General features: G+C 65.6%; 150 protein-coding genes, 1 tRNA gene, 1 rRNA gene, 4 pseudogenes and 1 riboswitch (1 of these 157 running past the window's edge). Of the genes and pseudogenes, 108 read left to right on the top strand and 48 right to left on the bottom strand.

Annotation, left to right across the window (positions count from 1 at the left end; translation table 11 throughout):
- The 9 genes from pilQ to ugpQ form a co-directional block, all read left to right on the top strand.
- On the top strand, window positions 1-615 hold the end of the coding sequence (pilQ, locus tag CFB46_RS05715) for a type IV pilus secretin PilQ (protein WP_089499477.1). Its footprint begins 1,017 nt before the window's first position; only the last 615 of its 1,632 coding nucleotides appear in the window; its start codon lies off the left edge, out of view; it ends in the stop codon at window positions 613-615.
- A gap of 40 nt (window positions 616-655) precedes the next feature.
- Window positions 656-1,210, top strand: a complete 555-nt coding sequence (locus tag CFB46_RS05720) for a shikimate kinase (RefSeq protein WP_027783320.1) — start codon at window positions 656-658, stop codon at window positions 1,208-1,210.
- Window positions 1,207-2,286: a 3-dehydroquinate synthase gene (aroB, locus tag CFB46_RS05725; RefSeq protein ID WP_089499478.1), complete on the top strand. Its 1,080-nt coding sequence runs from the start codon at window positions 1,207-1,209 to the stop codon at window positions 2,284-2,286. Before CFB46_RS05720 ends, aroB begins: the two co-directional genes overlap by 4 nt.
- Before the next feature lie 41 nt (window positions 2,287-2,327).
- Complete coding sequence (locus CFB46_RS05730; protein WP_089499479.1) at window positions 2,328-3,536, top strand: deoxyguanosinetriphosphate triphosphohydrolase; 1,209 nt, start codon at window positions 2,328-2,330, stop codon at window positions 3,534-3,536.
- 88 nt (window positions 3,537-3,624) lie between these two features.
- Complete coding sequence (gene ugpB, locus CFB46_RS05735; protein ID WP_027783323.1) at window positions 3,625-4,959, top strand: sn-glycerol-3-phosphate ABC transporter substrate-binding protein UgpB; 1,335 nt, start codon at window positions 3,625-3,627, stop codon at window positions 4,957-4,959.
- A gap of 96 nt (window positions 4,960-5,055) precedes the next feature.
- On the top strand, window positions 5,056-5,940 hold the full coding sequence (ugpA, locus tag CFB46_RS05740; protein WP_089499480.1) for a sn-glycerol-3-phosphate ABC transporter permease UgpA: 885 nt from the start codon (window positions 5,056-5,058) through the stop codon (window positions 5,938-5,940).
- A complete protein-coding gene (ugpE, locus tag CFB46_RS05745; protein WP_027783325.1) occupies window positions 5,937-6,782 on the top strand; it encodes a sn-glycerol-3-phosphate ABC transporter permease UgpE in 846 nt (281 codons plus the stop codon). Before ugpA ends, ugpE begins: the two co-directional genes overlap by 4 nt.
- Window positions 6,783-6,814: 32 nt before the next feature.
- Window positions 6,815-7,900 carry a sn-glycerol-3-phosphate import ATP-binding protein UgpC gene (locus CFB46_RS05750; protein ID WP_027783326.1) on the top strand — a complete coding sequence of 362 codons (1,086 nt, stop codon included), beginning with the start codon at window positions 6,815-6,817 and terminating at the stop codon, window positions 7,898-7,900.
- A gap of 27 nt (window positions 7,901-7,927) precedes the next feature.
- Window positions 7,928-8,698 (top strand): glycerophosphodiester phosphodiesterase, encoded by a 771-nt coding sequence (ugpQ, locus tag CFB46_RS05755; RefSeq protein WP_089499481.1) that lies wholly within the window; start codon window positions 7,928-7,930, stop codon window positions 8,696-8,698.
- Between the two features lie 176 nt (window positions 8,699-8,874).
- Here ugpQ and CFB46_RS05760 read toward each other — a convergent pair whose 3' ends face one another.
- Entirely contained in the window at window positions 8,875-9,606 is a 732-nt protein-coding gene (locus CFB46_RS05760; protein ID WP_027783328.1) for an OmpW/AlkL family protein, read from the bottom strand.
- A gap of 193 nt (window positions 9,607-9,799) precedes the next feature.
- Here CFB46_RS05760 and CFB46_RS05765 point away from each other — a divergent pair, with 193 nt between their 5' ends.
- From CFB46_RS05765 to CFB46_RS05780, 3 genes are all read left to right on the top strand, one after another.
- Window positions 9,800-10,513: a transposase gene (locus tag CFB46_RS05765; protein ID WP_027783329.1), complete on the top strand. Its 714-nt coding sequence runs from the start codon at window positions 9,800-9,802 to the stop codon at window positions 10,511-10,513.
- 289 nt (window positions 10,514-10,802) lie between these two features.
- Window positions 10,803-15,506 carry a glutamate synthase-related protein gene (locus CFB46_RS05775; protein ID WP_089499482.1) on the top strand — a complete coding sequence of 1,568 codons (4,704 nt, stop codon included), beginning with the start codon at window positions 10,803-10,805 and terminating at the stop codon, window positions 15,504-15,506.
- Window positions 15,507-15,591: 85 nt separating this feature from the next.
- The gene (locus CFB46_RS05780) at window positions 15,592-17,058 is read left to right on the top strand and encodes a glutamate synthase subunit beta (RefSeq protein ID WP_089499483.1); all 1,467 of its coding nucleotides are present in this window, start codon (window positions 15,592-15,594) and stop codon (window positions 17,056-17,058) included.
- 54 nt (window positions 17,059-17,112) lie between these two features.
- Here CFB46_RS05780 and CFB46_RS05785 read toward each other — a convergent pair whose 3' ends face one another.
- Complete coding sequence (locus CFB46_RS05785) at window positions 17,113-17,511, bottom strand: hypothetical protein (protein ID WP_089499484.1); 399 nt, start codon at window positions 17,509-17,511, stop codon at window positions 17,113-17,115.
- A 370-nt stretch (window positions 17,512-17,881) separates the two neighbouring features.
- Here CFB46_RS05785 and CFB46_RS05790 point away from each other — a divergent pair, with 370 nt between their 5' ends.
- Both CFB46_RS05790 and thpR read left to right on the top strand, forming a co-directional pair.
- The gene (locus tag CFB46_RS05790) at window positions 17,882-19,372 is read left to right on the top strand and encodes an alanine/glycine:cation symporter family protein (RefSeq protein WP_027783333.1); all 1,491 of its coding nucleotides are present in this window, start codon (window positions 17,882-17,884) and stop codon (window positions 19,370-19,372) included.
- Window positions 19,369-19,935, top strand: coding sequence for an RNA 2',3'-cyclic phosphodiesterase (gene thpR, locus CFB46_RS05795; protein ID WP_089499485.1), 567 nt, complete (start codon window positions 19,369-19,371; stop codon window positions 19,933-19,935). Before CFB46_RS05790 ends, thpR begins: the two co-directional genes overlap by 4 nt.
- A 111-nt stretch (window positions 19,936-20,046) precedes the next feature.
- Here the strand turns inward: thpR and CFB46_RS05800 are convergent, their stop codons facing one another.
- From CFB46_RS05800 to CFB46_RS05815, 4 genes are all read right to left on the bottom strand, one after another.
- Window positions 20,047-21,435, bottom strand: coding sequence for a D-amino acid dehydrogenase (locus CFB46_RS05800; protein ID WP_089499486.1), 1,389 nt, complete (start codon window positions 21,433-21,435; stop codon window positions 20,047-20,049).
- 25 nt (window positions 21,436-21,460) lie between these two features.
- Window positions 21,461-22,723: an MFS transporter gene (locus tag CFB46_RS05805; protein WP_089499487.1), complete on the bottom strand. Its 1,263-nt coding sequence runs from the start codon at window positions 22,721-22,723 to the stop codon at window positions 21,461-21,463.
- Window positions 22,724-22,947: 224 nt separating this feature from the next.
- Window positions 22,948-23,724, bottom strand: coding sequence for an SDR family NAD(P)-dependent oxidoreductase (locus tag CFB46_RS05810; protein WP_089499488.1), 777 nt, complete (start codon window positions 23,722-23,724; stop codon window positions 22,948-22,950).
- Entirely contained in the window at window positions 23,721-25,490 is a 1,770-nt protein-coding gene (locus CFB46_RS05815) for an ABC transporter ATP-binding protein/permease (protein WP_089499489.1), read from the bottom strand. The genes CFB46_RS05810 and CFB46_RS05815 overlap by 4 nt, the downstream gene beginning before the upstream one ends.
- Window positions 25,491-25,760: 270 nt before the next feature.
- Window positions 25,761-25,884: riboswitch (TPP riboswitch) on the top strand.
- A gap of 234 nt (window positions 25,885-26,118) precedes the next feature.
- Between CFB46_RS05815 and CFB46_RS05825 the strand changes: the two genes are divergently transcribed.
- From CFB46_RS05825 to tatC, 29 genes are all read left to right on the top strand, one after another.
- A complete protein-coding gene (locus tag CFB46_RS05825; RefSeq protein WP_089499490.1) occupies window positions 26,119-27,255 on the top strand; it encodes an FAD-dependent oxidoreductase in 1,137 nt (378 codons plus the stop codon).
- A gap of 32 nt (window positions 27,256-27,287) precedes the next feature.
- Window positions 27,288-27,485: a sulfur carrier protein ThiS gene (gene thiS, locus CFB46_RS05830; protein WP_027783340.1), complete on the top strand. Its 198-nt coding sequence runs from the start codon at window positions 27,288-27,290 to the stop codon at window positions 27,483-27,485.
- Between the two features lie 37 nt (window positions 27,486-27,522).
- The gene (locus CFB46_RS05835; protein WP_027783341.1) at window positions 27,523-28,338 is read left to right on the top strand and encodes a thiazole synthase; all 816 of its coding nucleotides are present in this window, start codon (window positions 27,523-27,525) and stop codon (window positions 28,336-28,338) included.
- Entirely contained in the window at window positions 28,335-29,459 is a 1,125-nt protein-coding gene (thiE, locus tag CFB46_RS05840) for a thiamine phosphate synthase (RefSeq protein ID WP_089499491.1), read from the top strand. The genes CFB46_RS05835 and thiE overlap by 4 nt, the downstream gene beginning before the upstream one ends.
- A gap of 84 nt (window positions 29,460-29,543) precedes the next feature.
- Window positions 29,544-30,365, top strand: coding sequence for an ABC transporter ATP-binding protein (locus CFB46_RS05845; protein ID WP_027783343.1), 822 nt, complete (start codon window positions 29,544-29,546; stop codon window positions 30,363-30,365).
- Entirely contained in the window at window positions 30,362-31,129 is a 768-nt protein-coding gene (gene mlaE, locus CFB46_RS05850; protein WP_006486220.1) for a lipid asymmetry maintenance ABC transporter permease subunit MlaE, read from the top strand. Before CFB46_RS05845 ends, mlaE begins: the two co-directional genes overlap by 4 nt.
- A 24-nt stretch (window positions 31,130-31,153) precedes the next feature.
- Complete coding sequence (gene mlaD, locus CFB46_RS05855; protein ID WP_089499492.1) at window positions 31,154-31,732, top strand: outer membrane lipid asymmetry maintenance protein MlaD; 579 nt, start codon at window positions 31,154-31,156, stop codon at window positions 31,730-31,732.
- A gap of 31 nt (window positions 31,733-31,763) precedes the next feature.
- Window positions 31,764-32,735: an MlaA family lipoprotein gene (locus CFB46_RS05860; RefSeq protein ID WP_089499561.1), complete on the top strand. Its 972-nt coding sequence runs from the start codon at window positions 31,764-31,766 to the stop codon at window positions 32,733-32,735.
- A gap of 111 nt (window positions 32,736-32,846) precedes the next feature.
- On the top strand, window positions 32,847-33,476 hold the full coding sequence (locus CFB46_RS05865; RefSeq protein ID WP_034209874.1) for an MlaC/ttg2D family ABC transporter substrate-binding protein: 630 nt from the start codon (window positions 32,847-32,849) through the stop codon (window positions 33,474-33,476).
- On the top strand, window positions 33,473-33,748 hold the full coding sequence (locus CFB46_RS05870) for an STAS domain-containing protein (RefSeq protein WP_027783347.1): 276 nt from the start codon (window positions 33,473-33,475) through the stop codon (window positions 33,746-33,748). The genes CFB46_RS05865 and CFB46_RS05870 overlap by 4 nt, the downstream gene beginning before the upstream one ends.
- Before the next feature lie 192 nt (window positions 33,749-33,940).
- Window positions 33,941-34,867: an ABC transporter ATP-binding protein gene (locus tag CFB46_RS05875; RefSeq protein WP_027783348.1), complete on the top strand. Its 927-nt coding sequence runs from the start codon at window positions 33,941-33,943 to the stop codon at window positions 34,865-34,867.
- Window positions 34,864-35,685, top strand: a complete 822-nt coding sequence (locus tag CFB46_RS05880; protein ID WP_227789576.1) for an ABC transporter permease — start codon at window positions 34,864-34,866, stop codon at window positions 35,683-35,685. The genes CFB46_RS05875 and CFB46_RS05880 overlap by 4 nt, the downstream gene beginning before the upstream one ends.
- Window positions 35,686-35,740: 55 nt before the next feature.
- Window positions 35,741-35,980, top strand: a complete 240-nt coding sequence (locus tag CFB46_RS05885) for a BolA family protein (RefSeq protein ID WP_006477131.1) — start codon at window positions 35,741-35,743, stop codon at window positions 35,978-35,980.
- Window positions 35,981-35,994: 14 nt separating this feature from the next.
- Window positions 35,995-37,344, top strand: coding sequence for a UDP-N-acetylglucosamine 1-carboxyvinyltransferase (murA, locus tag CFB46_RS05890; protein ID WP_089499493.1), 1,350 nt, complete (start codon window positions 35,995-35,997; stop codon window positions 37,342-37,344).
- Complete coding sequence (gene hisG, locus CFB46_RS05895; RefSeq protein WP_006477129.1) at window positions 37,341-37,994, top strand: ATP phosphoribosyltransferase; 654 nt, start codon at window positions 37,341-37,343, stop codon at window positions 37,992-37,994. The genes murA and hisG overlap by 4 nt, the downstream gene beginning before the upstream one ends.
- Window positions 37,995-38,018: 24 nt before the next feature.
- A complete protein-coding gene (gene hisD, locus CFB46_RS05900) occupies window positions 38,019-39,335 on the top strand; it encodes a histidinol dehydrogenase (protein WP_089499494.1) in 1,317 nt (438 codons plus the stop codon).
- Between the two features lie 140 nt (window positions 39,336-39,475).
- Window positions 39,476-40,549 carry a histidinol-phosphate transaminase gene (gene hisC, locus CFB46_RS05905; protein WP_089499495.1) on the top strand — a complete coding sequence of 358 codons (1,074 nt, stop codon included), beginning with the start codon at window positions 39,476-39,478 and terminating at the stop codon, window positions 40,547-40,549.
- A 65-nt stretch (window positions 40,550-40,614) separates the two neighbouring features.
- On the top strand, window positions 40,615-41,202 hold the full coding sequence (hisB, locus tag CFB46_RS05910; protein ID WP_011546606.1) for an imidazoleglycerol-phosphate dehydratase HisB: 588 nt from the start codon (window positions 40,615-40,617) through the stop codon (window positions 41,200-41,202).
- A gap of 62 nt (window positions 41,203-41,264) precedes the next feature.
- Window positions 41,265-41,885, top strand: a complete 621-nt coding sequence (locus CFB46_RS05915; RefSeq protein WP_006485349.1) for a YchE family NAAT transporter — start codon at window positions 41,265-41,267, stop codon at window positions 41,883-41,885.
- Window positions 41,882-42,523 carry an imidazole glycerol phosphate synthase subunit HisH gene (hisH, locus tag CFB46_RS05920; protein WP_027783354.1) on the top strand — a complete coding sequence of 214 codons (642 nt, stop codon included), beginning with the start codon at window positions 41,882-41,884 and terminating at the stop codon, window positions 42,521-42,523. The genes CFB46_RS05915 and hisH overlap by 4 nt, the downstream gene beginning before the upstream one ends.
- A 164-nt stretch (window positions 42,524-42,687) precedes the next feature.
- The gene (gene hisA / locus CFB46_RS05925) at window positions 42,688-43,443 is read left to right on the top strand and encodes a 1-(5-phosphoribosyl)-5-[(5-phosphoribosylamino)methylideneamino]imidazole-4-carboxamide isomerase (RefSeq protein WP_027783355.1); all 756 of its coding nucleotides are present in this window, start codon (window positions 42,688-42,690) and stop codon (window positions 43,441-43,443) included.
- 105 nt (window positions 43,444-43,548) lie between these two features.
- A complete protein-coding gene (hisF, locus tag CFB46_RS05930) occupies window positions 43,549-44,322 on the top strand; it encodes an imidazole glycerol phosphate synthase subunit HisF (protein WP_014898302.1) in 774 nt (257 codons plus the stop codon).
- A complete protein-coding gene (hisI, locus tag CFB46_RS05935; protein WP_027783357.1) occupies window positions 44,322-44,738 on the top strand; it encodes a phosphoribosyl-AMP cyclohydrolase in 417 nt (138 codons plus the stop codon). Before hisF ends, hisI begins: the two co-directional genes overlap by 1 nt.
- Window positions 44,735-45,100: a phosphoribosyl-ATP diphosphatase gene (locus CFB46_RS05940; protein WP_027783358.1), complete on the top strand. Its 366-nt coding sequence runs from the start codon at window positions 44,735-44,737 to the stop codon at window positions 45,098-45,100. Before hisI ends, CFB46_RS05940 begins: the two co-directional genes overlap by 4 nt.
- 70 nt (window positions 45,101-45,170) lie before the next feature.
- Window positions 45,171-45,563, top strand: coding sequence for a DUF4870 family protein (locus CFB46_RS05945; protein ID WP_089499496.1), 393 nt, complete (start codon window positions 45,171-45,173; stop codon window positions 45,561-45,563).
- A gap of 31 nt (window positions 45,564-45,594) precedes the next feature.
- A complete protein-coding gene (locus tag CFB46_RS05950) occupies window positions 45,595-45,960 on the top strand; it encodes a histidine triad nucleotide-binding protein (RefSeq protein WP_011546602.1) in 366 nt (121 codons plus the stop codon).
- A 94-nt stretch (window positions 45,961-46,054) separates the two neighbouring features.
- A complete protein-coding gene (tatA, locus tag CFB46_RS05955; protein ID WP_006751795.1) occupies window positions 46,055-46,285 on the top strand; it encodes a Sec-independent protein translocase subunit TatA in 231 nt (76 codons plus the stop codon).
- A 26-nt stretch (window positions 46,286-46,311) separates the two neighbouring features.
- Window positions 46,312-46,845 (top strand): Sec-independent protein translocase protein TatB, encoded by a 534-nt coding sequence (gene tatB / locus CFB46_RS05960; protein WP_089499497.1) that lies wholly within the window; start codon window positions 46,312-46,314, stop codon window positions 46,843-46,845.
- Window positions 46,846-46,886: 41 nt separating this feature from the next.
- A complete protein-coding gene (gene tatC, locus CFB46_RS05965) occupies window positions 46,887-47,675 on the top strand; it encodes a twin-arginine translocase subunit TatC (protein WP_027783362.1) in 789 nt (262 codons plus the stop codon).
- Window positions 47,676-47,879: 204 nt separating this feature from the next.
- Here tatC and CFB46_RS05970 read toward each other — a convergent pair whose 3' ends face one another.
- Complete coding sequence (locus CFB46_RS05970; RefSeq protein WP_006494427.1) at window positions 47,880-49,085, bottom strand: Do family serine endopeptidase; 1,206 nt, start codon at window positions 49,083-49,085, stop codon at window positions 47,880-47,882.
- Window positions 49,086-49,106: 21 nt separating this feature from the next.
- Here CFB46_RS05970 and CFB46_RS05975 point away from each other — a divergent pair, with 21 nt between their 5' ends.
- From CFB46_RS05975 to CFB46_RS06005, 7 genes are all read left to right on the top strand, one after another.
- A complete protein-coding gene (locus CFB46_RS05975; RefSeq protein WP_089499498.1) occupies window positions 49,107-49,853 on the top strand; it encodes a Nif3-like dinuclear metal center hexameric protein in 747 nt (248 codons plus the stop codon).
- 218 nt (window positions 49,854-50,071) lie between these two features.
- Window positions 50,072-50,692 carry a ubiquinol-cytochrome c reductase iron-sulfur subunit gene (gene petA / locus CFB46_RS05980; RefSeq protein WP_027783364.1) on the top strand — a complete coding sequence of 207 codons (621 nt, stop codon included), beginning with the start codon at window positions 50,072-50,074 and terminating at the stop codon, window positions 50,690-50,692.
- On the top strand, window positions 50,692-52,074 hold the full coding sequence (locus CFB46_RS05985) for a cytochrome b (protein WP_089499499.1): 1,383 nt from the start codon (window positions 50,692-50,694) through the stop codon (window positions 52,072-52,074). Before petA ends, CFB46_RS05985 begins: the two co-directional genes overlap by 1 nt.
- A gap of 21 nt (window positions 52,075-52,095) precedes the next feature.
- Window positions 52,096-52,854: a cytochrome c1 gene (locus CFB46_RS05990; RefSeq protein WP_089499500.1), complete on the top strand. Its 759-nt coding sequence runs from the start codon at window positions 52,096-52,098 to the stop codon at window positions 52,852-52,854.
- A gap of 94 nt (window positions 52,855-52,948) precedes the next feature.
- Window positions 52,949-53,560, top strand: a complete 612-nt coding sequence (locus CFB46_RS05995) for a glutathione S-transferase N-terminal domain-containing protein (protein ID WP_006400565.1) — start codon at window positions 52,949-52,951, stop codon at window positions 53,558-53,560.
- Window positions 53,561-53,630: 70 nt separating this feature from the next.
- Entirely contained in the window at window positions 53,631-54,152 is a 522-nt protein-coding gene (locus tag CFB46_RS06000) for a ClpXP protease specificity-enhancing factor (protein WP_027809263.1), read from the top strand.
- A 19-nt stretch (window positions 54,153-54,171) separates the two neighbouring features.
- A tRNA-Thr gene (locus tag CFB46_RS06005) sits at window positions 54,172-54,247 on the top strand.
- A gap of 150 nt (window positions 54,248-54,397) precedes the next feature.
- Here CFB46_RS06005 and CFB46_RS06010 read toward each other — a convergent pair.
- Window positions 54,398-54,624: pseudogene (locus CFB46_RS06010) on the bottom strand (phage tail protein); the annotation flags it as partial.
- A gap of 530 nt (window positions 54,625-55,154) precedes the next feature.
- On the opposite strand from CFB46_RS06010, the gene CFB46_RS06015 reads away from it, so the two are divergent.
- Together CFB46_RS06015 and CFB46_RS36840 are read left to right on the top strand one after the other, a co-directional pair.
- The gene (locus CFB46_RS06015) at window positions 55,155-55,637 is read left to right on the top strand and encodes an RICIN domain-containing protein (RefSeq protein WP_089499501.1); all 483 of its coding nucleotides are present in this window, start codon (window positions 55,155-55,157) and stop codon (window positions 55,635-55,637) included.
- Between the two features lie 86 nt (window positions 55,638-55,723).
- On the top strand, window positions 55,724-56,350 hold the full coding sequence (locus CFB46_RS36840) for a hypothetical protein (protein WP_373558181.1): 627 nt from the start codon (window positions 55,724-55,726) through the stop codon (window positions 56,348-56,350).
- 69 nt (window positions 56,351-56,419) lie between these two features.
- Here the strand turns inward: CFB46_RS36840 and CFB46_RS06030 are convergent, their stop codons facing one another.
- Window positions 56,420-57,154: a LytR/AlgR family response regulator transcription factor gene (locus CFB46_RS06030; protein ID WP_089499502.1), complete on the bottom strand. Its 735-nt coding sequence runs from the start codon at window positions 57,152-57,154 to the stop codon at window positions 56,420-56,422.
- A 1-nt stretch (window position 57,155) separates the two neighbouring features.
- Window positions 57,156-58,241 (bottom strand): sensor histidine kinase, encoded by a 1,086-nt coding sequence (locus CFB46_RS06035; protein ID WP_089499503.1) that lies wholly within the window; start codon window positions 58,239-58,241, stop codon window positions 57,156-57,158.
- Between the two features lie 329 nt (window positions 58,242-58,570).
- On the opposite strand from CFB46_RS06035, the gene CFB46_RS06040 reads away from it, so the two are divergent.
- Both CFB46_RS06040 and CFB46_RS06045 read left to right on the top strand, forming a co-directional pair.
- A complete protein-coding gene (locus CFB46_RS06040; RefSeq protein WP_089499504.1) occupies window positions 58,571-59,113 on the top strand; it encodes a hypothetical protein in 543 nt (180 codons plus the stop codon).
- 314 nt (window positions 59,114-59,427) lie between these two features.
- Window positions 59,428-59,631, top strand: a complete 204-nt coding sequence (locus tag CFB46_RS06045; RefSeq protein ID WP_027783368.1) for a hypothetical protein — start codon at window positions 59,428-59,430, stop codon at window positions 59,629-59,631.
- Window positions 59,632-59,690: 59 nt separating this feature from the next.
- Here the strand turns inward: CFB46_RS06045 and CFB46_RS06050 are convergent, their stop codons facing one another.
- Entirely contained in the window at window positions 59,691-60,491 is an 801-nt protein-coding gene (locus tag CFB46_RS06050; protein WP_089499505.1) for a transporter substrate-binding domain-containing protein, read from the bottom strand.
- 368 nt (window positions 60,492-60,859) lie between these two features.
- Here CFB46_RS06050 and tssI point away from each other — a divergent pair, with 368 nt between their 5' ends.
- From tssI to CFB46_RS06105, 11 genes and pseudogenes are all read left to right on the top strand, one after another.
- Window positions 60,860-64,039, top strand: a complete 3,180-nt coding sequence (gene tssI / locus CFB46_RS06055) for a type VI secretion system Vgr family protein (protein ID WP_089499506.1) — start codon at window positions 60,860-60,862, stop codon at window positions 64,037-64,039.
- Window positions 64,040-64,096: 57 nt separating this feature from the next.
- On the top strand, window positions 64,097-68,677 hold the full coding sequence (locus tag CFB46_RS06060; protein WP_089499507.1) for an RHS repeat-associated core domain-containing protein: 4,581 nt from the start codon (window positions 64,097-64,099) through the stop codon (window positions 68,675-68,677).
- A gap of 2 nt (window positions 68,678-68,679) precedes the next feature.
- Window positions 68,680-69,009 carry a hypothetical protein gene (locus CFB46_RS06065; RefSeq protein WP_089499508.1) on the top strand — a complete coding sequence of 110 codons (330 nt, stop codon included), beginning with the start codon at window positions 68,680-68,682 and terminating at the stop codon, window positions 69,007-69,009.
- A 755-nt stretch (window positions 69,010-69,764) separates the two neighbouring features.
- The gene (locus CFB46_RS06075; RefSeq protein ID WP_143751590.1) at window positions 69,765-70,106 is read left to right on the top strand and encodes a hypothetical protein; all 342 of its coding nucleotides are present in this window, start codon (window positions 69,765-69,767) and stop codon (window positions 70,104-70,106) included.
- 74 nt (window positions 70,107-70,180) lie between these two features.
- Window positions 70,181-71,092, top strand: a pseudogene (locus tag CFB46_RS06080) (RHS repeat-associated core domain-containing protein); the annotation flags it as partial.
- 391 nt (window positions 71,093-71,483) lie between these two features.
- Window positions 71,484-71,900, top strand: a complete 417-nt coding sequence (locus tag CFB46_RS35120; RefSeq protein ID WP_143751591.1) for a hypothetical protein — start codon at window positions 71,484-71,486, stop codon at window positions 71,898-71,900.
- Between the two features lie 49 nt (window positions 71,901-71,949).
- Window positions 71,950-72,288, top strand: coding sequence for a hypothetical protein (locus CFB46_RS06085; protein WP_143751592.1), 339 nt, complete (start codon window positions 71,950-71,952; stop codon window positions 72,286-72,288).
- Window positions 72,285-72,551 carry a hypothetical protein gene (locus CFB46_RS06090; RefSeq protein ID WP_089499512.1) on the top strand — a complete coding sequence of 89 codons (267 nt, stop codon included), beginning with the start codon at window positions 72,285-72,287 and terminating at the stop codon, window positions 72,549-72,551. Before CFB46_RS06085 ends, CFB46_RS06090 begins: the two co-directional genes overlap by 4 nt.
- A 262-nt stretch (window positions 72,552-72,813) precedes the next feature.
- The gene (locus tag CFB46_RS06095; RefSeq protein WP_089499513.1) at window positions 72,814-73,131 is read left to right on the top strand and encodes a DUF7716 domain-containing protein; all 318 of its coding nucleotides are present in this window, start codon (window positions 72,814-72,816) and stop codon (window positions 73,129-73,131) included.
- Window positions 73,132-73,145: 14 nt separating this feature from the next.
- Window positions 73,146-73,550 (top strand): Imm1 family immunity protein, encoded by a 405-nt coding sequence (locus CFB46_RS06100; protein ID WP_089499514.1) that lies wholly within the window; start codon window positions 73,146-73,148, stop codon window positions 73,548-73,550.
- A gap of 28 nt (window positions 73,551-73,578) precedes the next feature.
- Window positions 73,579-73,914, top strand: coding sequence for an immunity protein Imm33 domain-containing protein (locus CFB46_RS06105; protein ID WP_089499562.1), 336 nt, complete (start codon window positions 73,579-73,581; stop codon window positions 73,912-73,914).
- 117 nt (window positions 73,915-74,031) lie between these two features.
- Here the strand turns inward: CFB46_RS06105 and icmH are convergent, their stop codons facing one another.
- From icmH to tssJ, 3 genes are all read right to left on the bottom strand, one after another.
- Window positions 74,032-74,814, bottom strand: coding sequence for a type IVB secretion system protein IcmH/DotU (gene icmH, locus CFB46_RS06110; RefSeq protein WP_089499515.1), 783 nt, complete (start codon window positions 74,812-74,814; stop codon window positions 74,032-74,034).
- On the bottom strand, window positions 74,811-76,157 hold the full coding sequence (gene tssK, locus CFB46_RS06115) for a type VI secretion system baseplate subunit TssK (protein ID WP_027783374.1): 1,347 nt from the start codon (window positions 76,155-76,157) through the stop codon (window positions 74,811-74,813). Before tssK ends, icmH begins: the two co-directional genes overlap by 4 nt.
- 102 nt (window positions 76,158-76,259) lie before the next feature.
- Complete coding sequence (tssJ, locus tag CFB46_RS06120) at window positions 76,260-76,871, bottom strand: type VI secretion system lipoprotein TssJ (RefSeq protein WP_089499516.1); 612 nt, start codon at window positions 76,869-76,871, stop codon at window positions 76,260-76,262.
- 373 nt (window positions 76,872-77,244) lie between these two features.
- On the opposite strand from tssJ, the gene CFB46_RS06125 reads away from it, so the two are divergent.
- From CFB46_RS06125 to CFB46_RS06195, 15 genes are all read left to right on the top strand, one after another.
- Window positions 77,245-77,871, top strand: a complete 627-nt coding sequence (locus CFB46_RS06125; protein WP_027783376.1) for a tetratricopeptide repeat protein — start codon at window positions 77,245-77,247, stop codon at window positions 77,869-77,871.
- Window positions 77,872-77,917: 46 nt separating this feature from the next.
- A complete protein-coding gene (gene tssB, locus CFB46_RS06130; RefSeq protein WP_027783377.1) occupies window positions 77,918-78,433 on the top strand; it encodes a type VI secretion system contractile sheath small subunit in 516 nt (171 codons plus the stop codon).
- Window positions 78,434-78,448: 15 nt separating this feature from the next.
- Window positions 78,449-79,939: a type VI secretion system contractile sheath large subunit gene (tssC, locus tag CFB46_RS06135; protein ID WP_027783378.1), complete on the top strand. Its 1,491-nt coding sequence runs from the start codon at window positions 78,449-78,451 to the stop codon at window positions 79,937-79,939.
- Window positions 79,940-80,009: 70 nt separating this feature from the next.
- Window positions 80,010-80,513 (top strand): Hcp family type VI secretion system effector, encoded by a 504-nt coding sequence (locus CFB46_RS06140; RefSeq protein WP_006477093.1) that lies wholly within the window; start codon window positions 80,010-80,012, stop codon window positions 80,511-80,513.
- Window positions 80,514-80,576: 63 nt separating this feature from the next.
- Complete coding sequence (gene tssE / locus CFB46_RS06145; RefSeq protein WP_027783379.1) at window positions 80,577-81,062, top strand: type VI secretion system baseplate subunit TssE; 486 nt, start codon at window positions 80,577-80,579, stop codon at window positions 81,060-81,062.
- Between the two features lie 76 nt (window positions 81,063-81,138).
- Window positions 81,139-82,974 (top strand): type VI secretion system baseplate subunit TssF, encoded by a 1,836-nt coding sequence (tssF, locus tag CFB46_RS06150; RefSeq protein WP_089499517.1) that lies wholly within the window; start codon window positions 81,139-81,141, stop codon window positions 82,972-82,974.
- Window positions 82,938-84,038, top strand: coding sequence for a type VI secretion system baseplate subunit TssG (gene tssG, locus CFB46_RS06155; protein ID WP_027783381.1), 1,101 nt, complete (start codon window positions 82,938-82,940; stop codon window positions 84,036-84,038). Before tssF ends, tssG begins: the two co-directional genes overlap by 37 nt.
- 39 nt (window positions 84,039-84,077) lie before the next feature.
- Window positions 84,078-86,747, top strand: coding sequence for a type VI secretion system ATPase TssH (tssH, locus tag CFB46_RS06160; RefSeq protein WP_089499518.1), 2,670 nt, complete (start codon window positions 84,078-84,080; stop codon window positions 86,745-86,747).
- A 43-nt stretch (window positions 86,748-86,790) separates the two neighbouring features.
- On the top strand, window positions 86,791-87,912 hold the full coding sequence (gene tssA, locus CFB46_RS06165; RefSeq protein ID WP_027783383.1) for a type VI secretion system protein TssA: 1,122 nt from the start codon (window positions 86,791-86,793) through the stop codon (window positions 87,910-87,912).
- A 68-nt stretch (window positions 87,913-87,980) separates the two neighbouring features.
- A complete protein-coding gene (locus tag CFB46_RS06170) occupies window positions 87,981-90,539 on the top strand; it encodes a type VI secretion system Vgr family protein (RefSeq protein WP_089499519.1) in 2,559 nt (852 codons plus the stop codon).
- Complete coding sequence (locus CFB46_RS06175) at window positions 90,539-91,561, top strand: DUF4123 domain-containing protein (RefSeq protein ID WP_089499520.1); 1,023 nt, start codon at window positions 90,539-90,541, stop codon at window positions 91,559-91,561. Before CFB46_RS06170 ends, CFB46_RS06175 begins: the two co-directional genes overlap by 1 nt.
- A gap of 28 nt (window positions 91,562-91,589) precedes the next feature.
- Window positions 91,590-92,375 carry a hypothetical protein gene (locus CFB46_RS06180; protein ID WP_179235044.1) on the top strand — a complete coding sequence of 262 codons (786 nt, stop codon included), beginning with the start codon at window positions 91,590-91,592 and terminating at the stop codon, window positions 92,373-92,375.
- Window positions 92,376-92,584: 209 nt separating this feature from the next.
- On the top strand, window positions 92,585-93,439 hold the full coding sequence (locus CFB46_RS06185; protein WP_027783387.1) for a DUF3304 domain-containing protein: 855 nt from the start codon (window positions 92,585-92,587) through the stop codon (window positions 93,437-93,439).
- Window positions 93,440-93,557: 118 nt separating this feature from the next.
- Window positions 93,558-94,478, top strand: a complete 921-nt coding sequence (locus CFB46_RS06190) for a DUF3304 domain-containing protein (RefSeq protein ID WP_034185457.1) — start codon at window positions 93,558-93,560, stop codon at window positions 94,476-94,478.
- Window positions 94,465-96,726 (top strand): DUF2235 domain-containing protein, encoded by a 2,262-nt coding sequence (locus CFB46_RS06195; RefSeq protein ID WP_089499522.1) that lies wholly within the window; start codon window positions 94,465-94,467, stop codon window positions 96,724-96,726. Before CFB46_RS06190 ends, CFB46_RS06195 begins: the two co-directional genes overlap by 14 nt.
- Before the next feature lie 84 nt (window positions 96,727-96,810).
- On the opposite strand, the pseudogene CFB46_RS06200 reads toward CFB46_RS06195, so the two are convergent.
- Window positions 96,811-97,068, bottom strand: a pseudogene (locus tag CFB46_RS06200) (OmpA family protein); the annotation flags it as partial.
- A gap of 295 nt (window positions 97,069-97,363) precedes the next feature.
- Here CFB46_RS06200 and CFB46_RS06205 point away from each other — a divergent pair.
- The 3 genes from CFB46_RS06205 to CFB46_RS06215 all read left to right on the top strand — a co-directional run bounded on the left by CFB46_RS06205 (window position 97,364) and on the right by CFB46_RS06215 (window position 99,311).
- A complete protein-coding gene (locus tag CFB46_RS06205) occupies window positions 97,364-98,230 on the top strand; it encodes a DUF3304 domain-containing protein (protein WP_373558182.1) in 867 nt (288 codons plus the stop codon).
- A gap of 61 nt (window positions 98,231-98,291) precedes the next feature.
- Window positions 98,292-99,095 carry a hypothetical protein gene (locus tag CFB46_RS06210; RefSeq protein ID WP_179235045.1) on the top strand — a complete coding sequence of 268 codons (804 nt, stop codon included), beginning with the start codon at window positions 98,292-98,294 and terminating at the stop codon, window positions 99,093-99,095.
- Window positions 99,096-99,116: 21 nt separating this feature from the next.
- Complete coding sequence (locus tag CFB46_RS06215) at window positions 99,117-99,311, top strand: hypothetical protein (protein WP_089499525.1); 195 nt, start codon at window positions 99,117-99,119, stop codon at window positions 99,309-99,311.
- 92 nt (window positions 99,312-99,403) lie between these two features.
- Here CFB46_RS06215 and CFB46_RS06220 read toward each other — a convergent pair whose 3' ends face one another.
- From CFB46_RS06220 to CFB46_RS06235, 4 genes are all read right to left on the bottom strand, one after another.
- On the bottom strand, window positions 99,404-100,342 hold the full coding sequence (locus CFB46_RS06220; protein WP_089499526.1) for an OmpA family protein: 939 nt from the start codon (window positions 100,340-100,342) through the stop codon (window positions 99,404-99,406).
- A 4-nt stretch (window positions 100,343-100,346) separates the two neighbouring features.
- Complete coding sequence (gene tagF / locus CFB46_RS06225) at window positions 100,347-101,336, bottom strand: type VI secretion system-associated protein TagF (RefSeq protein ID WP_027783394.1); 990 nt, start codon at window positions 101,334-101,336, stop codon at window positions 100,347-100,349.
- Window positions 101,333-105,307, bottom strand: coding sequence for a type VI secretion system membrane subunit TssM (gene tssM, locus CFB46_RS06230; protein WP_089499527.1), 3,975 nt, complete (start codon window positions 105,305-105,307; stop codon window positions 101,333-101,335). Before tssM ends, tagF begins: the two co-directional genes overlap by 4 nt.
- Before the next feature lie 304 nt (window positions 105,308-105,611).
- Window positions 105,612-106,457: a M15 family metallopeptidase gene (locus CFB46_RS06235; protein ID WP_027783396.1), complete on the bottom strand. Its 846-nt coding sequence runs from the start codon at window positions 106,455-106,457 to the stop codon at window positions 105,612-105,614.
- 121 nt (window positions 106,458-106,578) lie between these two features.
- Between CFB46_RS06235 and CFB46_RS06240 the strand changes: the two genes are divergently transcribed.
- Both CFB46_RS06240 and CFB46_RS06245 read left to right on the top strand, forming a co-directional pair.
- Window positions 106,579-107,571: a phage tail protein gene (locus CFB46_RS06240; protein WP_089499528.1), complete on the top strand. Its 993-nt coding sequence runs from the start codon at window positions 106,579-106,581 to the stop codon at window positions 107,569-107,571.
- A 212-nt stretch (window positions 107,572-107,783) separates the two neighbouring features.
- Entirely contained in the window at window positions 107,784-108,812 is a 1,029-nt protein-coding gene (locus CFB46_RS06245) for a transporter (RefSeq protein WP_089499563.1), read from the top strand.
- A 164-nt stretch (window positions 108,813-108,976) separates the two neighbouring features.
- Here CFB46_RS06245 and CFB46_RS06250 read toward each other — a convergent pair whose 3' ends face one another.
- A complete protein-coding gene (locus CFB46_RS06250) occupies window positions 108,977-111,145 on the bottom strand; it encodes a M1 family metallopeptidase (protein WP_089499529.1) in 2,169 nt (722 codons plus the stop codon).
- A 643-nt stretch (window positions 111,146-111,788) separates the two neighbouring features.
- On the opposite strand from CFB46_RS06250, the gene CFB46_RS06260 reads away from it, so the two are divergent.
- The 4 genes from CFB46_RS06260 (at window position 111,789) to CFB46_RS06275 (ending at window position 115,020) form a co-directional block, all read left to right on the top strand.
- Window positions 111,789-112,283, top strand: coding sequence for an LEA type 2 family protein (locus CFB46_RS06260; protein ID WP_089499530.1), 495 nt, complete (start codon window positions 111,789-111,791; stop codon window positions 112,281-112,283).
- 155 nt (window positions 112,284-112,438) lie between these two features.
- Window positions 112,439-112,771, top strand: a complete 333-nt coding sequence (locus CFB46_RS06265) for a YegP family protein (protein WP_089499531.1) — start codon at window positions 112,439-112,441, stop codon at window positions 112,769-112,771.
- 135 nt (window positions 112,772-112,906) lie between these two features.
- Window positions 112,907-114,040 (top strand): methyltransferase, encoded by a 1,134-nt coding sequence (locus tag CFB46_RS06270; protein WP_089499532.1) that lies wholly within the window; start codon window positions 112,907-112,909, stop codon window positions 114,038-114,040.
- An 89-nt stretch (window positions 114,041-114,129) separates the two neighbouring features.
- Window positions 114,130-115,020 (top strand): class I SAM-dependent methyltransferase, encoded by an 891-nt coding sequence (locus CFB46_RS06275; protein WP_089499533.1) that lies wholly within the window; start codon window positions 114,130-114,132, stop codon window positions 115,018-115,020.
- Window positions 115,021-115,078: 58 nt separating this feature from the next.
- Here CFB46_RS06275 and CFB46_RS06280 read toward each other — a convergent pair whose 3' ends face one another.
- Window positions 115,079-115,651: a DUF1415 domain-containing protein gene (locus CFB46_RS06280; protein ID WP_089499534.1), complete on the bottom strand. Its 573-nt coding sequence runs from the start codon at window positions 115,649-115,651 to the stop codon at window positions 115,079-115,081.
- Window positions 115,652-115,754: 103 nt separating this feature from the next.
- The gene (locus CFB46_RS06285; RefSeq protein ID WP_027783405.1) at window positions 115,755-116,375 is read right to left on the bottom strand and encodes a TetR/AcrR family transcriptional regulator; all 621 of its coding nucleotides are present in this window, start codon (window positions 116,373-116,375) and stop codon (window positions 115,755-115,757) included.
- A gap of 214 nt (window positions 116,376-116,589) precedes the next feature.
- On the opposite strand from CFB46_RS06285, the gene CFB46_RS06290 reads away from it, so the two are divergent.
- From CFB46_RS06290 to CFB46_RS06300, 3 genes are all read left to right on the top strand, one after another.
- On the top strand, window positions 116,590-117,873 hold the full coding sequence (locus CFB46_RS06290) for an MFS transporter (RefSeq protein WP_089499535.1): 1,284 nt from the start codon (window positions 116,590-116,592) through the stop codon (window positions 117,871-117,873).
- A 156-nt stretch (window positions 117,874-118,029) separates the two neighbouring features.
- Entirely contained in the window at window positions 118,030-118,635 is a 606-nt protein-coding gene (locus CFB46_RS06295) for a nitroreductase family protein (protein WP_089499536.1), read from the top strand.
- A gap of 187 nt (window positions 118,636-118,822) precedes the next feature.
- Window positions 118,823-120,073, top strand: a complete 1,251-nt coding sequence (locus CFB46_RS06300) for an Hsp70 family protein (protein WP_089499537.1) — start codon at window positions 118,823-118,825, stop codon at window positions 120,071-120,073.
- Window positions 120,074-120,173: 100 nt separating this feature from the next.
- Here CFB46_RS06300 and CFB46_RS06305 read toward each other — a convergent pair whose 3' ends face one another.
- The gene (locus tag CFB46_RS06305) at window positions 120,174-120,377 is read right to left on the bottom strand and encodes a cold-shock protein (RefSeq protein WP_006477070.1); all 204 of its coding nucleotides are present in this window, start codon (window positions 120,375-120,377) and stop codon (window positions 120,174-120,176) included.
- Window positions 120,378-120,797: 420 nt separating this feature from the next.
- Here CFB46_RS06305 and CFB46_RS06315 point away from each other — a divergent pair, with 420 nt between their 5' ends.
- Window positions 120,798-122,396: an APC family permease gene (locus CFB46_RS06315; RefSeq protein ID WP_027783409.1), complete on the top strand. Its 1,599-nt coding sequence runs from the start codon at window positions 120,798-120,800 to the stop codon at window positions 122,394-122,396.
- 105 nt (window positions 122,397-122,501) lie between these two features.
- On the opposite strand, the gene CFB46_RS06320 is transcribed toward CFB46_RS06315, so the two are convergent.
- From CFB46_RS06320 to CFB46_RS06350, 7 genes are all read right to left on the bottom strand, one after another.
- Window positions 122,502-123,293, bottom strand: coding sequence for a DODA-type extradiol aromatic ring-opening family dioxygenase (locus tag CFB46_RS06320; protein ID WP_089499538.1), 792 nt, complete (start codon window positions 123,291-123,293; stop codon window positions 122,502-122,504).
- A 201-nt stretch (window positions 123,294-123,494) separates the two neighbouring features.
- Window positions 123,495-124,091, bottom strand: coding sequence for a UbiX family flavin prenyltransferase (locus CFB46_RS06325; protein ID WP_089499539.1), 597 nt, complete (start codon window positions 124,089-124,091; stop codon window positions 123,495-123,497).
- Window positions 124,092-124,103: 12 nt separating this feature from the next.
- A complete protein-coding gene (gene grxD / locus CFB46_RS06330; protein WP_027783412.1) occupies window positions 124,104-124,415 on the bottom strand; it encodes a Grx4 family monothiol glutaredoxin in 312 nt (103 codons plus the stop codon).
- A gap of 68 nt (window positions 124,416-124,483) precedes the next feature.
- Window positions 124,484-125,326, bottom strand: a complete 843-nt coding sequence (prmC, locus tag CFB46_RS06335) for a peptide chain release factor N(5)-glutamine methyltransferase (RefSeq protein ID WP_089499540.1) — start codon at window positions 125,324-125,326, stop codon at window positions 124,484-124,486.
- Window positions 125,327-125,333: 7 nt separating this feature from the next.
- On the bottom strand, window positions 125,334-126,416 hold the full coding sequence (gene prfA, locus CFB46_RS06340; protein WP_089499541.1) for a peptide chain release factor 1: 1,083 nt from the start codon (window positions 126,414-126,416) through the stop codon (window positions 125,334-125,336).
- A 93-nt stretch (window positions 126,417-126,509) separates the two neighbouring features.
- Window positions 126,510-127,808, bottom strand: coding sequence for a glutamyl-tRNA reductase (hemA, locus tag CFB46_RS06345; protein WP_027783415.1), 1,299 nt, complete (start codon window positions 127,806-127,808; stop codon window positions 126,510-126,512).
- A gap of 26 nt (window positions 127,809-127,834) precedes the next feature.
- The gene (locus CFB46_RS06350; protein WP_089499542.1) at window positions 127,835-128,599 is read right to left on the bottom strand and encodes a response regulator transcription factor; all 765 of its coding nucleotides are present in this window, start codon (window positions 128,597-128,599) and stop codon (window positions 127,835-127,837) included.
- 171 nt (window positions 128,600-128,770) lie between these two features.
- Here CFB46_RS06350 and CFB46_RS06355 point away from each other — a divergent pair, with 171 nt between their 5' ends.
- The 4 genes from CFB46_RS06355 (at window position 128,771) to CFB46_RS06370 (ending at window position 132,107) form a co-directional block, all read left to right on the top strand.
- Window positions 128,771-129,025 (top strand): hypothetical protein, encoded by a 255-nt coding sequence (locus CFB46_RS06355; protein ID WP_006477062.1) that lies wholly within the window; start codon window positions 128,771-128,773, stop codon window positions 129,023-129,025.
- An 18-nt stretch (window positions 129,026-129,043) separates the two neighbouring features.
- Window positions 129,044-130,858: an aminopeptidase P family protein gene (locus tag CFB46_RS06360; RefSeq protein WP_089499543.1), complete on the top strand. Its 1,815-nt coding sequence runs from the start codon at window positions 129,044-129,046 to the stop codon at window positions 130,856-130,858.
- Window positions 130,859-130,935: 77 nt separating this feature from the next.
- Window positions 130,936-131,487, top strand: a complete 552-nt coding sequence (locus CFB46_RS06365; protein WP_089499544.1) for a cysteine hydrolase family protein — start codon at window positions 130,936-130,938, stop codon at window positions 131,485-131,487.
- Window positions 131,484-132,107 carry an HAD family hydrolase gene (locus CFB46_RS06370; protein WP_027783419.1) on the top strand — a complete coding sequence of 208 codons (624 nt, stop codon included), beginning with the start codon at window positions 131,484-131,486 and terminating at the stop codon, window positions 132,105-132,107. The genes CFB46_RS06365 and CFB46_RS06370 overlap by 4 nt, the downstream gene beginning before the upstream one ends.
- Before the next feature lie 130 nt (window positions 132,108-132,237).
- Here CFB46_RS06370 and ettA read toward each other — a convergent pair whose 3' ends face one another.
- The 3 genes and pseudogenes from ettA to gcvA all read right to left on the bottom strand — a co-directional run bounded on the left by ettA (window position 132,238) and on the right by gcvA (window position 135,392).
- Complete coding sequence (ettA, locus tag CFB46_RS06375) at window positions 132,238-133,905, bottom strand: energy-dependent translational throttle protein EttA (protein ID WP_027783420.1); 1,668 nt, start codon at window positions 133,903-133,905, stop codon at window positions 132,238-132,240.
- A 171-nt stretch (window positions 133,906-134,076) separates the two neighbouring features.
- Window positions 134,077-134,385, bottom strand: a complete 309-nt coding sequence (locus CFB46_RS06380; protein ID WP_027783421.1) for a DUF3761 domain-containing protein — start codon at window positions 134,383-134,385, stop codon at window positions 134,077-134,079.
- Window positions 134,386-134,474: 89 nt separating this feature from the next.
- A pseudogene (gene gcvA, locus CFB46_RS06385) lies at window positions 134,475-135,392 on the bottom strand (transcriptional regulator GcvA).
- Between the two features lie 193 nt (window positions 135,393-135,585).
- Between gcvA and CFB46_RS06390 the strand changes: the two are divergent.
- The 3 genes from CFB46_RS06390 to gabP all read left to right on the top strand — a co-directional run bounded on the left by CFB46_RS06390 (window position 135,586) and on the right by gabP (window position 139,026).
- Complete coding sequence (locus CFB46_RS06390) at window positions 135,586-136,833, top strand: MFS transporter (RefSeq protein ID WP_089499545.1); 1,248 nt, start codon at window positions 135,586-135,588, stop codon at window positions 136,831-136,833.
- An 80-nt stretch (window positions 136,834-136,913) separates the two neighbouring features.
- Window positions 136,914-137,258 (top strand): MmcQ/YjbR family DNA-binding protein, encoded by a 345-nt coding sequence (locus CFB46_RS06395; protein ID WP_027783424.1) that lies wholly within the window; start codon window positions 136,914-136,916, stop codon window positions 137,256-137,258.
- A gap of 376 nt (window positions 137,259-137,634) precedes the next feature.
- Window positions 137,635-139,026, top strand: coding sequence for a GABA permease (gene gabP / locus CFB46_RS06400; protein WP_089499546.1), 1,392 nt, complete (start codon window positions 137,635-137,637; stop codon window positions 139,024-139,026).
- Window positions 139,027-139,173: 147 nt separating this feature from the next.
- Here gabP and ychF read toward each other — a convergent pair whose 3' ends face one another.
- Window positions 139,174-140,268 carry a redox-regulated ATPase YchF gene (gene ychF / locus CFB46_RS06405; protein WP_027783426.1) on the bottom strand — a complete coding sequence of 365 codons (1,095 nt, stop codon included), beginning with the start codon at window positions 140,266-140,268 and terminating at the stop codon, window positions 139,174-139,176.
- A gap of 247 nt (window positions 140,269-140,515) precedes the next feature.
- Between ychF and CFB46_RS06410 the strand changes: the two genes are divergently transcribed.
- From CFB46_RS06410 to CFB46_RS06425, 4 genes are all read left to right on the top strand, one after another.
- A complete protein-coding gene (locus CFB46_RS06410; RefSeq protein WP_089499547.1) occupies window positions 140,516-141,694 on the top strand; it encodes a UbiH/UbiF family hydroxylase in 1,179 nt (392 codons plus the stop codon).
- 90 nt (window positions 141,695-141,784) lie between these two features.
- On the top strand, window positions 141,785-142,513 hold the full coding sequence (locus tag CFB46_RS06415; protein ID WP_089499548.1) for a DsbC family protein: 729 nt from the start codon (window positions 141,785-141,787) through the stop codon (window positions 142,511-142,513).
- 101 nt (window positions 142,514-142,614) lie between these two features.
- Window positions 142,615-144,414 carry a M61 family metallopeptidase gene (locus CFB46_RS06420; protein ID WP_089499549.1) on the top strand — a complete coding sequence of 600 codons (1,800 nt, stop codon included), beginning with the start codon at window positions 142,615-142,617 and terminating at the stop codon, window positions 144,412-144,414.
- Window positions 144,415-144,561: 147 nt separating this feature from the next.
- Window positions 144,562-145,158: an FMN-dependent NADH-azoreductase gene (locus CFB46_RS06425; protein ID WP_027783430.1), complete on the top strand. Its 597-nt coding sequence runs from the start codon at window positions 144,562-144,564 to the stop codon at window positions 145,156-145,158.
- Between the two features lie 117 nt (window positions 145,159-145,275).
- Here the strand turns inward: CFB46_RS06425 and CFB46_RS06430 are convergent, their stop codons facing one another.
- From CFB46_RS06430 to rpe, 8 genes are all read right to left on the bottom strand, one after another.
- Window positions 145,276-146,193 carry a uracil-DNA glycosylase gene (locus CFB46_RS06430; RefSeq protein ID WP_089499550.1) on the bottom strand — a complete coding sequence of 306 codons (918 nt, stop codon included), beginning with the start codon at window positions 146,191-146,193 and terminating at the stop codon, window positions 145,276-145,278.
- Window positions 146,194-146,206: 13 nt separating this feature from the next.
- A complete protein-coding gene (locus CFB46_RS06435) occupies window positions 146,207-146,833 on the bottom strand; it encodes a CYTH domain-containing protein (RefSeq protein ID WP_027783432.1) in 627 nt (208 codons plus the stop codon).
- Entirely contained in the window at window positions 146,833-147,618 is a 786-nt protein-coding gene (gene trpC / locus CFB46_RS06440) for an indole-3-glycerol phosphate synthase TrpC (protein WP_089499551.1), read from the bottom strand. The genes CFB46_RS06435 and trpC overlap by 1 nt, the downstream gene beginning before the upstream one ends.
- A 29-nt stretch (window positions 147,619-147,647) precedes the next feature.
- Window positions 147,648-148,679 carry an anthranilate phosphoribosyltransferase gene (gene trpD, locus CFB46_RS06445; protein ID WP_027783434.1) on the bottom strand — a complete coding sequence of 344 codons (1,032 nt, stop codon included), beginning with the start codon at window positions 148,677-148,679 and terminating at the stop codon, window positions 147,648-147,650.
- Between the two features lie 13 nt (window positions 148,680-148,692).
- On the bottom strand, window positions 148,693-149,292 hold the full coding sequence (locus tag CFB46_RS06450; RefSeq protein ID WP_089499552.1) for an aminodeoxychorismate/anthranilate synthase component II: 600 nt from the start codon (window positions 149,290-149,292) through the stop codon (window positions 148,693-148,695).
- 13 nt (window positions 149,293-149,305) lie between these two features.
- Window positions 149,306-150,799, bottom strand: a complete 1,494-nt coding sequence (trpE, locus tag CFB46_RS06455; protein WP_089499553.1) for an anthranilate synthase component I — start codon at window positions 150,797-150,799, stop codon at window positions 149,306-149,308.
- Between the two features lie 357 nt (window positions 150,800-151,156).
- Window positions 151,157-151,921 carry a phosphoglycolate phosphatase gene (locus CFB46_RS06460; RefSeq protein WP_089499554.1) on the bottom strand — a complete coding sequence of 255 codons (765 nt, stop codon included), beginning with the start codon at window positions 151,919-151,921 and terminating at the stop codon, window positions 151,157-151,159.
- A gap of 4 nt (window positions 151,922-151,925) precedes the next feature.
- Entirely contained in the window at window positions 151,926-152,612 is a 687-nt protein-coding gene (rpe, locus tag CFB46_RS06465) for a ribulose-phosphate 3-epimerase (protein ID WP_011883156.1), read from the bottom strand.
- 177 nt (window positions 152,613-152,789) lie between these two features.
- Here rpe and apaG point away from each other — a divergent pair, with 177 nt between their 5' ends.
- On the top strand, window positions 152,790-153,164 hold the full coding sequence (gene apaG, locus CFB46_RS06470) for a Co2+/Mg2+ efflux protein ApaG (RefSeq protein ID WP_089499564.1): 375 nt from the start codon (window positions 152,790-152,792) through the stop codon (window positions 153,162-153,164).
- Window positions 153,165-153,178: 14 nt separating this feature from the next.
- Here the strand turns inward: apaG and CFB46_RS36325 are convergent, their stop codons facing one another.
- Entirely contained in the window at window positions 153,179-153,322 is a 144-nt protein-coding gene (locus CFB46_RS36325; protein WP_227789578.1) for a hypothetical protein, read from the bottom strand.
- A 28-nt stretch (window positions 153,323-153,350) separates the two neighbouring features.
- Between CFB46_RS36325 and mltA the strand changes: the two genes are divergently transcribed.
- On the top strand, window positions 153,351-154,475 hold the full coding sequence (mltA, locus tag CFB46_RS06475; RefSeq protein ID WP_027783439.1) for a murein transglycosylase A: 1,125 nt from the start codon (window positions 153,351-153,353) through the stop codon (window positions 154,473-154,475).
- 249 nt (window positions 154,476-154,724) lie between these two features.
- On the opposite strand, the gene paaK is transcribed toward mltA, so the two are convergent.
- The 5 genes from paaK to paaN form a co-directional block, all read right to left on the bottom strand.
- Window positions 154,725-156,023, bottom strand: a complete 1,299-nt coding sequence (gene paaK / locus CFB46_RS06480; protein WP_089499555.1) for a phenylacetate--CoA ligase PaaK — start codon at window positions 156,021-156,023, stop codon at window positions 154,725-154,727.
- 38 nt (window positions 156,024-156,061) lie between these two features.
- The gene (gene paaI / locus CFB46_RS06485; protein WP_012327840.1) at window positions 156,062-156,514 is read right to left on the bottom strand and encodes a hydroxyphenylacetyl-CoA thioesterase PaaI; all 453 of its coding nucleotides are present in this window, start codon (window positions 156,512-156,514) and stop codon (window positions 156,062-156,064) included.
- Window position 156,515: 1 nt separating this feature from the next.
- A complete protein-coding gene (gene paaG / locus CFB46_RS06490; RefSeq protein ID WP_089499556.1) occupies window positions 156,516-157,307 on the bottom strand; it encodes a 2-(1,2-epoxy-1,2-dihydrophenyl)acetyl-CoA isomerase PaaG in 792 nt (263 codons plus the stop codon).
- 45 nt (window positions 157,308-157,352) lie between these two features.
- A complete protein-coding gene (gene pcaF, locus CFB46_RS06495; RefSeq protein ID WP_089499557.1) occupies window positions 157,353-158,555 on the bottom strand; it encodes a 3-oxoadipyl-CoA thiolase in 1,203 nt (400 codons plus the stop codon).
- 87 nt (window positions 158,556-158,642) lie between these two features.
- Window positions 158,643-160,349 (bottom strand): phenylacetic acid degradation protein PaaN, encoded by a 1,707-nt coding sequence (paaN, locus tag CFB46_RS06500; protein ID WP_089499558.1) that lies wholly within the window; start codon window positions 160,347-160,349, stop codon window positions 158,643-158,645.
- 129 nt (window positions 160,350-160,478) lie between these two features.
- Between paaN and CFB46_RS06505 the strand changes: the two genes are divergently transcribed.
- Both CFB46_RS06505 and CFB46_RS06515 read left to right on the top strand, forming a co-directional pair.
- Complete coding sequence (locus tag CFB46_RS06505; protein ID WP_089499566.1) at window positions 160,479-161,255, top strand: enoyl-CoA hydratase; 777 nt, start codon at window positions 160,479-160,481, stop codon at window positions 161,253-161,255.
- Window positions 161,256-161,820: 565 nt separating this feature from the next.
- Window positions 161,821-162,055: ribosomal RNA gene (locus tag CFB46_RS06515) — 16S ribosomal RNA — on the top strand; the annotation flags it as partial.

Consider the following 162,055-nt stretch of genomic DNA (forward strand, 5'->3'; position numbering starts at 1 on the left):
ACGCTGTTCGCCGCGCCGCTCAGCCGCGTACTCGATATCGAGCTGAGTGCGCTCGAGGCGCAGGGGCGGGGCCAGATCGTTTCGCGTCCACGGGTGGTGACGGCCGACCGCGTCAAGGCCATCGTCGAACAGGGTTCCGAGCTGCCGTACCAGGCGAAGGTCGGCAATGGCATGAGCGGTGTGCAGTTCCGTCGCGCGACGCTCAAGCTGGAGGTCGAGCCGCAGATCACGCCGGACGGGCGCGTGGTGCTCGATCTGGACGTAACCAAGGACAGCGTCGGCGAGCCGACCGCGGCCGGCCCCGCCATCCATACGAAGCATGTGCAGACGCGCGTCGAGGTCGAGAATGGCGGGACGGTCGCGATCGGCGGCATCTATGAACAACTGAACCGGAACGATGTGACGGGCGTGCCGCTCTTGGGCAAAATACCGTTTCTGGGCGCGCTTTTCCGGCACCGCGCGCAGCGCGACCAGCGCAACGAACTGGTCGTCTTCATCACGCCGACCGTCGTCGATGCGCGTTGCAGTGCACCCGACACGAGCGACGTAGGCGCCGAGAAAACGGGGCCGGAAGCCGCCGGCGCAGGCTCGACAAGGCAGCCGCTTTGCCAGTAAGCTGCGCCACACACCAGCAAGATTGAAGCAGAGGAAGCCGTTGCAAGCGCGGGACCCACATGCAAACGTATTTTTCGTCGGCCTTATGGGAGCGGGTAAGACCACCGTGGGCCGTGCGGTCGCGCGTCGTCTCGACAGGACGTTCTTCGACTCCGACCACGAAATCGAGGCCCGTACGGGCGCGCGCATTCCGGTGATCTTCGAGCTGGAGGGCGAGGCCGGGTTTCGCGATCGCGAAACGCAGGTAATCGCCGATCTCGCGCAGCGCGAGAACATCGTGCTCGCGACGGGCGGCGGCGCGGTGCTGCGCCCGGAAAATCGCGACAGCCTGAAAACCAACGGCATCGTCGTCTACCTGCGCGCGAATCCGCACGATCTGTGGCTGCGCACGCGCAAGGACAAGAACCGCCCGCTGTTGCAGACGGAAGATCCGAAGGGGCGTCTCGAAGCGCTGTACGAAGTGCGCGACCCGTTGTACCGCGAATGCGCGGATTTCGTCATCGAGACCGGCCGTCCATCAGTCAACGGTCTCGTCAACATGGTGCTGATGCAACTCGAACTGGCCGGCGTCATCGCCAAGCCGCTACAAGCATGATTACCGTCAACGTCGATCTGGGCGACCGCGCCTATCCGATTCATATTGGCGCCGGCCTGATTGGCCGCACCGAGCTGTTCGCTCCCCACATCAAGGGTTCGTCCGTCACGATCGTCACCAACACGACGGTCGATCCGCTCTACGGCGACGCGCTGCGCGCGGCGCTCGCGCCGCTCGGCAAGCGCGTGTCGACGGTGGTGCTGCCGGACGGCGAGGCGTACAAGAACTGGGAAACGCTGAACCTGATCTTCGACGGTCTGCTCACGGATCACGCGGATCGCAAGACGACGCTCGTCGCGCTCGGCGGCGGCGTGGTCGGCGACATGACGGGCTTTGCCGCCGCGTGCTACATGCGCGGCGTGCCGTTCATCCAGGTACCGACCACATTGCTGTCGCAGGTCGATTCGTCGGTCGGCGGCAAGACGGGCATCAATCACCCGCTCGGCAAGAACATGATCGGCGCGTTCTACCAGCCGCAGGCCGTGATCGCGGACATCGGCGCGCTGACGACGCTGCCCGATCGCGAACTGGCGGCGGGCGTCGCCGAAGTCATCAAGACGGGCGCGATCGCCGATGCCGAATTCTTCGACTGGATCGAGGCGAACGTCGATGCGCTGAACCGTCGCGAGCCGGCTGCGCTCGCGCATGCGGTGAAGCGTTCGTGCGAGATCAAGGCGAGCGTCGTCGCGGCCGACGAGCGCGAAGGCGGCCTGCGCGCGATTCTGAATTTCGGCCACACGTTCGGCCATGCGATCGAGGCCGGGCTCGGCTACGGCGAATGGCTGCACGGCGAGGCGGTCGGCTGCGGGATGGTGATGGCCGGCGACCTGTCGGTGCGGCTCGGTCTCTTCGACGAAGCGTCGCGGCACCGCCTCGATGCGGTGATCGCGGCCGCGCATCTGCCGACCCGCGGGCCCGCGCTCGGCGACGCGCGCTACATGGATCTGATGCGCGTCGACAAGAAGGCCGAGGCCGGCGCGATCAAGTTCATCCTGCTGAAGCGATTCGGCGATACGCTGATCACGCAGGCGCCGGACGAAGCGGTATTCGCTACACTGGCGCAGACGACGCGCTAACGGCGACCCGGATGCCCCGGCGCCCCTGACATGGAGGAGACGTGAGCGAGACATCCAGCAGCACACTGCCCGAAGCCGGCCGCGCATCCACCGCGCCGGTGGCCGAGCCGCCGACGCTGGCGGCGCTGGAAGCCCATCTCGCTCCGTATGCCGCGCACGCGTCGCAGTCTCGCGGCCGCCGCCATCCGGAAACCCCGCCGGCGGCGCGCACCGAATTCCAGCGCGATCGCGACCGCATCGTCCATTCGACCGCGTTTCGCCGGCTCGAATACAAGACGCAGGTCTTCGTCAATCACGAAGGCGACCTGTTCCGCACACGCCTCACGCACAGCCTCGAAGTCGCGCAGATCGCGCGCTCGGTCGCGCGCAACCTGCGCCTGAACGAGGATCTCGTCGAAGCGATCTCGCTCGCGCACGATCTCGGCCATACGCCGTTCGGCCATGCCGGGCAGGACGCGCTGAATGCGTGCATGCGCGAGCACGGCGGCTTCGAGCACAACCTGCAGAGCCTCGCCGTGGTCGACGAGCTCGAGGAGCACTACGGCGCGTTCAACGGATTGAACCTGTGCTTCGAGACGCGCGAAGGCATTCTGAAGCACTGCTCGCGCGAGAATGCGCGCAAGCTCGGCGCGCTCGGCGAGCGCTTCCTGCAGGGCCGCCAGCCGTCGCTCGAAGCGCAGCTCGCGAACATCGCGGACGAGATCGCCTATAACAACCACGACGTCGACGACGGCCTGCGCTCCGGCCTGATCACGATCGAACAGCTCGCGGAAGTCGAGCTGTGGCAGCGTCACTACGAAGCGGCGCTCGCCGAATTCCCGCACCTCGAAGGCCGCCGCCTCGTGCACGAGACGGTGCGCCGGATCATCAACACGCTGATCGTCGATCTGATCGACGAGACGACGCGCAATCTCGTGCGCGCCGCGCCCGCCTCGCTCGACGACGTGCGCGACGCACCGCCGCTCGTGTCGCACAGCCCCGAGGTTGCCGCGCAGGCAGCGGCCCTCAAGCGCTTCCTCTTCAAGAACCTGTATCGCCACTACAAGGTGATGCGCATGGCGAGCAAGGCGCAACGCGTCGTCACGGGGTTGTTCGACGCGTTCATCGAGGATCCGCGCCTGTTGCCGCCGCCGTACCAGTCCGACGACACGGCGCAGCAACCGCGTCTCGTCGCGCACTACATCGCCGGCATGACCGACCGCTTCGCGCTGAAGGAATACCAGCGCCTGTTCGTCATCAACGACAACTGACTGTCACAAACGATCACTAGACTTCGCCGGTTCAATGGCGACGGGGATGTTGCACACGCTGTTGGTAACGTTTTCATAGGAGAGGTCGATGAAGAAGAAGCCTGCGGGGACACTGGTCCGGTCGATCGCGCTCGGTGGCGCGCTGATGTTCGGGGTGCAGCACGTCGCGCTCGCCGCGACGGAAATCCAGTTCTGGCATGCGATGGAGGCCGCGCTCGGCGAGCGGGTCAATGCGATCGCCGATCAGTTCAACGCGTCGCAAAGCGACTACAAGATCGTGCCGGTCTTCAAGGGCACCTACGACCAGGCGCTCGCGGCCGGCATCGCGGCCTATCGCAGCGGCAACGCGCCGGCGATCCTGCAGGTGTATGAAGTCGGCACGGCGACGATGATGCAGGCGAAGAAGGCGGTCGTGCCGGTCCACGACGTGTTCAAGCAGGCCGGCGTGACGCTCGACGAAAAGGCGTTCGTGCCGACCATCGCGAGCTACTACAGCGACGCGAAGACGGGCCACCTGGTCTCGATGCCGTTCAACAGCTCGACGCCGGTGCTGTACTACAACAAGGACGCGTTCAAGAAGGCGGGCCTCGATCCGAACCAGCCGCCGAAGACGTGGGCCGACGTGAAGGCGGATGCCGAGAAGCTGCGCAAGTCGGGGATGGCCTGCGGCTTCACGACCGGCTGGCAGGGCTGGATCCAGCTCGAAAACTACAGCGCGTGGCATGGGCTGCCGTTCGCGAGCCGCAACAACGGCTTCGACGGTACGGACGCCGTGCTGGAGTTCAACAAGCCGCAGCAGATCGCGCATGTCGCGTTCCTGCAGGAGATGGCGAAGGACGGCACGTTCACGTACGCGGGCCGCAAGGATGAAGCGTCGGCGAAGTTCTACAGCGGCGACTGCGGGATCCTGACGACGTCGTCGGGGGCGCTCGCGAACGTGCAGAAATTCGCGAAGTTCAGCTACGGCACGGGGATGATGCCGTACGACGCGAACGTGAAGGGCGCGCCGCAGAACGCGATCATCGGTGGCGCGAGCCTGTGGGTGCTGGCCGGCAAGGATCCGGCGACCTACAAGGGCGTCGCGAAATTCCTCGCGTACCTGGCAACGCCTGCCGTCGCCGCGAAGTGGCATCAGGACACCGGCTACCTGCCGGTCACGACCGCCGCGTACGACCTGACGCGCCAGCAGGGCTTCTACGCGAAGAACCCGAGTGCCGAAACCGCGATCAAGCAGATGCTGAACAAGCCGCCGCTGCCGTACACGAAGGGGCTGCGGCTGGGCAACATGCCGCAGATCCGCACGGTCGTCGACGAGGAGTTCGAACAGGTCTGGGCGCAGAAGAAGTCGCCGAAGGACGCGCTCGATTCGGCCGCCTCGCGCGGCGACGAACTGCTGCGCCGCTTCGAGAAGTCGGGCGGCTGAGCACGCATCGCGTTCGTGCCCCGGCGGCGCCGCGCGTCAGCGCGTGCCGTCCGGCGGCGCGGCTTCCCTTCCGTTTCGCCTGACCGGACACCCGCGATGCAATCCCGTTCCCGTTTCGGTACGAGCCCGGTGCCGTACCTGCTGATTGCGCCGCAGCTCGCGATTACCGCCGTGTTCTTCCTGTGGCCGGCCGGCGTCGCGCTGTGGCAGTCCACGCAGATGCAGGACGCATTCGGCACGTCGAGCGAATTCGTCGGCTTCGCGAACTTCATGCACCTGTTCGCCGATCCGCTGTATCTCGATTCGTTCCGCACGACGCTCGTGTTCAGCTCGCTCGTCACGGTGAGCGGGCTCGTCGTGTCGCTGCTGCTCGCCGCATGCGCCGACCGCGTGGTCCGCGGCGCGCGCGTGTACCGCACGCTGCTGATCTGGCCGTACGCGGTCGCGCCGACGATCGCGGCCGTGCTGTGGGCATTCCTGTTCAACCCGAGCATCGGCCTGATCACGTATGCGCTCGCGAAGGGCGGCATCGTGTGGAACCACGCGCTGAACGGCGGCCAGGCGATGTTTCTCGTCGTGCTGGCGTCGGTATGGAAGCAGGTGAGCTACAACTTCCTGTTCTTCTACGCGGGGCTGCAGGCGATCCCGCGCTCGCTGATCGAGGCGGCGGCGATCGACGGCGCGGGGCCGGTGCGGCGCTTCTTCAACATCGTGCTGCCGCTGCTGTCGCCGACGAGTTTCTTCCTGCTGGTCGTGAACCTCGTTTACGCGTTCTTCGACACCTTCCCGGTGATCGACGCGGCCACCGGCGGCGGCCCGGCGCAGAGCACCAAGACGCTGATCTACAAGATCTTCGCGGAAGGCTTCCAGGGGCTCGACATCGGCAGTTCGGGCGCGCAGTCGGTCGTGCTGATGATCATCGTCGTGGGGCTCACGGTGATCCAGTTCCGCTTCGTCGAACGCAGGGTGCAATACGCATGATCGAAAATCGCAAGGGCTTCGACCTGTTCTGCCACGCGGTGCTGATCGCCGGCGTCGTGCTGATCGTGTTTCCCGTCTACGTCGCGTTCTGCGCGGCGACGATGAATGCGCAGGAGGTGTTCACGGTGCCGCTGTCGCTCGTGCCGAGCACGCACCTGTTCGAGAACGTCGCGTACATCTGGGGGCACGGCAGCGGCGGCACGACGGCGCCGTTCGGCCGCCTGCTCGTGAACAGCTTCGCGATGGCGCTCGGGATCGCGGTCGGCAAGATCGCGGTGTCGATCCTGTCCGCGTACGCGATCGTCTATTTCCGCTTCCCCTTTCGCAACACGGCGTTCTGGCTGATCTTCGTCACGCTGATGCTGCCGGTGGAAGTGCGGATCTTCCCGACCGTGCAGGTCGTGTCGACGCTGCATCTGACGAACACCTATGCGGGGCTCACGATGCCGCTGATCGCATCGGCGACCGCGACGTTCCTGTTCCGTCAGTTCTTCATGACGCTGCCCGACGAGCTGATGGATGCGGCGCGTATCGACGGCGCGGGGCCGCTGCGCTTCTTCTGGGACGTCGTGCTGCCGCTGTCGAAGACGAGCATCGCCGCGCTGTTCGTGATCACGTTCATCTACGGCTGGAACCAGTATCTGTGGCCGATCCTGATCACGACGGAAGCGTCGCTGTCGACGGCGGTGGTCGGCATCAAGACAATGATCGCGAGCGGCGACGCCGCGACCGAATGGCAATACGTGATGGCGGCGACGCTGCTGGCGATGATCCCGCCGCTCGTCGTCGTGCTGGCGATGCAGCGCTGGTTCGTGCGCGGCCTCGTCGATTCCGAGAAATGAACGACCGACGGTAACCGGGAGAAGGACCAGGTATGGCTGCGCTGAGCTTGAAGGGCGTCAGGAAATCCTACGACGGCAAGCAGCACGTGCTGCATGGCATCGACGTGGAGATCGCCGACGGCGAATTCATCGTGCTGGTCGGCCCGTCGGGCTGCGGCAAGTCGACGTTGCTGCGGATGATCGCGGGGCTCGAGTCCGTGACGGACGGCGAGATCGCGATCGGCGACCGGGTCGTCAACACGCTGGAGCCGAAGGATCGCGACATCGCGATGGTGTTCCAGAACTATGCGCTGTACCCGCACATGACGGTCGCGCAGAACATGGGCTACGGGCTGAAGATTCGCGGCATCGAGCGCGCGACGATCGATTCGCGGGTGGCCGCGGCCGCGAAGATCCTCGAGCTCGAGCCGCTGCTCGCGCGGCGGCCGCGCGAATTGTCGGGCGGCCAGCGGCAGCGCGTCGCGATGGGGCGCGCGATCGTGCGCGAGCCGGCGGTGTTCCTGTTCGACGAGCCGTTGTCGAACCTCGACGCGAAGCTGCGCGTGCAGATGCGGCTCGAGATCCAGCGGCTGCACGCGCGGCTCGCGACGACGAGCGTGTACGTGACGCACGACCAGATCGAGGCGATGACGCTCGCGCAGCGCGTGATCGTGATGAACCGCGGTTACGCGGAGCAGATCGGCGCGCCGGTCGACGTGTACGAGAAGCCTGCGACGGTGTTCGTCGCGGGCTTCATCGGCTCGCCGGCGATGAACCTGATGCACGGCCGGCTGTCGGAAGACGGCGCGACCTTCACGGTCGCCGGCGGCGGCCCCGCGCTGCCGGTCGCCGGCGCGCCGGGCATCGGCCGCGAAATCGCCGCCGGGCGCGACTGGGTGCTTGGCGTACGCCCCGAACACATGACGCCGCAGCCGGGCGTCGCGCAGGCGATGCTGCCCGTCGATTCGTGCGAGCTGCTCGGCGCGGACAATCTCGCGCACGGCCGCTGGGGCAATCACGACGTTGCGGTGCGCCTGCCGCACGCGGACCGCCCCGCGCGCGGCACGGCGCTGGCGGCGGCGCTGCCCGCGCACCGGCTGCATTTCTTCGATCCCGAAACCGGCAAGCGTGCCGGCTGAAACCGTCCGACTGCCGGGAGACCGACGATGACGATCCGTACCGACTGGCCCTATCCGCGCGTCCTCGCCCATCGCGGCGGCGGCACGCTCGCGCCGGAGAACACGCTTGCCGCGCTCGACGAGGGCGCGCGGCGCGGTCACCGGATGGTCGAGTTCGACGCGAAGCTGTCGGCCGACGACGTGACGTTCCTGCTGCACGACGACACGGTTGACCGGACGTCGAACGGCCACGGAGCCGCGGCGGGCATGCGTTATGCGGCGCTGGCGGCGCTCGACGCGGGCGCGTGGCGCGATGCGCGCTTCGCGGGCGAACGGATGCCCACGCTCCAGGCTGCGGCGGCGCGCTGCATCGCGCACGGTCTGGCCGCGAACGTCGAGATCAAGCCGTGCCCGGGGCGCGAGCGCGAAACCGGGCAGCGCGTGGCGGCCGACGCAGCCGCGTACTGGCGCGATGCCGCCGTGGCGCCGCTGCTGTCGTCGTTCTCGTTCGACGCACTGCAGCAGGCGCGCGCGAGCGTGCCGGCGCTGCCGCGCGGGATGCTCTACGAAGTCGTGCCGGCCGACTGGCATGCGCAGGTTGTCGACGCGCTCGACTGCGTATCGTTGCATGCAGACCACAGCCGGCTCGACGAACCGCTCGTGCGCGCGATCAAGGCCGCCGGGCTGCGCATCCTGGTTTACACGGTGAACGACCTCGAACGGGCGCGCGAACTCGCGCGCTGGGGCGTCGATGCCGTCTGCACGGACCGCATCGACCTGATCGCGCCTAATGCGCTGGACGACATCGACGTCGTCTGACGGCCGCGGCTCCGGCGGCGTCCGGTAAAACTCTCGCCCGGAACGTGCCCGACGCGAAAAAACGACGCCCCGCCGGGATTCCCGCCGGGGCGTTTTGCATCGTGGAGACGTTACGCCAGGAAAAATCCGCTACAAATTGCAGCAGGATTAACCATTCCCCAAATATTCGACTACGCTTAGAAGCGGTAGCCGACGTTCAGGTACGTGACGATCGGGTTCAGCGAGATGTGGGCCTTCGACGTTTCCGTCAGTGTACCGACCGGCGTGCGGCGGGCCGTCGTGAAGGTCGCGGTCACGCTGACGGGGATGTACGACAGCGACAGACCCGCGAACCAGTGCTTCGTGAAGTTGTACGTGAAGCCGGCATTGAGCACCGGGGCCCACTGATTGCTGGTCGTGGCGCTGGTCGGGCCGCCGAGCACGCCGTTCTCGAACGCGCCGTTCGTGATCTTCGCGCCGGTGAACCAGATATACGTTGCGCCGACGCCGACATACGGACGGAACTTCGCGTTGGCGTCGTTGAAGTGGTAGCGAAGCAACACGGCGGGGCTCCACTGGTACGCACGGCCGAGTACGCCGAACTTTTCGAACTGACCCTTGCCGGTAATGTCGAACTTCGGCGGGATCCCCATCACGAGTTCGGTGGAGATATGGTCGGTGACGAAGTAACCCGCTGCGAGCCCCAGCGTATCGGCATCGTTGATGCCGGCGCCGGTGTTGGGAATTGATTGGTTGATGGGCGTGCCGCCTACGCGGTAGACGAACAGCGGATCGCTGCTGTCCTGCGGCGAAAGGTGCAGCCAGCCGGTGCTGACGTAGAAATCACCTGCGGATTGTGCATGTGCCGTACCGCCCGCGAACGTGAATGCGAGCGCTGCGGCCCCCGTAATGGCCAGTTTTCGTTTCATTGTGTCTCCTCCGATCAAAGGCGTGCTCATTATGACGACTGCGTTTAAAACCAAACAAGCTCGTAAGTTAGAGTTTTCTCCCTAGGATTCGCACGACCGTACGCTTACGCGCGCCGCAGGGACAGGCATTCTACGCAGGTGCGCAATTTCGGACCTCCGGGTATTTCCTAACGCGTTCAAACGGACATTCAGCATGGCACGGTTAGCACGACTCTACGTTCCCGACCAGCCGCAGCACGTGATACTGCGCGGCCTGGATCAGCAACCCGCGTTCGTCGACGACCAGGACTACGAACTCTTCATCGATTGCCTGAAGGCCGCCGCACGCGATCATCACCTGTCGGTGCATGCCTACGTGCTGCTGCCGCGCCAGGTGCAACTGCTCGTGACGCCGAGCGACGAGGCCAGCCTGCCGAAGGCGATGCAGGCCGTGGGCCGTCGCTACGTCGCGCATTTCAACCGGCGCTATTCGCGGCGCGGCACCCTGTGGGAAGGCCGCTATCGCGCGACGGTGATCGAAGGCGAGCGCTATTTCCTGCTCGCGAGCCGCGTGGTCGAGATGAGCCCGGTGCGCTCGCAGCTCGTCGCGACGCCCGAGGCCTATCGGTGGTCGAGCTACCGGCATCACGTCGGGCTCACCGTCGACAGCCTGATCACCGACCATCCGCTCTACTGGGCGCTCGGCAACACGCCGTTCGACCGCCAGCGCGCGTACAAGGAGCTGTGCGAGCAGCCGCTCGACGAGCGGCAGGCCGACCAGCTGCAGCAGGCGACGCTGAAGGGCTGGGTGCTCGGCGGCGAGAATTACCGCGAGTGGGCGGCGCGCACCGCGAACCGGCGCGTTTCGCCGTTGCCGCGCGGACGCCCCAGAAAGGTGCGCGAGAACACGCCGCCGATCCAGCAGTAAGGCCGGAAAGGCGGCCCAGAAGCGGCGCTGCGGGCGCCGCTTCTTTTTGCACCAAAACGATACGTCCCCAATAAATAGGCACCACATCAAGGCATTCGTTTAATTGGGGTTCGATCAAACGGTTTTTGTTGCTATTCCCTTGATTCGTCGCGTATATTCCGAATTCCGGTGGCCCGGGCGAAGCTTTGCCCAACCACTGTCGGCCGCGCCGTCTCCCGTCGGGAGCGGGATCGATGGCAACAAGAAAACGGTTCAACGGCCTCCAGGCCCCCTTTACGACGGTGTCCCCATGAACGACCACCAGCAGCCGCTCGCCGCGGTGCCCGCCGCACAAGGTCTGTACGACCCGCAAAACGAACACGACGCCTGCGGCGTCGGCTTCGTCGCTCACATCAAGGGCAAGAAGAGCCACGAGATCATTCAGCAGGGTCTGAAGATCCTCGAGAACCTCGATCACCGGGGCGCGGTCGGCGCCGATCCGCTGATGGGCGACGGCGCGGGCATCCTGATCCAGATTCCGGACGCGTTCTATCGCGAGGAAATGGCGAAGCAGGACGTGAACCTGCCGCCGGCCGGCGAATACGGGGTCGGGATGATCTTCCTGCCGAAGGAGAACGCGTCGCGTCTCGCGTGCGAGCAGGAGCTCGAGCGTACGGTGAAGGCCGAAGGCCAGGTCGTGCTGGGCTGGCGCGACGTGCCGGTCGACCACGCGATGCCGATCTCGCCGACGGTCAAGGCGAGCGAGCCGCTGATCCGCCAGATCTTCATCGGTCGCGGCAAGGACATCATGGTGACGGACGCGCTCGAGCGGAAGCTGTACGTGATCCGCAAGACGGCGAGCCACCGCATCCAGGCGCTGAAGCTCAAGCACGGCAAGGAATACTTCGTGCCGTCGATGTCGGCGCGCACGGTCGTCTACAAGGGGCTGCTGCTGGCGGGCCAGGTCGGCGTGTACTACCGCGACCTGCAGGACCCGCGCGTCGTGTCGGCGCTCGCGCTCGTGCACCAGCGCTTCTCGACCAACACGTTCCCGGCGTGGGAGCTGGCTCACCCGTACCGGATGATCGCGCACAACGGCGAGATCAACACCGTGAAGGGCAACGTGAACTGGCTGAACGCGCGTACCGGCGCGATCGCGTCGCACGTGCTCGCCGACGATCTTCCCAAGCTGTGGCCGCTGATCTACCCGGGCCAGTCGGATACCGCATCGTTCGACAACTGTCTCGAACTGCTGGTGATGGCCGGCTATCCGCTCGTGCACGCGGTGATGATGATGATCCCGGAAGCGTGGGAACAGCACACGCTGATGGACGAGAACCGCCGCGCGTTCTACGAATACCACGCCGCGATGATGGAGCCGTGGGACGGCCCGGCCGCGATCGCGTTTACCGACGGCCGTCAGATCGGCGCGACGCTCGATCGTAACGGCCTGCGCCCGGCGCGCTACATCGTGACCGACGACGACCTCGTCATCATGGCGTCGGAAGCCGGCACGCTGCCGATCCCCGAATCGAAGATCGTCAAGAAGTGGCGTCTGCAGCCGGGCAAGATGTTCCTGATCGACATGGAGCACGGCCGCATCATCGACGACAAGGAACTGAAGGACAACCTCGCGAACGCGAAGCCGTACAAGAGCTGGATCGACGCGGTGCGCATCAAGCTCGACGAGATCGAGCCGAAGGCCGAGGACGTCGCGGCCGGCCGCACGCAGGGCGCCGCGCTGCTCGACCGCCAGCAGGCGTTCGGCTATACGCAGGAAGACCTGAAGTTCCTGATGGCGCCGATGGCGCAGCAGGGCGAGGAAGCCGTCGGCTCGATGGGCAACGACTCGCCGCTCGCGGTGATGTCGAACAAGAACAAGACGCTCTATCACTACTTCAAGCAGCTGTTCGCGCAGGTCACGAACCCGCCGATCGACCCGATCCGCGAGAACATGGTGATGTCGCTCGTGTCGTTCGTCGGCCCGAAGCCGAACCTGCTCGACACGAACAACATCAACCCGCCGATGCGTCTCGAAGTGTCGCAGCCGGTGCTCGACTTCAAGGACATCGCGAAGATCCGCGCGATCGACCAGTACACGGGCGGCAAGTTCAGCGCGTACGAACTGAACATCTGCTATCCCGTGGCGTGGGGCAAGGAAGGCATCGAGGCACGCCTCGCGTCGCTGTGCGCGGAGGCCGTCGACGCGGTGAAGTCGGGCTATAACATGCTGATCGTGTCGGACCGCAAGACCGACGCCGAGCATGTCGCCATTCCCGCGCTGCTCGCCACGTCGGCGATTCACACGCACCTCGTCCAGCAAGGGCTGCGCACGAGCACGGGCCTCGTCGTCGAGACGGGCTCCGCACGTGAAACGCACCACTTCGCGCTGCTCGCGGGCTATGGCGCGGAAGCCGTGCACCCGTACCTCGCGATGGAAACGCTCGCGAAGATGGCGGAAGGCCTGCCGGGCGACCTGTCGCCGGAGAAGGCCGTCTACAACTTCACGAAGGCGGTCGGCAAGGGCCTGCAGAAGGTGATGTCGAAGATGGGCATCTCGACGTACATGTCGTACACCGGCGCGCAGATCTTCGAAGCGCTCGGCCTGTCGAGCGACCTCGTCGAGAAGTACTTCAAGGGCACGGCGTCGAAGGTCGGCGGCATCGGCCTGTTCGAAGTCGCGGAAGAGGCGATCCGCCTGCACCGCGACGCGTTCGGCGACAGCCCGGTCCTGCGCGACATGCTCGACGCAGGCGGCGAGTACGCGTACCGCGTGCGCGGCGAAGACCACATGTGGACGCCGGATTCGATCGCGAAGCTGCAGCACGCGACGCGCAGCAACTCGTACCAGACGTACAAGGAATACGCGCACCTGATCAACGACCAGACCAAGCGTCACATGACGTTCCGCGGCCTGTTCGAGTTCAAGGTCGAGCCGACCAAGGCGATCCCGATCGACGACGTCGAGTCGGCGAAGGAGATCGTCAAGCGCTTCGCGACGGGCGCGATGTCGCTCGGTTCGATCAGCACCGAAGCGCACGCGACGCTCGCGGTCGCGATGAACCGGATCGGCGGCAAGTCGAACACCGGCGAAGGCGGCGAGGACCAGAAGCGTTACCGCAACGAACTGCGCGGCATTCCGATCAAGTCGGGCGAGACGATGAAGTCGGTGATCGGCGACGAGATCGTCAGCGACATTCCGCTGAAGGACGGCGACTCGCTGCGCTCGAAGATCAAGCAGGTCGCATCGGGCCGCTTCGGCGTCACCGCCGAGTACCTCGCTTCGGCCGACCAGATCCAGATCAAGATGGCGCAGGGCGCGAAGCCGGGCGAAGGCGGCCAGCTGCCGGGTCACAAGGTGTCCGAGTACATCGGCAAGCTGCGTTACTCGGTGCCGGGCGTCGGCCTGATCTCGCCGCCGCCGCACCACGACATCTACTCGATCGAGGATCTGGCGCAGCTGATCCACGACCTGAAGAACGTGAACCCGAGCGCGAGCATCTCCGTGAAGCTCGTGTCGGAAGTGGGCGTGGGCACGGTCGCGGCCGGTGTCGCGAAGGCGAAGGCCGACCACGTCGTGATCGCCGGCCATGACGGCGGCACGGGCGCGTCGCCGCTGTCGTCGGTCAAGCACGCCGGCACGCCGTGGGAACTCGGCCTCGCCGAAACGCAGCAGACGCTGGTGCTGAACCGCCTGCGCGGCCGCATCCGCGTGCAGGCCGACGGCCAGATGAAGACGGGCCGCGACGTCGTGATCGGCGCGCTGCTCGGCGCGGACGAATTCGGCTTCGCCACGGCGCCGCTCGTCGTCGAGGGCTGCATCATGATGCGCAAGTGCCACCTGAACACGTGCCCGGTCGGCGTCGCGACGCAGGATCCGGTGCTGCGCGCGAAATTCAAGGGCCAGCCCGAGCACGTCGTGAACTACTTCTTCTTCGTCGCCGAGGAAGTGCGCGAGATCATGGCGCAGCTCGGCATCGCGAAGTTCGACGACCTGATCGGCCGCGCCGACCTGCTCGATACGCGCAAGGGCATCGAGCACTGGAAGGCGAAGGGCCTCGATTTCTCGCGGGTGTTCTACCAGCCGGAAGAGTGCGAGGACGTCGCGCCGCGTCACATCGACGTGCAGGATCACGGCCTCGAGCGCGCGCTCGACCACGTGCTGATCGAAAAGGCGAAGGCCGCGATCGAGAACGGCGAGCATGTGTCGTTCATCCAGCCGGTGCGCAACGTGAACCGGACGGTCGGCGCGATGTTGTCGGGCATCATCGCGAAGAAGCACGGCCACGACGGTCTGGCCGACGACGCGGTGCACATCCAGCTGAAGGGCACGGCCGGCCAGAGCTTCGGCGCGTTCCTCGCGAAGGGCGTGACGCTCGACCTCGTCGGCGACGGCAACGACTACGTCGGCAAGGGCCTGTCGGGCGGCCGGATCATCATCCGTCCGACCAACGACTTCCGCGGCAAGTCCGAGGAAAACATCATCTGCGGCAACACGGTGATGTACGGCGCGATCGAAGGCGAAGCCTTCTTCCGCGGTGTGGCGGGCGAGCGCTTCTGCGTGCGCAACTCGGGCGCGACGGCGGTCGTCGAAGGCACGGGCGACCACGGTTGCGAATACATGACGGGCGGCACGGTCGTCGTGCTCGGCGAGACCGGGCGCAACTTCGCGGCCGGCATGTCGGGCGGTCTCGCGTACATCTACGATCCGGAAGGCACGTTCGCGGCGAAGTGCAACAAGTCGATGGTCGCGCTCGATCCTGTGCTGCAGCAGGCCGAGCAGGAGCGCACGGTCGACCGCGCGCTCTGGCACGAAGGCACGACGGACGAAGCGCTGCTCAAGGGGCTCGTCGAGCGTCATTTCCAGTTCACGGGTTCGCCGCGCGCGAAGTCGTTGCTGGAAAACTGGGACGCGGCGCGCCGCCAGTTCGTGAAGGTGTTCCCGCACGAATACAAGCGCGCGCTGGGCGAGATCGGTGCGAAGAAGGCGGCGAAGGAAGTGCTGGCCGCCTGAGCGACGAACGACATAGCGAATGCCGCGCGCGCCTGACTGCCGCGCGCGGCTCCCCCACCCGATACACCGAACAGAAGAGCACCTTATGGGCAAGGCAACCGGTTTTCTGGAGTTCGAACGCCGCCACGAGGCGTACGAAGCACCGCTCACGCGCGTGAAGCACTACAAGGAATTCGTCGCGGCGCTGACCGACGCGGACGCGAAGGTCCAGGGCGCGCGCTGCATGGATTGCGGCATCCCGTTCTGCAACAACGGCTGCCCGGTCAACAACATCATTCCTGACTTCAACGATCTCGTTTACCGCCAGGACTGGCAGCAGGCGATCGAAGTCCTGCACTCGACCAACAACTTCCCCGAGTTCACGGGCCGTATCTGCCCGGCGCCGTGCGAGGCGGCCTGCACGCTCGGGATCAACGACGACCCGGTCGGCATCAAGTCGATCGAGCACGCGATCATCGACAAGGCCTGGGCGGAAGGCTGGGTGAAGCCGCTGCCGGCCGAACACAAGACCGGCAAGAAAGTCGCGGTCGTCGGTTCGGGCCCCGCGGGCCTCGCCGCTGCGCAGCAGCTCGCGCGCGCGGGCCACGACGTGACGGTGTTCGAGAAGAACGACCGCATCGGCGGCCTGCTGCGTTACGGGATCCCCGATTTCAAGCTCGAGAAGTGGCTGATCGATCGCCGCATGCGCCAGATGGAAGCGGAAGGCGTGACGTTCCGCACGAGCGTGTTCATCGGCAAGGATCCGCTGCCCGAGTCGATCGGCAGCCTCGCGAAGGAAACCATCTCGCCGGACACGCTGAAGGAAGAATTCGACGCGGTCGTGATCGCCGGCGGTTCGGAAGTGCCGCGCGATTTGCCGGTGCCGGGCCGCGAGCTCGCGGGCGTCCATTTCGCGATGGATTTCCTGCCGCAGCAGAACCGCGTGAACGCGGGCGACAAGCTCGTCGACCAACTGCTCGCGAAGGGCAAGCACGTGATCGTGATCGGCGGCGGCGATACGGGTTCGGACTGCGTCGGCACGTCGAACCGTCACGGCGCGAAGCAGGTCACGCAGTTCGAGCTGCTGCCGCAGCCGCCGGAAGAGGAAAACAAGCCGCTCGTGTGGCCGTACTGGCCGATCAAGCTGCGCACGTCTTCGTCGCACGAGGAAGGCTGCGAGCGCGACTGGGCGGTCGCGACGAAGCGCCTCGAAGGCAAGAACGGCAAGGTCGAGAAGCTGATCGCGGTGCGCGTCGAGTGGAAGGACGGCAAGATGCAGGAAGTGCCGGGTTCCGAGTTCGAAATGAAGGCCGATCTCGTGCTGCTCGCGATGGGCTTCACGCAACCGGCCGCGCCCGTGCTCGACGCGTTCGGCGTCGCGAAGGATGCGCGCGGCAACGCGCGTGCGGCGACCGAAGGCGATCGTTCGTACTACACGTCGGTCGACAAGGTGTTCGCGGCAGGCGACATGCGCCGCGGGCAGTCGCTCGTGGTGTGGGCGATCCGCGAAGGCCGCCAGTGCGCGCGGTCGGTCGATGCGTATCTGATGGGGCATTCGGAACTGCCGCGGTAAACCACGCGAGCGAGTTTCGACGAAAGCCGGGCGTCCGAAAGGGCGCCCGGTTTTTTATTTCTGAAGCTGCGGGCGATTGCGGGGTTGCCCGGTTGGGACGCCCAGCGGATCGATGGTTCGCCCGTAGCTTGCAAGCTGCTCGTTGCAATCGATCATCGCGGTGTATCGGGCTTCGTCAACGCGCAGCGGGAATTCCCACACACCCAGTTTCCATGCGTGATACTGCGGCGCGCCGTCGAACCGGATGCTGTCCGGCGGTATTCCATGCTCTTCGAGAAGGCGGACCTGGACTGTTTTTCGTAGCGTATCGAGAGCCATGTCGGGGCAACTGCCTTCCGTTCTTTCATATCGGGAGGTCGCGACGACGAAAAATAGTAGTGCGTAGGTGCAGATCGTTGCGATAACCAGCCAGAGAACCAGCCGGAACAATCCGCGTATGACTCTGGAAATCATGGGGCTCTCAATGCGGGATGGATAACGCGAAGGGGTAACCGCGGCAGTCGAATTCTTGGCGTCGCCCGATGGCCTGCTCGCGCGTATGTCCCCAATCGGTTGCCGGGCCTGCGTGTCCGAAAGACATTCCGACGTCCGGATTTTCACGCCAGGCGCGCCCCAGCCGATAGCCCAGAGCGGCAGGGGTCTTGCATCGACATCTCGCGTTTTTCGTGAAGCGTCGTCTAACCTGATGACATCCGGGCTCGATTGTTCGTCATCTCAATTCCTTTCGTTTTGTAATAATCCTTGAAAACTGTCATATCATGTCGCCCCTCGGGCCGCATTCGCGGTCGACGCATATGACCGACCCTATTTACAAGGACTGTGGATGCAAGCATTCGTGCAAGGGCTGATCGACGCCGTCAACGGCGTGTTGTGGAACTACGTGCTGATCGCGCTGCTGCTCGGCGTGGGCATGTGGTTCACGCTGCGGTTCCGGATGATCCAGTTGAAGGCGCTATTCCTCAGCATGAAGCTGGTCGGCAGCAAGGGTGAACCGGGCAGCATCTCGTCGTTCCAGGCGTTCGCCACCGGGCTCGCGAGCCGCGTGGGCACCGGCAACATCGCGGGTGTCGCGGTCGCGCTGACGGTCGGCGGGCCGGGCGCGATCTTCTGGATGTGGATGACGGCGCTCGTCGGGATGTCTTCGGCGTTCGTCGAGGCGACGCTCGCGCAGATTTTCAAGGTGTCGCACGCGGACGGCAGCTATCGCGGCGGCCCCGCGTACTACATCCAGACCGGCCTGCGCTCGCGCGGCTTCGGCGTGCTGTTCTCGCTGTCGCTGATTCTCGCATTCGGCTTCGTGTTCAATGCGGTGCAGGCCAATGCGATCGCCGACGCGTTCGATACGTCGTTCGGCTGGAGCCGCGCGAGCGTCGGTCTCGGGCTCGTGCTGCTGACCGCGCCGATCATCTTCGGCGGCATCCGCCGGATCGCGGCGGTCGCGCAGGTGATCGTGCCGGTGATGGCGATCGGCTATCTCGCGCTCGCGGTCTATGCGGTCGCGACGCACATCGCGCTGGTGCCGGGCGTGATCGCGCTGATCGTGAAAAGCGCGTTCGGTCTCGAACAGGCCGCGGGCGGGCTGACGGGCTATGCCGTCAGCCAGGCGGTCGCGATGGGCGTGAAGCGCGGGCTGTTTTCGAACGAAGCCGGCATGGGCAGCGCGCCGAATGCGGCGGCGACCGCCAGCACGCGCCATCCGGTCGTGCAGGGGCTGATCCAGATGCTCGGCGTGTTCGTCGACACGATCGTGATCTGCAGCGCGACGGCGTTCGTGATCCTGCTGTCCGGCCAGTACGAGCTAGGTGCCGGCATGGAAGGCGCGGCGCTCACGCAGCGTTCGATCGCGAGCCACGTGGGCGACTGGGGCGGCATCTACATGGCGTTCGCGATCTTCTTCTTTGCGTACTCGTCGGTGATCGGCAACTACGCGTACGCGGAAGGCAACGTCGAATTCATCACGAAGCGGCGCGGCGTGCTGCCGCTGTTCCGCATCGCGGTGCTCGGCATGGTGATGTTCGGCAGCGTCGGGCAGTTGCCGCTCGTGTGGGCGATGGCCGATACGAGCATGGGGCTGATGGCGATCATCAACCTGATCGCGATTCTGGCGCTCGGCAAGTATGCGCATGCCGCGTGGGCCGACTATCGTCGCCAGCGTGCGGCAGGCATCGCCGATCCGGTGTTCACGCGCAACACGATCCCGGCACTCGCGAACGTGCTGCCGACCGACGTGTGGGGCGAGCACGGCCCGTTGCCGCAACGTCCGGCCGCGGCCGACCCGGCGCGCGTGCCGCGCGCGGTGGCGCGCGAGTCATGAACGGCGACCGGCTGCGCGCGTTCGTTGCGCTGATGTCCGATGCGGCATCGCGCGACGCGCTGCACGCGCTGCCGGTCACCCGGGGTGCGCGGCGCCCGCTGCCCGCGCAATTGCACGTGACGCTCGCGTTCGTCGGCGCGATCGAGCGGGCGCGCTGCGATGCGCTGGCCGCATGCCTGCCGGCGCTTGCGGCCGCGCATGCACTGCCGTCGATACCCGTCGAACGAATCGCGTGGTGGCCGAGCCTGCCGCGCGCGAGGCTGATCGTCGCGGAACTGGCTGTCGAGCCGGCGTGTGCGGCGTTGAATGCCGCGCTGTCGACGCAACTGCGCGAGCTCGGCGTGCCGGCCGATCGACGGCCCTTCCGTCCGCACGTGACGCTCGCGCGGCTGCCGCGCGACGCGGTCGGCCAGCCCGCGCACGGCGGCGCGGTGGGGCGTGCGGTTGCGTTGCGGTTCGACGCGCTCACGCTGTTCGAAAGCCGGTTGTCGCGCGAGGGCGTGTCGCACCGGCCGATCGTGTCGGCGCCGATTGCGCGGGCGGACGACGCTGCGGCCGGTTGAGCGGTTCCGGCGAACTCCGGCGAACCGATATAAAAAGGCCGGCCGCGTTCGGATCGATCCGCATGCCGGCGTGCCGCTGCATCGCCCCGGCCACGTCGCGCGACGTGCGGCCTAGCGCTCGTACCGCGCGAGCGTCAGCCCGGACAGATCGATCTCCGGTTCCCGCCCCGTGACGAGATCCGCCAGCACCTTTCCCGACCCCATCGACATCGCCCAGCCGGTCGACCCGTGACCGACGTTCAGCCAGAGTCCGTCGATGTGGCTCGCTCCCAACAGCGGCGGCCCGTCGGGCGTCATCGGCCGGCGGCCGACCCAGAAGCGCGCGGACGCGCGCTCGGCCGCGTGCGGGAACCAGTCGTCGAGCACCTTCATCAGCGTATCGAGCGCTTGTTGCCGCAGCGCCGCGTGCCGGTTGCCGAGCTCCGCGGTGCCCGCGACCCGTAGTGTCGGGCCGAAGCGCGTGATCGCCGTCTTCAGCGATTCGTCCATCAGCGCGGCGTGCGGCGCCTTTTCGTCGTCGACGACCGTGAGCGTCGCCGAGTAGCCTTTCACCGGATACAGCGGCACGTCGATGCCATGCGGCCGCAGCAGGCCGGCACTGTCGACGCCGAGCGCGACGACGACCGCGTCGGCCTCGAGCAGCACGTCGCGCGGCTTGGTCGCGCTCGACGCAGCGCGGCCCGCCGCCGGGCGGCCAGGCTGCCCGGCGCCCCGCAAGTCGATGTCCGGAGTGTCGATGCCCGTGCCTTCATCACGCGGCGAGCGGCCATCCGTTCCGGTCGCGCTTACCCGCACGCCGCGCACCTTGCCGCCCGCGACGTCGAGTGCGCGGATTTCGGTACGAAAGCGGAACGTCACGCCGTTCGCTTCGCACAGCGACCGCAATTCGCGCGTGAAGCGCGCGCAGTCGCCGGCTTCGTCGTCGGGCAGGTAGATGCCGCCGACGGGCGCCTGTCGCGCCCAGCGCAGGCCCGGCTCGATCGCCGTGCAGCCGGCCGCGTCGAGTTCGCGAAACGCGATGCCGGCATCGCGCAGCACCTTCAGCGCCGGTTGCACCATTTCGACGTCGAACGCACCGCGCAACAACTGCAGATAGCCGCGGCTCGCGCCGTAGTCGAACGGATGACGGTCGCGAAACGCACGCAGGCACGCGCGGCTGTAATACGCGATGCGCTGCATCCGCTGCTTGTTCACGCGAAACCGCTCGAATTCGCATTCGCGCAGCCAGCGCGCGATCCAGCGCCACTGCGCGGCATCGAGCGTCGGCCGGAAGATCAGCGGCGACGCAGGCTTGAACAGGTACTTGAGGATCTTGCCGGGCATCCCGGGCGCGGCCCACGGCGTCACGTAGCCGGGCGCGATCACGCCCGCGTTGCCGAGGCTCGTCGCCTGCGCGACGTCGGCCTCGCGTTCGATCACGGTGACGTCGCAGCCTGCTTCGCGCAGGTGCCAGGCAGTGGTGACGCCGATCACGCCGGCGCCGAGAACGATCACGTGCATGCGGTGTCCGGAACGAAACGGTGGCTCACGACGCGACGGCCGGATCGTCGACGAGCGACTTGCCGCGCGTTTCCGGCAGCACGAGCGCCGCGACGATCACGAGCAGATAGCCGCCGCCGGCGACGAGGCCGATCGCCTTCACGAGCGACATCGACTGCGACAGCGAGCCGACGAGGATCGGGAAGAACGAGCCGAGCCCGCGGCCGAGGTTGTAGCAGAAGCCCTGGCCCGAGCCGCGGATCGCGCCCGGATACAGCTCCGACAGATACGCGCCGACGCCCGCGAAGATGCCCTGCACGACGATGCCGAGCGGGAAGCCGAGCAGCAGCATCGCGGTATCGGTGATCGGCAGCATCGTGTACGCCATGCCGAGCGAGAACGAGCCGATCGCGAACAGGATGAAGGACGCGCGGCGGCCGAGCCGGTCGGACAGGATCGCGCCGACCACGTAGCCGACGAACGAACCGACGATCAGCACGACGAGATAGCCGCTCGTGTTGAACACCGACAGGTGGCGCACGGTTTTCAGGTAAGTGGGCAGCCACGTCGTGATCGCGTAGTAGCCGCCGAGCATGCCGGTGCACAGCGCGCTGCCGAACAGCGTCGCGCGCAGGTGCGGCGGCGAGAAGATCTCGAGGAAGTGGCCCGACACGCGGCCTTCGTCGCGTGCGCGGCGCGTGGCCGTATAGATGTCGGGATCGCTGACGTTGCGGCGGATGTACAGAATCCACAGCGCGGGCACGATGCCGATCCAGAAGCACGCGCGCCACGCGACCTGCTCGGGCAGCAGCGCGAAGAACGCCCAGTAAAGGATCGCGGCCGCGCCCCAGCCGAACGACCAGCTGCTCTGCACGGTGCCGACGGCCTTCGCGCGATGCTCGGGCGAGCGGATCGTCTCGGCCATCATGATCGTCACGACCGACCATTCGCCGCCGAAGCCGAAACCCTGCAGCGTGCGCGTCGCAAGGAGCTGCCAGAACGAATGCGTGAAACCGGACAGGCACGTGAACAGCGCGAACGTCGCGATCGTCCACTGCAGCACGCGTACGCGGCCGTAGCGGTCGGCGAGGATGCCGGCGGCCCAGCCGCCGATCGCCGACGAAATCAGCGAGCTCGTCGCGATCATCCCGGCTTCGCTCTTCGTCATGCCCCACGTGGCGATCAGCGTCGGAATCAGGAACGAATAGATCATGAAGTCGAACGCATCGACCGCGTAGCCGCCGAATCCGGCGTACAGCGTCCGGCGCTCGCGCGTCGACAATTCGTTGAACCACTGGAATGCCTGCATGCTTGCCGCCCCCTCCGTTGTGTCGTCGCTCGTGTCGCGCTGCCGTATGGCGGCTATTTTACGGGCGGGATGGAGGGCGCCAAAAAGGTGCGTGCGGGTGCGTGCGCGGCGGCGCGGCGGGGGGCGAGTGGGCGTCCGGGAAAGGCGCGACGGTCGATCGCGCGTGAGCGCCATGCGGGCGCCGGAGGCGACCTGCGCGCCGACACGGCAGGCACGCGCTCGCGTCAGAGCGTCAGGCCGCCGTCCACATGGATGACCTGGCCGGTGATCTGCCGCGCCGCGTCCGACAGCAGGAACGCGATCAGCGCGGCGACGTCGTCGGGTTCGGCGATCCGGCCGAGCGGAGTCGCCTGTTCGGCGTGGGCCCACGCGGCCGCATTGCCCGCGCTCGGGCTGCGGTCCTTGCGCGTGAAGCCGGGCGCGACCGCATTGACGGTGATGCCGCACGCGGCGAACTCGGCTGCCGCCGAGCGCACCAGCGATTCCAGCGCGGCTTTCGCGGCGGCGGTCGCCGCGAACGGCGCATCGGCCCGATAGCGATGCGCGACGAACGAACTGACCGCGACGATGCGCGGCGCCATCGACGCTTCGAGCAGCGGCCGCGCGCGGGCCGCGAGCGCTGAGAACGCGCCGGGCATCGCCGCGAAGGTGGCCGCGAGCGTGTCCGCGGAGAGGTCGGAAAAGGACTGCCGCGCGGCGAAGCCGGCGTTGGCGACGAGCTGGTCGAGCCCGCCGAAGCGGGTAGCGGTGGCGTCGACGAGCGCGGCCGCGACGCCCGCTTCGGCGAGATCGCCGGTGAGTGTCACGCATTGCGCGCCCGCTGCCGTACACCGGTCGGCAACTTCGGCGAGGCGTGCGCGGGCTGCCGGGTCGGCGCCGCGTGCATGCAGCGCCAGCGCGACGCCGGGTGCCGCGAGCCGCCGCGCGAGCGCCGCGCCGATCCCCGAACCTGCGCCGGTGATCAGCGCGATCCGCGCGACGTGCGCGGCGCGTGTGTTCACGCGGCGACCTTGTCGTCGCTGTTCACGCGCTCGACGTTGATCGTGCCGACGTGGAACGCGGCCAGCGACTCGCGGTGCGCGATGCTGACGATCGCGGCCTTCGGCAGCCGTTCGGCGAACAGGTGATAGAGGCGGGCTTCGTTGTCGGCGTCGAGTGCGCTGGTCGCTTCGTCGAGGAACAGGAAGTCGGGCTTGTGCAGCAGCACGCGGGCGCCGGCCAGGCGCTGTTGCTCGCCCGGCGACAGCACGCGGGTCCAGTGCGCGGTTTCGTCGAGGCGCTCGACGTAATCCTCGAGGCGGCACGCGCGCAGCGCGTCGCGGCACGCGTCGTCGCTGAACGTGTCGGGTGTCGCCGGGTAGGTGAGCGCGGCCTTCAGCGTGCCGATCGGCAAGTAGCTCGTCTGCGGCACGAACATCATCCGCGCGCCGACCGGCGCGTCGATCGCGCCGTCGCCGAACGGCCACAAGCCCGCGAGCGCGCGCATGAACGTGCTCTTGCCGGAACCGGATTTGCCGATCACGAGCCAGCGCGAGCCGGGCTCGATCGTCAGGTCACCGATGTTCGCGAGCGCGTTGCCGTTCGGCAGCGCGAGCTTGAGCGACGACGTGGACAGCTTCGCGGCGTCGATGTAGTGCAGGTTGATGCCGCCGTGCTCGGTCGCGGGCGACAGGCTTTCCTTCAGGTGCGACGTGCCGATCACGCGCTTGAATTCGCGCAGACGGTTGACGGTGGCGCGCCATTCGACGAGGGTCGAGTAGCTGTTGATGAACCACGAGAACGAATCGCTGACGGTGCCGAACGCGGACGAGATCTGCATCAGCACGCCGAACGAGAACGCGCCTGCGAAGTAGCGCGGTGCGGCGACGACGAGCGGGAAGATGATCGCGATCTGCCCGTAGAAGCTCAGCACGAACGTGAGCCGCTTCGTGTACTTCATCACGCGCCACCAGTTGTCGCGGATGCGCATGAAGAGGGTCTGCGCGTTGCCGGTCTCGGTCTTCTCGCCGTCGTAGAACGCGATCTGCTCGGCGTTTTCGCGCACGCGGATCAGCCCGAAGCGGAAATCGGCCTCGACGCGCTGCTGCTGGTAGTTGATCGATACGAGCGGATGGCCGACCTTCTGGATGATCAGCGAGCCGACCACCGCGTACAGCGCGGCCGCCCACACCATGTAGCCGGGAATCGAGATCGGCGTCGCGCCGAGCGTGAACGTCAGCGCGCCGGCGAGCGACCACAGGATCGTGATGAACGACACGAGCGTGACGACCGTCGACAGCAGGTCGAGCGACAGCGCGAGCGTCGTGGTCGCGAACGACTGGAGGTCGTCGGTGATCCGCTGGTCGGGGTTGTCCGCGAGGCGGTCTCGCTCGATCCGGTAGAACGCGCGATCGCCGAGCCACTGGCCGAGGAAGCGGTCGGTGAGCCACTGGCGCCAGCGGAAGCCGAGCATCTGCCGCAGATAGCGGCCGTACACGGCGAGGATGATGAACGCGAAGGCGAGCGCGGAGAACTGCATCAGCAGGTTCGGGAAGTCGTGGACGTCCTTCGACTGCAGCGCGTTGTAGAACTGCGCGTTCCACTTGTTCAGCCGGACGTTGATCCAGACCACGCAGAGGTTGATCGCGATGATCGTGACCAGCAGGCCCCACGCGATTTTCCATTCGGACGATACCCAGTAGGGCTTGATGAGGCTCCATGCGGATACCGGGCGCTCGTCCTGCGGCGCGTCGGAGACGGAGCGGACGGGATCGATCGATTGGGTCATGTGCTTCCTGATGATGAGCCGGCGCGCGGGCCGGGCGAAACCGGGCGCGCGCCGCGATACGGCATGCCGGGGCGCGGCGCCGACTGACGGCGGGCGTCCGGATGGTCGCCCGTGCATCTTAAACGGCACTTAAAAACCGGCGGTGACGCGGCAACCGGCCGCTCGCGCGGCCGGCCTGCGGGCATTGTGCCAGAGCAGCGCGGCGGGCCGGCGAATTTGCCGCAAGGGGGACAGTTTGCGGCGCTTTCCGCTTTTATGGTCTAATGGCCGACGACGAAACAGGGGTGCTTCGTGGCGCGGCCGGCAGATGTTCCGGGCAGCGCGGCGAGGCTGAGAAAGACCCTTCGCACCCGATCCGGGTAATACCGGCGAGGGAAGTTTCTGATCCCGCCGGGCCGCGCTGGCCGCCATCCCACATGGTCAGCGCCCGAGTCCCGCCCGGCCGGCCTTTGCTGCCGGTTTCGTCCTTTTGGGTACGCGCGTTGCGCGTTACGGAAGGAATGATGACCGCTCAATCTTCAGTCTTTTGCGCTGTTCCCGATCTGCCGCCGTGTGCGTCTGCACGGGACGGCGCGTGTGCGTCCGCGTCAGTCGTACGGGCCCGCGTGCTTCGCGCGGAGGGCGCGCGATGAACGTCCGGGATGCACGGCCCGATTTCGCGGTGCTCGGCGGCGGCCTCGTCGGCCGCCTGATCGCGTGGCGGCTCGCCGGCGACGGACATCGCGTCGCGCTCTACGAGCGCGGCGGCCCGGACGGCGAGCAGTCGGCCGCGTGGATCGCGGCCGCCATGCTCGCGCCGCTCGCGGAAGCGGCGAGCGCGGAACTGCTGATCACCGAGCTCGGCGCCGCGTCGCTCGCGCGCTGGCCGCAGTGGCTCGCGGAATTGCCCGAACCCGTCTTTTTCCAGCATCACGGCACGCTCGTCGTCTGGCATCACGCGGACCGCGCGGAGGCGCCGCTGTTCGAGCGGCGCATACGCGCGAACGCGCCGGCCGAGCTGTTCGACGGCGGCTTCGTGACGCTCGCCGGCGCGCAGGTCGACGCGGCCGAACCCGCGCTCGCGGGCCGCTTCGCGCGCGGGCTGATGCTGCCGCGCGAAGGCCAGCTCGACAACCGCCAGGCGCTGCGCGCGCTCGCGGCCGGCCTCGCCGAACGCGGCGTCGCGCTGCACTGGCACGCGTCGGTCGACGACGCCAACCTGCCTGCCGCGCATTTCACGATCGATTGCCGCGGGCTCGGCGCGAAATCCGCGTTGCCCGCGCTGCGCGGCATCCGCGGAGAAGTCGCGCGCGTGCATGCGCCGGGCATCGGGCTCACGCGGCCCGTGCGGTTGCTGCATCCGCGCTATCCGCTGTACATCGCGCCGAAGCAGGACGATCTCTACGTGATCGGCGCGACCGAGGTGGAGGGCGAGGACATGTCGCCCGTCAGCGTGCGCTCCGCGCTCGAACTGCTGAGCGCGGCGTTCTCCGTGCATCCGGCGTTCGGCGAGGCGCGCATCCTCGAACTCAATGCGCAGTGCCGGCCGACGCTGCCCGATCATCGCCCGGCGGTGATCTGGGACGGCGCATCGACGCTCGCCGTCAACGGCCTGTACCGGCATGGCTTCATGATCGCGCCGGAAGTCGCGCAGGCGGCCGTCGCGTTCGCGCAGGCCGCACTCGGCGGGTCGCTCCGCGATGCCGACGCGTTCGCCGGGTGGCGCGCCGCCGCACGCTGGCCGACGCTCCTTCACCATCGCAACGACGCGCGCCAGCCGGCCTGATGCGCGCCGCCGACCGAATCCGACTCAGCCTCATGGATATCCAGATCAATCAACAGACCCTGACGCTGCCCGACGGCGCGACGGTGGCCGACGCGCTTGCCGCGTACGGCGCGCGTCCGCCGTACGCGGTGGCGCTGAACGGCAACTTCGTCGCGCGCACGCAGCATGCGGCGCGCGCGCTCGCGGCGGGCGACAAGCTCGACGTCGTGCACCCCGTCGCGGGCGGCTGAGCGCCGCCGCTTCGCCCCGCTCTTCCAGGAAAACGACATGACGTCCCACACCTCCGCCGATGCGCTGACGCTGTACGGCGTAACCTTCGCAAGCCGCGTGCTGCTCGGCACGTCGCGCTATCCGTCGCTGCAGTCGCTGTCCGATTCGATCGCCGCGTCGCACCCCGGAATGGTGACGGTCGCGCTGCGCCGCCAGATGACGGGCGGCACGGCCGAAGCCGGCTTCTTCGACCTGCTCAAGCGCCACGCGGTGCCGCTGCTGCCGAACACGGCCGGCTGCCAGACCGTCGCCGAAGCCGTGACGACCGCGCACATGGCGCGCGAGGTATTCGGCACCGACTGGATCAAGCTCGAACTGATCGGCGACGACTACACGCTGCAACCCGACCCGGTCGGGCTGATCGAAGCCGCCGCGCAACTGGTCAAGGACGGCTTCAAGGTGCTGCCGTACTGCACGGAGGATCTCGTGATCGGCCGGCGCCTGCTCGACGTCGGCTGCGAGGCGCTGATGCCCTGGGGTGCGCCGATCGGCACCGGCAAGGGCGTCGTGAATCCGTACGGCCTGCGCGTGCTGCGCGAGCGGCTGCCGGACGTGCCGCTGATCGTCGACGCGGGGCTCGGCGTGCCGTCGCACGCATGCCAGGTGATGGAGTGGGGTTTCGACGGTGTGCTGCTGAATACGGCCGTGTCGCAGGCCACGCACCCGGAGATCATGGCGCGCGCGTTTGCGCAGGGCGTCGAGGCCGGCCGCGCCGCGTATCTCGCCGGCCCGATGGACGCGCGCGAAACCGCGCACGCGAGCACGCCGGTCGTCGGGATGCCGTTCTGGCACCAGGACGGGGGCGGCGCATGAGCGCGCGTTTCGCCGATGCGTTCTGGCCGCCGGCCGACGAACTGGCCGAAGCGGCCGAGCGGATTCGCGCGCGGCTCGGCGACTGGCCGGACGGCGCGGCGCCGTGGCGGCTCTGCGTGGCGGCGCCCGACGTGCCGGCCGACGGCGACGTGCTGATCGTGTCGGCCGGCGATCGTGCCGCGCAGGCGCGTGCGTCGGCCGTGTCGCGGCCTGCGTCGCCGGGTGCGGTGGCGATCGAATTCGACGAGCAGGGCGCCGTGCTGCACGCGGCCGGCGTGCGCTATGCGCTCGACGCCGCGCATCCGCTCGCCGACGACTGGATCGCGGCGCTCGCCGCGTTCCTCGATTGCGGCTTCGCGCCGGTCGACGCGCTGGTGCTCGCGCTGGCATGGCGCGACGGCGACGAGACGCGCGCCGCCGACGCGTGGCCGGTGGACGCCGCACGATTCCCGCGCGTCGCCGGGCTGCCGCCCGCGCCTGAGCCCGCGTTCGCTCCGTGCCCCGCGCAGCTCGGCCTCTATCCGGTCGTGCCGAGCGCCGAATGGGTCGAGCGCGTGCTCGACGGCGGCGCGCGAACCGTGCAATTGCGCGTGAAAGACGCGACGCCGGACGCGCTGCGCCGGGAAATCGCGCGCGCGGTCGCGGCGGGGCGCCGTTATCCCGATGCGCGCGTGTTCATCAACGATCACTGGCAGATCGCCGTAGAAGAGGGTGCGTACGGCGTACATCTTGGCCAGGAGGACCTCGAAACGGCCGATCTGGCCGCGATCGCGCGCGCGGGCCTGCGGCTCGGACTTTCGAGTCACGGTTATTACGAGATATTGCGGGCATTGCACGAGCGGCCGAGCTACCTCGCGCTCGGCCCCGTGTACGCGACCGCCACCAAGGCGGTCGCCGCGCCGCCGCAGGGCCTTGCGCGAATTGCCCGCTACGCGCGCTTCGCGGGCGCGCGGGCGCCGCTCGTCGCGATCGGCGGAGTGGGGCTCGATGCGCTGCCGGCCGTGCTGGCGACGGGCGTCGGCAGCGTCGCCGTGGTCAGCGCGGTCACGGGCGCGGCCGACTATCGGACGGCGCTTATTGCACTGCAGCAGTGCTTTGCCGGACAATCTGACAATTATTGACCGCAGGGCCCGGAACGGCGTCACGACATCATTCCAATGCAGGCCCTATAATTCGGCGTTCTGCGTAAAAGGACTGTCCGCTCCGTGAGCCCCACTCCTCCCGAGACTCTGCTGGAACTTCGCGACGTCGACTTCGGCTACGGCGACCGCCTCGTCCTGTCCAACCTGAACCTGCGCTTCGGGCGTGGGCAGGTCGTCGCGGTCATGGGCGGCTCGGGTTGCGGCAAGACCACCGTGCTGCGCCTGATCGGCGGCCTGGTGCGCGCGCGCCGCGGCCAGGTGCTGTTCGACGGCGCCGATGTCGGCGCGCAAACGCGCGACGGCCTGTATGCGCTGCGTCGCAAGATGGGCATGCTGTTCCAGTTCGGCGCGCTGTTCACCGACATGTCGGTGTTCGAGAACGTCGCGTTCGCGCTGCGCGAGCATACCGACCTGCCCGAAGACCTGATCCGCGACCTGGTGCTGATGAAGCTGAACGCGGTCGGGCTGCGCGGCGCGCGCGACCTGATGCCGTCCGAGGTGTCGGGCGGGATGGCGCGCCGCATCGCGCTGGCGCGCGCGATCGCGCTCGATCCGCAGCTCATCATGTACGACGAGCCGTTCGCGGGCCTCGACCCGATCTCGCTCGGCATTACCGCGAACCTGATCCGCACGCTGAACCAGGCGCTCGGCGCGACGTCGATCCTCGTCACGCACGACGTGCCGGAATCGTTCGCGATCGCCGACTACGTGTATTTTCTGGCCAACGGCGGCGTGCTCGCGCAGGGCACGCCCGACGAGCTGCGCGCGTCGACCGATCCGAGCGTGCGGCAATTCATCGACGGCGCGCCGGACGGCCCGTTCAAATTTCACTACACGAGCCCGCCGCTGGCGGCGGATTTCGGGCTCGGCGGAGGGCGCGCATGATCAGCGCGATCGGACGTTACGTCATCGGCGGCCTCGAGCGGGCGGGCTACGGCACGCGCCTGTTCGTGCGCCTCGTGCTGGAATTCTTCCCGCTGCTGCGCCGGCCGCGGCTGGTCACGAAGCAGATCCACTTCCTCGGCAACTATTCGTTCGTGATCATTGCCGTGTCGGGGCTGTTCGTCGGCTTCGTGCTCGGCCTGCAGGGTTATTACACGCTGAACCGCTATGGTTCCGAGCAGGCGCTCGGCCTGCTGGTCGCGCTGTCGCTCGTGCGCGAGCTCGGGCCCGTCGTCACCGCGCTGCTGTTCGCGGGCCGCGCGGGCACGTCGCTCACGGCCGAGATCGGCCTGATGAAGGCCGGCGAGCAGCTCACCGCGCTCGAGATGATGGCGGTCGACCCGATCAAGAACGTGATCGCGCCGCGCATGTGGGCGGGCATCATCGCGATGCCGCTGCTGGCCGCGATCTTCAATGCGGTCGGCGTGCTCGGCGGCTACTTCGTCGGCGTCGTGCTGATCGGCGTCGATCCGGGCGCGTTCTGGTCGCAGATGCAGGGCGGGGTCCAGGTCTGGGCCGACGTCGGCAACGGCGTGATCAAGAGCATCGTGTTCGGTTTCGCCGTGACCTTCATTGCGCTGTACCAGGGGTATGAAGCGAAGCCCACGCCCGAAGGCGTGTCGCGCGCGACCACCAAGACGGTCGTGTTCGCGTCGCTCGCCGTACTCGGCCTCGATTTCCTGCTGACCGCGCTGATGTTCAGCTAAGCCTCAGCCAAGCCAAATTTTGGGATGACGATGAAAAAGACTGCTCTCGACTTCTGGGTCGGCCTGTTCGTGGTGGTGGGCTTCCTTGCGGTGCTGTTCCTGGCGCTGAAGGTCGGCAACATGAGCTCGCTGTCGTTTCAGCCGACCTACTCGGTGAGGATGAAATTCGACAATATCGGCGGGCTGAAGCCGCGCGCGGCCGTGAAGAGCGCCGGCGTCGTGGTCGGCCGCGTGAAATCGATCGGCTTCGACACGAACACCTACCAGGCGCTCGTCACGATCGACGTCGACGGCCAATACCCGTTCCCGAAGGATTCGTCGGCGAAGATCCTGACGTCGGGCCTGCTCGGCGAGCAATATATCGGCCTCGATCCGGGCGGTGACACCGAAATGCTGAAATCGGGCGATACGATCACGATGACGCAGTCGGCGATCGTGCTCGAGAACCTGATCGGCCAGTTCCTGTACAGCAAGGCCGCCGATGCGGGCGGTGCGAAGCCGGCAGCCGGCGCATCGGCCGCGCCGGCGGCTCCGGCCGCACCGGCCGCGCCGGCACCCGTGGCGATCCCGGCGTCGGCGGTGTCCGGTTCGGCCGGCCAATAACCACACGAGAGAAAACAAGAGGGTAATGACCATGCACACGATCCGCATCAGGCACGCCGCGCTGGCGATAGCGGCAGTCGCCGCGTTGAGCGGCTGCGCGACCGTGCAGACGCCGACCAAGGGCGATCCGCTCGAAGGCTTCAACCGGACGATGTACAAGTTCAACGACACGGTCGATACGTACGCGCTGAAACCGGTCGCCAAGGGCTACCAGTACGTGGTGCCGCAGCCGGTGCGCGAGAGCGTGACGAACTTCTTCTCGAACATCGGCGACGTCTACATCGCGGCGAACAACATCGTGCAGCTGCGGATCGCGGACGGCGTCGGCGACATCATGCGCGTCGTGATCAACACGGTGTTCGGCGTCGGCGGCCTGTTCGACGTCGCGACGATCGCGAAGCTGCCGAAGCACACGGCCGACTTCGGCATCACGATGGGCCGCTACGGCATGCCGTCGGGCCCGTACCTCGTGCTGCCGCTGCTCGGCCCGAGCACGCTGCGCGACACGGCCGGCCTGGGCGTCGACTACGTCGGCAACCCGCTCACCTACGTGAAGCCGGACGGCTTGAGCTGGGGCCTGTTCGGCGTGAACCTGGTCAACACGCGGTCGAACCTGCTCGGCGCGGGCGACGTGCTCGATGCCGCGGCGCTCGACAAGTATTCGTTCGTACGCAATGCGTACCTGCAGCGTCGCCAGATGCTGATCAGCAACGCGCGCGGCGAGGCCGCCACGACGTCGAGCAACGACGCGCTGCCGAAGTACGACCTGCCGGAAGACGGTGCGGCACCGGCGGCAGCCGGCGCGGCCGGTACGGCGGGCGCGGCCGCGGTGGGCGGCGCGGCGCCGGCGGGGGCATCGGGCGCTTCGGGCGCGGCAGTTGCCGCGCCGGCGTCGGGCACGGCCGACACGCCCAACCCGGCCAGCGAAACGAACGTGCCGGCAATGCAGGTGGCGCCGCCGTCGCCGGGCGGGTTCCGCTTCCCGAGCATCCGGCTGCACTGACGGGCTTACATTCGTTACAGCCGGAAACGATTCAGTCGGTGGCGTATGCGAACTTGCGCGTAAGCTACCTGCTCCAACCTTCGCATCGACTCATTCATGCAGGCTACTATGATGAAAAAACTGTTCCTGATCCCTGTTTTCGCGGCGCTGTTCTCGTTCGGCAGCGCAGCTCACGCGCAAGTCGACCAGTCGAACCCGCAGGCGCTGATCAAGACGGCGACGCAGCAGGTGCTCGACGAAGTCAAGCAGCAGACGATCAAGCAGGGCGACACCAACCGCATCATCACGATCGTCAACAAGGACATCCTGCCGTACACCGATTTCCGCCGCACCACGCAGCTCGCGATGGGCCGCAACTGGCGCACGGCGACGGCCGAGCAGCAGCAGCAGGTTCAGGAGCAGTTCAAGCTGCTGCTTATCCGCACGTATTCGGGCGCGCTCGCCCAGCTGAAGCCGGACCAGCAGATCCAGTACCCGCCGTTCCGCGCCGATCCGGCCGATACCGACGTCGTGGTCAAGACGGTGGCGATGAACAACGGCCAGCCGGTCCAGATCGACTACCGCCTGTACAAGACGGCGAACGGCTGGAAGGTGTATGACCTGAACGTGCTCGGCGCGTGGCTGATCCAGACGTACCAGCAACAGTTCAACGAGAAGATCCAGCAAAGCGGCGTGGACGGTCTGATCAAGTTCCTGTCGCAGCGGAACCAGGAACTTGCCGCGGGCAAGCAAGCGTCGTGAGCGGCTTCGCAGCCGGTTCCTCGCTGACCGTCGCGAGCGCGAAGTCCGCGCTCGCGGACGGTCTTGCGCGCATCGGCGGCGGCGCGACCGCCGTCGATTGCGCGGCGCTGACGCAGTTCGACTCGTCCGCGCTCGCCGTGCTGCTCGCATGGCAACGTGCCGCCCAAGCGCGCGGCGCAGCCCTCGACATCCTCAATCTCCCTCCGAAGCTCGCCAGCCTCGCGCGCGCCTACGGCGTCGACGCGCTCATCGACGGCACCGGGCGACATTGACCCTGTCCGACCGAAGCCTGCCGCGCCAGCCGGCGCGCGCACGCTTCAGGCCGCGCGCCGTCGGCGCCGGTTCCCCCAGCCGGTTTGCCCTATAATCAAGCGTTTTGCGGGGCAGCCAATCGGCGTCCGGCCCCCATTTTCTTTCGCAGCAAGCACAGAATAGGCGTCGCGGCCCCTGCGTCGCGCACAGTCATGTCAGCCATAGAAATCCGTCACGTCAAGAAGCGCTACAAGTCGCTTCAGGCGCTCAAGGGCGTCAGCCTGTCGGTCGAGGAAGGCGAGTTTTTCGGTCTGCTCGGCCCCAACGGCGCAGGCAAGACCACGCTCATCAGTATCCTCGCCGGGCTCGCCCGGGCCGACGAAGGCAGTATCTCGGTGCGCGGTCACGACGTCGTCCAGGACTTCCGCAGTGCGCGCCGCGCACTCGGCGTCGTTCCGCAGGAACTCGTTTTCGACCCGTTCTTCACCGTCCGCGAGACGCTGCGGATCCAGTCCGGCTATTTCGGGCTGCGCCGCAACGACGACTGGATCGATGAAGTGATGGCCAATCTCGATCTCACCGAGAAAGCCGACGCGAACATGCGCGCGCTGTCGGGCGGGATGAAGCGCCGCGTGCTCGTCGCGCAGGCGCTCGTGCACCGGCCGCCCGTGATCGTGCTCGACGAGCCGACCGCCGGCGTCGACGTCGAATTGCGCCAGACGCTGTGGAAGTTCATCTCGCGCCTGAACCGCGAGGGTCACACGATCGTGCTGACCACCCATTACCTCGAGGAAGCCGAGTCGCTGTGCGACCGCATCGCGATGCTGCGTCGTGGCGAAGTCGTCGCGCTCGAGCGCACCGACGCGCTGCTGCGCCGCTTCGCGGGCCTGCAGCTGTACCTGCGGCTCGCGACGGGCGCGCTGCCGGCCGAGCTGCGCGGGCTGGAAACCGACCCGGCCGCGCGCGCGCCGGGCGAGCACCTGCTGCGCCTCGCGAGCTACGACGAGGTCGAACGCATCCTCGCGCAATGCCGCACGGCGGGCTGCACGTTCGACGAGATCGAGGTCCGCAAGGCCGACCTCGAGGACGTGTTCGTCCAGGTGATGAACGGGGCAGAAGTCGTCGAGGGTCTGGCATGAATCAACACTCCCCACGCGAACTGGGTTCGCTGCCGTCCGAGGGGACGGCCCGGCCCGTGCCGGGAAGCGGGTTTCGAACGCTGTTCTACAAGGAACTGCTGCGTTTCTGGAAGGTGTCGTTCCAGACGGTGCTCGCGCCGATCGTCACGGCGCTGCTGTATCTGACGATCTTCGGCCATGCGCTGTCGGGCCGCGTCGAGGTCTATCCCGGCGTCGAATACGTGAGCTTTCTCGTGCCGGGCCTCGTGATGATGAGCGTGCTGCAGAACGCGTTCGCGAACAGCTCGTCGTCGCTGATCCAGTCGAAGATCACCGGCAACCTCGTGTTCATGCTGCTGCCGCCGCTGTCGTACCGCGACATCTTCGGCGCGTACGTGCTCGCGTCCGTCGTGCGCGGGCTCGCGGTCGGCGCCGGCGTGTTCGTCGTGACGATCTGGTTTATCCCGATGCACTTCGCGGCGCCGCTGTTCATCATTGCGTTCGCGCTGCTCGGCTCGGCGATCCTCGGCACGCTCGGCCTGATCGCCGGGATCTGGGCCGAGAAGTTCGACCAGCTCGCCGCGTTCCAGAACTTCCTGATCATGCCGCTGACGTTCCTGTCCGGCGTGTTCTATTCGACGCACTCGCTGCCGCCCGTGTGGCGCGAAGTGTCGCGTCTCAACCCGTTTTTCTACATGATCGACGGCTTTCGTTTCGGGTTCTTCGGCGCGTCCGACATCAACCCGTTCGCGAGCCTCGCGATCGTCACCGGTTTCTTCGTGCTGCTCGCGCTGATCGCGATGCGGCTGCTCGCGACCGGCTACAAACTGCGTCATTGATATCGACAGGCCGCGGCCGCTTCAAGGCGGTGCGCGCCGACAGGAGCCTTACACCATGTTGCCGACTCCCGAACAGGTCAAGCAATACATCGCCGGCGGTCTCGCCTGCACGCATCTGGAAGTCGAAGGCGACGGCCAGCATTTCTTCGCGACGATCGTGTCGGCGGCCTTCGAAGGCAAGCGGCCGATCCAGCGGCACCAGCTCGTCTATGCGGCGCTCGGCGATCGCATGAAGCAGGAAATTCACGCGCTCAGCATGAAGACGCTGACGCCCGCCGAATGGCAGAACGCATAAACGGAAATCACTGAGTGCAAGTCACCGCCAACGAGCGCGACGCCGTCCAGAGCGTCGCCACGGCACACCCGGCCGCCAACGGGGAATCGCAGGGACAGGGGATGGACAAGCTCGTGATCGAAGGCGGCCGCCGCCTGTCGGGCGAGATCGTCGTGTCGGGCGCGAAGAACGCCGCGTTGCCGATCCTCTGCGCGGGGCTGCTCAGCGCCGAGCCGGTCGAGCTCGACAACGTGCCGAACCTGAAGGACGTGCGCACCACGCTGAAGGTGCTGAACCAGATGGGCGTGAAGAGCGAGACCGACGGCTGCCGCGTGCAGCTCGACGCGTCGCGCGTCGACAACCTCGTCGCGCCGTACGAGCTCGTGAAGACGATGCGCGCATCGATCCTCGTGCTCGGGCCGCTGCTCGCGCGTTTCGGCGAGGCGAAGGTGTCGCTGCCGGGCGGCTGCGCGATCGGCGCGCGGCCGGTCGACCAGCACATCAAGGGCCTGCAGGCGATGGGCGCCGAGATCAGCATCGAGCACGGCTTCATCGAAGCGCGCGCGAAGCGCCTGAAGGGCGCGCGCATCGTGACCGACATGATCACGGTGACGGGGACCGAAAACCTGCTGATGGCCGCGACGCTCGCCGACGGCGAGACGGTGATCGAAAACGCCGCGCGCGAGCCGGAAGTGAGCGATCTCGCACACTTGCTGGTCGCGATGGGCGCGAAAATCGACGGCATCGGCACCGACCGCCTCGTGATCCAGGGCGTCGAGCGGTTGCACGGCGCGCGCCATTCGGTGATCCCCGACCGCATCGAGGCCGGCACGTTCCTGTGCGCGGTCGCGGCGGCCGGCGGCGACGTGAGGCTGACGGGCGTGCGCCCGCACATCCTCGACGCGGTGATCGACAAGCTGCGCGAAGCGGGCGTGTCGATCGAGGAAGGCGACAGCTGGCTGCGCGTGAAGATGGACCGCCGCCCGTCGGCGGTGACGATCCGCACGTCGGAATACCCGGCGTTCCCGACCGACATGCAGGCGCAGTTCATGGCCCTCAATACGGTCGCGGCGGGCACCGCGCAGGTCGTCGAGACCATTTTCGAGAACCGCTTCATGCATGTGCAGGAGCTGAACCGGCTCGGCGCGAACATCACGATCGACGGCAACACGGCGCTCGTGACGGGTGTCGAGAAGCTGTCGGGCGCGAACGTGATGGCGACCGACCTGCGTGCGTCGGCGAGCCTCGTGATCGCCGGGCTGCGCGCCGACGGCGAAACGCTCGTCGACCGCATCTATCACCTGGACCGCGGCTACGACCGCATGGAAACCAAACTGACCGCCGTCGGCGCGAACGTGCGCCGCCTTTCCGGGAGCCAAGCATGACCGCGCCGCTGACCCTCGCCCTGTCGAAGGGCCGGATTTTCGAGGAAACCCTGCCGCTGCTGGCCGCCGCCGGCGTGCAGGTGGCCGAGGATCCGGAAACGTCGCGCAAGCTGATCCTGCCGACGACCGATCCGAACCTGCGCGTGATCATCGTGCGCGCGAGCGACGTGCCGACCTACGTCGAATACGGCGCGGCCGATTTCGGCGTGGCCGGCAAGGACGTGCTGGTCGAGCACGGCGGTTCGGGCCTGTACCAGCCGATCGATCTGAACATTGCGCGCTGCCGGATGTCGGTGGCCGTGCCGGCCGGATTCGACTACGCGAACGCGGTGCGCCAGGGCGCGCGCCTGCGGGTCGCGACGAAATACGTCGAAACGGCGCGCGAACACTTTGCCGCGAAGGGCGTGCACGTCGACCTGATCAAGCTGTACGGCTCGATGGAACTGGCGCCGCTGGTCGGGCTGGCCGACGCGATCGTCGACCTCGTCAGCTCGGGCGGCACGCTGAAGGCGAACAATCTGGTCGAGGTCGAGGAGATCATGGCGATCTCGTCGCGCCTCGTCGTGAACCAGGCCGCGCTCAAGCTGAAGCGCGCGGCGCTCAAGCCGATCCTCGACGCGTTCGAACGCGCGTCGCAGAATGGCGGTTGAGCGCATCACCGTAACGGAACTCCCATGTCCATCACCATCCGCAAGCTCGATTCGACGAACGAAGGCTTCGGCGCCGCCCTGCGCGCCGTGCTCGCGTTCGAGGCGAGCGAAGACGAAGCGATCGAGCAATCGGTCGCGCAGATCCTCGCCGACGTGAAGTCGCGCGGCGACGCCGCGGTGCTCGAGTACACGAACCGCTTCGACCGGCTGAGCGCGGACAGCGTCGCCGCGCTCGAACTGCCACAGGACGCGCTGCAGACGGCGCTCGACGGCCTCGCGCCGAAGGCGCGCGCGGCGCTGGAAGCGGCCGCGGCGCGGGTGCGCGCGTACCACGAGAAGCAGAAGATCGAGTGCGGCACGCATAGCTGGCAGTACACGGAAAGCGACGGCACGGTGCTCGGCCAGAAGGTCACGCCGCTCGACCGCGTCGGCCTGTACGTGCCGGGCGGCAAGGCCGCGTATCCGTCGTCGGTGCTGATGAACGCGATTCCCGCGCGCGTCGCGGGGGTGGGCGAGATCATCATGGTCGTGCCGACGCCGGACGGCGTGAAGAACGACCTCGTGCTCGCCGCGGCGCTGCTCGGCGGCGTCGATCGCGTGTTCACGATCGGCGGCGCGCAGGCGGTCGGCGCGCTCGCGTACGGCACGGCGACGGTGCCGGCCGTCGACAAGATCTGCGGCCCCGGCAACGCGTACGTCGCGTCGGCGAAGCGCCGCGTATTCGGCACGGTCGGCATCGACATGATCGCCGGGCCGTCGGAAATCCTCGTGCTGTGCGACGGCACGACCGATCCGAATTGGGTGGCGATGGACCTGTTCTCGCAGGCCGAGCACGACGAACTCGCGCAGTCGATCCTGCTGTGCCCGGACGGTGCGTTCCTCGATCGCGTCGAGAAGGCGATCGACGAGCTGCTGCCGACGATGCCGCGCCAGGACGTGATCCGTGCGTCGCTCGAGGGCCGCGGCGCGCTGATCAAGGTGCGCGACATGGCCGAGGCGTGCCGGATCGCGAACGACATCGCGCCGGAACACCTCGAAATCTCGGCGCTGGAGCCGCAGCAATGGGGCCAGCAGATCCGCCATGCGGGCGCGATCTTCCTCGGCCGCTATACGAGCGAGAGCCTCGGCGACTACTGCGCGGGCCCGAACCACGTGCTGCCGACGTCGCGCACCGCGCGCTTCTCGTCGCCGCTCGGCGTGTACGACTTCATCAAGCGCTCGAGCCTGATCGAGGTCAGCGCGGAAGGCGCGCAGACGCTCGGCGAGATCGCGTCCGAGCTCGCATACGGCGAAGGGCTGCAGGCGCACGCGAGAAGCGCCGAGTTCCGGATGAAGGGCTGACCGCGCATTGTGCGCGGCCGGGCGGGCGCCGAGGCGCCGGCGCCGGCGGCGCCCGGATCGAGGCAGGAGACGAGTGCAGGGCGGCAGCCGCCGCCTTGCCGACCATCTGATGCCGGCGCGACGCACGCCGGCTTGAAACCATGACGACGCCACAAGACATCATCCGCCGCGACGTGCTCGCGATGACGAGCTATCCGGTTCCCGACGCGAGCGGGTTCGTGAAGCTCGACGCGATGGAGAACCCGTATCCGCTGCCGGCGCCGCTCGCCGCGGCGCTCGGCGAGCGGCTCGCGCAGGTCGCGCTGAACCGCTACCCGGCGCCACGCCCGGCCGCGCTGCTCGACAAGCTGCGCCACGCGATGCGCGTGCCGGCCGGCTGCGACATCCTGCTCGGCAACGGTTCCGACGAAATCATCAGCATGATCGCGGTCGCCTGCGCGCAGCCGGGCGCGAAGGTGCTCGCGCCGGTGCCGGGCTTCGTGATGTACGAGCTCTCGGCAAAGCTCGCGCAGCTCGAATTCGTCGGCGTGCCGCTGAAGGCCGACCTGACGCTCGACGTCGACGCGATGCTCGCGGCGATCGCGGAGCACCGGCCGGCGATCGTCTATCTCGCGTATCCGAACAACCCCACCGGCACGCTGTACGACGATGCCGACGTCGAGCGGATCGTCGCGGCCGCGCGGCATAGCCTGATCGTGATCGACGAGGCCTACCAGCCGTTCGCCGGGCGTTCGTGGTTGCCGCGCGCCGGCGAGTTCGACAACGTCGTCGTGATGCGCACGGTGTCGAAGCTCGGCCTCGCGGGTATCCGCCTCGGCTATCTCGTCGGCTCGCCCGCATGGCTGAACGAATTCGACAAGGTGCGCCCGCCGTACAACATCAACGTGCTGACCCAGGCGAGCGCCGATTTCCTGCTCGACCACCTCGACGTGCTCGATGCTCAGGCGGCCGAATTGCGCGCGGAGCGCGCGCGCCTCGCGCAGGCGGTGGCCGCGCTGCCGGGCGCGACGGTGTTCCCGAGCGCCGCCAATTTCCTGCTGGTGCGCGTGCCGGACGCGGCTGCCGTGTTCGATGCGCTGCTCACCGAGCGGGTGCTGGTCAAAAACGTGAGTAAAATGCATCCATTATTGGCCGAATGCGTGCGGCTGACCGTCGGTTCTCCCGACGAAAACGCCCGCCTGCTGGCCGCCCTGAAACTCGCGCTGCCCGGTTGAGCCCCGTGCGCGGCGGCGCGCGACGATCAATCCCCATTTACATCAGACTCAATCAAGGAATTGCCATGCGTGTGGCGGAAGTCGTTCGCAATACCAGCGAAACGCAGATCCGTGTGAAGCTCGATCTCGACGGCACCGGCCGGCAGAAGCTGGCCACCGGCGTGCCGTTTCTCGACCATATGCTCGACCAGATCGCGCGACACGGTCTGGTCGATCTCGAGGTCGAAGCGCATGGCGACACGCATATCGACGATCACCACACGGTCGAGGACGTCGGCATCACGCTTGGCCAGGCCGTCGCGAAGGCGATCGGCGATCGCAAGGGCATCCGCCGCTACGGCCATTCGTACGTGCCGCTCGACGAGGCGCTGTCGCGCGTCGTGATCGACTTCTCGGGCCGGCCCGGCCTCGAATTCCACGTGCCGTTCACGCGCGCGCGGATCGGCACGTTCGACGTCGACCTGTCGATCGAGTTCTTCCGCGGGTTCGTGAATCACGCGGGCGTCACGCTGCACATCGACAACCTGCGCGGGATCAACGCGCACCATCAGCTCGAGACGGTGTTCAAGGCCTTCGGCCGCGCGCTGCGCGCGGCGGTGGAGCTCGACGAGCGCGCGGCGGGGCAGATTCCGTCGACGAAAGGAAGCCTCTGAACGTCCGAACGGACGGACACTAAGGACAACCTCACGGCTTCGGCGCGCGGCGCCGGCTTGCGATGGATCTGCTCAAATCGTTCATTTCGCTGCTCGCGCTGATCAATCCGGTCGGCGCGGTGCCGTTCTTCCTGAGCCTGACGGCGCAGCAGACGGACGACGAGCGGCGGCGCACGATCCGGATCGCATCGGTGTCGGTGTTCTGCGTGATGACGGTGACCGCGCTGCTCGGACAGCAGATCATCAACTTCTTCGGCATTTCGGTCGGCTCGCTCGAAGTGGGCGGCGGGATCATCATGCTGCTGATGGCGATCAACATGCTGAACGCGCAGATCGGCAACACGCGATCGACGCCGGAGGAGCGCCACGAAGCCGAGCTGAAGGACAACATCGCGGTCGTGCCGCTGGCGATTCCGCTGCTCACGGGCCCCGGCTCGATCAGCACGGTGATCATCTATGCGGCGAACGCGCATCACTGGTATGAGCGGGCCGGGCTGGTCGCGATCGGCGCGGTCCTGGCTTTTCTGTGTTTCGTCGCGATGCGGCTCGCCGAGCCGATCGCGAACTGGATCGGCCGCACCGGCATCAACATCGCCACGCGGCTGATGGGTCTGATGCTGTCGGCGCTGGCGGTGGAATTCATCGTCAATGGACTGAGGGCGCTACTGCCTGCACTGAGATGAAAACTTCGATTGCGATTGTGGATTATGGGATGGGCAACCTGCGCTCGGTCGCGCAGGCGCTCAAGAAGGCCGAACCGGCCGCCGACGTGGCGATCGTCGACACGCCGGCCGCGATTCGAGCGGCCGACCGCGTCGTGCTGCCCGGCCAGGGCGCGATGCCCGACTGCATGCGCTGCCTCGGCGAATCGGGCCTGCAGGAGGCCGTGATCGAGGCGTCGCGTACGAAGCCGCTGCTCGGCGTGTGCGTCGGCGAGCAGATGCTGTTCGACTGGAGTGCGGAAGGCGACACGAAGGGCCTCGGCCTGTTGCCCGGCAAGGTCGTGCGCTTCGAGCTCGACGGCCGGTTGCAGGACGACGGCTCGCGCTTCAAGGTGCCGCAGATGGGCTGGAACCGCGTGCGTCAGGCGCAGCCGCACCCGCTGTGGGACGGCGTGCCCGACGACGCGTATTTCTACTTCGTGCACAGCTATTACGTCACGCCGGACAACCCGGCGCATACGGTTGGCGAAACGGCCTACGGCGCGCCGTTTACGTCCGCGGTCGCGCGGGACAATCTCTTCGCGACCCAATTCCACCCTGAGAAAAGCGCGGAGGTCGGGTTGCGTCTGTATCGCAACTTCGTACACTGGAAACCGTAAAACGTGGTGCGCGAGCCACAGTCGAACTGGCCGAACGGCCTGTCGCGCGGGGCTTGCCCGCTTAAGCGCCGAAAGAGTTGTACTAAACTAGCGAGACGGCGCGGCACCGGTTTGGCCGGTACGCGCCGGATTCTTTTCATTTTCCACGACGACACCCGATTGCTATGTTGCTGATTCCGGCCATCGACCTCAAAGACGGTCAGTGTGTGCGCCTCAAACAGGGCGATATGGACCAGGCCACGATTTTCTCCGAGGACCCGGCGGCGATGGCCCGCAAGTGGGTCGATCTCGGCGCCCGGCGGCTCCATCTCGTCGACCTGAACGGCGCATTCGCCGGCAAGCCGAAGAATCTCGAGGCGATCGAAGCGATCCTCGAAGAAGTCGGCGACGAAATTCCCGTACAGCTCGGCGGCGGCATCCGCAGCCTCGAGACGATCGAGAAGTATCTCGACGCCGGCCTGTCCTATGTGATCATCGGCACCGCCGCGGTGAAGAACCCTGGCTTTCTGCAGGACGCGTGCACCGCGTTCGCCGGCAGCATCATCGTCGGGCTGGACGCGAAGGACGGCAAGGTCGCGACCGACGGCTGGAGCAAGCTGACCGGCCACGAGGTGATCGATCTCGCGAAGAAGTTCGAGGACTACGGCGTCGAATCGATCGTCTATACGGACATCGGCCGCGACGGGATGCTGCAGGGCATCAACATCGACGCGACCGTGAAGCTCGCGCAGGCGGTCGGCATCCCGGTGATCGCCAGCGGCGGCCTGTCGAACCTCACGGATATCGAGAGCCTGTGCGAGGTGGAAGAGCACGGCGTCGAAGGCGTGATCTGCGGCCGTGCGATCTACTCCGGCGATCTCGATTTCGCGGCCGCGCAAAAGCGCGCGGACGAACTGAACGGCGAACTCGACAACGCGTAACCGCGGTTGTCCGTTCGCCGGGGCTGCTCACGGGCGGCCCCGACCGGAAGCCTCGCGCGAGGCTTCCGCAACCGGCCGTCCCAACGCGGCATTTGGCGCAACATCATGGCTCTAGCTAAACGCATCATCCCCTGCCTGGACGTGACCGCCGGGCGTGTCGTCAAGGGCGTCAATTTCGTCGAGCTGCGCGACGCCGGCGACCCCGTCGAAATCGCCCGCCGCTACGATGACCAGGGCGCCGACGAACTGACTTTCCTCGACATCACCGCGACGTCCGACCAGCGCGACCTGATCCTGCCGATCATCGAGGCCGTCGCGTCGCAGGTGTTCATTCCGCTGACCGTCGGCGGCGGCGTGCGCGCCGTCGAGGACGTACGGCGCCTGCTGAACGCGGGCGCGGACAAGGTCAGCATGAATTCGTCGGCGGTCGCGAATCCGCAGCTCGTGCGCGACGCAGCCGACAAGTACGGCTCGCAGTGCATCGTCGTCGCGATCGACGCGAAGCGCGTATCGGCCGACGGCGAGACGCCGCGCTGGGAAGTGTTCACGCACGGCGGCCGCAAGAACACGGGCCTCGATGCGATCGAATGGGCGCGCAAGATGGCCGAGCTCGGCGCGGGCGAGATCCTGCTCACGAGCATGGACCGCGACGGCACGAAGTCGGGCTTCGACCTCGCACTCACGCGCGGCGTGTCGGACGCGGTGCCGGTGCCGGTGATCGCCTCGGGCGGCGTCGGCTGCCTGCAGGATCTCGCGGACGGCATCAAGGACGGCCGCGCCGACGCGGTGCTGGCCGCGAGCATCTTCCACTACGGCGAGCACACGGTCGGCGAGGCGAAGCGCTTCATGTCCGACCAGGGCATCCCGGTGAGGCTGTGATGAATACGGAAACGAAATCCCTGCCCGCGTGGCTCGACAAGGTCCGCTGGGACGACAACGGCCTCGTGCCGGTGATCGCGCAGGAAGCGTCGACGAACGACGTGCTGATGTTCGCGTGGATGAACCGCGAGGCGCTCGCGAAGACGATCGAGACGCAGCGCGCGGTCTATTATTCGCGTTCGCGCAAGCGCCTGTGGTTCAAGGGCGAGGAGTCGGGCCACGTGCAGCACGTGCACGAGGTGCGGCTCGACTGCGACGAGGACGTCGTGCTGCTGAAGGTCGAGCAGGTGTCGGGCATCGCGTGCCACACCGGCCGGCATTCGTGCTTCTTCCAGAAATTCGAAGGTACCGTGGACAGCGGCGACTGGGTCGCGGTCGAGCCGGTGCTGAAAGACCCCGAACACATCTACAAATGACGCAATCGACCGAAGACACGCTGCTGCGCCTCGCGGCCGTGATCGATAGCCGCAAGGGCGGCGATCCCGATCAATCGTACGTGTCGCGCCTGTTTCACAAGGGCGACGACGCGGTGCTGAAGAAGATCGGCGAAGAGGCGACGGAAGTCGTGCTGGCCGCGAAGGACGTGCGCCAGGGCGGCGCGCCGGGCGCGCTCGTCGGCGAGGTGGCCGACCTGTGGTTCCACTGCCTCGTGATGCTGTCGCATTTCGACCTGAGCCCGGCCGACGTGATCGCCGAACTCGAGCGCCGCGAAGGCTTGTCGGGCATCGAGGAAAAAGCGCTGCGCAAGCGCCGCGAGCGCGAGGAAAACGGCGGGTGACACGCAGGCCCCGCCGCGGTGGCAACAGTGCGGTAAGCTGTAAGAATTGTCATCTAACGGGGGTAGCATCATGAACGATACGTCGAACCAGTTTCCGACGCCGGCGGTGCCGGGAGCAGCGGATGCCGAACGCCTGAACGGGCTGCGCACGCTGACCCACGTGCTGTACGGCCTCTATGCGATTCACTGGCTGACGGGCGGCGTCACGGGCATCATCGCGATCATCATCAACTACGTGAAGCGCGGCGACGTGGCCGGCACGCCGTACGCCGATCACTTCGAGTGGCAGATCCGCACGTTCTGGCGCGCGCTGATCGCCTACGCGATCGGGTTCGCGCTGATGTTCGTCGCGATCGGATTCGTCGTGATGTTTGTCACATGGATTTGGACGCTGTACCGTATCATCAAGGGTTGGCTGTACCTGAACGACAACAAGACGCTCGATCCGCAGGCGTGGTTCTGACCGGCCGCGCGCGGGCGTTTGCAGGAGCAACATGAGTCACGATCCGAATTGCCTGTTCTGCAAGATCGCGGCAGGCGAGATCCCGAGCACGAAGGTGCACGAGGACGACGAATTCGTCGCGTTCCGCGACATCCGCCCGGCGGCCGACACGCACGTGCTCGTGATTCCGCGCCGGCACCTGCCGACGCTGTCGGCGGCGAGTGAGGCCGATGCGCCGATGCTCGGCCGGCTGATGCTGCTCGTCGCGCGTCTGGCCGACCAGCTCGGGGTCGCGTATACGGGCGGCGAAACCGGTTTTCGCACGGTGATCAACACGGGACCGGGCGGCGGGCAGGAGGTCTACCACCTGCACGCGCATATCCTGGCCGGCCCGCGCCCGTGGCAGCGGATGGGTTGACGGCGCGGGGCGTTTCCCCGCATCCGATGGTCGAAGCCGGCGCGTTGCCGGCGATTTGCGCCGCATGGCGGCGTGGTTGAGGAGAGGTTTCATCATGGGTGGATTGAGCATTTGGCACTGGCTGATCGTGCTGCTGATCGTCGCGCTGGTTTTCGGTACGAAGAAGCTGCGCAACATCGGCAACGACCTCGGCAGCGCCGTGAAGGGTTTCAAGGACGGCATGAAGGAAGGCGAAACGCCGGCGGACGCGCAGCAACTGCCGCGTACGGGTACGGTCGACGTCAACGCGAAGGAAACGACGCGTTCCGATTCGAACAAGGCGTAACGCCGGTACGCTGACAGGCATTCGCGATGCTGGATCTCGGTCTTTCGAAGATGGCGCTGATCGGCGTCGTCGCGCTCGTGGTGCTCGGCCCCGAGCGCCTGCCGCGCGTCGCGCGTACGGCAGGCGCACTGTTCGGCCGCGCGCAGCGGTACATCAACGACGTGAAGGCCGAGGTCTCGCGCGAAATCGAACTCGACGCCCTGCGGACGATGAAGACCGATTTCGAATCGGCCGCGCGCAATGTCGAGACGACGATTCACGACAACCTGCGCGAGCACGAGAAGGACCTGAACGACACGTGGCATTCCGCGGTCGGGGGCCTTAACGAGGCTTCCGGCGATGCCGGATCGTACGGTTCCGATACGCCGGCGGCGCCGTCGTGGCGCGGCGGCAGTTCGGCCGCGCCCGCGCCGAAGCGTCGCAACTGGCGCATCAAGCAGGCGGCGACGCCTGTCTGGTACAAGCGCGCGACGACCCGCCGCACGCACGTGCAGTCGGGCGCCGCGCGTGTCGCGCGCCACCAGCCGGCCAGCCTGCGCCGGCCGACGCGCTTCTTCTGAGCCGAGCGCATGCTCGCTCGTCAATCCTACCGAGGGCCGGTGTGAGCGACCCCCAGCAGAACCCGGGCGACGCCCCGGAAGAAACCTTCATTTCCCATCTCGTCGAGCTCCGCGATCGCATCATTCGCGCGGGGCTGGCCGTGATCGTCGTGTTCCTCGGGCTCGTCTACTGGGCGCCCGACATCTTCAGGCTGCTCGCGCGGCCGTTGATGGAGAACCTGCCGAAAGACGGCAAGATGATCGTCACCGACGTCACCGGCTCGTTCTTCGTGCCGATGAAGGTCACGATGCTCGTCGCGCTCGTGATCGCGCTGCCGATCGTGCTGTACCAGATCTGGGCGTTCGTCGCGCCGGGGCTGTACCAGCACGAGAAGAAGCTCGTCACGCCGCTCGTCGGCAGTAGCTACGTGCTGTTCCTGTGCGGGATGGCGTTCGCGTACTTCCTCGTGTTCCCGACGATCTTCCGCGTGATGGCGCACTACAACGCGCCGCTCGGGGCCGAGATGACGACCGACATCGACAACTACCTGAGCTTCGTGCTCGGGATGTTCATCGCGTTCGGCGTCACGTTCGAGGTGCCGATCGTCGTCGTGCTGCTCGTCCGGATGGGCGTGCTGTCGCTGAAGAAGCTGAAGGAGATGCGCCCGTACGTGATCGTCGGCGCATTCGTGGTCGCGGCGGTCGTCACCCCGCCGGACGTGTTCTCGCAATTGATGCTGGCGCTGCCGCTGGTCGTGCTGTTCGAGATCGGGCTGCTGGCCGCGCGGTTCTTCGTGCCGAAGAAGCCGGTAGAAGAAGGCGAGGCGGGGAACGGCGAAGCCGCGGGTTGACGGCGCGGCGCCGGGCGGCTTTCCGGGCCAGGCCGGATTGGCCCGGTACCGCGGTGGGCCGGCCGGCGCGTGGCAAAGCCACCTTCCCGGCATCAGACATCGCTTGAAGCAAAGCAACAGGGCAGCCAATCGGCTGCCCTGTTTCATTTCCGCATCGCGTTGCGTTGCGTCGCGACCGGCAGGCGGTGCGCCGCCCGCCGCGCCTCATTCGCTGTCGCTGTCCTGCTCGTCGAGCGTCTGCTTCGGCGGCGGCGGACGCTTGCCGATCACGACGTTCACGTCGAACTGCTTGCCCTTGCGCACGACGTGCACCTTGGTCGGCGTGCCCGGCTTGATTTGCGCGACGACGTTCAGCAGCTTCGTCGTGTCGGTGATGTCCTCGCCGTTGACGCTCACCAGGATGTCGCCCGGCTTGATGCCGGCCTTGTCGGCCGGGCCGCCCTGCAGCACGCCCGCGACGATCGCGCCCGATTTCTGCTGGAGCCCGAACGACTCGGCGATTTCCGGCGTGACGTCCTGCGGCTCGACGCCGATCCAGCCGCGCGTGACCGAACCCGTCGTGATGATGCTTTCGAGCACCGTGCGCGCGGTCGAGACCGGAATCGCGAAACCGATGCCGAGCGAGCCGCCCGAGCGCGAGTAGATCGCCGTGTTGATGCCGAGCAGGTTGCCGTTCACGTCGACCAGCGCGCCGCCGGAGTTGCCGGGGTTGATCGGCGCGTCGGTCTGGATGAAGTTCTCGAACGTGTTGATGCCGAGGTGGTTGCGGCCGAGCGCGCTGATGATGCCCATCGTCACCGTCTGGCCGACGCCGAACGGGTTGCCGATCGCGAGCACGACGTCGCCGACGCGCGACTGGTCGGAGCGGCCGAGCGTGATCGTCGGCAGGTTCGTCATGTTGATCTTCAGCACCGCGAGATCGGTTTCGGGATCGCTGCCGATCACCTTCGCGGTGGCCGTGCGGCCGTCGGCGAGCGCGACTTCGATCTGGTCGGCGCCGTCCACGACGTGCTGGTTCGTTAGAATGTAACCTTCAGGGCTCACGATAACGCCGGAGCCGAGGTTGGCGGCCGGCTCGTCCTGCTGCTTGCGGGCGTTGCGGTCGCCGAAGAAGTAACGGAACAGCGGATCCTTTGCGCGCGGGTCGGGCGGCAGCGAGCCGTCCTTGCTGGAGAACACGTTGACGACGGCCGGCATCGCCTTCTGCGCGGCTTCGGCATACGACGTGGTCGCCGGTGCGCCGCCGATGCCCGGCGCGACTTCGCGCAGCGCGACGATCGGCGTCGCGAGCTGCTTGCCGAGCTGTCCTTGCCGTTGCAGCCATTGCGGCTTGAGCGTCACGACGATGAACATCAGCGCGAGCAGTACGGTCACCGCCTGCGCGAAGAACAGCCAGAAGCGTCTAAGCATCTGAATGGATTAGAGGTTTATATGGATCGGATCGAACTTGAATTGTACTTGAACAATACCCTTGAAACCGTGCGCTTCAAGGACTATTGCCCGAACGGCCTCCAGGTCGAAGGGCGCCGCAAGATCGAGAAGATCGCCACCGGCGTGACGGCGTCGGTCGCGTTTCTCGAAGCCGCGCTCGAATGGGGGGCGGATGCCGTGCTCGTCCATCACGGCTATTTCTGGCGTAACGAGGCGCCGCAGATCACCGGCCGCAAGTATCAGCGTCTTAAGCTGCTGCTCGCGAACGACCTGAACCTGTTCGCGTTTCACCTGCCGCTGGACGCGCATCCCCAGTTCGGCAACAACGCGCAGCTCGGCGAAAAGCTCGGCCTGATCGGCGAGCAGCGTTTCGGCGAAGGCGACCTGGGCTGGATGGCGACGCTGCCGATGCCCGTCACGCTCGAGCACTTCGTCGCGAAGGTCGAGCGCACGCTCGGCCGTACGCCGCTCGTGCTCGGCGATGCGGACACGCAGCTGCGCCGCATCGCGTGGTGCACGGGCGCCGCGCAGAGCTATTTCGACGCGGCGATCGAAGCCGGCGCGGACGTGTTCCTGACCGGCGAGGTGTCCGAGTCGACCACGCACACGGCGGCGGAGAGCGGTGTCGCGTTCGTTGCGGCGGGGCACCATGCGACCGAGCGCTACGGAATCCAGGCGCTGGGGCGCCACTTGTCCGAAGAATTCGATCTCGAACACCTTTTTATCGATATTCATAATCCGGTCTGAGCGACGGATTTGCGGCGGCGCATCGAAATTTCTCAATGTAGCGAATGCTTAAAAGAGAAATGATTTAATCGCTCCGATAGTGGGGGATAACCCTTAACTATCAAACACTTCGAAGGGATTTTCATCTCCGGGCCTTGTAAATGACGACTCCATTCGCGCAAACTAGCGGCGGAATGAAAAGTCGTGACGGAAAATCCAACTCAGAAGTGGGGCGTGTGATGCGAGACAAGGAAGAGAAACGCGTCGACAGCGGCCGCCGTACCTGGCTGATTGCGACATCCGTAGCAGGTGGCGTAGGAGGCGTAGCCACCGTCATACCTTTCGCGGCGTCGCTTGCGCCGTCCGCGAAAGCGAAAGCGGCCGGTGCGCCGGTCGAGGTCGACATCAGCGGCCTGAAGCCCGGCGAAATGTTCACCGTGCCGTGGCGCGGCAAACCCGTCTGGATCCTGAATCGCACCGATTCGATGCTGGCCGACGTGGTCAAGGCCGACAAGGAAGTGGCCGATCCGACCACGAAATCCCCGTATTCGATGCCGTTGCCCGCGTATTGCGCCAACGAATATCGCGCGCGGACCGATCGCAAGAACATTCTCGTCGTGATGGCCGTGTGTACGCACCTCGGCTGCACGCCTAGCCAACGCTTCACGCCGGGTCCGCAGCCGAACCTGCCGGACGATTGGCCGGGCGGTTTCCTGTGCCCGTGCCACGGTTCGACCTACGACCTCGCCGGCCGTGTGTTCAAGAACAAGCCGGCGCCTCAGAATCTCGACATCCCGCCCTATATGTTCACGTCGGCGACGACCCTCGTGATCGGCAAGGACGAGAAAGGAGAAGCGTGATGGCCGCCGACAACAAGGAAGTCTCCACGACAGGTTTCACCGGCTGGATCGACCAGCGCTTCCCGCTCACGTCCACCTGGAAGAAGCACGTATCCGAGTACTACGCGCCGAAGAACTTCAACTTCTGGTACTTCTTCGGCTCCCTCGCGCTGCTGGTGCTCGTCAACCAGATCGTCACGGGCATCTTCCTGACGATGAACTACAAGCCCGACTCGACGCTCGCGTTCACGTCGGTCGAGTACATCATGCGCGAGGTGCCGTGGGGCTGGCTGATCCGCTACATGCACTCGACCGGTGCATCGATGTTCTTCGTGGTCGTCTACCTGCACATGTTCCGCGGGCTGCTGTACGGGTCGTACCGCAAGCCGCGCGAGCTCGTGTGGATTTTCGGCTGCGCGATCTTCCTGTGCCTGATGGCCGAGGCGTTCTTCGGCTACCTGCTGCCGTGGGGCCAGATGTCGTTCTGGGGCGCGCAGGTGATCGTGAACCTGTTCTCGGCGATCCCGTTCGTCGGCCCGGACCTGTCGCTGTGGATTCGCGGCGACTACGTGGTATCAGACGTCACGCTGAACCGCTTCTTCGCGTTCCATGTGATCGCGATTCCGCTCGTGCTGGTCGGGCTCGTCGTCGCGCACCTCGTTGCGCTGCACGAAGTCGGGTCGAATAACCCGGACGGCATCGAGATCAAGGCGAAGAAGGACGAGAAGGGCATCCCGCTCGACGGCATCCCGTTCCACCCGTACTACTCGGTTCACGACTTCCTTGGCGTATGCGTGTTCCTGATGGTGTTCGCGCTGATCGTGTTCTTTTCGCCGGAGATGGGCGGCTACTTCCTCGAGGCGAACAACTTCGTCCCGGCGAACCCGCTGCAGACGCCGCCCGAGATCGCGCCGGTCTGGTACTTCACCGCGTTCTACGCGATGCTGCGGGCGACCACCGACCCGTTCAAGATCGTGCTGATGATCGTGATCGTGCTGCTCGGCGTGCTCGCACTGATCCGTGCGCGCGGCAAGTGGAAGGTCGGGTTGCCGGTGCTGGCCGCCGCGATCGTCGTGTTCATGTACCTGACGGAGTCGAAGTTCTGGGGCGTCGTGGTGATGGGCTCGGCGGTGATCACGCTGTTCTTCCTGCCGTGGCTCGACCGCAGCCCGGTGAAGTCGATCCGCTACCGGCCGCTGTTCCACAAGGTGTTCCTCGGGATCTTTGTCGCGGCGTTCCTGACCCTCGCGTTCCTCGGCACGCGGCCGCCATCGCCGGCGGCGACGCTGATCGCGCAGGGCTGTGCGTTGATCTACTTCGCGTTCTTCCTCGGCATGCCCGTCTGGACGCCGCTTGGCACGTTCAAGCAGCCGCCGGAACGGGTGCGCTTCAAGCCCCATTAACGTGAGCGAGGAGAGAACGACATGAAGAAACTGCTTTCGACACTCGCGCTGATCGGGGCGACCGCCTGTGCGCTGCTGGCGGCGCCGGCCGTGCGGGCGGAGGGTAATTTTCCGCTCGACCGGGCGCCCGATAACACGGAAAATCTCGTTTCGCTTCAGCATGGCGCGCAATTGTTTGTAAACTATTGCCTGAACTGCCACAGCGCGAACCTGATGCGCTACAACCGTCTGACGGATCTGGGCATATCCCAGAAGGAGATCGAAGCGAATCTCCTGTTCACGACCGACAAGGTCGGGAACACGATGTCCGTCGCGATGCGGCCCGACGACGCGAAGAACTGGCTCGGCACCACGCCGCCCGACCTGTCGGTCGAGGAGCGCGCGCGCGGCCGCGACTGGCTGTATACGTATCTGCGGAGCTTCTATCGCGACGATACGCGGCCGACCGGCTGGAACAACGCGGTGTTCGAGAACGTCGGCATGCCCCATGTGTTGTGGCAACTGCAGGGGCAGCGCGTAGCCAAATTCGAAGACAAGACGGACGAGGAGACGGGCGAGAAGGTCCACACGCTCGTCGGCTTCCAGCAGGTCACGCCGGGCACGCTCTCGTCGCCCGACTACGATGCTGCGGTGGCCGACCTGGTGGCCTATATGACATGGATGTCCGAGCCGGCCCAGCAGACCCGCAAGCGTCTCGGCGTGTGGGTGCTGATCTTTCTCGGTGTCCTGACTTTCCTGGCCTGGCGGCTGAATGCCGCGTACTGGAAAGATATCAAGTAAACACGCCTGACCGGCGTGGGGCCGGCGTAAGGCGGAACCCGTGAAAGGGGTTTCGCCGCGTGCCGGCCCTCGGCTTTTTTGAGGAAACGCAAATATGATGGTTCTGTATTCCGGCACAACTTGCCCGTTCTCCCAGCGTTGCCGGCTGGTGCTGTTCGAGAAGGGCATGGACTTCGAAATCCGTGACGTCGACCTGTTCAACAAGCCGGAAGACATTTCGGTGATGAACCCGTACGGTCAGGTGCCGATCCTGGTCGAGCGCGACCTGATCCTGTACGAATCGAACATCATCAACGAGTACATCGACGAGCGCTTCCCGCATCCGCAACTGATGCCGGCCGACCCGGTGCAGCGCGCACGTGCGCGCCTGTTCCTGCTCAACTTCGAGAAGGAACTGTTCGTCCACGTCAGCACGCTCGAGAACGAGAAGGGCAAGGCGGCGGAGAAGAATCACGAGAAGGCCCGCCTCGCGATCCGCGATCGCCTGACGCAGCTCGCGCCGATCTTCGTGAAGAACAAGTACATGCTCGGCGAAGAGTTCTCGATGCTCGACGTCGCGATCGCACCGCTGCTGTGGCGCCTGGATCACTACGGCATCGAGCTGTCGAAGAACGCCGCGCCGCTGATGAAGTATGCCGAACGGATCTTCAGCCGCCCGGCCTACATCGAAGCACTGACGCCGTCCGAAAAGGTCATGCGTCGTTAATGTTGCAATGAAGGCATGACGGAGCGGCGGCGCGGCGTGCCGCGCGCCCGCTCCGGGTTCGAGGATTGTGATGCAAGAGATTTCAACGAAGCCTTATCTGCTGCGCGCGTTGTACGAATGGTGCACCGATAACGGTTACACGCCGCATATCGCGGTGAGGGTCGACAACTCGACGCGCGTGCCGCGTCAGTTCGTGCGTGACGGCGAGATCGTGCTCAACATCAGCTTCGAGGCGACGAGCCAGTTGCAGATGGGCAACGAGTGGATCGAGTTCACGGCCCGGTTCTCCGGGAAGGCGCACAAGATCGAGATTCCGGTTGCCAACGTGCTCGCGATCTATGCGCGCGAGAACGGGCAGGGCATGGCGTTCCAGGTCGATGCGGTCGCAGGCGAAGGCGAGGATTCGGGCGCGTTCGATGACGATGCCGTGCCGGCCGATGACGCGCAGCGTGACGAGTCCGTATCGCCGTTGGCGCCCGTCGCCGACAGCGGCGCGAACGAGGAGCCGTCCGAAGGTGCCGACGAACCGCCGAAAACCGACGGCGACGGCTCGAAAGGCGGCAGCAGACCTCGCCTCAAGATCGTGAAATGAGGTAGAATCTCGCGCTTACGCCGGCTTAGCTCATCTGGTAGAGCAGTTGATTTGTAATCATCAGGTGGCGGGTTCGAGTCCTGCAGCCGGCACCAATACCGAAGCGGGTCCCAGAGATGGGGCCCGCTTTTTTTTGTTCTACAAAAGTGCGCACGTTCTACAAACGACAAAAGGCATGTCGAGATGTCGAAAGGTAAGCAGTGCCCGTGAGTTTCCGTCACCTTATTCCAGATCGGCATACAGGCGTAGCCGGCATCGGTGTTCGTGTCTTGCAGGTCCCACGTCGCGGCTGATGCCGGTGACGCCGTTCACTACGTCGTTCGAGATCGTCTTGTGCCAGCCGGTTTCTCATCGATCTTTGCGCGCATGCCGAGCGCGCGGTCGCCCAAATGATGTCCTCGGCGTCGATCGCCGTGTTCCAGTTCACGAAGTCCGGCCAGCTCGTCATCAGTTCGCGCTGACCGAAGTTCGCGCCAGCTCGGCAGCCATTGATCTCAATGACGCGTACGCCGTGGTGGTAATTAGAAGGCATGCAATCTTCCGGAAGTGAGGCTCCGAAAGATTGCCTTCCGCGCGCGCGGAGATCACGCGCGAGAGGTTGTGCAGCGGCTAGGCACAACCATTTTCGCGGTAGGAACTCCGCGGCGATGAACGACTGCGGCGAGCATGCGCCCCGCCGCACCTAGTAGATGAGCGTTTGCCGAAGAACAACAGGCAAGTCACCGGTCGCAACCGGGGGGTTACGAAACTGGAATGCGGCACGGGAATTATGTATTCCATCCTCGCCTGCGTCGAATATTGAATCGGTCTCAATTTTCTTTGGTGTGTAATCAAGTGTAATTGAGCATCAGAGGCTATTCATCTAATTTATATCCAGGTGAGCACCGGTACGGGTAACTCGCCGATACCTTTGAATCGCGGGTCGCTCCGGACTTGTATTTCAAGGGTGAATTTAAGGTTGACAATGTTGATTATTTTCGAAGCTATCTTAGGGGAAATATCATGAGCGACGTGGTAATCGAGTTCACCGCGGACCTGAGCCGCTGTATCGGAGTTAAGCCTGACTCTAGCGAGGGTGGCTTTGTAGGTCCAGGCTCGCCGTTAGAGCTACGCTCTCTGACCGACCCGGTGGTACTAAACGTATGGAATTTTAATGCTACCCTCGGGGCCTTTATTCTGGATTTCACCGACATTCCAGGCGAAAAGAGGTTGGCGATCGATTTTGCCGGAGGAAAGGTCGCTGCCGAAACGCCCCTCGTCGTGAATTACTATACCGGTGCGATATCTCAGCGGTGGAGCCTCACTATGCGTCCGGGATATATCACATCGCTAGCAAACCGGAATCTCGTGATGGACGATCATTTCGACAGTTTGCAAAGCAACAACGTGATTTGGGCGTATCCCTATAACGGGACGCAGGCGCAGCGATGGACAGTGCGTAAGTTGTTGGATGCGGTAGCCGCCAAAGCGCCTCGATACGCGTAATTGTTTCATTTTGGCCACGGTCGCCACCATCCCGGCCGAAATTGCCATCGCGTCGCATCAGAAGGGGCCATCTGGCCCCTTCGTATATGAGCGAATTACTTGGCGCGCCGCCATTTAAGCGTGGCTTTACCCCGTTATCAACACGCAGCAATGTGCAGGGTGTCGAACTCACTCAGGCGTGCGGTCGCGACCTGGTGATAGGCCGGCGCTCTTCGCCGCGGGAGGAACGTGCCCGACCCGGCGAAGGGGGCCAGGACGACGCCGCCGGTTGGCGACAGACGCACGACGTCGCGCGCGAGCTGCGCGGACTTCTCAGTCATGTGGCGCTTCGGTGTGCCAGGCGTTCCGAGAATACGCCCGGCAACATCAACGAGCTGTCGCAGTCGCTTGCGGCGACCGCGAGCGGTCCCGCGCGGGCGCGTGCCGTCGCCGCGTTTCTCGCCCAGCATCCGGACGTGTTCGGATCGTTCAAGACCGCGCACGACTCGGCATACCTGTACTATCCCGGGCATGATCACGGTCCGGATGCGGTGCGTACGTCGCAGGCGCTCCCAGTCGGGCAGTGTGTTTCCGAGTTCAATTACTCGATCGACCCGAGCCATGCCCAGTGCGTCTCCGGGCAGCGAATTCGGGCATACAGCCTGTCGTTCATCAAGGACAAGGGACGCGTGATGCTGCGAACGGGCGTGCTCGGACTCGACTCCTGCAATTGAACTGCGCGCCGCCGTACGGAATCGTGCCCTGCCGCATCTGTCGGGTAAGCGGCATGGCGGCAGATAGCATCACATCTGCCTGAACAATCCCGCATACGCGCGACTGACCGGCAGCATCTCCCGCTGCCCGTGCACGCGAATCCGCAACCGCCCTAACAGATCGCGCTCGATACGATCGATCGCTGCATACGCAACGATCACGCCGCGATGCACTTGCGCGAACCGCTCCGGATCGAGCCGCTGCATCAACTCCTTCAACGGCGTGCGAATCACGAGCCGCTCCCCGGCCGTGACAATTTCCGTGTACTTCTCCGATGCCTGGAAATACAGCACGTCGTCGACCGGTACGAGCCGCGTCGCATTCTTCACGCCGACGGTCAGCCAGCGGATCGGCGCGGCATCGCGCACTTGCGCGGCCTGCGTCAGTGCGTCCGCATACGCGTCGGCCGGCCCGCCACGCTGAAGCTTTGCGATACAGCGCAGCAGCCGATCGTCCGTCACCGGTTTCAGCAGGTAATCGACCGCCGAGCGATCGAACGCATCGACCGCATATTCGTCGTAGGCCGTGACGAACACGACATGCACGCCCGGCACCAGCGCAGCGAGCTTTAACCCGTCGATGCCGGGCATCCGGATGTCGAGAAACGCGATGTCCGGGCGCGGCGACGCGTTCAGCGCGGCCAGCGTTTCGACGCCGTTGCGCGGCATCGCGACGATCTCCAGTTCGGGCCAGAGTTGCCGCAGCCGCTGCGCGAGCGACGCTGACAGGTTTGGTTCGTCGTCGGCGATGAGGGCGGTCGGCATGTCAGTCGAGTGGAATCAGCAGGGTCGCGGTGACGCCGTGCGCGGTACCGGCATTCGTTTCGACGGCGACGCGGCCGCGTTCGCCATGCAGCGTCCGGATACGCGCGGCGACGTTGGCGAGCCCCACGCCGCCGTGCAGGCGCGAGCCGCCTTTGCCGAGGCCGACACCCGTGTCGATCACGTTCAACTCGAGCATGCCGCCTCGCATCCTGCCGCGAATGACGATTACGCCCCCGTCGAGCGACGGCTCGATGCCGTGCAGCAGCGCATTCTCGACGAGCGGTTGCAGCAGCAGCGGCGAGAATGGCAGTGCGTGCAGGTCGGCCGGCACGTCGATTGTGTACGACAGCCGCTCGCCGAGCCGGATCGATGCGATCTTCAGCAGCGCGTCCACGAGTTCGAGTTCCTCGCCGAGCGTCGACGTCGTATCGCGGGTGCGCCGCAGGCTGGCGCGCAGGTAGCGGTTCAGGCTGTCGAGCATCGTCGAGGCACGGGCCGGATCGCGTTCGATCAGGCTCTGCACGTTCGCGAGCGTATTGAACAGGAAATGCGGTTCGATCTGCGCCTGCAACAGCGCCAGGCGTGCGGCCGTCTCGGCCTGCCGGGCTTCGGCGGCTTCGCGTCGCTCGGTTTCGAGCGTCGCGCGCATGCGCATCGACTGCAGGAACAGCGACACGCACACGAACAGCACGGCCGACACGAGGAACGACGGCCCGTAGTTGTCCCATGTTCCGATGCGGGCGTGCCCGAACGCATGCGGCACATTCCCGCTGATGATCGCCGCCGCGATCTCGAACCCGACGAACACGCTGGCCGGTGCGATCACGACGGCCTTCAACGCGAGCCCCGGTTTGCGCGGCAGCAGCCGGTCGGCGGCGCGGCTGAACAGCAGCGCGCAAAACCCGATCGCGTTGGCAACGACGAGGTACGGCAACAGCGGTTCGCCGACATGCACGACCCAGAAGCCCACCCCGACAGCCGAGTTGAAGCATGCGAACGCGAGCAGCGTGAGCGGGCCGCGCAACCGCTTCGGTATGGCGCCGGCAGGCGACTGCGGGATCGGCGAAGGGGCGGACGTGGCTCGCATGGTGTCGGGTAAGGGGCGCGTGACGCGGATGGCGTGACCTTAGCGCGGGATCGGCCGGCTGTGCGAGCGTTGCGACGAACGGCGCGCGGCTTCGACGGAGCGCTTCGGCAGCAGACGATTGGCCGGTTTCCGTCATGAGTGTAGTGGAACGGACGGGCGGAAGGACACCGGGCGGCGCGGGCTTCGCGCCGTGCACGGAACGCCGAGCGGCCATCGGCTCGACACGCCCCTCGTCCGCGCATTCGGGCCGCTCGTCGCAAGCCCTGCCGCGTGTCGCGCCTGCGCAGTACGGTGTCGCCGTGTCCACTCCGATCAGGCGACCCCCGACCATGTCCGCGCTCTTCCACCTGAAGCCTTACGTGTACGTGATGTTCTGTGTGCTGCTCTATATCGGCATCAAGCGCTGCGTCCCGCGCGAGGTGCCGGCCGCCCGCCCGCTGGTTTCGCCGGTCGCGTTCGGGGTACTCGGCATCGTCAACCTGAACGGGCTCTTTCCGCATGCCGGTATCGAGGCGAACGCGATCGCGCTGGCGGCCGTTCTCGGTGGTGCGTCATTGGGCTGGCTGCATGCGGGCCGATGGCGGCTCGCGTACCGTGCGGCGCCGTCCGGCCTGCGCGTGCGTCTGCCGGGCGACGCGAGCCTGCTCGTCACGCTGATGCTGACTTTCGTCGCCGAAACCTGCCTGCATTACGCGGTCGCCGTGCGCGCGCCGTGGGCGGCGACGGGCGACTTCGTGATGCTATCGTTCGCGGTCTGGGGTGTGCTCGTCGGGATGACGCTCGGGCGCGCGGTGAACGTGGTCGTGCGCTGCATGCGTCATGCGAGCGGATCCGGCGGAAGCGGTTTCCCGTATCCGGTTGACTCGCGGTGAAGGGCGCGAACGCGATGCGGATCGCCGTCGGCCGGGTCGTATCGGGCGAAAGCGGCAGGTAAGGCGTGTCGTTTCGCCCCCGTTTCGCTGTCACGGCAGCGTCACGGTGCACCCCTAACGTTACGTTCCCGTCGCGGCGACATCGCCTGATCGGGACTGCGCGCAACCTGCCGGCGACGACGTGCCCGCGTCGCCGGCAGACACAACCGGGATCTCGCTCCCGGCACCGCAGCGGTATATATCGCACCATTCCATTTGAGAACACGATCGACGCCGGTTCCGACCGGATCGCGGACGATCAGGAGACACGAACCATGCTGAGCCCGCATGAATTCTCGATGCTGCTGCGCATTGCGCGTGCGCCGGACAGCGTCGATCAATCGAATCCCGCTTTCGCCGTGCTGGTCGAGAAGCGGTTGGTGGACCCTACGCAGGTGCGCGTGAATGCGGTGGCCGTGCGCCCGGCGCTGACGCCGATCGGCCAGATGCTGCTGGCGCGCTTCGACGAAGCGGCCTGAAAGGAAGCGTCACGCCTTCATCGAGACGAAGGGCGTGACGCGTTGAAACACCGCCCCGCTTACTGCGCGACCGGCACCGTCACGTCGCTGCCGAACCAGTGCGTCGAGATCTTCTTCAGCGTGCCGTCCTTGCGCAGCGACTCGAGCGCGTCGTTGATCGCCTTCTCGAACTTCGGGTTGCCCTTGCGGAACGGGATCGCCATTTCCTGCTTGCCGCCGTTCAGCACCGCCCCCGCGCGCAGCGGCAGGTTCGACGTCTTGATCATGTACGGCAGCATCAGGCGGTCGTCGAGCGTCGCCTCGATGCGGCCCGCGGCGAGATCGCGCAGCTTCTCCGGCGCGCCCGGATACGTCTGCACCTCGATGCCCGGCACGGTGCGCGCCATCTGGTCGTAGTTGGTGCCGAGCGTCACGCCGAGCTTCTTGCCCTTGAAATCGTCGAGCGACTTGAAGTTGCGCGTGTCGTCCTTGCGCTGGATCAGCTGCGCGGCCGAGTACGTGTACGGTTCGCTGAAGTCGAGCGCTTCCTTGCGCTGCGGCGTGATCGTGACCTGGTTGACGATCACGTCGAACTTGCCGGCCTGCAGGCCCGCGATGATGCCGCTCCATTCGGTCGGGATGAACTGCGTCTTCACCCCGAGCTTGCCGGCGACCGCGTTCGCGACGTCGACGTCGAAGCCTTCGAGCTGGCCGGACGTGCCGCGCGAGTTGAACGGCGGATACGTGCCTTCGAGGCCGACGCGCAGCACGCCGGCTTTCTTCACGGAATCGAGCAGGTCTTCCGCGTGCGCGGCAACGGCCGTGAAGCCGAGGGCCGACGCGAGCAGCAGGCCCGACAACAGGAACGTCGAACGTTTCATCGTAGATCTCCAGTGTGCAGCGTTGTGTAATGAGCGCAGAGCGCCGGTCGGGACCGGCTGGGCCGGAATACGGGCACGTAGACACTACTCGCAACCGAGCCTTACCGGAAGTCGAAGTGGCCCTGATTGCAATCGATTTCATGGGGAGAGGCGACTGGCTTCCGGTGGCGTGGACAGGAATCGGCTCCGATTGGGGCGAGCAATTCGGTGAGCAGTCCCGCTCGAATATTTTCCGATTGCACTCGAAATGTTCTTTTAAATCAGGTCATATTTCAGGTTCGTTCCGTAATTTATCTGTAAAATCGCGCGAGCGGAATCAAACGCCGGCGCCATCCGAGGGCGCGTCAAAAGAAGAAAAGGCCGTAGTCATGAACATGCAGAACACAATTGCCGCGTTGCGCGGCGGGTTGCTTCAGCAGGACCGGCTGCTGAAGCTCGATACGCCGTTAGGGGCCAACGTGCTTACCGTGCAGCGCGCGGTCGGCCGTTCGCGCATCGGACGCTCGTACGAGTTCACGCTCGACGTGCTGTCGACCGATAGCGATCTGGAACTTAAAAAGCTGATCGCGCAGCCCGTTACGTTGTGGATCCAGCAGGCCGATCGCAGCTATCGGCCGATCAACGGCTACGTGCATACCGCGCGCCGGCTCGGCGCCGACGGCGGCCTTACGACCTATCAGCTCGCGTTCGCCGATTTCACCCATTTCCTGAAGTTCCGCCGCGATCAGCGGCTCTGGAACGACACGACCGTCGACCAGATCATCAGCGACGTGCTGAACAAGCATCCGCAGGCGCAGGGCCATTTCCGCTTCGCGCTGTCGAAGCCGCTGCCGAACCGTTCGTACACGCGCCAGCACGATACCGACTGGCATTTCGTGCATCGGCTGATGGAGAACGAAGGGCTCTACTGCGCATGGCAGCAGGCCGACGACGGCAAATCGCATACGCTCGTCATCACCGACAATCTGCAGGCGTTCGCGCCGCTGTCGCCGGAGGCCGTGCGCTTCTATCACGGCGGCGCGGCGAGCGAAGCCGACGCGTTCACGCAATGGTCAGGTACGCGTACGCTGCAGAGCGTGACGCGCACGACGCGCACGTTCGACTACAAGAATCCTTCGCAGCCGTCGAACCCGAAAGGCACGTCGCTGCCGACGATGGGCGGCCAGGGCGACTTGCCCGACCAGCTCGAGGTCTACGAGTACACGGGCGCCTATACGTATCTGGACCAGACGCGCGGCGACCATCTGACGAAGGTCAAGATGGAGGAATGGGAATCGCAGGCAAAGCGCTTCCATGGCGCGGGTGGCGTGCGCGCCATCGATGCGGGCAGACGCTTCACGCTGGTCGACCATCCCGAGCACGATCGCGACCCCGACGATCAGCGCGAGTTCGCCGCGATCGAGGTGGCGTGGTGGATCGAGAACAACCTGCCCGTCGCGAGCGACAGCGCGGACTTTCCGTACAGCCTGCGCGAGGCATTGACGCAGGCGCAGGAAGGCTACGGTGCCGATCCTGCGTTTCGCGTGCCGCACGAGGATGGCTCGACCGGCTTCTATCTCGTCGAAGTGGAAGCGCAACGCGCGAGCGTGCCGTATCGCAGCCCGTTCGAGCATCACAAGCCGGAGATGCATCTCGAGACGGCGATCGTCGTCGGGCCGCAAGGTGAAGAGGTCTATACGGATGACCTCAACCGAATTCGCGTGCAGTTCGTGTGGGACCGCCTGAACCCGGGCAACGAGAACGCGTCGTGCTGGGTGCGCGTCGTGCAGTCGGATACGGGGAGCGGCTATGGCGGCGTGCACATGCCGCGCATCGGCGAGGAAGTGCTGATCGACTACGTCGGCGGCGACTGCGATCGGCCGCTGGCGGTCGGCCGCGTGTACAACGGCGCGAACCAGCCGCAGTGGCATACCGACGGGATCCTGTCCGGATATCGATCGAAAGAGTATTCGGGTAGCGGCTACAACCAGCTCGTGATGGACGACGCGACCGGGCAGAACCGCGTGCAACTGATGAGCAGCAGCGCGAACAGCCTGTTGCATCTCGGCTACATCATCGACCAGAGCGGCAATTCGCGCGGCTCGTATCTCGGCAGCGGCTTCGACCTGCGCTCGGATGCGTACGGCGCGGTGCGGGCGAGCCAGGGCCTGTACGTCACGACCCATCCGAAGGCGGCGAACAGCCAGCCGCTCGACGTGAAGGAGGCGCAGCAGCAGCTCGTGACGGGCGAGAGCCTGGTCGAGGCGATGTCGGGCGTGAGCGAGCAGCATCAGGCGGAAAGTCTCAAGGAAGCGCACGACACGATGCGCGCGTTCAACGATGCGACGCAGGACAGCGCGTCCGGCAACGCGTCCGGCGGACGTACGGCGGGCGGCGGCACCGGCAGCGCGAACGCGTTCAAGGAACCCGTGATGCTGTTCGGCAGCCCGTCGGGAATCGGGATGTCGACGCAGCAGTCGCTGCACGTGGTCGCGAACGATCATGTGAACGTCGCGAGCGGGCAGAGCGTGCATGTTGCGGCGGGCAAGTCGCTGATCGGCAGCATCGGGCAGAAGCTGAGCCTGTTCGTGCAGAACGCGGGGATGAAGCTGTTCGCGGGCAAAGGCAAGGTGGAGATCCAGGCGCAGTCGGACAACGTTGAAGTGACCGCGCAGAAGGCGGTGAAGGTCGTGTCGGCGACGGACCGGATCGAAATCGCCGCCGATCAGGGGATCTTGCTGACGAGCGGCGGCGGGTACATCCGCATTCAAGGCGGGAACATCGAAATTCATACGCCGGGTGCGGTGGATGTGAAGGGCGCGTCGCACACGTTCGCGGGACCGGCGAGCATGGGGTATCCGCTGCCGAGCCCGCGGCCGGATCAGCCGGGGCAACTGGAGTTGTTTCACAAGTACGTGAACGGCGAGGCGGTGAAGGGCGGGTTGTTCACGGTGAAAGACGTGAACGGTGCGGTGCTGAAGAAAGGCGCGCTCGACAACAGCGGCTATACGGTTGTGAGCGGGTTGCCGCCCGGCGCGGTGCGCGTCGAGTTCGGAAAGGACCCGCGCGAGTCGGATCAGCCGGCGAACTATTTCAAACAGGCGAAGTGGCCGGCGGAGCCGGTCACGTCCGCGCCCGAGGAAGCACAGGCTGCGGCGACGGGGCAGCTTGCGAGCCAGTTGCAAGGGATCGCGCCTGCTGCTTCGACCGCTGCGATGGGACTTGTGAGCGGCGGTGGTGCGGGCGCAGCGCTGGGCGGGTTGGCGAGTTCCGCATTGCCGGCTGCGGCAAGTGCGCTGGGTGGTGCGGGCGTGGCGTCCGCGTTGCAGACGGCCTCGAGCCTGAGCGGTGCGGCGAAGCAGGTGGCCGGGATGGTGCAGGCTGCACGGCAAGGCGGGCTCGCGGCGCTGGCTGCGCCGGCGGCGAACGCGGCATCCGGGGCGCTGCAGGGCGCGCTGCCGGGTGTTGCCGGAATCGCCGGCAAGGGCGCGACGACTGTGGCATCGGCAGCCGGTGCGACCGGCATGAAGCTGCCGACGAGCGGGTTCGGTGGACCGCTGAAATCCTGAGAGGGCGGCGCATCAGCCGTCAAGCACAACTAAATCGCGATTCGAACGAAGAACAACATGGCACAACAACTTCCACCGGGCGCAGAGAAGGAACAGGCCGTTACCTGGCTCAGCGATGTTTCCGCCAAGGACGTCGCCGCGGTCGGCAACCGCTTCGACGCGTGGTTGCGCCGGATCAGCGGCAACCACATCACGTTCGAGGATGTGAAGACGTTTGCCGGCGCGGTGCCGATCGTCGGCAACATCATGGCGATGGTCGACGCGCTTGGCGATATTGCCGAAATCGTCGAGAAGCGCGGCGGCCAGGTGCTCGACTACATGAGCCTCGCGATCAACCTGCTTGGCATCATTCCGATTCCGCCGACGCTCGCGCCGTTCCGAATGTCGGCGCGTCCGCTGCTCGCGCTCGTTCGTCACGAATTGCTGATGACGCGCAACAATCTCGGCGCGGCGATCATCTCCGTGCTGGTCACGCATATCAACGCGACCTGCGCGACCGAGATCGAGGATTTTCTCAACAAGCTGAAGGCCGGCCTCGTCGAGCTGCTCGATGGATGCGCGTCGAAATCCGAGGAGCTCATGATCGCGCTGGCGACCGGCATGGACAAGGCGCTGCACGGGCAGCTCTTCGATGCCAACGCCAATCTGAAGCGCCAGCAACAGCTCGCGAAGAAGATGGCGGACGACCGGCCGTGGTACAGCCCGAGTCGGGTCGGTGACGGCATCCAGTTCGCGTACGAGGGCACCAAGGCGCTCGGAAAGGAGGTCGTCAACAAGACGGCGGGCACGATGGCGAAGCTCGCCCCGGATGCGTGGCTCGAGCCGTTTCGCGGCACGGTGACGTTCCTTCGGACCGAGGCGCCGAAGATCGCGACATCGATCCGTTCGCTCGCCGGTAGCGAAGAAGGCAAGATGATGTGGTTGGTCTTGCAACTGATCGAGGCCGTTGCGCGCGTCAAGGCGCGCGCGAAACTCCATGAGCAGAGCGCGGACGTCAAGGCGGGCGGGACGAGCCAGGCGAAGAAGACGCGGGGGCAGGAAGGGCTGGAGAAAGTCGGCGGGCAAGCCCCGGCCGAAGGGCCTGGGAAGAGCGCGTGCAAGGCGTGCGGGCTCGGCGCGTCGCCGGCATCCATCGATTTCGCATTCGGTGACGAGACGTTCTCGCACGTGGATTTCGACTTGCCGGGCGCGCTGCCGCTCGTTTGGGAGCGCACGTATCGCTCCCGGCTGTCCGCGTATGACAACGGCGAGCTGGGTGCGCGATGGATCACGCCCTATACGACGCGGATCGACATCAAGAATGGTCAATGGATCTATCGCGATGCGGAGGGGCGCAGCATCGACTATCCGGCGCTCGCGGCCGGCGCGGTGCACGACGACCTGTCGGAGAACCTGACGCTGTCACGGCTCGACGATACGTGGGTGACGATCGCATACGGCCACGTAGCGCTGCACGTGTACGAGCGCCGGGGCGACGCGTTCCGGCTCGCGATGCAGAAGGATCGCGCCGGGAACACGATCACGTTGGACTACGATGCGCTCGATCGCCTTGCGCGCCTGATCGATTCGAGCGGCAATGTACTTGCGTTCGAGCATGACAAGTATGGCCGGATCGTGCAGATCGAGCAGGTGCTCAAGGACGGCGAGCGCCGCACGCTGGCGAGCTACGAATACGATACAGACGGCGATCTCGTGCGCGCGGTCGATCGTCATGGCAATGCACGGACGTACCAATATCGCCGCCACCTTGTGACGCGCTATACCGATCGCACGGGCCGCGGGATGACGCTCGAATGGGATGGCGCGGATGCCGAAGACAATGCCGATGCGAAGTGCATCCGCGAATATGCGGATGACGGCAGCCTCGATCTCCGACTCGCGTGGAATCCGAATATCCGTCTGACCTACGTGACCGACGCGCTCGGCCAGATGACGCGGTACTACTTCAACATTCACGGCTACGTGTACCGGATCGTGTATCCGGACGGTAACCAGGAGTGGTTCCGGCGCGATGCCCATCACAATCTGTTGCTGCATATCCGGCAGGACGGCAGTATCGAACGGCGGGAATACGACGCGCGCGGCAATCTGGTTCAGCACGAGCGGGCGGATGGCAGCATCGTCGAGATGGCGTACGACGACAAGGATCAGATGATCCGGCTCGTCGATCCGAACGGCCATGTCTGGCAGCGCAAGTACGACGATGCGGGCAACCTCGTCGAGGAAGTCGATCCGCTCCAGCACTCGACGAAGTACGTCTACAACGACAAGGGATTGCCGACGCAGATCATCGATGCGAAGGGCGGCTCGAAAGCGCTCGAATACAACGATGCAGGGCAATTCACGAGTTACACGGATTGTTCCGGAAAGAAGACGGAGTGGCGCTACGACGATATCGGCCGCGTGATCGAGACAAAGGACGCGGCTGGTGGCGTTGTTGCTTATGGCTATGGTCCGAACGGTCAATTGACGGAGGTTCGCTCGCCGGCTGGTGTCGAGCAGGTGCAATACGATGCCGAAGGACGCTTGTTGCGGCATACCGATCAACTCAACCGCTCGACGCGATACGGCTACGACGCAGCGGGCCGTATCGCGAACCGCGCCGACGCGCTCGGGCAGACGATTGCGTATCGCTACGATCGTCTCGGTCGCCTGACTGCGCTGACCGATGCGAACTTCGCGACGTACCAGTTCCACTACGATCCGGCAGGGCGGTTGATCGAGGAAGTTGGTTTCGACGGCAAGTCGACGCGTTACGAGTACGACAAGGAAAGCGGCAGCCTCGTTTCGATTGACGAAGCGGGGTGCGTGACGTCGATTGACGTCGATGCGAATGGCCGTCTGATGAAGCGCGCCGCGGGGGAAAGCGAGGAACGGTTTGCTTACGATCCGAGCGGCAGGTTGATCGACGCTGTGAACCGATACAGCCGCGTGCAGTTCTTCTTCGATCCGGCCGGCAATCTCGTGCGCGAACATCACGCCTACGATCTGTTCGGCGAACGGCGCAGCTACGTCTGGCATCACGAATACGACGAACTCGGTAACCGGCGACGTACCGTGCGGCCAGACGGTCATGCGGTCGACTGGTTGATGTACGGCTCGGGGCATGTGCACGGGATGCTGCTCGATGGCGAGGAGCGTGTGCAGTTCGAACGCGATGACCTTCATCGGGAGACGGTACGCGTGCTGTCGAGCAAGGTCGGGCAGCGCACCCACTACGATCCGGCCGGACGCGTGCTGCAGCAGACGATCCAGAGATCGACGTCGCCGGCGCCGCTTGCCGAGCGGCGGTATCGCTATGACGCGGCGGGGCAATTGTCGCGGATCGAGGACAGCCGCAAGGGCGGGACCGACTATCGATACGATCCGGTCGGGCGATTGATCGAAGCGATCAGCCCGGTCGCGAAGGAGCGGTTTGCGTTCGATCCGGCGAGCAACATCATCGATCCGGTGCGGTCCGCGGAGGCACCTGCGTCCCGTCCGAGCCCCGTGCGGCCGGAAAGTACGTTGCCGGCCGAGGTGCCGAAGGTGCTGGGCAACCTGCTGAAGGCGTATGCGGGGATGCACTTCGAGTACGACGCGCGCGGGAATCTGGTGCGCAAGCGTACGCCGGCGGGCGAGCAGGAATATGAGTGGGATGAGTTCAATCGCTTGCTGGCGGCGCGGGTTGCGGAGACGTCGCGGCAGAGCGAGGCGCGGTATTTTTACGACGCGTTCGGCCGTCGGATCGCCAAGGAGGTGAACGGCGAGCGTACGGTGTTCGGATGGGATGGTGACACGCTGGCGTATGAGAGCGACGGCGAGCGCGGGGCGCACTATATCTACGAGCCGGGGACGTTTGTGCCGCTGGCGCAGTATGTGGCGGGGCCGGTAGTAGGGATCGAGACGCCGGAATGGAAGAGCACGGACCGCTATGTGCCGGAGGAAGATCCGCTGCAGAAGGTGCCGGAGCGGCGGGGCGATGCGGCGGTGTTCTATTACCACTGCGATCAGATCGGTACGCCTCAGTTGCTGACGGACGACGATGGCGATGTGGTCTGGGAAGCGTCGCACAAGGCGTGGGGTGAAGCGCGGGAGGTGATTGCGCGGGCGTCGAAGGCGGCGGGGATTGTGCCCAGGAACCAGTTGCGGTTTCAGGGACAGCAGGTTGATGAGGAGACGGGGCTCGCTTATAACCGCCACAGGTACTACGATCCAAGTTCGGGGCGCTTCGTATCGAACGATCCAATCGGTCTAGCCGGTGGCATCAACGTCTTCCAGTACGCGCCGAATCCAATTACTTGGATTGATCCGCTTGGGCTGACTGGCACGTTCCCCTCGAATCCAGATGATATGACCAAAGTCCTGGGTGTCGATCCTAAGATTGGCGCGACGCCGGATGGAACGCCTCGATATACGTGGTTCCCCAACAGCAACACACGTATTCGTTATGAAAGCCATCCAGAAGGGTTGTGTCCATGTTCGCGGGGCTTTAATCCACGTCATCATGGCGCGCATTACCATGTTGAAACTAAGCCAGATGGTCTAAGCTGGGGCCAAGCCGCGCGTCGTGGAGCTATAAGCAAATCAAAACCGGATGGTTATACGCCAGGAAGTGGCACTGGCTTTACTCCGGGAGAAAATTTTCCGGGAGGGTAAAAGTGAAAAGTAGCGAAATTCTTGTCGCGGATGGTCAGATCGAAGCATTCGCTTACCGGGGGAGCAGCCTGGCCGTCTCAGTTAAAACTGACTACGAAGCCTTTGATGTGATCTTCCATAGGGTCCTTGGGATGAAGGCATTTTCACCAGAGGGGCAGGATTTATCTCATTTGGCGGAAAGTTCCGCGAGTTCATTTCTCTCAGAAGTATGCATCGCGGTGGAGGAGCCGGTCGGTGGGTTCAGAGAGTTCAGTTTTATTTGCGCCTGGACCGACGAACCATTATTAACCGTCATTGCCGACGACGTTCAGGTTCGCAAAATGATGCTGTAGCAAGGGAATTGCCCGTGCTGCAACCGTCCTCTGCCGCCTCCGTTTGGAGTTGGTTGTAGCGAGAATGCGGGCGGAGGCGAAACTCAGCATCTGGTGGCCCAAGATCTTTACGGCGCTGTTCCTGAGGACCAGCGTTCTCCATTTACTCATGGTTATTGTGGGGAACCCGATGTACTTGGTTAAATTGCCGCAGGAAATAATGTCAAGTCAGATGATGGGTTGAAAGGCATTGCTCAAGGCGCAAAATCAACAACTATTTGAAATTATGGAGATCATTTGAAATTCTGTCCCTCTTGTGCTCAAGTGATGCGGAAATTGGGAGTGTGTGACGGAGTGAAGGAGTGAAGGAGTGAATGATAATCGGGAATAAGTGAGATCGAGTCGCTTGAGGTGAATGCGCTAGAAAAGGATGTTTCATTCGGCAAATTCAAGAATCATTACACAAATTTTCTGTTTGATCTCGCTCGCTTCTGTTGCGATCCGTGTGGTAGGTCTCGTCGGTCAAGCCTGAGAGATATTCGTCAAGGCACTACATCTGTATGGCAACCAAAAGAATCCCGATTTTCCCGTTGATCGTGATGTCTTTGATATTGATCGAAAACAATACTGGCACGATCGGGCGGCAGAGGCGAACACCATCAAAAAATGGAGGATGCAATCAGTGATTCCGTCAGCAGTCGAGCGGTATCTGGCTAGATCTACTGGCGACATCGCTAGGAGGAATCCGAAAACAGCCATGAGGACACTTCAGAACCTTGGCATTGCTCCAGATACTGATTTTAGACAGTTCTATCTCAAGTATCAGGGGGGGCTTTATAAGCCCGCGGCTTGTTGCGGAGTTGCTTGATATCGAGGGGGCATCTATTCCCGCAATCCCGGATCAGACGGAGTATGTTAGGGATCGGTACGGTATTCAAGGAAAGTATTTGGCTTTAACATCGGATGAAAGCGGGGGGATGTACCTGTACGACAAGGGTGATAGCGTCGTCTACGATATTGATATTTTGGTGCTAAATGATTTTATAAAAAGAAAGGTCCCGGCCCGCTGGGCTACGTTTAACGACTTCTTGACTTGGTATTTTGAGTCGTCGGTGTAGGAAAAAGGCCGCGCGAGCTGCCCTTGGCGCTATTGGACAGCGAAATTGTTGCCGCACGGCCGGTCTCACTTTGATTGATAAGGTCAGCTGAAGCGCGTCGCGAGGAGCGGTTTGCCTACGATCGGAGCGGCAGATTGATAGACGCGAACCGGTACAGCCGCGTGCAGTTCTTCTTCGATCCGGTCGGCAATCTCGTGCGTGAACATCACGTCTACGATCTGTTCGGCGACCGGCACAGCTACGTATGGCATCACGAATACCACGCACGCGGGAATCTGGTGCGCAAGCGTACGCCTGCGGGCGAGCAGGAATACGAATGGGATGACTTCAATCGCTTGCTGTCTGCGCGCGTTGCCGAGACGGTGCGACAGAGTCAGGCGCGGTATTTCTATGACGCGTTCGGTCGGCGTATTGCGAAGGAGGTGAACGGCGAGCGGACGGTGTTCGGGTGGGATGGTGACACGCTGGCGTACGAGAGCGACGGCGAGCGCGGCACGCACTATCTCTACGAGCCGGGGACGTTCGTGCCGCTGGCGCAGTATGTGGCGGGGCCGGTCGAAGGAATCGTGACGCCGGAGTGGAAGAGTACCGACCGCTATGTGCCGGAGGAGGATCCGCTGCAGAGGGTGCCGGAGCGGCGGGGCGATGCGGCGGTGTTCTATTACCACTGCGATCAGATCGGTACGCCTCAGTTGCTGACAGACAACGACGGAGACGTCGTGTGGGAAGCGTCGTACAAGGCGTGGGGTGAAGCGCGGGAGGTGATTGCGCGGGCGTCGAAGGCGGCGGGGATCGTGGCAAAGAATCCGCTGCGGTTCCAAGGGCAGCACTTTGATGACGAAACGGGACTGCACTATAACCGAAATCGATACTATGATCCGATATTCGGGAGGTTCGTCTCCAAAGATCCAATCGGATTGGCTGGCGGCATTAATGTATATCAATATGCACCAAATGGTACCGAATGGGTCGACCCTTTAGGCTTAGCTGGAAATCGCGCGAACCGTCGCGCAGGTAGTATTTTGCAAGATATCGACGCAAAAGGCGGCGGGCATGCGTATTCTCGTCATGGCGCAGGGACAACCCTGACTCAGCAAGAACATCGTGCGATGACGGGAATTCCGCCCGACTGCCCGTGTCCTAAGCGTCCTCGACCGACTCGACGCGGTTTGTGAGTAATGTTGGCCAATTGGGATGCTATTCAACGCGGCACAGCAAAAATGAATGCGAGCGGGGAAAATTCTGTAACGTTCGATATGGGCAGAGCTGTAGGCGAAGGCTATCGAAAAGGAGGTGGGGCAGTAGTAGTACGTCAGAGGTTACTGTTGTTCGTCGAGATGGAAATATTGTCACGGCATTTCCTAAGCTGCCATCGTTATGAAGAAAGTCATTAATTTTAGCTATATTGGGCCATTATATTATTATCTCTATTCTATGAGGGATGATGAATTGGATGATTTTTATATTAATGATGAAAATCATCTAGGTAGATTGTTTGCGGAAATGAAAGCGAGATTTGACAGGTTTGGGCCGATCTCTCGATCCAAAGTTTTGGATGTCTTGGAGTATGTGTTGGCGTCTCATTCGTGTGAGGCTAATTGGAGAGGGTTGTTGCCTCAGGAAATTCCTTTGGATGAGGTGGAGGATAAGGAGCGATTTGTGCATGACCTTTTTGTTGCTCTGGCTGGGAGAGAGCCGAATGCAGATTTTGATCTGAGAGACGTTGAGGTGAATAATTATGTTGGACCGATGGGGTCGATACGAAAATATAGAGCAAAATTTTGCCGCTCTTGATTGGAATATTTAACAGATATGTCTCATCGTGGCAGTATGAGTGTTTGTGGTGAAAGTCGGAGTTGTTTTTGAACATGGATCGGAGTCGGACTCGAGGATACGGACGGGGCGGGGATTTGATATCGAAGCTGACAAGGCGGCATTCAACGTGCTGACGTGGAATGTCATGGTTCAGGTTGTGCGCACCAAGGTTGCGCCGATGTTAAAGGATGCGGCAGCTTATCCGTACAACCAGCAAGTCGATGGCAGGCCTGCGCAGTACACGAAAGCGAATTACGAGCCGATCATGCTGAACGTCAAACACCCTACGCCCGCGTCCCGCTACTCGCTCACGACTTTCAAGGTCGACCGAGTATTCACTACCAGCCTTGATTATCCGTACCGGTGACGATCCACTACGCTTCTCTCGACGCCGCGTTTCAGGTCCACCCGACCAAGATCGCGGATTGGGGATATACCCCTTGTCGAGAAACGGATCTGACTGCATGGGGTGTCATGTTTTTCGACGATATCGAAGACCCCGGAACCTGTAGGCGCGCTGCGTTTTCCGGGAAGCTTGGCCGTTTGATCATGTTGACCATTCACGGTGCTTCGATGCAAGGAACAGTCCTGTTTGCGTCCGACCGGCGGATCGATTCCGCGCCGCGTTGACGTAATACGGTGGCTGACGAGTTCGTGCACTGGATCGATGCGTTTGACATTGTGTATTTTGGACAACCGATATAGCCGGTATAGGCTCGTCAAACGGTCGATCCGACCGCGCTTTCGATCGACCTGCAGCGCGCCCCCCACCCGCCTGCAGCTGCAACGGAAGCCTGCCGATCATGCCCGCGTGAAATTGGCATAATCACGGCCTGCCGCGAAGTTATCGCGGCCGAATCAACGCAATCCTCCGGATACCACCGCATTCCCCATGTCGATCGCCTCCCCGACCCAAGTACCGCTGCAACATATTCTCGAACGCCCTGGCGATTTCTCGGGGAGGCTGTATTTGCCGCCGATGCCGTGGGCGCTCGACACCGAGGGGGCGTTTTTTGAAGATGCTGATGACGCGGAAGCAGACGTTGCGCTTGCCATGGCGGCCCAGCCTGGCTGGAAAGTCACACTGGACAGCGCGACGATCGAGCACATCGTGATCAACGCACACGATCAGGTCGACGAGCCAAGCGTCGCACAATTGCTCGACGCGTTTGTCTTCTACGTCGAGAACGACGCATTTATCTTGTTCTGACAACACGCCGGCGAATGCGAACAACGAAAGTGATCGAGCAAACAACCGTCGGCAACCGTTCGCACGTGACGGAAGCCCCGTGCGACGACTCCGCGCAAGCGATCACGGCCGTCGAACGACTGAACGGTCGCGATCGCTCGACCGTCGCCTTCGACGCTAGCGACGCAACGGTGATGACGATTGGCGGTGGCCGCGACGGCCGATACGTCGTCTTTATCGCATCGGAGATCGACGCCGCGTTGCTGAACCTGACGACACCCGAAGCACCGGCAGACGAAACGATCGAACTCGTGGCAGGCGGCCAGCGAGGCAGCTATCCGGCGCGGCAGTGCGTCGACCGTACAACGGCGACGCAGGCGGCAGCCTATTTCGTATCCACTGGCGGCGCCGATCCACGGTTATGCTGGCAACCCGGCTGATTCGCTGCGCGACAGGAAGGAAATGAACATGGCAGCTGATGCGGCAGCATTGCGCGCGCAACAGGAAGCGATTTGCGCACGCTACGGCCTGCACGCGGCCGAGCCCGAGGAGATGGTCGCCGTCGCGATGTCGACGCTCGGGCGCATGCCCGTCTACGGCACGCGCATCGCGCTGTCCGAAGGCGAGAACGTCGGCTGGTTTTTCCATTGCGGCGAATACTCGGACGCCGCCGATTTCTATCAGCCGTTGCATGCCGCACACCTGTCGACCTACCTGCCATCGGTTCTGCCATATCTGCGATTACCGGCCGGCGCACGCTTCATCACCGACGATGCCGGCTATGAAGATGTCTGGACGGCGTGACGTATCGGTACGCGATCGATCTTTGCAGCAGTCCAGAGGAAGCGGGGGGCAGAAACGAAAAAGGACCGCCGCGCGATCCTTTTTTCATGAAGCGGCATTCGAAAAAACGCGCGCCTGTTACGGCAACGAAATCGTCAAATTAGCCGACTCCGGCCCGACCTTGATCACCTGCGAATACGGCGCCAACGTCTGCAGCGTCTTGTCCTTCAGATAGGTGTTGAGCCCGAGATACCCGAGCAGCGCAACGAGCGCGAACACGGTCCCGATTGCCCAGACCGGCACCTCCCGCTTCAACCGATGCGCGATCTGATCCGGCAGCGGCCAATGCGGAGCAAACGCAGCGCGCTTGCCCTTCATATGCGCGATCTCGTCGCCGAGCCGCGCGGTGAGATAAGCGAGCTTCTCCGGCCCCTCGAGCAGATACTTGCCCTGGAACCCGAGCAGCAGGCACATATGAAACACCTCGAGCGACTGCAGCCGGGCCGCACCCTGCGCACGGCCTTCCTCGAGATACTGAAAGAACTTCTCGCCCGCGAGCTGCTCGCCGAACAGCACGAGCTGCAGCGGCCGGCGTTCCCAGTCGGCCCGGATCTTGAACTGCGACGACAGCACCATCTCGTCGATGGCCGCGCAGAACGCGAACTTCGCGCCGTACACGTCCTCGGCGGCGATATTCAGCTTCTTCGCGCCGCGCTCGAAATCCGACAGGAATTCCTGGATCCGCGTGCTGAACTCGCTGGCGCTGTCCGGCTCCCGCCCGTTCTTGAGCAGGAACAGCATGAAGAACCCGTCGTACAGCAAATCGAGCAGCGAGCGGGCCTGGAACGCGGCGTCCGTGGACGCCGGGCTATGCATTGGCGGCGGCACGTTGTCGCCGAACAGGGAAGGCGCGTAACTCATGATGTGACCGCGATCAGTTCGAATTTCAGGTCATTGATGCCAGTCGGCGCGTAGATCATCGCGGACTGGGCCTGCAGCATGCGCTCGTACAGCGGGCTGCGCGAATCGAGCGCGAAGTAGCACGCGCCGGGGCGCACCGGAATCGCGGGCGGCACTTGCGGCGTGTACGACAGCCGCACGCCGGGCATGGCCGACAGCACGAGCTTGTCGACGTCGTCGGGCGCGCCGACCTTGAAGCGGGCCGGCACCGCGTCGACGAGCTCGACGCTCGGCATGTCCGCCGACACCGCGAGGTAGAACTCGGTCTTGTCGTCGATCTTGCCGGAATCGAGGCGGCCGAGGTGGAACGACGGGCGCACCTCGTCGAGCGTGATCGCGAAATAGCGCGTCGAGATCACGGTGTCGAGCAATTCGCGCAGCATCAGGTCGAGGCGCGCGAAGCTCGGGCCCGGATCGTCGTGGCGGTACACGGGCAGGTCGGCGAGCGTATAGCCCTTCGAGAAGGTCATCAACTGGCCCGCGAGGCGCAGCAGTTCCTGGAACAGCCGCTCCGGATGCAGCGCCGCGTGCTGGTGCAGGTGCGCGAGCGTCGCGAACGCGGCGTTCGCGGTGTGCAGCAGCCAGAACGACGCGATGTCGCCGGAACGGAATTCGATGATGTTCTTCGACGGCTCGCGGTGGAAGCCGTACAGCGCGTTCACCTTCGCCTGCAGCGCGTCGACCAGTTGGCGCAGCCGCTGGTGCAGGATCGGCGACGCTTCGATCGCGAGGCACGGCGGCACGAAGTTGTCGTCGATCTCGAAACCGGACGTCGCGGTGCGGCGCACGCGCACGAGCGGCACGGACAGCAGCTGGTCGCGCGGCTCGCTGTGCGCGATCAGCTTGACCTGCGTCTTCAGGAACGTGATGTCGGCTTCGGCGGCGTCGGTGAAGTTGTCGGCGACGCTGGTCTGCTCGCTGACGAACCGCGTCATGAAGCCGGCGGCCGGATCGTCGCTGTAGTTGGTGCCGTTCTCGCGCAGCGGGTGCAGCGCGAGATAGAACACGAATTCGTTGATGCCGTCGGGCAACGTATCCAGCGCGATCGGCGGCGGCAGGTCGTCGGCCTGCGGCGCGGCATACAGCGCGCCGTCCGGAAACACGAGCGCGAGCTCGGCCACCCGCAGCACGTTGCTGCCGAGCGCGTCGCGATCGATGCGCACCGAGCGCACGCCCCAGTTGTACGGCTGGATCGCCTGGATGGACTCGAACAGGCGCGCCTCGTGGTACGCGTCCTGCCGCTGAAAGTGTTGAGGCCGGAGGAACAGCCCTTCCCCCCACAGCACCTTGGCCGAATAACTCATGTCAAATCCGGTTAATGTGGCGTTGCGACGTAATCGATTTGTTCGTGCCCGAATTAAATCGCCGAGTGTTAATTCTTGTTAATTGACATTCGTGCGTCATGTTTAACCGCAGGTCACCGAAGAAAGCATATTCAGCGGTTGCGAAGGCGCACCCTGTTGCGGGGCGATGACCGTGCCGTCGGTGACCGTCATCGCGCAATTATGCAGGCCGATGATTATGCCGGATTTCTCCGACTTCACCGGATCGAACGTCAGTTTCCATCGTTGCAGTGCGGGATCGCGGAACAGCGCGACGATGCCGAATGCCTGCGCTTCGCGCGACACTTTCTCGGTCGCCGTATAGCGCTGGCCCGGAATCAGCGTGATTTCGCGCACGTTCAGCAAATCGGCGCCGAGTGCGGCTTTTTCCTTGGTCGGATCGGTAAATGCATCGAACGGCGCTTGCTGGAACGAGGTCGGGTCCTTCAGCGCATAGAGCCGGACGACGAGCGCGAGCGGCTTGTGGTCGGTCGCGGCATTCAGGTTCGGCGCGGCGGCGAGCGTGAGCCCGATGTTGCGCGGCGGCTTCTGCGCGTCGGGCACCTCGGGCTTGCCGATGCCGGCCGCGGACATCACGGCGCTCGCGGCCGAGCCGAGCAGCGGGGCGGCCGCGCATCCGGCCAGAAGGGCGCAGGCAACCAGCGGCAGCGCGTAGCGAATCATGGACGATCTCATCGTTTTTCCGGCGTGCCGCCTTTATCCCTGTCAAAACTGCCGGGTTTTGCCGCGTTCGCCGCGTATCCCCGACACTGCACCATTCAACTATTAAGCACGCTCGCGCCAGGCAAGCGTTCGGAAATTTTTTCCGCTATCCGGGCGGCGCGTCGTGCGGCCAGTAAAACTTGCGCATTCCGGTCGAAAGAAAAAACCGCCGCGAGCCCGTGGCGAGAGGCCATTCGAGGGGGTAGCGCCCGGTTTTAAAAGGAATTACTCTTCACACGACGATTGAATTATGAAAAATTGATCGGTACTATACCCGCGCGCATCTTGCAAAGCAAAAGAACCAGATTCTCAACGATTTAAAACTCACGCGCCGGTGGATATAACGATGAAAGACCGTCTGTTCGCAAAACTGTCTGGGGTAGTGGTGGCTTGTGGCGTGATCGCCGGCTGTGCGAGCCAGCCTCCCGCGCCGCCGACTGCGGAAGTGTTCAACAAGTCGCTGGCCGATGCGGACGCCGTCGCGAAGGCGGGGGACCAGGACAAGGCGCTCGGCCTGTACCAGCAGCTCGCGAAGTCGGATCCGACGCGCGAGGAACCGTGGTCGCGCATCGCGCAAATCCAGTTCGCACAAAATCACTACGGCCAGGCGATCGTCGCCGCTCAGGAAGCGCTGCAGCGCGACGCGACCGACCGTCAGGCGAAGAGCGTGCTGGCCGTCGCCGGCCTGCGGATCGCGACGCAGTCGCTCGGCGAGCTGCGCCAGGATGCGTCGCTCGCGGGCGACGCGAAGTCCGACGCGCAGGCGCTCGCGAAGCAACTGCGCGACACGCTCGGCGAATCGGCGCTGTTCCCGCCGGAAACGAAGACCGTGAAAACGCGCACGCCGCGCCGCGTCGTCCATCGTCCGAAGGGCGGTGCCGCACCGGCCGCCGAGGCGGCTGCGTCGACCACGCCGACGCAGCCCCCGGCGCAAAAGGGCAGCGCGGATCCGTTCGGCGCGCTGCGCAACTGAAACCGCAACTGACGCGATAACCACAACTAACCTGGGAGCCGTCGAGATGGCCAAGAAAGAAAGCATTCAGAAAAGCTTGCAGAAAATACGGCCGCCGCGCGTCCAGCTGACCTACGAGGTCGAGAAGGGCGATGCGATCGAGGTGAAGGAGCTGCCGTTCGTCGTCGGGGTCGTCGGCGATCTGGCGGGTCAGTCCGAAATCGAGCAGCCGAAGCTGCGCGACCGCAAGTTCGTCAACATCGACCGCGACAATTTCGACGACGTGATGAAGGCGATCGAGCCGCGTGCCGCGTTCCAGGTGGAAAACCGCCTGAGCCCGGAAGGCGGCAAGTTCGCGGTCGACCTAAAGTTTCGCTCGCTGTCGGATTTCAGCCCGGACGAAGTCGTCGAACAGGTCGAGCCGCTGCGCCGCCTGCTCGAGGCGCGCTCGAAGCTCGCCGACCTGCGCAACAAGCTTGCCGGCAACGACAAGCTCGAGGATCTGCTGTCCGAGGTGCTGAAGAACACGCAGCAGTTGCAGGAGCTCGCGAAGGGCACCGGCAGCGACAAAGACGGCGAATGACGACGGAGTGTTGAGATGAACCAGCAAACGGCTGCGGCCCAAGCGAGCGGCGCGGAATACGCCGCCGGGACTTCGTTGCTCGACGACATCGTCGAGAAGAGCAAGGTCGCGAAATCCGATTCCGAGCATGCGCGCGCGAAGGACCTGATCGGCGAACTCGTGCACCAGGTGCTCGACGGCACGGTGATCGTGTCGGACAACCTGTCGGCCACGATCGACGCGCGCGTCGCGGAACTCGACCGCCTGATTTCCACGCAGCTTTCCGCCGTGATGCACGCGCCGGAATTCCAGCGTCTCGAAAGCACGTGGCGCGGGATGGACTATCTGGTCAAGGAAAGCAACACGGGCCAGACGATCAAGATCAAGGCGCTGCACGCACCGAAGCGCGACCTCGTGCGCGATTTCAAGGGCGCGAGCGAATTCGACCAGAGCGCGCTGTTCAAGAAGGTCTACGAAGAGGAATTCGGCACGTTCGGCGGCTCGCCGTTCGGTGCGCTGATCGGCGATTACGAGATCTCGCGCCAGCCGGAAGACATGTACTTCATCGAACAGATGTCGCACGTCGCGGCGGCCGCGCACGCGCCGTTCATCGCGTCGGCGTCGCCGGAACTGCTCGGCCTCGAGTCGTTCTCCGACCTCGGCAAGCCGCGCGACCTCGGCAAGGTGTTCGACACCGTCGAATACGCGAAGTGGAAGTCGTTCCGCGACGCCGAGGATTCGCGCTACGTCGGCCTGACGCTGCCGCGCTTCCTCGGCCGCCTGCCGTTCAATCCGAAGGACGGCCAGACCGCGGAGAACTTCACCTTCGTCGAGGAAGTCGACGGCACCGATCACGACAAGTACCTGTGGTGCAACGCGGCATGGGCCTTTGCGGCACGCCTGACGGCCGCGTTCGACGACTTCGGCTGGTGCGCGGCGATCCGCGGCGTCGAAGGCGGCGGCCTCGTCGAGGACCTTCCGACCCACACGTTCAAGACCGACGACGGTGAAGTCGCGCTGAAGTGCCCGACCGAAATCGCGATCACCGATCGCCGCGAGAAGGAACTGAGCGACCTCGGCTTCATCCCGCTCGTCCATTGCAAGAACTCAGATTACGCCGCGTTCTTCGCTGCGCAGTCGGTGCAGAAGCCGAAGAAATACAGCACCGACAGCGCGAATGCAAACGCCGTCCTGTCCGCCCAGCTTCAGTACATCTTCTCGGTATCGCGCGTCGCGCATTACCTGAAGGCGATGATGCGGGACAAGATCGGCAGCTTCGCATCGGCGCAGAACGTGGAGACTTTCCTCAACCGGTGGATTTCGCAGTACGTCCTGCTCGACGACAACGCCTCGCAGGAACAGAAAGCGCAATTCCCGCTGCGCGAGGCATCCATACAAGTGTCGGAGATTCCGGGCAAGCCGGGCTCGTATCGTTCGGTCGCGTTCCTGCGCCCGCACTTTCAGCTCGACGAGCTCTCGATTTCTCTGCGACTTGTCGCTGATCTGCCCAAACCGGCAAATTCATAAGCGAGTAAATCGCCCGGGCGGGCCGCCTGGGTAGGACGTTAAAACCACCTCTTTGGGGAGTCGAAGGGCCATGTTACATATGCACTTGCAGTTTGGTAGTCCCGCGGTGAAAGGCGAGTCCGCGGACAAAGACCATCAGGGCTGGATCGAACTGAAATCGTGGGATCACTCGATCGTTCAGCCGCGTTCGGCAACCGCATCGACCGCTGGCGGTCACACGATGACGCGTTGCGAGCACGGCGACATGATCTTCACGAAGGAAATCGATTCGTCGAGCCCGCTGCTGTATCAGCACGCTTCGGGCGGTACCACGTTTGACGAAGTGACGGTCCATTTCTCGCGCGCCGACGGTGAAGGCAAGCGCGTGCAGTATCTGGAAGTCAAGCTCAAGTACGTGATCATCTCGAGCATCGCCCCGAGCGTTCGCGAGGAAGGTCTGCCGCTCGAGACGTTCTCGCTGAAGTACGCAGCCGTGCAGTGGAAGCAAACCCAGCAGAAGATCGGCGGCAACCAGGGCGGCAACACGCAAGGCGCCTGGAGCCTGACGAAGAACGACAAGACCTACGCGGTCTAAGGTCGGTTGCGGCAACGGGGCGCGTCGCGTCCCGTTGCCGTTTTGCTCTGTGCACTCCGACCGATGAAACGATTCGAACCCAGTTTTCTCGACAAGCTGTTCGACGACGAACCGCATCTGCCGGCAACGGCCGCGATGCGGCAATTGTCGCTGGACGAGCTCAAGAACACGGTCGCCCGCGACGTCGAGGCGATCCTCAACACCCGTATCGCGCACACCGAGAACGAGCTGGCCGCGTTGCCGGAATGCCAGAAATCGGTGCTGACCTACGGGCTGAACGATTTTGCGGGGCTCAGCCTCGCGAGCCACTACGACCGCGCGTTCATCTGCAAGTCGATCCAGCAGGCCATCGCGCGCCACGAGCCGCGCCTGCAGCAGGTGCAGGTGACGTTCGAGCTGAACGAGCAGGCGACCAACGCGCTCTACTTCGCGATCCAGGCGTTGCTCGTCGTGCATCCGGCCGAGGAGCCGGTGAGTTTCGACGCGATGCTGCAACCGTCGACGCTGCAATACTCGGTCACGCGCGCACGCGCGGCACGAATGCAGTAAATCAAGCCGCCGAGCGGGCCGGACCGCCCGGTGGTCAATCAGGTCCGGCATGAAATATTGAGGTTCGGGGTCGTCGATGGAAGAATTGCTGCCGTATTACGAACGCGAATTATCGTTTTTGCGGCGCTATTCGCGAGATTTCGCCGAACGCTATCCGAAGATCGCCGCGCGCCTCGCGCTGTCGGGCGAGCATTGCGAGGACCCGCACGTCGAGCGGATGATCGAGTCGTTCGCGCTGCTCGGCGCGCGCATCAACAAGAAGCTCGACGACGACTACCCCGAATTCACCGAAGCGCTGCTGGAAGTGCTGTATCCGCACTACCTGCGGCCGTTCCCGTCGTGCTCGATCGCGCAGTTCACGCCGGCTTCCCCCGGCCAGCAGACCGAACCGGTCGTGATCGATCGCGGCACCGAGCTGAAGAGCCGCCCGATCCGCGGCGTGCAGTGCCGGTTCCGCACCGCCTACGACGTGACGCTCGCGCCGATCCGCATCTCGGAGGCGCGCTATACGCCGGTCGCGCTCGCGCCGAGCGCGACGGTGCTGCCGTCGAACGCGACGGGCGTGATCTCGATCACGTTCGAATCGCTCGCCGCGCAGCTCGATCTCGGCGCGCTGAAGCTGTCGACGCTGCGCGCGCACCTGCACGGCGAGCAGTCGTTCGTCGCCGCGCTGACCGACTGCCTGTTCGTCAACGTGCTCGGCGCGTACGTCGAGCCCGAGCGTAACGGCCGCTGGACCGCGCTGCGCAAGCTGCCGATCGCGCAGGCCGGCTTCGCCGAGGACGACGCGCTGATCGACTATCCGGCGAAATCGCATCCCGCGTACCGGCTGCTCACCGAATACTTCGCGTTCCCCGACAAGTTCGATTTCGTCGACTTCGACCTCGCGGCGATCGCACGCGCATCGGGCCGCTGCCAGCGCGCGACGCTGCACCTCGTGCTGCAGGACGTGCGCAGCGATTCGCACGTCGCGCGCCTGCTCGAACTGCTGACGGCGAGCCATTTCCGGCTGTTCTGCACGCCGATCGTCAACCTGTTCCGCCAGCACGGCGAGCCGATCCGCATCACGCACCGCGCGGTGTCGTATCCGGTGATCGCCGAGGCGCGGCGCGCGTTCGCGTACGAGGTGTACTCGATCGACTCGGTGAAGCTCGTCCGGCAGCAGGCGCACGAGGAATCGGTGATCGAGTTCCGGCCGTTCTATTCGCTGCATCACGGCGAATCGGCGCGGATCGGGCATTACTGGTTCGCGCGCCGCAACGACTGGGTCGCCCAGAAAAGCCCCGGCTACGAAACCGAGATCTCGATCGTCGACATCGACTTCGAGCCGACGTCGCCGCAGACCGACACGCTGAGCCTCGACCTGACCTGCACGAACCGCGACCTGCCGGCGATGCTGGCGTTCGGTCTCGAGGGCGGCGACCTGTTCCAGGAAGGCGGCGCGCAGACGAGCGGCGTCTCGCTGCTGCGTCGCCCGACGCAAAGCGTGCGCTTCGAGCGCGGTCGCGCCGCGCACTGGCGGCTCGTGTCGCACCTCGCGCTCAACCACGTGTCGCTCGTCGCGCACGGCCTCGCGCCGCTGAAGGAAATGCTGACGCTGTACGACCTGCGACGCACGGCCGTGTCGATGCGCCAGATCGACGGCCTGGCCGGCGTCGAGCAGCGCGGCGCCGTGCAGTGGCTGCCCGGCAAGCCGTTCGCGACGTTCGTGCGCGGCATCGAGATCCGGCTGACGATCGACGAGGAACACTTCGTCGGCGCGAGCCTCGCGTCGTTCGTGCGCGTGCTCGACAGCTTCTTCGGGCTGTACGTCCACCTCAACAGTTTCGTTCAATTGGTCGCCGTGTCGAAGCGCACCGGCGAGGAGATCATTCGATGCAAGCCCCGAACCGGCGAATCGATCCTGGCGTAGTCGACGCGCTGCTCGACGAACCGCATCGCTTCGAGTTCTTCCAGGCGGTGCGCGTGCTCGAAGGGCTGTTCGCGCGGCAGGCGTCGGATGCGCCGGGCGCGTGGCGGCAGGGCGACGTGGTCGCGCAGCGCATCGCATTCCGCAACACGCTATCGCTCGGCTTCCCGCCGAGCGAGATCGAGGGCGCGCGCTCGTTCGACGACGGCGGCATGCCGCTGAACTCCGGCGAGCAGCGCGGCGCCGCGCTGGCCGCCGGCGAGCTCGGACGCGTCGAGCTGACGCCGGCGTTCTTCGGGCTGCTCGGCGGGCAGGGCGCGCTGCCCCTGCACTACACCGAGCAGATCGTCGCGCGCGAGCACCTGAGGCGCGACCATGCGGCGCGCGCGTTCTTCGACGTGTTCTCGAATCGCGCGACCGCGCTGTTCTACGCGGCGTGGAAGAAGTACCGGCTGCCGTTCCATTACGAACTCGACCGCGACGAGCGCTACCTGCCGCTGCTGCTCGCGATCGCCGGCGTGCCGAGCGACGAGGTGCGCGACAGTCTCGCCGCCGGCCCGGGCGGCGTGCTCGACGAGGCCGTGGCCGGCTACGCGCTCGCCGCGCGGCACCGGCCGATGTCGGCCGCGTACCTGCAGCGCACGCTGTCCGATTATTTCCGCGTGCCGGTGAAGATCGACCAGTTCGTCGGCAAGTGGTACGACGTGCCGCCCGATCAACTGAGCGTGCTGGGCGAAGTCAACGCGGTGCTCGGCGCGACGGCGCTCGTTGGCGAACGCGTGTGGCAGCGCGACATGCGCGCGCGGATCGTCGTCGGCCCGCTGTCCAAGCGCGATTACGAGGCATTCCTGCCCGGCGGCGCGCACGCCGTCGCGCTCGAGCGGATGCTGACGCTGCTCGCCGGCGTCACGCTCGAGTACGAGGTGAAGCTCGTGCTCAAGCGCACGGAAGTCGGCGCGAGCGTGCTCGGTGCGGGCTCGCGGCTCGGCTGGGATGCGTTCCTGTGCACGCGCGATGCGCTCGAGGACCGCTCGGACGCCCGCTACGAACTGCACGTGATTCACTGACCCTGACAACAACAAGCAATCGAACCTGAGATCGACGCCATGAGCACGCCTCTGAAGACCCTGATCACGAAACTGAACCCGCTGTGCCGCCACGCGACCGAGCGCGCGGCGAGCGCGTGCCTGGCGCGCGGCCACTACGAGGTCGATCTGGAGCACCTGTTCCTCGCGTTGCTCGACGAAGCGACGGGCGATCTGCCGCTCGCATTGCGCGCGAGCCGCGTCGATCCGCATGCGCTGCATGCCGATCTCGAACGTGAGCTGACGCGCCTGAAGACGGGCAACACGCGCACGCCGGTGTTCTCCGTGCATCTGATCGCGCTGTTCGAGCAGGCGTGGCTGATCGCGTCGCTCGATTCGCAGCTCGGCCGCATCCGTTCGGGGCACCTGCTGCTCGCGCTGCTGACCGCGCCGGATCTCGCGCAGTTCGCGCAACGGATGTCGTCGCGGTTCGCGGAAATGAACGTGACGGACCTGAAGCACAAGTTCGACGAAATCATGGCCGGTTCGAGCGAAGCCGAGCCGCGCCAGGCGGACGACGACGGCAGCGACGTCGCGCCGGCCGGCGACGGCATGGCGCCCGCGGCCGGCCCGTCGAAGACGCCCGCGCTCGATACGTACACGACCAACCTCACGCAGCGCGCGCGCGACGGCAAGATCGATCCGGTGATCGGCCGCGAAGCGGAGATCCGCCAGGCGATCGACATCCTGATGCGCCGCCGCCAGAACAACCCGATCATGACCGGCGAGGCCGGCGTCGGCAAAACGGCGGTCGTCGAAGGGCTCGCGCTGCGGATCGCGGCCGACGACGTGCCGCCGCCGTTGCGCGGCGTCGCGCTGCACGTGCTCGACATGGGGCTGCTGCAGGCCGGCGCGAGCGTGAAGGGCGAGTTCGAGAACCGTCTGAAGAGCGTGATCGACGAGGTGAAGAAGAGCGCGCATCCGATCATCCTGTTCATCGACGAGGCGCACACGATCATCGGCGCGGGCGGCCAGGCCGGCCAGAACGACGCGGCGAACCTGCTGAAGCCGGCGCTCGCGCGCGGCGAGCTGCGCACGATCGCCGCGACGACGTGGAGCGAATACAAGAAGTACTTCGAGAAGGACGCGGCGCTCGCGCGGCGCTTCCAGGTCGTGAAGGTCGAGGAGCCGAGCGAGCCGCTGGCCGCCGCGATGCTGCGCGGGATGTCGGGCCTGATGGAGAAGCATTTCAACGTGCGGATTCTCGACGATGCGATCACCGAGGCCGTGCGCCTGTCGCATCGCTACATCAGCGGCCGCCAGTTGCCGGACAAGGCAATCAGCGTGCTCGACACCGCGTGCGCGAAGGTCGCGCTCGCGCACAGCGCGACGCCGGCCGCGATCGACGATACCAAGAAGCGCATCGAGCGCATCGATGCGGAAATCGCGTCGCTGGAGCGCGAGGCGGCGGGCGGTGCGGTGCACGACGAGCGGCTCGGCGAGCTGCGCGGCGCGCGCGACACGGCGCTCGCACAACTGGCGAAGGATGAGGAACGCTACGAAGCCGAGCGTGTGATCGTCGCCGAGATCACCGAACTGCGCGACGCGCTCGACCGCGCGCGCGGCCCGTCGGAAGACGGCCAGCCCGTCGACGTGCAGGCCACCCGCGACAAGCTCGCCGAACGCGTCGCGGCGTTGCATGCGCTACAGGGCGGCGAGCCGATGGTGCCGCTGCAGGTCGACGGCCACGTGGTCGCCGAGATCGTCGCCGCGTGGACGGGCATTCCGCTCGGCCGGATGGTGAAGGACGAGATCGACACCGTGCTGAACCTGCAGTCGCTGCTCGGCGCGCGCGTGATCGGCCAGGACCATGCGCTGGAGGCGATCGCGCAGCGCGTGCGCACCGCGACCGCGAACCTCGAGGATCCGAACAAGCCGCGCGGCGTGTTCATGTTCGTCGGGCCGTCGGGCGTCGGCAAGACCGAGACGGCGCTGGCGCTGGCCGACATCCTGTACGGCGGCGAGCGCAAGATGGTCACGATCAACATGAGCGAGTACCAGGAAGCGCACAGCGTGTCGGGCCTCAAGGGTTCGCCGCCGGGCTACGTCGGTTACGGCGAAGGCGGCGTGCTGACCGAGGCCGTGCGCCGCAACCCGTATTCCGTCGTGTTGCTCGACGAGGTCGAGAAGGCGCACCCGGACGTGCTCGAAATGTTCTTCCAGGTGTTCGACAAGGGTGCGATGGACGACGCCGAAGGGCGCGAGATTGACTTCCGCAACACGCTGATCATCCTGACGTCGAACGTCGGCTCGGCCGCGGTGATGCAGGCCTGCCTGAACAAGCCGGCCGAGGAATTGCCCGATCCGGACGCGCTCGCCGAGACGCTGCGTCCGCAGTTGTACAAGACCTTCAAGCCGGCGTTCCTCGGCCGGATGAAGGTCGTCCCGTACTACCCGATTTCCGACGACGTGCTGGCCGAGATCATCGAGCTGAAGCTCCAACGCATCCGCCGCCGGATCGAGACGAACCACAAGGCCGCGTTCGAATGGGACGAATCGCTCGTCGAGGCGGTGCTCGCGCGCTGCACCGAGGTCGACTCGGGCGCCCGCAACGTCGACCACATCCTGAACGGCACGCTGCTGCCGGAGATCGCGGGCCACGTGCTCGGGCGGATCGCCGACGGCGCGGCCATCGCGCGCATCGCGGTGCGCGCGGACGAGGCCGGCGAATTCGCCTATACGGTCGAATGAGCGCCGCGCGCGACATCTCATGCATCAACGGATTCACTGAACCATGCCGATCAATCTCCCCGAGCTGCTGACGCCGGTCAGCGAGGCGTCGCCCAGCGGCGACGACCTGCTGTTTTCGAACGAATTCGACGCGATCCAGGACGCGCGGCGCTATGACGACCCGACGCTCGACCAGGGCGAATGGGTGACCGAGATCAAGGAGGCCGACTGGGGCTTCGTCGTCGATCATGCGGGCGAGCTGCTGCGCACGCGCACGAAGGACCTGCGGCTCGCCGTATGGCTGACCGAGGCGCTCGCGCTCGAGGACGGCATCACGGGCCTCACCGAAGGCTATGCGCTGCTCGAGGGCCTGTGCCGCGAGTTCTGGGACACCTTCCACCCGCTGCCCGAGGACGACGACATCGAGCACCGGCTCGGCAACGTCGCGTGGCTGTCCGGCCGCACGGCCGAGCTGCTGCGTGCGGTGCCGCTGACGGACGGCGCATCGAATGCGTTCAGCACGCTCGACTGGGAAGTCGCGCAGCACGTCGCGCAGTCGATCAAGCGCGACCCCGACCACGCGGACGACATCGCGCGCGGCAAGCCGTCGATCGAGCAGATCGATGCGTCGCGGCGCGTGACGTCGATCGCGTTCTACACGACGCTGCTGGCGAACCTGAAGGCCTTCGAATTCGCGCTCGATGCGTTCGAGGAGCGGCTCGTCGAACGGGCGGGCGATTCGGCGCCGAGCTTCCGGCAGGCGCGCGACGCGTTCGAGACCGTGTACCGGCTCGCCGAGCGATTTGCGCGCGAGCAAGGATATACGGGCAGCGCGCCGCACACGCCGTCGGCGCCGCAGGCCCAGCCCGAACGCATCGAGCCGGTTTTCGGCAATTCGATCCAGACCGAGGAGACTCACGTGCAGCAGCAGACCGCTTCGCGTCCTCCGGTGACGCAGATGATCGCCGGCATCCAGAACCGCGCGCAGGCTGTCGACCAGTTGCGTGCGGTGGCGCGCTATTTCCGTCAGACCGAGCCGCACAGCCCGGTCGCGTATCTCGCCGACAAGGCGGCCGAATGGGCCGACATGCCGCTGCACAAGTGGCTCGAGAGCGTCGTGAAGGACGACGGCTCGCTGTCGCACATTCGCGAGTTGCTGGGTGTGAGGCCGGACGAGCAGTCGTGAGCGCCGGGTTGTTGACCTGAGAGCGCGAGCCCGGCGGGTTCGCGGCAGACAAGAACATGGATTGACGCATGAACGTGACCGAACTCGCACAGGCGATTCGCGGCGGCCTGATTCAGCAGGATCGCCTGCTGAAGGCGGACATTCCGTCGTTGCCGAACAATGCACTCGTGCCGCGCCGCGCCGTGACCTCTTCGGAGCTCGGGCGCGACTTCAGCGTCGAGCTGGACCTGGTCTCCACCGCGAGCGACGTCGAGCTCAAGACGCTGATCGCGAAGCCGATGACGCTGTGGATCCAGCAGGCGGACAAGTCGTATCTTCCGATCAACGGCTATATCCATACGGCGCGTCGGCTTGGTGCGGACGGTAGCTTGTCGAGCTACCAGCTGACTTTCGCGTCGTGGATGCACTTCCTCAAGTTCCGCAGCGACATGCGGTACTGGCAGGACGAGCGTGTCGATACGATCCTGGCCGACGTGTTCGACGCGCATCCTCAGGCCAAGGGGCAGTATCAGTTCGCGTTGTCGAAGCCGCTGCCGTTGCGTTCGTACTGCCGCCAGAGCGAAACCGACTGGAACTTCGTGCATCGCCTGATGGAAGACGAAGGGCTATTTGGCTTCTGGCGGCACAGCGACGACGGCAACGCGCACACGCTGGTCATTACCGACGACCTGCATGCGGTCGATGAACTGTCGCCGAAAACCGTCAGATTCGACCATTCGGGAGCGGGCACGGAGACTGCGGGTTTCACGCAATGGGCGGCATCGCGGACGTTGCAGAGTACGCTGCACGCGACGCGTACCTTCGACTACAAGTCGCCGTCCTCGCCGGGCAATCCGAACGGTACGACGTTGCCGACGAAGGCCGGCCAGGGGGATCTGCCGGATCAGGCGGAAATCTACGAATACACCGGTGCGTATACGTATGCGGGACAGGATCGCGGCGAACATCTGTCGAAGATTCGTCTCGAGGAATGGGAGTCGCGCGCGAAGCGCTTCTTCGGCGTGGGCGGCGTGCGGGGGATCGATGCCGGGCGGCGCTTCACGCTGACGGATCACCCCGAGCACGGCCGCGATGCCGCGCAAGACCGGGAATTCGCGGCACTGAAGGTGTCGCGATACATCGAGAACAACCTGCCGATCTCGGACCACGAAGCGAATTTCCCGCATAGCTTGCAGGGACGGCTGGCACAGGCGAAAGCCGGTCATGGCGAAGCGGCTGCATTCGAAGTTGGGCATGACGACGGTTCGGCCGGGTTCTATCTCGTCGAAGTCGAAGCACAACGCGCGGCCGTGCCGTATCGCAGCCCGTTCGAGCACCGGAAGCCCGCGATGCAGCTCGAAACGGCCGTCGTCGTCGGGCCGAAGGGCGAGGAGGTTCATACGGACGAACTGAACCGGATCAAGGTCATGTTCGTCTGGGACCGGCAGAGCGAAGGCCGCGAAAACGCGTCGTGCTGGATGCGCGTCGTGCAGTCGGATACCGGCGGCGGTTACGGCGGCGTCCATATTCCGCGGGTCGGCGAGGAAGTGATGATCGGCTACATCGGCGGGGACTGCGACCGGCCGATCGTGATGCATCGCGTCTACAACGGGGCCGCCAAGCCGCAGTGGCATAGCGACGGGATCCTGTCGGGTTTCCGGTCGAAGGAGTATGCGGGATCGGGTCACAACGAGATGGTGCTCGACGACGCGACCGGGCAGAACCGGGCGCGCCTGTTCAGCAGCAGTGCGAATTCGATGCTGCATCTCGGCTATCTGATCGAGCAGAACGGCAACACGCGGGGCGCGTACCTCGGTTCGGGGTTCGACTTGCGGACGGATGCGTATGGCGCCGTGCGTGCCGGGCAGGGGCTGTATGTCACGACGCATCCGAAGCAGGCGAACAGCCAGCCGCTCGATGCGAGCGAAGCGCGGCAGCAGCTCGTCAATGCGGAAGGGTTGCTGGAATCGATGTCGCAGGTCAGCGAGATGCATCAGGCGGAGAGTCTCGGCACCGGTCACGATGCGCTGAAGCAATTCACCGACGCGACGCAGAACAGCGTGGCGGGCGCGACCTCGGGCGGCAGGACGGCGGGCGGCGGGACCGGTAATGCGAATGCGTTCAAGGAGCCGGTGATGCTGTTCGCGAGCCCGTCGGGGATCGGGATGGCGTCGCAGCAGTCGGTGCATCTGGCGAGTGACCGGCAGACCAATATCGTCAGTGGCGAAAGCACGTTCATCACCAGCGGCAAGTCGCTGATTGCCGGCATCCGGGATCGCATCAGCTTCTTCGCGCAGAATGCCGGGATGAAGTTGTTCGCCGCGAAGGGCAAGGTCGAGGTTCAGGCGCACGCGGACAGTGTCGAGCTTACCGCGCAGAAGGCCGTGAAGATGGTGTCGGCGACAGAGAATGTCGACGTGGCCGCCAAGCAGGAGATCCTGCTGACGTCCGGCGGCGCCTATATCCGGATCAAGGGCGGCAACATCGAGATTCATGCGCCCGGGAAGATCGATTTCAAGGGTGCCCAGCACCAGTTCAGCGGCCCGACGAGCATGCCGTATCCGCTGCCCGCGATGCCGGGCGGTACGTGCAAGCAATGCGTACTGAATGCGCATAGCGGGCGCGAGTCGATGGTCGAGGCGGATTGATGAACGAAGTCAACGATACGGATGACGCCATCGAGGTGGCCGCGGATCTGCCGAATCCGCGCGAGCCTGAATGGCCGGTATTCCTCGAGACACTGAAGGCATCGCTGGAGCGCAAGGCTGACGACGGTAGAGCGATGAAGCTTTACGTGCTCGTCGATACGCGCGGTTATCAGGAGTTGGACACGCAGCTTGCAGCCGTGCGCGGGCTGCGTCATGCGTCGCTTTGGGCCGATACCGGGCTGGAGGCCTATACGGATATCGCACCGTACCTGATCGCGTTCGACCGGCACGCGCTCGACGACGAGAACACCGAGCAGCATCGCGTGCTGCGGCAACTGTGGCTGGACGCGGTCGATCTGCATGCGGTGACGTGGTTGTGCTCGGCGTGGTCGTTCGATGCACTCGACGCGCATCTGCGCCAGTACGTGAAGTACACGTTGCCGAATGGCCGCGCGTACTACCTGTTCTTCTTCGACAACCATGTGTTCGGGCGGCTCCGGCAGGTGTGGAGCGATGCGCAGGCGCGGCAGTTCGTTGCGCCGTTCGACGAGATTCGCTACCGCGATCGGCGGCTTGAGGAAGTCGTGTGGCGTAATGACATGCCGTTGATCGAAGGCACGGCGTTGGCCGGCGATGCGCCGGGCTTGAGCGAGCAGCAGCATGCGCAGTTGATCGAACTCGGGTATCCGGACAAGCTCGTGCTGAAGTTTCGGGAGACGATGGCGGCCGTGGTCGACCATCTGTCCGATGCGCAACTGTATGACCAGGTTGTCGAGCAACTCGATCGTGCAACTGCGCGCGGAATCGCCGAAGAAGCGGAATTGCAGTGCTACGTGATGACGGGCGTGCTGGTTGGGCCCCGGTTCGACGAACATCCGGCGGTACGGGCGTGCCTGGGGGCCGTGGCTCATGGAGAGACGACGCTCAATGACGCGCTGGCGACGATCGACGACGCGACGTGGGATGCGATTCGCGATGCGCACGAGCGGGAATTGCTGGAGGTGCGCAGTGGCGTGGCGTAAGTCGGTGGCGGTGGTGTGCCTGTTCGCGATGGCCTTGAGCGCATGCGGCAAGTCGGAGCCGGTGTATAGCGGGATTTCGGTGATGGGCCGGAATTATCTGCCGTACAACATGGACGGGTTTACCGTGACTGACGCGTATGGAAACAAGGCCCACGGTGGGGGCGACGATCCGCCCGGCGCAGGCGGGGGGAGTTTGAAGTGCTGCTACAAGCTCAAGGGCACGGAGTTTGTCGTCGAGTGGAACTACTACGATGTCGACCAGTGGCATAAGGGTGACGAGCGGATGTTCCGTGGCGACGCGAAGGTATCGATGCCACCGTCGCAGTCCCCCGACAATGTTGGTGCCCGGATTCTCGAAGTCCACTTCTTTCCAGATCGGCACGTTGAGCTCCAGTTCCTCGGCGAGATGCTGGATAACGATCGATTGCCAATGGTCGATGTCGTCAGGTGGATGAAGCAGTTTCAGGCTCGGCTAGACAAGCGATACGACGAACGCGAGGACCAGCAGTTTCGTCGCGTTGCGCGCGTCGTTGCGGCGGCATGGTTGAAATACCGGCTGATTGATCTCGATGATTTGAAGCAGTACGCGTACTACGACTTGCTGGTGAATAGTCGATTCGATGCGCACCCGGAGGTTCAGCGCATCCTGCAGTCGGTCGCCAGCAAGCCCGGGATGTTCGCGCAATCGATGCAATCGCTGCCGAAGAGCGTATTGTCCGCGTTGACGAACGACGAGTTCGAAGCGGTGGTGGTGCCGGCGATACCCGATGGCTTGTTGCCGTCACCGCGTGCAGAGGATGCACGGCGTGGCTGATCGTATCGGGCGCGTCTCGTATGAAATTTTCGATGTGGACGAGCGGGATTGATGACACGTGGACGTCGGCGCGATTGACGCGCGGCGACGGAAATAGGTGCGGCGCGCTTAGTGGCTTGTCGCTGAGGATATTCGGATGGTTGGGGCTGCTCGATGTTGGCATGGCGGGTCGGTCGCGATTCGGAAGGGAAACATCAATGAATAGAGCAATGAGGGTGTCGAGTCTGGCGAGTCGTGTTCTGGCAGGGTGCTTGCTCGCGGTGGCCATGACCGCATGCGGGAAGTCGGAGCCGACCTACAGCGGGATTTCGGTCATGGCCCAGAACTATCTACCCTATAACCTGGACAAGTTCACGATCGTTGACGCATACGGCAACAAGGCTAGTGGCGGTGGCGACAGCATGCCGGGCGGTGGCGGGGGCGTTACTTGCTGCTATCAACTCAAGGGGACCGTTTTCACGGTCAAGTGGGACTACTACGATGTTGACCAGTGGCATAAAGGCGACGAGCAGACGTTTCATGCCGAAGCAACGGTCGCGTTGCCTCCGTCAAAGGTTCCGAAGAACGTAGGGACACGAATTGTCGCGGTTCATTTTTATCCGGATCGTCACGTTGAACTTCAGTTTCCCGCTGCGCCAATGGATGATTCCCGCATTCCGATGATCGACGTGTCTCACTGGATATCGAGTCACTACCAGGAGCAGTTGAACAAGCGCTACGACGAGCGCGAGGATCAGCAGTATCGGCGCATCGTTCGCGTCCTTTCTGCAGCGTGGTTGAAGTACCGGCTGACTGAGTCTGATGACTTGAAGCAGTACGCATACTACGACTTGCTGGTGAATAGTCGATTCGATGCGCATCCGGAAATTCAGCGAGTCTTGAAAGCGGCTGCCCATCAACCCGGCGCGTTCGCGACTTCGATGCGATCTCTATCAAGAAACGTGTTATCTGAGTTGACGAACGACAACTTCAATGCGGTGACCGTCCCGGCGATTCCAGACGGCTTGCTGCCGCCGTGGCGTACGAGGGAGGCAGCACGGGAGCAGTCGACATACCGGATGTAACGGCAGAGTGGATGCCAAAGCGGCCGCTGTTCGAATTGACGAACGACAATATTGAGCTAGTCGACAGGTCGCCGTGTCGTCGACGGCATCTTGTCGCGGCTATGTGAAGAGAATGCTTATGCCTGATCGCATGCAACACACTGCACTGAAATTCCATGCGGCTGTTCCCGGCCGTCACACCATGCGCACGGCTGGCGGACGGTTGTCCGCTGCATTGCGAGTCGCCGCGGTGAGCTTGCTGTTCGTGTCGATGGCGGCATGCAGCAAGTCTGATCCGACCTACGCGAGCATTTCAACAGAGGCACTGAACTACCTGCCGTACAACCTTGTTCGGTTCACGATTACCGATCAGTTTGGCAACAAGGCACGCGGAGGTGGTGATCTGGAGCCCGGGGCTGGGGAAGGCAGCATCGCCTGCTGTTACTTGCTGAAAGGCACCGATTTCAAGGTTCAGTGGACGTATTACGATGCGGACGACTGGCGGCCGGGCGAGCAGGTGAAAAAACAGCAGGCGGAGGCGGCTGTCTCGTTGCCGCTGACCAAGGCGCCGGATTCGATCGGCTCGCGCATTCTCGAGGTTCACTTCTACCCCGATCGTCATGTCGAACTGGCTTTTCCCGGCGAGATGCTGGGAAGTACGCGATTGCCGATTGTGGAGGTTTCGCGTGACCTGACGAAAAGATACGGAAAGCGGCTCGACAAGAAATACGAGGACAACGATGCCCAGTCGCATCGCCGGATTTCGAGAGCCGTTGCGGAGGCTTGGCTCAAATACCGCTTCACCGATCGCAGCGACCTCGAGCAATACGCGTATTACGCGCTTCTGGTGAATCCGCGGTTCGACGCCCACCCGGAAGTGCAGAAACTCATCCAATCGAGCAAGGGGAAGCCGGGCGCATTCGCGAAGGCGGCGGCAACCCTGCCGCCGACGGTTGCTAGGGACCTTGGGCAGAACCGATTCCAGGCGGTTGCGGTGCCGTCGATTCCTGCGGGGCTGGTGCCGCCCCCACGTGAGGAGAATAGCAATGGCCGGAGCTAACGATCGAAACGCAATTCGACTCGATCCGGATGATGCTACGCCGCAGAGCGTTCGCATGGCAGTCGACAAGATGGCGGCTGACAACTATCCGAAGGGGGACTGTCTGCCGTGTGGGGCAACGATCCGTATCGGCGTATTCTTCGATGCGTTCGGTCGCAGCAAGGACGAAGACGATCCGGATAGCGGACTGTACTCGAACATCTCGCGTCTTTTCGATGCGCACCGTACCAACATGGACGTCGACCGTCCCGTGAATCAGTTCTGGTTCCGACTTTACTATTCGGGCCTCGGTACGGACCTCAACGCGGATGCCAAATCGAACGACTGGCTCAATGCCGGCCTCGCTGCGGCGAACATGGTCGGCAAGAATGCGCTCGCCGCAGCAAAAGGCGTGGCAGAGTCGGTCGCACGCGTGAACCAGCCGATCAAGCAACTGGATGTGAAAAGTCGCGCGACGACGGCAGCGAAGCAGTCCGCTGCAGAGTTTTCGTTTCGGCCGATGCTGAATGCTTTCAACGATTTCAAGAAAGACATCCAGAACATTCCTCGAACCGCGCGCCGCATCGCGAATGTGCTGGACGCATCGCCGGAGCGGATATGGGAGCGCACGAAGGCGGGCGGCATCGCGGTGTTTCGGAACGCGAAGAACGATCTGAAGCACAATCCGCTCAAGATCGTGCAATCGACAGTCCGTCAGGTCATTACGGGAATCGCGATCGAAAACGTACCGATCGTGCGTGATTCGCAAGTGATGAGCGTCTACTTCGGTACTGGCGTCGATTCACGGCTCGTCGCCGCGCAGGACCAGCTGGAAAAAGCGGTCGAGGCGGTCAAGGGACAGATGTCGAAGATTCGAAAGATCGAAGTATCAGTGTTTGGCGCAGACCGCGGCTGCGTGCTCGCGCGCGCGTTCGTCAATGATCTGGCTACCAAGTACAAGCGCCGGGACGATCAGGATCTTGCGCTCGATGGCATTTCGCTTGAAATAAAATTCGTCGGTTTGCTGGATGCGGTGTCGTCGATCATGTCGGAAGAGGCTGGCGAGATTATCGGCATCCTTCCGTTTCTCGGGACCATCAAGCCGAATTACAAGGACCGGTCGCTTGCCGTGCCGGCGAGTGTCCAGCGATGCGTGCATTTCGCCGCCGCTCACGAGATGCGCATGTACCAGCGTCTCGACAGCCTGGAAAAGACCCGCGCCGAGCAGCGGCTCTATCCGGGAACGAGCAGCGATGTAGCGGGCGGTTCGCTGCATGGCTCGTTAGGCTTCAATGCGGAGCTGATGCGTGTTCCGCTCAGGGACATGCTGTTCGAAGCGCTCAAGGCCGGCAGTGCGCTCCTCGACATGGAAACGCTGGCCAAGCGGAGACCTGACGTATTCAGCCGCTTCTCGATTGCGACGCCGATCACCTATGAAGGCAAGCAATACAAGATCAAGGCGCTTGTCGATGCGTACCGCAAGGTCGTTCCGGATACGCAAGGCGTGAACTTTCTGCCGCATGCGGAGGTATTTCTGCGCTGGATCGCCATGCGGTACCAGGATCCGGAATTCCGTCATTCCGTGACCGACCCAGCGACCGAGTGGCGCAAGGACGTCGAAAAGGCCGACTACGACCGACGTGACGCAAAAGCGAAGCTCGACTGGGCAATGATGGGCAGCAAGCGGATGGACACGCCCGAGATCCAGAAGCTGAAGCTCGCGAAGCAGGTGGCGGATAAGCGTTACAACGATCTATGGAAGGACGTCCCGCCAAGCAACTACACGACGGTCTGGCAGCGCCTCGATAACGAGGCGAAGGAGATGACTGGCAAGTGGGAGAAAATGCGACCGGAATACGAGGCACGGCAACAGCGCCGCTTCGTGCAGTCGTTCAACAACAAGCTTACCTATACGCCGCTGTTCCTCGCGCCGGCGCTTGCAAGCCACGTCGAGCTGAAGGAGGACGAAATTGCACTCGTCAAGGCTTGGCAGCAGGGGTATGCGGGAAAGAACCCGCTTCCGTCCGAGGTGATGGCGCTGTTCGACATGCTTGTTCACGATACGTTGCTGACGAGCTGGCAGGATCACGTGCTCGCACCATCACTGTACTTCAGGACACGGGACAAGGACGTGTTCGGAACGACGAACTACGCGAAGGAAGACAAGCAGCGCAGGAACGACGATCTCACCGCCGAACGGGTCGAACAGGCGAGCAAGCAAAGTCAGCAACGGGCGAGAGGCTACAAGGGGACGCCCCCTGCGCATTGACGTTATTGCACGACGTGCATCGCTTTCCGCACAGCTAACGCCCCCGATCGTACGGGGGCGACTCACTGCGAGCCCCCCGCCACCTCACTGCCCCACCCTGAACTCGATCCTCCGATTCCTCGCGTGCCCGTCGGCCGTATCGTTCGGCGCGATCGGCTGATCCGGCTCGACGCCCGTCGTCGTCATCTGCTGCGGCGGAATGCTCTTCGTGATCAGATAACCCTTCACCGCATCCGCACGCGCCTGGCTCAGCGCGATGTTCGACGTCCGGTTCCCCGAGTTGTCGGTGTGGCCGATGATGTCGACCGTGCGGTTCTGCATCTTCGCGAGCGCGGCCGCCATTCAGTTTCTTGGTGGGCTTCTGGGCTCCAGCCAGGGATGTTCGCAAGATCGATGCAGTCGCTATCGAAAAATGTACCGTCTGCGGTGACGAGCGGCAGGTTTGAGCTGGTCGTCGTGTCGATGATTCTCGATGGGCTGATACCGTCGCCACATGCGGACGCTGCGCGGCATGGCTGATTGCATCGAGAGCAGTTCGGGCAACGAGAGACGGACTCGTCTGACGACACGAGTGAGCGAAACCAATGCAATCTATACGTCGGCAGGGCATGCGGGCAATATTCGGAAGGAAAACTCAATGAGTAGAGCAATGAGATGTTCGAGTATGGTGAGTCGCGTGCTCGCGGGGTGTTTGCTCGTGGCCGCCGTGGCGGCATGCAACCAGTCGGAGCCGACGTATAGCGGTGTTTCGGTTACCGCTCACAACTATCTGCCGTACAACATAGATGGATTTACGATCAACGATGCTTCCGGAAACAAAGCAAGCGGAGGGAATAGCTTGCCGGGTGGCGGAGGGGGGGTGACTTGTTGCTACAAGCTCCAAGGTACCGAGTTCACGGTCAAATGGAATTATGTCGACGTCGACCAGTGGCACAAAGGCAACGAGGAAACGCTTCACGCCGAGGCAAAGGCTACGTTGTCTCCGTCGCAGGTTCCGGAGAAGATCGGTGATCGAGTTCTCGAAGTTCATTTCTATCCGGATCGTCACGTCGAGCTTCAGTTTCCTGGCGCGCTGATGGATGAATCGCGCATTCCGATGATCGATGTGTCACGTTGGATATCGAGTCACTACCAGGAGCAGTTGAACAAGCGCTACGACGAGCGTGAGGATCAGCAGTTTCGTCGCATCGTTCGCGTCGTTGCATCTGCGTGGTTGAAATACCGTTTGACTGATCGTGATGATTTGAATCGGTACGCGTATTTCAGTTTGCTCGTCAACGATCGATTCGATGCGCATCCCGAGGTCCAGCGCATCTTGCAAAGCACAGCAGGCCGGTCGGGCGCATTCGCGACTTCGATGCAGGCACTGCCGAAGAGCGTTCTGTCCGAGTTGAGAAGCGATGAATTCACGGCGGTGGCCGTGCCGCCCATTTCCGCAGGCCTGTTGCCGCCGCCGCGGGTGGTGAACGAACGGCGCGGTTGGAAGGAAAACATCAATGAATAGGGCCGTGGATTTTTCGAGGTCGGCGAGCCGCGTAGTGGCAGGGTGCCTGTTGGTGACGACCATGGCAGCATGCGGCAAGTCGGAACCCGCGTATAGCGGGATTTCGGTGATCGGCCGGAATTATCTGCCGTACAACATGGACGGTTTCACCATTACCGATGCATATGGAAACCAGGCGGGCGGCGGGGGAGATGATCCACCCGGTGCTGGTGGAGGAAGCGTGGCATGTTGCTACAAGCTCAAGGGAACTGAGTTCACGGTCCGGTGGAGGTACTACGATGCGGATCGTTGGACACAGGAAGACTCGCATATGCAGCAGAGCGAGACGAAGGTCGTGATGTCGCCTTCGCCCATTCCCGGCGAGGTTGGAAGTCGTGTTCTCGAAGTTCATTTTTACCCCGATCGTCACGTCGAGCTTCAGTTTCCCGGTGGACTTCTGGACGATTCACGCGTTCCGATCGTCGAGGTGTCGCGATGGATGGTCACTCACTATCAAACGAAACTCGACGAGAAGTTTGACGACACGGATGGACAGTCGCATCGACGCGTCGCTCGCATCGTTGCTGGCGCATGGCTGAAATACCACCTGACCGATCGGAGCGATCTCGAACAGTACGCGTACTACAGCTTGCTTGTGAACAAGCGGTTCGATGCGCATCCGGAGATTCAGCGAGTCTTGCAGACGGCCGCTGCTCAGCCGGGTATGTTTGCAAAGTCGATGCAGTCGCTATCGAAGAATGTACTGTTTGCGTTGACGACCGACAGGTTTGAGCCGGTCATTGTGCCGACGATTCCTGATGGGCTGATACCGCCGCCACATGTGGAGAAGAAGCAGCATGGGAGAGATGCTCGGGCTCGGGATTGACGTTCGAGCGGCAATTGGCAAGTGGGCAAGCATGATCAAATCGACATACGCCGTGGTGCCGCACGAGACAAGGACGAATTCGGTTCGTCCGATTTCGAAAAGGAAGCAAAGAAGCGCAAGAAGGACGATCTTGCCGCCGCACGTATTGACCAGGTGGCCAAGCAGAGCGAGGAGTGGGCGCGGGACTACAATGGCGGCGCGACACCGTCCCATTGACGGCGGCCGTTAACCGAAAACGGGCGGCGCATTGCTGCTGCCGCCCGCATCGGATCGCACACCGGCTCGCGATGGAGCCAGCTGCGGCTCGCCTACTGCCCCACCCGGAACTCGATCCTCCGATTCCTCGCCCTTCCCTCCGCCGTATCATTCGGCGCGATCGGCTGATCCGGCCCGACGCCCGTCGTCGTCATCTGCTGCGGCGGAATGCTCTTCGTGATCAGGTAACCCTTCACCGCATCCGCACGCGCCTGGCTCAGCGCGATGTTCGACGTCCGGTTCCCCGAGTTGTCGGTGTGGCCGATGATGTCGACCGTGCGGTTCTGCATCTTCACGAGCGCTGCCGCCATCTGGTCGAGGATCAGCTTGCCCTGCGGCGTCAGCGTCGCGCTGCCGGTCTCGAACTCGATCGTCCGGTTCGCGAGCGTCTGGTCGAGCACGCCCTGTTCGGACGCCGACACGCGCAGCCCGTTCTTGATCGTGTACGTCGGGTTCAGCGTGTTCGCCATGTCGCTCGCGAGCTGCTGGCGCTGCGCCTCGTTGTGCACCTCGCCCTTCATCTCGATCTGCGTGCCGTTGATCTTCAGCTGACCCTTGCTGATCTGCTTGAGCTGCGCGCCGAGCAGCTTCTGCACGTTCGCGCTCCAGTTCGGCGGCGTCGCGACGTCGCCCACCTCGATCTGGTCGACGACGTTCGTCGCGCCGTAGGTATCGCGCAGCTTCTGCAGCACCGCCGCCTTGGTCGCTTCGTCGGGCACCTTGCCGCCGACGACCACCTGGCCGGGCGCCGCGTTCGCGGGCGGCGGCGTGAGGGTACCGGCCGTGCCGTGCACCACCGTGCCGGACGCGCCGCCGGCATTCGAGCCGGCCTGCGGCAGCGCGGTCGTCGCGACCGAGCCGTTGCCGACCGGCGTGACGGTCGCGCCGGTGTTCTGCGCGAAGGCCGCGCCGCTCGCGACGAGGCCGGCCGCGAACAGCGCGGCGAGGGCGGTCGAAACGCCTGCGCGTCGTGCGTGATTCATGCGATGCATCCCGTCAGCCTCCGATGAACGCTTCGCGGAACGCGTCGATGGCGACGCGCAGCGAGAGTTGCGGTTGGTCGAGGTAGCTGACGAGCTTGCTGATCTGATGATCGTTTTGCGCATGGGCGTCGATCCACTCGGGATCGTCGATGTCGATGTTGTGGGCGGCGTAGGTCTGCGGGTCGACGACGCTCAGCAGTGTTTTCGCCGAGGCACCGTTGAAGCCGATGACGAGCCGTTCGCGCTCGGCGATCGAGCCGATGAAGATCGCGAGCTCGAAGTCGGCCTGCGCGACGAACGGCGCGATCAGCTCGAGCCAGAACGCGGCGACGAGGCTGCGGTAGAACGGATCCACCGGCAGCGGCAGCGTGAGGCCGCGCTCGATGTGCGACGAGCCGCTCTGCATCACCGGCCGCAGCAGCGAGCCGAGCGCGAGCATCGCGCCGCGCAGCCGCACCGGATGACCGCTTTCGAGCAGCATCTCCTGCAGGCCGTACAGCGACTGGTGTTCGACGAAATCGTTGAAGGTGCCGTCATGCGACGTGCCGGGGCCGCCGATGTCGATCGGCACCTGCGTGTCGCCGAGCGCCTGCAGCGCGCCGGGCGGCTCTTCCTTGCCGAGCAACGGCGGGATCTGCGTGGCGACGCGCGACCACAGCCGCGCGAACGCGAGCGGGCTGCGCGCGAGGAACGCGAGCGGCCGGTCGACCTCGAGCGCGGTTGCGCCGAGGAACGGGAAGCGGCGCATCGACACGTCGTGGCTCGCGACCATGTGGCCCGCGATCGCGAGCTTGCTGCGCGAGCCGAGGAACGCGAAATGCATCGGCTTCGCGTCCTCGTAGACGATCTTCCAGCGCGGATCTTCCGCGAGCAGCTCCAGCGCCTGCGCGATCCAGCGATCGAGCGTCTGCAGCAGCTGCGGGTTGTGCGCGCTCTTCACGAAGTCGCCGCGCGACGGAATCTTGCCGAAGTAGGCGATTTGCGCCTGTACGGTTTGCGTCATTGCGCCCTCTGTGCATTCGTTGCGTTGGCGGCCGCGACGGCCGGTGCTGCGCCCGGCGTGCCGGTGCTGGACGTGCCGGTACCGGACGTGCCGGTGCCGGACTGCGTCGCGTTCTGCGCGGCGCCCGCGCTCGCGTCGGCGACCGACGACGGCAGTTGCAGGCCGCGCAGGCTCTGCTGCTGCGGCTGGTCGCCGCCGCCGGCCGACGCTTGCGACGTGCTGATGATGCGCATCGTCACCGACACGTTCACGCTGCCCTGTGCCCACGTCAGGTCGAAGGTGCCGTCCGGGCGGCGCTTGCGCTGCGCCGAGTTGATCAGCTTCTCGAGACCGTAGCGGCCCGGCTCGTTGACGAGCTGCACCGTGCGGCCATCGAAGGTCGTCGCGGACAGCGTCGCGCCCGGCGAGCCCTGCGGGTTCGGCCACACGAAGTTGGTCCACTGCGGCGGCGTGTTGCGGTAGCGCAGTTGCTGGCCGTCGATCGCGATCGTGTATTCCGTCGTGCCCGTGCTCGGTTGCGGCAGGATCTGGAACACGGTCTGCGGCTCGGCCGACGCGGCCGCGCTGCCGGCGGCGCCGCCGGCGAGCGGTGCGACCCAGCGGGCGAAGCCGTTCGTGAAGTCCGGCGTGAGCCCGATGCCCATGTCGCCCCACGTGCGAGCGGCGAGCGTGTCGCCGCGGCGCACCGCGAGCGGCCCGAGCGTCGTGCCGACGAACTTCGCGATCGAGCCGTCCGGACCGAACACCTGCGCGATCTCGCCGGCGCCGGCCTCGACCTTCGCGTTCGCCGCGAACGGGTACTTCGTCGCGAGCGAGCTCTGGAACGGCTGGTAGACCTGCGCGTTCCACACCTTGTTGACTTCGGCGCTGGCCGGCTGGATCACGACCGCGAACGCCTGCATCAGCGGCCGCACCAGCAGCGGACGCAGCGACTTGCGTTGCGAATCGGTCAGGCCCGTCAGCATCTGCTCGTCGACGAGCTTCAGCGAATCGGCGAGTTCCGAACCGCTGCCGTCGAGCGTCTGCTGCATCAGCTGGCGCGCGCCCGGCCCCGGGTCGCCCTGGTTCTTGATCACGTTGAAGCGCGTGCGGACCTTCGACAGCGACTCCATGTAGCCCTTCAGCATCGACGTGCCGTCATGCGTCGCGACGATCCGCGCGAGCCCGACGAACTCCTGGCCGATCGGACCCATCGGCACCTCGGCCGGATTGCCGTTGATGTCGATGTTGGCCGCCGCCACCTGGCCGGCCTGCGAGCGCGAGAACAGTTGCTTGACCCAGTTCACGACGCCCGTCTGCGCCTTCTTGATCGTCACGTTCGCGAGCGACGGGTTGTCCCACGACGTCTGGTCGTACGCGGTCTCGAGGATCTTGCGGATCGGCGAATCCTGCGGATCGCCGAGGCGGTTCATCCCGTCGACGGCCTGGCCGAAGCTGGTGAAGCCCTGTACCGCGATGCCCTGCATGAACTTCTGCCAGTGCTGCGCGTACTCGGTCTTGTACATGCCGACGAGCGTCTTCTGGATCTGCTCGGGGCTGCCCTCGAGCGTCAGGTCGTCCTGCGTCGACGTGTTGAGCACCCAGTCCTTCGCCTGCAGTTCCTTGGTCGCCGCGTCGCGGATCGCCGGCTGCACGTAGTCGAACCACGCTTCGCGCGTGAACGTGCCCGGAATCGCGTAGCTGCCTGCCACGAGCCCCTGGTTGCCGTCGCCGACGATGCGCGCGATGGTCATCGGCGCGAAGCGGGTCGACGCGCGGGCCTTGATTTCCTCGTAGACGCGCTGGCGGGCCGGCATGCCGCGCACCACGCGGCGCAGGTTCTCGCGGGTCTGGTCGACGAGCGCGAGGTTCGCGTCGATCATCGGCCAGTCATTGTCGTTCACGCGCGACAGGTAGAACGAGATCATGCGCTCGGCGCTCCTGATCATCTCGTCGCGCGGCATGTTGCCGCGATTTGTCTCGAGCCAGCCGCGCCAGAAGCGGGCGAGCTGGTCGGTCAGGTGTGCCTGTTCGACGTGACGCTTGTCGGACAGCATCAGGTACGTCTTCAGCGCGTTGTAGGCGTCCTGCACGTTGGTCGGCGACGCGTCGCTGTAGAGGCCGCCCTGCGGCGCGGCCGCCTGTTGCGGGGCGGCGGCCGGTGCGGCGGCCGACGCGGCCAGCACGGCGCCGGCCTGCGGCGCGGCGCCTGCCGCGTTCGTCGAGACCGCCAGCGTGCCGCCCTGCACGGCGCCCGATTCGGGCGGGCGCGTCATCGGCACGAGCTGGTCGGGGTGCGCGTTCACGTCCTTCATGAACGACGCGAGGTTCTGCGACACCGGGGCCAGCAGGATCTGGCGCACGCCGTTGTAGTACTCGGTCAGCAGGTGTTGCTCGAGACGGTCGCCCTGGTACAGGCCGAGCGACACCGACATCGGCTTGTCGCGGCGGAACTGTTCGAGCTGCTCGATCCGGTCCTCGAGGATGTCCATCGCCTGCAGGCGCGACTGCAGGTCGTTGCGGCCTTGCTGCAGGCGCGTGACGTTGTCGAGGTCGGCCTGCACGTTCGCGACGAGCTGCTGGTTGCCGATCGTCGACCAGGTCCAGCCGCCGAGCGCGAGCGCGAGCGCCGCGACGAAGCCGAAGAAGGTCGCGTAGCGCAGCCGGGTCTTGGTCGGGCTCGCAAACTGGCGCACCGTCTGACGATCCGCGAAGATCACCTTCGAGAACAGGTCGCGCAGGAAGAAGCCGTTCTTCGAGAACGCGCTGTGCGGCTTCGGCAGCGCGCTTCCGTCGAGGCCGAAGCGGTGCGCGATGCGCTGCGCGGCCGTGCTGTTGGTTTCGCCTTCCTGCAGCGCGCTGGTGAAGTAGAAGCCGCGGAAGATCGGCTTGTACTGGAACGGGTTGTTCTCGAACAGCGTCGCGAGGAACGCGCGCAGCGACGGCTTGATCGTCGAGAATTCGAGCGGGAAGCTCAACTGGCCCGGCGACAACTGGTTGCCGCGCGACAGCGACAGCTGCGCGACGCTGATTTCCTTCAGCCCTTCGTAGAGTTCCTCGAAGTGCGTGTCGAACTGCGCGACGACGTCACGCTTGTCGTCGGGCTCGTAGGGCAGGGTGGCGCCCCACACGCGGTCGTACTCGTGCTTGTCGCTGCTGCTGAAGAATTCGGTGAAGCCGGTGATCAGGTCGGCCTTCGTGAACATCACGTAGACCGGCGCGAACACTTCCAGCTTTTCCGTCAGCTCCTGAACGCGCTGGCGGAGGTTCTTCGCGAGGTTGATCGCGAATTCGGGGCGGTTGCCGGTGAGTTCGGCGATGCTCGCCGTGACGATGATGCCGTTGATCGGCGCCTTCGGACGGTAGCGCTTGAGCAGCCCGAGGAAGCCGAGCCATTCGCTGCGGTCTTCCTCGTGCACCGAATAGCGGCCGGCCGTGTCGAGCAGGATCCCTTCGGTCGTGAAGAACCAGTCGCAGTTACGCGTGCCGCCGATGCCGTGGATCACGGCGCTGTTCTTGTCCGCGAACGGGAACTGCAGGCCGGAGTTGAGCACGGCGCTGCTCTTGCCCGCGGCCGGGTTGCCGATCACGATGTACCACGGCAGCTCGTACAGCGCGGAGCCGCCCGACACCTGGCCGATCTTCGACGTCTTGATCGTCTTCACCGCATCCGACAGGCGCGTGCGCAGTACGTCGAGATCGGCCGTCTTCGCGTCCGGCGCGAGCGCGGCGGCGGCCGGTGCGGCGATCTTGCCGGTTTCCGCCTGCTCTTCCAGCACCTGGCCGAGCTGCTGGTTCGCGCGCTTCACGCGCCAGCGGCGCCACAGCGCGACGACGAGCCACAGCGCGAGGACCGCCGCGAATGCGATCGCCGCCCACAGGAGCGGCAACTGCAGCATGTCGGCGACGATGAACAGGATGGCCGCTAGCGCGACGATCCCGACGATCGAGAGCGTACGCGGATGAGTCAGCACGTTGAGGATGCGTTGCATAGGACGTTCAGGTTCCGGTGCGATTCGGTGAGGCGACGCAGGCGCGCCGAGCGGCAAGGGTGGCGCCGCGATGTGTCGCCATGCTGTCAAACGGGATGAAGGAGGAGGCTGGCATCAACGCGCTCGCGGCATCGGAGAAGGCGCGCGCATTAACGAAAGGACGCTGTGAGATTTAAAACGGAAGCGGCGGCCGGAAAAAATCGCGCACCGGAATGCCCGATTGTTTGCGCCGCCCAGATCGTTTCCTGCCGGGTGATTAAAAAGCCCCATGCCGCCCTCATTATTTCTTGTCCGGCAGCCCTGGCTAGCTGCCGCGTCCCAGTTTAAAACCGGGTTTATGGTATTCCACGTGCCCGAGATCCATCATTTTCCATCGGCCGCCCCAGGTCAGGCCGACTTGCTCGGCGACCTGGCCGTACAACTGGTAGCCGCGCATCGCCCACGGATCTTTCTCGGAAATGACCAGCTTGCCGTCGCGCAGGAATGCGTTATCGGCCGCCAGCCCGAATTGGTGATAACTCTGGAAGGCTGCCGCGTTGGTCACGTTGCTGCCCATCTGTGCCAGCCGGTTCTGCCGTTCCGGGCTCCGGTAACCTTCCAGCAACGCCATTTCATAACCGTGCTGTTCGTGCATGATCTTGTAGACCAGCAGCAAACGCGTACGGAAATCCGGGTCCAGCAGGTTCCAGTCGCGGCTCGCATCCTTCAGCGCCGGGCGGACCTGTTCGACTTCCTTGGTGGCGAAGACTTCCGGCGGCAGCGGCGGGGGCGGCACGAGTTGCTCGCCCTGCAGCAACGCGGCGATTTTCTCGTCGGGCACGCGCGCCGTGTCGTCGTACTGGAACAATTGCCGGCCGCGTAACGCAATGGCGACCAATGGCGGCGTCGCAAGAATACCTGCCGATACCATAATCATCAAGCGCCGCCGAACCAGTAAATTTTGCACATCGCTTAATGCGCCGCGCGTCGCGCTTGCCGATTTAACAATCTGACTCCGCGTGCGCGCGGCGCGATCGTTCGCACGACGCGTAAGGCGGCCGTGAAACTGGGCGACGGATTCAAAAACGGTCGCGCGGATACCCGGTAAAAGCAACAGTGCCGCGACGGCGACGGCAAGGGCGAAATAGGCGACGAGTGCGACGGCTATCAACGAAATCCCCGGAAATTGGAATTGATTGTGTTTTGCAATGCTTGCTCTTAGAATCAGGCTGCTTCGAGAGGCCGGGCTATATTATCGCGGTGAATTAAACCAGGATTCAATGAGACGCTGAATGAGTGCGCCGGAAAATTCAAATTCGAAAACTCCGCCCAGCCTGCTGTCCGATACTAAACCGGCAGGCGAGGGAGGACCTCGGCAGTCGCGCATTCTCGCGGATCTGGAAGGGCGTGTCACGCCGCCCGCCGAGCCGCCGCGCCGTTCGCTGAAGGCGCCGATCGCCGCCGTGGTGGCGTTGGTCGTGGCCGTCGGCGGCTGGGGCGCGTGGCGCATGCAGCAGTCGTCGGGCGAACGGCCCGCGGTCGTCGCGGCTGCGCCCGCACCCGCGGCGGCCGCGCCGGACAAGGCCGCACCGGCCAGCGGCGCCGCCGTACAGGTCGCGCAGAACGGCGCATCCGCCGCGTCGGCCGTGCAACCGGCCACGATCGTCAACGACGATTCGGCGTCCCAGGCCGTTGCATCGGCTTCGGCCGCGTCTGCCGCGGACAACAGCCGCCTGTCGCGCGCGCTTGCCAACGGCGCCGACGACGCATCGGGCGCGGCCACGGCCGGCGCAGCCGCAACGGCGGCCGCCGCGGTGGCGACGGCCAAGACGGCGAAGGCCGACGCGTCGAAGAGCACGAAGGTCGCCGCGCACGGCAAAACCGACACGAAAGAGGCGAAGGCCGACACGAAGGCCGACACGAAGGCCGAAGCCCGCAAGCATCGCAAGGAACAGCAGGCCGAGCTCGCGCAGGCGAAGAAGCGCCGCGACGCGACGCCGACCCGAACCGCGAAGGCGGGCGGCAAGGACGATCCGGATGCCGATCTGCTCGCCGCGCTCGTCGCGCGCACGAAGCCGGCCGACAAGAAACTCGCCGCGCAGAAGGGGCAGGCCGTGCCGACCAAGACGGCGGCGGCGACCGGCGGCTCGCTGGCGTCGCGCGTGAAGGAGTGTTCGGAGCGCGGTTTCTTCGAGGATCAGCTGTGCCGCTGGCGCGTGTGCGACGGCCACTGGGGCAAGGATCCCGCGTGCCCGAGCGCCGCGCAGTCGGAGACGCGGCAGTAACGCGTGCCGCGCACGCCGCGATGTCTTTCCCGTCAGCGCCGCCCAATGGGCGGCGCGTTGTTTTCGGGGCAAGGAGCGGCTGCCGGTAGGATGCCGCGTGACACTGTCACGAGCGCGTCACGCCCGTCGGGCATACGTTTCCTATCTTTTCCCGGCGCGGGCCCGCGACCCGCGATGTGCGGCGTGCCGCGCGCCGCACGACCTTCGACACGATGGATCTGATCGTACAGACTTACGGCGCCGATACGTCCGGCATGGTGTGCGGATTCCGCTTCGTTCCGGGCGGCGCCGGCGCGATGCTCGATGCCGACGCGGCCGCCGCGTGGTTGCGCACGTGCCGCGAGCACGGCGCGGCCGCGTCGGGCGATTTCGTCTGGCTGCATTTCAATCTTGCGCATGGCGCGAGCGAGCGCTGGATGCGTACGCATCTCGGGCTGCCCGACAGCTTCTTCGAATTCCTGCACGAAGGCTCGCGCTCGACGCGCATCGAGCAGGAGGACGGCGCGTTGCGCGCGGTCGTCAACGACGTGATGTTCAATCTCGAGCTCACGCCGTCGGAGATCGCGACGCTGTTCGTCCACGTCGAGCGGCGCATCATGGTGACCGCGCGGCTCAAGCCGCTGCGCTCGGTCGACACGCTGCGCGCGTGCGTGCGCGACGGCGAGCAATTCCGCTCGCCCGCGGAACTGCTCGTGCACCTGCTGCGCGACCAGGCCGACCTGCTGATCCAGATCATGCGGCGCACGAGCGTCGATGTCGACCGCATCGAGGATCGCTTCCTGTCGCAGCGGCTCACGTCGAGCCGCATCGACCTCGGCGCGATGCGCCGCACGCTGACGCGCCTGCAGCGCATGCTCGCGCCGGAGCCCGGGTCGATCTTCCGGCTGCTCGCGAAGCCGCCCGCGTGGCTGCACACGGAAGACGTGCAGGAACTGCGCGAGTCGACCGAGGAATTCTCGCTGGTGCTCGCCGATCTGTCGGGACTCAACGAGCGCATCAAGCTGCTGCAGGAAGAGATCGGCTCGCGCCTGGACGAGCAGAACAACCGGACGCTGTTCACGCTGACGCTCGTCACCGTGATCGCGCTGCCGATCAACATCGTCGCGGGCTTCTTCGGGATGAACGTCGGCGGCGTGCCGTTCTCGGAGAACAAGCACGGCTTCTGGCTGATGGTGCTGCTCGTCGCGGGTTTCACCGCGCTGGCCGCGTGGTGGGCGTTCCGGCGCCGTGACGATCGCTAGCGCGGCATTCGAGCATCGCATCGACGCGGCAGCGCGTTTCGCGCCCGCGCCCGCGCCGGACGGCATGAAAAAAGGGCCTCGCGTGCGAGGCCCGTCAACAGGTCGGAGAAACCGGTACGCCGGCCGGCGCCGCGGGTGGCGCGGCGTCGGCCGGATCCGCACCGTTACTGCGTCACTACCTTGCGCGGCTTGAAGATGCCCTGGTATTGCCGTGCCGGGCGTTCCTTCGTCACCGGTTCGATGCCGCCGAAGGTCGGCGTCTGGCGCAGCTTCATCGCGGCCGGCGAAGCGACCGAGCCGATCGACGTCGAGCGCGAGGCCGGCGCGAGGTTGTTCGCGACGAGCAGCGCCGCTTCGCTCTTCAGGTTCGCCAGCAGCACCGGATCGGTCGAGCCGTTGACCTGCGTGAGCAGCCCGCTCCAGGCCGCGTCGCTGTAGTTCACGACGTAGTAGTCGAGACCGCTCGGGTCGGCGACCACGCCCGTGCAGCCGTCGATCCGCGTCTGCGCCTGCGTATCCTTCAGCGCGAGCGTCGTGTGTTTCGCGAGCCCCTGGCCGTACGCGAGCGTGATCGGCACCGTCCACTGCAGGCCCGGATACGCGTTCTTGTTCGGGAACGGCTGCTGTTTCAGCGTGACGACCGTCTGGTTCTTCGTCATGTCGCACTGCGTGTCGAGCGAGATCAGCGGCACGCCGGTCTGACGCACGTAGCTGTCGCCGATCGGGCCGACCGCCTGGCCGCTTTCCTTCGACAGCGCATCCCACAGACGCTTCGGCGTCCCGTTGCCGAACGAGTAGTCGACGAGGTACTGCTGAAGCCCCTTGCGCAGGGTCTGCTCGCCGAGATAGTTCTCGAGCGTCTTCAGCACGTGGCCGCCCTTGTCGTACGTGAACGCGCTGGCGCTCAGCACGAAGTCGTTCGACGCCCAGTCGTTGAAGTTCGGCGCGACCGGGAACGCGTTCGGGCCGATGTCACGATTGATGACGCGGTACTTGTTCTTCACCTGGTCGAGCCAGCTGAACTCGTCGGGGAAGAACTGGATCGTGGTCTTCGTCTCGAAGAACGTCGCGAACGATTCGTTGAGCCACACGTTGTCCCACCAGTCGGTCGTCACGAGATCGCCGAACCACTGGTGCGCCACTTCGTGCGTCAGCACTTCGTTGCCGTAGTGCGACATCGGCTGGCCCGGCTGCGGCAGGATGTCGTCGGCGAACTCGAGGATCGAGCCCCAGTTCTCCATCCCGCCGAAGTTCAGGTCCTTCTGCTCCTTGAACGCGTCGTTCGCGGCCACCGTGTCGAACTTCGTGAGCGGCAGCGCGATACCCGTGTAGCGGTAGTAGAAGTCGAGCGCCTGCTTGGTGCGGTCCATCGCCGGCTTCGCCCACTCGCTCATGCCCGGCGGCGTGAACACGCGCAGGTGCAGGCCGCCCTTGCCGCCCGGCAGCGGGCTCGTGAAGTCGTCCTCGTAGGTGTCGAACATGCCGCCGCCGAAGAACAGCAGGTACGACGGCATCGGCGGGGTCTTCTCGAACTGCACGAGCTTGTAGCCGCCGCCGACGTTGGTCGACGGCTTCTCGGCCGCGTTCGACACGACGCGCCAGCTTTGCGGCACTTCGGCCGTCACTTCATAGGTCGGGCGGAACGCCGGCTCGTCCCAGCCCGGGAACCACTGGCGCGACAGGTTGGTTTCGCCCTGCGTCAGGATCGCGCCGCTCGTCTTGCCGTCGGTGCCCTTCAGGTCGACGCGAAACACGCCTTCCGCGGCCGAGCAGCCCGGATACGGATCGTCGCCGCAGCTGCCGCCCGTTTGCGTGGCCGGATCGTCGTACGACTTGAAGTTGATGATGCCCGACCACTCCATGTGCAGCGAATAGTTGCCCGGCGCGATCGTGCCGGCGACGGGGCGCAACTGATAGAAGTCGCCCTTGTCCTGCGGCGTCGCGATCAGCTGGATGTTGCCCGGCTGCAGCGTGATGCGGCCGTTGGTGAACTTGATCCGGTGGCCGGCGATCACGATGTTGTTGACCGGCTTCAGCACCTTGATCTCGACGTCGGCGCGGCCGTCGAACGCGTTCAGCGCTTCGTTCGGGCGGAACCACAGCCGGTAGTTCACGGGCACCACGGTGTCCGGCAGTTCGACAGGCGGGACGCTCTTGTCGACGTTCGATGCGCTCGGCGGCGCGGTGACGGCGGGCGACGAGCCCGTGTGCGGCGCGCCGGCGGAGCTGAGCGCGGAAGCGGAGCCCGCACCGCCGTCGTCGCCGCCGCACCCGGCGAGCGCGAGTGCGGCGACGAGCGGCAGATAACGCATCTTGCGAATATGAATCGACATGACTGAATCCTCGATTGTTGAAAGAATCGTTCAGTGCTGCGAAAACGCCGGCAAAAGCAATCCCCTCGCCGTTTAATCAACAGCGAAAAAATGCCAATGACGGATTATTCGAAAAGACGGCGGCCGACTACGTGAAGGTAATCATGGTTTACTGCCCCCTCTGAATTTCCGGATGTCGGTTAACTGGCCGGTTCAAAATGGCCGCACGCGTGTTGTACTGAATTGATTTCGCGCGCACGACACGGGGCCGCACGCCCGGCGCGGGCGCGCAATCCCTTTGAACCGACGACCTACGGGGCTGGCCGGGCCAGTCCGCAGGACGGAAGGACAGCGTGTCGCCATCCCGTAAATTCGCCGTCATGCGGCTTCAAGGTTTGTCGGCTTGCTCCAAGGATGCGTAAATATACTTGATGGTTTTGGGTAAAGGAAACGAAAAATTTAGAAAGAGCATCTATTGAATTCCGAGCGCTTCATTGAATGCTGAAAGTCATTAATGCGCTTTCCGTTTAGCTGGCGATTTCGTAGTTTTAATCTATTAACAATCTTGCGCCGCCGCGAAAACTACGAAATCCGGTGAAGGGCGGCACGGTCGGTACAATGCATCGACGATCCCGTTCACCGATTGCCGCGAGGAGACTGTCCCATGCCACGAGCCCTGTTCCGTATCGCGCCGCTGCGCGTCGTGCTGCTGCTGTTCGCTGCCGTGTTCGTGCTGGGTGGTTGCGCGGGGCTCACGCGCGAGCCGGTGCGCGTGTCGGTCGCCGGGCTCGACCCGCTCGTCGGGCAGGGCCTCGAGATGCGCTTCAGCCTGAAGTTGCGCGTGCAGAACCCGAACGATGCGCCGATCGACTACGACGGCATCTCGGTCGCGCTCGACCTGAACGGCACGCCGTTCGCGAGCGGCGTCAGCGATCGGGCGGGCACCGTGCCGCGGTTCGGCGAGGCCGTGCTCGACGTGCCGGTTTCGGTATCGGCCTTCGCGGCCGCGCGGCAGGCGTGGAACCTGCCCGGCGCGGCCGCGAACGGCGAGCTGCCGTATGCGCTGCGCGGCCGGCTCGCCGGCAGCGTGCTGGGCACCGTGCACTTCAGCGACGCGGGCACGCTGCGTCTGCCGACCCTGCCGGGGTGGGGCGGCTAGATCGTCCGATCGAAATTCAACATCGGCTAAATGCGTCGAAATATTTACTATTTAACAGTCTTTAACGCCTATCTCCGTGGAATGTCGACTTTCGTCGACGTGCCCCCTTACACTTGGCGATGTCCGAGGGTCGGACATTCTTTTAGGGGAAATCCATGGCGGCAAAATTCGAGCTCAAGAAGGCCACGAACGGTCAGTACTACTTCCACCTGAAGTCGGCGAACGGCGAGATCATCCTCGCGAGCGAGCGGTACGAGGAGAAAAGCGGCGCGAGAAACGGGATTGCGTCCGTGCGGGAAAATGCGCCGCTCGATGAGCGTTACGAGCGCAAGCTCGCCCACAACGGGGAGCCGATGTTCAATCTGAAGGCGGCCAACCACCAGGTCATCGGCACGAGCGAGACGTACAGCAGCGTGCAGGCGCGCGAGAACGGCATCGCGGCCGTCAAGCGCGATGCGCCCGTTGCGGAAACCTTCGATCTCGTCTGATCGACGGTTGCGCCGCGACGAACGCTTGCGGGCGGCCGTCGCGGCGCTCGTTTTGCCGGGTCGGGCAAAGCGCGGTATGGTGTGGTCCGCGCGGCGAATTCTCGCCGCCGTTGAAGCCAACCGTACCGAGTTCGCGTGACCGATTCCCCCGTTTTCCACTGGACCGACGCCGACGGCGTCGATCATGCCGTGCGCTGGCGCTCCGAAGCCGGCGTGCCACCGCCGAAGCGCGCGGTGCCCGCCGACGACCGTCTCACCGCCGACGCAGCCTACCGCCTCGCCTGCGAAGGCACCGCGCTCGTCTGGCAGGGCGACTTCCAGAATGCGCGCCAGCTCGTGCAGGCGATGGCGCGCCGTGTCGAACGCAAGCCGAAGAAGGCGAAAGCCGCGGCCGGCGTCGATGCATTCAACCTGCATCGTCTCGCGCAATCGCAGCGCGCCCGCACGCTCGGCATGCTGCTGATCCCGCTCGACGCCGATTACACGATCCCGCTGCGCCGCGCGCCCGACGTGCGTGCGGCCTGCGAGGAGGCGTACGGCCCCGGCGGCGCGCCGTCGGTCGTGTCGCTGCGCGAATTGCTCGGCCTCGTCGGCGCGCATGAATGGCGCAAGAAGGGCGTGCCGATCCCGGCGCTCGGCGGCGCGCCGATCCATCCGCACTACGGCGTGTTCTCGCCGGTGCGCGGCGAATACGTGGAGCTCGTCGCGCGTGCGCCGCTGCCGGCGACGTCGCTCGCGTTCGATATCGGCACGGGCACCGGCGTGCTGGCGGCGGTGCTCGCGTCGCGCGGCGTCGAGCGCATCGTCGCGACCGACCAGGATCCGCGCGCGCTGGCTTGCGCGCGTGAGAACGTCGCGCGGCTCGGGCACGCGGGCCAGGTCGATATCGTCGAGGCCGACCTGTTTCCTCCCGGCCGCGCGCCGCTCGTGGTCTGCAACCCGCCGTGGGTGCCGGCCCGGCCGAGCGCGCCGATCGAATACGCGGTCTACGACCCGGACAGCCGCATGCTGCGCAGTTTCCTCGCAGGGCTGGCCGCGCATCTGGAGCCGGGCGGCGAGGGCTGGCTGATCCTGTCCGATTTCGCCGAGCATCTCGGCCTGCGGCCGCGCGAAACCTTGCTGCAGTGGATCGACGAAGCCGGCCTCGTCGTGCTCGGCCGCGACGACATCCGCCCCGCGCATCCGAAGTCGACGGACGCCGACGATCCGCTGCATGCGGCGCGTCGCGCCGAGGTCACGTCGCTGTGGCGGCTCGGCGCCCGGGCCTGACCGCGTATTTTCGGTAAACTACCGCCATTCCTCACGAATTCCCGCCGCCGGGCCGTGGTCGACAGACCGTGGCCCGGCGGCGCTTCACGATGTCGAACAAAACCCATGAAATCCGTCCGGAGCAGTCCGTCGAGCTGCTGAAGGAACTGCACATCCTCACCCGCGACGGGAAGCTGAACCAGGACAGCCGCCGCAAGCTGAAGCAGGTGTATCACCTGTTCCAGTTCATCGAGCCGCTGCTCGCCGGCGTGCAGGCCGACAAGGGTCAGGTGACGCTCGTCGATCACGGCGCCGGCAAGTCGTATCTCGGCTTCATCCTGTACGACCTGTTCTTCAAGCAGCAGCCGGGGCACGGCACGCCGGCGTTCGCGTCGCACGTGTACGGCATCGAGACGCGCGAGGAGCTCGTCACGCGTTCGACCGAGCTTGCCGCGCGGCTCGGGTTCGGCGGCATGTCGTTCCTGAACCTGTCGGTCGCCGATTCGATCGCGTCGCCGCAACTGCCCGAAACGGTCGACGTCGTCACCGCGCTGCACGCGTGCGACACGGCGACCGACGACGCAATCCGCTTCGCGCTCGCGAAGCGCGCGCAGCACATCGTGCTGGTGCCGTGCTGCCAGGCGGAAGTCGCGGGCGTGCTGCGCAGGAACAAGGGCAAGTCGCTCGCGAATGCGCTGACCGAGGTGTGGCGCCATCCGCTGCATACGCGCGAATTCGGCAGCCAGATCACCAACGTGCTGCGCTGCCTGCAGCTCGAGGCGCACGGCTACCAGGTCAGCGTGACCGAGCTGGTCGGCTGGGAGCATTCGATGAAGAACGAGCTGATCATCGCGCAGTACAAGAACCTGCCGCGCCGCAAGCCCGGCGAGCGGCTGAACGAGATCCTCGGAATGTTCGGGCTCGCCGAACTGAACGAGCGCTTCTTCGTCGCGCAAGCCGCCGCCGCGGGCGACGACATCGTCGAGCCGGCCGAAGGCTGACGCGCGAGCGCGTGGGCGGCGCGGGCATGGCGTCCGCGCCGCCCCGTTGCACGCCGTGTCACACGTCGTCGCCCGGCCGGCGCATCCATTCGCGCCAGCCTTCGTGGCCGAGGCGGCGTAGGGTTTCCTGATTCTTTTCGTAGATCGCGGACGCGTCCGGGAACGCGTCGACCGCGCGCGCGATGCTGTCCTCGCGCAGCAGGTGCAGGATCGGATAGGGTGCGCGGTTCGTGTAGTTCTCGATGTCGTCGGGTTCGGTGCCTTCGAATTGGTAGTGCGGATGGAAGCTCGCGATCTGCAGCACGCCGTCGAGCCGCAATTGCCGCACGAGCCGCTCGGCAAAGAACAGCGCATCGTTGTAGTCGACGAAATCGGCGAACGCGCGCGGGTAGATCACGAGTGTCGTATCGACCTGTTGCGGGTCCGCCGCTTCCAGTGCACGCAGCTCGGTTTCGAGTTCGGCGAGCGCGTCCTCCAGCGTCGTCGCTTCGCTGATCGCGTAGCGCACCTGTTCCTTCACGTAGACGCTTTTCGCGAACGGGCATAGGTTGAGCCCGATCACCGCGCGCGCGAGCCAGTGCCGCGTGGCGGCGAGGATGTCGTCGTGCGAGTCGGGGCGGGTGTCGGTCATCGTGATACCAGTCGGGCGGAAGGGCAAAAAGGGCGAAGAGGGCGAAAAAGGCGAAAAGGGCGGCATTGTAGCGGGCGCGCCGGGGACGAACGCGCGCGACCCGTCACGCGCAGGCCGCTTCGATCAACTGCGTGACGAGCGCGGGCGCAATGCCGATCGGCGTTTCGCCGTGCCGGTAGGTCTGGCTCGCCGCGTAGATGCCTTCGACCACCAGCGCGAGCGCATCGGCCAGCGCCTTCGGCTGTCGCGCACCGGCGCCTTCGCAAAGCGCGACGAGCCGTTTCATCAACTGCTCCTTGTTCTGCGCGACGCGTTCGCGCGCCGGGTGCGACGCATCCGGGAATTCGGCGGCGACGTTGACGAACGGGCAGCCGCGATAGTCCTTTTGCGTCGCACGCTCGGCGAGATCGACGAAGTACTGGATCAACTGCGCCTTCGGCTGCCCCGGATGCTTCGCGGCGCTCGTGTCGAGCCGCTCGAAGAAGCACGCGTCCATCCGTTCCAGATACGCGAGGATCAGCTCGTCCTTCGACGAGAACTGGCGATACAGGCTCATCTTGTTGACGCCCGCGCGTTCCACCACGGCCTCGACGCCGACCGCTCGCACGCCTTCCCTGTAAAACAGCTCCTCGGCGGCACGCAGCAGGTGCTCCTGCGCGGTGGCGCCGTCGATTTGCCGGCGCGTGCGCCGCGCCAGCGGTTTGGCGACCTCGATGCCCGACATGATGACCCTCGACTACGTGGTGAATTGCTTGACATGTTACCGACTGGTAACTACGATCGCAACACACTTGTGACCGACCGGTAACAATGCCGGCCGGATCGACGGAAAATGCCAAGCATCGGCCCGGGTCAGCCGATGCGGTGTGCGGCGGAGGTGGCCTGGCGGGGCGGGGCAGGCGCGATGGCGCCGGAGCCGCCAACTGGAGAACGCGAAGATGAACTGGGCAGTGACACGAATCGGCGGGCGCTTCCATTACGGATGGCTCGCGGCGGCGGTGGTATTCCTGATCCTGCTGGCGGCGGCCGGCACACGCGCGACGCCGAGCGTGCTGATGGTGCCGCTCGAACGCGAGCTCGGCTGGAGCCGGGCGGCGATTTCGCTGGCGATTTCGGTGAACATCGCGCTGTACGGCCTGACGGGCCCGTTCGCGGCCGCCGCGATGCAGCGCTTCGGGCTGCGGCCGACGATCCTCACCGCGCTCGTGACGATGAGCGCGGGCGTCGCGCTGTCGTCGATGATGACGCAGAGCTGGCAGATGGTGGCGATCTGGGGCCTGATGGTCGGCAGCTCGACGGGCGTCGTCGCGCTGACGCTGTCCGCGACCTTCGTCACGCGCTGGTTCCATGCGCGGCGCGGCCTCGTGATGGGGATCCTGACCGCGAGCACGGCCACCGGCCAGCTCGTGTTCCTGCCGATGCTCGCGGCGATCGCGCAGCGCCACGGCTGGCGGCCGGTCGTGCTGGTCGTTGCGGTGGCGGCCGCGATCGTGATTCCGCTCGTCGCGTTCCTGCTGCCCGAGCGGCCGGCCGACGTGCAGTTGCGCCCGTACGGCGAGCCGGCCGATGCGCCGTCCGCGCCCGATGCGACGAAGGAGAACCCGCTCGCGGTCGCGTTCCGCACGCTGCTGATGGCGAGCCGCTCTCGCGACTTCTGGCTGCTGTTCTTCAGCTTCTTCATCTGCGGCGCGAGCACCAACGGCTATGTCGGCACGCACCTGATCGCGATGTGCAGCGACTACGGGATGACCGAAGTGCAGGGCGCGTCGCTGCTCGCGGCGATGGGCGTGTTCGACCTCTTCGGCACGACGCTGTCGGGGTGGCTGTCCGACCGTTACGACAACCGCGTGCTGCTGTTCTGGTATTACGGGCTGCGCGGGCTGTCGCTGATCTACCTGCCGCATGCGTTCGGGATCGACTTCTTCGGGCTGCCGCTGTTCGCGATGTTCTACGGGCTCGACTGGATCGCGACCGTGCCGCCCACCGTACGGCTCGCGACCGACGTGTTCGGCAAGGCCGCGGCGCCGGTCGTGTTCGGCTGGATCGTCGCCGGCCACCAGCTCGGCGCGGCGTTCGCGGCGCTCGGCGCGGGGCTGCTGCGGGCGAGCCTCGGCACCTATACGATTGCGTCGATGATCTCGGGCGGCTTGTGCATCGTCGGGGCGCTGATCGTGCTGCGGATCAACCGCGGACCGTCGCGCGCGGCCGCGCAGGCAGCCTGATCGCGGCGGCCCGGCCGGCCGTACAGGCTGCGGCCGGCCATTGCACACCAGGAGATTTGCATGGCGCGGCGGGATCGGGCGCGCAATCGCTCAAGCGGGTATGCTTGCGGTTCGCCGGGCGTTCGCGCCCCTTCATCGATGTCAGCGAGGAACCGCATGTCCGTCAAACCTGCTCCCACCACTGTTTCGATTCACGATCTGATCGCGGGCCGCTGGAGCCCGCGCGCGTATTCGGACGAACCCGTCAGCGCCGGCGATCTCCACGCGGTGCTCGAAGCGGCGCGCTGGGCGCCGTCCGCGTACAACGCGCAGCCGTGGCGTTTCATCGTATTCGAACGCGCCCAGGACGAAGACGCGTTCAAGCGCGCGTTCGCGACGCTGGTGCCGTTCAACCAGGGCTGGAATGCGCCGGCGCCGGTGCTGATCGCGGTCACCGCGCACACGTTGACGCCGAAGGGCGAGCCGGCGCCGACCGCGCTGTACGACGCCGGCGCCGCCGCGATGTCGCTGGTGCTGCAGGCGCACGCGCTCGGCCTCGCCGCGCACCAGATGAGCGGGTTCGACGCGAAGGCGTTCCGCGACGCGTTCGCGATTCCGGCGGACGTCGCGATCGCGTCGATCATCTCGCTCGGCCACTACGGCAACGTCGACAAGCTCGATCCCGTGCTGCGCGATCGCGAGAAGGCGCCGCGTACGCGCCATGCGATCGGCGAAGTCGTCTACGCGGGTGCGTGGAAGAAGAGCTTCGACGCGGCGGCCTGACCCCGCGGGCGGGCAGGCTGCGTCGCGCGTCCTGTCCGCGCATGTTCCCGGTGCGCCACGCCGCGCGCCGTTGCCGCCGGCGCCCGTTGCGCGGCGCTGGTGGCCGGCCCCGGTTGTGATCCCGCGGGCTTCATGTTAAAAAGCCGGTCCTTTCCGTTTTCGCGCCGGCCTGCTGCGGCAATTTCCCATGACTTACTGCGCGATCGATTTCGGCACGTCCAATTCCGCCGTGGCGCTGCCCGACGGCGATGGCATGCGCCTCGCGCCCGTCGAGGGCGACCACCTGACGCTGCCCACCGCGATCTTCTTCAACAACGACGAAGAGACGGTCGAATACGGCCGGGCGGCGCTGGCCTCCTATATCGACGGTTTCGACGGCCGGCTGATGCGCTCGATGAAGAGCATTCTCGGCTCGCCGCTCGCGGAAACGACGACCGACCTGGGCGACGGCAGTGCGATCGCGTACACCGAAATCATCGCGCGCTTCCTGACGCACCTGAAGCGCAAGGCCGAAGCGCGCGCGGGCGCGCCGATCGGCCGCGCGGTGCTCGGCCGGCCGGTGTTCTTCGTCGACGACGATCCGCGCGCCGACCGCCTCGCCCAGGATCAGCTCGAGGCGGCCGCGCGATCGGTCGGCTTCGCGGACGTGCACTTCCAGTACGAACCGATCGCCGCCGCGTTCGACTACGAATCGCGCCAGCCGGCCGAGCGTCTGGTGCTCGTCGCCGACATCGGCGGCGGCACGTCCGACTTCTCGCTGGTGCGCGTCGGCCCGGAGCGGATGGCGCGGCTCGAGCGCAAGGACGACGTGCTCGCGCACCACGGCGTGCACGTCGCGGGCACCGACTACGACCGGCGTGTCGAGCTGGCGGCGATCCTGCCCGCATTCGGCTACCGTTCGCTCGACCCGGAAGGGCGCGAGCTGCCGAACAAGATCTACTTCGATCTCGCGACCTGGCACCTGATCAACACCGTCTACACGCCGAAGCGGGTCGGCGAGCTGAAGCTGATGAAGCACCTGTACCAGGATGTGCGGCAGTACGACCGGCTGACGAGCGTGGTCGAGCAGCGGCTCGGGCACGCGCTGATGGCGCGCGCGGAAGAAGCGAAGATCGGCGTCGCGGCGGGCGGGGAGACGATGATCGACCTGAACGACGTGGAAGAAGATCTGCTGATCGCGTTCGACGCGGATCGCCTCGTCGACGCGAGTCGGGACGATACCGCGCGCATCGTCGACGCCGCGCGCGAGACGGTGCGGCTCGCGGGCGTCGCGCCGCGCGAGGTCGGTGCGCTGTATTTCACCGGCGGTTCGACGGGGCTCGGGTTCCTGTCGGGCGCGCTCGCCGGCGCGTTCCCGGATGCGCAGCCGGTGTTCGGCGACCGCCTCGCGAGTGTCGCGACGGGGCTCGGCATTCACGCGCAGCGACTATTCGGCTGAATGGCGGGGCGGATATCTTTCACCATGCCGGACGACCGGCGCCCATAAACAAAAAGCCCCGCCGAAGCGGGGCTTTTTTACACGAATGATCGCGCCAAGCTTAGACCGGACGGATGTTCGCAGCTTGCAGACCCTTCGGGCCCGTCTTCACTTCGAATTCAACCTTCTGGTTTTCTTGCAGCGTCTTGAAGCCTTCGACGCGGATTTCCGAGAAGTGCGCGAACAGATCGTCGCCGCCGCCTTCCGGGGTGATGAAGCCGAAGCCCTTTGCGTCATTGAACCACTTGACGGTACCGGTTGCCATGTTACTTGTTCCTAAAAAGATAAAACGGGGCCGAAGCCCATGGTGTGCGGAAAATCAAGGAAGGGGTAATAGGACCAACCGGAGTACCGTTGATGGGCGAACTACGAAAGAACCAATTCACTCGCCACTTGAAATCCTGCGAAGTCCTTTATACGGCTAATCCGTCTGATGGTCAACCGTATTCCCGTGCTCTCAGGGTTATTGCGGAGATCAGGTTTACAAAGCTTGCAAGCCATGCGAATTTTTTGTAGGGGCTGATCGATTTTGGCGCCACGTTCGAGGTGCAACCGTTAAACTACGCGCCGCGTGGACGGGTTGCCCCGATCGAGTGACCCTCCCCCCCAAGAATGCGTGCGCGGTGCTGTCCGAGCCGATCCCGGACCGCAGGCCGACCATGCTTTTTGAGACACAGGAGAGGATGTGAAGAGTTCTATTCAACGGAACATCGGCCCGTTTGCATTGATGCTGACGGGGCTGGGTTCGATTATCGGCTCGGGCTGGCTGTTCGGTGCCTGGAAGGCCGCGAAGATCGCCGGTCCGGCGGCGATCTGCGCATGGATCATCGGCGCGGTCGTGATTCTCGCGATTGCGCTGACGTATGCGGAACTGGGCGCGATGTTTCCCGAGTCGGGCGGCATGGTGCGCTACGCGCGCTACTCGCACGGTTCGCTGGTGGGCTTCATCAGCGCATGGGCCAACTGGATCGCGATCGTATCCGTGATCCCGATCGAGGCCGAAGCGTCGATCCAGTACATGAGCACGTGGCCGTATCCGTGGGCGCATGCACTGTTCGTGAACGGAGAATTGCAGACCCTCGGCCTGCTGCTGTCGGCCGTGCTGGTCGTCATCTACTTCATGCTGAACTACTGGGGCGTCAAGGCCTTCGCGCGGGCGAACACCGCGATCACGATCTTCAAGTTCCTGATCCCCGGCTTGACGATCCTCGGCCTGATGCTGACGAGCTTCCACTCGGAGAACCTCGGCACCGCGTCGAATACGAGCTTCGCGCCGTACGGCTGGTCGGCCGTGCTGACCGCGGTCGCGACGAGCGGCATCGTGTTCGCGTTCAACGGCTTCCAGAGCCCGGTGAACCTGGCCGGCGAAGCGCGCAACCCGTCGCGCAGCGTGCCGTTCGCGGTGATCACGTCGATCCTGCTCGCGCTCGTGATCTACGTGCTGTTGCAAATGGCGTATATCGGTTCGGTGAATCCGGCCGACGTCGCGAAGGGCTGGGCGCACTTCAACTTCTCGTCGCCGTTCGCGGAACTCGCGATCGCGCTGAACCTGAACTGGCTCGCGATCCTGCTGTATGTCGACGCGTTCATCAGCCCGAGCGGCACCGGTACGACCTACATGGCGACGACCACCCGCATGATCTACGCGATGGAGCGCAACAACACGATGCCGAAGATGTTCGGCAACGTGCACCCGATCTACGGCGTGCCGCGCCAGGCGATGTGGTTCAACCTGCTCGTGTCGTTCGTCTTCCTGTTCTTCTTCCGCGGCTGGAGCTCGCTCGCGGCGGTGATCTCGGTCGCGACGGTGATCTCGTACCTGACCGGCCCGATCAGCCTGATGGCGCTGCGCCGTGCGGCGACCGACATCGAGCGTCCGCTGTCGATTCCGCTGATGAAGCTGATCGCACCGTTCGCGTTCGTGTGCGCATCGCTGATCCTGTACTGGGCGAAGTGGCCGCTGACGGGCGAAATCATCCTGCTGATGATCGTCGCGCTGCCGGTGTACTTCTTCTTCCAGGCGAAGTCGGGCTGGACCGGCTGGGGCGCCGACCTGAAGGCCGCATGGTGGCTGGTCGCGTACCTGCCGACGATGGCCGTGCTGTCGCTGATCGGCAGCAAGGAATTCGGCGGTCACGGCGTGCTGCCGTACGGCTGGGACATGCTGGTCGTCGCGGCAATCGCGCTGGTGTTCTACTTCTGGGGCGTGAATACCGGTTACCGGACCCAGTATCTCGACGAGCGCGAGTCGCACGACGAGATCCTCGAAGGGGTCGGTGTCTGACGGCTGACCTGTCGCCGGATTCGGCGGCGGCAGGATGCAGTGACAAAAGCCCGCCCGAGCGATGCTCGGGCGGGCTTTTTGCTGGGCGGGCGGTTGCGCCGCGGATCAGGCGCCGGCGCTCGCGAACACGTAGTTCGTCATCGCGAGCACGCGCTGGTAGGTGCCGAGCGACTGGATGCCGAGCCGGTAGTCGTCGTCCGCCGCGCCGAGCGCCGTGAAGACCGGCAGCAGGTGCTCGTCGGTCGGATGCATCAGCGCCGCGTGCGGCGCCTGCCGACGGTAGTCGAGCAGCGCGTCGACGTCGCGTGCCGCAAGTTTCGCCTCGAACCAGTCCGTGAATTCCGCGACGCGCGGATCCGCATCCTCGGGCGCCGCGCCGAAATCGGCGGCGCGCAGGTTATGCGTGATCTGCCCCGAGCCGATCACCATCACGCCGTCGTCGCGCAGCGGCCGCAGCGCGCGGCCGAGCGCGAAGTGATGCGCGGCGTCCGCGCGCGGCTGGATCGACAGTTGCGCGACCGGCACGTCGGCTTCCGGAAACATCAGCAGCATCGGCACCCACGCGCCGTGATCGAGGCCGTGTTCGGTCGTCGCGGTCGCGATGCCGGCTGCGTTCAGCAGCGCGGCCGCGCGCTCGGCAACGTCGGGTGCGCCGGGCGCCGGATAGCGGATGTCGTACAGCGCCTGCGGGAAACCGTAGAAGTCGTGAATCGTGTCCGGATGCGCGGCGACGCTCGCGACTGGCTGTTGCGTGCCCCAGTGCGCGGACAGCATCAGCACCGCGCGCGGGCGCGGCAATTCGGCGCCGAGGTGCGCGAATGCGCCGGACGGCAGCGCCGGGTCGATCGGCAGCGTCGGGGCGCCGTGGGACAGGTACAGCGAAGGCAAGCGGTTCATGGGGATGACCTGCAAAAGGGTTTGCCTGTGACTATAGGCGTGCACCGTGCATTGATAAATCGGTGAACGGGAATTTGATTGGCGCTTGCTGGTTGATAATCGCTGCGGCGGCAGGCAGTCGAATACCGATTCGCATCCGAAAGTGGGAAATCGAAGGAATTGCAGCGCGATTCGGCGGAGATGTGCGAAAAAGAGGCGCGGTTACTGCGCGTGCCGGATGCCGGCCCACGGCGTCGTGAGCGGCGCGCTGAGCGCGAACAGGTCGAGGACGCGCGTGACGGTCTGATCGACGAGTTCCTCGATCGTCTTCGGCATCGCATAGAACGCGGGCAGCGGCGGAAAGACGATGCCGCCCATTTCGGTGACGGCGGTCATGTTGCGCAGATGCGCGAGGTTGAACGGCGTTTCGCGCACCATCAGCACGAGACGGCGGCGTTCCTTCAGCGTGACGTCGGCCGCGCGCGTGATCAGATTGTCGGACAGCCCGTGCGCGACGCTCGCGAGCGTCTTCATCGAGCAGGGCGCGATCACCATGCCGTCGGTCGCGAACGAGCCCGATGCGATCGTCGCGCCGACGTCGCGCACCGAATGCACGACGTCCGCACGGCTTTCGATATCGGCCTTCGGCAGCTTCAGTTCATGCTGGATGTTGAGCCAGCCGGCGTTCGAAATCAGCAGGTGCGTTTCGACGCCGCCGGCGGCGCGCAGCAGGTCGAGCAGCCGTACGCCGTAAATCGCGCCGGTGGCGCCGGTGATCGCGACGATCAGCCGGCGTGGCGGCGCGCTGGGAGATGCCATCGAAAGGGGACGTTACGCGGCGGCGAACAGTTGCTGCAGTTCGCCCGACTGGTACATCTCCATCATGATGTCCGAGCCGCCGACGAATTCGCCCTTCACGTAGAGCTGCGGGATGGTCGGCCAGTTCGAGAATGCCTTGATGCCCTGGCGGATTTCGTCGTCTTCCAGCACGTTGACCGTCTTGAACTGGTCGACGCCGCAGGCTTTCAGCACCTGCACGGCGCGGCCCGAGAAGCCGCACATCGGGAATTGCGCGTTGCCCTTCATGAAGAGCACGACCTGGTTTTCGTCGACGATTTGCTTGATACGTTGTTGGGTGTCCATGACTGACCTTGCTTTAGCGGGGCGTTAGATCGAAATGATAGCGGATTTCAACCGGGCGGGCCGGGACATCAGCCGGGCAGGCGGCCGCCGGTCGTGCGTTCGATGGCGGCGAGATCGGCGAGCGATTCGACCGCGACGAAGCCGTGCGACGCCAGTATCGCGCGGACGGCTTCGGCTTGGTCGTAGCCGTGCTCGATCCACAGCGTGCCGCCCGGTTTCAGATAGGCGCCGGCGCCCGCGACGATCGTACGGATCGCGCTGAGGCCGTCGGCATCGTCGGTGAGTGCGCCGCGCGGCTCGAAACGCAGGTCGCCTTGCCCGAGGTGCGGATCGTGCTGCGCGATGTACGGCGGGTTGCTGACGATCGTATCGAACGCGAGCGCGGGATCGAGTGCCGCGTACCAGTCGCTCCGCAGCCAGTGCAGCGGGCCGCCGGGGCGCGGCGCGCCGAGCAGCTTGTCGGCATTGCGTTGCGCGACCGCGAGCGCGTCCGGCGAACGGTCGAGCGCCCACACGCGCGCATCGGGACGCTCGGCCGCGATCGACACGGCGATCGCGCCGCTGCCGGTGCCGAGATCGAGCACGGCCGCGTGCGGCAGCCCGTCGATCGCCTCGAGCGCGGCTTCGACGAGCAGCTCGGTTTCGGGGCGCGGGATCAGCACGTCGGGCGTCACATCGAACGGGCGGCCGAAGAACTCGCGCATCCCCACCAGCTGCGCGACGGGCTCGCCGGCGACGCGCCGCGCTTCGAGCGCGCGGTAGCGTTCGACCGCGGCGGCGTCGAGCGGCGCGTCGCCGCGCGTAATCAGTTGCGTGCGGCTCCAGCCGAGCGCGTGCGCGAGCAGCACGCGTGCATCGACCGGGTCGAGCGGCGATGCGCGCAGCAGCGCGTCGGCGGTGGTGTCGGACATCGCGGCCTCAGTCGGCTTCGCCGAGCGACGCGAGCAACTCGGCCTGGTGCTCGGTGACGAGCGCGCCGATCAGTTCGTCGAGATCGCCGTCCATGATCGCCTCGAGCCGATACAGCGTCAGGTTGATCCGGTGGTCGGTCATCCGGCCCTGCGGGAAGTTGTACGTGCGGATTCGTTCGGAACGGTCGCCGGAGCCGATCAGGCTCTTGCGCGTCGCGGCTTCCTTCGCATGCTGCTCGTGATACTGCTTGTCCTTGATGCGCGCGGCGAGCACCTTCAGCGCGCGATCCTTGTTCTTGTGCTGCGAGCGGTCGTCCTGGCATTCGACGACGATCCCGGTCAGGAGGTGCGTGACGCGCACCGCCGAATCGGTCTTGTTGATGTGCTGGCCGCCCGCGCCGGACGCGCGGAACGTATCGATGCGCAGGTCGGCCGGATTGATCTCGACCTCGCCGATCTCGTCGGCTTCCGGCATCACGGCGACCGTGCACGCGGACGTATGGATGCGCCCCTGCGTCTCGGTGGCCGGCACGCGCTGCACGCGATGGCCGCCCGATTCGAACTTCAGGCGCGAATACGCGCCCTGGCCCGCGATCCGCACGATCACTTCCTTATAGCCGCCGAGATCCGACGCGCTCTCCGACATCATCTCGACCTGCCAGCGCTGGCGTTCCGCGAAGCGCAGGTACATGCGCAGCAGGTCCCCCGCGAACAGCGCCGATTCGTCGCCGCCCGCGCCCGCGCGGATTTCGAGGAAGATGTTGCGGTCGTCGTTCGGATCCTTCGGCAGCAGCATCTTCTGCAGCTCGACCTCGAGGCGCGCCATGCCCTCGCGCGCGCTGCGGATTTCGTCTTCCGCGAAATCGCGCATCGACGGATCGGCGAGCAGTTCCTGCGCGGCCGTCTCGTCGCTGCGCGACTGGCGCCATAACGCGTATTGCTCGACGACCGGGCCGAGTTCCGCATGTTCGCGTGTGAGCTTGCGGTACTGGTCGAGGTCGGCCGTGACGTTTTCGCGGCTCAGCAGGTCGTTGAGTTCGGCCAGCCGGGTGGAAAGCTGGTCGAGCTTGCGTTGCATGCTCGTCTTCATGGTGTGGAGCGGCGCTCCCGGGCAAGGGGTATTCGAAAAGGATAGGCCGGCGACAGCACAACGACCGGCCGGCGGCAGGGCGAGCGGCCGGCGCTAGTGGCCGGACGGGTCGTTCGAGCGCGGCGCGTGCTGGTAGAAGCCACGCATCAGGTCGATCAGCGAATCGCGATCGGCGCCGTTGACGCGGTTGAGCGCGCTCGTCGGGCCGTGGATCAGCTTGTTGGTCAGCGCTTGCGACAGCGCTTCGAGCACGGCAGCCGGATCGTCGCCGCGCGCGAGCAACTTCTGCGCCTTCTCGACTTCGGCCCGGCGCAGCGCGTCGGCCTGCGTATGCATGTGACGGATCACCGGCACGACGCTGCGCGTGTCGAGCCATTGCATGAAATTCTGCACGCGCGTCTCGATGATCGCCTCGGCCTGGGCGACCGCGGCCTGGCGCGACGCGTTGCCTTCGCGCACGATCGCGCCGAGATCGTCGACGGTGTAGAGGAACACGTCCTTCAGCTTGCCGACTTCGGGCTCGATGTCGCGCGGCACCGCGAGGTCGACCATGAAGATCGGACGGTGGCGGCGCGCCTTCACCGCGCGCTCGACCGCGCCGAGGCCGATGATCGGCAACGTCGATGCGGTGCACGACACGATGATGTCGAATTCGTGCATGCGGGTGGGCAGGTCGGCCAGCGGCATCGCGCGGCCGTTGAAGCGTTCGGCGAGCCGCTGGCCGCGTTCGGCCGTGCGGTTCGCGACGACGAGTTCTCGCGGGCCTTGCGCGGCGAAGTGCGTCGCGCACAGCTCGATCATTTCGCCGGCGCCGATGAACAACACGCGCTGATCCGACACCTTCTCGAAGATCCGCTGCGCGAGGCGAACCGCGGCGGCGGCCATCGACACCGACTGCGCGCCGATTTCGGTCGTGCCGCGTACTTCCTTCGCGACCGCGAACGTGCGCTGGAACAACTGGTTCAGATAGGTGCCGAGCGCGCCGGCTTCCGTCGCGGTGCGAACGGCATCCTTCATCTGGCCCAGAATCTGGGTTTCACCGAGCACCATCGAATCGAGGCCGGAGGCGACGCGGAACGCGTGCCGGACCGCTTCCGACTGCGGCAGCGCATAGACGTGCGGCGCGAGCTCATCGACCGGAATCCGGTGATACTCCGACAACCAGCGGAGCGCGCCTTCGCGGGCCGCGCGATCGTCGGTCGCGCAATACAGTTCGGTGCGGTTGCAGGTGGAGAGGATCGCCGCTTCGGGCGTATTGGGCGCCTGCGGGCCGAGAAACACGTTCTTGAACGTGACGAGAGCCGGTTTGATTTGCTCGAGCGGAAACGCCACGCGTTCGCGCAGGGCGACAGGCGCAGTGTGGTGGTTGATTCCGATCGTGAGGAGTTGCATATCGAGGGCTATCGTTTAGCCCCATATTATAGCGTTTCGGCGATTTCCTCACTCGCCGCATACCGGGCATCGGCGTGGCGCGGCCGCGAATTTGGGGGCTCGATCGGCACGCGGTCGAGCTGATAGCCGAAGCCGTAGAGCGGCAACAGCCGGTAGCCGCGCTCCGGAAGCAGCTGCAATTTGCTGCGCAGCCGGGACGCGTGCGTGTCGAGCGTGCGCGACTTCATGTCGCGGCGGCGCGCCCATACCGTTTCGAGAATATGCGCGCGCGACACGAGCCGCGACAGGTTCGTGAACAGCAATTGTGCGAAACGGAACTCTTTCGGCGTGAGTGAAACGATTGCGTCGCCGAAACGCACGAGGCAATGCGTGGCGTCGAACGCGTATTCGCCATACATTTCGCGCGAGCGGGTGGGTGGCCGCCGTACGCCGGCGCGCCGGCTCAGTGCGTTGACACGCGCGAGCAGCTCGGGCCCGCTCACGGGACGCACGAGGCAATCGTCGGCGCCGGCGTGCAGGCACGACACGATTTCGCTTTCGCGCGCCGACTGCATCACGGCGATGGCCGGCAGCCCGGGCAGAACCGCCTGCGCGCGCGGAATGACTTCCTGCGCCTGCTGGTCACCAGCCCAGTGACCGGTGACCAGCATGTCGCAGGTGTTGTCGGCGGCGAGCCACTCGAAGAATGCGGTGCTGGACGGAAACGCATGGCACACATGACCGCCCGCGAAGAGCAGGCGGTTCAGGAGTGCGGTATGACGCGATTCCGGATCGATCAGAGCGATTCGCATGAGAATTTCTTCAATACGGCAGCCGGTGTGCGCTTGCCATAACGTCGAGTCGGCCCCTACACTCGAATGTTCGCGGCGCCCGGCTGGTCTCGGGTTCGATGGATGAATCGATGCTAGCCGCTGGCAGCGTTCACGCCTATGGGACGAATCTGAATTTATAGAAGGCGTTGAATGAACTGGTTTGGAATCCTTGTCCTGGGAGCGGCCGTCGGGCTGTTCGGCCGCTGGCTGCATCCGATGCGGCGCACGGGCCGGCCGGCGTGGTGGATCGCGGTGCTCGTCGGCATCGTGGGCGCGGCCGCCGCCCGCATGGTCGGCAATCTCTCGGGACTGTTTTACGATGGCGAGACGCTCGAATGGCCGGTCTGCACCGGCGTCGCGTTCCTCGCCGTAGCCGTGACGGTCGCGCTGTCGGCCCGTCGCTGAATGCTCTCAGGTGAAATCATGAATGCCCGTCTCCCCGAAGTCTCGCCGGTGCCGGCCCGTCTCGCGCTGCTGCGCGGCGCCATGGCCCGCGAGAATCTGGCCGCCTATCTCGTGCCGTCCGCCGATCCCCATCTGTCCGAATACCTGCCCGAACGCTGGCAGGCGCGCCGCTGGCTGTCCGGCTTCACGGGCTCGGTCGGCACTCTGGTCGTGACCGCGGATTTCGCGGGGCTGTGGGTCGACAGCCGCTACTGGGTGCAGGCCGATGCCGAACTGGCGGGCACGGGCGTGCAGTTGATGAAGATGACGGGCGGGCAGCAGAGCGCACCGCACGTCGACTGGCTCGCGCGCAACGTGGCGGCCGGCGCGACGGTCGGGGTCGACGGCGCCGTGCTCGGCGTCGCGGCCGCACGCGGGTTGACGGCCGCGCTGAGCGCGCGCGGCATCGCGCTGCGTACCGACGTCGACCTGCTCGACGCGATCTGGCCCGAGCGGCCGGGGCTGCCCGGCGACGCGGTATTCGAGCACGTGGCGCCGCAGGCCGACACGACGCGCGCCAGCAAGCTCGCCGACGTGCGCCGCGCGATGCACGCGCAGGGCGCGCAATGGCACTTCGTGTCGACGCTCGACGATCTCGCGTGGCTGTTCAACCTGCGCGGCGCCGACGTCAATTTCAATCCGGTGTTCGTTGCGCACGCAATGATCGGCGCCGATCGCGCGACGCTGTTCGTCGCCGACGGCAAGGTGCCCCCGGCGCTGGCCGCGTCGCTCGCGCAGGACGGCGTCGACGTCCGCGCGTACGACGCCGCGCGTGCGTCGCTCGCGGCGCTGCCCGACGGCGCGACGCTGCTGATCGACCCGCGCCGCGTGACGTTCGGCACGCTCGAGGCCGTGCCGGCCGGCGTGAAGCTCGTCGAGGCCGTGAATCCGTCGACGTTCGCGAAGTCGCGCAAGACGTCCGCCGAGATCGAGCACGTGCGCGTGACGATGGAGCACGACGGCGCCGCGCTCGCGGAATTCTTCGCGTGGTTCGAACAGGCCGTCAATCGCGAGACGATCACCGAGCTGACGATCGAGGAGAAGCTCACGGCCGCGCGCGCCCGCCGCCCCGGCTATGTGTCGGCGAGCTTCGCGACGATCGCCGGCTTCAACGCGAACGGCGCGATGCCGCACTACCACGCGACGCGCGAGTCGCACGCGACGATCGCCGGCGACGGGCTGCTGCTGATCGATTCGGGCGGCCAGTACACGACGGGCACGACCGACATCACGCGCGTCGTGCCGGTCGGCACCGTCAGCGACCTGCAGCGGCGCGATTTCACGATCGTGCTGAAGTCGATGATGGCGCTGTCGCGCGCCCGCTTCCCGCGCGGCATCCGCTCGCCGATGCTCGACGCGATCGCGCGTGCGCCGATGTGGGCGGCCGGGCTCGACTACGGCCACGGCACCGGGCATGGCGTCGGTTACTTCCTGAACGTGCACGAAGGCCCGCAGGTCATCTCGCACTACGCGCCGGCCGAGCCGTACACGGCGATGGAAGAGGGGATGATCACGTCGATCGAGCCGGGTGTGTACCGTCCGGGCCAGTGGGGCATCCGGATCGAGAACCTGGTCGTGAACCGTGCGGCCGGGGAGACGGAATTCGGCGATTTCCTCGCGTTCGAGACGCTGACGCTGTGCCCGATCGACACGCGCTGCGTGCTGATCGAGATGCTGCACGACGAAGAGCGCGCGTGGCTGAACACGTATCACGCAACGGTGCGCGAGCGCGTCGGCCGGCACCTGAGCGGCGACGCGAAGGCATGGCTCGATGCGCGCACGCAGCCGATCTGACGCAACGCGCGGTAATGGCCGGATAGCGGCCGGGTAGCGGTCGCACGACGGCCGGACAACGACAGCGAGGGCAAGCAATGGCGAACACCGCGGTGATCGTGGTCGACATGCAGCGCGGGCTGGTGGAGCGGGCGCGGCCCGCGTACCGGCTCGACGACGTGGTGTCGGGCATCAACCGGTTGACGGCGGCGGCGCGCGCGGCGAACGCGCCGGTGTGCTTCGTGCAGCACGACGGCGACGCGGACGACGACATCGTGCCCGGCACGCCAGGCTGGGAACTGCACGTGGGGCTGGTCGTCGGTCGCGACGACTGGCGCGTGCGCAAGCAGGCGAGCGACGCGTTCCACGACACGCCGCTCGCGGCGCAGCTCGATCGCCACGGCATCCGTTCGGTGCTGATCTGCGGCTATGCGACCGAGTTCTGCGTCGATTCGGCCGCGCGCCGTGCCGCGCTGCTCGGCTACCGGACGACCGTCGTGTCCGACCTGCACACGACGAACGAGCGCGCCCACCTGTCGGCGGCGCAGATCGTCGCGCATCATCACTTCATCTGGAACAACAATTCGCTGTCGGGCAACGCGGTGACGCCGCGTCCGCTCGCCGACGTGCTCGCCGCGGAGTTCGCATGACGATCAAGGCAGTCGTGTTCGATTTCGGCGGCGTGCTGATCGACTGGAGCCCCGAGTACCTTTACCGTGAACTGATTCCCGACGAGGGCGAGCGCCGCTGGTTCCTCACGCATGTGTGCGCGATGGACTGGGTGGTCCGTCAGGACGGTGGGCAGACGATCGAGGAAGGCACGGCCGAACTCGTCGCGAAGTTTCCGGAGCACGAAGCGCTGATCCGCGCGTTCTACGCGCGCTGGCACGAGATGATCGGCGGCGTGCTCGAAGAGGGCGCGGCCCTCGTCGATCGGCTGGAGGCGCAGGGGATGCCGCTGTTCGGGCTGACGAACTGGTCCGCGCAGACGTTTCCGTACGCATGGGACAACTTCCCGGTGCTGCGCCGGTTCAAGGACATCGTCGTGTCGGGCCGCGTGAAGCTCGTGAAACCCGATCCGGCGATCTACCGCGAGATGCATGCGCGGATCGATCCGCACCTGCCCGGCATCGCGCCGCACGAGCTCGTGTTCATCGACGACAACGCGAAGAACGCCGAGGCTGCGACGGCGCTCGGCTGGCACGGCATTCATCATACGAGCGCGGCGGCGACCGAGGCGCGGCTGCGCGAGCTGGGCGCGCTCGCGTAAGGGCGGACGGGCGCCGGGCAAATAAAAAAGCGGGCCATGAGCCCGCTTTTTCGTTGTGCCGTTCCGGATGCGGCCGCCTTCGGCACCCGGCGCCGCGCGATCGCGGTGCCGGGTGCCCGGGCCGCGCCGGTCAGCGGCTGATCGGCTTGTAGCGCAGGCGCTTCGGCTTCGCGGCTTCCTCGCCGAGGCGCGCACGCTTGTCGGCTTCGTACTCCTGGTAGTTGCCGTCGAAGAACGTGACCTGCGAATCGCCTTCGAACGCGAGGATGTGCGTCGCGATCCGGTCGAGGAACCAGCGATCGTGCGAGATCACCATCACCGACCCCGCGAATTCGAGGAGCGCGTCTTCCAGCGCACGCAGCGTTTCGACGTCGAGGTCGTTCGACGGTTCGTCCAGCAGCAGCACGTTGCCGCCCGAGATCAGCGTCTTCGCGAGGTGCAGCCGGCCGCGTTCGCCGCCGGACAGGTTGCCGACGATCTTCTGCTGGTCGCCGCCCTTGAAGTTGAAGCGGCCGATGTACGCGCGCGACGGCGTTTCGTACTTGCCGACCGTCAGCACGTCGGCGCCGCCCGAGATTTCCTCGAACACCGTCTTCGAACCGTCGAGCGCGTCGCGGCTCTGGTCGACGTACGCGAGCTTCACCGTCGGGCCCATCACGACTTCGCCCGAATCCGGCTGTTCCTTGCCGGTCAGCATCTTGAACAGCGTCGACTTGCCGGCGCCGTTCGGGCCGATGATGCCGACGATCGCGCCGGCCGGGATCTTGAAGCTCAGGTTGTCGATCAGCAGGCGGTCGCCGAACGATTTGCTGACGTTCTTGAACTCGATCACTTCGTTGCCGAGGCGTTCGCCGGCCGGAATGAAGATTTCCTGCGTTTCGTTGCGCTTCTGGTATTCCTGGCTGCTCAGCTCCTCGAAGCGCGCGATACGCGCCTTCGACTTCGCCTGACGGCCCTTCGGGTTCTGGCGCACCCACTCCAGTTCCTTCTTGATCGCCTTCTGGCGCGCCGATTCCGACGCTTCTTCCTGCTTCAGGCGCTCTTCCTTCTGGTCGAGCCAACTGCTGTAGTTGCCCTTCCACGGAATGCCGTGGCCGCGGTCGAGTTCGAGAATCCACTCGGCCGCGTTGTCGAGGAAGTAGCGATCGTGCGTGACGGCGACGACGGTGCCCGGGAAGCGCACCAGGAACTGCTCGAGCCAGTCGACCGATTCGGCGTCGAGGTGGTTGGTCGGCTCGTCGAGCAGCAGCATGTCGGGCTTTTCGAGCAGCAGCTTGCACAGTGCGACGCGGCGCTTTTCACCGCCCGACAGGTGCTCGATCTTCGCGTCCCACGCCGGCAGGCGCAGCGCGTCGGCGGCCACTTCGAGCTGCTGCTCGGGGCTGCCGCCGTCGCTCGACGCGAGGATCGCTTCGTACTTCGCCTGTTCGGCCGCGAGCGCGTCGAAGTCGGCGTCCGGTTCGGCATACGCGGCGTAGATTTCTTCCAGCTTCTTGTTGGCCTGGAACAGGTCGCCGAGGCCTTCCTCGACGGCTTCGCGCACGGTCTTCGTCGGGTCGAGCTGCGGTTCCTGCGGCAGGTAGCCGATGTTCAGGTTCGGCATCGGCGTGGCTTCGCCTTCGATGTCCTTGTCGACGCCCGCCATGATGCGGATCAACGTCGACTTGCCCGAGCCGTTCAGGCCGAGCACGCCGATCTTCGCGCCGGGAAAGAACGACAGCGAGATGTCCTTCAGGATCTGGCGCTTGGGCGGCACGATCTTGCCGACCCGGTTCATCGTGAAAACGTATTGGGCCATTTCGGTGTGAAAGTCAGAAGTGGTTGAGACTGCCGCGCAGCGCGCGCGGGCGTGGCGGCGTCGGGTGATCCGGTACGGAGCGTGCCGCGCGGGGCGCGGCGGTGCGAGCGCGTATTGTACTTCGCCGCCGGCTGCCGCTGGCGCGGCGCAGGCCATTCGGCCGACCCGCGCTTACAGCCACGCGGCGACGCCCCCGTGCCCCGAGCAGGTGCCGCGCCGGTGGCGGCTGAAGCTGTACGTGCCGTCGCGGCAGCGTGCGCTCGCGCCGTCCGGCACGCGGCCCGATTTCGAATGCGCGGGCGCGTGCACGGTTTCGCCGTCGCGGTTGCGATACGTGTCGTGACGGTCGAGATCGGCTTCGTTGCCGTAGCCGGGTGACGCGCGGTACGCATGCGCGGAAGGGGGCAACGCGGCGGCCGCGACGAAGAGCGCGACGGACAGGGCCGCGACATGTGTCGCGCGGTGGAGCAGGGCACGCATGGTCTCTCTCGTTCCGTTTGTCGTTATCGATGTCGGGCCGATCGCCCGCGCCGCATGTTAGCGGATCGGCGCCGTCTACCCGCGCGACGCTACGCCGCGCCGGACATCGACGCCGCGCCGTCCGCCCGCGCGGCGTCGAGAATCCACCGGCGGAACGCGGCAACCTTCGGCCGTTCCGCGTGATGCGGCGGATAGACGAGGTAGTACGCGAAATCGTCGAGCCATGCGACGTCGGCAAGCTGCACGAGCCGGCCGCTCGCCAGCTCGCCGCGCACCATCGCGGCCGGCAGCAGCCCGGCGCCCTGGCCGGCGAGGATCGCCTGCAGCAGCAGGCCCGAGTTGTCGAACGCGGGGCCGCGCGGCGGGCCGAAATCGTCGATCCGCTGCGCGCCGAACCAGATGTGCCAGCCCTTGCGTTCGGCATCGTGCAACTGCGGCCAGCCGACGAGCGCGGCCGGCGTCGCCGGCATGCCGAGCCGCGCGACGAGTTCGGGCGACGCGAGCGCGACGATTTCGACCGTCAGCAGCCGTTCGCTGCACAGCCCGACGTAACGCCCGAGGCCGTGGCGGATCGCGACGTCGACGCCGTCGCGCGCGAAATCCGCGAGCGCGTGGCTCGTGACGACCTACAGGTCGACGTCGGGGATCGCCTGGCGGAACTGCGCGAGGCGCGGGACGAGCCACGCGGACGCGAAGAACGGCGTGACGCTCACCGTCAGCACGCCGCTGTCGGCGGTGCCCGACACGCGCTGCGACGCATCGGCGATCTGCCGGAACGCGTTGCGCACGGGCGGCAGGTAGTCGCGGCCGGCGGCCGTCAGCAGGATGCCGCGGTTCACGCGCTCGAACAGTTGCACGCCGAGATGGGTCTCGAGCGTGCGGATCATCTGGCTCACCGCGCCGGGCGTGACCGACAGCTCCTCGGCCGCCGATTTCACCGACAGGTGGCGGGCGGCCGCTTCGAAGGCGCGCAACGCGTTGAGCGGCGGCAGGCGGGAACGGTTCATTCAGTTTTTCTAAAGCGAAAGGCCGAGGAAATATCGTTTGAGGCGACGCATGCGCGCGCGTACCGTTGACACATCGGATCGCACGTTTCGAGGCTGCCTCCGGGCAGCCGATGCGATCAACATAGTTCAACTATATCCACGGGGCAACCCGGACGCCGCCCGGCAGCCGGTGGAACCCGAAAGGAGCATCGTCATGAACCGCCCGGGCGCGTCGCGCCTTTTCTACGGCTGGTACGTGGTGGCGGCCGCGTTCGCCGTCACGTTCGTCGGGTTCGGCAGCGCGTATACGTTCAGCGCGTTCGTCGAGTCGCTGCAGCGGGATTTCGCCGCGTCGCGCGGCCAGATCTCGCTCGTGTTCTCGCTCGCCGGCTTCCTGTACTTCGGCTTCGGCATCGTCAGCGGGCCGCTGGCTGATCGTTTCGGCTCGCGGCGGCTCGCCGTCGCCGGGATGCTGCTGACCGGCGCGGGGCTCGCGGCCGCCGGCGCCGCGCATACGCTGCTGCAGGTCTATGTCGCGTACGGGCTCGGTGTCGGGGTCGGCGTCGGCTGCGCGTACGTGCCGGCCGTCGGCGCGGTGCAGCGCTGGTTCGTGCGCCGGCGCGGGTTCGCATCGGGGCTCGCGGTCGCGGGGATCGGCGTCGGCACGCTGGTGATGCCGCCGCTCGCGTCCGCGCTGATCGCGCAGGTCGGCTGGCGCGGCGCGTATTTCGCGCTGGCCGCGCTCGCGGTCGTGCTGGGCGCCGGCATGTCGCTGCTGATCGAGAACGACCCGCGCAGGCGCGGATTGCTGCCGGACGGCGATGCCGCCGGCGACGACAGCCGGAATGCCGCCGTCGCATCGACCGGCGCGACGGTGCGCGAAGCCGTCACGTCGCGGCCGTTCGCGAGCCTCTACGCGGCCTGCCTCGTCTGTTCGTTCGGTGTGTTCGTCCCGTTCGTTCACCTCGTGCCGTACGCGCTCGATCACGGCGTCGCGCCGTCGACGGCCGTGCTGCTGCTCGGCGCGATCGGCGTGGGCAGCACGGCCGGCCGCTTCTTCCTCGGTGGCCTTGCCGACCGCTTCGGCCGCCGCGCGTCGCTGCTCGCGATGTTCGCCGGCATGGCCGTCGCGCTGCTCGCGTGGGCGGGCGCCGGCACCGTCGCGACGCTGGCTGCGTTCGCGCTCGTGTTCGGCGTGTTCTACGGCGGCTGGGTCGCCGTGCTGCCGGCGGTCGCGATGGACTATTTCGGCGGCCGCAATGTGAGCGCGATCATCGGCATCCTGTACACGAGCGTCGCGTTCGGCACGCTGATCGGGCCGGCCGCGGCCGGCTTCATCTACGACGCAGGCGGCGGCTATCTCGTGCCGATCCTCGCGAGCGCCGCCGCGAATGCGATCGCGTTCGCGATCGTCGCGACCACCGGGCGTGCGCCGGCCGCCGCGCGCGCGGCCGGCGGATGACGCCACTCGCCTGGCGCGTTACGCGGTTTCCGGTAGAGTGGCCGGACCGTCAACCATCGACGCATGATCGGGGAGGCATCGTGACATTCGACGAAGTCCGGCAGATCGCACTGGCGTGGCGCGGTGTCGAGGAAGGCACGTCGTACGGCACGCCCGCGCTCAAGGTGAAGGGCAAGATGCTCGCGCGATTGCGCGAGGACGGCGATACGCTCGTCGTGAAGGGCGTCGGCCCTGACGAGCGCGCATGGCTGATCGAATCGGCGCCCGACGTATATTACGTGACCGATCACTACCTCGGCTGGCCGATCGTGCTGGTGCGTCTGTCGGCCGCGCGTCCCGACGCCGTGAAAAACCTGCTTCTGCGAGAATGGCACGCACTCGTGCCGGCGAAGTGGCGGGACGAAGCCGCCCGCGACGCGAACTGAACGCCGCGCCCGGCGCGCGAGCCGCCGCCGAACCGGATCAATCGTTGCATTGATTCGTATCGATGCAACGAGTGGTTCCATCGAAATTCTTCAATTGGTTCTTAGTGAAGAACCGTTTGATGCTTACACTCCTTCGCTTCGAAGGCGGCTGACGACAGCCGACGGAACGGGCGTACGCGATGCGCCGGCGCCCGATGCGCCGCATCGCACCGGCAGCTTCGCAGACTGCCCGGACGACCCGACCGGAACGGCCCAGTCCGGCCTCATGCCCGCGTGCGACGCACGCGCGGCCGCAGCCGGATTCAACAACGACAACTCCCCGCGCCGCCTTCACGCGACACCGGTCGTACCGGAACCGTTTTTTGGAGAGAGACAGATGAGTGGAAGCAATACAGGCCTCGGCACCGGCCTGAAGCAGCGTCACGTAACGATGATGTCGATTGCCGGCGTCATCGGCGCGGGCTTGTTCGTCGGCTCCGGCCACGCGATCGCGGAAGCCGGGCCGGCATCGATACTCGCGTATGCGATCGCGGGCGTGCTGGTCGTCCTGGTGATGCGCATGCTCGGCGAAATGGCCGTCGCGCATCCGGACAGCGGGTCGTTCTCGACCTATGCCGATCGCGCGATCGGCCACTGGGCCGGCTTCACGATCGGCTGGCTGTACTGGTGGTTCTGGGTGCTCGTGATCCCGATCGAGGCGACCGCCGCCGCGACCATCCTCAATGCATGGTTCCCGGGCGTCGCGACGTGGATCTTCGCGCTCGGCATCACGCTGCTGCTCACCGTCACCAACCTCTTCTCCGTCAAGAATTACGGCGAATTCGAATTCTGGTTCGCGCTGATCAAGGTCGTCGCGATCGTCGTGTTCCTGTGCATCGGCGGCGCGGCGATCGTCGGCATCATTCCGGCGCCGGCCGTGTCGGGCGTGTCGAACCTGTTCGTGCATGACGGCTTCATGCCGCACGGCGCGAGCGCGGTGCTCGCGGCGATGCTGACGACGATGTTCTCGTTCCTCGGCACCGAGATCGTGACGATCGCGGCCGCCGAATCGGACAACCCGCAACGCCAGATCGTGCGCGCGACGAACTCGGTCATCTGGCGGATCACGCTGTTCTATCTCGGCTCGATCCTCGTCGTCGCGGCCATCGTGCCGTGGAACGACCCGTTGCTGCCGAAGCACGGCTCCTATCAGCGCGCGATGGAACTGATCGGCGTGCCGAACGCGAAGGCGATCATCGACGTGATCGTGCTCGTGTCGGTCGCGAGCTGCCTGAATTCGGCGTTGTACACCGCGTCGCGGATGCTGTTCTCGCTGTCCAGGCGCAAGGACGCGCCGGCCTTCCTGCATCGCACCGATTCGACCGGCACGCCGCGCGCGGCCGTGCTGGCGTCGACCGCGTTCGGTTTCCTGACCGTGATCGCGAACTACCTGATGCCGGAACAGGTGTTCGGCTTCCTGCTGGCGACGTCGGGCGCGATCGCGCTGCTCGTGTATCTCGTGATCGCGATCTCGCAGCTGCGGATGCGCAAGACGCTCGAATCGGGCGGCGCCGACCTGACGCTGCGGATGTGGCTGTTCCCGTGGCTCACGTGGGCCGTGATCCTGTTCATCTGCGGCACGCTGACCGTGATGTTCGTCAGCGAGGAGCACCGGATGGAAGTCGGCGCGACGGCCGTGCTGGCGTTGATCGTGCTGCTCGCGTCGTGGCTGAACAAGCGTGGGCGCGATGCGCGGGCGGAAGCGGGGCGGCGCGTGTCGGCGACGTGATCCGATCGAATGACGTGACGGCGGGGCGCAAGCCCCGGTCATGAAAATGGCCCGAGCGGCGTTTGCCGGTCGGGCCATTTGTCTTTCGTGCCGGAGCACGCGTGGCGCGATGCCGTGCGTATCGCACGGCATCGGCCGATGCAGGTGTCAGACGTTGAACAGGAAGTTCATCACGTCGCCGTCGTGCACGACATATTCCTTCCCTTCCGCGCGCATCTTGCCGGCTTCCTTCGCGCCTTGCTCGCCCTTGTACGCGACGAAGTCGTTGAACGCGATCGTCTGCGCGCGGATGAAGCCGCGCTCGAAGTCGGTGTGGATCACGCCGGCCGCCTGCGGCGCGGTGTCGCCGATATGGATCGTCCACGCGCGCACTTCCTTCACGCCCGCGGTGAAGTAGGTCTGCAGGCCGAGCAGCTTGAAGCCCGCGCGGATCACGCGGTCGAGGCCCGGCTCTTCCATGCCCATGTCGGCGAGGAAGGCTTCCTTGTCCGCGTCGTCGAGATCGGCGATTTCCGCCTCGATCGCCGCGCACACGGCGACCACCGGCGCGTTCTCGCTTTCCGCGTACTTGCGCACCGCCTCGAGGTGCGGATTGTTCTCGAAGCCGTCGTCCTTCACGTTGGCGACGTACATCGCCGGCTTCGCGGTGATCAGGCAGAACGGCTTGATCAGCGCTTGTTCGTCGTCCGATAGCGCGAGGCCGCGCACGGCCTTGCCCTGGTCGAGCTGCGCACGCACCTTTTCAAGCACCGCGACGAGCTTTGCCGCTTCCTTGTCGTTGCCCGACTTCGCCGCCTTCGAATAGCGCGTGAGCGCCTTCTCGATGGTGCCGAGGTCGGCGAGCGCCAGTTCGGTGTTGATCACTTCGATGTCGTCGATCGGGCTGACCTTGCCGGCGACGTGAATGACGTTCTCGTCCTCGAAGCAGCGCACGACGTGCGTGATCGCGTCGGTTTCGCGGATGTTCGCGAGGAACTGGTTGCCGAGGCCTTCACCCTTGCTCGCGCCCGCGACGAGGCCCGCGATGTCGACGAATTCGACGACGGCCGGCACGACACGCTCCGGCTTGACGATCTCGGAGAGCGCCTTCAGGCGCGTATCCGGCACTTCGACGATGCCGACGTTCGGCTCGATCGTGCAGAACGGGTAGTTCTCGGCGGCGATGCCGGCCTTGGTCAGCGCATTGAACAGGGTGGACTTGCCGACGTTGGGCAAGCCGACGATGCCGCATTTGAGACTCATGGAATCCTTCGGACGGGTGAGGCGGCGCGGCCGGACAGGGCACGGCGGCGCGGGAAAAAAGGGCGGCCGGCGCGTGGAGCGCGGCGGGCCGACGGTCAAAGACGCTATTGTACCGTGCCGGCGCCCCGGATTCCGGGCTGGGCGCCGAACGGCCGATGCGGCGGGCCGTCGCGCCGGCGCCCCGGCCCGCGGTTCTGCTGATTTCCCGCAAAGTCCGGCCGCGTAAGGGTTTGGCCCCGCGGCTATAATGCCCGCCATGACTGCCCACCACACCTTCGACGTCGCCGTGGTCGGCGGCGGGCTCGTCGGCAAGACGGCCGCGCTCGCGCTGACCCAGTCCGGCTACAAGACAGCCTTGCTCGCCCAGCCGGCCACGCCGCGCCCCGCGGATCTCGCGTTCGACACGCGTGTCTACGCGCTGTCGTCCAGTTCGCAGGCGTTGCTCGAGCGGCTGCGGGTCTGGCAGGCGCTCGACCACGGCCGGCTCGCGCCGGTGTACGACATGCGCGTGTATGGCGATGCGCATGCCGAACTGCATTTCTCCGCCTATCAGGCGTCCGTGCCGCAGCTTGCGTGGATCGCCGAATCATCGCTGGTCGAGGCGTCGCTCGACGCCGCGCTGCGATTCCAGCCGAACCTCACGTGGTTCGACGCGCGTGCGCAGGGTTTCGACGTGCGCGACGACGCGGCCGTGCTCACGCTGTCGTCGGGGCAGGTGCTGGAAGCCGACCTCATCGTCGGCGCCGACGGCGCGCATTCGTGGGTGCGCTCCCAAATGGGGGCCAGGGTAGAACGGCGCGACTACCGGCAGACGGGCGTCGTCGCGAACTTCAAGGCGTCGCTGCCGCACCGCGAGACGGCGTGGCAGTGGTTCCACGAAGGCGAGATCGTCGCGCTGCTGCCGCTGCCGGACGGCCACGTGTCGCTCGTGTGGTCGGCGCACACCGCGCATGCGGACGAACTGCTCGCACTCGATCCGGCGCAGCTCGCGGCCGAGGTCGAGCGGGTGTCGCACGGCCAGGTCGGCACGCTCGAATGCGTGACGCCGGCCGCCGGTTTCCCGCTGGCGCTGCAGACGGTCGACAAGCTGATCGCGCCGCGCGTCGCGCTGGTCGGCGATGCCGCGCACCTGATCCATCCGCTCGCGGGGCAGGGGATGAACCTCGGGCTGCGCGACGTCGCGGCGCTCGCCGACGCGATCGCGGGCAAGGAAAGCTTCCGCAACCTCGGCGATACCGTGCTGCTGCGCCGCTACGAGCGCTCGCGCCGCGAGGACATCCGCGCGCTGATGGTCGCGACCGACGGCCTGCAGCGGCTGTTCGCGGTGCCGGGCTCGCTCGCGAAAGCGGTGCGCAACGCGGGCATGGCGTTCGTCGGGGCCCAGCCGCTCGTGAAGCGCTGGCTCGTGTCTTCCGCGCTCGGCTGAGCGAACCTTCGGCTGCTTCGCCGGTCGGACTCGGTTCCGTTACGGCGTACACTGTGCCGTGCACTCCGATTGAGCTGAAGGAAGATTTCGATGAAAAAAACGATCCGCATCGCGTCGTTGGCGCTGGCCGTCACGATGGCGACGCTTGGCTGCACCGCGCAGGCCGACCAGACCACCGACAAGCTGAAGGCCACGCTGCAAGCCCGTCTCGGCAACGACGCGCCGATCAAGAGCGTGTCGAAATCGCCGGTTGCAGGCCTTTACGAAGTGAACCTCGGCTCGCAGATCATCTATAGCGACGCGGCCGGCGACTACGTGCTGCTCGGCGATCTCGTCGACGCCAAGACGCACAAGAACCTGACCGACGCCCGCCTGTCCGAAATCAACAAGATCGACTTCGCGAGCCTGCCGTTCGCGAATGCGATCAAGGTCGTCAAGGGCAACGGCGCCCGCAAGATCGCGGTGTTCTCCGATCCGAACTGCCCGTACTGCAAGAAGCTCGAGACGACGCTGCAGTCGATCGACAACGTGACCGTCTACACGTTCCTGTACCCGGTGCTGTCGCCGGATTCGACCGCGAAGTCGAAGGCGATCTGGTGTGCGACCGACCGCGCGAAGACGTGGGAAAGCTGGATGCTCGACCACCGCGCGCCGTCCGGCGCCGGTACGTGCGACACTACCGCGCTCGACAAGAACCTCGCGCTCGGCCGCGGGATGAACGTCACGGGCACGCCGACGATTTTCCTGCCGGACGGCCGCCGCCTGCCGGGCGCGGTATCGGCCGACCAGCTCAACCAGGCGCTCGCCTCGAGCAAGTAACCGACTGCACGCCGGGCGCATGGCCCGGCCAGCGAGGGGCGCCCGCATGATCTGCCGGCGCCTCTCTTCGTTTTCGCCGCCGTATTCGACCGATTGCCACGATGACTCAGCCGATCCGCTATTCGATTGTCCCGAAAGATCTTGCCGCGCACCTGTTCGAAGTGACGGTGACGGTTGCCGATCCCGCTCCCGAAGGCCAGCGTTTCTCGCTGCCGGTGTGGATTCCGGGCAGCTACCTCGTGCGCGAGTTCGCGCGCAACATCGTGACGCTCGGCGCATTCAACGACGCGGGCCGCAAGGTGCGCATCGCGAAGACCGACAAGCACACGTGGCAAGCCGCGCCCGTGACCGGCGCGCTGACGCTGCGCTACGACGTCTATGCATGGGACCTGTCGGTGCGCTCCGCGTATCTCGACGAGTCGGGCGGCTTCTTCAACGCGACGGCCGTGTTCCTGAGCGTCGCCGGCCGCGAGGACGCGCCGTGCGAAGTCGACATCGCGAAACCGGCCGGCGCGGCGTTCCGCACGTGGCGCGTCGGCACCGCGCTGCCCGAGGCGCGCGGCACGAAGCGCTACGGCTTCGGCGCGTATCGTGCGTCGAACTACGACGAACTCTCCGACCATCCGGTGACGATCGGCGAATTCGCGCTCGCGACGTTCGACGCGCACGGCGTGCCGCACGACATCGTGATCGCCGGGCGCGTGACGCAGCTCGACCTGGAGCGGCTGCGTACCGACCTGAAACGCGTGTGCGAAGCCCAGATCGCGCTGTTCGAGCCGAAGTCGAAGAAGGCGCCGATGGACCGCTACGTGTTCATGACGCTCGCGGTCAGCGACGGCTACGGTGGCCTCGAGCATCGCGCGTCGACCGCGCTGATCTGCAACCGTACCGACCTGCCGGTGAAGGGGCGGCCGGAAACGACGGAAGGCTATCGCACGTATCTCGGCCTCTGCAGCCACGAGTATTTCCACACGTGGAACGTGAAGCGCATCAAGCCGGCGGCGTTCGTGCCGTACGACCTCACGCGCGAGAACTACACGTCGCTGCTGTGGCTGTTCGAGGGCTTCACGTCGTATTACGACGACCTGATGCTGGTCCGCAGCGGGCTGATGTCGCAGGACGAATATTTCGCGGCGCTCGGCCGCACGGTCGGCGGCGTGCTGCGCGGCACGGGCCGGCTCAAGCAGAGCGTCGCGGAAAGCTCGTTCGACGCGTGGATCAAGTACTACCGTCAGGACGAGAACGCGACCAACGCGATCGTCAGCTATTACACGAAGGGTTCGCTCGTCGCGCTGGCATTCGATCTCGCGATCCGCGCGCAGACGCGCAACCGGAAGTCGCTCGACGACGTGATGCGTCTGCTGTGGCAACGCTACGGCCGCGACTTCTATCGCGGCAAGCAGGCGGGCGTGGAAGAAAACGAAGTCGAGGCGCTGATCGAAGAGGCGACGGGCGTCGCGCTCGGCCGCCTGTTCGCCGACGCCGTGCACGGCACGCGCGACCTGCCGCTCGGCGAACTGCTCGCGCCGTTCGGCGTGACGCTGGCGCCCGACGTCGCGATCGGCGCCGCCGCGAAGCCGACGCTCGGCGCGCGCTTGCGCGGCGGCGCGGACTGCACGTTCGCGACTGTGTACGAAGGCGGCGCCGCGCATCGCGCGGGGCTGTCGGCCGGCGACACGCTGATCGCGGTGGACGGCTTGCGCGTGACGGGCACGAACCTCGATGCGCTGCTCTCGCGCTACCGGCCGGGCGACAAGGTCGAGGTTCACGCGTTCCGCCGCGACGAGCTGCGCACCGCGAAACTGAAGCTCGACGGCCCGGAAGTCACTCGCTACCGGCTGACCGCCGCCGCGAAGCCGGCTGCGGCCACGAAGGCTCGCGAAGCCTGGCTGAAGGGATAAACGTACCCGGGTGGGTATCGGGGCGCGATCGAGCATTGTTCCGCTGCTGCAACAATCCGTCGCCCTGAACCCGCTTTTTCGCGGTCATGCGGCCACGCACAATGGCGTCACTCGCGCTACCGAAGCGCAACCCTACCGGAGCCTGACATGACGACCATTCTGCAAATCAATTCCGCCGCGCGTTCGCAAGGTGCGCAATCCACGCTGCTCGCCAATGAACTAACGGCAAAGCTGCAACAATCGAACCCCGGCGCGAACGTCGTGGTGCGCGACCTGCTGGCCGATGCGCTGCCGCACCTCGACGAATCGGTGCTCGGCGCGTTCTTCACGCCGGCCGACAAGCGCACCGCGGAACAGAATGCGATCGTCGCGAAGAGCGATGCGCTGATCGCCGAGCTGCAGGCTGCCGACATCATCGTGATCGGCGCCCCGATGTACAACTTCGGCATCTCGTCGCAACTGAAGACGTACTTCGACTGGATCGCCCGCGCGGGCGTCACGTTCCGCTACACCGAGAACGGTCCGGAAGGCCTGATCAAGGGCAAGAAGGTTCACGTGGTGACGGCGCGCGGCGGCAAGTACGCCGGTACGCCGAACGACAGCCAGACGCCGTACCTGCGCACGTTCCTCGGCTTCGTCGGCATGACCGACGTGAGCTTCATCTTCGCGGAAGGCCTGAACCTCGGCCCGGATGCGCAGAGCGCCGCGCTGGCCAGCGCACGCGAAGCGATCGCCGCCGCGTAACGCGTCGGGTCGACGTGGGTGCGACGCACCCGCTGCATCGCCCGATAAAAAACGCCGCGCCCCGAAAGGGACGCGGCGTTTTTGCATTCGCGCGGCGAACCCGCCGCCGAGGCGGCGTTACGCGAGCGTTTCGGCCACGTCCGGCAGGCGCCAGTCGATCGGTTCGCGGCCCGCATCGACCAGATAGTCGTTCGCGAGCGCGAAATGGCGGCAGCCGAGGAACCCGCGGTGCGCGGACAGCGGCGACGGATGCGGCGCCTCGAGCACGCAATGCTCGTTCGCGTCGAACAGTGCGCGCTTCGCCTGCGCGTGCGCGCCCCACAGCATGAACACGAGCCCGCGATGGCGGCCGGCGAGCTCGCGGATCAGCGTGTCCGTGCATTGCTCCCAGCCGCGCTTCGCATGGCTCGCGGCCGCGCCGCGCTCGACCGTCAGCACGGTGTTGAGCAACAGCACGCCCTGGCGCGCCCATGTATCGAGGCAGCCGTGACGCGGTGTGTCGTGACCGAAGTTCGCGGCGATTTCCTTGAAGATGTTGCGCAGCGACGGCGGAGTGCGCACGGCCGGCGGCACCGAGAACGCGAGGCCGTGCGCCTGCGGCGTGCCGCGGTCGTCGCCGTGATACGGGTCCTGGCCGAGGATCACGACCTTCACGTCGTCCGGGCTCGTCAGGCGCAGCGCGCGGAACACGTCGGTCGGGTACACCGTCTTGCCGGCCGCGCGCTCTTCATCGACGAAGCGGCACAGCGGCGCGTACGCGTCGCTGTCGGTGAACGGTTTCAGCACGTCGCGCCAGACGGCCGGCAGCGCGTCGAATTGCGCGGCGAGATGCGGCACGTCGGCGACGACGGGCCGCGGTGCGGAGGCGGTCGGGGCCGGCGCGGGCGCCGGTGCGGCCGCCTTCTTCGCGGATTTTCGCCGGGCCGCGGGCGGCTCGGAAGCCGCGGACGGAATATCGGCCGGTGCCGTTTCCGGCACGGGATCGTCGAACAGCGACGCCTGTTGCGGCGCGCGGGAAGTCTTGCGGGTTGCCATGCGTGATGCGTGTTTATTGCGCGCGCAGCCGGTAGCCGCGCTGCGCCTTGCTGATGTTTTCGGGAACGAGGCCCGGCAGCGCCTGCTGCAGTTCGGCGGCGAGCGTCGCGAGCGCCGTTTCCGGGCCGTCGATCAGTTCGAGTTCGATTTCGCTGATCGGTTCGCGGCGCGTTTCGTGTTCCGCCTGGACGACGATCTCGCCGAGGTCCACCGCGGCCTCGACGGTCGCGCCGCCGATTGCGATGCGCCACAGCGTACGCGAAAAATCCGTGCGGAACAGCGCGTACAGTGCGCCTGCCGCGTCATTCAGCGCGGCGGCGGCTTCCGGCACGTCGCAGGCCGCGACGAGCGCGTCGATGTCGAGCGCGTCGCCCGCGACCGGGAGTTCCCATTCGTGGCGACGGTGCAGGCCGCCTTCCGCGCTGCCGACCGTCTTGAACGTCTGCAGCCAGCCGTCCGGCGTGCGGCGCACGCGCACCGCGCTCTTCGAGCGCGCCAGCGCGAGATCGGGCGTGTCGTAATAGACGTTCGCGAGCGTGATGTCGCGACCGGGTTCGCCGGTCAGCGTGTCGAAGAAGCGGCGCGCGGCGTCGGCCTGACCGGCCGGCAGCGCGAGCTTGATTTCCTTTTCGATCGCCATCAGAAGAACATCCGTGCGAGTTCCGCGCCCGGCTGGTCGGCGCGCATGAACGCCTCGCCGACGAGGAACGTGTTCACGTTCGCCGCGCGCATCGTGTCGACGTCGGTGCGCGACAGGATGCCCGATTCGGTCACGACGATGCGATCCGCCGGAATCATGTCGAGCATGTCGAGCGTGGTCTGGATCGACGTCTCGAACGTGCGCAGGTTGCGGTTGTTGATGCCGAGCAGCGGCGTCTTGAGCGTCAGCGCCTGTTCCATCTCGTTGCGGTCGTGCACTTCGACCAGCACCGCGAGGCCGAGCGAGTGCGCATAGGCTTCCAGATCCTGCATCAGCGGCGTGTCGAGCGCGGCGGCGATCAGCAGGATCGCGTCGGCGCCCATCGCGCGGGCTTCGACGATCTGGTACGCGTCGACGATGAAGTCCTTGCGCAGCACCGGCAGCGTGCAGGCCGCGCGCGCTTCCTCGAGGTAGCGGACGCCGCCCTGGAAGAACTGCTCGTCGGTCAGCACCGACAGGCAGGCGGCGCCGTGCGCCGCATACGAGCGCGCGATGTCGGCCGGCACGAAATGCTCGCGCAGCACGCCTTTCGACGGGCTTGCCTTCTTGATTTCGGCGATCACGGCGGCGTCGCCGGCCGCGTGCTTCGTCCGCAGCGCGCCGACGAAGTCGCGCAGGTCCCGCGCGGAGGCTTCCAGTTTCAGTGCCTCGAGCGGCGCGCTGCGCATGGCCGCCGCCACTTCTTCGCGCTTGACGGCGATGATTCGGTCGAGAATGTCGCTCATATGGGTTCCTGCTTGATTCGTAAGGGGAGTCAGCGCTTGAACTGCTGCGTGAAGCGCACGAGTTCGTCGACTTTCTCGCGCGCCTTGCCGCTCGCGATCGCTTCACGGGCCAGCTGGATGCCGTCCGCGATCGACTCGGCGATATTGGCCGCGTAGAGCGCGGTACCCGCGTTCAGCGTGACGATCTCGCGTGCGACGCCCGGCTGGTTGTCCAGCGCGCCGAGCAGCATCGTGCGCGATTCGTCGGCATTTTCCACCTTCAGCGTGCGGTTCGACACCATCTGCAGGCCGAAGTCCTCCGGATGGATTTCGTATTCGTGCACCTTGCCGTCGCGCAATTCGCCGACGAGCGTCGCGGCGCCGAGCGACACCTCGTCCATCCCGTCCTTGCCGTACACGACGAGTACGTGCTGCGCGCCGAGGCGCTGCATCACGCGCACCTGGATGCCGACGAGGTCGGCGTGGAACACGCCCATCAGCTGATTCGGCGCGCCGGCCGGATTGGTCAGCGGGCCGAGGATGTTGAAGATCGTGCGCACGCCGAGCTCGCGGCGCACGGCCGCGATGTTCTTCATCGCCGGGTGATGGTTCGGCGCGAACATGAAGCCCATGCCGGTTTCGGCGATCGATGCGGCCACCTGGTCCGACTGCAGGTCGATGTTCACGCCGAGCGCCTCGAGCACGTCGGCGCTGCCGGACTTGCTCGATACGCCGCGGTTGCCGTGTTTCGCGACCTTCGCGCCCGCGGCCGCCGTGACGAACATCGACGCGGTCGAGATGTTGAACGTGTGCGAGCCGTCGCCGCCGGTGCCGACGATGTCGACGAAATTCGAGTTGTCCTGCACCTCGACGTGGTTCGCGAATTCGCGCATCACGGTCGCGGCGGCGGCGATCTCGCCGATCGTTTCCTTCTTCACGCGCAGCCCGGTGATGATCGCGGCCGCCATCACGGGCGACATGTCGCCGCGCATGATCAGCCGCATCAGGTGCAGCATTTCGTCGTGGAAGATCTCGCGGTGTTCGATCGTGCGCTGCAGCGCTTCCTGCGGGGTAATCGTCATCGTGCGTCTCCCGTCAGGCAGCCGGTGCGGCCGCGCCGGCCGCGGCGCGGTTCTGTTTCAGGAAATTCTCGAGTAGCGCATGACCGTGCTCGGACAGGATCGATTCCGGGTGGAACTGCACGCCTTCGACCGGCAGCGTCTTGTGGCGCACGCCCATGATCTCGCCGTCGTCGGTCCACGCGGACACCTCGAGGCAGTCGGGCAGCGATTCGCGTTCGATCGCGAGCGAGTGATAGCGCGTGACGTCGAAATGCTTCGGCAGATCGGCGAACACGCCGCGGCAGTCGGTTTCGATCCGGCTCACCTTGCCGTGCATGATGGTCTTCGCGCGTACGACGCGGCCGCCGAACGCTTCGCCGATCGCCTGGTGACCGAGACAGACGCCGAGGATCGGCTTCTTGCCCGCGAATTCGCGCAGCACGTCGAGCGTGATGCCCGCATGTTGCGGATTGCTCGGGCCCGGCGACAGGCAGATGGTGTCGGGATTCAGGCGCGCGATGTCGTCGAGCGTGATTTCGTCGTTGCGGTAGGTGCGCACGTCCTCGCCGAGTTCGCCGAAGTACTGGACCAGGTTGTAGGTAAACGAGTCGTAGTTGTCGATCATGAGCAGCATGGTCAGTCTCCGGTCAGAAGTCGCTATCGAGGCCGTCCTGGACCTGTTCGGCCGCCCGCAGCACCGCGCGCGCCTTGTTCTCGGTCTCTTGCCATTCGGATTCGGGCACCGAATCCGCGACGACGCCGGCCGCCGCTTGCACGTACAGATTGCCGTTGTGGATCAGGCCCGTGCGGATCGCGATCGCGAGATCCATCTCGCCCGAGAACGACAGGTAGCCGACCGCACCGCCGTACAGCCCGCGCTTGACCGGCTCGAGCTCGTCGATCAGTTCCATCGCGCGCACCTTCGGCGCGCCGGACAGCGTGCCGGCCGGGAACGTCGCGCGCAGCACGTCGTAGTTCGTCATGCCGGGCTTCAGCGTGCCTTCGACCGAGCTGACGATGTGCTGCACGTGCGAGTACTTCTCGATCACCATCTTGTCGGTCACCTGCACCGAGCCGATCTCCGCGATGCGGCCGACGTCGTTGCGCGCGAGGTCGATCAGCATCACGTGCTCGGCGATCTCCTTCGGATCGTTCAGCAGCTCGGTCGCGAGTTCCGCGTCGCGCTCCGGCGTGTTGCCGCGCGGGCGCGTGCCGGCCAGCGGCCGGATCGTGACGATCTGGTCGTCGCCGCGCTTTTCCTGGCGCACCAGGATTTCCGGCGACGCGCCGACCACGTGGAAATCGCCGAAGTTGTAGTAATACATGTACGGCGACGGATTCAGCGAACGCAGCGCACGATACAGCGACAGCGGATTGTCGCGGTACGGCTTCGTCAGCCGCTGGCCGACCTGAATCTGCATCAGCTCGCCGGCCGCGATGTATTCCTTCGCCTGACGCACGGCGGCCAGATAGTCGTCCTTCTTGAATTCGCGGAACGTCTCGGTGCGCACGCTCGCCGACGTGACGGGCGGCTGCACGGTCGTGCGCAGGCGCTGCTTCAGTTCGCGCAGGCGCTGTTTTGCCTTCGCGTACGCTTCCGGCTGGCCCGGGTCCGCGTAGATGATCAGGTACAGCTTGCCGGCGAGGTTGTCGATCACCGCGACTTCCTCGGTCAGCAGCAACTGGATGTCGGGCAGCCCGAGATCGTCGCGCGGCGCGGTGTTGGCGAGCTTCTTCTCGATATAGCGCACCGCGTCGTAGCCGAAGTAGCCGGCGAGACCGCCGCAGAAACGCGGCAGGCCCGGGCGCTGCGCGACCTTGAAGCGGGCCTGGAACGATTCGATGAACTGGAACGGGTCGCCGTCGTGCGTCTCGACGACCTGGCCGTCGCGCACGACTTCCGACACGCCGTTGCGGGTACGCACGAGCGTGCGGGCGGGCAGGCCGATGAACGAGTAGCGGCCGAAACGTTCGCCGCCGACCACCGATTCGAGCAGGAACGAGTTGGCGCCCGCGCGTTCGGGCTGGGCCAGCTTCAGGTAGAGGGACAGCGGCGTTTCGAGATCGGCGAGCGCTTCCGCGATCAGCGGGATGCGGTTGTAGCCTTCGTTCGCGAGCGATTGGAATTCGAGTTCGGTCATGTTCCGGTCCTGTTCGGGACGAGCGGCGCGTGCGCCAGGGATCACTTGACGCTGCGCGGATGGCCGTCGGCGAAAGGGCGGTCGATCGAGAAGTGCCTGTTGCCGGCCGGCACTCCGGGCGTGAACGTCGCGAGCCTGCGGCCGATCCTGAACGCAAGCGTTCGGGCGCGGTGGAACTCGAGGTGGTGCGACGGTCGGCGCGCGGATGCGCAGCGAGATAAAAAACGGCGCTGAAGACGTGCTTCAGCGTACCTCATCGAAGAGGTTAGCGCGACCAGCGACGCCAGGGCCAGGCTCCCCGGTCGATGCTGCTCAGACTCCGTTTTTTATTCAGAAACATGCGGATGGAAGAAATAATCAGAAGGTTGGCCAGCCGGCGTTGTGCGCGGAAATTGCGCGAGCCGCGACCAGCAACGAATCGACTATACCATCCGAATTTATCGTTTGTATAGCTTTGCCGTGGTTGTAGCCGTACGGCACCGTCAGCGTCGCCATTCCGGCCGCGCGGCCTGCCAGCGCGTCGTTTTCCGAGTCGCCGATCGCGACCGCGGTGTCCGGCGCGACGCCGAGTGCGTCGCAGGCCGTCAGCATCGGCAGCGGATCGGGCTTCTTGCGCGCGACGCTGTCGCCGCCCAGCACGATGCCGAAGCAGCCGGCCAGCCCGTATTGTTCGAGCAGCTCGACCGCGAAGCGGTGCGGCTTGTTCGTCACGCACGCGAGCCGGATGCCGGCCGCGCGCAGTGCGTCGAGCCCGGCTGCCACGTCCGGATAGAGACGCGTGTGGCGACCGTTGATCTTCGCGTATTCGGTCTGGTAGATCGCGAGCGCGTCGTCGAAGCGCGCGTGTGCTTCATCGGCCGGGAAGCGCGGCTTCAGCACGCTCTGGATCAGGTGTTCGGAGCCCTTGCCGACGTAGCCGATCACTTCGTCGCGCGACGTGGCCGGCGCGCCGAGCTGCGCGAGCATCCCGTTCAGGCCGGCCGTGAAATCGTCGGCCGTGTCGACCATCGTGCCGTCGAGGTCGATCAGCGCGGCATCGATGCGCGGCGCGGCGAAGCGGATCGCGGCCGCGTCCGCGGCGGCCCCGGCCGGCGCGTGGCCGGCGAACGACGAGTCGGCCACGGCGTCAGCTCCGCTCGACGGTGGCGAGCGCCGCGCGCATCTCGTCGATCACCTTTCGATAGTCGGGCTTGCCGAAGATCGCCGAACCCGCGACGAACGTGTCGGCGCCGGCCGCCGCGATTTCCGCGATGTTGTCGGTCTTCACGCCGCCGTCGACTTCGAGCAGGATCTCGCGGCCCGTGCGTTCGGTGTACGCGTCGATGCGGGCGCGCGCCTCGCGCAGCTTGTTCAGCGTTTCCGGAATGAACGACTGGCCGCCGAAGCCGGGGTTCACCGACATCAGCAGCACGAAGTCGAGGCGGTCCATCACGTGGTCGAGGTAGTTCAGCGGCGTGGCCGGATTGAACACGAGGCCGGCCTTGCAGCCGTGATCGCGGATCAGCGACAGCGTACGGTCGATGTGGTCCGAGCCTTCCGGGTGGAAGCTGATCAGGTTCGCGCCGGCCTTCGCGAAATCGGGCACGATCCGGTCGACCGGGCGCACCATCAGGTGCACGTCGATCGGCACCTGCACGTGCGGGCGGATCGCCTCGCAGACGAGCGGGCCGATCGTGAGGTTCGGCACATAATGGTTGTCCATCACGTCGAAGTGAATCCAGTCGGCGCCGGCGGCGACCACGTTGCGGACTTCTTCGCCGAGCCGTGCAAAGTCGGCCGACAGAATGCTGGGAGCGATGCGGAATTGAGTCATGACAGGGGAGCGGGGACGTTGCGGCGCAAAACCGTCATTCTACCGTCCGGCGACCCGGTGCGCGGCGGCAGGCCGTGCGGTTGCGGCCCGATTGCGCATAGAATGCCGAACCAATGCGGCGCGCCCGCGGCCCGGCCGCTCGAGTCGGCGCGCGCGGTTACCTACAGCGGACACATCATGAGTCAGTATCAGTTCACCGTTTCGGTGAAAACCAGCTACTTGCCGGAACAATCCGACCCCGATCACCGTCAATACGCATTCGCGTACACGCTGACCATCCGCAACACGGGGCAGGTCGCGGCGCAGCTGATCGCGCGTCACTGGATCATCACGGACAGCGAGGGCCATGTGCAGGAAGTGAAGGGGCTCGGCGTCGTCGGGCACCAGCCGCTGCTGCAGCCGGGCGAGCATTTCGAATACACGAGCTGGGCCGTGATCGCGACGCCGGTCGGCACGATGCGCGGTGCGTACTTCTGCGTGGCGGAGGACGGCGAGCGTTTCGAGGCGCCGGTCGACGAGTTCGCCCTGCACATGCCGCGCACGCTGCATTGAGCGTGCGGCGCGCGTCAGCGCGGCTGGCGGTCGTTGCGGCGGGCCTGCTTCTTTCTGCTCGACGACGTCCACACGACGATGAAGATCAGCAGGGCAAGCGCTACGAAGGCTTCGAGCGCGAAGATGAGCATCGGATATTGGTCGAGAAAATCTGACATGGCGGTTTCCATCAAGAACGGACATTGTATGTGGTTTGGGCCCCGGCTGGCCGGGTGGATGGCCGCAGCCGCGGCGGCGGCGCTGCTCGCGGCGTGCGGCGGCGCGCCGACGCGGACCTCCGCGCTGAAGCCGCCGACCGGTGCGGCGATCGTGCCGGGGCAGGTCGCCGCGAAGCGGCTCACGCCGGTCGCGTGGCAGCAGGTGCCGGGCTGGCAGGACGATTCGCTGATCGGCGCGGCGGCCGCGCTGCGGCAGAACTGCGCGCGGCTCGCGCGCCAGCCGGCCTGGGCGCGTGCTTGCGCGGCCGCCGACCGGCTCGACGAGCTCGACGTCAGCAGCGCACGCACCTTCTTCGAAACGTATTTCACGCCCTTCCAGTTCGCGAATACCGACGGTACGCTCGATGGGCTCGTGACCGGCTATTACGAGCCGCTGCTGCACGGGTCGCGCGTGCGCCGCGGCCCCTATCAGTACGCGCTCTATCGCTGGCCGGCCGGCTATCGCGCGGGTGCCGCGCTGCCGGCACGCGCGCAGCTCGAGCGCGCCGGCATCCTGAACGGCAACGAACTCGTGTGGGTCGACGATCCGATCGAGGCGTTCTTCCTGCAGGTGCAGGGCTCGGGTCGCGTGCTGCTCGACGACGGTTCGGTGATGCGGGTCGGCTTCGGCGGCACCAACAATCAGCCGTACCGTTCGATCGGCAAGTGGCTGCTCGATCGCGGTGAGCTGACGCCCGCGCAGGCGACGATGCAGGGCATCAAGGCCTGGGCGAAGGCGAACCCGACGCGCGTCGATGCGTTGCTCGACACGAATCCGCGCTTCGTGTTCTTCCGCGACATGCCGACCAAGGAAGATGCGCCGCATGGCGGCGCGGATGGTCCGATCGGCGCGCTCGGCGTCCCGCTGACGCCGGAGCGCTCGATCGCGGTCGATCCGTCGTCGATCCCGCTCGGCACGCCGGTGTTCCTGCAGACCACGCGTCCCTTGACGAATACGCCGATGAACCGGCTCGTGTTCGCGCAGGATACGGGCTCGGCGATCAAGGGCGGCGTGCGGGCAGACTATTTCTGGGGGCTCGGCGATGACGCGGGCGACCAGGCCGGCCGGATGAAGCAGGTTGGCCGGATGTGGCTGCTGTTCCCGAATTCGTGATTTGGGGCGGCGCGGGCTGGCTGGATGGTCGCTCGTGAACGAGACGCGGCATTGATGGCGCGCCTCATGCGCGTGGGGCGTGCCGGTCTGATCGCCGGTGTGCCCATGTGATTTCAGTTCGCGTAAGGCGGTGCGTGTCGCGTCGAACGATGCTTTGGAGTAGCGCAGCCCGATCGGCGTTGGCCGACCGGGCTGTTTCGTTTGCAGGCACGAATTCGCCGCTGCGCGATGCACGCGCGGCGAGCGATCTCAGCCCTTGCGCTTGTCGACGACGCGGCGCGCCTTGCCGACCGAGCGCTCGATGCCGTTCACGGGCAGCACGTTGATCACGGCCGTCACGCCGATCAGCGACTTGATGTCGTACGCGAGCGCCTGTTTTGCCGCCTGGATCGCCGCGGTATCGGGCGCGGTCTCCGGGCACGGCTCGACGTTGAGCGTCAGCACGTCGAGCGGGCCTTCCTTCGTCAGCACGATCTGATAGTGCGGCGCGAGCGCGCGCTGCTTGAGCAACTGTTCCTCGATTTGTGTCGGGAACACGTTGACGCCGCGCACGATCATCATGTCGTCCGACCGGCCGGTGATCTTTTCCATCCGACGCATCGTCCGGGCGGTGCCCGGCAACAGGCGCGTGAGGTCGCGGGTGCGATAGCGGACGATCGGCAGCGCTTCCTTCGTCAGCGACGTGAACACGAGCTCGCCGAGTTGGCCGTCCGGCAGCACTTCGCCGGTTTCCGGATCGATGATTTCCGGATAGAAGTGGTCTTCCCAGATGGTGGGGCCGTCCTTGGTCTCGACGCATTCGGACGCGACGCCCGGGCCCATCACTTCGGATAGCCCGTAGATATCGACCGCGTCGATGCCCATCCGCTGTTCGATCGCGACGCGCATGTCGTTGGTCCACGGCTCCGCGCCGAAGATGCCGATGCGCAGCGAACTCTGCACGGGATCGAGGCCCTGGCGCTCGATCTCGTCGGCGATCGACAGCATGTAGCTCGGCGTGACCATGATGATGTCGGGCCGGAAATCCTGGATCAGCTGGACCTGCTTTTCGGTCTGGCCGCCGCCGAACGGGATCACGGTCAGCCCTGCGCGTTCGGCGCCGTAGTGTGCGCCGAGCCCGCCCGTGAACAGCCCGTAGCCGTAGCTGACGTGCACCTTGTCGCCGCGGCGCGCACCGGCGGCGCGGATCGAGCGTGCGACGAGATTCGCCCACGTGTCGATGTCGGCGGCCGTATAGCCGACGACCGTCGGCTTGCCGGTGGTGCCCGACGACGCGTGGATGCGCGAGATCTGGTCGTGCGGCACCGCGAACATCCCGAACGGATAGCTGTCGCGCAGGTCGCCCTTGGTCGTGAACGGAAAGCGCGACAGGTCGGCGAGCGTTTTCAGGTCGTCCGGATGCACGCCCGCTTCGTCGAACTTGCGGCGATAGACGGGCGAGTGGTCATACGCGTGCCGGAGCGACCATTTGAGGCGTTCGAGCTGCAGCGCGGTCAACTCGTCGCGTGAGGCGGTCTCGATCGGCTCGAGCGGTAGCGGGGTAGTCATGCATGTCTCCAGTGTTTGTTATGGGCGAGCCGTCGACGTCAGCGGTCTTCCGGGATGACCGTGCCCTTGATCTGGGCGGATTTGCCGCGAAACATCGCGACCGTGTCGCCTGTCTGGTTCGTGACGCGGATGTCGTAGATGCCGTGTCGGCCGGCGCGCGCCTGTTCGATCGCCTCGGCCGTCAGCACGTCGCCACCGTGCACGGGGCGCAGGAATTCGATCGAGCAGCCGGCCGCGACCGCATTCAGGTTGTACGAGTTGCACGCGAACGCGAACGTCGAATCGGCGAGCGTGAAGATGATCCCGCCGTGACAGGTCTGGTGCCCGTTCAGGAATTCAGGCCGCACGCGCATCTGCAGGCGGGCGTAGCCGGCGCGTACTTCGGCGATTTCCATGCCGAACGCGCGGCTGCAGGCGTCGGCGTCGTACATGGCCTGTGCGGTGGCGCGGGCGAGCGAATCGGGGTCGAGCGTGGCGGTGGCGTTCGTCATGTCAACGCCCCTCGAAGCGCGGTGCGCGCTTCTCGATGAAGGCCTTTACACCTTCCGCATAGTCGTCCGACCGGCCGAGCTTGCGCTGCAGGTCGCGCTCCAGGTCGAGCTGCTGATCGAGCGTGTTCGTGACGCTGTCTCGCATCGACTGCTTGATCGATGCGATGGCGAGCGTCGGCTGCTGCGCGAGCTGGGTGGCAAGCTGGCGGGCCGTGGCGGCGAGCGCGTCGTCGTCGACCGCACGCCAGATCAGGCCCCACTGTTCGGCCTGTTCGGCGCCGAGCTTGTCGCCGGTCAGCGCGAGTCCCAGCGCGCGTGCCATGCCGACGCGTTGCGGCAGGAACCATGTGCCGCCCGAATCGGGTACGAGCCCGATCTTGACGAAGGCCTGGATGAAGCTGCTCGAGCGGGCGGCGAACACGAGGTCGCACGCAAGTGCGAGATTCGCGCCGGCGCCGGCCGCCGTGCCGTTGACCGCGGCGATCACCGGAATCGGCAGACGCTGGAGGCGGCGTATCAGCGGATTGAAATGCTCGTCGATCAGCGTGCCGAGGTCGGTGGGAGCGCCTGGCGTGAAGTCGAGGTCGGCCAGATCCTGGCCTGCGCAAAAGCCGCGGCCCGCACCCGTCAGAATCAGCGCGCGTGCACCGGCCGCCTCGACTTCATCGAGCGCGGACTGCAGTTCGCGATGCATCGCCCGCGTGAAGCTGTTCAGCTTGTCGGGGCGGTTGAGCGTGACCGTGGCCACGCGCGCGGCCTGATCGATATCCAGCTGGATCGCCTGATAGGACATGCAGTGTCTCCTTCATGACTTCGTTATAGGCGCGCGGCGCGTCGGTTACACGCGTTCGATCGCGAGCGCGATGCCCTGACCGACGCCGATACACATCGTACAGAGCGCGAAGCGGCCGCCGGTACGCTCGAGTTGATGGAGCGCCGTAGTGACGAGCCGCGCGCCCGATGCGCCGAGCGGGTGGCCGAGCGCGATCGCACCGCCGTTCGGGTTCACGCGCGGATCGTCGTCGGCGACGCCGAGCATGCGCAGCACCGCGAGACCTTGCGACGCGAACGCTTCGTTCAGTTCGATCACGTCGAACTGGTCGATGCGCATGCCGAGCTGGTGCAGCAGTTTCTGCGTGGCCGGCGCGGGACCGATACCCATCACGCGCGGCTCGACGCCGGCCGTCGCCATGCCGACTACGCGCGCGCGGCGGCGCAGGCCATACTGGTCGGCCGCCTGCGCATTGGCGAGCAGCAGCGCGCAGGCGCCGTCGTTGACACCCGACGCGTTGCCGGCCGTGACCGAGCCGTCCGCGCGCACGACGCCCTTCAGCTTCGCGAGCGCGTCGAGCGACGTTTCGCGTGGGTGCTCGTCGCGCGACACGACGATGGCGTCGCCTTTCTTCTGCGCAATCGTGACCGCGACGATTTCTTCGGCGAGCGTGCCGTCCTGCTGTGCCCGCGCGGCCTTCTGCTGGCTGCGCAGCGCGAACAGGTCCTGATCCGCGCGGCTGATGTGGTAATCGACCGCGACGTTCTCAGCCGTCTCCGGCATCGAATCGACGCCATACAACTGCTTCATCAGCGGATTGACGAAGCGCCAGCCGATCGTCGTATCGAAGACGTCGGCCTGCCGTGCGAACGCGCTCGCGGCCTTGCCCATCACGAACGGCGCGCGCGTCATGCTCTCGACGCCACCTGCGATCATCAGGCGCGCTTCACCTGCCTTGATCGCGCGCGCGGCCGTGCCGACCGCATCCATTCCGGAGCCGCACAGTCGGTTCAGCGTCGTGCCCGGCACGGCAGTGGGCAGGCCCGCCAGCAGCGCCGACATGCGCGCGACGTTGCGGTTGTCCTCGCCAGCCTGGTTCGCGCAACCGTAGATCACGTCGTCGATCGCCGCCCAGTCGACGTCGCGGTTGCGCTCGATCAGCGCCTTGAGCGGCACCGCGCCGAGATCGTCGGCGCGGACATCTTTCAGGGCGCCGCCGTAGCGGCCGATGGGAGTGCGAATCGCGTCGCAGATGTAGGCGTCTGTCATGAGCGTATCGGTGAGTGACGAACCCGCCGGGTGGCGGATTCGTTCATGGTAGAGAACATGGCGGCGTTTGCACGTCGGCCATTCGGGTTATGCCGTTTGGCCAGCTTCCGCAGGTACCGCCTTCGGGGCAACATGGACGCGGCTCTGGACCACGCGGAATCGGTTGGCGACGAATGCCGGGTCGGCCAGCGCGGCGTTGGCGGCCGGGTTCGCGCCCGTGCCGTGGAAGTCGGAGAACGCGGCCGACTGATTGACGAATACGCCGCCCGTCAGGTTGATCGACAGCGCGACGCCGCCACGCACCGCCGCGTCGTGTGCGGCGTCGACGATCGCGTCGTCGGTGCTGTAAACGGAGAGGGTCAGCGCGCCATGCTCGGCGGCGATTTCACCAGCCAGATCGAGCGACTGCGCGGTCGAGTCGGTTGCGATCACGAACGAGATCGGGCCGAACCACTCCTGCGTGAATTTCTCGCGGTCGGCCACGTCGAGTTGCAGCACGAGGGGCGTGCGCACGCGCGCATCGGGGAAGGCGGGATGCTGGAGGGTCACGCTGTCCGCGAGCACGCGGCCGAGTTTGCGCGCGTCGTCGATGCGCGCGGTCACGCCGTCGTTCTGGATCGCGCCGATCAGTTCGACCGAGCGTGCCGGGTCGCCGGTGAGTTTTTGCACGGCAATCGCGATCGCTTGGGCGACTTCGTCGAAGCTCGCGTGGCCGTCGGCCGTCCGGATGCCGTCGCGTGGCACGTAGATATTCTGCGGCGCCGTGCACATCTGGCCGGAGTACAGCGCCAGCGAGAACGCGATGTTCTTGGCGGCGGCCTTCAGGTCGTCGGTCGAGTCGATCACGATCTGGTTGACGCCGGCTTTCTCGGTGTAGACCTGCGCCTGGTGGGCATGGCGTTCGAGCCACGTGCCGTTCTGCGTGCTGCCGGTGAAGTCGATCAGCTTGATCTCGGGGCGCAGCGCGAGATCCTGGACGAGGGCGCCGTCGTTGGGTTCGGTCGCGAGGAGCGTGACGACGTTCGGATCGAACCCGGCGTCGCGCAGCACGTCGCGGGCGATCCGCACCGTGATGGCGAGCGGCAGGATCGCGCCCGGGTGCGGTTTGACGATCACGGTATTACCCGTTGCCAGATCGGCGAACAGGCCCGGGTAGCCGTTCCAGGTCGGGAACGTGCAGCAGCCGAGCACGACGCCCGTGCCGCGCGGCACGATCGTATAGCGCTTGCGCATCGCGAGCGGCGGGTTCTTGCCTTGCGGCTTTTCCCAGTGTGCATCGGCCGGGATGCGGCGCAGTTCGTCCCAGGCATAGGCAACCGCCTCGAGGGCGCGGTCCTGCGCGTGCGGGCCGCCCGCCTGGAACGCCATCATGAAGGCTTGCCCCGTGGTGTGCATCACGCTGTAGGCAATTTCGAAGCTTGCACGGTTCAGGCGCGCAAGGATTTCGAGGCTGACGCCGACCCACGCGCTCGGGCCGGCTTCGCGCCACGTGCGCTGCGCGGCGGCTGCGGCAGCGATCAGTGCGTCGGGCGTCGATTTCGGATACCGGATGCCCAGTGCGATGCCGTACGGCGAGCGCTCGGCTCCGACCGTTTCCTCGGACGCCGGCTGGTCGAGCACGAAGGTCTTGTCGAGGTGCGACTTGAACGCGGCCTCGCCGTCCGCGCTTGCGCTTTCCCCGTACACTTTGGGGCTCGGCATTTCGGCGAACGGGCTCCAGTACCCGCGGCTCTCGATGGCGGCGAGTGCGTGTTTCAGCGTGTCTTCGTGCTTCGTGAACAGGGCATGGGTCATGGCGGCGGCCTGATGAACGTTGAGAGGGATCGGATCGATTAATTAACCGACCGGTTGGTCGGAGAATGGTAGCATCAAATTATTCGCATGTGCGAGGCGTTTCTCATTTCATTGATCGAGGAGAAAGAGATGGCTTACGAGAACATCCTGGTGGAGACCCGAGGGCGCGTCGGTCTGGTGACGCTGAATCGTCCGAAGGCGCTGAATGCGCTGAACGATGCGCTGATGGACGAGCTGGGCGCTGCGCTGAAGGCCTTCGATGCGGACGACGATATCGGCGCGATCGTCGTGACCGGGAGCGAGAAGGCGTTCGCGGCCGGCGCGGACATTGGCATGATGGCGACCTACTCCTATATGGATGTCTATCGGGGCGACTACATCACGCGTAACTGGGAGACGGTCCGCGAGATCCGCAAACCGATCATTGCCGCGGTTTCGGGCTTTGCGCTGGGCGGTGGCTGCGAACTCGCGATGATGTGCGACATCATCTTCGCGGCGGACACGGCCAAGTTCGGCCAGCCGGAAATCAAGTTGGGTGTCATGCCGGGTGCGGGCGGCACGCAGCGTTTGCCCCGCGCGGTATCGAAGGCGAAGGCAATGGACATGTGCCTGACCGCGCGCTTCATGGATGCCGCCGAGGCTGAGCGTGCCGGCCTCGTATCGCGCGTGCTGCCGGCCGACAAGCTGCTCGACGAGGCGATTGCCGCCGCGACGACGATCGCCGAGTTTTCGCTGCCGGCGGTCATGATGGTCAAGGAGTCGGTGAACCGCGCGTACGAGACGACACTGGCTGAAGGCGTCCACTTCGAGCGCCGATTGTTCCATTCGTTGTTCGCAACCGAAGACCAGAAGGAAGGGATGGCGGCATTCGTCGAGAAGCGCAAGCCTGTGTTCAAGCACCGCTGATCGGTCGGTGCCGCGATAGGTATCCGGGACGGATTGGTATCGGTCATCGGCGTGATTGCTTCGCGCGGCTCTTCAAAAGCCTCCGTGCGCGGCAGCGCACGGAGGCTTTTTCAAATTTTCTTCACAAAGGGCTTGCGCGGATGGGGGTGGGTGCTTAGAATCACGCCTCTTTCGCGCTAACGGAAACGCGGCGCGGGAGGAAGGGAAGCGGTGCTGGTGAGGTTCGGTAGTAACGAGCCTTGGCGGTGCAGGAAGATGACCCCGCAGTCGCAACGATGTAGGTAAAAAGTTGTTGACGAGCTGCGAAACACGGTTCATAATCTCGCTTCTCTGCTGCTGAAAACGCAGCGCTGCCGGGAAACTTCAGGTTTCTCGCAGAAATGCTCTTTAAAAATTAACAGCCGATAAGTGTGGGCGCTTGATGGAAGCGAGCTGATCCTCGGATCAGAAAGCGAAAGTATCAAGAGTCTCACACTAAAGTAAGTCAGGTTTATGAAGTGATTCATATTCCTGTCAGCTTTGAGTGAGCGACCGGTTCTACGGAACCGAAAACAGTAACAGGTTTGAACTGAAGAGTTTGATCCTGGCTCAGATTGAACGCTGGCGGCATGCCTTACACATGCAAGTCGAACGGCAGCACGGGTGCTTGCACCTGGTGGCGAGTGGCGAACGGGTGAGTAATACATCGGAACATGTCCTGTAGTGGGGGATAGCCCGGCGAAAGCCGGATTAATACCGCATACGATCTACGGATGAAAGCGGGGGACCTTCGGGCCTCGCGCTATAGGGTTGGCCGATGG

This window comes from Burkholderia sp. HI2761, assembly GCF_002223355.1.
Taxonomy (GTDB): Bacteria; Pseudomonadota; Gammaproteobacteria; order Burkholderiales; family Burkholderiaceae; genus Burkholderia.

Bases quoted from the DNA above. Each gene is read 5' to 3' on its own strand.
- aroB (WP_089499478.1), top strand. From the start codon at position 1,207: ATGATTACCGTCAACGTCGATCTGGGCGACCGCGCCTATCCGATTCAT.
- ugpB (WP_027783323.1), top strand. From the start codon at position 3,625: ATGAAGAAGAAGCCTGCGGGGACACTGGTCCGGTCGATCGCGCTCGGT.
- ugpA (WP_089499480.1), top strand. From the start codon at position 5,056: ATGCAATCCCGTTCCCGTTTCGGTACGAGCCCGGTGCCGTACCTGCTG.
- ugpE (WP_027783325.1), top strand. From the start codon at position 5,937: ATGATCGAAAATCGCAAGGGCTTCGACCTGTTCTGCCACGCGGTGCTG.
- CFB46_RS05750 (WP_027783326.1), top strand. From the start codon at position 6,815: ATGGCTGCGCTGAGCTTGAAGGGCGTCAGGAAATCCTACGACGGCAAG.
- ugpQ (WP_089499481.1), top strand. From the start codon at position 7,928: ATGACGATCCGTACCGACTGGCCCTATCCGCGCGTCCTCGCCCATCGC.
- CFB46_RS05760 (WP_027783328.1), bottom strand. From the start codon at position 9,606: ATGAAACGAAAACTGGCCATTACGGGGGCCGCAGCGCTCGCATTCACG.
- CFB46_RS05765 (WP_027783329.1), top strand. From the start codon at position 9,800: ATGGCACGGTTAGCACGACTCTACGTTCCCGACCAGCCGCAGCACGTG.
- CFB46_RS05775 (WP_089499482.1), top strand. From the start codon at position 10,803: ATGAACGACCACCAGCAGCCGCTCGCCGCGGTGCCCGCCGCACAAGGT.
- CFB46_RS05780 (WP_089499483.1), top strand. From the start codon at position 15,592: ATGGGCAAGGCAACCGGTTTTCTGGAGTTCGAACGCCGCCACGAGGCG.
- CFB46_RS05785 (WP_089499484.1), bottom strand. From the start codon at position 17,511: ATGATTTCCAGAGTCATACGCGGATTGTTCCGGCTGGTTCTCTGGCTG.
- CFB46_RS05790 (WP_027783333.1), top strand. From the start codon at position 17,882: ATGCAAGCATTCGTGCAAGGGCTGATCGACGCCGTCAACGGCGTGTTG.
- thpR (WP_089499485.1), top strand. From the start codon at position 19,369: ATGAACGGCGACCGGCTGCGCGCGTTCGTTGCGCTGATGTCCGATGCG.
- CFB46_RS05800 (WP_089499486.1), bottom strand. From the start codon at position 21,435: ATGCACGTGATCGTTCTCGGCGCCGGCGTGATCGGCGTCACCACTGCC.
- CFB46_RS05805 (WP_089499487.1), bottom strand. From the start codon at position 22,723: ATGCAGGCATTCCAGTGGTTCAACGAATTGTCGACGCGCGAGCGCCGG.
- CFB46_RS05815 (WP_089499489.1), bottom strand. From the start codon at position 25,490: ATGACCCAATCGATCGATCCCGTCCGCTCCGTCTCCGACGCGCCGCAG.
- CFB46_RS05825 (WP_089499490.1), top strand. From the start codon at position 26,119: ATGAACGTCCGGGATGCACGGCCCGATTTCGCGGTGCTCGGCGGCGGC.
- thiS (WP_027783340.1), top strand. From the start codon at position 27,288: ATGGATATCCAGATCAATCAACAGACCCTGACGCTGCCCGACGGCGCG.
- CFB46_RS05835 (WP_027783341.1), top strand. From the start codon at position 27,523: ATGACGTCCCACACCTCCGCCGATGCGCTGACGCTGTACGGCGTAACC.
- thiE (WP_089499491.1), top strand. From the start codon at position 28,335: ATGAGCGCGCGTTTCGCCGATGCGTTCTGGCCGCCGGCCGACGAACTG.
- mlaE (WP_006486220.1), top strand. From the start codon at position 30,362: ATGATCAGCGCGATCGGACGTTACGTCATCGGCGGCCTCGAGCGGGCG.
- mlaD (WP_089499492.1), top strand. From the start codon at position 31,154: ATGACGATGAAAAAGACTGCTCTCGACTTCTGGGTCGGCCTGTTCGTG.
- CFB46_RS05860 (WP_089499561.1), top strand. From the start codon at position 31,764: ATGCACACGATCCGCATCAGGCACGCCGCGCTGGCGATAGCGGCAGTC.
- CFB46_RS05865 (WP_034209874.1), top strand. From the start codon at position 32,847: ATGAAAAAACTGTTCCTGATCCCTGTTTTCGCGGCGCTGTTCTCGTTC.
- CFB46_RS05875 (WP_027783348.1), top strand. From the start codon at position 33,941: ATGTCAGCCATAGAAATCCGTCACGTCAAGAAGCGCTACAAGTCGCTT.
- CFB46_RS05880 (WP_227789576.1), top strand. From the start codon at position 34,864: ATGAATCAACACTCCCCACGCGAACTGGGTTCGCTGCCGTCCGAGGGG.
- CFB46_RS05885 (WP_006477131.1), top strand. From the start codon at position 35,741: ATGTTGCCGACTCCCGAACAGGTCAAGCAATACATCGCCGGCGGTCTC.
- hisG (WP_006477129.1), top strand. From the start codon at position 37,341: ATGACCGCGCCGCTGACCCTCGCCCTGTCGAAGGGCCGGATTTTCGAG.
- hisD (WP_089499494.1), top strand. From the start codon at position 38,019: ATGTCCATCACCATCCGCAAGCTCGATTCGACGAACGAAGGCTTCGGC.
- hisC (WP_089499495.1), top strand. From the start codon at position 39,476: ATGACGACGCCACAAGACATCATCCGCCGCGACGTGCTCGCGATGACG.
- hisB (WP_011546606.1), top strand. From the start codon at position 40,615: ATGCGTGTGGCGGAAGTCGTTCGCAATACCAGCGAAACGCAGATCCGT.
- CFB46_RS05915 (WP_006485349.1), top strand. From the start codon at position 41,265: ATGGATCTGCTCAAATCGTTCATTTCGCTGCTCGCGCTGATCAATCCG.
- hisH (WP_027783354.1), top strand. From the start codon at position 41,882: ATGAAAACTTCGATTGCGATTGTGGATTATGGGATGGGCAACCTGCGC.
- hisA (WP_027783355.1), top strand. From the start codon at position 42,688: ATGTTGCTGATTCCGGCCATCGACCTCAAAGACGGTCAGTGTGTGCGC.
- hisF (WP_014898302.1), top strand. From the start codon at position 43,549: ATGGCTCTAGCTAAACGCATCATCCCCTGCCTGGACGTGACCGCCGGG.
- hisI (WP_027783357.1), top strand. From the start codon at position 44,322: ATGAATACGGAAACGAAATCCCTGCCCGCGTGGCTCGACAAGGTCCGC.
- CFB46_RS05940 (WP_027783358.1), top strand. From the start codon at position 44,735: ATGACGCAATCGACCGAAGACACGCTGCTGCGCCTCGCGGCCGTGATC.
- CFB46_RS05945 (WP_089499496.1), top strand. From the start codon at position 45,171: ATGAACGATACGTCGAACCAGTTTCCGACGCCGGCGGTGCCGGGAGCA.
- CFB46_RS05950 (WP_011546602.1), top strand. From the start codon at position 45,595: ATGAGTCACGATCCGAATTGCCTGTTCTGCAAGATCGCGGCAGGCGAG.
- tatA (WP_006751795.1), top strand. From the start codon at position 46,055: ATGGGTGGATTGAGCATTTGGCACTGGCTGATCGTGCTGCTGATCGTC.
- tatB (WP_089499497.1), top strand. From the start codon at position 46,312: ATGCTGGATCTCGGTCTTTCGAAGATGGCGCTGATCGGCGTCGTCGCG.
- CFB46_RS05970 (WP_006494427.1), bottom strand. From the start codon at position 49,085: ATGCTTAGACGCTTCTGGCTGTTCTTCGCGCAGGCGGTGACCGTACTG.
- CFB46_RS05975 (WP_089499498.1), top strand. From the start codon at position 49,107: ATGGATCGGATCGAACTTGAATTGTACTTGAACAATACCCTTGAAACC.
- petA (WP_027783364.1), top strand. From the start codon at position 50,072: ATGCGAGACAAGGAAGAGAAACGCGTCGACAGCGGCCGCCGTACCTGG.
- CFB46_RS05985 (WP_089499499.1), top strand. From the start codon at position 50,692: ATGGCCGCCGACAACAAGGAAGTCTCCACGACAGGTTTCACCGGCTGG.
- CFB46_RS05990 (WP_089499500.1), top strand. From the start codon at position 52,096: ATGAAGAAACTGCTTTCGACACTCGCGCTGATCGGGGCGACCGCCTGT.
- CFB46_RS05995 (WP_006400565.1), top strand. From the start codon at position 52,949: ATGATGGTTCTGTATTCCGGCACAACTTGCCCGTTCTCCCAGCGTTGC.
- CFB46_RS06000 (WP_027809263.1), top strand. From the start codon at position 53,631: ATGCAAGAGATTTCAACGAAGCCTTATCTGCTGCGCGCGTTGTACGAA.
- CFB46_RS06015 (WP_089499501.1), top strand. From the start codon at position 55,155: ATGAGCGACGTGGTAATCGAGTTCACCGCGGACCTGAGCCGCTGTATC.
- CFB46_RS36840 (WP_373558181.1), top strand. From the start codon at position 55,724: ATGAGCGAATTACTTGGCGCGCCGCCATTTAAGCGTGGCTTTACCCCG.
- CFB46_RS06030 (WP_089499502.1), bottom strand. From the start codon at position 57,154: ATGCCGACCGCCCTCATCGCCGACGACGAACCAAACCTGTCAGCGTCG.
- CFB46_RS06035 (WP_089499503.1), bottom strand. From the start codon at position 58,241: ATGCGAGCCACGTCCGCCCCTTCGCCGATCCCGCAGTCGCCTGCCGGC.
- CFB46_RS06040 (WP_089499504.1), top strand. From the start codon at position 58,571: ATGTCCGCGCTCTTCCACCTGAAGCCTTACGTGTACGTGATGTTCTGT.
- CFB46_RS06045 (WP_027783368.1), top strand. From the start codon at position 59,428: ATGCTGAGCCCGCATGAATTCTCGATGCTGCTGCGCATTGCGCGTGCG.
- CFB46_RS06050 (WP_089499505.1), bottom strand. From the start codon at position 60,491: ATGAAACGTTCGACGTTCCTGTTGTCGGGCCTGCTGCTCGCGTCGGCC.
- tssI (WP_089499506.1), top strand. From the start codon at position 60,860: ATGAACATGCAGAACACAATTGCCGCGTTGCGCGGCGGGTTGCTTCAG.
- CFB46_RS06060 (WP_089499507.1), top strand. From the start codon at position 64,097: ATGGCACAACAACTTCCACCGGGCGCAGAGAAGGAACAGGCCGTTACC.
- CFB46_RS35120 (WP_143751591.1), top strand. From the start codon at position 71,484: ATGAAGAAAGTCATTAATTTTAGCTATATTGGGCCATTATATTATTAT.
- CFB46_RS06095 (WP_089499513.1), top strand. From the start codon at position 72,814: ATGTCGATCGCCTCCCCGACCCAAGTACCGCTGCAACATATTCTCGAA.
- CFB46_RS06100 (WP_089499514.1), top strand. From the start codon at position 73,146: ATGCGAACAACGAAAGTGATCGAGCAAACAACCGTCGGCAACCGTTCG.
- CFB46_RS06105 (WP_089499562.1), top strand. From the start codon at position 73,579: ATGGCAGCTGATGCGGCAGCATTGCGCGCGCAACAGGAAGCGATTTGC.
- icmH (WP_089499515.1), bottom strand. From the start codon at position 74,814: ATGAGTTACGCGCCTTCCCTGTTCGGCGACAACGTGCCGCCGCCAATG.
- tssK (WP_027783374.1), bottom strand. From the start codon at position 76,157: ATGAGTTATTCGGCCAAGGTGCTGTGGGGGGAAGGGCTGTTCCTCCGG.
- tssJ (WP_089499516.1), bottom strand. From the start codon at position 76,871: ATGAGATCGTCCATGATTCGCTACGCGCTGCCGCTGGTTGCCTGCGCC.
- CFB46_RS06125 (WP_027783376.1), top strand. From the start codon at position 77,245: ATGAAAGACCGTCTGTTCGCAAAACTGTCTGGGGTAGTGGTGGCTTGT.
- tssB (WP_027783377.1), top strand. From the start codon at position 77,918: ATGGCCAAGAAAGAAAGCATTCAGAAAAGCTTGCAGAAAATACGGCCG.
- tssC (WP_027783378.1), top strand. From the start codon at position 78,449: ATGAACCAGCAAACGGCTGCGGCCCAAGCGAGCGGCGCGGAATACGCC.
- CFB46_RS06140 (WP_006477093.1), top strand. From the start codon at position 80,010: ATGTTACATATGCACTTGCAGTTTGGTAGTCCCGCGGTGAAAGGCGAG.
- tssE (WP_027783379.1), top strand. From the start codon at position 80,577: ATGAAACGATTCGAACCCAGTTTTCTCGACAAGCTGTTCGACGACGAA.
- tssF (WP_089499517.1), top strand. From the start codon at position 81,139: ATGGAAGAATTGCTGCCGTATTACGAACGCGAATTATCGTTTTTGCGG.
- tssG (WP_027783381.1), top strand. From the start codon at position 82,938: ATGCAAGCCCCGAACCGGCGAATCGATCCTGGCGTAGTCGACGCGCTG.
- tssH (WP_089499518.1), top strand. From the start codon at position 84,078: ATGAGCACGCCTCTGAAGACCCTGATCACGAAACTGAACCCGCTGTGC.
- tssA (WP_027783383.1), top strand. From the start codon at position 86,791: ATGCCGATCAATCTCCCCGAGCTGCTGACGCCGGTCAGCGAGGCGTCG.
- CFB46_RS06170 (WP_089499519.1), top strand. From the start codon at position 87,981: ATGAACGTGACCGAACTCGCACAGGCGATTCGCGGCGGCCTGATTCAG.
- CFB46_RS06175 (WP_089499520.1), top strand. From the start codon at position 90,539: ATGAACGAAGTCAACGATACGGATGACGCCATCGAGGTGGCCGCGGAT.
- CFB46_RS06180 (WP_179235044.1), top strand. From the start codon at position 91,590: ATGGCCTTGAGCGCATGCGGCAAGTCGGAGCCGGTGTATAGCGGGATT.
- CFB46_RS06185 (WP_027783387.1), top strand. From the start codon at position 92,585: ATGAGGGTGTCGAGTCTGGCGAGTCGTGTTCTGGCAGGGTGCTTGCTC.
- CFB46_RS06190 (WP_034185457.1), top strand. From the start codon at position 93,558: ATGCCTGATCGCATGCAACACACTGCACTGAAATTCCATGCGGCTGTT.
- CFB46_RS06195 (WP_089499522.1), top strand. From the start codon at position 94,465: ATGGCCGGAGCTAACGATCGAAACGCAATTCGACTCGATCCGGATGAT.
- CFB46_RS06205 (WP_373558182.1), top strand. From the start codon at position 97,364: ATGAGTAGAGCAATGAGATGTTCGAGTATGGTGAGTCGCGTGCTCGCG.
- CFB46_RS06210 (WP_179235045.1), top strand. From the start codon at position 98,292: ATGGCAGCATGCGGCAAGTCGGAACCCGCGTATAGCGGGATTTCGGTG.
- CFB46_RS06220 (WP_089499526.1), bottom strand. From the start codon at position 100,342: ATGCATCGCATGAATCACGCACGACGCGCAGGCGTTTCGACCGCCCTC.
- tagF (WP_027783394.1), bottom strand. From the start codon at position 101,336: ATGACGCAAACCGTACAGGCGCAAATCGCCTACTTCGGCAAGATTCCG.
- tssM (WP_089499527.1), bottom strand. From the start codon at position 105,307: ATGCAACGCATCCTCAACGTGCTGACTCATCCGCGTACGCTCTCGATC.
- CFB46_RS06240 (WP_089499528.1), top strand. From the start codon at position 106,579: ATGAGTGCGCCGGAAAATTCAAATTCGAAAACTCCGCCCAGCCTGCTG.
- CFB46_RS06245 (WP_089499563.1), top strand. From the start codon at position 107,784: ATGGATCTGATCGTACAGACTTACGGCGCCGATACGTCCGGCATGGTG.
- CFB46_RS06250 (WP_089499529.1), bottom strand. From the start codon at position 111,145: ATGTCGATTCATATTCGCAAGATGCGTTATCTGCCGCTCGTCGCCGCA.
- CFB46_RS06260 (WP_089499530.1), top strand. From the start codon at position 111,789: ATGCCACGAGCCCTGTTCCGTATCGCGCCGCTGCGCGTCGTGCTGCTG.
- CFB46_RS06265 (WP_089499531.1), top strand. From the start codon at position 112,439: ATGGCGGCAAAATTCGAGCTCAAGAAGGCCACGAACGGTCAGTACTAC.
- CFB46_RS06275 (WP_089499533.1), top strand. From the start codon at position 114,130: ATGTCGAACAAAACCCATGAAATCCGTCCGGAGCAGTCCGTCGAGCTG.
- CFB46_RS06280 (WP_089499534.1), bottom strand. From the start codon at position 115,651: ATGACCGACACCCGCCCCGACTCGCACGACGACATCCTCGCCGCCACG.
- CFB46_RS06285 (WP_027783405.1), bottom strand. From the start codon at position 116,375: ATGTCGGGCATCGAGGTCGCCAAACCGCTGGCGCGGCGCACGCGCCGG.
- CFB46_RS06290 (WP_089499535.1), top strand. From the start codon at position 116,590: ATGAACTGGGCAGTGACACGAATCGGCGGGCGCTTCCATTACGGATGG.
- CFB46_RS06295 (WP_089499536.1), top strand. From the start codon at position 118,030: ATGTCCGTCAAACCTGCTCCCACCACTGTTTCGATTCACGATCTGATC.
- CFB46_RS06300 (WP_089499537.1), top strand. From the start codon at position 118,823: ATGACTTACTGCGCGATCGATTTCGGCACGTCCAATTCCGCCGTGGCG.
- CFB46_RS06305 (WP_006477070.1), bottom strand. From the start codon at position 120,377: ATGGCAACCGGTACCGTCAAGTGGTTCAATGACGCAAAGGGCTTCGGC.
- CFB46_RS06320 (WP_089499538.1), bottom strand. From the start codon at position 123,293: ATGAACCGCTTGCCTTCGCTGTACCTGTCCCACGGCGCCCCGACGCTG.
- CFB46_RS06325 (WP_089499539.1), bottom strand. From the start codon at position 124,091: ATGGCATCTCCCAGCGCGCCGCCACGCCGGCTGATCGTCGCGATCACC.
- grxD (WP_027783412.1), bottom strand. From the start codon at position 124,415: ATGGACACCCAACAACGTATCAAGCAAATCGTCGACGAAAACCAGGTC.
- prmC (WP_089499540.1), bottom strand. From the start codon at position 125,326: ATGTCCGACACCACCGCCGACGCGCTGCTGCGCGCATCGCCGCTCGAC.
- prfA (WP_089499541.1), bottom strand. From the start codon at position 126,416: ATGAAGACGAGCATGCAACGCAAGCTCGACCAGCTTTCCACCCGGCTG.
- hemA (WP_027783415.1), bottom strand. From the start codon at position 127,808: ATGCAACTCCTCACGATCGGAATCAACCACCACACTGCGCCTGTCGCC.
- CFB46_RS06350 (WP_089499542.1), bottom strand. From the start codon at position 128,599: ATGCGAATCGCTCTGATCGATCCGGAATCGCGTCATACCGCACTCCTG.
- CFB46_RS06355 (WP_006477062.1), top strand. From the start codon at position 128,771: ATGAACTGGTTTGGAATCCTTGTCCTGGGAGCGGCCGTCGGGCTGTTC.
- CFB46_RS06360 (WP_089499543.1), top strand. From the start codon at position 129,044: ATGAATGCCCGTCTCCCCGAAGTCTCGCCGGTGCCGGCCCGTCTCGCG.
- CFB46_RS06365 (WP_089499544.1), top strand. From the start codon at position 130,936: ATGGCGAACACCGCGGTGATCGTGGTCGACATGCAGCGCGGGCTGGTG.
- CFB46_RS06370 (WP_027783419.1), top strand. From the start codon at position 131,484: ATGACGATCAAGGCAGTCGTGTTCGATTTCGGCGGCGTGCTGATCGAC.
- ettA (WP_027783420.1), bottom strand. From the start codon at position 133,905: ATGGCCCAATACGTTTTCACGATGAACCGGGTCGGCAAGATCGTGCCG.
- CFB46_RS06380 (WP_027783421.1), bottom strand. From the start codon at position 134,385: ATGCGTGCCCTGCTCCACCGCGCGACACATGTCGCGGCCCTGTCCGTC.
- CFB46_RS06390 (WP_089499545.1), top strand. From the start codon at position 135,586: ATGAACCGCCCGGGCGCGTCGCGCCTTTTCTACGGCTGGTACGTGGTG.
- gabP (WP_089499546.1), top strand. From the start codon at position 137,635: ATGAGTGGAAGCAATACAGGCCTCGGCACCGGCCTGAAGCAGCGTCAC.
- ychF (WP_027783426.1), bottom strand. From the start codon at position 140,268: ATGAGTCTCAAATGCGGCATCGTCGGCTTGCCCAACGTCGGCAAGTCC.
- CFB46_RS06410 (WP_089499547.1), top strand. From the start codon at position 140,516: ATGCCCGCCATGACTGCCCACCACACCTTCGACGTCGCCGTGGTCGGC.
- CFB46_RS06415 (WP_089499548.1), top strand. From the start codon at position 141,785: ATGAAAAAAACGATCCGCATCGCGTCGTTGGCGCTGGCCGTCACGATG.
- CFB46_RS06420 (WP_089499549.1), top strand. From the start codon at position 142,615: ATGACTCAGCCGATCCGCTATTCGATTGTCCCGAAAGATCTTGCCGCG.
- CFB46_RS06425 (WP_027783430.1), top strand. From the start codon at position 144,562: ATGACGACCATTCTGCAAATCAATTCCGCCGCGCGTTCGCAAGGTGCG.
- CFB46_RS06430 (WP_089499550.1), bottom strand. From the start codon at position 146,193: ATGGCAACCCGCAAGACTTCCCGCGCGCCGCAACAGGCGTCGCTGTTC.
- CFB46_RS06435 (WP_027783432.1), bottom strand. From the start codon at position 146,833: ATGGCGATCGAAAAGGAAATCAAGCTCGCGCTGCCGGCCGGTCAGGCC.
- trpC (WP_089499551.1), bottom strand. From the start codon at position 147,618: ATGAGCGACATTCTCGACCGAATCATCGCCGTCAAGCGCGAAGAAGTG.
- trpD (WP_027783434.1), bottom strand. From the start codon at position 148,679: ATGACGATTACCCCGCAGGAAGCGCTGCAGCGCACGATCGAACACCGC.
- CFB46_RS06450 (WP_089499552.1), bottom strand. From the start codon at position 149,292: ATGCTGCTCATGATCGACAACTACGACTCGTTTACCTACAACCTGGTC.
- trpE (WP_089499553.1), bottom strand. From the start codon at position 150,799: ATGACCGAACTCGAATTCCAATCGCTCGCGAACGAAGGCTACAACCGC.
- rpe (WP_011883156.1), bottom strand. From the start codon at position 152,612: ATGACTCAATTCCGCATCGCTCCCAGCATTCTGTCGGCCGACTTTGCA.
- apaG (WP_089499564.1), top strand. From the start codon at position 152,790: ATGAGTCAGTATCAGTTCACCGTTTCGGTGAAAACCAGCTACTTGCCG.
- CFB46_RS36325 (WP_227789578.1), bottom strand. From the start codon at position 153,322: ATGTCAGATTTTCTCGACCAATATCCGATGCTCATCTTCGCGCTCGAA.
- mltA (WP_027783439.1), top strand. From the start codon at position 153,351: ATGTGGTTTGGGCCCCGGCTGGCCGGGTGGATGGCCGCAGCCGCGGCG.
- paaK (WP_089499555.1), bottom strand. From the start codon at position 156,023: ATGACTACCCCGCTACCGCTCGAGCCGATCGAGACCGCCTCACGCGAC.
- paaI (WP_012327840.1), bottom strand. From the start codon at position 156,514: ATGACGAACGCCACCGCCACGCTCGACCCCGATTCGCTCGCCCGCGCC.
- paaG (WP_089499556.1), bottom strand. From the start codon at position 157,307: ATGTCCTATCAGGCGATCCAGCTGGATATCGATCAGGCCGCGCGCGTG.
- pcaF (WP_089499557.1), bottom strand. From the start codon at position 158,555: ATGACAGACGCCTACATCTGCGACGCGATTCGCACTCCCATCGGCCGC.
- paaN (WP_089499558.1), bottom strand. From the start codon at position 160,349: ATGACCCATGCCCTGTTCACGAAGCACGAAGACACGCTGAAACACGCA.
- CFB46_RS06505 (WP_089499566.1), top strand. From the start codon at position 160,479: ATGGCTTACGAGAACATCCTGGTGGAGACCCGAGGGCGCGTCGGTCTG.